210 protein-coding genes, 2 tRNA genes, 1 other RNA gene, 2 riboswitches and 1 other annotated feature (2 of these 216 cut by a window edge) are annotated in these 229341 nt (G+C 64.0%); of the genes, 117 read left to right on the top strand and 96 right to left on the bottom strand.

The features are described 5' to 3' along the window. On the bottom strand, positions 1 to 170 hold the 5' portion of the coding sequence (locus tag CXR43_RS05715) for a Crp/Fnr family transcriptional regulator (protein WP_103333102.1). 505 nt of this gene lie to the left of the window's left edge; only the first 170 of its 675 coding nucleotides appear in the window; it begins with the start codon at positions 168 to 170; its stop codon lies beyond the left edge, outside the window. Positions 171 to 310: 140 nt separating this feature from the next. On the opposite strand from CXR43_RS05715, the gene CXR43_RS05710 reads away from it, so the two are divergent. Next, positions 311 to 712: a hypothetical protein gene (locus CXR43_RS05710; RefSeq protein ID WP_146036471.1), complete on the top strand. Its 402-nt coding sequence runs from the start codon at positions 311 to 313 to the stop codon at positions 710 to 712. A gap of 43 nt (positions 713 to 755) precedes the next feature. Next, positions 756 to 1760, top strand: a complete 1005-nt coding sequence (locus tag CXR43_RS05705; protein ID WP_103333100.1) for a sensor histidine kinase — start codon at positions 756 to 758, stop codon at positions 1758 to 1760. Between the two features lie 21 nt (positions 1761 to 1781). On the opposite strand, the gene CXR43_RS05700 is transcribed toward CXR43_RS05705, so the two are convergent. Then, entirely contained in the window at positions 1782 to 2441 is a 660-nt protein-coding gene (locus tag CXR43_RS05700; protein ID WP_168219760.1) for an exopolysaccharide biosynthesis protein, read from the bottom strand. Positions 2442 to 2680: 239 nt separating this feature from the next. Here CXR43_RS05700 and CXR43_RS05695 point away from each other — a divergent pair, with 239 nt between their 5' ends. Continuing rightward, a complete protein-coding gene (locus tag CXR43_RS05695; protein ID WP_146036470.1) occupies positions 2681 to 3094 on the top strand; it encodes a hypothetical protein in 414 nt (137 codons plus the stop codon). Positions 3095 to 3270: 176 nt separating this feature from the next. Here CXR43_RS05695 and CXR43_RS05690 read toward each other — a convergent pair whose 3' ends face one another. After that, positions 3271 to 3444, bottom strand: coding sequence for a DUF1328 domain-containing protein (locus CXR43_RS05690; RefSeq protein WP_103333097.1), 174 nt, complete (start codon positions 3442 to 3444; stop codon positions 3271 to 3273). A gap of 402 nt (positions 3445 to 3846) precedes the next feature. On the opposite strand from CXR43_RS05690, the gene CXR43_RS05685 reads away from it, so the two are divergent. The 3 genes from CXR43_RS05685 to CXR43_RS05675 are packed head-to-tail and all read left to right on the top strand — an operon-like array spanning position 3847 to position 5565. After that, positions 3847 to 4038 carry a PLD nuclease N-terminal domain-containing protein gene (locus CXR43_RS05685; protein ID WP_103334044.1) on the top strand — a complete coding sequence of 64 codons (192 nt, stop codon included), beginning with the start codon at positions 3847 to 3849 and terminating at the stop codon, positions 4036 to 4038. Between the two features lie 37 nt (positions 4039 to 4075). Then, complete coding sequence (locus CXR43_RS05680) at positions 4076 to 4456, top strand: phage holin family protein (RefSeq protein ID WP_103333096.1); 381 nt, start codon at positions 4076 to 4078, stop codon at positions 4454 to 4456. 23 nt (positions 4457 to 4479) lie between these two features. Further along, complete coding sequence (locus CXR43_RS05675; protein ID WP_103333095.1) at positions 4480 to 5565, top strand: hypothetical protein; 1086 nt, start codon at positions 4480 to 4482, stop codon at positions 5563 to 5565. 76 nt (positions 5566 to 5641) lie between these two features. Here CXR43_RS05675 and CXR43_RS05670 read toward each other — a convergent pair whose 3' ends face one another. Genes CXR43_RS05670 through CXR43_RS05655 form a run of 4 tightly spaced genes read right to left on the bottom strand, consistent with a single transcriptional unit; the run spans position 5642 to position 9785 of the window. Then, positions 5642 to 7204 (bottom strand): phospholipase D family protein, encoded by a 1563-nt coding sequence (locus CXR43_RS05670; protein ID WP_246831289.1) that lies wholly within the window; start codon positions 7202 to 7204, stop codon positions 5642 to 5644. 39 nt (positions 7205 to 7243) lie between these two features. Next, a complete protein-coding gene (locus CXR43_RS05665) occupies positions 7244 to 9070 on the bottom strand; it encodes a sensor histidine kinase (RefSeq protein ID WP_103333093.1) in 1827 nt (608 codons plus the stop codon). Then, entirely contained in the window at positions 9067 to 9642 is a 576-nt protein-coding gene (locus CXR43_RS05660; protein WP_103333092.1) for an RNA polymerase sigma factor, read from the bottom strand. The genes CXR43_RS05665 and CXR43_RS05660 overlap by 4 nt, the downstream gene beginning before the upstream one ends. Continuing rightward, a complete protein-coding gene (locus CXR43_RS05655) occupies positions 9639 to 9785 on the bottom strand; it encodes a NepR family anti-sigma factor (protein WP_103334043.1) in 147 nt (48 codons plus the stop codon). Before CXR43_RS05655 ends, CXR43_RS05660 begins: the two co-directional genes overlap by 4 nt. 105 nt (positions 9786 to 9890) lie before the next feature. Between CXR43_RS05655 and CXR43_RS05650 the strand changes: the two genes are divergently transcribed. Together CXR43_RS05650 and CXR43_RS05645 are read left to right on the top strand one after the other, a co-directional pair. Then, a complete protein-coding gene (locus CXR43_RS05650) occupies positions 9891 to 10700 on the top strand; it encodes a response regulator (protein WP_103333091.1) in 810 nt (269 codons plus the stop codon). 170 nt (positions 10701 to 10870) lie between these two features. Continuing rightward, the gene (locus CXR43_RS05645) at positions 10871 to 11356 is read left to right on the top strand and encodes a hypothetical protein (protein ID WP_103333090.1); all 486 of its coding nucleotides are present in this window, start codon (positions 10871 to 10873) and stop codon (positions 11354 to 11356) included. A gap of 80 nt (positions 11357 to 11436) precedes the next feature. Here the strand turns inward: CXR43_RS05645 and CXR43_RS05640 are convergent, their stop codons facing one another. The 4 genes from CXR43_RS05640 to CXR43_RS18165 all read right to left on the bottom strand — a co-directional run bounded on the left by CXR43_RS05640 (position 11437) and on the right by CXR43_RS18165 (position 15425). Further along, positions 11437 to 11931 carry a Dps family protein gene (locus tag CXR43_RS05640; RefSeq protein ID WP_103333089.1) on the bottom strand — a complete coding sequence of 165 codons (495 nt, stop codon included), beginning with the start codon at positions 11929 to 11931 and terminating at the stop codon, positions 11437 to 11439. Between the two features lie 80 nt (positions 11932 to 12011). Then, a complete protein-coding gene (locus CXR43_RS05635) occupies positions 12012 to 12965 on the bottom strand; it encodes a GGDEF domain-containing protein (RefSeq protein WP_246831288.1) in 954 nt (317 codons plus the stop codon). A 69-nt stretch (positions 12966 to 13034) separates the two neighbouring features. After that, a complete protein-coding gene (locus CXR43_RS05630) occupies positions 13035 to 13622 on the bottom strand; it encodes a heme NO-binding domain-containing protein (RefSeq protein ID WP_103333087.1) in 588 nt (195 codons plus the stop codon). Between the two features lie 81 nt (positions 13623 to 13703). Next, positions 13704 to 15425 carry a DUF4153 domain-containing protein gene (locus CXR43_RS18165; protein ID WP_168219759.1) on the bottom strand — a complete coding sequence of 574 codons (1722 nt, stop codon included), beginning with the start codon at positions 15423 to 15425 and terminating at the stop codon, positions 13704 to 13706. 226 nt (positions 15426 to 15651) lie between these two features. Here CXR43_RS18165 and pstB point away from each other — a divergent pair, with 226 nt between their 5' ends. The 5 genes from pstB to CXR43_RS05600 all read left to right on the top strand — a co-directional run bounded on the left by pstB (position 15652) and on the right by CXR43_RS05600 (position 19110). Next, the gene (gene pstB, locus CXR43_RS05620; protein WP_103333085.1) at positions 15652 to 16449 is read left to right on the top strand and encodes a phosphate ABC transporter ATP-binding protein PstB; all 798 of its coding nucleotides are present in this window, start codon (positions 15652 to 15654) and stop codon (positions 16447 to 16449) included. Positions 16450 to 16455: 6 nt separating this feature from the next. Further along, the gene (gene phoU / locus CXR43_RS05615; RefSeq protein WP_103334042.1) at positions 16456 to 17178 is read left to right on the top strand and encodes a phosphate signaling complex protein PhoU; all 723 of its coding nucleotides are present in this window, start codon (positions 16456 to 16458) and stop codon (positions 17176 to 17178) included. Between the two features lie 8 nt (positions 17179 to 17186). Further along, on the top strand, positions 17187 to 17879 hold the full coding sequence (gene phoB, locus CXR43_RS05610; protein WP_103333084.1) for a phosphate regulon transcriptional regulator PhoB: 693 nt from the start codon (positions 17187 to 17189) through the stop codon (positions 17877 to 17879). Between the two features lie 66 nt (positions 17880 to 17945). Further along, a riboswitch (FMN riboswitch) is annotated at positions 17946 to 18084 on the top strand. A gap of 72 nt (positions 18085 to 18156) precedes the next feature. After that, complete coding sequence (locus CXR43_RS05605; RefSeq protein WP_103333083.1) at positions 18157 to 18648, top strand: 6,7-dimethyl-8-ribityllumazine synthase; 492 nt, start codon at positions 18157 to 18159, stop codon at positions 18646 to 18648. A gap of 105 nt (positions 18649 to 18753) precedes the next feature. Then, positions 18754 to 19110 (top strand): thiol-disulfide oxidoreductase DCC family protein, encoded by a 357-nt coding sequence (locus tag CXR43_RS05600; RefSeq protein ID WP_103333082.1) that lies wholly within the window; start codon positions 18754 to 18756, stop codon positions 19108 to 19110. Here the strand turns inward: CXR43_RS05600 and CXR43_RS05595 are convergent. The 3 genes from CXR43_RS05595 to CXR43_RS05585 form a co-directional block, all read right to left on the bottom strand. Then, the gene (locus CXR43_RS05595) at positions 19107 to 19469 is read right to left on the bottom strand and encodes a YigZ family protein (protein ID WP_103333081.1); all 363 of its coding nucleotides are present in this window, start codon (positions 19467 to 19469) and stop codon (positions 19107 to 19109) included. The genes CXR43_RS05600 and CXR43_RS05595 overlap by 4 nt on opposite strands. After that, a complete protein-coding gene (locus CXR43_RS05590) occupies positions 19466 to 20758 on the bottom strand; it encodes a DUF2254 domain-containing protein (RefSeq protein WP_168219758.1) in 1293 nt (430 codons plus the stop codon). The genes CXR43_RS05595 and CXR43_RS05590 overlap by 4 nt, the downstream gene beginning before the upstream one ends. Positions 20759 to 20833: 75 nt before the next feature. Beyond that, positions 20834 to 21574, bottom strand: coding sequence for a M48 family metallopeptidase (locus tag CXR43_RS05585; RefSeq protein ID WP_168219757.1), 741 nt, complete (start codon positions 21572 to 21574; stop codon positions 20834 to 20836). Between the two features lie 211 nt (positions 21575 to 21785). On the opposite strand from CXR43_RS05585, the gene CXR43_RS05580 reads away from it, so the two are divergent. Further along, positions 21786 to 22040 (top strand): DUF8831 family protein, encoded by a 255-nt coding sequence (locus CXR43_RS05580; protein WP_103333079.1) that lies wholly within the window; start codon positions 21786 to 21788, stop codon positions 22038 to 22040. Here CXR43_RS05580 and CXR43_RS05575 read toward each other — a convergent pair. Continuing rightward, positions 22037 to 22474 (bottom strand): DMT family transporter, encoded by a 438-nt coding sequence (locus CXR43_RS05575; RefSeq protein ID WP_103333078.1) that lies wholly within the window; start codon positions 22472 to 22474, stop codon positions 22037 to 22039. The genes CXR43_RS05580 and CXR43_RS05575 overlap by 4 nt on opposite strands. Positions 22475 to 22496: 22 nt before the next feature. Continuing rightward, the gene (locus CXR43_RS05570; protein WP_103333077.1) at positions 22497 to 22751 is read right to left on the bottom strand and encodes a DUF167 domain-containing protein; all 255 of its coding nucleotides are present in this window, start codon (positions 22749 to 22751) and stop codon (positions 22497 to 22499) included. A 121-nt stretch (positions 22752 to 22872) separates the two neighbouring features. Here CXR43_RS05570 and CXR43_RS05565 point away from each other — a divergent pair, with 121 nt between their 5' ends. Next, positions 22873 to 23466 carry a nitroreductase family protein gene (locus CXR43_RS05565; RefSeq protein WP_103333076.1) on the top strand — a complete coding sequence of 198 codons (594 nt, stop codon included), beginning with the start codon at positions 22873 to 22875 and terminating at the stop codon, positions 23464 to 23466. After that, on the top strand, positions 23466 to 24155 hold the full coding sequence (locus tag CXR43_RS05560) for an EI24 domain-containing protein (RefSeq protein ID WP_210402081.1): 690 nt from the start codon (positions 23466 to 23468) through the stop codon (positions 24153 to 24155). The genes CXR43_RS05565 and CXR43_RS05560 overlap by 1 nt, the downstream gene beginning before the upstream one ends. Before the next feature lie 142 nt (positions 24156 to 24297). Here the strand turns inward: CXR43_RS05560 and CXR43_RS05555 are convergent, their stop codons facing one another. The 3 genes from CXR43_RS05555 to CXR43_RS05545 form a co-directional block, all read right to left on the bottom strand. Next, positions 24298 to 24609: a DUF1622 domain-containing protein gene (locus CXR43_RS05555; protein WP_168219756.1), complete on the bottom strand. Its 312-nt coding sequence runs from the start codon at positions 24607 to 24609 to the stop codon at positions 24298 to 24300. Positions 24610 to 24802: 193 nt separating this feature from the next. Then, positions 24803 to 26692, bottom strand: coding sequence for an acyl-CoA synthetase (locus CXR43_RS05550; RefSeq protein ID WP_103333073.1), 1890 nt, complete (start codon positions 26690 to 26692; stop codon positions 24803 to 24805). Positions 26693 to 26844: 152 nt separating this feature from the next. Beyond that, complete coding sequence (locus CXR43_RS05545; RefSeq protein WP_103333072.1) at positions 26845 to 28626, bottom strand: ABC transporter transmembrane domain-containing protein; 1782 nt, start codon at positions 28624 to 28626, stop codon at positions 26845 to 26847. A 251-nt stretch (positions 28627 to 28877) separates the two neighbouring features. Here CXR43_RS05545 and CXR43_RS05540 point away from each other — a divergent pair, with 251 nt between their 5' ends. The 24 genes from CXR43_RS05540 to CXR43_RS05425 all read left to right on the top strand — a co-directional run bounded on the left by CXR43_RS05540 (position 28878) and on the right by CXR43_RS05425 (position 55327). Further along, complete coding sequence (locus CXR43_RS05540; RefSeq protein WP_103333071.1) at positions 28878 to 29702, top strand: alpha/beta fold hydrolase; 825 nt, start codon at positions 28878 to 28880, stop codon at positions 29700 to 29702. Then, a complete protein-coding gene (locus CXR43_RS05535; RefSeq protein ID WP_103333070.1) occupies positions 29699 to 30655 on the top strand; it encodes a threonine ammonia-lyase in 957 nt (318 codons plus the stop codon). Before CXR43_RS05540 ends, CXR43_RS05535 begins: the two co-directional genes overlap by 4 nt. A 3-nt stretch (positions 30656 to 30658) precedes the next feature. Further along, complete coding sequence (locus CXR43_RS05530; protein WP_103333069.1) at positions 30659 to 31444, top strand: alpha/beta fold hydrolase; 786 nt, start codon at positions 30659 to 30661, stop codon at positions 31442 to 31444. After that, on the top strand, positions 31437 to 32162 hold the full coding sequence (locus CXR43_RS05525; RefSeq protein WP_103333068.1) for an alpha/beta fold hydrolase: 726 nt from the start codon (positions 31437 to 31439) through the stop codon (positions 32160 to 32162). Before CXR43_RS05530 ends, CXR43_RS05525 begins: the two co-directional genes overlap by 8 nt. Then, on the top strand, positions 32159 to 33382 hold the full coding sequence (locus CXR43_RS05520; protein WP_103333067.1) for a TCR/Tet family MFS transporter: 1224 nt from the start codon (positions 32159 to 32161) through the stop codon (positions 33380 to 33382). Before CXR43_RS05525 ends, CXR43_RS05520 begins: the two co-directional genes overlap by 4 nt. Before the next feature lie 144 nt (positions 33383 to 33526). Next, entirely contained in the window at positions 33527 to 34774 is a 1248-nt protein-coding gene (locus CXR43_RS05515) for a mandelate racemase/muconate lactonizing enzyme family protein (RefSeq protein WP_103333066.1), read from the top strand. A 134-nt stretch (positions 34775 to 34908) separates the two neighbouring features. Next, a complete protein-coding gene (metH, locus tag CXR43_RS05510; protein WP_103333065.1) occupies positions 34909 to 38673 on the top strand; it encodes a methionine synthase in 3765 nt (1254 codons plus the stop codon). A 49-nt stretch (positions 38674 to 38722) separates the two neighbouring features. Then, positions 38723 to 38919: riboswitch (cobalamin riboswitch) on the top strand. Positions 38920 to 39020: 101 nt separating this feature from the next. Continuing rightward, positions 39021 to 39242: a glutaredoxin-like protein NrdH gene (gene nrdH / locus CXR43_RS05505; protein WP_103333064.1), complete on the top strand. Its 222-nt coding sequence runs from the start codon at positions 39021 to 39023 to the stop codon at positions 39240 to 39242. 15 nt (positions 39243 to 39257) lie between these two features. After that, the gene (nrdI, locus tag CXR43_RS05500; RefSeq protein ID WP_103333063.1) at positions 39258 to 39674 is read left to right on the top strand and encodes a class Ib ribonucleoside-diphosphate reductase assembly flavoprotein NrdI; all 417 of its coding nucleotides are present in this window, start codon (positions 39258 to 39260) and stop codon (positions 39672 to 39674) included. After that, positions 39656 to 41797, top strand: coding sequence for a class 1b ribonucleoside-diphosphate reductase subunit alpha (gene nrdE / locus CXR43_RS05495; RefSeq protein ID WP_103333062.1), 2142 nt, complete (start codon positions 39656 to 39658; stop codon positions 41795 to 41797). The genes nrdI and nrdE overlap by 19 nt, the downstream gene beginning before the upstream one ends. A gap of 13 nt (positions 41798 to 41810) precedes the next feature. Next, positions 41811 to 42785 (top strand): class 1b ribonucleoside-diphosphate reductase subunit beta, encoded by a 975-nt coding sequence (gene nrdF / locus CXR43_RS05490; RefSeq protein ID WP_168219755.1) that lies wholly within the window; start codon positions 41811 to 41813, stop codon positions 42783 to 42785. A gap of 79 nt (positions 42786 to 42864) precedes the next feature. Further along, positions 42865 to 43908, top strand: coding sequence for a dihydroorotase (pyrC, locus tag CXR43_RS05485; protein ID WP_103333061.1), 1044 nt, complete (start codon positions 42865 to 42867; stop codon positions 43906 to 43908). Positions 43909 to 44004: 96 nt separating this feature from the next. Next, on the top strand, positions 44005 to 44682 hold the full coding sequence (locus tag CXR43_RS05480; RefSeq protein ID WP_103333060.1) for an orotate phosphoribosyltransferase: 678 nt from the start codon (positions 44005 to 44007) through the stop codon (positions 44680 to 44682). Positions 44683 to 44964: 282 nt separating this feature from the next. Then, on the top strand, positions 44965 to 46470 hold the full coding sequence (locus tag CXR43_RS05475; RefSeq protein WP_103333059.1) for a replicative DNA helicase: 1506 nt from the start codon (positions 44965 to 44967) through the stop codon (positions 46468 to 46470). Positions 46471 to 46677: 207 nt separating this feature from the next. Next, entirely contained in the window at positions 46678 to 47727 is a 1050-nt protein-coding gene (gene alr / locus CXR43_RS05470) for an alanine racemase (RefSeq protein ID WP_103333058.1), read from the top strand. Between the two features lie 44 nt (positions 47728 to 47771). Beyond that, positions 47772 to 48536, top strand: coding sequence for an MlaE family ABC transporter permease (locus CXR43_RS05465; protein ID WP_103334039.1), 765 nt, complete (start codon positions 47772 to 47774; stop codon positions 48534 to 48536). Next, positions 48533 to 49279, top strand: coding sequence for an ABC transporter ATP-binding protein (locus CXR43_RS05460; RefSeq protein WP_103333057.1), 747 nt, complete (start codon positions 48533 to 48535; stop codon positions 49277 to 49279). The genes CXR43_RS05465 and CXR43_RS05460 overlap by 4 nt, the downstream gene beginning before the upstream one ends. An 18-nt stretch (positions 49280 to 49297) precedes the next feature. Next, the gene (locus tag CXR43_RS05455; RefSeq protein ID WP_103333056.1) at positions 49298 to 49699 is read left to right on the top strand and encodes a hypothetical protein; all 402 of its coding nucleotides are present in this window, start codon (positions 49298 to 49300) and stop codon (positions 49697 to 49699) included. Between the two features lie 65 nt (positions 49700 to 49764). Beyond that, the gene (locus CXR43_RS05450) at positions 49765 to 50196 is read left to right on the top strand and encodes a paraquat-inducible protein A (protein WP_435530783.1); all 432 of its coding nucleotides are present in this window, start codon (positions 49765 to 49767) and stop codon (positions 50194 to 50196) included. A 31-nt stretch (positions 50197 to 50227) separates the two neighbouring features. Beyond that, the gene (radA, locus tag CXR43_RS05445) at positions 50228 to 51586 is read left to right on the top strand and encodes a DNA repair protein RadA (RefSeq protein ID WP_103333054.1); all 1359 of its coding nucleotides are present in this window, start codon (positions 50228 to 50230) and stop codon (positions 51584 to 51586) included. 21 nt (positions 51587 to 51607) lie between these two features. Continuing rightward, positions 51608 to 52183, top strand: coding sequence for a CvpA family protein (locus CXR43_RS05440; RefSeq protein WP_103334038.1), 576 nt, complete (start codon positions 51608 to 51610; stop codon positions 52181 to 52183). Between the two features lie 143 nt (positions 52184 to 52326). After that, positions 52327 to 52965 carry a hypothetical protein gene (locus tag CXR43_RS05435; protein WP_103333053.1) on the top strand — a complete coding sequence of 213 codons (639 nt, stop codon included), beginning with the start codon at positions 52327 to 52329 and terminating at the stop codon, positions 52963 to 52965. A gap of 144 nt (positions 52966 to 53109) precedes the next feature. After that, a complete protein-coding gene (gene purF / locus CXR43_RS05430; protein ID WP_103333052.1) occupies positions 53110 to 54576 on the top strand; it encodes an amidophosphoribosyltransferase in 1467 nt (488 codons plus the stop codon). Between the two features lie 94 nt (positions 54577 to 54670). After that, a complete protein-coding gene (locus tag CXR43_RS05425) occupies positions 54671 to 55327 on the top strand; it encodes an SDR family NAD(P)-dependent oxidoreductase (RefSeq protein WP_103333051.1) in 657 nt (218 codons plus the stop codon). A gap of 54 nt (positions 55328 to 55381) precedes the next feature. Here the strand turns inward: CXR43_RS05425 and CXR43_RS05420 are convergent, their stop codons facing one another. The 3 genes from CXR43_RS05420 to CXR43_RS05410 all read right to left on the bottom strand — a co-directional run bounded on the left by CXR43_RS05420 (position 55382) and on the right by CXR43_RS05410 (position 57789). Next, positions 55382 to 56473, bottom strand: coding sequence for a cystathionine gamma-lyase (locus tag CXR43_RS05420; protein WP_103334037.1), 1092 nt, complete (start codon positions 56471 to 56473; stop codon positions 55382 to 55384). Positions 56474 to 56678: 205 nt separating this feature from the next. Continuing rightward, positions 56679 to 57290, bottom strand: a complete 612-nt coding sequence (locus CXR43_RS05415) for a peptidylprolyl isomerase (RefSeq protein WP_103333050.1) — start codon at positions 57288 to 57290, stop codon at positions 56679 to 56681. Continuing rightward, positions 57280 to 57789: a peptidylprolyl isomerase gene (locus CXR43_RS05410; RefSeq protein WP_103333049.1), complete on the bottom strand. Its 510-nt coding sequence runs from the start codon at positions 57787 to 57789 to the stop codon at positions 57280 to 57282. The genes CXR43_RS05415 and CXR43_RS05410 overlap by 11 nt, the downstream gene beginning before the upstream one ends. A gap of 140 nt (positions 57790 to 57929) precedes the next feature. Between CXR43_RS05410 and CXR43_RS05405 the strand changes: the two genes are divergently transcribed. The 6 genes from CXR43_RS05405 (at position 57930) to CXR43_RS05380 (ending at position 64426) form a co-directional block, all read left to right on the top strand. Then, complete coding sequence (locus tag CXR43_RS05405; RefSeq protein WP_103334036.1) at positions 57930 to 59120, top strand: phosphoglycerate kinase; 1191 nt, start codon at positions 57930 to 57932, stop codon at positions 59118 to 59120. A gap of 153 nt (positions 59121 to 59273) precedes the next feature. Further along, a complete protein-coding gene (locus CXR43_RS05400; protein WP_103333048.1) occupies positions 59274 to 60167 on the top strand; it encodes a fructose bisphosphate aldolase in 894 nt (297 codons plus the stop codon). A 114-nt stretch (positions 60168 to 60281) separates the two neighbouring features. Next, positions 60282 to 60584: an FtsB family cell division protein gene (locus CXR43_RS05395; protein ID WP_103333047.1), complete on the top strand. Its 303-nt coding sequence runs from the start codon at positions 60282 to 60284 to the stop codon at positions 60582 to 60584. Positions 60585 to 60714: 130 nt separating this feature from the next. Next, positions 60715 to 61704: a pyruvate dehydrogenase (acetyl-transferring) E1 component subunit alpha gene (gene pdhA / locus CXR43_RS05390; RefSeq protein WP_103333046.1), complete on the top strand. Its 990-nt coding sequence runs from the start codon at positions 60715 to 60717 to the stop codon at positions 61702 to 61704. A gap of 13 nt (positions 61705 to 61717) precedes the next feature. After that, complete coding sequence (locus CXR43_RS05385) at positions 61718 to 63097, top strand: pyruvate dehydrogenase complex E1 component subunit beta (protein ID WP_103333045.1); 1380 nt, start codon at positions 61718 to 61720, stop codon at positions 63095 to 63097. 12 nt (positions 63098 to 63109) lie between these two features. Next, on the top strand, positions 63110 to 64426 hold the full coding sequence (locus CXR43_RS05380; protein WP_103333044.1) for a pyruvate dehydrogenase complex dihydrolipoamide acetyltransferase: 1317 nt from the start codon (positions 63110 to 63112) through the stop codon (positions 64424 to 64426). A gap of 65 nt (positions 64427 to 64491) precedes the next feature. On the opposite strand, the gene cysE is transcribed toward CXR43_RS05380, so the two are convergent. After that, positions 64492 to 65310 (bottom strand): serine O-acetyltransferase, encoded by an 819-nt coding sequence (gene cysE, locus CXR43_RS05375; protein WP_103333043.1) that lies wholly within the window; start codon positions 65308 to 65310, stop codon positions 64492 to 64494. Between the two features lie 192 nt (positions 65311 to 65502). Here cysE and CXR43_RS18160 point away from each other — a divergent pair, with 192 nt between their 5' ends. Both CXR43_RS18160 and hemP read left to right on the top strand, forming a co-directional pair. Beyond that, a complete protein-coding gene (locus CXR43_RS18160) occupies positions 65503 to 65634 on the top strand; it encodes a hypothetical protein (RefSeq protein WP_267134630.1) in 132 nt (43 codons plus the stop codon). Then, entirely contained in the window at positions 65631 to 65789 is a 159-nt protein-coding gene (hemP, locus tag CXR43_RS05370) for a hemin uptake protein HemP (RefSeq protein WP_103333042.1), read from the top strand. Before CXR43_RS18160 ends, hemP begins: the two co-directional genes overlap by 4 nt. 24 nt (positions 65790 to 65813) lie before the next feature. Here hemP and CXR43_RS05365 read toward each other — a convergent pair whose 3' ends face one another. The 3 genes from CXR43_RS05365 to CXR43_RS05355 form a co-directional block, all read right to left on the bottom strand. Further along, positions 65814 to 66446, bottom strand: coding sequence for an alpha/beta hydrolase (locus CXR43_RS05365; RefSeq protein ID WP_103333041.1), 633 nt, complete (start codon positions 66444 to 66446; stop codon positions 65814 to 65816). Next, positions 66443 to 67354: a ring-cleaving dioxygenase gene (locus CXR43_RS05360; protein ID WP_103333040.1), complete on the bottom strand. Its 912-nt coding sequence runs from the start codon at positions 67352 to 67354 to the stop codon at positions 66443 to 66445. The genes CXR43_RS05365 and CXR43_RS05360 overlap by 4 nt, the downstream gene beginning before the upstream one ends. Positions 67355 to 67460: 106 nt before the next feature. Beyond that, a complete protein-coding gene (locus CXR43_RS05355; RefSeq protein ID WP_103333039.1) occupies positions 67461 to 68345 on the bottom strand; it encodes a LysR family transcriptional regulator in 885 nt (294 codons plus the stop codon). A 233-nt stretch (positions 68346 to 68578) separates the two neighbouring features. On the opposite strand from CXR43_RS05355, the gene CXR43_RS05350 reads away from it, so the two are divergent. The 5 genes from CXR43_RS05350 (at position 68579) to CXR43_RS05330 (ending at position 76256) form a co-directional block, all read left to right on the top strand. Then, positions 68579 to 69802 carry an acyl-CoA dehydrogenase gene (locus CXR43_RS05350; RefSeq protein ID WP_103333038.1) on the top strand — a complete coding sequence of 408 codons (1224 nt, stop codon included), beginning with the start codon at positions 68579 to 68581 and terminating at the stop codon, positions 69800 to 69802. A 57-nt stretch (positions 69803 to 69859) separates the two neighbouring features. Then, complete coding sequence (locus CXR43_RS05345; protein WP_103333037.1) at positions 69860 to 72046, top strand: thiamine pyrophosphate-dependent enzyme; 2187 nt, start codon at positions 69860 to 69862, stop codon at positions 72044 to 72046. A 103-nt stretch (positions 72047 to 72149) separates the two neighbouring features. Continuing rightward, positions 72150 to 75098, top strand: a complete 2949-nt coding sequence (locus CXR43_RS05340) for a methyl-accepting chemotaxis protein (RefSeq protein ID WP_103333036.1) — start codon at positions 72150 to 72152, stop codon at positions 75096 to 75098. Next, positions 75088 to 75741: a CheB methylesterase domain-containing protein gene (locus CXR43_RS05335; protein WP_103333035.1), complete on the top strand. Its 654-nt coding sequence runs from the start codon at positions 75088 to 75090 to the stop codon at positions 75739 to 75741. Before CXR43_RS05340 ends, CXR43_RS05335 begins: the two co-directional genes overlap by 11 nt. Next, positions 75741 to 76256: a chemotaxis protein CheD gene (locus CXR43_RS05330; RefSeq protein WP_103333034.1), complete on the top strand. Its 516-nt coding sequence runs from the start codon at positions 75741 to 75743 to the stop codon at positions 76254 to 76256. Before CXR43_RS05335 ends, CXR43_RS05330 begins: the two co-directional genes overlap by 1 nt. Positions 76257 to 76301: 45 nt before the next feature. On the opposite strand, the gene CXR43_RS05325 is transcribed toward CXR43_RS05330, so the two are convergent. The 21 genes from CXR43_RS05325 to tpa all read right to left on the bottom strand — a co-directional run bounded on the left by CXR43_RS05325 (position 76302) and on the right by tpa (position 102093). After that, positions 76302 to 76706: a hypothetical protein gene (locus CXR43_RS05325; RefSeq protein WP_103333033.1), complete on the bottom strand. Its 405-nt coding sequence runs from the start codon at positions 76704 to 76706 to the stop codon at positions 76302 to 76304. After that, on the bottom strand, positions 76706 to 77089 hold the full coding sequence (locus tag CXR43_RS05320; RefSeq protein WP_103333032.1) for a response regulator: 384 nt from the start codon (positions 77087 to 77089) through the stop codon (positions 76706 to 76708). The genes CXR43_RS05325 and CXR43_RS05320 overlap by 1 nt, the downstream gene beginning before the upstream one ends. A gap of 36 nt (positions 77090 to 77125) precedes the next feature. Continuing rightward, positions 77126 to 77971: a CheR family methyltransferase gene (locus CXR43_RS05315; protein ID WP_168219754.1), complete on the bottom strand. Its 846-nt coding sequence runs from the start codon at positions 77969 to 77971 to the stop codon at positions 77126 to 77128. Positions 77972 to 77975: 4 nt separating this feature from the next. Next, positions 77976 to 78443 carry a chemotaxis protein CheW gene (locus CXR43_RS05310; protein WP_103333031.1) on the bottom strand — a complete coding sequence of 156 codons (468 nt, stop codon included), beginning with the start codon at positions 78441 to 78443 and terminating at the stop codon, positions 77976 to 77978. A 4-nt stretch (positions 78444 to 78447) separates the two neighbouring features. Further along, positions 78448 to 80580, bottom strand: coding sequence for a chemotaxis protein CheA (locus CXR43_RS05305; protein ID WP_103333030.1), 2133 nt, complete (start codon positions 80578 to 80580; stop codon positions 78448 to 78450). A 7-nt stretch (positions 80581 to 80587) separates the two neighbouring features. Continuing rightward, positions 80588 to 80956: a response regulator gene (locus tag CXR43_RS05300; protein WP_103333029.1), complete on the bottom strand. Its 369-nt coding sequence runs from the start codon at positions 80954 to 80956 to the stop codon at positions 80588 to 80590. Continuing rightward, a complete protein-coding gene (locus tag CXR43_RS05295; RefSeq protein WP_168219753.1) occupies positions 80953 to 81237 on the bottom strand; it encodes an STAS domain-containing protein in 285 nt (94 codons plus the stop codon). Before CXR43_RS05295 ends, CXR43_RS05300 begins: the two co-directional genes overlap by 4 nt. A gap of 140 nt (positions 81238 to 81377) precedes the next feature. After that, entirely contained in the window at positions 81378 to 82658 is a 1281-nt protein-coding gene (locus CXR43_RS05290) for an amidohydrolase family protein (protein WP_103333027.1), read from the bottom strand. Further along, positions 82658 to 83608 carry an ABC transporter permease gene (locus CXR43_RS05285; RefSeq protein ID WP_103333026.1) on the bottom strand — a complete coding sequence of 317 codons (951 nt, stop codon included), beginning with the start codon at positions 83606 to 83608 and terminating at the stop codon, positions 82658 to 82660. The genes CXR43_RS05290 and CXR43_RS05285 overlap by 1 nt, the downstream gene beginning before the upstream one ends. Before the next feature lie 93 nt (positions 83609 to 83701). Then, the gene (locus CXR43_RS05280; protein ID WP_103333025.1) at positions 83702 to 84745 is read right to left on the bottom strand and encodes an ABC transporter permease; all 1044 of its coding nucleotides are present in this window, start codon (positions 84743 to 84745) and stop codon (positions 83702 to 83704) included. After that, the gene (locus tag CXR43_RS05275) at positions 84735 to 86249 is read right to left on the bottom strand and encodes an ABC transporter ATP-binding protein (protein ID WP_103334034.1); all 1515 of its coding nucleotides are present in this window, start codon (positions 86247 to 86249) and stop codon (positions 84735 to 84737) included. Before CXR43_RS05275 ends, CXR43_RS05280 begins: the two co-directional genes overlap by 11 nt. 11 nt (positions 86250 to 86260) lie before the next feature. Then, on the bottom strand, positions 86261 to 87286 hold the full coding sequence (locus tag CXR43_RS05270; protein ID WP_168219752.1) for a BMP family protein: 1026 nt from the start codon (positions 87284 to 87286) through the stop codon (positions 86261 to 86263). A 116-nt stretch (positions 87287 to 87402) separates the two neighbouring features. Further along, on the bottom strand, positions 87403 to 90897 hold the full coding sequence (locus CXR43_RS05265) for a PAS domain S-box protein (protein WP_103333024.1): 3495 nt from the start codon (positions 90895 to 90897) through the stop codon (positions 87403 to 87405). Between the two features lie 77 nt (positions 90898 to 90974). Further along, complete coding sequence (locus CXR43_RS05260; RefSeq protein ID WP_103333023.1) at positions 90975 to 91844, bottom strand: dimethyl sulfoxide reductase anchor subunit family protein; 870 nt, start codon at positions 91842 to 91844, stop codon at positions 90975 to 90977. Continuing rightward, positions 91845 to 92582 (bottom strand): 4Fe-4S dicluster domain-containing protein, encoded by a 738-nt coding sequence (locus CXR43_RS05255; protein ID WP_103333022.1) that lies wholly within the window; start codon positions 92580 to 92582, stop codon positions 91845 to 91847. Next, on the bottom strand, positions 92579 to 95362 hold the full coding sequence (locus tag CXR43_RS05250) for a molybdopterin oxidoreductase family protein (protein ID WP_103333021.1): 2784 nt from the start codon (positions 95360 to 95362) through the stop codon (positions 92579 to 92581). Before CXR43_RS05250 ends, CXR43_RS05255 begins: the two co-directional genes overlap by 4 nt. Further along, on the bottom strand, positions 95359 to 96456 hold the full coding sequence (locus tag CXR43_RS05245; RefSeq protein WP_103333020.1) for an acetate/propionate family kinase: 1098 nt from the start codon (positions 96454 to 96456) through the stop codon (positions 95359 to 95361). Before CXR43_RS05245 ends, CXR43_RS05250 begins: the two co-directional genes overlap by 4 nt. Next, on the bottom strand, positions 96456 to 97196 hold the full coding sequence (locus CXR43_RS05240; RefSeq protein ID WP_103333019.1) for a sulfite exporter TauE/SafE family protein: 741 nt from the start codon (positions 97194 to 97196) through the stop codon (positions 96456 to 96458). The genes CXR43_RS05245 and CXR43_RS05240 overlap by 1 nt, the downstream gene beginning before the upstream one ends. Further along, the gene (gene xsc / locus CXR43_RS05235; protein WP_103333018.1) at positions 97193 to 98965 is read right to left on the bottom strand and encodes a sulfoacetaldehyde acetyltransferase; all 1773 of its coding nucleotides are present in this window, start codon (positions 98963 to 98965) and stop codon (positions 97193 to 97195) included. Before xsc ends, CXR43_RS05240 begins: the two co-directional genes overlap by 4 nt. A gap of 57 nt (positions 98966 to 99022) precedes the next feature. After that, positions 99023 to 100528 carry a MocR-like pyridoxine biosynthesis transcription factor PdxR gene (pdxR, locus tag CXR43_RS05230; RefSeq protein ID WP_103333017.1) on the bottom strand — a complete coding sequence of 502 codons (1506 nt, stop codon included), beginning with the start codon at positions 100526 to 100528 and terminating at the stop codon, positions 99023 to 99025. A 188-nt stretch (positions 100529 to 100716) separates the two neighbouring features. After that, on the bottom strand, positions 100717 to 102093 hold the full coding sequence (gene tpa, locus CXR43_RS05225) for a hypotaurine--pyruvate aminotransferase Tpa (protein WP_103333016.1): 1377 nt from the start codon (positions 102091 to 102093) through the stop codon (positions 100717 to 100719). A gap of 295 nt (positions 102094 to 102388) precedes the next feature. On the opposite strand from tpa, the gene CXR43_RS05220 reads away from it, so the two are divergent. From CXR43_RS05220 to CXR43_RS05195, 6 genes are all read left to right on the top strand, one after another. After that, positions 102389 to 103390 (top strand): taurine ABC transporter substrate-binding protein, encoded by a 1002-nt coding sequence (locus CXR43_RS05220; RefSeq protein ID WP_103333015.1) that lies wholly within the window; start codon positions 102389 to 102391, stop codon positions 103388 to 103390. A 63-nt stretch (positions 103391 to 103453) separates the two neighbouring features. Continuing rightward, on the top strand, positions 103454 to 104260 hold the full coding sequence (locus CXR43_RS05215; protein WP_103333014.1) for a taurine ABC transporter ATP-binding protein: 807 nt from the start codon (positions 103454 to 103456) through the stop codon (positions 104258 to 104260). Continuing rightward, on the top strand, positions 104257 to 105507 hold the full coding sequence (locus CXR43_RS05210) for an ABC transporter permease (protein ID WP_103333013.1): 1251 nt from the start codon (positions 104257 to 104259) through the stop codon (positions 105505 to 105507). The genes CXR43_RS05215 and CXR43_RS05210 overlap by 4 nt, the downstream gene beginning before the upstream one ends. Positions 105508 to 105949: 442 nt before the next feature. After that, on the top strand, positions 105950 to 107314 hold the full coding sequence (locus tag CXR43_RS05205; RefSeq protein ID WP_246831287.1) for an oligosaccharide flippase family protein: 1365 nt from the start codon (positions 105950 to 105952) through the stop codon (positions 107312 to 107314). After that, positions 107311 to 111237, top strand: coding sequence for a non-ribosomal peptide synthetase (locus CXR43_RS05200; RefSeq protein WP_103333011.1), 3927 nt, complete (start codon positions 107311 to 107313; stop codon positions 111235 to 111237). The genes CXR43_RS05205 and CXR43_RS05200 overlap by 4 nt, the downstream gene beginning before the upstream one ends. A gap of 24 nt (positions 111238 to 111261) precedes the next feature. Then, positions 111262 to 112296: an aldose epimerase family protein gene (locus CXR43_RS05195; protein ID WP_103333010.1), complete on the top strand. Its 1035-nt coding sequence runs from the start codon at positions 111262 to 111264 to the stop codon at positions 112294 to 112296. A 160-nt stretch (positions 112297 to 112456) separates the two neighbouring features. Here CXR43_RS05195 and CXR43_RS05190 read toward each other — a convergent pair whose 3' ends face one another. Then, positions 112457 to 113836 carry a bifunctional enoyl-CoA hydratase/phosphate acetyltransferase gene (locus CXR43_RS05190; protein WP_103333009.1) on the bottom strand — a complete coding sequence of 460 codons (1380 nt, stop codon included), beginning with the start codon at positions 113834 to 113836 and terminating at the stop codon, positions 112457 to 112459. A 124-nt stretch (positions 113837 to 113960) separates the two neighbouring features. Then, positions 113961 to 116132, bottom strand: coding sequence for a catalase/peroxidase HPI (katG, locus tag CXR43_RS05185; protein WP_103333008.1), 2172 nt, complete (start codon positions 116130 to 116132; stop codon positions 113961 to 113963). Between the two features lie 156 nt (positions 116133 to 116288). On the opposite strand from katG, the gene CXR43_RS05180 reads away from it, so the two are divergent. The 3 genes from CXR43_RS05180 to CXR43_RS05170 all read left to right on the top strand — a co-directional run bounded on the left by CXR43_RS05180 (position 116289) and on the right by CXR43_RS05170 (position 118944). After that, entirely contained in the window at positions 116289 to 117197 is a 909-nt protein-coding gene (locus CXR43_RS05180; RefSeq protein WP_103333007.1) for a hydrogen peroxide-inducible genes activator, read from the top strand. 40 nt (positions 117198 to 117237) lie between these two features. Further along, entirely contained in the window at positions 117238 to 117924 is a 687-nt protein-coding gene (locus CXR43_RS05175) for a hypothetical protein (protein ID WP_103333006.1), read from the top strand. 96 nt (positions 117925 to 118020) lie between these two features. Then, a complete protein-coding gene (locus tag CXR43_RS05170; protein WP_103334032.1) occupies positions 118021 to 118944 on the top strand; it encodes a DMT family transporter in 924 nt (307 codons plus the stop codon). Here the strand turns inward: CXR43_RS05170 and CXR43_RS05165 are convergent. Continuing rightward, positions 118890 to 119573, bottom strand: a complete 684-nt coding sequence (locus tag CXR43_RS05165; RefSeq protein WP_103334031.1) for a thiamine diphosphokinase — start codon at positions 119571 to 119573, stop codon at positions 118890 to 118892. The genes CXR43_RS05170 and CXR43_RS05165 overlap by 55 nt on opposite strands. A gap of 144 nt (positions 119574 to 119717) precedes the next feature. On the opposite strand from CXR43_RS05165, the gene CXR43_RS05160 reads away from it, so the two are divergent. Further along, positions 119718 to 122159 (top strand): hypothetical protein, encoded by a 2442-nt coding sequence (locus CXR43_RS05160; protein WP_168219751.1) that lies wholly within the window; start codon positions 119718 to 119720, stop codon positions 122157 to 122159. 74 nt (positions 122160 to 122233) lie between these two features. On the opposite strand, the gene CXR43_RS05155 is transcribed toward CXR43_RS05160, so the two are convergent. After that, a complete protein-coding gene (locus CXR43_RS05155; protein ID WP_103333004.1) occupies positions 122234 to 122476 on the bottom strand; it encodes a DUF2842 domain-containing protein in 243 nt (80 codons plus the stop codon). A 29-nt stretch (positions 122477 to 122505) separates the two neighbouring features. Beyond that, positions 122506 to 123798, bottom strand: coding sequence for an adenylosuccinate synthase (locus CXR43_RS05150; protein WP_103333003.1), 1293 nt, complete (start codon positions 123796 to 123798; stop codon positions 122506 to 122508). A gap of 212 nt (positions 123799 to 124010) precedes the next feature. Between CXR43_RS05150 and secG the strand changes: the two genes are divergently transcribed. From secG to CXR43_RS05105, 9 genes are all read left to right on the top strand, one after another. Continuing rightward, a complete protein-coding gene (secG, locus tag CXR43_RS05145) occupies positions 124011 to 124370 on the top strand; it encodes a preprotein translocase subunit SecG (protein WP_103333002.1) in 360 nt (119 codons plus the stop codon). Positions 124371 to 124529: 159 nt separating this feature from the next. Continuing rightward, a complete protein-coding gene (gene pyrG, locus CXR43_RS05140; RefSeq protein ID WP_103333001.1) occupies positions 124530 to 126173 on the top strand; it encodes a CTP synthase in 1644 nt (547 codons plus the stop codon). Positions 126174 to 126530: 357 nt separating this feature from the next. Next, positions 126531 to 127598 (top strand): LacI family DNA-binding transcriptional regulator, encoded by a 1068-nt coding sequence (locus CXR43_RS05135; RefSeq protein WP_103333000.1) that lies wholly within the window; start codon positions 126531 to 126533, stop codon positions 127596 to 127598. After that, positions 127595 to 128860, top strand: a complete 1266-nt coding sequence (locus CXR43_RS05130; RefSeq protein ID WP_246831286.1) for an ABC transporter substrate-binding protein — start codon at positions 127595 to 127597, stop codon at positions 128858 to 128860. The genes CXR43_RS05135 and CXR43_RS05130 overlap by 4 nt, the downstream gene beginning before the upstream one ends. A 64-nt stretch (positions 128861 to 128924) precedes the next feature. Then, positions 128925 to 129767, top strand: a complete 843-nt coding sequence (locus CXR43_RS05125) for a carbohydrate ABC transporter permease (protein ID WP_103332999.1) — start codon at positions 128925 to 128927, stop codon at positions 129765 to 129767. After that, entirely contained in the window at positions 129764 to 130582 is an 819-nt protein-coding gene (locus CXR43_RS05120) for a carbohydrate ABC transporter permease (RefSeq protein ID WP_103332998.1), read from the top strand. Before CXR43_RS05125 ends, CXR43_RS05120 begins: the two co-directional genes overlap by 4 nt. 10 nt (positions 130583 to 130592) lie before the next feature. Next, positions 130593 to 131627, top strand: a complete 1035-nt coding sequence (locus CXR43_RS05115) for an ABC transporter ATP-binding protein (protein WP_103332997.1) — start codon at positions 130593 to 130595, stop codon at positions 131625 to 131627. A gap of 11 nt (positions 131628 to 131638) precedes the next feature. Further along, positions 131639 to 132898, top strand: a complete 1260-nt coding sequence (locus tag CXR43_RS05110; RefSeq protein ID WP_103332996.1) for an MGH1-like glycoside hydrolase domain-containing protein — start codon at positions 131639 to 131641, stop codon at positions 132896 to 132898. A 1-nt stretch (position 132899) separates the two neighbouring features. Next, positions 132900 to 133586 carry a PIG-L deacetylase family protein gene (locus tag CXR43_RS05105; RefSeq protein ID WP_103332995.1) on the top strand — a complete coding sequence of 229 codons (687 nt, stop codon included), beginning with the start codon at positions 132900 to 132902 and terminating at the stop codon, positions 133584 to 133586. On the opposite strand, the gene arsJ is transcribed toward CXR43_RS05105, so the two are convergent. From arsJ to CXR43_RS05065, 8 genes are all read right to left on the bottom strand, one after another. Next, positions 133573 to 134820, bottom strand: a complete 1248-nt coding sequence (gene arsJ, locus CXR43_RS05100; RefSeq protein ID WP_103332994.1) for an organoarsenical effux MFS transporter ArsJ — start codon at positions 134818 to 134820, stop codon at positions 133573 to 133575. The two genes, CXR43_RS05105 and arsJ, sit on opposite strands and share 14 nt — an antisense overlap. Positions 134821 to 134907: 87 nt before the next feature. Further along, positions 134908 to 135915, bottom strand: a complete 1008-nt coding sequence (locus CXR43_RS05095; RefSeq protein WP_103332993.1) for an ArsJ-associated glyceraldehyde-3-phosphate dehydrogenase — start codon at positions 135913 to 135915, stop codon at positions 134908 to 134910. 4 nt (positions 135916 to 135919) lie between these two features. Next, the gene (locus tag CXR43_RS05090) at positions 135920 to 136780 is read right to left on the bottom strand and encodes an arsenate reductase/protein-tyrosine-phosphatase family protein (RefSeq protein ID WP_103332992.1); all 861 of its coding nucleotides are present in this window, start codon (positions 136778 to 136780) and stop codon (positions 135920 to 135922) included. A 139-nt stretch (positions 136781 to 136919) separates the two neighbouring features. Continuing rightward, positions 136920 to 137774, bottom strand: coding sequence for a universal stress protein (locus CXR43_RS05085; RefSeq protein WP_103332991.1), 855 nt, complete (start codon positions 137772 to 137774; stop codon positions 136920 to 136922). 11 nt (positions 137775 to 137785) lie between these two features. After that, positions 137786 to 139276: a SulP family inorganic anion transporter gene (locus CXR43_RS05080; protein WP_103332990.1), complete on the bottom strand. Its 1491-nt coding sequence runs from the start codon at positions 139274 to 139276 to the stop codon at positions 137786 to 137788. Positions 139277 to 139345: 69 nt separating this feature from the next. Continuing rightward, positions 139346 to 139403, bottom strand: a sequence feature (sul1 is cis-regulatory element that is thought to sense ions involved in sulfur or methionine metabolism; They are found in Alphaproteobacteria). 130 nt (positions 139404 to 139533) lie between these two features. Beyond that, complete coding sequence (locus CXR43_RS05075; protein WP_103332989.1) at positions 139534 to 140007, bottom strand: DUF2948 family protein; 474 nt, start codon at positions 140005 to 140007, stop codon at positions 139534 to 139536. Beyond that, on the bottom strand, positions 140004 to 141278 hold the full coding sequence (murA, locus tag CXR43_RS05070; protein ID WP_103332988.1) for a UDP-N-acetylglucosamine 1-carboxyvinyltransferase: 1275 nt from the start codon (positions 141276 to 141278) through the stop codon (positions 140004 to 140006). Before murA ends, CXR43_RS05075 begins: the two co-directional genes overlap by 4 nt. 77 nt (positions 141279 to 141355) lie before the next feature. Next, positions 141356 to 141697: a hypothetical protein gene (locus CXR43_RS05065; protein ID WP_103332987.1), complete on the bottom strand. Its 342-nt coding sequence runs from the start codon at positions 141695 to 141697 to the stop codon at positions 141356 to 141358. Between the two features lie 124 nt (positions 141698 to 141821). Here CXR43_RS05065 and CXR43_RS05060 point away from each other — a divergent pair. Together CXR43_RS05060 and CXR43_RS05055 are read left to right on the top strand one after the other, a co-directional pair. Next, a tRNA-Thr gene (locus CXR43_RS05060) sits at positions 141822 to 141896 on the top strand. Positions 141897 to 141972: 76 nt separating this feature from the next. Next, complete coding sequence (locus CXR43_RS05055) at positions 141973 to 142326, top strand: DUF6538 domain-containing protein (RefSeq protein WP_103332986.1); 354 nt, start codon at positions 141973 to 141975, stop codon at positions 142324 to 142326. 24 nt (positions 142327 to 142350) lie between these two features. Here CXR43_RS05055 and CXR43_RS05050 read toward each other — a convergent pair whose 3' ends face one another. The 4 genes from CXR43_RS05050 to phaC form a co-directional block, all read right to left on the bottom strand. Then, positions 142351 to 143292, bottom strand: a complete 942-nt coding sequence (locus tag CXR43_RS05050; protein WP_103332985.1) for a LysR family transcriptional regulator — start codon at positions 143290 to 143292, stop codon at positions 142351 to 142353. Between the two features lie 3 nt (positions 143293 to 143295). Beyond that, complete coding sequence (phaR, locus tag CXR43_RS05045) at positions 143296 to 143856, bottom strand: polyhydroxyalkanoate synthesis repressor PhaR (protein ID WP_103332984.1); 561 nt, start codon at positions 143854 to 143856, stop codon at positions 143296 to 143298. Between the two features lie 431 nt (positions 143857 to 144287). Beyond that, a complete protein-coding gene (locus CXR43_RS05040; protein WP_103332983.1) occupies positions 144288 to 144737 on the bottom strand; it encodes a Phasin in 450 nt (149 codons plus the stop codon). Between the two features lie 120 nt (positions 144738 to 144857). After that, the gene (phaC, locus tag CXR43_RS05035; protein WP_103332982.1) at positions 144858 to 146678 is read right to left on the bottom strand and encodes a class I poly(R)-hydroxyalkanoic acid synthase; all 1821 of its coding nucleotides are present in this window, start codon (positions 146676 to 146678) and stop codon (positions 144858 to 144860) included. A 103-nt stretch (positions 146679 to 146781) separates the two neighbouring features. Here phaC and phaZ point away from each other — a divergent pair, with 103 nt between their 5' ends. Then, complete coding sequence (gene phaZ / locus CXR43_RS05030; protein ID WP_103332981.1) at positions 146782 to 148092, top strand: polyhydroxyalkanoate depolymerase; 1311 nt, start codon at positions 146782 to 146784, stop codon at positions 148090 to 148092. Between the two features lie 18 nt (positions 148093 to 148110). On the opposite strand, the gene CXR43_RS05025 is transcribed toward phaZ, so the two are convergent. Next, positions 148111 to 148869 (bottom strand): alpha/beta hydrolase, encoded by a 759-nt coding sequence (locus tag CXR43_RS05025; protein WP_103332980.1) that lies wholly within the window; start codon positions 148867 to 148869, stop codon positions 148111 to 148113. A 128-nt stretch (positions 148870 to 148997) separates the two neighbouring features. Here CXR43_RS05025 and thrS point away from each other — a divergent pair, with 128 nt between their 5' ends. The 6 genes from thrS (at position 148998) to CXR43_RS04995 (ending at position 154055) form a co-directional block, all read left to right on the top strand. Next, on the top strand, positions 148998 to 150944 hold the full coding sequence (gene thrS, locus CXR43_RS05020) for a threonine--tRNA ligase (protein WP_103332979.1): 1947 nt from the start codon (positions 148998 to 149000) through the stop codon (positions 150942 to 150944). Between the two features lie 196 nt (positions 150945 to 151140). Then, the gene (locus tag CXR43_RS05015) at positions 151141 to 151431 is read left to right on the top strand and encodes a BufA1 family periplasmic bufferin-type metallophore (RefSeq protein WP_103332978.1); all 291 of its coding nucleotides are present in this window, start codon (positions 151141 to 151143) and stop codon (positions 151429 to 151431) included. An 86-nt stretch (positions 151432 to 151517) separates the two neighbouring features. Beyond that, positions 151518 to 152381 carry an MNIO family bufferin maturase gene (gene bufB / locus CXR43_RS05010; protein ID WP_103332977.1) on the top strand — a complete coding sequence of 288 codons (864 nt, stop codon included), beginning with the start codon at positions 151518 to 151520 and terminating at the stop codon, positions 152379 to 152381. Continuing rightward, positions 152378 to 153106 (top strand): HvfC/BufC N-terminal domain-containing protein, encoded by a 729-nt coding sequence (locus CXR43_RS05005; protein WP_103332976.1) that lies wholly within the window; start codon positions 152378 to 152380, stop codon positions 153104 to 153106. Before bufB ends, CXR43_RS05005 begins: the two co-directional genes overlap by 4 nt. Continuing rightward, positions 153106 to 153729 (top strand): DoxX family membrane protein, encoded by a 624-nt coding sequence (locus CXR43_RS05000; protein ID WP_103334029.1) that lies wholly within the window; start codon positions 153106 to 153108, stop codon positions 153727 to 153729. The genes CXR43_RS05005 and CXR43_RS05000 overlap by 1 nt, the downstream gene beginning before the upstream one ends. Positions 153730 to 153848: 119 nt before the next feature. Further along, positions 153849 to 154055, top strand: a complete 207-nt coding sequence (locus CXR43_RS04995; RefSeq protein WP_103332975.1) for a cold-shock protein — start codon at positions 153849 to 153851, stop codon at positions 154053 to 154055. An 81-nt stretch (positions 154056 to 154136) separates the two neighbouring features. On the opposite strand, the gene CXR43_RS04990 is transcribed toward CXR43_RS04995, so the two are convergent. After that, positions 154137 to 154466, bottom strand: a complete 330-nt coding sequence (locus tag CXR43_RS04990; RefSeq protein WP_103334028.1) for an arsenate reductase family protein — start codon at positions 154464 to 154466, stop codon at positions 154137 to 154139. Positions 154467 to 154540: 74 nt separating this feature from the next. After that, positions 154541 to 154936, bottom strand: a complete 396-nt coding sequence (locus CXR43_RS04985; protein WP_103332974.1) for a DUF2177 family protein — start codon at positions 154934 to 154936, stop codon at positions 154541 to 154543. A gap of 235 nt (positions 154937 to 155171) precedes the next feature. On the opposite strand from CXR43_RS04985, the gene CXR43_RS04980 reads away from it, so the two are divergent. The 11 genes from CXR43_RS04980 to rsgA all read left to right on the top strand — a co-directional run bounded on the left by CXR43_RS04980 (position 155172) and on the right by rsgA (position 166502). Next, entirely contained in the window at positions 155172 to 156209 is a 1038-nt protein-coding gene (locus tag CXR43_RS04980; protein WP_103332973.1) for an ABC transporter substrate-binding protein, read from the top strand. Continuing rightward, complete coding sequence (locus tag CXR43_RS04975; protein ID WP_103332972.1) at positions 156206 to 157246, top strand: FecCD family ABC transporter permease; 1041 nt, start codon at positions 156206 to 156208, stop codon at positions 157244 to 157246. The genes CXR43_RS04980 and CXR43_RS04975 overlap by 4 nt, the downstream gene beginning before the upstream one ends. Continuing rightward, positions 157243 to 158007, top strand: coding sequence for an ABC transporter ATP-binding protein (locus CXR43_RS04970; protein WP_103332971.1), 765 nt, complete (start codon positions 157243 to 157245; stop codon positions 158005 to 158007). Before CXR43_RS04975 ends, CXR43_RS04970 begins: the two co-directional genes overlap by 4 nt. A gap of 152 nt (positions 158008 to 158159) precedes the next feature. Further along, the gene (locus tag CXR43_RS04965) at positions 158160 to 159278 is read left to right on the top strand and encodes an ABC transporter permease (RefSeq protein WP_103332970.1); all 1119 of its coding nucleotides are present in this window, start codon (positions 158160 to 158162) and stop codon (positions 159276 to 159278) included. Further along, positions 159275 to 160072, top strand: a complete 798-nt coding sequence (locus CXR43_RS04960) for an ABC transporter ATP-binding protein (protein WP_103332969.1) — start codon at positions 159275 to 159277, stop codon at positions 160070 to 160072. The genes CXR43_RS04965 and CXR43_RS04960 overlap by 4 nt, the downstream gene beginning before the upstream one ends. A 4-nt stretch (positions 160073 to 160076) precedes the next feature. Further along, positions 160077 to 161798, top strand: a complete 1722-nt coding sequence (locus tag CXR43_RS04955; protein WP_103332968.1) for an MlaD family protein — start codon at positions 160077 to 160079, stop codon at positions 161796 to 161798. 38 nt (positions 161799 to 161836) lie between these two features. Then, entirely contained in the window at positions 161837 to 162463 is a 627-nt protein-coding gene (locus CXR43_RS04950) for an ABC-type transport auxiliary lipoprotein family protein (RefSeq protein ID WP_103332967.1), read from the top strand. 145 nt (positions 162464 to 162608) lie between these two features. Continuing rightward, positions 162609 to 163526: a calcium/sodium antiporter gene (locus CXR43_RS04945; RefSeq protein ID WP_103334027.1), complete on the top strand. Its 918-nt coding sequence runs from the start codon at positions 162609 to 162611 to the stop codon at positions 163524 to 163526. Positions 163527 to 163601: 75 nt separating this feature from the next. Continuing rightward, entirely contained in the window at positions 163602 to 164372 is a 771-nt protein-coding gene (locus CXR43_RS04940) for an inositol monophosphatase family protein (RefSeq protein ID WP_103332966.1), read from the top strand. A 167-nt stretch (positions 164373 to 164539) separates the two neighbouring features. Next, positions 164540 to 165394, top strand: a complete 855-nt coding sequence (locus CXR43_RS04935; protein WP_103332965.1) for an amidohydrolase family protein — start codon at positions 164540 to 164542, stop codon at positions 165392 to 165394. 73 nt (positions 165395 to 165467) lie between these two features. Beyond that, positions 165468 to 166502: a ribosome small subunit-dependent GTPase A gene (gene rsgA / locus CXR43_RS04930; RefSeq protein ID WP_103332964.1), complete on the top strand. Its 1035-nt coding sequence runs from the start codon at positions 165468 to 165470 to the stop codon at positions 166500 to 166502. 357 nt (positions 166503 to 166859) lie between these two features. Here rsgA and CXR43_RS04925 read toward each other — a convergent pair whose 3' ends face one another. Next, positions 166860 to 167504, bottom strand: coding sequence for a TetR/AcrR family transcriptional regulator (locus tag CXR43_RS04925; RefSeq protein ID WP_103332963.1), 645 nt, complete (start codon positions 167502 to 167504; stop codon positions 166860 to 166862). Between the two features lie 292 nt (positions 167505 to 167796). Between CXR43_RS04925 and CXR43_RS04920 the strand changes: the two genes are divergently transcribed. From CXR43_RS04920 to CXR43_RS04905, 4 genes are all read left to right on the top strand, one after another. Continuing rightward, complete coding sequence (locus CXR43_RS04920) at positions 167797 to 168048, top strand: DUF3291 domain-containing protein (protein WP_246831285.1); 252 nt, start codon at positions 167797 to 167799, stop codon at positions 168046 to 168048. A gap of 189 nt (positions 168049 to 168237) precedes the next feature. Next, positions 168238 to 169329: an efflux RND transporter periplasmic adaptor subunit gene (locus tag CXR43_RS04915; RefSeq protein WP_246831284.1), complete on the top strand. Its 1092-nt coding sequence runs from the start codon at positions 168238 to 168240 to the stop codon at positions 169327 to 169329. A gap of 5 nt (positions 169330 to 169334) precedes the next feature. Continuing rightward, the gene (locus CXR43_RS04910; protein WP_103332960.1) at positions 169335 to 172457 is read left to right on the top strand and encodes an efflux RND transporter permease subunit; all 3123 of its coding nucleotides are present in this window, start codon (positions 169335 to 169337) and stop codon (positions 172455 to 172457) included. 27 nt (positions 172458 to 172484) lie between these two features. After that, entirely contained in the window at positions 172485 to 173072 is a 588-nt protein-coding gene (locus CXR43_RS04905) for an SDR family NAD(P)-dependent oxidoreductase (protein WP_246831283.1), read from the top strand. A gap of 150 nt (positions 173073 to 173222) precedes the next feature. Here the strand turns inward: CXR43_RS04905 and CXR43_RS04900 are convergent. The 12 genes from CXR43_RS04900 to CXR43_RS04845 all read right to left on the bottom strand — a co-directional run bounded on the left by CXR43_RS04900 (position 173223) and on the right by CXR43_RS04845 (position 186586). Beyond that, positions 173223 to 173312, bottom strand: a tRNA-Ser gene (locus CXR43_RS04900). A 240-nt stretch (positions 173313 to 173552) separates the two neighbouring features. Next, a complete protein-coding gene (locus tag CXR43_RS04895) occupies positions 173553 to 174272 on the bottom strand; it encodes an alanyl-tRNA editing protein (RefSeq protein ID WP_103332959.1) in 720 nt (239 codons plus the stop codon). Between the two features lie 2 nt (positions 174273 to 174274). Next, on the bottom strand, positions 174275 to 176842 hold the full coding sequence (locus CXR43_RS04890; RefSeq protein WP_246831282.1) for a DUF3772 domain-containing protein: 2568 nt from the start codon (positions 176840 to 176842) through the stop codon (positions 174275 to 174277). Continuing rightward, positions 176839 to 177873, bottom strand: coding sequence for a cysteine synthase A (locus tag CXR43_RS04885; RefSeq protein ID WP_103332958.1), 1035 nt, complete (start codon positions 177871 to 177873; stop codon positions 176839 to 176841). Before CXR43_RS04885 ends, CXR43_RS04890 begins: the two co-directional genes overlap by 4 nt. 186 nt (positions 177874 to 178059) lie before the next feature. Beyond that, positions 178060 to 179451: an aspartate aminotransferase family protein gene (locus tag CXR43_RS04880; protein ID WP_103332957.1), complete on the bottom strand. Its 1392-nt coding sequence runs from the start codon at positions 179449 to 179451 to the stop codon at positions 178060 to 178062. A 139-nt stretch (positions 179452 to 179590) separates the two neighbouring features. Next, complete coding sequence (locus tag CXR43_RS04875) at positions 179591 to 180250, bottom strand: GntR family transcriptional regulator (protein ID WP_103332956.1); 660 nt, start codon at positions 180248 to 180250, stop codon at positions 179591 to 179593. A gap of 162 nt (positions 180251 to 180412) precedes the next feature. Continuing rightward, on the bottom strand, positions 180413 to 181546 hold the full coding sequence (locus CXR43_RS04870) for a Gfo/Idh/MocA family protein (RefSeq protein WP_103332955.1): 1134 nt from the start codon (positions 181544 to 181546) through the stop codon (positions 180413 to 180415). Positions 181547 to 181549: 3 nt separating this feature from the next. Next, a complete protein-coding gene (locus tag CXR43_RS04865; protein WP_103332954.1) occupies positions 181550 to 182299 on the bottom strand; it encodes a sugar phosphate isomerase/epimerase family protein in 750 nt (249 codons plus the stop codon). Positions 182300 to 182387: 88 nt separating this feature from the next. Continuing rightward, the gene (locus CXR43_RS04860) at positions 182388 to 183467 is read right to left on the bottom strand and encodes an ABC transporter ATP-binding protein (RefSeq protein ID WP_103332953.1); all 1080 of its coding nucleotides are present in this window, start codon (positions 183465 to 183467) and stop codon (positions 182388 to 182390) included. Between the two features lie 7 nt (positions 183468 to 183474). Further along, positions 183475 to 184392, bottom strand: coding sequence for a carbohydrate ABC transporter permease (locus CXR43_RS04855; RefSeq protein WP_103332952.1), 918 nt, complete (start codon positions 184390 to 184392; stop codon positions 183475 to 183477). After that, positions 184385 to 185278: a carbohydrate ABC transporter permease gene (locus CXR43_RS04850; RefSeq protein WP_103332951.1), complete on the bottom strand. Its 894-nt coding sequence runs from the start codon at positions 185276 to 185278 to the stop codon at positions 184385 to 184387. Before CXR43_RS04850 ends, CXR43_RS04855 begins: the two co-directional genes overlap by 8 nt. 78 nt (positions 185279 to 185356) lie before the next feature. Further along, on the bottom strand, positions 185357 to 186586 hold the full coding sequence (locus CXR43_RS04845; RefSeq protein WP_103332950.1) for an ABC transporter substrate-binding protein: 1230 nt from the start codon (positions 186584 to 186586) through the stop codon (positions 185357 to 185359). A 309-nt stretch (positions 186587 to 186895) separates the two neighbouring features. Here CXR43_RS04845 and CXR43_RS04840 point away from each other — a divergent pair, with 309 nt between their 5' ends. The 3 genes from CXR43_RS04840 to CXR43_RS04830 all read left to right on the top strand — a co-directional run bounded on the left by CXR43_RS04840 (position 186896) and on the right by CXR43_RS04830 (position 190261). Further along, positions 186896 to 187963, top strand: a complete 1068-nt coding sequence (locus CXR43_RS04840) for a LacI family transcriptional regulator (protein WP_103332949.1) — start codon at positions 186896 to 186898, stop codon at positions 187961 to 187963. 2 nt (positions 187964 to 187965) lie between these two features. Further along, a complete protein-coding gene (locus CXR43_RS04835) occupies positions 187966 to 189021 on the top strand; it encodes a sugar phosphate isomerase/epimerase family protein (protein ID WP_103332948.1) in 1056 nt (351 codons plus the stop codon). Positions 189022 to 189091: 70 nt separating this feature from the next. Beyond that, complete coding sequence (locus CXR43_RS04830; RefSeq protein WP_103332947.1) at positions 189092 to 190261, top strand: Gfo/Idh/MocA family protein; 1170 nt, start codon at positions 189092 to 189094, stop codon at positions 190259 to 190261. 13 nt (positions 190262 to 190274) lie between these two features. On the opposite strand, the gene CXR43_RS04825 is transcribed toward CXR43_RS04830, so the two are convergent. The 5 genes from CXR43_RS04825 to CXR43_RS04805 all read right to left on the bottom strand — a co-directional run bounded on the left by CXR43_RS04825 (position 190275) and on the right by CXR43_RS04805 (position 196041). Continuing rightward, entirely contained in the window at positions 190275 to 191432 is a 1158-nt protein-coding gene (locus tag CXR43_RS04825; protein ID WP_103332946.1) for an NUDIX domain-containing protein, read from the bottom strand. 23 nt (positions 191433 to 191455) lie between these two features. Further along, positions 191456 to 191902, bottom strand: a complete 447-nt coding sequence (locus tag CXR43_RS04820) for a TrgA family protein (RefSeq protein WP_103332945.1) — start codon at positions 191900 to 191902, stop codon at positions 191456 to 191458. A 47-nt stretch (positions 191903 to 191949) separates the two neighbouring features. Beyond that, positions 191950 to 193164: an SAM-dependent methyltransferase gene (locus CXR43_RS04815; protein WP_103332944.1), complete on the bottom strand. Its 1215-nt coding sequence runs from the start codon at positions 193162 to 193164 to the stop codon at positions 191950 to 191952. A 58-nt stretch (positions 193165 to 193222) separates the two neighbouring features. Then, positions 193223 to 194635 (bottom strand): cryptochrome/photolyase family protein, encoded by a 1413-nt coding sequence (locus tag CXR43_RS04810; protein ID WP_103332943.1) that lies wholly within the window; start codon positions 194633 to 194635, stop codon positions 193223 to 193225. A 179-nt stretch (positions 194636 to 194814) separates the two neighbouring features. Next, the gene (locus tag CXR43_RS04805) at positions 194815 to 196041 is read right to left on the bottom strand and encodes an aminotransferase class V-fold PLP-dependent enzyme (protein ID WP_103334025.1); all 1227 of its coding nucleotides are present in this window, start codon (positions 196039 to 196041) and stop codon (positions 194815 to 194817) included. A 382-nt stretch (positions 196042 to 196423) separates the two neighbouring features. Here CXR43_RS04805 and CXR43_RS04800 point away from each other — a divergent pair, with 382 nt between their 5' ends. The 11 genes from CXR43_RS04800 to CXR43_RS04750 all read left to right on the top strand — a co-directional run bounded on the left by CXR43_RS04800 (position 196424) and on the right by CXR43_RS04750 (position 207431). After that, complete coding sequence (locus tag CXR43_RS04800; RefSeq protein ID WP_103332942.1) at positions 196424 to 197476, top strand: ABC transporter substrate-binding protein; 1053 nt, start codon at positions 196424 to 196426, stop codon at positions 197474 to 197476. A gap of 217 nt (positions 197477 to 197693) precedes the next feature. Next, positions 197694 to 198048: a transfer-messenger RNA gene (gene ssrA / locus CXR43_RS04795) on the top strand. Positions 198049 to 198118: 70 nt separating this feature from the next. Further along, positions 198119 to 198772 (top strand): DUF1194 domain-containing protein, encoded by a 654-nt coding sequence (locus CXR43_RS04790; protein WP_103332941.1) that lies wholly within the window; start codon positions 198119 to 198121, stop codon positions 198770 to 198772. Positions 198773 to 198888: 116 nt separating this feature from the next. Beyond that, entirely contained in the window at positions 198889 to 200274 is a 1386-nt protein-coding gene (rimO, locus tag CXR43_RS04785; protein WP_103332940.1) for a 30S ribosomal protein S12 methylthiotransferase RimO, read from the top strand. A gap of 282 nt (positions 200275 to 200556) precedes the next feature. Next, entirely contained in the window at positions 200557 to 201123 is a 567-nt protein-coding gene (gene rfbC, locus CXR43_RS04780; RefSeq protein ID WP_103332939.1) for a dTDP-4-dehydrorhamnose 3,5-epimerase, read from the top strand. After that, entirely contained in the window at positions 201120 to 202160 is a 1041-nt protein-coding gene (rfbB, locus tag CXR43_RS04775; RefSeq protein ID WP_103332938.1) for a dTDP-glucose 4,6-dehydratase, read from the top strand. Before rfbC ends, rfbB begins: the two co-directional genes overlap by 4 nt. Beyond that, positions 202157 to 203011: a dTDP-4-dehydrorhamnose reductase gene (rfbD, locus tag CXR43_RS04770; RefSeq protein WP_103332937.1), complete on the top strand. Its 855-nt coding sequence runs from the start codon at positions 202157 to 202159 to the stop codon at positions 203009 to 203011. The genes rfbB and rfbD overlap by 4 nt, the downstream gene beginning before the upstream one ends. After that, a complete protein-coding gene (gene rfbA / locus CXR43_RS04765; protein WP_103332936.1) occupies positions 203008 to 203886 on the top strand; it encodes a glucose-1-phosphate thymidylyltransferase RfbA in 879 nt (292 codons plus the stop codon). Before rfbD ends, rfbA begins: the two co-directional genes overlap by 4 nt. A 198-nt stretch (positions 203887 to 204084) precedes the next feature. Further along, positions 204085 to 205218, top strand: coding sequence for a polysaccharide biosynthesis/export family protein (locus CXR43_RS04760; protein WP_103332935.1), 1134 nt, complete (start codon positions 204085 to 204087; stop codon positions 205216 to 205218). An 81-nt stretch (positions 205219 to 205299) separates the two neighbouring features. Next, a complete protein-coding gene (locus tag CXR43_RS04755; protein ID WP_103332934.1) occupies positions 205300 to 206514 on the top strand; it encodes a hypothetical protein in 1215 nt (404 codons plus the stop codon). Next, on the top strand, positions 206511 to 207431 hold the full coding sequence (locus CXR43_RS04750) for a sulfotransferase (protein WP_103332933.1): 921 nt from the start codon (positions 206511 to 206513) through the stop codon (positions 207429 to 207431). The genes CXR43_RS04755 and CXR43_RS04750 overlap by 4 nt, the downstream gene beginning before the upstream one ends. Positions 207432 to 207455: 24 nt before the next feature. Here the strand turns inward: CXR43_RS04750 and gmd are convergent, their stop codons facing one another. The 5 genes from gmd to CXR43_RS04725 all read right to left on the bottom strand — a co-directional run bounded on the left by gmd (position 207456) and on the right by CXR43_RS04725 (position 213599). Continuing rightward, positions 207456 to 208580, bottom strand: coding sequence for a GDP-mannose 4,6-dehydratase (gene gmd, locus CXR43_RS04745; protein WP_103332932.1), 1125 nt, complete (start codon positions 208578 to 208580; stop codon positions 207456 to 207458). Between the two features lie 26 nt (positions 208581 to 208606). After that, the gene (locus tag CXR43_RS04740) at positions 208607 to 209320 is read right to left on the bottom strand and encodes a class I SAM-dependent methyltransferase (RefSeq protein ID WP_146036469.1); all 714 of its coding nucleotides are present in this window, start codon (positions 209318 to 209320) and stop codon (positions 208607 to 208609) included. A 115-nt stretch (positions 209321 to 209435) separates the two neighbouring features. Then, positions 209436 to 210146: a sulfotransferase family protein gene (locus CXR43_RS04735; protein WP_103332930.1), complete on the bottom strand. Its 711-nt coding sequence runs from the start codon at positions 210144 to 210146 to the stop codon at positions 209436 to 209438. Between the two features lie 52 nt (positions 210147 to 210198). Next, positions 210199 to 213093, bottom strand: coding sequence for a glycosyltransferase (locus tag CXR43_RS04730; RefSeq protein WP_103332929.1), 2895 nt, complete (start codon positions 213091 to 213093; stop codon positions 210199 to 210201). Between the two features lie 41 nt (positions 213094 to 213134). Further along, a complete protein-coding gene (locus CXR43_RS04725; RefSeq protein ID WP_146036468.1) occupies positions 213135 to 213599 on the bottom strand; it encodes a hypothetical protein in 465 nt (154 codons plus the stop codon). 232 nt (positions 213600 to 213831) lie between these two features. Between CXR43_RS04725 and fcl the strand changes: the two genes are divergently transcribed. Beyond that, entirely contained in the window at positions 213832 to 214806 is a 975-nt protein-coding gene (gene fcl / locus CXR43_RS04720; protein ID WP_103332927.1) for a GDP-L-fucose synthase, read from the top strand. Positions 214807 to 214842: 36 nt separating this feature from the next. Further along, positions 214843 to 215697 (top strand): O-fucosyltransferase family protein, encoded by an 855-nt coding sequence (locus tag CXR43_RS04715; protein WP_103332926.1) that lies wholly within the window; start codon positions 214843 to 214845, stop codon positions 215695 to 215697. Between the two features lie 4 nt (positions 215698 to 215701). Here the strand turns inward: CXR43_RS04715 and CXR43_RS04710 are convergent, their stop codons facing one another. After that, positions 215702 to 216280 carry a hypothetical protein gene (locus CXR43_RS04710; RefSeq protein ID WP_146036467.1) on the bottom strand — a complete coding sequence of 193 codons (579 nt, stop codon included), beginning with the start codon at positions 216278 to 216280 and terminating at the stop codon, positions 215702 to 215704. Positions 216281 to 216624: 344 nt separating this feature from the next. Here CXR43_RS04710 and CXR43_RS04705 point away from each other — a divergent pair, with 344 nt between their 5' ends. Further along, positions 216625 to 218061: a mannose-1-phosphate guanylyltransferase/mannose-6-phosphate isomerase gene (locus CXR43_RS04705; protein ID WP_103334024.1), complete on the top strand. Its 1437-nt coding sequence runs from the start codon at positions 216625 to 216627 to the stop codon at positions 218059 to 218061. Between the two features lie 51 nt (positions 218062 to 218112). On the opposite strand, the gene CXR43_RS04700 is transcribed toward CXR43_RS04705, so the two are convergent. The 3 genes from CXR43_RS04700 to CXR43_RS04690 all read right to left on the bottom strand — a co-directional run bounded on the left by CXR43_RS04700 (position 218113) and on the right by CXR43_RS04690 (position 221841). After that, positions 218113 to 219114, bottom strand: a complete 1002-nt coding sequence (locus tag CXR43_RS04700; protein ID WP_103332924.1) for a hypothetical protein — start codon at positions 219112 to 219114, stop codon at positions 218113 to 218115. A 107-nt stretch (positions 219115 to 219221) separates the two neighbouring features. Then, positions 219222 to 220742, bottom strand: a complete 1521-nt coding sequence (locus CXR43_RS04695) for a DUF2793 domain-containing protein (protein WP_103332923.1) — start codon at positions 220740 to 220742, stop codon at positions 219222 to 219224. Positions 220743 to 220839: 97 nt separating this feature from the next. Then, positions 220840 to 221841, bottom strand: coding sequence for a glycosyltransferase (locus CXR43_RS04690; RefSeq protein ID WP_246831280.1), 1002 nt, complete (start codon positions 221839 to 221841; stop codon positions 220840 to 220842). A gap of 196 nt (positions 221842 to 222037) precedes the next feature. On the opposite strand from CXR43_RS04690, the gene galE reads away from it, so the two are divergent. After that, complete coding sequence (gene galE, locus CXR43_RS04685; protein ID WP_210402054.1) at positions 222038 to 223024, top strand: UDP-glucose 4-epimerase GalE; 987 nt, start codon at positions 222038 to 222040, stop codon at positions 223022 to 223024. Between the two features lie 25 nt (positions 223025 to 223049). Here galE and CXR43_RS04680 read toward each other — a convergent pair whose 3' ends face one another. Beyond that, positions 223050 to 223886: an ABC transporter permease gene (locus CXR43_RS04680; protein WP_246831279.1), complete on the bottom strand. Its 837-nt coding sequence runs from the start codon at positions 223884 to 223886 to the stop codon at positions 223050 to 223052. A 230-nt stretch (positions 223887 to 224116) separates the two neighbouring features. On the opposite strand from CXR43_RS04680, the gene CXR43_RS04675 reads away from it, so the two are divergent. Together CXR43_RS04675 and CXR43_RS04670 are read left to right on the top strand one after the other, a co-directional pair. After that, complete coding sequence (locus CXR43_RS04675; RefSeq protein ID WP_246831278.1) at positions 224117 to 225250, top strand: KpsE/RkpR family capsule polysaccharide export protein; 1134 nt, start codon at positions 224117 to 224119, stop codon at positions 225248 to 225250. A 34-nt stretch (positions 225251 to 225284) separates the two neighbouring features. Continuing rightward, positions 225285 to 225938, top strand: a complete 654-nt coding sequence (locus CXR43_RS04670) for an ABC transporter ATP-binding protein (RefSeq protein ID WP_103332918.1) — start codon at positions 225285 to 225287, stop codon at positions 225936 to 225938. A 29-nt stretch (positions 225939 to 225967) separates the two neighbouring features. On the opposite strand, the gene CXR43_RS04665 is transcribed toward CXR43_RS04670, so the two are convergent. Further along, positions 225968 to 228100, bottom strand: coding sequence for a M10 family metallopeptidase (locus CXR43_RS04665; RefSeq protein ID WP_103332917.1), 2133 nt, complete (start codon positions 228098 to 228100; stop codon positions 225968 to 225970). A 274-nt stretch (positions 228101 to 228374) separates the two neighbouring features. Between CXR43_RS04665 and CXR43_RS04660 the strand changes: the two genes are divergently transcribed. Then, a protein-coding gene (locus tag CXR43_RS04660) for a calcium-binding protein (RefSeq protein WP_168219750.1) crosses the window boundary here: on the top strand, positions 228375 to 229341 show its beginning. The gene runs 1556 nt beyond the window's last position; only the first 967 of its 2523 coding nucleotides appear in the window; it begins with the start codon at positions 228375 to 228377; its stop codon lies beyond the right edge, outside the window.

Raw genomic sequence — 229341 nt, 5'->3', positions numbered from 1 at the left:
AGCACCTGCCGGCGCCCATCTTCCAATGTCTTGTGACGCAGCCCCAACCCGTTCAGAACGGTAAAAAGCTGCCCACTGGACTCGCCCTCTGACAGGATCGTAGCGCCGCGTTCTACAAAGAGCTCGCCCTTCTTAAAGCGTTCCATGAAACGAATTTCGTCTTCGGTCATCGGCAAAAAAGCTTCGCATTGACGCAAGGGGCAAGACCGGCAAGGGGTTTTCAAGTTTTCCTCCGCAACTATGTCACAGTTAAGTGCGCGAAGACGCTTTTGGTTCCATGACTCCCCTTTGGTTGCCCAAGGAGGATGACATGCCGAAAACGATCCTGGTCCAGGACCCTGACGTGCTGATCAGTCTCGATCTTGCGCAAACCGTGATGGAGGCCTGGCCCGACGCCAGCGTGATCTTGTGCCGTGACGTGCCGCAGGTGGTTGAGACCCTGACCAACGGCCAAAGGCCAAATCTGCTCATCCTGAACCAGTCCCTGCGCAGTGTGCGGGGCTTTGGCTTGACCCGTCTGGTGCAGCACCCTCAGACCAAGCTGCTCTTGACCGGGGCCGATGATGGTGACGCGGCGGAAATCGCCGCTCTTGGATGGCATGCGCTTGACATGCCCTTTTCAGCAGCGCAAGTGCGCGAAACGCTGCATGACGTCTGCCCGGATATGGACAGACGCGTGCAAAGCCATTGCAATGCGATAGGCATAAGATAACGTCTATCCAAGACCGGTGCAGAACCGGACATAGGGTTATGGAATGAAACAATTGCGCCTTTGGGCCGTCGCAGAGCGGAGCCCGGCCTATCAGATTGCGTTTGCCAGCCTTGCAATTGTTACTTCTGTCGCCTTGCGCCATTACTTGGACCCGGCCCTGCCCCCGGGCTTTCCTTTTGTAACCTTTTTTCCGGCTGTTATCCTGACCGGATATTTTGCCGGAACCAAAGCCGGGATTGCGGTTGCATCGATTTGCGGTCTTGTCTCGTGGTTCTGGTTTCTCGCGCCCGCCGGCAGCTTTGCGACCTCGCCCCAGATCATTCTGACGCTTGTCTTTTATCTGTTCATCATCTCGACGGAATTGCTGCTGCTTCACACGATGCGCCAGGCCCTTATCACGCTGGAGCATGAAAAGAACCGGTCCGACACGCTGGCGCAGGCCAACAAGACCATGTTCCATGAATTGCAGCACCGGGTGTCGAACAATCTGCAGGTCGTGGCCTCGCTGCTCAAGATGCAGCGTCGCAATGTGGTGGATGAGAGCGCGCGGGCGGCGCTGGACGCGGCCACGGCCAGGCTGCAGGTTGTTGCAAGCATCCAACGCCAGCTGCATAACCCCAAAAGACAGACCACCGATATGGGCCAGCTGATGCGTGAGCTGCTGCCCGAAGTGGTCAACAGCTCGTCACAGTCGGACCGGATCATGCTCGATTTCGATGTCGAGCCAGTGGTCGTCACCGGTGATCAGGCCACGCCGCTTGCACTGATCATTGTTGAACTGGTGTCGAATGCGGTTGAACATGCCGCGCGCGATACCGGCAAAACCCACCTTCTGCTGACCATGCGCAGCCGAGGCGACGAAGCAATTATCATCGTTCAGGATGATGGCGACGGGCTACCGCATGATTTCGTGCCGGAGAAGTCCCGCAGTCTGGGGCTTCGGGTGGCCTTGCAGTTCACCGAACAGCTTGAAGGCCAACTGGTGTTTGAAACCATCAACGGCACCCGCGCCACGCTGACCTTTCCCTTGGGCAGCGAAAAACGCTGAGCGGGCGCAAGCCTTCCTGCGTTACAACAGCCACAGCACCCCCGCGACCGCAAGACCGCCCAGCACCGCCGCGACCATGGCAATCCGCACGCGCCCTGTCAGCATGGTCATCGCGAATGCGGCGATGACAGATGCCGCAATGCTCGACGAAAACGGAATCAGCTCCATCAGCGGCATCACCAGCCCCATGCTCAGGCAGATCAGCGCTAGGGCCGGGGTCCACCAGGCATGTGCGCCGCCCCCCGGCTTGGCCGGTGCCAGTCCGTCAAAGCGCTTCGCCGGCTTGCGCAGCCACACCAGGGCGCGACGCAAGGCAGGTCCGGGAACCCTGCGCGAACGAATGATATCGGGCAGCCACACTTTGGGGCGGTGCAGCAGGATCTGCGCCGAGATCAGGGCAATCACCAGTCCGCCTACAATCGACGCGCCCGGCACGCCACTCAGCGGCGACACCAGCAGCATGGCCGGCACCAGCAGCACAGCGGCCATCGACGATTGTCCCATGGCATCCACCAGATCGCCAAGCGCCACCCGCTCTGCTCCGCGCGCAGTCTTGTGCAGCCGCGCCACGATCCCTGAAAGGTCGGACACAGTCGTTTCACGTTGAGAGGTGCCCGACCGGCCAGACCGGTTCTGCGGCCCGTCAGACGGCGGGTCCTGCTTGTCATCGGTGATGGTCATGATCAGATCCGCTCCTTTGCGCGGCAACGGGGCGCGCGACTCCGCTCGACATGTCTCAATGCGGCACCGCCCTTCTGGTTCCCCACCGGTCGGATCCCGACGCCGGGCCGCCTGGTCGGGCATCAGATGGGCAATTCTTCGCCGAACTGCAAGTGAGCGGGAACCAAACCCCGCACCTGCGACGTTAAGGCTGCATCGCCCCCTGCGGGCGCAAGACCGAGTGACGACAGGAGCGCCGCATGACCGCCACCGACCCGGGCCAGCCACATCCCCCTTCTGCCTCGCCTTCGGTTCCACCGCGACTGGATTTGCCGTGGATGCAGGCGCTGATTGCCGCCGGTGCAGTCCTTTCAGACAGCGACGACACCAACGCGGTCGCGTCAGCTCAGGCCAACAACGCTGTTCATTACATCCGCTGCGGCAACGGGCCGGGTGACAAGGAAGCCGGGACCGACTTTCTGTCTGCGGTGTCCCGCGCCCGCAGGTTGGTGGCAACCGGTGCCCGGCGGATCGTCTTTCTGACACTCGAAGACAAAGCCGATTGCGGGCTGAGACAGTCGCTGATCAGCTTTTCCCGCAATGCCGGCCGTGCCTTGCCCGCGCGACCCACGGAATTCGTCGTGGTGCCTGTGACGGCCAAGCAGACTGACTGACGCGGTAAAGACAGGCTCAAAAAATCACCCTCGGATCTGCGCGCCCTTTTCGGCAAGCGGACTGGAAGGGTCCGGCTTTTTATTTGAGCTTTCCATTTTAAAAACTGCCCCGCCATCAAAAAAAGGCCGCCCCGAAGGACGGCCTTTCCGTGTGATCAAGCTTGCAGGTGATACGCTTAAACTGGGGGCTTACCGCGCACCGCACGTGCAATCATGGCCACAACGAACAAGACGATAAAAACGAAGAAGAGGATTTGTGCAATCGACGCCGAAGCGCCCGCAATTCCGCCAAAACCCAAGGCCGCCGCAATCAGCGCCACGACCAGAAACGTCAATGCCCAACCAAGCATGGTGATCTCCTTTCATGTTCTGGCTCAAGTCCAGGTTCAAGTTCAGGTCAATGCGCCGCAGCGCTTTCATGGCAAATCAACGTGGCGGCGGAAGTCGGGTTCCCCTTCATCTTAAAATCCACCCTACACCATTACGCATAGAAGGGCGGAACCGTGGCGGTCGTTGCAGGGGGATTACGCCCCACTTTTTATAAGCCGATCAACCGGACTGCTGGCCGACAGCATGAAAACAGCATGAAAATCGCCGTGCTTCGCATATTCCGCGCTGGGGCGATATTTCAACGGAACCAGGTGGCCGTTTCGGCGTTGCATGATCACACCGTTGCAGACCGGCACGCCCGTGGCGGGTCGCAACAGACTTCGGACGATCCGCAAAGGATAAGCAGAATGAATGAACTGAGCATGTTTGAATTATCAGGTTTTGGCGGACTTCTGATTCTGGCCCTTGATCTCTGGGCCATCATTTCTGTGATCGGCTCTTCTGCCAGTACCGGAAAAAAGGTGCTCTGGACCTTGCTGATCTTGTTCCTGCCGATCATCGGGTTCATCCTGTGGCTGATCATGGGGCCGCGATCCGCGACAAGACGGGTCTGACGCGCGCCGATTGACCCACCACTGACAGGAAGATCCAATGCTGCGTTCCGGACTCGAAGGCCTGATTGTCCCGCTTATGGATTTGTTGATGCTGGGACGACGGGCCATAGCCTTGCGATTTGCCTTGGCAAAGGCAGAGTTGAGGGCGCGGATCTCATCTGTCGCGACGGCGGTGATCCTGTTGGTACTGGCACTGATCCTGGTGGTGATGGTGATGGTCCTTCTGGTGCAGGCGGGGTTGCTGGGGCTGGCGCTGCTTGGCCTTACACCCGTCCAGGCGGTTCTGACCGCTGCCGTCATCTGCGCCGCCCTGGCGCTGATTTTCATAAGTGTTGCGCGCTCTTGCCTGCGCAAAGCGACGCTTCCCCTGACCTCCCTCGCGGGCAGTGGCGACAGTTTGCCGACCACCCGCCCCTGACATAATTTGAATAGGAGACTGACATGGCACGCTCCCGTAAATCCGAGGCGCTGTATGATGAAGCACGCGCGACAGAAGACGCATTGCGCGCGGCCATTGGCCGCTTGTCGGGCCGGCTGACCGGACGCCGCGACCTGCGCGACACCGCCGCCGATGATCTGATCGGCCTTGCGACCGGCCCCTTGGGTCAGACCGTGCTGGCTGGTGCCGCTGCACGCGCCCTGCGGAGCTATCCTTTGGCAACGGTCCTGGTCGGGGCCGGGCTGGCCTGGCTGACCTTTGGCGGCCGTCGTGATGAAAGCCTGACCGATCGGGTGGCGGATACCTTGGAAGACTGGCAGGCCCGTGCCGATGAGGCCCGCGAGGCGGCGCGCGACCGTTTGACCGCCCTGTATGAAGACCTGTCAGACCGGGGCACTGATGCGGCAGAATTTGCCCGTGAAAAGGCCACCGTCACCGCAGATCTGGCGGCAGATCTGGCCTCGGCCTTTGCCCATGGCCTTTCGGACATGAGCGCGGATGCCGCTGACCGGATCATCGCCGCCCGCGAACGGGCCTATGCCGCGTTTGCCTCCGGTGCGGAAGCTGTGGAGGATCAGGTCGAACATCTGGTCGACTCCGCGGATGACCGCAATATCCTGCGCCGGCACCCGGTGGCCTCTGCGGCGGTTGCCGTGGCCCTTGGCGCGGCGCTGGCCACCGCCCTGCAGGCCAATCGGCGCGATGGGGAGTCGCTGGCAGACTCTGCCGAGTCCCTGCTGATCAAGGCCCGCAAAACCTTCGATGCCGAGCGCAGCGCCGCCGGTCGGGCATTGGGTGAGGCCGCAAGCGCGATGCGCGCCCGCGGGACCGAGGCCGCGCTGGCCATGGTGTCCGATCTGACCGACATCCTGGAAGGGGCGCGGGACAAGGCCCGCGACACCGGTCGCCACGCTGCCGAAGCTGTCGAAGACGTGGCCGAGGATGTCGAAGAGTCGGTGCGCAAAACGTCACGCCGCGCAGCGAACAAGCTTAACGGTGCGGCAAAGCGCGTCAGCGCGCAGACCCGCAGTCGCCGCAGCGCAACCCAAAAGCTGGCCGACAAGCTGACCCGCGGCCGCGCAGGCTGATAAGCTTTCTCTCTCCCCCTGCCTCCTCAAGGCACCCCAACCTGACCCATGGCCCCGGCCATGGGTCTTTTTTGGTTCAGACCATCTCGGGCGGCAGGAAAGGCACAGCAGTGCCGAATTTTTCCGCCGCCCTGATATCATAGGGCAGCACAAAGCCCTGACGATCCTCGGGCGCACGCGCTGCATTTGACAGCGCCAGCCCCCGCCAGGCGGCGACGGCCGTCTCTGGATTCTGAAACGCCGCGCCGGTGTTTGGCGGCAACCAGTGGGCCATGCAACGCCTGCGGATCTCTTCCACCATCTCGGGTCGGGTGAAGGCCACCCCGGCCTCGGTATCCCACCGCATCGAGCGACCGTTCAGGTTGGCCGAGGAGATGATTGCCAGATGGTCAAACACCGATACCTTGGCATGAATATAGATCAGCGGAGCCTTGGCCAGCAGATCACGGCCATCTTTCTGCCGCGGGCGTTCCCGCCTTTGCTGGGCCGCACTGCCGATGAACAGACGCTTGCCGAACGCCCGCTGCAGGTGCCGCAAGCACCGGGCCTGATGCCATTCGCCAAATTGGGAATCAATGCCATCGTGCCCATCAAAGGCCAGTTCTTCGGGCGCGCCGGGCAGCATCAGGATCAGGCTCAGATCCGGTTGCCGCTCCGCCGCGCGGCACAGCGCCCGGGTCAGGGCACCGTCGCGGAAATACTGGCTCTCCAGATAGATCAGACCGCGCGCCCGCGCGATGGCAGCGCAATGCGCCTTGTAAATCCCCTGGACCACGGGTTTGGGTCCAAACCGCACCAGCGGCACATGCCGTTGCCGTGACAGTGTCACCAGCAGATCGCCGGTATCGATCGGAGCCACCTGCCCCGCCGTCACCGCCTGAAAGACCTTCAGGTGCCGGGCCGCGTCGGCAGCCACGGGGCCATGCACCAGGGCCTGCACATCATGCCAGGTCTGCTCTGCCGCCTGTTCATGATCGTGATCATCATAGCGCCGTTCGTTCAGATCCAGCCCGCCGACATACAGCGTCTTGCGGTCGAACACCGCAATCTTCTGATGATGCGTCCCCGGAAACAGACGTGGCAGGGGCCAGAGCCGGGGCCGCACGGTTCCATCATCCCGCACCACCATCAAGGCCCGCGCCCCCGGCATGTCACGCAAAGCTGTCGCGCGGATGGGCGCTGACTGCCGGTTCAACCAGCGTGTGCTTTTCCAGACCCGCGCCATGATCATGGGGGAAATAAGGAACCTTGGCACCGACCCCGTTTCCGCCGGATGCCGCGCGGCCCTCGCGCTCAGCGGCGCGGCCCCGGGGCCAGCCACTTCCGCCGCCGCCTGCAACAGCCGCAGGCTGCGCCATGTGCCGCGATGCATCACCGCGCGGGCGATCGGGTCAAAATCCGACAGGGTCAGCGTGATGCGCACCCCCCGCTGCAGGCAGTGCACGATCAGGTCAAACCACCGCTCTCCCACCGCCAGCCCCTCGGGCGAGCGCAGGCGGGTCTCTGGGTCAAACACCAGAAAACTGCCGATGATCTCGGATTCTGCGTTCAGAAAGGCGCGCTCAAGAGCCGGATAGGCCTCTGCCGCCGTGATAAAAATCTGCGGGGCCTCGCCCCCGGATGTGCCGTCGTCGCGCATTGGGTCGCCCATTGTTCCGGTATCACCACCCGCCCCGGATCAGGACAGGTCATCCTCATCATCCGCTTGCGGATGGGCAGCCACTTTCGGAGCGACCCGCTCTTCCGCTTCTGACAGGGGACGCATGGGAAAATCGACGCTCAGCACATAGCGATCTTCGCTCTGGGTGCGGGTTATCTTGCCGCTCAATTGCTGAGAGAAAGCCGTCAACAACTGGGTTCCAAAGCCGTCTGTGCCATCCCCTTGCGGGAAACCGGTGTCTGCCTCTCCGGACGGCTTCAGGCTATTGCTCAGGGTAAACCGGGCAATGCGGCTTTCCAACCGCTCTAGCGTCAGCCTTACCTCCGCCTTGCCGGTAGGCCCTACGGGAGAGTGCTTGATCACATTTGCCATGCCCTCGGTCAGGAACAGCGCCAAAGGCACCGCTTGATCCGGCGTCAAGCGGATATCATCCACCTGCGCTTCCAGTGTAAAGCGACGTCCCGGGGCCGAGCCGATCCGCAGCAGATCGGTGGCGATACGCGGCAACAACTCGTCGGCGCGCACATCGGTCAGCCCGCTGGTCTGATACAACTCGCGGTGCACGGTCGCCAGACTGATCACCCGGTCCTGAACCGTACGCATCGCCTCTTTCGCCTCGTTGGTACGGGCACCCCGCAACTGCATATTCAGAATGGAGGCAATAAGTTGCAGGTTGTTCTTCACGCGGTGGTGAACTTCGCGCAGCAGCACTTCCTTTTGGTGAATGGTGTTTTCCAGATCCGCTTCATTGCGCACCACCGCCTCGGTCATCCGCTCATAGGCCCGCCCGACCGACCGCAACTCCAGCGCAGCCCCGGCCATGTTCAGGCGCGGCAACTGCCGCTCACCGGCGGCGAAGGCGGTGATCCGGTCGCGCAACTGCCGCACATGCCGCAGCACCTGGCTCTCCGACGCCAGCAAGGCCACCAGCAAACTTGCCGCCCACATCATCATCGGGAACAGAAAGGCCGGAAACGCCCCTTCGAAAATTGTCCGGTTCAGCCGGTCCGCAGGCCAAGAGCCCAGCAGATAGAGCGTCCCCGCCTGCAACGGTACCAGCGCAAAGGCCCGCCGCTCGCCCGAAACCGTGTTGGCTACAAAGCTCCGGCCGTTGCCCTGGGCCAGATTTTCCAGCGTCCGGTTGGCCGGCAGGTCGTTGCGCGCCTCCTCCATTCCGACCGAAGACGTCAGCAATTCGCCCTTGGCATCAAAGGTAATCAGCGACAGCGGCTGTTTCTCATCCGCTGCCTGAATCTGAATGCGCCGATCCAGCGCGACATGGGGCAAAGACACAAAGGCGAAACCTGTCAGCTCGCCAAAACGGTCACGAACCGGATGCGACACGATCAGCACCGATTCACGCGACACCGGACCATAGGGGTTCACGGCAATCTTGGGGCCAGGGTCGGTCATCAGCTGCGCCATGGCCTCCGTACCCGCCAGATCGCGCTGTTCGTTCCGGGCACCACAACGCATCTGACCATCTCGATCGACATATCCGGCAAAAGTGATGAGACCGATATCCGCTTCGACAATCCTGTCCATGATGTTGCGACAGGCAGCCAGATTGGACTCTTCATCCCCTTGCAGCACCGAAGGCAGCACCACCGACAATGTGGCGGTCTTGGTCTGCGCCTTGACAATTTCGGCGATCAGCGGATTGGCCGCCATCAGGGTTTCCCCCCGGATCACATTGGTCACCCGTGCCTCGGCAAGCTGCGCGGTTTTCAGACCCTGAACATAGCTCAGGATGGCAAGCGGCAGAAGGGCCACACCCATCACCGCCATCAGGCGGAAGCCTAGCCCTGAAAACCGCCGCCGCACGGCGACACGTCTGGCTGTCATGCGGCCTGAAATCCTGACCGGCCCATCACGGCAAGGGTCGCGCCGGATTGTTCCGCCAGGATATCCTCACCTTCGGCCAGACCGAGAAGATCACACAGCTTTGCCCGCGCCCGGTTGGCACGGCTTTTCGCTGTGCCGATCGCGACCCCCATCATCTGCGCCGCCTCTTCATAGGAATAGCCATTGGCCCCCACAAGGATCAGAACCTCCCGGTGTTCCGGCGACAGCTTGTCAAAAGCGTGACTGAAATCGGTAAAGGCAAGCCGCCCGTCGTGATGCGGTTTTTCGAACATGGTCGCCGCGTGGACACCGTCGGTGTCCTGCACTTCGCGGCGAGTCTTGCGCTTGGACGAAAAGAAGGTGTTGCGCAGGATGGTAAACAGCCAGGCCCGCAGATCGGTGCCAACGGTGAACTTTTCGATGTTCGACCATGCCTTCAGGATCGTTTCCTGCACAAGATCATCCGCCTCGCTTACATTGCGGGTCAGCGAGATTGCAAAAGCGCGCAATGACGGGATGTGGTTCGCCATTTCGTCACGCGGGTCAGCCTGAGCGACGGGAACGGAAGTCATTTTTTTGACTCCTTGGCCTTCAACTGCTCAAGCAACTGCTTGAACCGATCCGGCACTTCCTCTTTCAACGCATCTTCATAGACACGTTTCAGGTTTTCGTCGATGTCCTTGCGCAAACTGGACTTCTGGTTGTCACCTGCCATATGTTCCATCATCATGCTGTGCTACTGAATCCCGCATTTATTCATGGAACCGAACGCGAAGCCAGTGCGTTTGGTTCCGTAGAAAACGAAACTGGGGAGAAAATAATGAATGCCTCTGCGACCTTCGATCTGACTTCGGCAATTGCGGCCGACCTTCCCTTTCTGCGCCGCTATGCCCGTGCCCTCACCGGCAGCCAGGACAGTGGTGATCGCTACGCGGCTGCCACGCTGGAAAGCATCCTGATCGAAGATACTCCGGTGCGCGAAGCAACATCGCCAAGGATTGGCCTGTTTCACTGCTTTCACCGGGTCTGGGCCAGTGCAGGTGCCCCGCTGGATACCGATGACGATATTCTGGCGAAACGGGCGCAGGTCCATATGGCGGGGCTGACGCCAAACTCGCGCGAAGCCTTGTTGCTGCATGCGATCGAAGGGTTTGACCGGCCTGCAATCGCCGAAATCATGGCGCAAGACGAAAGCGATGTGCAGGTCCTGCTGGATGCGGCGATTCGCGAGATGGAAGCATCGGTGACCGGCAAGGTCATGGTGATCGAGGATGAGGCAATCATTGCCATGGATATCGTCGATATCGTTGGCCAGATCGGTCACAAGGTCACCGGCGTTGCGCGCACCCGCCGCGAGGCCGTGGAGCTGGCAGCCCGCGAACGGCCCGATCTGATCCTGTCGGACATTCAACTGGCCGATGATTCCTCGGGCATTGATGCCGTGAACGATATCCTTGCGCAGTTTGACGATATTCCGGTCATCTTCATCACCGCCTTCCCCGAGCGGTTGCTGACCGGAGACAAACCAGAGCCGGCATTCCTGATCACCAAACCGTTCTCGGAAGAACAGGTCCGCTCCGCCGTGAGCCAGGCGATGTTCTTCTCATCGACCGAGACCCTGCACGCCTGAGCGTGAGGCGAGAGCGGCGCAAGACCTGCACCAACAACCAAACGCCTGCCCGCTGTGGCAGGCGTTTTTTTTGCACCATGCAAACCTTGGGGAACCTTTTGATCAAACGCGCGTTTGTCAATCAAGCGCAGGTAATTGGCTGCGCATTCATTGCCTGAAAGGATCTGCTCATGTTCCGCAAAATTCTTATGACGACCACCGCCGTCTTCCTCGCAAATGCCGCTTTTGCTCAGGATGTCACCCTGATCGAAGAAGTGTCCGTCGAGGCCGACATCACCGCAATCACCAATGCCGAGGCAGCAGCCTATTGGACCAACGCCGCTGGCGATCTGGAAAATGCCATTCTGGCGCGCCTGGTTGACCGCACCGGTGAAGAAGGATCGAAGATCCTCATCGACATTGATGAGCTGTCGCTTGCCAATTCGTTCCAAAGCCAGCTTGGTGTCGAAGACGCCGTGATGGTCGGCATGGTCAATGTGGTCAATGAAACCGATGGTCCGAAATCCGACAATTACGAGTTGACGGTCTCGGCGCTCAATGCACAGGCCTTTGCCGCTGATGGCACGGTCCTGGAAGGCGCGTTCAGCGATACGCCGGAATATTACAATGCTCTGATCGCAGCCTTTGCCGATGGCGTCGTTGCACGTCTGAAGTAAGATCTACCGCGATCAAACTGAAGAAAGGCCCCGGAGAAATCCGGGGCCTTTTACTTGGAAAGGGCAGGTTGGCGTCAGGCTTACTTTGCCGTCGCGCGCAGCATCCATGCCGCTTTTTCGTGAAAGGCGCAGCGGGCGGTCAGCAGATCGGCGGTTGCCACATCCTGCCCCTTTTCGGCCTGCTCGATCACATCGCGCATCCGGCGCACCACCGCTTCGTGGTCGCTTGCCAGATCTTCAACCATCTCTTGCGCCGATCCCAGTTTGGCCGGGTCTTTCACGCAAGACATGCGGGTGATTTCAGACATCTGGAACGGAGCAATCCGTCCAAGGGCACGAATGCGCTCTGCCAGATCGTCAGCCGCCTTGAACAGGTTGTTGTACTGGGCTTCGGTCAGCACGTGAATCGAATGGAACATCGGGCCCTCGACATTCCAGTGCACGGCATGGGTTTTGAACAAAAGCCGATAAGTGTCGGCAAGGGAATCGCTCAGCCCCTTGGCGATGGCCGTCACGCCGGTGATTCCGGTGTCGATCTTGTCAGATCCGGGAACAGCTTTCAGTGCTTCAGACATAGGTGGTCCTTTCGACATGCGGGCAGCCGGACTTGGCCCCCCTTATGGCGAAAGAACGTCCGGCTGACCGGCGCAGTTCCCTAGTCAAGCGCCAGATCGGGCGAGAAGGTCATGACACGCCCGCGCCCGGCCCGTTTGGCCGCGTAAAGCGCCCGGTCCGCATCGTTCAGCATCACCTGAGCGTTGCACATGCCGTAAAGTGTCGACACCGTCACCCCCGCACTGGCCCCGATCTGGCAGATCTGGCCATCAAACAGGATCGGTTGCGCCACGCCCGCGATGATCCGGTCTGCCACCCATGTCACGCGGGTCAGATTTGTCAGGCGTGGCAGCAGGATGACAAATTCATCCCCCCCCACCCTGGCAACCAGATCGTCCGCACGCGTTTCATTTGCCAGCACCTTGGCAACCACCCGCAAGACATGATCACCGGCGGCATGGCCCAGCCTGTCGTTCACCGCCTTGAAATGATCCAGATCCAGACGGAGCAACGCAAAGGGGTTGTCAGAGGCAACCGTCCGCGCGAGGGCAAGATCCAGCGCGCGGCGGTTGCGCAATCCGGTCAGCGTGTCGGTCATCGCCAGCTCTTCTGCCTGCGACTTGGCCCCTTGCAGCCGGAGATTCAGCCGCTGCAACTCGCCCATCACCGCGCGCTTCACCTCCACCAGATACAGCAGCTCGACCGTCAGGTCGGTGGCCGCGAAATCGGCATCGGTCAGGCTGTGGGTCCGGACCGCATCGACCACGCCAATCCCGAAAGACAGGTTGAGCACGATCCCATCGGCTGCATCCGTCATTGCCAGGCCGCGAAACTCCGCCCCCGCGTGGCGCAGGCACAGATGCAGTCGTTGCCCCTGTCGCGCCAAAAGGTCGGCCATGCAGCTGACACCGCCCGGCCGACGCACCTCGAACAGGTCAAAGAAATCCCGGCCAATCAGTTCCAGCCCGGCTGCAATCTTGGCCAGCGTCGGGCCACGGGCCGTGATGCTGCCAATGGCCGACAGATGCAGATGCATCGGCATCAGCCGGTCCATCGCCGCAGTCCCCAAGGCAACCGGGGCGACGCAAGGGCTTGCAGCCGGTTTGCACCGATCAGCCATATGTCATACCGTGCCCGCCGCCAGATCAAACGGCCGGCCTTCGGCAAAGGCTTCGTCCAGCACATGGATCTGGATCACATCAACCCCCGCCACCGAAGGGGCCAGGTCCAGCACGACCAGCGCGCCATAGTCATCTGCCATTGCCCGCAGCAAACCCATCAGAATATAGCCCGCGCCCGTGACATAAGGCAGCGCCCGCAGGGTAAACCGCCCCGCCCCGTGATCTTGCAGGGCAAGCGCCGGCAATTCGAGATAGGGCAGCGCCAACCGCGCACGATCCGGCAATTCCTCCAGCGAATGCAGGAAATCACGAAAGCTGACCCCGCCGAACCGCAACAGCCGCCGCAACCCGTCCCGGTCGCGGTGCGACACCAGTTCGGTGCCGAGGTCTTCCAGCACGGTTTCGCGGGTCTGGCCAAGCAGGTCAGCCGCGGCAGTGACCAAGGCATCGGTCAGGGCGGCATCGTAGGTCAACAACGGCTCGAACCCATCGAAGGGTGATTGCGCCCGCTGAACCACCCGCTGCCACAGCGCCGCGCCATGGCGCTCCTTGAGGAAGTTTTCCAGAGCACGATTGATCAGCCCGTACACTGGTGCGCCCCTGTTTATCCTGAAACCGTCGCAAGGCTAAGTCACAGAGGTTAACAAATCTTTGCCCTCAGCCCGCACCGATTAAGGGGCCAGAATAAGCCCGCCTCCGCCCGGAACGGCCACCTGGTTCAAGGCCAGCGGTAGGGTTGCGGGCGGGGCAGCCTGCCAGGCGCGGATCAAGGCCACGCCCTCTTCGTACTGGGGCAGGACCCCTTCTGCCGGTATCACGTCGCGGATCGTCGGCCCCAAGACCGGGTCGTTGCGAAAGCCGGTGAACTGCACAAAGCCACCCGGACCATAATCCAGCAGCAGCGCCTCTTCGCCGGGCAGACCGGGGACAAGATCGGCCACCACCATCACACAGCCCGCGCCACCACCGGGCATCTGGCGGGTGCAGCTTTCGTGCAACGCCGTCAGCCGGTAGTCGTCCAACGCGCCCAGATACATGTCACGCGTGGCTGCGGCCCCCTCGGGCTGCAGCGGCAACAACCCGACCAAAGCACCCAGCACCGCATCGCGGTCAGCGGCGCCGCCCTTCGGGGCCACCAGAGCCAGCCGCCGGGCCAGATCCTCCTGCCCCGGTTCTGCCGCCCGTGCCTCCAGCACGTCGCGTGCCCGCGCCCCCGGAACGCCCCAGCGGTCCAGCACTGTGGGGTCAAGCTCTGTGACCGACAAGCGCCCGTCGTCCAGCCGCGCCATGAGGCTGCGCGCGGACAATCGCTCGGCGCTCAGCACCGGGGTCAGCGCCAACAGGGCCAGACCCATCAGCGCCAAAGCCATGCCCACATTGGCCCGCCTAACCCGCGCCATCCACCCTGCCCCGCGCAGCACCGCCAAGGCGTAAAGCCCGCCATAGCCAAGCGCAAGCGCAGCGGTCTGTGCGGCAAACACCCGCTCGGGCGTCCAGCCATATTGCGCCACCCGCACCCAGACCGCCCAGGCCCCCAGCCCCGCCATCACCGGCAGCATCAGTGCCATGGCCCGAGCCATCCCGGTCAGGACCCGGCCGCGCGCGGCCTGTGCATCGTCCTGATCCACCACCACCGTCACCAGAACGGTCGCCGCTCCAGCCATGGCAAGCAGCGTCATGGCAAAAGACCACCCCCCGAAGAGGCCAGAGACGCCCCTGACCGGCAGGGCCACCAGAAACACGCCCGACACCACGAACACCACCGGGAGCAGCAATCGCAAAAACCGCAGGATCAGGCTGGGGCTGACGACATCCGACAGGTCCAGCACCACCGCCAGCCCAAGCCCCAAGGCCCCCCCGGTGATCAGCCAGCTGGTCGGGCCCAGATCCACCATCTGGTCGATCAGGGTGATCCCCACCCCTTTGAGCAGCGCATCCGACAACAGGATGATCGCCCAGACCAGCCCGACAAAGGCCCAAGCCGCAAGAACACGGACCACAATGGCCCAGCTTTCCCCAAACAAGACCGCATAATTCTGCCAGTCCCCCCGCTGCAGCGCGATCCAGAACGGCAGGGGAAGCAAGGTCAGGATCATGCAGCCCAGCACCACATGCGGGCTGTCCAGCACATCCTCGGCCCGGACAAAGCCCAGAGCGGCACTGCCCGACAGGACGGTTACCCCCACGGCAATCAGCAGCGCGCCAAGGGCGGCCCGCGCGGCGCCAAGCGGGCCGGTCATCAGCATGAGGGCGGTAAAAAAGCAAAGCACAAAGCTCGCCGCCGCCAACAGGGGCAATCCGGCAAGGCTGCCGGCCTCTGCCAGCTGTGACAGACCATACAGCCCCAAACCTGCCGCAATGCCCATACCGGCCAACAGTGCCCGCGCTGTCATTTGCCTGTCCATATCCTGCCTTTCGCGGGCTCGTCTTCGGCAAAGGCTATCGCTCTGGCGCATAAAGGGCCAGAGCCCGCGCGACCGAAAGGGGCAAACCCATCGCGCGCCATGTCATGATCATGTTACAAAACCGATGCACGACCGTCATGCGGCTGCGGTATTGCACCTGCAACGAGTCGCCTCACGCTTGCGTGGTGCGCAGACGAAGGAAAGGCGGGACGCCATGAAAGACATTCAGCTTGAGGAGAGGGTCGTGTCCGACCACAAGAACAAGATCACGGCGCGCGGGGTTCAGGTGCATTACGGTACCACGCATGCTTTGAAGGATGTCGATGTCGATATTCTGGACCACACCGTGACCGCCTTCATCGGGCCGTCGGGTTGCGGCAAATCCACCTTCCTGCGCTGTCTGAACCGGATGAACGACACCGTGGCCTCGGCCCGGATCGCCGGGGAAATCCTGCTCGACGGCGAGAATATCTATGACCGCAGCGTGGACCCGGTCCAGCTGCGCGCAAAGGTCGGCATGGTGTTCCAAAAACCGAACCCTTTCCCGAAGTCGATCTATGACAATGTGGCCTACGGCCCCAAGATCCACGGGCTGAGCAGCAGCAAGGATGAACTGGACGGAATCGTCGAATCCTGCCTGCGCAAGGCCGCACTGTGGAACGAGGTCAAGGATCGTCTGGCCGCTCCGGGCACCGGGCTTTCGGGGGGGCAGCAGCAGCGCCTGTGCATCGCGCGCGCCATCGCCACCTCGCCCGAAGTGCTGTTGATGGACGAACCCTGTTCTGCGCTGGACCCGATCGCCACCGCGCAGGTCGAAGAACTGATCGACGAATTGCGCAGCCAGTTTTCCGTGGTGATCGTCACCCATTCGATGCAGCAGGCCGCACGTGTGAGCCAGCGCACCGCGTTTTTCCACCTTGGAAATTTGGTCGAATACGGGGAAACCGGGCAGATCTTCACCTCGCCCAAAGATCCCCGCACCGAAAGCTATATCAGTGGCCGGATCGGCTGAGGAATGATGAGTATGGAACCGCACATCCACACGGCGTTTGACCGCGACCTTGAAAGCGTTCAGGCGCTTGTCATGAAAATGGGGGGGCTTGTCGAACACGCCCTGCTGCAGGCCGCACAGGCGCTGGAAACCCGCGACGAAGCCCTGGCGGCCCAGGTCCGCGCTGGTGACCGGGTCATCGACGAGTTGGAAGACCTGATCCACACCGAATGCGCGCGCATCATCGCCCTGCGCTCACCCACCGCCACCGATCTGCGCACCGTCCTGACGGTGATGCGGATCGTGGGCTCGCTCGAACGCTCGGGCGATTATGCCAAGAACCTGGCCAAGCGCTCGCTGGTGCTGAACCAGATGCGTCCGGTCAACGGATCATCCGGGTCGATTTCGCGCATGGCGCGCTCGGTGGTCGGATTGCTGAAAGATGCGCTGGACGCCTATGTCACGCGGGATGCGACATTGGCCGAGGATGTGCGCAAGCGCGATGCCGAAGTAGACCAGATGTACAATTCGGTGTTCCGCGAATTCCTGACCCATATGATGGAAGACCCGCGCAACATCACCGCCTGCATGCATCTGCATTTCATCGCCAAGAACATCGAACGGGTCGGTGATCATGCGACGGGCATTGCCGAACAGGTGCTGTATCTGGTCAACGGCAAGCTTCCCGATGACGACAGGCCCAAAAGCGATTTCACCTCACTGGCTGATTCCGCCACGACCACGATCTGAGGCAGCTGATGGCTCATACCTCTCAACCCGTTGTGTTGCTGGTCGAAGACGAGCCCGCACAGCGCGAAGTCCTGGCCTATAATCTGGAGGCCGAAGGCTTTCGTGTCGTGCAGGCCGCCAATGGCGAAGACGCGCTGATGATGGTCGACGAAGACACGCCCGATATCATCATCCTGGATTGGATGATGCCGGAACTGTCGGGGATCGAGGTCTGCCGCCGGCTGAAGATCCGGCCCGAGACCCGATCCATCCCGATCATCATGCTTTCGGCGCGTGCCGAAGAGGTGGACAGGATACGGGGTCTGGAAACCGGGGCCGATGACTATGTGATCAAACCCTATTCGGTGCTGGAACTGATGGCCCGCGCCCGGGTTCAATTGCGCCGCGTGCGCCCGTCCACCATCGGCGTGGTGCTGGAATGGGATGACATCAGGCTGGACCCGGAAACCCACCGGGTCTACCGGGGCAATTCGGTGCTGAAACTGGGCCCGACCGAGTTCCGCCTGCTCTCCACCTTCATGGAAAAGCCGGGCCGGGTCTGGTCACGCGAGCAATTGCTGGACAGGGTCTGGGGCCGCGACATCTATGTCGACAGCCGGACGGTGGATGTGCACATCGGCCGGTTGCGCAAGTCCTTGATGCAAAATGGCGGTGAAGACCCGCTGCGCACGGTGCGCGGCGCGGGCTATGCGCTGGGGTAACCCGTTTCTGCACAGGTGCTGCGCAAAAACCTGTCTTGCCCTGTCCTGCCGAAAGCCGTAGCAAACGGGTGTTCTCAGGGCGGGGCGCAATTCCCCACCGGCGGTAAAGCCCGCGAGCGCCTTGCGCCCCCTGTGGGGCACTTGGGTCAGCAGATCCGGTGAAACTCCGGGGCCGACGGTATAGTCCGGATGAAAGAGAATGGTCTGTGTCCGCCTCCCCGGCGGCCAGTGCCGTTTGATGCTCTGGGGCCTGACGCAGCAACGCAAAGGTTCCATAATGACCAACCCCACTCCCTACACCGCCCCGGCCCGTGTCGCCGTGATCCGTGCCCGCTGGCATGCCGATATCGTCGACCGCGCCCATGACAGTTTCGTCGCCACCGCCGCCACCCTTTTGCCCCAGACAGATGTGGACACGTTCGACGTGCCCGGCGCGTTCGAAATGCCGCTGCTGGCGAAAAAGCTGGCGGAAACCGGGCGCTATGATGCCGTTGTTGCCATCGCCTTTGTGGTCGATGGCGGGATCTACCGGCATGATTTCGTGGCCGGTGCCGTGATTGACGGGCTGATGCAGGCGCAGATGACCACCGGCGTTCCGGTGTTCTCGGTGTCGCTGACCCCGCACAACTACCAGCCCGCCGATGTGCTGACCGCCTTCTTTGCCGAGCATTTCGTGAAAAAAGGGACCGAAGCGGCCGAGGCCGTGCGACAGGTTCTGACCTTGACCGCAGAGCTTGCACCGGCGCAACCGGCGCGCAAAAGCGCCTGACGCCAAAGCCCGGGCGCGTCCCCCAGCGCGCCCGGCCCCTGTGCGCGGCCCCTGCGCGCGGCTGTCACACTGTCCGTGGCCGCACCAAGTGCTATCTTGCATTTCATGGATGACCAGACCCGCGTGCTTTACAACCAGACCTGCCCGATCTGCCGGGCCGAGATCACCGCCTATCAGCGCCGCGCGCTGCGCGACGGCCTGCCGATCCGCTTTGACACCCTGGAGCAGGCGTCAGACTGGGGGCTGACCCCGGATCAGGCGGCCCGCCGCTTGCATGTCTGGCACCAAGGGCAGGTGCTCTCCGGTCTGGCGGCCTTCCGCGCGCTGTGGCAGCAGATGCCGCACCTGCGCTGGCTGGCGTGGGTGACGGGCCTGCCCGGTGTGCAGTGGGGGGCCGAGCGGCTCTATGATCATATCCTTGCCCCGCTGCTCTACCGCGCGCATCGTCGCAGGCAGCGCTAGCCTGCCTTGCGCCACGCCTCCAGAAAGGCGCGCACACAGGTGACCACATGGGCAAAGCGGTCGCCGCCCAGATGCACGCCGCCATACCAGCGCGTCACCACCACAATGCAATCGGTCAGGCCTTCGCGCTCCAGCATCTTCAGGATCACCGCGCCCGCGCCGGATTCGCCGTCATCCTGCCGCAGAGGCCCCTCGTCGCTCAGGATCGCGGCCCAACTGTTGTGCGTGGCCCTGGCATATTTCTTTTGCCGCTTCAGATCACGCAGAAAGCGCTCCACCCCGTCGCGCCCGTCCACCGCCCCGCCCGACACCGCATAGCGCGAGCCCCGGTCACTGACCACAGCCTCAAGCTGGATCATCGCCTGCCCCGCGCGGGCCGCGACGCATAGAGATCGGCGTTCAGCTGTTCGATGCGGCGCAGATCCTCGGGGTAGAGCGACCCGCCGCGCGCCTCGGCCAGCGCCCGGTCAGACAGATGCAGGGCCGCCTCGGCAAAAGCCTCCGGCGCGCTGTCCACCAAAGCAGCAAGCATCTTCTGCAGGCGCAGCTGCACCGAAATCACCCCTGCCCCGTCGCGCGCAATGCCGGCAAAGGCGTCTTCCAGCAGATCCTGCATCGCCAGCCCTGGCACCGCAATCAGCGCAAACTCCGGCTCCGGGTCCACGTCGCGCGCGCTCCACTGCTCCAGCACGCGGAACTGCCGGCCCAGCACATCCAACGCCGTGCCGGGGTCATTCACCGCCGGCGATAGCGCCCGTTCGGCAATCTCGGACAGGACCGACAGGCCAAAGCGTGGGTCTTGGTCAAAGGTCCGGGCCTTGGCGATGGTGAACGCATGTTGCGCGGTCTCCAGACAGGCCTCCCTGTCCGGCCCCGCCAGCACCCGCGGCGACAGCCACGCCAGCACCCGTTTGCGATAGACAAAGCTGCCCGGCAGAACATCAAGCCTTATCAGGGGCTGATCTCCGCCCACTGTCTCGGCCAGCGTTTGCAGGGCCGGCATATCGACATGGCACAAATAGCCCGAGCCTTCGGGATAGACCGCGATCCAGTCTTGCTCTGCCGGGCCTGCCGGCACGCCGCCCAGAAACGGCTGCGCGATCCGTGACTTCATGGATTGCATCGCGGCGACCTCGACACGGTCCACCGTGTCGATCAACCGGCCAAAATCGGTCAGATGCGTGATCCAGCGCACCAGCGCCAGCACCACTGCCAGCACCACCCACATGGTGGCAAAGAACAGCACCACCCGACCGGCGGCGTCGAAGACACCGCTGCGGATGCCGATCAGAGCGAACAGCGAAAACAGGAACGACCCCAGAAACGTGGCCAATACCATCTGCGACGTGGTGTCTTCCTTCAGCAGCGTCACCGCGCGCGGAGTGCCCGACCCCGACGCCGCCCCATAGGCCGTCAGCATGATCGACACCGAAAAGGTGGTCACCGCCAGCATGCTGGAGGCAAGGATGCTCAGGATGCTTTCGATCGCATCGGCGGCCTCGATATCGGCCAGCCAGTCAGGCAGGAAGGGCGACACCAACGGTGTTATGGCAACAACGGCAATCCCTGCCACGCCGAAGAACGACGTCCGCACCCACAGCTTGCGCAACCCCTTGCGCAGCTCGAACATGAAACGTGTCGCAATCATCAGCCCCTGCCCTCCTGCCGCCCGCACCCGCATGAGTGCACACAAAGCCGGCATGGGTGCAAGCTCAGGCGTCCGTTAACGCAACCCCGCAGCGACCCGGCGCACGATCTCCTGCCGTTGCGCGTTGGGCGGGTGAGAGCCAAGGAACTGGTCGCCCGGGTCCGGCAGACGGGCAAAGAAGGCCGAGCCCCGGACCGGATCGAACCCGGCACGAAACGCGATTTCGGCCCCCAGCGCATCGGCCTCCAGTTCAAAATCGCGCGCATAGGTCCGCGCGCCCATCGTGGCCCCCATCTGCTGCGCGGCCCGCACGGCCTCGGGTGTGGCGCCCGAGGCCTGCGCCAGCACCCCGGCCAGCACGGCCCCGGTGGTGGCAGTCCGCTGCACCTGCGGAATATGCCCCGCCACATGATGCGCCGCCTCATGCCCCACGACAAAGGCAATCTCATCGGCATTGCGCGCATCGGCGATCAGCGCCAGCGTAAAGCCGATGATCGGCCGGCCCGAGCGGTCCAGCGTCTGAAACGCATTGGGGGGCTGATCGGGGCGGTCATCCACCACAATCTGGAAATCGCAATTGCTGCGCGGGTTGCGCTCACGGCACATCGCTTCGGCCACCGGTTCCACGCGCGCCACCACGGCCACGAAATTGCGCGCGGCCTGCTCTTCGGTCAACCGGTCGCCCGGAAAGGGGGCCGACCCCGCCGGCAAGGGCAAGGGCGGCATCGCCGGACCATTGGCCGGATAGGCCACAGGCTGGCAGGCGGCCAACATACCCGCGAAAGCCACCATCATTGCGATGCGTTGAAAGACCATCTGCCGCCTCACGGATTATTGTCGGAGTTTTTCTTTTGATTGTCTGGCAAGATAGCAGGTGCCCCGGCAGACAAAAGGCCCCGCATCACCCTTCACGCCAAGTTGCACGGGTCGGGGCCTCTGCAGCCAGATCTTGGCCTCGCCGGGGGTGTCACCTGCCCCGCAGAATATGATATTGCGCTTGCCAAGGCAGCGGCGCTACTCTGATGCCATGTTTACCATTGAACACGATTTCGACGCGACGGTGATCACCCTGATCGACGAAGGGTCCGAGGGTCTGGAAGAGGATGTCACCATCCTTGCCTTCGAGGAATGCGTGGTGCTGGAACAGCAAGACCCCCTGACGGGCGATGTCGTTCGGGTGACCCTGTCGATGGGGCAACTGGCCGATCTGGCGGCGGCGCTTGACCTGCCCGAAGGCAGCTACCGGCTGGAACGGCCCGCCAAACCATCAACCACCGCCTAAAGCCGCGACAAAACGACCCCCGCCGCCACGAGGCAAACCGCCAGCACCCGGGTCAGACTGATCGGCTGTACCGGCACCCCAAAGGCCCCGATGGCATCAAGCACCAGCGCCCCCGCCATCTGCCCCAGAATAAGCGCCGCCATCGCGGTCACCACCCCCAGCGTCGGCACGCCCGAAATCACCGACCAGACGTAATACGCCCCCAGCAACCCCCCCGCCCATTGCCACAGCGGCACGCTGCCCAGCCTGGCAAAGGGATGGCTGACCGTTGCATAGCTCAGCGCCAGCAGGGCGATGAAACCGACGGCAAAAGACACCGCCGCGGCTGGCAGCGTCGCCCCAAGGGTTTTGCCCAGGGCCCCGTTCAGCGGGGCCTGCACCGCAATGGCGATACCGCCCAGAAGAATGGCCAGAAGCGCGGGAAGCTGAGACATGGGCGGGCCTTTCGGGATCGGGTCAATCAAGCCGGAATGTCTTGTCGCGCGCCGTGGCCCCGCGCACAAGGGTAAGCCGTATTTTCGCCACGCCCAAAGCATGGGCCAGCGCCTCCACGACCGCAGCATTGGCACGCCCCTCATCCGCCGGTGCGGTCACGCTGATGCGGAAGCCTTCATCCGTATGGGTCACGCCCGGCTGCCGGGCGCGCGGCGTCACCCGGACCCGGATCTCGGCCCCTGCCAGGGCCAGATGGCTCCATGCGCCTTTGATCATGTCCCCCCCCCGTCTGCCACGACCCTGACCCAGCCGCGCGCCCGATGCAACCTGCCCGCGGGCACTGGAATTCCGCCGCGCCACCGCATAGCTTGCACCCGACCAAAGACCGGAGCGCCCAATGCCTGACCCGAACCCTGCCGTGCTCGCGTATCTGGCCACCCGCCGCTCACCAGGGGCCAAGACCTTTACCGCCCCGGTGCCTGACCGCGACGCGGTCCTGCAGATCCTGACCCTTGCCGCCCGCGTGCCCGATCATGGCAAGCTGGAACCCTGGCGGATGATCGTACTGGACCGTGCCGCCATGGCGCGGCTGGCCGATCTGGCCGAGGCGCGGGCGCTTGCGCTTGGCGGCGACGCGCAGATGGTCGAAAAAGGCCGGGGCCAGTTCGATCGCGGGCAGCTGGCGGTGGTGGTGATCTCATCGCCCAAACCCGCCGAAAAGGTGCCGCTGGCCGAACAGCTGCTGTCGGCGGGGGCCTTGTGCATGAACATCGTCCATGCCGCCACGGCCGCCGGCTGGGGCGCGTGCTGGCTGTCGGGCTGGCCGTCGCATGACGCCGCCTTCCGGGCAGAGGCCTTTGGCTGCACAGCACAGGAAACGGTGGCAGGCATCATCCACATCGCCACCCCCGGACCGATGGGGCCGGACCGCCCGCGCCCCGATCTGTCGCGTCTGGTCAGCTGGGCCGATGAGGATGACACCTTCAGATGATCATCGGGGATTTTCTCAAGGCGCTGCGGCAGCTGTCCGACCCGCGCTTTCGCAGGGTGATGGTGCTGGGGGTGCTGTTGTCGCTGGCGCTGCTGGTGGCGGTCTATGCCGGATTTCTGGCGCTGATCCAGATGGTGGTGCCTGACAGCGTGGCCATTCCCTTTGTCGGCCCGGTAGAGGGGCTGGATACGCTGTTGTCCTGGGGCTCGGCGCTGCTGATGATCGGGTTGTCGGTGTTTCTGATGATGCCGGTGGCTTCGGCCTTTACCGGGCTGTTTCTGGAAGACGTGGCGCAGGCGGTGGAGGACCGGCATTATCCCGCGCTGCCACCCGCGCCGCGCATCCCCTTGGGCGACGCGCTGGTGGATGCGGCGAATTTCTTTGCCCTGCTGATCGCGGTCAATGCGCTGGCGCTGATCCTTTATGCCTTTGCCGGGCCGTTCATTCCGGTGGTGTTCTGGGCGGTCAACGGGCTGCTGCTGGGGCGGGAATATTTCACGCTGGTGGCCATGCGGCGGCTGGGGCGGGAGGGGGCGAAGGCCCTGCGCAAGCGGCACCGGGGCAAGGTCTGGCTGGCGGGGGTGCTGATGGCGGCCCCCTTGTCGGTGCCGCTGATCAACCTGTTGATCCCGGTGCTGGGGGCGGCCACCTTTACCCATCTGTTCCACCGGCTGAACCGGGGGGCGTGAGGGGGCCTGTGGCGGCTTCCCCCTGTGTTACAGGGGTGGGATATGTTTGAAATCAAGGGCTTGGCCTTTGATATTCATGAAACATTAATGTTTATGCGGCGCAACCGGCGCGGGCCGGAGGGCCAGCCGCAGCCCATCGCAATCATTCCTTTTCCAGCGCCCGCATTTCATGTTCAAGCACGAAGGAGATCAGCGACCGGATCAGCACCAGCCCGCCCAGCAGCAGGATCGTGTCCACATTCAGGTGCAGCACGGTGCGGATCAGGTCGGCCACGATCAACACGTCCAGCCCGGCCAGAATGTGCCGCCCCAGCGCCAGCCGCCCCCGGTTGAGCTGATGGCTGCGTTCATGCGCATCGCGACGCAGGGCTTCGCCGGAAAAGAACCAGCCTGAAAACCGCAGGACACCCAGAACGAAAATCGCGATTGAAAACAGTTCAATCGCGAGGGCCACCCAGTCCAGAACAGCAGCGGTGGCAGGCAGATGATCACCAAGGGCCAGAATGACAATGCTCCTGTGTTCAAAGGATCAACACGCATCCCGCCCGACTGTTCCCCCGACGCCGCACCGGCCAGCGGTCAGCACCGCACCGGCGGTGCCAAGGCGCGCCCCCTGTCCAGAGCCGCGCCGCCCGGGCCGGGAGGGCTCAGGCCGCCCAGTCCCATGGGCTGGTGAAGCCGCCCAGCGCTTCGGTCACCTTGGCGTCCTCGACCTCGCCCGATTTGCTCAGCTTGGCGACCAGACCGCGTTTCTTGTCTTCGGTGACCAGTGCCACGCGGGCGGGGATGCCTGCCTGTTCCAGTGCGGCATCATAGACGCGGGTGATGGCCATGCGGCGCAGGTCGGGCTTGAACACCTTGCCGACGGCGGTTTTGGGCACTTCGGGCAGGATCTCGATGTATTTCGGCAGGGCCGCGCGTTCATGGATGTGTTTGCTGGCATACTCCATCAGGTCGGCCACGGTGGCGGTGGAGCCTTTGACGAGTTCGACGTAAGCCGCGGGCAACTCGCCCGAATGCGCGTCTGGCTGACCGATGGCGCCGACCACGGCCACCGCCTCATGCCCCATCAGCGCCTCTTCGATGATGGCGGGGTCGATGTTGTGGCCGCCGCGGATGATCAGATCCTTGGCCCGCCCGGTGATGAACAGATAGCCATCGGCATCGATGCGGCCCAGATCGCCGGTGCGCAGGAAGCGGCCTTCGGCGAACAGATCCTTGTTCTTGTCGACCTCGGTATAGGTCGAGCCTTCATAGACGCCGGGGTTGGCGACGCAGATTTCCCCCACCTCATCCACGCCGCATTCGCGGAAGCCTTCGGGCGTCTGGATCAGGATGCGGACATGGGTATAGGGGAAGGGCAGACCCACCGAGCCGATCTTCTTTACCCCATCGGGCGGGTTGATCGACACCAGGCAGGTGCATTCGGTCAGGCCATAGCCCTCGACGATCTCGACCCCGGTTTCCTTTTTGAAGCGGTTGTAGAGTTCGACCGGCAGCGGCGAGGAGCCGGAGAAGGCGTTGCGCAAGGTAGAAATATCCGCATTCACCGGGCGCTGCATCAGCGCCGACAGCGCGGTGGGCACGGTGATCATATAGGTGGCCTTGTAGCGTTCGATCAGTTTCCAGAAATTGTCGAACACCCCGTCGCCACGATAGCCCGCCGGGGTCGGGAACACCGCATGGGCGCCTGATGCAATCATGCTCATGAGGATCGGATAGGTGGCAAAGACATGGAACAGCGGCAGCGGGCACATCACCACATCATCGGGCTTGAACAACAGCTGATGTCCCAGCCAGCCGTTGTAGATCATGCCTGACACCTTGTGCTGCGCCACCTTGGGCATGCCGGTGGTGCCGCCGGTGTGGAAATAGGCGGCCACACGGTCGCGCGGCTCGTCGGCAAAGGTGAGCCGGTCGGCAGGCTGCCGGGCCAGTTCGGTGGCGAAGTTGCGCACATTGGCGGTGTGGCTGGTGGGGTTCTTGGGCCGGATCAGCGGCACGATGTATTTCTTGGCCCCCGACAGATAGCGCACCAGATCCACCTCGAGCACGGTTTTCACCGAAGGCGCATGGCGCACCGCCTCGGCCACCTTTTGCGGCACATCGGTTTTGGGAAAGGCGCGCAGGGTGACCACCACCTTGGCCTTGGTCTCGCGCAGGATGGCGCTGATCTGTTCGGGTTCCAGCAGCGGGTTGATCGGATTGACGATCCCCGCCACCGCGCCGCCGATCAGGGTCACGGCGGTTTCCAGCGTATTGGGCAGCACAAAGGCCACCACATCCGTTTCGCCCACGCCCAGGCTGCGGAACAGGTTGGCGGCCTGCGTGGCCTGGGCGTGGAATTGCGCCCAGGTGAGGGTGTCGCGGCGGGTGTCGGGGCCCGAGAGCAGCTGATAGCTCAGCGCAGGGCGCTGGCCGTGGCTGGCCTTGGCCGCGCTGATCGCCTCATGAATCGTGCGCGCCACCGGGCGCTTGGCCCATGGCATCTCGGCCTCGGTCGCGGCGATATCCTCACGCGTGACGAATTTTCCCATTGGTCCCCTCCCCTGTGGTCCTGCGCAGCCCCGTTGACGCGGGGCCTGTCTTCCCTGCGCCCAACATGTGGGCAAACGGATGGTTTGCCAAGCGCGGGTGACGGGTGGCAACGCAACGTCAGGGCGCGGCGGTGGCCATGGGGCTGCGCCGGTCAGGCCGCGCCATCGGTGAATTGCAGGCGGGCGAGGCGGGCGTAGAGGCCGCCCTGTGCCACCAGATCATCATGCTTGCCCTGGGCCACGATGCGGCCCTGATCGAAGACCACGATCCGGTCGGCCCGTTTCACGGTGGCCAGGCGGTGCGCCACCACCAGGGTGGTGCGGCCGATCGCCAGGGTTTCGACCGCCGATTGCACCAGCCGTTCGGATTCGGCATCCAGCGCCGAGGTGGCCTCGTCCAGCAGCAGCACCGGCGCGTCGCGCAGGATGGCGCGGGCGATGGCGATGCGCTGTTTCTGCCCGCCCGACAGCATGACGCCGCGTTCGCCAAGATAGGTGTCATAGCCCTGCGGCAGCAGGCTGATGAAGTCATGTGCCGCAGCGGCGCGGGCGGCGGCTTCGACTTCGGCATCGCTGGCAGAGGGCCGGCCAAAGCGGATGTTGTCGCGGGCCGAGCTGGCAAAGATCACCGGGTCTTGCGGCACCAGCGACAGCGACTGGCGGAAATCGGTGCGGTCCAGATCGCGCAGATCCACCCCGTCGAGCCGCACCGCGCCCTGCTGCGGATCATAGAAGCGCAAGAGCAGTTGCAGGATCGTGGTCTTGCCCGCGCCGGAGGGGCCGACCAGCGCCACCGTCTCGCCGGGGCGGACATGCAGCGATACCGCATCCAGCGCCGAAGCGTCGGGCCGGGCCGGATAGCGGAAGGTCACCGCATCAAAGCGGATGTCGCCGCGCACCGGGCGCGGCAGCGCCTTGGGCTGGGCAGGGTCTTTCACCGGATCGGTGGCGTGCAGCAGTTCCACCAGCCGTTCGGTGGCCCCGGCGGCGCGCTGCAATTCCCCCCAGATTTCAGACAGCGCGCCCACCGATCCGGCCACCATGATGGCATAGATCACGAACTGGATCAGCTCTCCGGCGGTCATCGCCCCGGCGCGGACATCGCGTGCGCCCATCCACAGCACGCCGACAATGCCGGTGAACACCAGAAAGATCACAAAGATCGTCAGCACGGCGCGGGTGCCGATGCGGGTCTTGGCCGAAGCAAAGCTTTTTTCCGTCACCTCGGCAAAGGCGGCGCGGGTCTGGCCTTCATGGGTGAAGGCCTGCACGGTCTGCACCGAAGACAGCGCCTCGGAGGCCGAGCCGGAAGACGAGGCGATCCAGTCCTGATTTTCGCGCCCCAGGGTGCGCAACCGGCGCCCCAGGATGATGATCGGCACCACGACCACCGGCACGATCAGCAAGACCAGCCCCGCCAGTTTGGCCGAGGTCAGCAGCATCAGTACCAACCCCCCCAGCAGGATCAGGCTGTTGCGCAGCGCGATGGAAACCGAAGACCCGATCAGCGACAGGATCAGCGTGGTGTCGGTGGTGATGCGGCTGAGCACCTCGCCGGTCATGATGCGTTCAAAGAAGGCGGGCGACAGCATCAGCACCCGGTCAAACAGCGCGCGGCGGATATCGGCCACCACCCGTTCGCCCAGGCGGGTCACAAGATAATAGCGCATGCCCGAGCCAAAGGCGAACAGCCCGGCGATGATGATGGCCGCGCCGAAATACTGGTCGAGGATCACCACATCGGCATTGAAATTGTCGACCACCCGGCGCACCGCCAAGGGCAGCACAAGGCTGACAGCGGCGGTCAGCACCAAGGCCAGCAGCGCCAGCACCAGCAAAGGCCGGTAGGGAGAGAGAAAGGGCAAAAGCCCGGCAAGCGCACCGACCTGTTTCGATTTTGCGCGGTCCTCGGTCACTGTGGGTGTGCGTGCCATATCGTCCTGCCTTGTTGTGCTGCGGGTTTAGGCAACCCGCGCCACCGGGGCAAGCGCCCCATTTGCCGCGCCCCGTGCCGCCCGGCGCGCCAGTGATCTCTGCGGGCGGCTCTGGGGAGCGTCTCTGGAACGGGGGCGCGGCAGGGCGCGACAGTCCTGTCCTGTGCATGGGAACTTGCGGGCAAGGCGCGCTTGGGCTTTATCTGCTGCCGGGGATATGCCCCGCCGCGATGGACCACAGGAGCCTGCCGATGACCGCATTTTTCACTGCACCGGATGGCGCGCGTCTGGCCTATGACGAGCAGGGCGAGGGTCTGCCGGTGCTGTGCCTGTCCGGGCTGACCCGGACCATGGGCGATTTTGACTATATGCAGCCGCACCTGCCGCCGTGCCGGCTGATCCGGATGGACTACCGGGGGCGCGGGCAAAGTGCCTGGACCGGGGCCGAGACCTATACGGTGCCGGTCGAGGCGGGCGATGCGGTGACGCTGCTCGACCATCTGGGGGTAGAGCGTGCGGCGGTCATCGGCACCTCGCGCGGCGGGCTGATCGGGATGATGCTGGCGGCGGTGGCCCGGCCGCGCCTTTTGGGGCTTTTGTTGAATGATGTGGGGCCAGAGATCCACCGCCCGGGGCTGGAGCGGATTTTCGACTATGTGGGGCGCAATCCGTCAGCAAAGACCCATGCGGCGCTGGCGGCAGCCCTGCCGGGCGTGATGCCGGGCTTTTCGGATGTGCCGGCCAGCCGCTGGCTGGAAGAGGCGCGCCTGCATTACCGCGAAACGCCCGAAGGCTTGCGCATCACCTATGATCCGGCGCTGCGGGATGCGTTTCTGGCGGCGTTCCAAGGGCCGCCGGTCGATCTGTGGCCACTGTTCGACACCTGTGCCGGGCTGCCGCTGGCGTTGATCCGGGGGGCAAATTCCGATCTGTTGTCGCGGGCCACGGCGGATAAGATGCGTCAGCGCCGCCCCGACATGATCTTTGCCGAGGTCCCCGACCGCGCGCATATTCCGTTTCTGGATGAGCCGGAGGCCGTCGCGGTGATCCATGATTTCCTGAGGGCCTGCGCATGAACATCACGATGATCGAAGCCGCAGCGGCGCGTCTTGCGGGCCAGGCGCGGATCACACCGCTGCTGAACGCGCCCCTGCTGGATGCCGCCTATGGCAAGCAGGTGTTTGTGAAGGCGGAATGCCTGCAGGTGACCGGTTCGTTCAAGTTCCGGGGCGCGTGGTCGGCGGTATCGGCCCTGCCTGCGGGGACAAGGGGCGTGCTGGCCTATTCCTCGGGCAATCACGGCCAAGGCGTGGCGCTGGCCGCCGCACGGCACGGGTTGGACTGCGTGGTGGTGATGCCATCGGACGCGCCGCAGGTGAAGATCGCCAATACACAAGCCTATGGGGCAAAGGTGGTGCTTTATGACCGCGCCACCGAGGACCGCGATGCGCTGGGGGCTGCGCTGTGCGCGCAGCACGGGCTGGTGCTGATCAAGCCGTTTGATGACCGCCAGGTGATTGCCGGGCAAGGCAGCGTGGGGCTGGAGATTGCGGCGCAAGCCCGCGCGGCGGGCATTGATGCCGCCGATGTCCTGGTCTGCTGTGGCGGGGGCGGGCTTTCGGCGGGGATCGCGCTGGCGCTGGAGGCGCAGGCCCCGGGCCTGCGCTTGCGCACGGTGGAACCGGTCGGATTTGACGACATGGCGCGGTCCCTGGCGGCGGGGCAGAGGCTGCGCAATCTTGCGACCACAGGCTCGGTCTGCGACGCGATTCTGACGCCCAGCCCGGGAGAGCTGACCTTTCCGGTCTTGCAGCGTCTGGCCGGGCCGGGGATCACCGTCACCGATGATCAGGCGCTGCAGGCGATGGTGCTGGCCTTTGCCCACCTGCGGCTCGTGCTGGAACCCGGGGGGGCCGTGGCGCTGGCGGCGGCGCTGTTTGCGGAAACGAAAGATCCGGTGATCTGTGTGGCAAGCGGCGGCAATGCCGACCCGGCCCTGTTCCGCGACGCCTTGGCCCGGTTTGGCTGAGCCATGGCGCTGGCGTTCTTTCCCGACCTGCGGCTGAACATGGACCTGTCCGGACCGGACAACGCGCCCCCGGTCGTGTTGCTGCACGGGCTTGGCACCAGCCTGCGGCTTTGGGATGCGGTGGCAGCACGGCTGCCCCGCCATCGCCTCCTGCGGCTGGACTTGCGCGGGCACGGTCTGTCGGATGTGCCGCAAGGCCCCTATGCGATGGGTGCGCTGATCCATGATGTCGAACGGGTGATGGCGCAGGCAGGCCTGCGCGACGCGGTGGTGGTCGGCCATTCGCTCGGCGGGATGATCGCGCAGGGTCTGGCGGTCAAGCGGCTGGATCTGGTGCGCGCCATGGTGCTGAGCAACAGCGCAGCCCGGATTGGCCTTGCCGCACAATGGCAGGCGCAAAGCGATGCGGTGCGCACAGGTGGCATCGCCGCCATCGCCGACACCACGCTGGAGCGGTGGTTTGGCCGCCAGTGGCGCGATGCCCCGGCGCTGGCGCAGGCCCGCGCCCTGCTGCTGGCCACCGATCCCGAAGGCTGGAGGGGGGCTGCGGCGGCGCTTGCCGGCACTGATTTCTACACGCCCACCGCCGGGCTCACCCTGCCCACCCTTGCGCTTGCCGGCATCCGCGATGGGGCCACCCCGCCCGATCTGGTCCGGGAAACCGCCGATCTGATCCTTGGCAGCCGGTTCCAGCTGATCCGCGGGGCGGGCCATCTGCCGATGCTGGATCAGCCGGAGACCGATGCCACCGTCTTGCACGACTTTCTGGAGAGTATCGGCCATGTCTGACTTCCTGCTGATCCACGGCTCTTGCCACGGGGCCTGGTGCTGGCACCGGGTGATCCCGGCGCTTGCCGCCCTGGGCCACACCGCCCGCGCCATCGACCTGCCCGGCCATGGCCGCGACCGCACGCCGGCGCAGGCGGTGACGCTTGACAGCTATGCGCAGGCGATCTGTGCCGCAGTGACCGGCCCGACGATTGTGGTCGGCCATTCCATGGCGGGCTATGCGATCACCGCCGCGGCCGAACATGACCCCATCCATATGGCCGCCCTGGTCTACCTCTGCGCCTATGCGCCGGTGTCGGGGATGACATTGGGCGACATGCGCCGCGCCGGCCCCCGCCAGCCGCTGGCCCCGGCGATCCGGGTGGACAAGGCGGGCGGCGCCTTCAGCTTCGACCCCGCTCAGACCGCTGCGCTGTTCTACCACGACTGCGACCCGCAGGCGCAGGCCCTGGCCAGCCTGTGCCTGACCCCGCAGCCGATCACGCCGCAGGAAACCGCCCTCACGCTGACCCAGCGCAGCCAGTCCCTGCCCCGGCATTACATCCGCTGTCTGGAGGACCGCGCCATCCCGCCCGAGTATCAGGCGGTGATGGAACAGGCCGTGCCAGAGGCAAATCGCAGCACCCTGGCCGCCTCCCATTCGCCGTTCTTCGCCTGCCCCGAGGCCCTGGCCCAGCGCCTGCACGACATCGCCCAAGCCGCACGGGCCCCGAAGTGACCGCCACGCCAAGGCTCGCGCTGAGCTTCATCCTCGCCACGGTGACGCTGGATGCCATCGGGATCGGGCTGATCTTTCCGGTGATGCCCGATCTGATCCGCGCCGTCACCGGGCAGGATCTGGCGCATGCCGCCCTCTGGGGCGGGGTGCTGGCCACATCCTATGCGGTGATGCAGTTCCTGTTCGGCCCGATCCTTGGCGCGCTGTCAGACCGGTTTGGCCGCCGACCGGTGCTTCTGGTATCGCTGCTGGTGATGGGGCTCGACTATCTGGTGATGGCGGTTGCCCCCACGATCTGGCTGTTGCTGATCGCGCGGCTGGTGGCGGGGATCACGGCAGCCACCTATTCCACCGCCATTGCCTATATCGCCGATATCACCCCGCCCGATCAGCGCGGAGCGCGGTTCGGGCTGATCGGCGCAGGCTTCGGTGTGGGCTTCGTGCTGGGGCCGCTGATCGGCGGGCTGCTGGCGGGGGTGGATACCCGCGCGCCCTTCTATGCCGCCGCGGCGCTGGCCTTTGCCAACCTGCTCTTCGGCCTGCTGGTCCTGCCCGAAACCGTGACCGACGCCACCCGTCGCCGCTTCAGCCTGCGCCGCGCCAATCCGCTGGGCGCGTTGCGCGCCGTCAGCCGCCTGCCCGGTCTGCGCCTGACGCTGGCCTGCTTCCTGATCCTTGGCATCGCGATGAATGTCTACCCGGCGATCTGGGCCTATTACGGCCAGGCCCGCTTTGGCTGGTCCAGCCAGATGGTCGGCGTCTCGCTGGCGGTATATGGCATCAGCTTTGCCCTGGGCCAGGCCCTGCTGGTCGGCCCGATGATCCGCCGCTTTGGCGAACACCGCGCGGCGCATTACGGCATGTGGGTCGATGTGATCACCCTGACCGGGCTCGGCCTCGTCACCTCGCCCGTTCTCGCCCTGATGCTCACGCCCGTCACCGCCCTTGGCGGCGCTGTCACCCCGGCGCTGCAAGCCATCGCCAGCCGCGCCGCACCCGCCGATGCGCAAGGCGAGGTGCAGGGCGTGCTGTCCAGCCTGAATGCCATCGCCATGATCACCTCGCCCCTGATCATGACCGCCACCTTCAGCGCCTTCACCGCGCCCGGTGCCCCGGTCTACGCCCCCGGCGCGCCCTTCCTGCTGGCCGCCGCCCTGATGCTGGCCTGCGTGGCCCTGCATGTCCTCGGTCCGCGCCTGCGCCGCCCCCACCCCGCCTGATCGCCCGTTTGCGGCAGAAAGTGTCGCAAATACCTTTGCCAGACCCTGAAACGCCCCTTATCCTCATTATCTGTTCTTAAATATCCTGCAGGGGGTCCGGGGGACGCAAAGTCCCCCGGCGCTTGCCGCAAAAGGACCACTGGCATGAAACTCGCCGCGCTTGAAATCTTCGTCGTGGCCCCGCCCTTCCCCGGCTGGGGCGGGCGTTACTGGATCTTCCCAAAGCTGACCACCGCCTGCGGACTCGTCGGCTACGGCGAATGCTACGCCTCCACCGTCGGCCCCAAGGCGATGATCGCGGTGATCGAGGATGTGTTTGCCCGCCACATGGAAGGCTCCTCGCCCGAAGACATCGAGCTGATGTACCGTCGCGCCTATTCTTCCGGCTTCACCCAACGCCCCGACCCCACCGTGATGGGGGCGTTTTCAGGGTTGGAGATTGCCTGCTGGGACATTCTGGGCAAGGCCCGCAACCGGCCGGTCTGGGCGCTTCTGGGCGGCAAGATCAACAGCCGCATCCGCAGCTATACCTACCTCTACCCCGAGCCCGGCAATGAAGACCCCGAGTTCTGGGTCGATCCCGACGCCGCCGCGGGGGCTGCGGTCCGCTTCATGGAGATGGGGTTCACGGCCGTGAAGTTTGACCCCGCCGGCCCCTATACCCTGCGCGGCGGGCATCAGCCTGCAATGTCCGACATCTCGCGCTCGGTCGCCTTCTGCCGCGCCATCCGCGCGGCGGTGGGTGACCGGGTAGACCTGCTCTTTGGCACCCATGGCCAGTTCACCACCGCTGGCGCCATCCGGCTGGGGCGTGAGCTGGAGCCCTACAATCCGCTGTGGTACGAAGAGCCCATCCCGCCCGACAACCTGCTGGAATTTGCCGAGGTCGCGCGCGCCGTGCGCATCCCGCTGGCCACCGGCGAGCGGCTGACCACCAAGGCCGAATTCGGCGCGCTCTTGCGTCATGGCGGGGTCAAGATCCTGCAACCGGCCTTGGGGCGGGTGGGCGGTCTGTGGGAGGCCAAGAAGATTTCCGCCATGGCCGAGGTGTTCAATGCCGAAATGGCCCCGCATCTCTATGCCGGACCTGTCGAATGGGCGGCGAATGTGCATCTGGCGGCGTCGATCCCCAATCTGCTGATGGCCGAGACGATCGAGACGGGCGGGGCCTTCCACCAAAAGCTGATCCGCAATTCCATCATCTGGGAAAACGGTTACATCCTGCCGCCCGAGGCCCCCGGTCTGGGCATCGACTTTGACGAGGATGTCGCGCGTGCCCATCCCTATACCGGCACGGGCCTGCATCTGCAGATGCAAGAAGCGCCTTGCGATTACACCAATGGCAACCGCTTTGAAGGCGGCGCGCCCTCGACCCTGCCGCACAAGACCTGAGCCAGCAGCGCGGCGCGCAATATGAACGCCGCGCATAATCTTCCTGCGCAATATGAATTGGCGTCACGTGGGCAGGCGGCCTAAAGTGGCATATGGCATCCTTGAGGTGCCCTTTGCCATTTGATCGGAACGCCATGACCACCGCCACGCCCGTCAGATCCCCGGTTTTTGACCAGATCACCGCCCTGTCGCGGAAAAAGATCCTGATCCTTGATGGGGCCATGGGCACGCAGATCCAGGGCCTTGGCTTTGGCGAGGCAGAGTTCACCGCCCATGGCGCGGGCTGCGCCTGCCACCCGCCGATGTTCGGCGAAAAGCCCCATCCGCAACAGGGCAACAATGACCTGCTGATCCTGACGCAAGCGCAGGCGATCGAGGATATCCACTATGCCTATGCACGCGCGGGTGCCGATATCGTGGAGACCAATACCTTTTCCTCCACCTCCATCGCGCAGGCCGATTACGGGCTGGAGCATCTGGTCTATGACCTGAACTTCCACGGCGCGCGGCTGGTCCGGCAGGCGCTTGACCGCGCCACGGCGGAAGATGGCCGCCCGCGCTTTGTGGCCGGTGCCCTTGGCCCCACCAACCGCACCGCCTCGATGTCCCCGGATGTGAACAATCCCGGCTACCGCGCGGTGACCTTTGACCAATTGCGCGCAGCTTATGCCGAGCAGTTGCGCGGGCTGATCGACGGCGGGGCCGATCTGATCCTGATCGAGACGATCTTTGACACGCTGAACGCCAAGGCCGCGATCTTCGCCTGTGAAGAGGCCTTTGCCGCGCGCGGGGTCCGCCTGCCGGTGATGATCTCGGGCACCATCACCGACCGCTCGGGCCGCACGCTTTCCGGCCAGACGCCGACCGCCTTCTGGCATTCGGTGCGCCATGCGCAGCCGCTGACCATCGGGCTGAACTGCGCGCTGGGCGCGGCCGAGATGCGCGCCCATCTGGCCGAGCTTTCCGCCGCCGCCGACACGCTGATCTGCGCCTATCCCAATGCCGGGCTGCCGAATGAATTCGGCGCATATGACGAATCGCCCGAAGTGATGGCTGCGCAGATCGAGGAGTTTGCCCGCGACGGTCTGGTGAACATCGTCGGCGGCTGCTGCGGCTCGACCCCCGACCACATCCGCGCCATCGCGCAAGCCGTGGCCAAATACCCGCCCCGCGCCATCCCCGAGCAGCCGCCCCTGATGCGCCTGTCGGGGTTGGAACCCTTCACACTCACCCGCGACATCGCCTTCGTGAACGTGGGCGAGCGGACGAATGTGACCGGATCGGCCAAGTTCCGCAAGCTGATCACCAACCGCGATTACACTGCAGCCCTCGACGTGGCGCGGGATCAGGTGGAAAACGGCGCGCAGATCATCGACGTGAACATGGATGAGGGGCTGATCGACTCGCGTCAGGCGATGATCGATTTCCTGAACCTGATCGCGGCGGAACCCGATATTGCCCGCGTGCCGGTGATGATCGATTCGTCCAAATGGGAGGTGATCGAGGCCGGGCTGCAATGCGTGCAAGGCAAGCCGATCGTGAATTCGATCAGCATGAAGGAAGGCGAGGCCGCCTTTCTGCATCAGGCCCGCCTGTGCCGCGCCTATGGGGCGGCGGTCGTGGTGATGGCCTTTGATGAACAGGGTCAGGCCGATACCGAAGACCGCAAGGTGGAGATCTGCACCCGCGCCTATGCCCTGCTGACGGGCATCGGCTTTCCGCCCGAAGACATCATCTTTGACCCCAACGTGTTCGCCGTGGCGACGGGGATTGAGGAGCACAACAATTACGGCGTCGATTTCATCAACGCCACCCGCCGCATCACCACCGATCTGCCGCATGTGCATGTCTCGGGCGGTGTCTCCAACCTGTCGTTCAGCTTTCGCGGCAACGAACCGGTGCGCGAGGCGATGCATGCCGTGTTCCTTTATCACGCCATTCAGGCGGGGATGGATATGGGCATCGTCAACGCAGGCCAGTTGGCGGTTTATGACAGCATCGACCCGGACTTGCGCGCCGCCTGCGAGGATGTGGTGCTGAACCGCACACCGCAAGCGACCGAGCAGATGCTGGAAATTGCCGAGCGCTTCAAATCCACCGGCGCGCGTGAGGCGAAGGAACGCGACCTGAAATGGCGGGACTGGCCGGTGGAAAAGCGGCTGGAACATGCGCTGGTCAATGGCATCACCGAATTCATCGATGCCGATACCGAGGAAGCGCGGTTGCAGGCCGACCGTCCGCTGCATGTGATCGAGGGCCCGCTGATGGCGGGGATGAACGTGGTGGGCGACCTGTTCGGGGCGGGCAAGATGTTCCTGCCGCAGGTGGTCAAATCCGCCCGCGTGATGAAACAGGCCGTGGCCGTGCTGCTGCCCTATATGGAAGAGGAAAAGCGCCTTTCGGGCGGCACCGGGCGCGAGAGCGCGGGCAAGGTGCTGATGGCCACGGTGAAGGGCGATGTGCATGACATCGGCAAGAACATCGTGGGCGTCGTGCTGGCCTGCAACAATTACGACATCATCGACCTTGGCGTGATGGTGCCTGCGGCCAGAATTTTGCAGGTCGCGCGCGAGGAAAAGGTCGATATCATCGGGTTGTCCGGCCTGATCACGCCTTCATTAGATGAAATGGTGCATGTGGCCGCCGAGATGGAGCGCGAGGGGTTCGACATTCCCCTGCTGATCGGCGGGGCCACCACGTCCCGCGTGCATACGGCGGTGAAGATCCACCCGAAATACGCGCGCGGGCAGACGGTCTATGTCACCGATGCCAGCCGGGCTGTGGGGGTTGTCTCCGCCCTGCTTTCCCCCGATCAGACTGTATCTTATGTGGAAACCCTGCGCGCCGAATATGAAAAGGTGGCCGAAAACCACGCCCGCGCCGAATTGGCCAAGAAGCGCCTGCCCTTGGCCGCGGCCCGCGCCAATGCAATGAAGATCGACTGGAACGGCTATCATGTTCCCGCCCCCTCCTTCCTTGGCACCAAGGTCTTTGAGGACTGGGATCTGGCGGAACTGGCTCGCTATATCGACTGGACGCCGTTTTTCCAGACATGGGAACTGAAAGGCGTCTATCCGAAAATCCTCGACGATCCGGCGCAGGGTGCCGCCGCCCGCGCACTTTTTGCCGATGCGCAAGCGATGCTGGCGCAGATCATCGCGGAAAAATGGTTCCGCCCCCGTGCCGTGGTCGGGTTCTGGCCCGCCAATGCCGTGGGCGATGACATCAGCCTGTTCACCGATGAGACGCGCGCAGCCCCCCTTGCCACCCTGCACACGCTGCGCCAGCAGGTCACCAAACGTGACGACCGCCCCAATGTGGCGCTGTCCGATTTTGTGGCCCCAATCGGCACGACCGACTATGTCGGCGGCTTTGTGGTGACGGCGGGAATAGAGGAAGTGGCGATTGCCGAACGCTTTGAGCGTGCCAATGATGATTTCAACGCGATTCTGGTCAAGGCACTGGCCGACCGTTTCGCCGAGGCCTTTGCCGAGCGGATGCATGAAAAGGTCCGGCGCGAGCTGTGGGGCTATGCGCCGGACGAATCCCTTGCCCCCGACGAGCTGATCGGCGAGCCGTACCGGGGCATCCGCCCCGCGCCCGGCTATCCGGCACAGCCGGACCACACCGAAAAAACCACGCTGTTCAAGCTGCTGGATGCCGAAGCCGCCACCGGCGTGCGGCTCACGGAAAGCATGGCGATGTGGCCGGGGTCATCGGTGTCGGGGCTCTATATCGGCCATCCGCAGGCCTATTATTTCGGCGTGGCAAAGGTGGAACAGGACCAGGTTCTGGACTATGCTGCCCGCAAGCAGATGCCGGTGGATCAGGTGGAACGCTGGCTGGGGCCGATCCTCAACTATGTTCCCCAAGCCACACCGGCCCTGGCGGCGGAATAGAATAGCTGTCAACCATAAACAAGATATTGACAGCCCGGCACCCCTAGCCCCTATATGCAGATGTTCAGGTGTCCCCGACTCGGGAACGGGAAAGGGATGAAAAGGGAAGTCCGGTCGATGCCGGCGCTGCCCCCGCAACTGTAGGCGGCAAGCCTGCCCCAAACGTCACTGGCCGTTCGGCCGGGAAGGCGGGGCATCAGGGCCATGGCCGCAAGCCAGGAGACCTGCCTGAACAGAACAGACACGCGGGCGGTGGGCCCGGTGGCGTGCATCCGGCAGGGCCTCTGGGCCATGCTTTGGTGTCGCCCCTTCCCCCGTTCGGCACAGGCCAAAAAAGGGACAGGGCAATGACCATCACCGTCTATTCAAAACCATCCTGCGTGCAATGCGTGGCGACTTACCGCGCGCTCGACAATCTGGGGGTCGATTACACCGTGATCGACCTGTCGCAGGATGCCGATGCGCTGGAGCGGGTCTCGGCGCTTGGCTACCGTCAGGTGCCGGTGGTGATGGCGGGCGGCGATCATTGGGCGGGCTTTCGCCCCGACAAGATCAGCGCGTTGTGCTGATCCGAGGGTAAGGCTGTGACCGGGCTGGTCTATTATTCCTCTGGCTCGGGCAATACCGCGCGGATGATCGACCGGCTTGGCCTGCCTGCCTTGCGCATCCCCATCAGCCCTGCGGACCCGATGCCTGTACCGCCTGCGCCCTATGTGCTGATCTGCCCGACCTATTCGGATGGTGAGGGGCGCGGCGCGGTGCCAAAGCAGGTGATCCGCTTTCTGAACGACGCGTCCGCGCGCAGCCTGATGCGCGGGGTGATCGGCGCGGGCAACCGCAACTTCGGCACCTACTTCGGCCATGCCGGACCCGTCATCGCCGCCAAATGCGGCGTCCCTTGCCTCTACCGGTTCGAACTTGCCGGGACCGAGACCGATATCGCCCAGATCAGATCCGGGCTTGCCACATTCTGGAGAGACCCATGCTTGACCGCGTCCTGACCGCCGCCCCCGCCACGCTCGACTATCACGCGCTCAACGCGACGCTGAACCTGTATGACGCGCAGGGCCGGATTCAGTTTGATGCCGACAAGATGGCAGCAAGGCAGTATTTCCTGCAGCATGTGAACCAGAACACCGTGTTCTTTCACAGTCTTGAGGAAAAGCTGGGCTATCTTGTCTCGGAGGGCTATTACGAGGCCCCGGTGCTCGATGCCTATCCGGCGGCCTTCCTGCGCCAGATTTTCGATGCCGCCTATGCCAAGAAGTTCCGCTTCCCCAGTTTCCTCGGCGCGCTGAAATATTACACCTCCTACACGCTGAAAACCCGCGACGGGCAGCGCTACCTGGAGCGGTTCGAGGACCGGGTGGTGATGGTCGCCCTGACCCTTGCCAAGGGCGATCAGGCGCTGGCCATGCGCTTCATGGAAGAAATGATCGCGGGCCGCTTCCAGCCCGCCACGCCCACCTTCCTCAACGCCGGCAAGGCCCAGCGTGGCGAGCTGATTTCCTGCTTCCTGCTGCGGCTGGAAGACAACATGGAATCGATCGGGCGCAGCATCAACTCGGCGCTGCAACTGTCCAAGCGCGGCGGCGGTGTGGCCTTGATGCTGACCAACCTGCGCGAGGCGGGCGCGCCGATTAAGGGCATCGAGAACCAGTCGTCGGGCGTCATTCCGGTGATGAAACTGCTGGAGGATTCGTTCTCCTACGCCAACCAGCTTGGCGCACGCCAAGGCGCGGGCGCGGTGTACCTCAACGCCCACCACCCCGACATTCTGAAATTCCTCGACACCAAGCGCGAGAATGCGGATGAGAAGATCCGCATCAAGACGCTGTCCCTTGGCGTGGTGATCCCCGACATCACCTTTGAACTGGCCAAGGCGAATGAGGATATGTACCTGTTCTCGCCGCATGACGTGGAACGCGTCTATGGCTGCGCCTTCTCGGAAATCTCGGTCACCGAGAAATACCGCGAGATGGTGGACAACCCGCGCATCAAGAAGCGCAAGATCAAGGCGCGTGATTTCTTCCAGATCCTGGCGGAAATCCAGTTTGAATCCGGCTATCCTTATATCGTCTTTGAAGACACCGTGAACCGCGCCAACCCGATTGCGGGCCGGATCAGCATGTCAAACCTGTGCTCGGAAATCTTGCAGGTGAACGAGGCCAGCACTTTCCATGAAGACCTGTCCTATGACCATCTGGGCACCGATATTTCCTGCAACCTTGGCTCGCTGAACATCGCCACCACGATGGACGGCCCCGATTTCGGTGCCACGGTCGAGGCCGCGATCCGAGCGCTGACCGCGGTGTCCGACATGTCGGCCATTGACGCGGTGCCATCGGTGCGGCGCGGCAATGACGAAGGCCATGCCATCGGTCTGGGCCAGATGAACCTGCACGGCTATCTGGCGCGGGAACGCATCCACTACGGATCGGAAGAGGGCATCGACTTCACCAATATCTACTTCTGCACCGTGCTGTTCCACGCATTGCGCGCCTCGAACCTGATCGCGCGGGAGCGCGGCAGCAGCTTCAAGGGGTTTGAGAAATCCACCTATGCCTCGGGCAGTTTCTTTGACAAATACACCAATGCCGACTGGCTGCCTGCAACGGATCGCGTCCGCGCGCTGTTCGACGGCACCGGCATAGCCGTGCCCACCCGCGCCGATTGGGCTGCCCTCAAGGCCGATGTGATGGAACACGGGCTTTACAACCGCAACCTGCAGGCGGTGCCACCGACCGGATCGATCAGCTATATCAACAATTCCACCTCCTCGATCCACCCGATCGCGTCCAAGATCGAGATCCGCAAAGAGGGCAAGCTGGGCCGCGTCTATTACCCGGCACCCTTCATGACCAACGACAACCTGGAATTCTATCAGGACGCCTATGAAATCGGCCCCGACAAGATCATCGACACCTATGCGGCGGCGACCCAGCACGTTGATCAGGGCCTGTCGCTGACCCTGTTCTTCCGTGACACCGCCACCACGCGCGACATCAACCGTGCGCAGATCGCCGCATGGAAAAAGGGCATCAAGACCATCTATTACATCCGCCTGCGCCAGATGGCCCTTGAAGGGACAGAAGTGCAGGGCTGTGTGTCGTGCAGCTTGTGAAAGGAAAAACCCGATGAACATGCAATCGCCCCTGCGCGCAGCACCCCGTGCCGTGAACTGGAACCGCCTGCAGGATGACAAGGATCTGGAGATCTGGAACCGCCTGACCTCGAACTTCTGGCTGCCGGAAAAGGTGCCGCTGTCCAATGACATCCAAAGCTGGGCGACACTCCGCCCGATGGAGCAGCAGCTGACCATCCGGGTGTTCACCGGGCTGACGCTTCTGGACACCATCCAGAACACCGTAGGCGCCCCCGCCCTGATGCAGGACGCCGTCACCCCGCATGAAGAGGCGGTGCTGACCAATATCGCCTTCATGGAGGCGGTGCACGCCCGGTCTTATTCCTCGATCTTCTCGACCCTGTGCTCGACGGCGGAAGTGGACGAGGCGTTCCGCTGGTCGGAAGACAACCCGCATCTGGCGGCCAAATCCCGGCTGATTCTGGATGAATACGCCGCCGGGGCAAACCCCTTGAAGCGCAAGGTGGCCTCGGTCTTCCTTGAAAGCTTCCTGTTCTATTCCGGCTTCTACCTGCCGATGTACTGGTCCAGCCGCGCCAAGCTGACCAACACCGCCGATCTGATCCGCCTGATCATCCGCGACGAGGCGGTGCATGGCTATTACATCGGCTACAAGTTCCAGCGCGCGCTGGAGCGGGTTTCCCAGGCCGAACGCGATGAGGCCAAGGATTTCGCCTTTTCGCTGATATTTGACCTTTACGCCATCGAAGAGCGCTATACGGCGGAGCTTTATGACGAGGTGGGCCTGACCGAGGATGTCAAATCCTTCCTGCATTACAACGCCAACAAGGCGCTGATGAATCTGGGGTTCGAGCCGCTGTTCCCGGAACAGACCGCACAGGTGAACCCCGCCATCCTCGCCGCCCTGTCGCCCGACAGTGAAAACCACGATTTCTTCTCGGGCTCTGGCTCCAGCTATGTGATCGGCAAGGCCGTGGCGACCACGGATGATGACTGGGATTTCTGATCCTGCGCTTGCAGGGGGCGGCTGCCGGACCGGCAACTGCCCTCTGGAAACCATGCTGCCTTTGCGGTAACCGGACGGCATGACCCAGACCCTGACGCTCATACGCCCCGACGACTGGCACCTGCACCTGCGCGACGGCGCGATGCTGCAAGGGGTGCTGCCGGAATCCGCGCGCCACTTTGCCCGCGCCATCATCATGCCCAATCTTGTGCCGCCGGTGGTCACGGGCGCACAGGCGGCGCAGTACCGCGACCGCATCCTTGCGGCCTTGCCCGAAGGCGCGGCCTTCCAGCCGCTGATGACGCTCTACCTCACCGAGGCCACCGATGCCGCCGATGTGGCCGCCGCCCATGCCTCGGGTCTGGTCAAGGCGGTGAAGCTCTACCCCGCCGGGGCCACGACCAATTCGCACGGTGGCGTGCACAGCATCGACAAGGTCATGCCGGTGCTGGAAAAAATGGCCGAGATCGGCCTGCCGCTCTGCGTGCATGGCGAGGTGACAACGCCAGAGGTCGATATCTTTGACCGGGAGGCCGTGTTCATCGACACCGTGCTTGCGCCCTTGCGCGAGCGCCTGCCAGACTTGCGCGTGGTGATGGAGCATATCACGACCGAAGAAGGCGTGGCCTTTGCCCGCGACGGCGGCCCAAACCTTGGGGCCACGATCACCACCCATCACCTGATTATCAACCGCAACCACCTGCTGGTCGGCGGCATCCGTCCGCATTACTACTGCCTGCCGGTGGCCAAGCGTGAGCGTCACCGCCTTGCCCTGCGCGCCGCCGCCACCTCTGGGCTGGGCCGCTTCTTCCTCGGCACCGATTCCGCCCCGCATGTCGATGCCGCCAAGGAAACCGGCTGCGGCTGCGCGGGCTGCTTCACCGCCACCAACACCCTGCCCCTCTTGGCGCATGTCTTCGAGGAGGAGGGCGCCCTTGACCGGCTGGAGGCCTTCACCAGCCGGAATGGCCCCGCCTTCTATGGCCTGCCCGTGAATGACACGAACCTGCGCCTTGTGCGCCTTGATGCCCCACAAACCTGGCCCGAGAAAATCTACACCGAGGCCGGCCCCGTCACCGTATTCAACCCCGGCTTCCCCGTCCACTGGGCCGTGGAAGCTTGACGTGCTGCGTGCCCGAATCCCCCTGCCAAAGGCCCCGGCAGGTGCCTTTGGCGGCAGTGTTCGGACCGCAGCACAGCCATAGCAAGGACCGCCGCCATGATCCCCACCGCCTTCCCCCCGCGCGCCGAAATCGCCCGCCTGACCGCCCGCGCCCTGCTAGAGATCAAGGCGGTGCATTTCAACACCGAAACGCCCTTCACGCTGGCCTCTGGCCTGCCCTCGCCCACCTATATCGATTGCCGCAAGCTGATTTCCTATCCGCGCATCCGGTCGATGCTGATGGATTTCATGGCCCTGACCGTGATGCGCGACGCCGGGTTCGAAGCGTTTGACAACATCGCGGGCGGTGAAACGGCGGGCATCCCCTTTGCTGCGCTGGTGGCCGAACGCCTTGCCCTGCCCATGACCTATGTGCGCAAGAAACCCAAAGGCTATGGCCGCAATGCCCGGATCGAAGGGGTGATGTCAGAAGGCCAGCGCGTGCTGCTGGTTGAAGATCTGACCACGGATGGCGGATCGAAACTGTCCTTTGTCGATGCGATCCGCGAGACGGGTGCGACCTGCGCGCATACGGCAGTGATCTTCTACTACGGAATTTTCGAAGGCACCGAAGAGCGTCTGGCCGAGCATGGCGTGGCGCTGCACCACCTGTGCACCTGGTGGGATGTGCTGGCAGAGGCCCGCGCCCAGGGCAGCTTTGACCTCCAGACCCTGGCGGAGGTCGAGGCCTTCCTCAAGGCCCCCCGCGCCTGGCAGGAGGCCCGCAAGCCATGAGGCGCGGCCCTGGCGGCGGGTTTTCGCGCAAGGATCGGCCCCTCTGGGGATAACTGCGTGCACAAACCGGGGATGATTTGCGCAAAAGCCATGGTCCGAATCGTACCCCGGTGACAAAGGCCCCATAGTCATGCTACATGCAGCGGAGGCAGCGCCCGCCTCTACCACCTGTTGCGGGCTTGCGCGGGGTTTATCGGGGTTGTCCACAGTCTTATCCCGGCTTGCCCCCAGACCACAGGGCAGGCTACACCGCAGACTTCATCCGCGGGGCAAAGGCAGCATATGAACGAAGTCGCCAAGATCAGAACCGATCTCTCCCCCGCCTCTCCGGATATCACCAACGACACGCTGCCCCATAATATCGAGGCGGAACAACAGCTTCTGGGCGCAATCCTGACCAATAACGATGTCTACGACCGCATCGCCAGCACGGTGAAATCCGAGCATTTCTATGATCCCGTGCACCAGCGCATCTTTGAGAAATCGGCCGCCCGCATCCAGAAGAATGCGCTGGCCAGCCCGGTCACGCTCAAGCCGTTCTTTGAAGATGATGACGGTCTGAAGGAACTCGGCGGCCCGGCCTATCTGGTGCGTCTGGCCGGGGCCGCAATCTCGGCCTATGCCGCGCGTGATTATGCGCAGATGATCTATGATCTGGCCGTGCGCCGCGAACTCATCGCTTTGGGCAAGGATATCTCTGCCAAGGCCGCCAAGGTCGACATGGCATCCGAGCCGCGCGAACAGATTGTCGAGGCCGAACAGCGGCTTTACAAGCTGGGCGAACAGGGCGTGGCCGAGCGCGGCTTCCAGTCCTTCCTCAAGGCCGTCACCGATGCGGTGAACGTCGCCAACGCCGCCTATCAGCGCGGCGGTGGCCTCGCGGGCATCTCCACCGGCCTGACCGATCTGGACAAGAAACTCGGCGGGTTGCACGAATCCGATCTGCTCATCCTTGCCGGTCGCCCGTCGATGGGCAAAACCTCGCTCGCCACCAACATCGCCTTCAACATCGCCAAGGCCTACAAGCGCGGCCGCAAGCCCGATGGGCATGAGGGCGCGGTCGAGGGCGGCGTGGTCGGCTTTTTCAGCCTGGAGATGAGCGCCGAACAGCTTGCCGCCCGGATCCTCTCCGAGGCCTCCGAAGTGCCCTCCGAACAGATCCGCCGCGGCGACATGCGCGAAGACGAATTCCGCCGCTTTGTCGAGGCTGCCAAGCAACTTGAATCCTGCCCGCTCTATATCGACGACACCCCCGCCCTGCCGATCAGCCAGGTCGCTGCCCGGGCGCGGCGGCTCAAGCGGACCCATGGGCTGGATGTGCTGATGATCGACTACCTGCAACTGCTGAAAGGCTCGGCCAAAAGCTCCGAAGCCAACCGGGTGCAGGAAGTCTCGGAAATCACCCAAGGGCTCAAGGCCATCGCCAAGGAACTCAACATCCCGGTCATCGCCCTGTCGCAGCTGTCGCGCCAGGTCGAAAGCCGCGAGGACAAGCGGCCGCAACTGTCCGACCTGCGCGAATCCGGCTCGATCGAACAGGACGCCGATGTGGTGATGTTCGTCTACCGCGATGAATACTATAAGGAACGCGAAAAGCCCGGCGATCACGAGCTGGAGAAAATGGCCGCCTGGCAGCAGGTGATGGAGCAGGTGCATGGCAAGGCCGAGGTGATCATCGGCAAACAGCGCCATGGCCCCATCGGCTCGGTCGAGCTCAGCTTCGAGGGTCGCTTTACCCGCTTTGGCAACCTCGCCAAGCCCTGGCAGGGTGACGGCCCCGGCTACTGATCCCTCAGATCACAGCCCCGTCCCGGCCGTGCGCCGCCTCCGGATCCTCCGGCCGGCGGTATCTCACCGCCGCCGCAAGCGCCCCGCTTCAGGCCTTTCCCGCGGCAGCAGCGGGCGCGGGGGGCTCGATGCCCCCCAAGCCCGCTCCTTTGCGCCGAATTCCCGTTTTCCGCTTGACCGTAACCCCCGATCTGACAACAAACCCCCATGACAACAGCAACCCTCTCCATCGACCTGGACGCCATCGCCGCCAACTGGCGTGCCCTGGACCGTGCCTCCGCCTCTGGCGTGCAGACCGCCGCCGTGGTCAAGGCTGACGCCTATGGCCTTGGCATCACCCGCGTTGCCCGGGCGCTGGCTCAGGCCGGAGCGCGGCGGTTCTTCGTCGCCGTGTCCGAGGAAGGCGCTGCCCTGCGCCAATCCCTCGGTCCCGGGCCGCAGATCTGCGTGATGTCGGGCCATATGCCCGGCGACACCGAAATGGTGCATGATCTTGACCTCACGCCGATGCTCAACAGCATTGATCAGGTCACCCGGCATCTGGAATCGCTGCCCGGCCTGCCATTTGGCGTGCAGCTCGATACCGGCATGAACCGGCTGGGCATGGAAGAGGCGGAGTGGGAGGCAGTGGCCCCCTATCTGCTCGAAGCCGGGCCAGAGCTGATCATGTCGCATCTGGCCTGCGCCGATGAACCGGACCATGCGCTCAATGATCTGCAGCTGGCGACCTTCCACGCCATGACCGATGGCACCGGCGTCCCGCGCTCGCTTGCGGCCACGGGCGGCATTCTGTTGGGTCCGAAATACCATTTCGACCTGACCCGCCCCGGCATCGGCCTTTATGGCGGGCGGCCCTATGAGGGCGCCAGCCGCGTCGTCACCCTGTCCTTGCCGGTAATCCAGACCCGGATCGTGCAGCCGGGCGAGTCGGTGGGCTATGCCTGCGGCTGGACCGCCGATACGCCTGCGATGATCGCCACGGTCTCGGGCGGCTATGCCGACGGGTTGCTGCGGGCGCTGTCGAACACCGCGGTGCTCTGGGATGGCGACACGCCCTGCCCGCTGGTGGGCCGGGTCTCGATGGACCTGATCACGGTGGACATCAGCCATCTGTCCTATGTGCCCCGCGCGCTGGACATTCTGGGCCCGCATCAGACGGTGGATGATCTGGCCGACACGGCCGGCACCATCGGCTATGAGATCCTGACCTCCCTTGGCCCGCGCTACACCCGGCGGTATCAGGAGGGCGGGGCGTGAGCGCAGCCCCCGGCCCGCGTGGGGCGGGCCCGGTTGGCCTTGGCCTGCGCGGGATCGGGCGGCCTGCCCTGGCGGCCCTGGCCGCCATCGGCCGCGTGGCGCTGTTCGCCGCCAGCCTCCTTGGCCATCTGCTGCGACCCCCGATCTATTGGCGCGAACTCGGCACCCAGATCCTGCAGATCGGCTGGTTCAGCCTGCCCGTCGTCGGCCTGACCGCGCTCTTCACCGGGGGGGCGCTTGCGCTCCAGATCTATTCCGGCGGGGCACGCTTCAATGCCGAGGCCGTGGTGCCTTCCATCGTCGCCATCGGCATGGTGCGCGAGCTTGGTCCGGTGCTGGGCGGGCTGATGGTTGCCGCCCGCGTCGCCTCCTCGATCGCGGCCGAGCTTGGCACCATGAAGGTGACCGAACAGATTGACGCGCTCACCACCCTGTCCACCAACCCGATGAAATACCTTGTGGTGCCGCGTGTGCTGGCCGCCACCCTGACCGTGCCGGTGCTGGTGGGCGTGGGGGATGCCATCGGCATCATGGGCGGCTGGCTGGTCGGCGTGACGCGGCTTGATTTCACCTCTGTCACCTATCTGAAAAACACCGTCGATTTTCTGGAACCTTGGGACATCGGCTCCGGCCTGGTCAAAGGGGCGGCGTTTGGCTTTCTCATCGCGCTGATGGGCTGCTATCACGGCATGACCTCGGGCCGCGGCGCGCAAGGCGTGGGCCGCGCCACCAAATCGGCAGTGGTCACGGCAAGCGTGCTGATCCTTGCCGCCAACTACCTGCTGACAGAGGTGTTCTTCACCTCATGATCACCCTGTCCCGCGTCACAAAATCCTTTGGAAACAACCATGTCCTGCGCGGAGTTGATCTGACGATCGCCTCGGGCAAAAGCATGGTCATCATCGGCGGGTCGGGCACCGGCAAATCGGTGCTGCTCAAATGCATCCTCGGCCTTGTCACCCCCGATGGCGGCACCATCAGCCTCGACGGGCAGGACGTGCGCCAAGCCGAGCGTGATGCCTTCCTCGCCCGCTTTGGCATGCTGTTTCAGGGCGGCGCGCTGTTCGACAGCCTGCGGGTCTGGGAAAACGTCGCCTTCCGGCTGATGCGCGGTGCCACGCGCCGCCCCAAGGACGAGGCCCGCGCCATCGCGCTGGAGAAACTCCGCCGCGTCGGTCTTGGGCCACAGGTCGCCGACTTCTACCCTGGCGAATTGTCGGGCGGGATGCAGAAACGCGTGGGCCTCGCCCGCGCCATCGCCGCCGAGCCGGAAATCATCTTCTTTGACGAGCCCACCACCGGGCTTGACCCGATCATGGCCGGGGTGATCAATGATCTGATCCGTGAAATCGTGGTGGAAATGGGGGCAACGGCGATGACCATCACGCATGACATGTCTTCCGTCCGCGCCATTGCCGACCATGTCGCCATGCTGCATGAAGGCACCATAAAATGGACCGGCCCGGTGTCGGAAATGGACGCTTGCGCAGACCCTTATGTGCAACAATTCATCCATGGCCGCGCCACCGGCCCGATCAATGCGATCCGTTGAGACAAGGGGAGAGGCGCGGTGTTTCAGGCCGATCTGTCTTTTCTCTTCGAGCAGTCTTCGATCTGGCGCAGCCTTGTCCAGAGCCTGATCACCGTGACCCCGCTGGCGATTGCCCTGTCGGCCTATACCACCTGGCGCATCGGCGACCGGCGGGGGCTGGTGCTGATGGCCGGTGTCGCGCTCTATCTGATCTGGATGCTCTGGCCCGCACCGCTTGCGCCCGCACTGGTGCCGCCGGGGCGGGTGGTCTCGGTCATCGGCTGGTTCTGGCTGGTGTCGTCCTGGGGCCGGCAGGCGCGATGGCATGAGCCGATGCTGCTGATCATCAACAGCCTCGTCCTTACCCTGCTGATCACCCTGACGCTGACCACCGGCATCGCCCTGCTGCGCGATCTGCTGGGCTATGACCTGCCGCTGTGACCCAAAACCTCGACACCCCGCACCTGCGGGCTTGACCGCGATGCCCAAGGGCGCGACCAAGCATCATGAAATGGCTCAACCTTGCCCTGCTTGTCCTGTTCCCGCTGTCGTGGGTCGCACCGCTGCTGCGCGCGGGGCTGCTGCCCCTGTTCGGGCTGGATGAGATTTCGGTGATCACCGGGCTGCAATCGCTCTGGGCCAGCGATGTGGCCCTTGCGCTCTTGGTCACGGTCATGGCGGTGTTTGCGCCATGGGCCAAGACGGTGGGGCTGGCGCTGGTGGATTTCGGGCTGCTGTCGCCGCGCGCCCTGCCCGCGCTGCGGATTCTGGGCAAGCTTGCCATGGCTGATGTGTTCCTGATCGCGCTCTATATCGTGGTGGTCAAGGGCGTCGGGCTGGCCACGGTCGAGGTTGCCTGGGGCCTGTATCTGTTCACCGCCTGCATCCTGATCAGCCTCTTCCTGTCGCACCGCACCCCTGACAGCCGCAAGGCTTGAAGCGCCCCCCGCTTCCGGGCTAGGCAGGGCCATGAGCAAATCCTCCTCCAGTTTCACCTGCACCGCCTGCGGTGCCACCCACAAGAAATGGCAGGGCCGCTGCGACGCCTGCGGCGCATGGAACACCATTGTCGAAGAGGCCCCGCTGTCGGCTGGCCCCAAATCACTGGGGCACAAGGGCCGCGCGATCCAGCTCACCGACCTTGCCACCGAAGAAGACCCGCCGCCGCGCGCCTCTTCCGGCATAGACGAGCTGGACCGGGTGCTGGGCGGTGGTCTGGTGCCGGCCTCCGCCATTCTGGTCGGCGGCGATCCGGGCATCGGCAAATCCACCCTGCTGTTGCAGGCCGCCGCAAGTTTTGCCCGCACCGGATTGAAAATCCTGTATATTTCCGGCGAAGAGGCGGCGGCGCAGGTCCGCATGCGCGCCCAACGTCTGGGGTTGCAGGATGCGCCGGTGGGCCTTGGGGCCGAAACCAACCTGCGCGACATCCTGACCACGCTGGACGCTGAACGCCCCGCCCTTGCCATCATCGACTCGATCCAGACCATGTGGCTCGACACGGTCGAGGCGGCCCCCGGCTCCGTCTCGCAGGTGCGCGCGGCGGCGCATGAGCTGGTGACCTTTGCCAAAAAGCGCGGCGTGGCGGTGGTGTTGGTCGGCCATGTCACCAAGGAAGGCCAGATCGCGGGCCCGCGCGTGGTCGAACACATGGTCGATACCGTGCTCTATTTCGAGGGCGAGCGTGGCCACCAGTTCCGGATCTTGCGGGCGGTGAAAAACCGCTTTGGTCCGGCGGATGAAATCGGCGTGTTCGAGATGACCGGCAATGGTCTGGCGCAAGTCACCAATCCTTCGGCCCTGTTCCTGTCCGACCGCGACCGCCCTGCCCCCGGATCAGCGGTCTTTGCGGGGATCGAGGGCACAAGGCCGGTGCTGACCGAAATTCAGGCCCTTGTCGCCCCCTCCACCCTGGGCACGCCCCGGCGCACTGTGGTGGGGCTCGACTCGGGGCGGCTGTCGACGATTCTCGCGGTGCTCGAAGCGCGTTGCGGCATCCCTTTCACCGGGCTTGACGTGTTTCTGAACGTCGCCGGCGGCCTGCGCGTCAACGAACCCGCTGCCGATCTGGCGGTGGCGGCGGCGCTGCTGTCGGCGCGCGAGGATGTGGCAATTCCGCCAGACATGGTGCTTTTCGGGGAAATCTCGCTGTCGGGCGCCTTGCGTCCTGTAGGGCAGACCGAAAACCGGTTGAAAGAAGCGTCGAAACTTGGTTTTCAGCAGGCAACCCTGCCCACGGGGTCGAAAACCGCGGGCGGAACAGATATGCGTCTGCGTGAGATGCCCGATCTGACCGCCTTTGTCGGCGAGATGTTCGGCGCAGGCTGACGCGACACAAAGGAGCGGATGATGGACGGCTTTACTCTGGTAGACGGCATCGTGGCGGGCGTGATCGTCCTGTCCGCGATCCTGGCCTATTCCCGCGGCCTTGTGCGCGAGGCGATGGCGATTGCGGGCTGGATCGGCGCCGCCGTGCTGGCCTTCGTCTTTGCCCCTGCCGCACAACCGCTGATCCGGGAATTGCCCGTCGTCGGCGAGTTTCTGGGCGACAGCTGCGAATTGTCGATCATCGGGGCCTTTGCCGCCGTCTTTGCCATCGGATTGGTGATCGCCGCCCTGTTCACGCCCCTGTTTTCCAGCTTCGTCCAACGCTCCGCCATCGGTGGCATCGATCAGGCGCTTGGCTTTCTGTTCGGGGTGGCGCGCGGGGTCATTCTCGTGGCCGTGGCCTTCATTGTCTATGATCGCGCCGTTGCCGCCAATACCATTCCCATGGTCGATGGCTCGCGCTCGGCCAAGGTTTTCGCCAGCTTTCAGGCCAATATCGACAATTCCATTCCCGAAGACGCCCCGGGCTGGATCGTGCAGCGCTACACCGACCTGACCGCCGCCTGCGCCGTCCCGGTTGCAGATCCGGTCAACTGATCCGGCCCTTCTGACCTTTTGCCGCACTGCCCCCGGGCGACCGGCTCGACCTGAAAACCAAAGGTCGAGCCGTCAGAATCATTTGCGCTGTCGCTGACGCTGAACTACCTTGGGTTGATTAAATCAACTTAAGGGAGAATACGTTGAAAAAATTTCTTGCAGCCCTTTTCCTTGTCGCTTCGACAGCTGTCGGATCTGCCGCCACCGTAAACGTGGACCTCAGCGGTGCTGTTTCGGGCACCCTGATCACTGCCCCGGGGGCAAGCTTTGCAGGCACCTTCGACGGCCAGACCATTGTCGGCACGACAGGTATCTCTGGCACGCCCACCGGCCCCCTGTCCCTGGTGGCCTCTAATTTCCTGACCGTTGCAGCCTTCAATCCAGGCGTCAGCCCGGCCAGCCGGTCGATCCTGCCGCAACCCAACAACCAGGGCCCCCTGTCGATCCTGCTCGACAGCATCGCCTCATCCATCACCTTCACTGCGGGATCAGCCGACGGTGGCAGCATCAGCATCGCGTTTTTCGCGGCCAATGGCGCTTTGCTGGACTCGTTCACCCAGGCCCTCGGCAGCGGTTATGCGATCTATACCCTGGCAGCGGCTTCGCCCTTCGCGGGTCTGACCATCTTCAACAACACCGATCCGGCGGGCCTGCGCTTCCAGAACTTCTCCTATGAAACTGGTCCCGCCGCCGTGGTGCCCCTGCCGGCCGGCGGGCTGCTTCTGGTCACCGGGGTCGGCATGCTGCTGGCAGCGCGCCGGCGTCGCGGCACGGCCGCCTGACCCCCGATCCATCCGCTTGAGGGGGCCCGGTGGCAACGCCGGGCCCGCCCCTTTGGCACAAGCCTCCCGACGTCGGGGGGTGACACCGTTGACCGGAGCGAATAAAGCGGGGGCAGTATAGTCGTGTAGGATTCGGAGCCTGTGATGCACCCCTACCTGTCCCACCCCTTCGATGATGACAAGTTGAAGGAGGAATGCGGGATCTTCGGCGTCATCGGCGTCTCGGATGCGGCAAATTTCACCGCCCTTGGCCTGCATGCCCTGCAGCATCGCGGGCAAGAGGCCGGCGGTATTGTCGCCTACCATCCCGACCACGGTTTCAACTCGGCCCGTCGTTTTGGCTATGTGCGTGACAATTTCACCAAAGCCGATGTGATGGACACCCTGCCCGGCCAGCTTGCCATCGGCCATGTGCGCTATTCCACCGCCGGGTCCAAGGGCGCCACCGCGATCCGCGACGTGCAGCCCTTCTTTGGTGAGTTCTCGATGGGCGGCTGTGCCATTGCCCACAACGGCAACCTCACCAATGCCAGCGCCCTGCGCAAGGAGTTGATCGAGCGTGGCTCGATCTTCCAATCCTCATCCGATTCCGAATGCATCATCCATCTGATGGCGCGCTCGATCCAGAAAAACCTGTCCGAGCGGATAAAAGACGCCCTGCGCGCCTGCGAAGGCGCCTTCTCCGTCGTCGCCATGACCCGCACCAAGCTGATCGGCGTGCGCGACCCGCTGGGCGTGCGCCCGCTGGTGCTGGGCCGCATCGGCGATTCCGGCTGGGCGCTCAGCTCAGAGACCTGCGCGCTCGACATCATCGGTGCCGATTTCGTGCGCGAGATCGATCCGGGCGAGATGGTGGTGATCGAGGGCAACAAGATCGACTCCTCGCGCCCCTTCCACCCCGCCCCCTCACGCTTTTGCATCTTCGAGAAGGTGTATTTCTCCCGCCCCGACAGCATCATCGGCGGTCAGTCGGTCTATGAAACCCGGCATCGCATCGGCATGGAACTGGCGATCGAGGCCCCGGTGGAGGCCGATCTGGTCTGCCCGGTCCCCGATTCCGGCACGCCCGCCGCCATCGGCTACAGCCAGCAATCGGGCATTCCCTATGCCATGGGCATCATCCGCAACCAATACATGGGCCGCACCTTCATCGAGCCCACCGATGCCATCCGCAACATGGGCGTGCGCCTCAAGCTCAACGTCAACCGCGCGCTGATCAAGGGCAAGCGGGTGATCCTGGTGGATGATTCCGTCGTGCGCGGCACCACCAGCCGCAAGATCAAGGACATGATCCTTGATGCCGGGGCCGCCGAAGTCCATTTCCGCATCGCTTCGCCACCCACCGCCTGGCCCTGCTTTTACGGCGTCGACACGCCGGAACGCTCCAAACTCCTCGCCGCCACCATGACCGAGGATGAAATGCGCGACTGGATCGGCGTCAACAGCCTGAAGTTCATCTCGCTCGACGGTCTGTACCGCGCCGCCGGCGAAGCGGCGGGCCGCGACCCCCGCGCCCCCAAATTCTGCGATGCCTGCTTCTCCGGCGACTACCCGGTCAGCCCATCGGACAAGATCGCTGAAGGATTTGAGATGAAAGACGCGGCAGAATAGCCTCTGTCTTCTGCCCATTTCCTGTTCCCAAATATCCCACGGGGGTGCGGGGGTGTGAAACCCCCGCTCCGACATCAGCCACCGGAGCCGATCCATGACCCAGAAACTCGCCCTCATCACCGGCGCTTCCCGCGGCCTTGGTGCCGCGATGGCCGAACAGCTTGCCCTGCGCGGCTGGCATGTGGTGGCGGTGGCGCGCACCGTGGGGGGCCTCGAAGAGCTGGATGACCGCGTCAAGCAGGCCCGCATGCCCGGCGCGGGTGGCCTGACCCTCGCCCCGATGGATGTGACCAATGAAGATGCGATGCGCCACCTGTGCCGGTCCTTGCATGACCGCTGGGGCGGGCTGCAATTCTGGGCGCATACGGCGGTGCATGCCACCGCTCTGGCACCCGCCCCGTCTGTTGACATGAAGGATCTGGACAAATCCATCGCCACCAATCTGCGCGCCACCGCCTTTTTGATCACCATGATCGAACCGCTTCTGCGTGCCGGAACCGGCTCTGCGATGTTTTTCGATGATCCGGTTGCGGCGCAGAAATTTGGCGCGGCCTACGGGGCCAGCAAGGCCGGACAGATCACGCTCGCCCGCAACTGGCAGGCGGAATCCGCGCGCATCGGCCCGCGCGTGCTGGTCGAAACCCCGCGCCCGATGGCCACGGCGGTGCGCGCCCGGTTTTACCCCGGCGAAGATCGCAGCCCGCTGATCGCGCCAAAGGAAGAGGCGGCCCGCCTGATTGCCCTGATCTAAAGCCGCCCCGGCCGCGGTCGGGCGGGGTTCACCCCGCCCCTGCGCCTGTCCCGCTCAGGCCAGCGCCTCTGCCATGGCGGTCCAAAGCGCCTCCACCGGTTCCACCCCGATCGACAGCCGGACAAATCCTTCGGGCACCGCATCGCCCCAGCGCGCCCGGCGCTCTCCCGCCGAATGGGTGCCGCCAAAACTGGTGGAGCGGACCAGATAGGGGCAACGCTCCAGAAACCGCTCGGCCAGGGTGGCATTCTCCAGCGTCATGCCGATCAGAAAGCCAAAGCCCTGCATCTGCCGCCTGGACAGCGCGTAGGACGGGTCCTCCGCCAATCCCGGATAGCGCAGGCTGCGCACCGCATCATGCCCGGCCAGCCGCTCTGCAATCACGGCGGCACTCGCACACATGCGCTCCAGCCGCACCTCCAGCGTTTCCAGCCCGCGGTGCACCAGCCAGGCCTCCATGCTGCCGGGGACCGACCCCGACAGCCGCCGCCAGTCGCGCACCCGCGCCATGCGGTCGGGCGAGCGCCCCGACACATGGCCGAACAGCGCATCGGAATGCCCCGCCGGGGCCTTGGTATCGGCGGCCACCACCAGATCGGCCCCAAGGTCCAGCGGGCGTTGCAGCAGCGGGGTCATCGTGGTGTTGTCAACGATCACGATCGCCCCCGCCGCATGGGCACGGGCGCAGACATCGGCAATGTCCACCACATCCAGACCGGGGTTTGATGGCGTCTCCAGATAGACCACCGCCGCCCCGGTGAAGTCCGCATCTGCACAAGACAGCGTCGGGATCTGCACCACATCGACGCCCAAAGGCGTCAGAAACCCTTCGGACAGCACGCGGGTCACATAATAGCCGTCTGCGGGCAGGATCACGCGGTCCCCCGCCTTCAACGTGGCAAACAGCGCCGCCGAAATCGCCCCCATCCCGCTCGGGAAGGTCACCGTCTCGGCATCTTCCAGCAGCGCCAGCTGCGCTTCCACCGCCTCCCAGGTCGGCGTGCCGTTGCGGGCATAGATAAAGGGCGCGCCTTGCACCTCCGGCAGATGATAGCTGGTCGATGTGGTCAGCGGCAGCGATACCGGATCGCCTTTTTGCAAGCCCGCAGAGCGGTGATGAAGCATCTGCGCCAGGCGGCGTTGCATGTCGGTATCCACTGGAAAGCCCCTTTGATTGATCGGGGCGGATCATCGGGCAGCCTTTGCGGAAAGACAAGCGGCCCAGGCGGCCCGGTCGGGGCCAAATGTTAAAAATCTATGAAAACAACTTTCCAAGCCCTTGATAAACAACCAAGGCCCCTTGTGTAACACAGGGGGACACCCTGTGTTACACGCAAGGATAAGCGGGCCATTATGGGGCGACCGTCACGCGCTCCATCCGGTCAGGGTCAGACACTTCGCCATTGCCGCCCTCCCCTTTCTTGATGGCATCGACCACCTCCATGCCTTCGATCACCCGACCGACCACGGTATACTGGCCGTTGAGGAACTCTCCGGGTGCGAACATGATGAAGAACTGGCTGTTGGCAGAATCCGGGCTCTGGCTGCGGGCCATGCCGACGACGCCACGCTCAAAGCTCAGGTCGGAAAACTCTGCCGGCAGATCAGGGCGCGAAGACCCGCCCATCCCCGCCATCGACAGATCGCCGCCCGCCTTGCCATTGGCCACATCCCCGGTCTGGGCCATGAAGCCATCGATCACGCGGTGGAACACCACACCATCATAGGCCCCTTCTGCGGCCAGGGCCGTGATCTGCTCCACATGGCGGGGGGCCACGTCCGGCAGCATGTCGATCACGATCTGCCCGCTGGTGCTGCCCGCAACCTCGATCACCAGATTCGGCCCCGGCCCGTCTTCGACCTGCGCCATTACCGGGGTGGCAAACTGGCTGATGCCGTAACCCCCGACAACCGCCAGACCAAGCGCGAAGATCCCGCCCGCGATGAACCCGTCACGCGACATCGGCAGCCACCCGTACGGTGATCATCCGGTCAGGGCTCGCCGGTGGTTCACCGCGTGCGATCTTGTCGACATGCTCCATCCCCGAAATCACCCGGCCATAGACCGTGTACTGGTTGTTCAGGAAATGATTGTCGGCGAAGTTGATGAAGAACTGGCTGTTGGCCGAATTCGGGTTCTGGCTGCGCGCGGCGCCCAGGGTGCCACGGTCATGCGGCAGTTTGGAAAATTCCGCCGGCAGATCCGGCAGGTCCGACCCGCCCGTGCCCGCCCGGCGCAGGTTGAAGTTGTTCTCCATGTTGCCGTTTTCCACATCGCCGGTCTGCGCCATGAAGCCGTTGATCACGCGGTGGAAGCACACGTTGTCATAGGCTTTCGCACGGGCGAGTTCCTTCATCCGCGCGGCATGTTTCGGGGCCACATCGGCCAGCAGCTCGATCACCACTTCGCCATCTTTCAGCGTCAGGATGATGGTGTTTTCGGGGTCTTTGATCTCGGCCATAGGATTTGGCTCCTTACTGTTGTCTGGCTGTGAACCTAATGTCCGGGGCCGGATATGGAAAGGGGGCCTTGCGCAGATCGGTTGACCTGCGCGGCATTCCGGCGGAAACAAGGGGCAACAATTCGACAGGGAGGTCCGACATGGGCTGGAAAACACTCGACGACATCGGCTTGGCCGGCAAGACGGTGCTGGTGCGCGTTGACATCAACGTGCCGATGGAGGCCGGTCGTGTGACCGACACCACCCGGATCGACAAGATCCGCCCCACCGTCGAAGATATCATCGCACGCGGCGGGCGGATGGTTCTGCTGGCGCATTTTGACCGCCCCAAGGGCAAGGTCGTGCCAGAGATGAGCCTGGCGCAGATCGTGGATGCGCTGCAAGACAGCCTTGGTCGCAAGGTGATATTCAGCGCGCAAAGCACCGGCCCGATGGCGGCACAGGCGATTGCCGCGGCCGAACCGGGCGACGTGGTGCTGCTGGAAAACACCCGCTTTCATCCCGGCGAAGAAAAGAATGATCCCGCCTTTGCCGCCGAGCTGGCTGCCTTGGGCGATATCTTTGTGAATGACGCTTTTTCCGCCGCCCACCGCGCCCATGCCTCGACCGAGGCGCTGGCGCGCCTGCTGCCAGCCGCCGCGGGCCGGTTGATGGAGGCAGAGCTGAAGGCGCTGGAAGCCGCCCTTGGCACGCCGAAACGCCCGGTGGTGGCGGTGGTGGGCGGGGCCAAAGTGTCCACCAAGCTGGATCTGCTGGGCAATTTGGTGACAAAGGTCGATCATCTGGTGATCGGCGGCGGCATGGCCAACACCTTTCTGGTGGCGCAGGGACTCGAGGTTGGCAAGTCGCTGGCCGAACGCGACATGGCCGACACCGCGCGCGAGATCCTTGGCAAGGCCAAGGCTGCGGGCTGCACCATTCACCTGCCCGTCGATGTGGTGGTGGCCCGCGCATTCAAGGCCAATGCCGAGCATGACGTGGTGGCGGCGGATGCCTGCCCTGCCGATGCGATGATCCTGGATGCCGGACCGATGAGTGTGGCGGCCATTGTGAGGGTGTTCGAAGGGTCGGAAACCCTGATCTGGAACGGTCCGCTGGGCGCATTCGAGCTGACACCCTTTGATGCAGCCACCAATGCGGCGGCAAAATCGGCGGCGGCGTTGACGCGAGAGGGCAAGCTGATCTCGGTCGCAGGCGGGGGCGATACGGTCGCGGCGCTCAATCAGGCCGGGGCGGCGGAGGATTTCACCTTCATCTCCACCGCAGGCGGGGCGTTTCTGGAATGGATGGAGGGCAAGGACCTGCCCGGGGTTGCGGCCCTGACCGCCTGAGCCGGGCAGCATCCCGCCGCCGCTGGGGCAGATCGCCCCCGTTGGCGACCAAGGCCCCGAAATTGCACGGCGTGTTAGCGTCACCATGATTGCAGGGTGGCGCACATATGGCTATCCAAGGTCAACATCTCAGGCGTTTTCAAGGGGTTTCAAATGATGTTCGCGCAGGCTGCTGACCAGATCAGCAAGGGGAACGGGTTTATCGCGGCGCTGGACCAGTCCGGTGGGTCAACGCCCAAGGCCCTGAAGCTCTATGGGGTGGCGGAAGACGCCTATTCGGGCGAGTCTGAAATGTATGACATGATCCATGCCATGCGGTCGCGGATCATCAAATCGCCTGCCTTCACCGGTGACAAGGTGGTGGGCACCATCCTGTTCGAGCAGACCATGGACCGCGACATCGACGGTATCCCGACGGCCGAATTCCTGTGGAGCAAGCGCGGCGTGGTCCCGTTTCTCAAGATCGACAAGGGGCTGGAGGCCGAGGCCGATGGCGTGCAGCTGATGAAGCCGATGCCGGGGCTGGAGGCGCTGCTGGCGCGCGCCAAGGGGCTTGGCGTGTTCGGCACCAAGGAACGCTCGGTTGTGCACGCGGCCAATGCCAAGGGGATCGCTGCCATCGTGGCCCAGCAGTTTGCTGTAGGCGATCAGGTTGCGGCAGCGGGTCTCATGCCTATTCTGGAGCCGGAGGTGACGATTTCCATCGCCGACAAGCCTGAGGCCGAGGCGATGCTGCAGGATGAAATCCTCAAGCACCTCAACGCCCTGCCGGCAGATCGCAAGGTGATGCTGAAACTGTCGCTGCCGTCGGTGGACAATTTCTATGCCCCCTTGGTCGATCATCCCCGCGTCTTGAAGGTTGTCGCCCTGTCGGGTGGCCATAGCCGCGAGGGTGCCAATGCCATTCTGGCACGCAACCGTGGCATCATCGCCAGCTTCAGCCGGGCGCTGACCGAAGGCCTGTCGGCCCAGCAGTCTGATGCCGAATTCGACGCAGCTCTTGGCGATGCCATCTCCAGCATTCATGCGGCTTCGGTCGCGGGCTGAGCCTGCGCCTGGGTGAAACGTGAACGGAATTTCCCTCTTGGGGGATTCCTTTTGCGAATCAGATGTGTCATGTCTGCAGAAAGGCCGGAAAACACGGTCTGAAGGGGCAAGGATATGACGGCACAGGGCACCCGCCTGCCGATTGGCGGCATTCTTTATCTGTTGATGGCCTTCATGTTGGGGGCCTATTTCACCTTTGCCGCCGTGCAGGGCGATTACGGGGTGTTCCGTCAGGTTCAGATCCGCGCCGAGGCCGAGACGCTGCGGGTGGAACGCGACCGTCTCTATCAGGATCTGGCCGAGATCAGCAACCTGACCATGCGTTTGTCAGACCGTTATCTGGATGTCGATCTGCTGGATGAACAGGTGCGCGACGTGCTGGGCTATGTCCGTGCCGATGAGATCGTGATCCGCTGACGGACAGGCATCAAGGCCCTGCCCCGCGCGCCGTTTCGGCGCGCGTTTTTTGTTTTGCCCAACAAAACCCGATAGGCTATGAATGGTTTAACACTAAACTATCTTAGCCACTGACGGGAGGGTGCCGCATATGGCCGCCAAGAAACCAGCCGAGAGGCCGAATGCCTCGAAGGAAGAGTTGCTGAAATACTACCGCGAGATGCTGCTGATCCGCCGGTTTGAGGAAAAGGCCGGCCAATTGTACGGCATGGGCCTGATCGGTGGGTTCTGCCACCTGTATATCGGGCAAGAGGCGGTTGTGGTGGGTCTGGAGGCTGCGGCCAAAGAGGGGGACAAACGCGTTACCAGCTACCGCGACCACGGCCATATGCTGGCCTGCGGCATGGACCCGAAGGGCGTGATGGCCGAACTGACCGGGCGCATCGGCGGCTATTCCAAGGGCAAGGGCGGCTCGATGCACATGTTCTCGAAAGAGAAGCATTTCTACGGCGGCCATGGCATCGTCGGCGCGCAAGTGCCGCTGGGGGCCGGTCTGGCCTTCGCCGACAAATACCTTGGCAATGACAATGTGACCTTCACCTATTTCGGTGACGGTGCGGCCAATCAGGGCCAGGTCTACGAGACCTACAACATGGCCGAGTTGTGGAACCTGCCGGTGATTTTCGTGATCGAAAACAACGGTTATGCCATGGGCACCTCTGTCAAACGCTCCACCAAGTCGCCGTCCCTGTGGGAACGCGGGGCCGCTTATGGCATCAAGGGCGAGGCCGTTGACGGGATGGATGTGCTGGCCGTGAAGGCTGCCGGCGAAAAGGCGGTTGCCGCCTGCCGTGCGGGTCAGGGGCCCTATATCCTTGAAATGATGACCTATCGCTACCGCGGCCATTCGATGTCGGACCCGGCCAAATACCGCACCCGCGAAGAGGTGGAGAAGATGCGCTCTGAGAAAGATGCCATCGAACATGTGCGCGACCTGCTGCTGCAGGGCGGCCTTGCCAGCGACGAAGACCTGAAAGCCATCGACAAAGAGATCAAGGCGCAGGTCAACGAATCTGCCGAATTCGCCAAAGACAGCCCAGAGCCTCCGGTTGAGGAACTCTGGACCGACATCTACGCCTGAGGGGGAACACGACATGGCAACCGAAGTATTGATGCCCGCGCTTTCCCCGACGATGGAAGAAGGCACGCTGGCCAAATGGCTGGTGAAAGAAGGCGACGCGGTAAAATCCGGCCAGATTCTGGCCGAGATCGAAACCGACAAGGCCACGATGGAATTCGAGGCCACCGACGAAGGGATCATCGGCAAGCTGCTGGTCACCGAAGGCACGGCCGGTGTGAAAGTGAACACGCCGATTGCCATCATGGTCGAAGAGGGTGAAAGCGTGAGCGAGACGCCCGCGCCAAAAGTGGCAGACTCTGTCGCCCCGGCGGCGGAGGCCCCGGCTTCGGTGCCCGCGCAGGCCGCAGCGCCTGCCCCTGCACCAGTCGCGGCGGCAAAGGGCTGGCCGCATACCGATCTGCCCGAAGGTCCGACCAAGACCATGACCGTCCGCGAAGCCCTACGCGAAGCAATGGCCGAGGAAATGCGCCGTGATCCCAATGTCTTCCTGATGGGGGAAGAAGTTGGCGAATATCAGGGCGCCTACAAGATTTCTCAAGGATTGCTGGATGAATTCGGTGCCAAGCGGGTGGTTGACACCCCGATCACCGAACATGGCTTTGCCGGCATCGCGGTTGGTGCCAGCTGGGGCGGCCTCAGGCCCATTGTCGAGTTCATGACCTTCAACTTCGCCATGCAGGCGATTGACCATATCATCAACTCTGCCGCCAAGACGCTGTACATGTCCGGCGGCCAGATGGGCAGCCCGATGGTGTTCCGCGGCCCGAACGGAGCTGCTGCCCGCGTGGGCGCGCAGCATTCGCAGGACTATGCGGCCTGGTATGCCGCCATTCCCGGCCTGCGCGTCTGCATGCCCTATTCCGCAGCCGATGCCAAAGGCCTGCTGAAATCGGCGATCCGTGATCCGAACCCGGTGATCTTCCTTGAGAATGAAATCCTGTACGGCCGCAGCTTCGAGGTGCCGACAGATGAAGACTTCACCGTCCCGTTCGGCAAGGCGTCGATCATCCGTGAGGGCAAGGATGTGACCATTGTCAGCTTTGGCATCGGCGTGGCGCATTCCCTGCTGGCCGCCGAAGCTCTCGCCAAGGACGGGATCGAGGCCGAGATCATCAACCTGCGTACCCTGCGCCCGATTGATTATGATACGGTGCTGGCCTCGGTCCAAAAGACCAACCGCTGCATCACGGTTGAGGAAGGCTTCCCTGTGGGGTCGATCGGCGACCATCTTGCATCGACGATCATGCAGCGCGCCTTCGATTATCTGGATGCGCCCGTCGTCACCTGCGCCGGCAAGGATGTGCCGATGCCCTATGCCGCGAACCTTGAAAAATTCGCGCTGATCACCCCGGCAGAAATCGCTGCCGCGGCGAAATCTGTCTGCTACCGGTAAGGAGGGCGCACCATGGCAACCGAAATTCTGATGCCCGCGCTGTCCCCCACGATGGAGGAAGGCACGCTGGCCAAATGGCTGGTGAAAGAGGGCGATGTGGTAAAATCCGGCCAGATCCTGGCCGAGATCGAAACCGACAAGGCCACGATGGAGTTCGAGGCGACCGATGAGGGCACCATCGGCAAGCTTTTGGTGGCCGAAGGCACGGCGGGGGTAAAGGTCAACGCCGCCATCGCCGTGCTGCTGGAAGAGGGGGAGGATGCCTCTGCCACCGTGGCGGCACCGGCGGCGGCAAAACCGGCCGAGGCTGCCCCGGCAGCGGCCCCTGCCGCTGCGGCACCGGCGGCGGCCCCTGCCACCTCCGCGGCCTCTGGCGCCCGAGTCTTCGCCTCGCCGCTCGCGCGGCGGATCGCCAAGGAAAAGGGTCTGGACCTGAGCGCGGTTCAGGGCTCTGGCCCGCATGGCCGCATCGTGCGCGCCGATGTCGAAGGCGCGCAGGCCGCGCCAAAGGCTGCGGCCCCTGCCCCAGCGGCGGCGGCGGCGGCGGCGGCGGCGGCCCCTGCTGCGCAGGCCCCGGCAAAGGCGGCAATGCCCACCGGCCCGTCCACGGACACCGTGCTGAAAATGTACGCCGACCGGGAGTTTACCGAGGTGGCACTGGACGGCATGCGCCGCACCATCGCGGCCCGGCTGACCGAGGCCAAGCAGACCATCCCGCATTTCTATCTGCGCCGGGAAGTGCAGCTGGACGCATTGATGGAATTCCGCGCGACCCTGAACAAATCACTGGAATCGCGCGGCGTGAAGTTGTCCGTCAATGACTTCATCATCAAGGCCTGCGCGCAGGCGCTGCAAGCCGTGCCGGATTGCAACGCCGTCTGGGCGGGTGATCGCATCTTGAAGCTGAAACCCTCGGATGTGGCGGTGGCTGTGGCCATTGAGGGCGGGCTCTTCACCCCCGTTCTGCGCGATGCCGACAAGAAGTCACTGTCGGCCCTGTCGGCCGAGATGAAGGATCTGGCCGGGCGGGCGAAAACCAAGAAGCTGGCCCCGCATGAATATCAGGGCGGCAGCTTTGCGATTTCCAACCTCGGGATGATGGGGATCGACAATTTCGACGCCGTGATCAACCCGCCGCACGGGTCGATTTTGGCGGTCGGCGCAGGCGTGAAAAAGCCGGTGGTCAAGGCGGATGGCACCATCGGTGTGGCAACAGTCATGTCGATGACCCTGTCCGTCGATCACCGGGTGATCGATGGCGCGCTGGGGGCCGCTTTCCTGAAGGCGGTCATCGAGGCGCTGGAAAACCCGATGACCATGCTGGCCTGATGGTCGAGACATTAAAAAGCCCCCGGATGCCGCTGCATCCGGGGGCTTTTTCATGCGCGCAAAAGTCAGCCGCAGTCGAGGCAGCCTGTCAGATTATGATCCATCGACACGGCAGGTTGCGAGCAGCCGGCTTCGCCGACGATTTTGGCCGGAACACCCGCAACCGTCTTGTTGCGCGGAATATCGTGCAGCACCACCGAGCCCGCAGCGATGCGTGAGCAATCTCCAACCGAGATGTTGCCCAGAACCTTCGCACCTGCGCCAATCAGCACGCCATTGCCAATCTTGGGATGACGGTCGCCGTCTTCCTTGCCGGTTCCGCCCAAGGTCACCGAATGCAGCATCGACACATTGTCGCCGACAACAGCGGTTTCACCGATCACGATCGAATGGGCGTGGTCGATCATGATGCCGCGACCGATCTTTGCAGCCGGGTGAATGTCGACGCCGAACACTTCGCTGACCCGCATCTGGACGAAATAGGCCAGATCGCGGCGGCCACGGGTCCAGAGCCAATGGCCCACGCGGTAGGCCTGCACCGCCTGATAGCCTTTGAAAAACAGGATCGGTTGCAGATAGCGATGGCAGGCCGGGTCACGGTCGAAGACCGCCATCAGATCGGCCCGCGCGACGGCCCCCAGATCAGGATCATCGCGGTAAGCCTGATCGGCAATCTCGCGCAGGATCTGCTCGCCCATTTCAGGCGAGGCAAGTTTGAACGAAAACCGGTAGGCAAGGGCCTGTTCCATCGTCGGGTGATGCAGCAAGGACGAATGGATCAGGCCGCCGAGCAACGGATCCTCCTTGATCGCCGCCTCTGCCTCGTCACAGACGCGGGTCCAGACCGGATCAAGTGGCGACAGTTTCAGTTTGCGCTCGGCCATGGCACGATCCTTTTTCGCAATGTCGGGTTGAAATGTAGCAGGTTGCGCGTTGGTTCAACAGCCGTCGTGAAAAATCTTCGGGACGAGGCTTTACATTACAAAGTATTTTTGTAAGGTATTCACACAGCCAGTCCGGACGGGCCAGCCAAGACCATGAACACACAGCTGTTCCCTGTCCGAAGGAAGCCCTACATGAGACCACAGCCTGATCGAACCGCTCCGGTTGCGCCGGATCTGGCGGAACTTCTGCGCCAATCCTTGGCCGGTTTCGTCCCCAATGACCTGCTTGGCACGATGCTTGACCGGCTGGAGGGACGCGCATGAACGCGATGACAGATCTGACCCGGCTGGCCGAGGCTATTCCGCTGCATGACGCCACCGCGCTCACCGAAGGCGGGCGCGAGGCGCGTATCTTGCTGAACGGCATGGTGTATTCGCTGCGCATCACCCGTCAGGGCAAGCTGATCCTGACAAAGTGAAGGGGGCCGTAGGGGCCCCCTCTCCTAGCCGTTCAGATGCCGGCGCAGGGCCGTGATGTCTTCGCGCATCACGGCGTGGCCCGCGCCGGGATAGACCTGAAGATCCACCGTGGCACCCCTCTGGCGCAGGGCAACGGCACTGTCCTCGGCGCGTTTCAGCGGGATATGCGGGTCACGCTGATGCACTGAAATCCAGACCTGCCCGCTCCGCTGCCCGGTGTAATCCAGCCGTTTGTCTGCGTGGCCATAAAGCGCCGGGCCGGGATTGCCCTGATCGGCAAGCCCGACCAAGCCGCCGGAAAAGGCAAAAGCCCCTGCCAGCCCCTCGCCTTCGCGGGCAAAGGCTTCCAGCGCAAGGCACGCGCCCTGGCTGAACCCGCACAACCAGATCGCGCTGCGGGCCAGGCCGGCCTGTTCCAGGCTGGCCACGCCTGCCGCCACCTCGGCAAGTCCGCGCTGCACAAAGGGGTCCATCTGTGCGGCCGGGGCCAGAAAACTGCTGGGCCACCAGCTGTTTCCCGCAGCCTCTGGCGCAACCGCGGCCACGCCCGGCAAGCCCGCGTGATCCAGCAGCGACAGGATATCAACCGCCGTTCCTCCGCGCCCGTGCAGCATCACCACGCCATGGGCAGCACCGGGTGGAAGATGCGCAATCATGCGCGCACCCGCAGCGGCGGCAGCACGCGTTCGATCCGGGCGCGCATCGGTTCGTATTGCGCAGGCAGTTTCAACGCCTGACCCAGGCTGTCTGCCGGTTCATCAATGGCAAAGCCCGGCGGATCGGTGGCGATTTCAAACAGCACGCCGCCCGGTTCGCGGAAGTAGATCGCATTGAAATACTGTCGGTCGGTCACCGGGGTGGTGCGGTGCCCGGCGCTTGCCAGCCGGTCCATCCAAGCCAACTGTTCCGCATCGTCGCGGGCGCGGAAGGCGACATGGTGGATGGTGCCAGCCCCCTGCCGCCCGGGTTGCGCCGCGGCGACGCGGATCACATCGACGATCCGGCCGCGCTCGGCCCCCGGCACGATCAGACGGTGGCGCTCGGTGGGGCCTTCCTGCTCGGTGCCGCTGTGCTGATAGCCGAACACATCGGTCAGCAGGCGCAGCGTCCGCTCCGGGTCACGCTCCCACAGCGTGACCGAGTGAAAGCCATGGGTATCGGCCGCATCCGCGCTTTCAATCAGCTCGACCGGCGCACCATCCGGGTCACGCAGGGTCACAACCCGCTCGCCAAAGCGCAGGCCGGCCCCGGCCGTGGTATGGCCTGCCACTGCCAGATCGTCGGTGATCCGGTCGAATTGCGCCGGCGGGATGGCATAGGCATAGGCCGAGGCCATCCCCGGCCCCGCCCGTCCCGGACCGGAATCGGCAAAGGGAAAGAAGGTCATGATCGTGCCGGGGCTGCCGCCAGCATCCCCATAATACAGATGGTAGGTGCCGGGATCATCGAAGTTTACCGTTTTCTTCACCAGCTTCTGTCCAAGGGTGCCGGTAAAGAAATCGACATTGGGTTGCGGTGCGCCGGAAATGGCGGTGACGTGGTGAAGTCCGGGAATAGTGGTCATCGTGCCCTCCTGTTGCCCCGACGCGGGGCTTGGAGGTGATATTAGCCCGGGGGGATCTGCAGATAAGGCCGATTTCGTCACGGTCTTTGTGCAAAGCTGCACAGGGTCAGCCAATCTGGCCGGCAATCCAGTCCCGGAAGGCAATCAAGGGTGGACGCGGGGGCACATCCCTTGGCCAGACCAGATAGTAGCTGCCCAGACCATGGCCACGTGCGGTCCAGGCAGGGACCAGCGCACCCGTCTGCAACGCGTCACCGATCAGGAACAGTGGCAACAGGGCGACACCCATGCCGTGGATGGCCGCCTGTGTCATGGTGGCGAACTGGTCGAACACCATCCCCACGGGGCGTTGCCCCGGCACCCCCTGCTGCGCCAGATAGCGGCCCCAGGCCCCCGGGCGGCTTTCCAGCTGCAGCAGCGGCAGCGCAAGCAGCGCCTCGACCGCCGCGACAGGCTCAGCCACCACCGAAGACGCACAGACCGGCATCACCTCTTCGTCGAACAGCAGCAGATGCTCGGCCCCCGGCCAGTCAGCCCGCCCGAAGTGGATTGCGGCGTCAAACCCTTCGGTGGCAAAATCGAACGGGCGCAGCCGGGTCGACAGGTTGACCGTCACCCCGGCATGCCGCCGTGCAAAATCCGGCAGGCGCGGGGCCAGCCATTGCACCCCGAACGCCGGCAGGATCGCCAGCGACAAGCCCCCCCCGCCCGGATTGGCGCGCAACCGCAAGGATGCCTGTGACAGCGCGGTCAGATGCACCCGCACATGCCGCACATAATCCTGTGCCGCCGGGGTCAGCCGCAGCCGCTGGCGTTCCCGAATGAACAGCGCCACCCCCAGCTGCCCCTCCAGCCCCTGCAATGCCCGGCTGACCGCGCCTTGGGTCAGCGACAGCTCTGCCGCCGCCGCCGAGGCGGTGCCAAGCCGGTCCACTGCCTCCAACGCAAGCAAAGAGGGCATGGAGGGCAACAGGCGACGCGGGCCTATCATGCGTTTTCCTCATGAACCAGTGACAAAGCTTCGATAGCATCGGGCGCTGGTCTGCGCAATAAGACAGGCAAGCGCGGGCCATACTCACCTGCATTTGTACCCTTCAGACCTACGCCGGGAGTTCGGACGCAGCGCCTTTTGGAACGTTGCAGCAAGCCCCCGGATCATGCACAAATCCAATACCTTTCGCCAATGCGCAACCCGTGCCACACTGATCCGAACCGGAGGATGACATGAGCCTTGATACCCCAAAGCTGAAAGCCAAAGATGCCCCTGACCTGGGCCGGTTCGACTGGGAAGATCCCTTCCGCCTGAATGATCAGCTGACCGAGGAAGAGCGCATGCTGCGCGATGCCGCCCGCGCCTATGCGCAGGAAAAGCTGCAGCCGCGCGTGATCAAGGCCTATCGTGAAGAGACGACCGACCCCGAGATCTTCCGTGAAATGGGGGAGATGGGCCTGCTGGGCGTCACCGTCCCCGAGGAATATGGCGGGCTGGGGGCCTCTTATGTTGCCTACGGCCTTGTCGCCCGGGAAGTGGAGCGGGTGGACAGCGGCTATCGCAGCATGATGAGCGTGCAGTCCAGCCTGGTGATGTATCCGATCTACGCCTATGGCACAGAGGCGCAGCGGCAGAAATACCTGCCGAAACTGGCCAGCGGTGCCTGGATCGGCTGCTTTGGCCTGACCGAACCCGATGCCGGGTCTGACCCGGCAGGCATGAAGACCGTGGCGAAGAAAACCGCCAATGGCTACGTGCTCAACGGGGCCAAGATGTGGATCTCGAACGCGCCGATTGCCGATGTCTTTGTGGTTTGGGCCAAGTCCGAGGCGCATGGCGGCAAGATCAGGGGCTTTGTGCTGGACAAGGGCACCAAGGGCCTGACCGCGCCCAAGGTCGGCGGCAAGCTGTCGCTGCGGGCCAGCATCACCGGCGAAATCGTCATGAAGGACGTGGAAGTCGGCGAAGATGCGCTGTTGCCGGGGGTTGAGGGGCTGAAAGGCCCGTTCGGCTGTCTCAACCGGGCGCGCTATGGCATCGCCTGGGGGGTGATGGGCTCGGCCGAGTTCTGCCTGCACGCCGCGCGCAGCTATGGTCTGGACCGCAAGCAATTTGGCAAGCCGCTGGCGCAGACCCAGCTGTTTCAGCTGAAGCTGGCCAATATGATGACCGAAATCAGCCTGGGCCTGCAGGGCTGCCTGCAGGTGGGCCGGCTGATGGATCAGGCCAATGCCGCGCCCGAGATGATTTCCATTATCAAGCGCAACAATTGTGGCAAGGCGTTGGAGGCGGCGCGGATGGCGCGCGACATGCATGGCGGCAATGGGATTCAGGAAGACTACCAGATCATGCGCCACATGGTGAACCTTGAGACGGTGAACACCTATGAGGGCACGCATGATGTGCATGCCCTGATCCTGGGTCGCGCCATCACCGGGTTGCAGGCGTTTTTCTGACCCTGCCCGCTTACACACAGCGCCTTTGGGCGTGACACGCCGATAGCCAGGACAAGCATGGACCGCGCCGACATCGTACACGACAATTTCCTGCGGCGGGTTGCGGCGGGCGACCTGCCCACGGGCCCGGCGCCGCAGGGGCCGCTGTCTCCGGATCAGGCCCGGCTTGCGTTTCGGGCCGCCTGCCTCAGCCGGGCGCTGGACCGGCAGGCGCGGGTGATGCAGCGGGCCGGCCAGGGGTTCTACACCATCGGCTCATCGGGGCATGAAGGCATGGCCGCCGTCGCCCTTGGACTGCGTCCGGGCGATATGGCCTTGCTGCACTACCGCGACGCCGCCTTTCAGATTGCCCGCGCGCTGACCGTAGCGGGGCAAGACCCGGTCTGGGACATGCTGCTGTCCTTTGCCGCGTCCAGCGATGACCCGATTTCCGGTGGGCGGCACAAGGTGCTGGGGTCGCGGGCGCTGATGATCCCGCCGCAAACCTCGACCATCGCCAGCCATCTGCCCAAAGCGGTGGGTGCGGCCTATTCGCTGGGGCTGATGCGCCAGCACCGACCGGACCACGCGATCATGCCGCAGGACTCGGTGGTGATGTGCAGCTTTGGCGATGCCTCCCTGAACCACTCCACAGCGCAAGGCGCTTTGAACGCGGCCGGTTGGGCGGCGTGGCAGGGCGCGCCAATGCCACTGCTGTTTGTCTGTGAAGACAATGGCATCGGCATTTCCACCAAGTCGCCGTCCGGTTGGGTGGAGGCTGTGCTGCGCGCCCGTCCCGGCCTCGCCTACCATGCGGCAGACGGGCTGGACCTCTACGAGACCTATGCCGTTACCAAAGCGGTCGCAGAGACCATTCGCCGCACGAAAAAGCCCGCCATCCTGCATCTGCGCACGGTCCGGCTTTACGGCCATGCCGGGGCCGATGTGCCGACCACCTATCTGCCCCGCACCGAGGTCGAGGCGGATGAGGCCAATGATCCGCTGCTGCACGCGGTGCGCCTGCTGGATCAGGCGGGCGTCATGGCCCCGGATGAGGCATTGGCCGTGTATCGGGCAGCCGCCGATGAGGTCGCGGCGCGGGCGGCGCAGGCGGTGCAGCGCCCCCGGTTGCAAACGGCGGCGCAGGTGATGGCCAGTATCACGCCCCCCGCGCGTCCGCGCGTGCCGCGCAACGGCCCCTCGCCCGAAGCCCGCGCCGAAGCCTTTGGAAATGACGCCAAAGCCATGGCCGATCCGCAACCGATGAGCCGCCTGATCAACTGGGCGCTGACCGACCTGATGCTGGACCGGCCGGAAACCGTGCTGATGGGCGAAGACGTGGGCCGCAAGGGCGGCGTCTACGGGGTGACGCAAAAGCTGCAGGCGCGCTTTGGCAGCCAGCGGGTGATTGACACGCTGCTGGATGAGCAATCCATCCTGGGCCTTGCCATTGGTCTGGGGCAGAATGGATTTCTGCCGATCCCTGAAATCCAGTTCCTGGCTTATCTGCACAATGCAGAAGACCAGATCAGGGGCGAGGCCGCCACCCTGCCGTTCTTTTCCAACGGCCAGTTCACCAACCCGATGGTGCTGCGGATTGCAGGTCTGGGGTATCAAAAGGGCTTTGGCGGGCATTTCCACAATGACAACTCGCTGGCGGTTCTGCGCGACATTCCCGGGGTGATCGTCGCCTGCCCGTCGCGCGGCGATGAAGCGGTGCTGATGCTGCGCGAATGCGCCCGGCTTGCCGCCGAAGAGCAGCGCGTGGTGGTGTTTGTCGAACCGATCGCCCTTTACCCCGCCCGCGACCTGCATGCCCCCGGTGACGGGCTGTGGATGCAGACCTATCCGGCACCCGACCTGCGCCTGTCTTTTGGCGAGGTCGGGGTGGACGGCGACAGCACAGAGCTTGCCATCGTGACCTATGGCAATGGCGTGATGCTGTCGCATCAGGCCCGCAAGATCCTGATGGAGCAAGGCGTGTCGTGCAAGATCATCGACCTGAGATGGCTTGCTCCGCTGCCCGAAGCCGCCCTGCGGAGCGCGGTGCAAGGGGCAAGGCACATCCTTGTGGTCGACGAATGCCGCAGGTCAGGCAACCTGTCCGAGGCGGTCATGACCCTGCTGGCCGGACACCCTGCCCTGGCACGGGTGACGGCGGAGGACAGTTTCATCGCCACCGGCCCGGCCTATGCCGCCACCCTGCCATCGGCCACCCAGATCGCCACCGCAGGTCTGACCCTGTTGGCGGGGGATAGTCGTTAAAGTTCTTTCGGCGTTAGGGGATGCTTAGGACGCCCTGCGCCACTCTGATCTGACAGTCGGCCTGCACCAGTGGCGCGGCCTCTTGTCTGGCCGGAGTCACAGAATGAAACGTACAAGCCTCACAATCCTTCTTCCCGCGGCCTTTGTGCTGTCGATCATTGTGCTTTTGGGCGTCTATTCCACCTTTGTCCTGTCAGACATGCGAAAGGCCCTGACCTCGCAGGCGGTCATCAGGGTGGAATCGGCTGCAGGCCGCGCCGTGCAACGGGTTGATGCCTGGTTTCGTGAAACCGGCCAGACCCTTACATCCCTGGCCAACGCCAGCCAGACCCATGACCATATCCTGCAACTGAGCGTCATGCTGCGTGGGTCTGCTCCGGATGCCGCGGATTTTCTGAAACGTCGCTATGTTGATCCGAACCCGGCAACCGGCACACTGCGCGAGGATTTCGATTACTCCACAGACAAAAGTGCCTATGGCACAACCCACGCCCGGCTGCATGACACCTATCGCAGGCTGCGCCGCGAACACGGATTCTATGACGTGTTCCTTTTCGATGCAGAGGGGACTTTGCTCTACACCGTGGTGAAAGAGGGTGATCTTGGCCAGAATGCCATCAATGGTGAGTTGGCCCAGACACCCCTTGGCGCCGCTTTCCGGGGCGCCATGGCTGCGACGCCACCTGCGACCGTGTTCGAAGACTTCGCGCCCTATGTCTTTTCCAACGGAGATCCTGCGAGCTTTCTGGCCCATGCCGTGTTGGACAGCGGCGGGCGCAAGGTTGGCGTCGTGGCCATCCAGATTCCGTCAGATCTGCTTGCCAACTTGGTCAGCGATGATGGTCAGAACGCCCCGACCTTCGATTTCACCCTATTGTCATCAACCGGGTACTACTGGACCAAACTGGGAGATACCCTTCTGCATGGCAATACTCCCAGCCAGACACCTCAGGTCATGGCAGCCTTGCGTGGAGAGGCCGGGGTCATGCCCGACACCATCAACAGTGTCGCGGAGGATGTCCTTGCCGGTTTCAGACCTGTCACCGCATTCGATGCCGGCTGGGCGGTCGTCACCGAACTGGACGCAGCCGAAATCGCGGTGCCGATGCGGCTGGCAATGTGGCGCACCCTGGCCGCCTTTGGCGTGCTGTCGCTGGCCGCGCTTGGCGTCGGTCTGGCGATTGGCCGCTGGATCGCAAAACCATTGTCGCAATTGACGCAGGCCACCCTTGCGATGATCGCCCGCGACCCCACGGCGATCGGCCATCTTGACCGCCGGGATGAGGTTGGCGAACTTGCCCGCGGGATGGAAGTGTTCCGCCAGCAGCAGGTCGCCGCCGACGCCAACCGCGTGGAAATGCTGTTCAAGGGCAAAGCCTTTGCCACAACCACGACGGCAATGATGATTTCGGATGCGCAAGGCACCTTGCTCTACATGAATGAGGCCCTGCGCTCGCTGTTCTGCGACAATCTTGCCGATTTCCAGGCCCGCTTTCCCGGCATTGACCCGAACCGGCTGATCGGGCGCAATATCTCGGTGTTCCATGGCAATCATGCCGCCAACATGGCCAGGCTGACACAATCGGCGAATGCAAAGATGGACTCAGACATCCAGATTGGCGACCAGGTCTTTGCCCTGTCGGTCGCCGCGGTCGAGAATGAGGACGGCACGCGGGCGGGATATGTGGTCACCTGGGAAAACGTGCGCGAACGGCGCCGCGCGGATGCGATCATTGCCGCTGTCAACGCTGTCCAGGTGGTGATTGAAATCGGCGTTGATGGCCGCATTCTGAACGTCAATGACATGGCGCTTGCCACCTATCAATATGACCGAAGCGGAATTGTGGGACAGCATCTGGGCCTGCTGTTCAAAGGCGGAAAGCCCGAGGCCGAGGATGTGTTGGCCCGGGTCCTGGCGCAGGGCCACCTTTCAGAATTCCACCACCGGCTCGCCCGCGATGGCAGTGACCGCTTTGTGATCTGCAATCTGAACGTCATCCACAACCGGCGCGGCGAGGCTCAGCGGATCGTGGCCATCTGCACGGATCAGACCTCAGAAGTCCAGTTCCGCACCGCCACTGAACGGGCGACACAGGCCCAAGTCGCCGAACAGCAAGATGTGGTCGAAGCGCTGCGCAATACCTTGGGGGCCTTGGCGCAGGGTGATCTGACAGCCCGGATCGACAGGGATTTTCCGCCGGAGTACGAAAGCTTGCGGATAAACTGCAATCAGGCCATGCAAAGCCTGTCGGATACCTTGTCGCGCGTGGCCGAGGTTGCCGCCTCCATACTCGGCGGGGCCGACACCATTGCCAGTGCCGCAGCCGACCTGTCGCGCCGCACGGAAAGCCAGGCGGCAACGCTGGAGCAGACCGCCGCGGCGCTGGACACGCTGACCACGAATGTGCGCTCTGCCACCGAAGGCACCCTGAAAGCCGGCAACAAGGTAAGATCGGCCCATGACGAGGCGCATAACAACGGCGGAGTGGTGCGGCAGGCGATCGGGGCCATGGCCGCCATCGAAGAATCGTCGCATCAGATCTCGAAGATCATTTCCGTCATCGACGACATCGCCTTTCAAACCAATCTCTTGGCCTTGAATGCCGGGGTAGAGGCCGCGCGTGCGGGAGAGGCCGGACGCGGCTTTGCCGTGGTCGCGGCGGAGGTGCGGGCCTTGGCGCAACGCGCATCCGAGGCCGCCAAAGAGATCAAGACCCTGATCTCGACCTCGCAATCCCAGGTGGGGACGGGGGCCGAACTGGTTAGCCACAGCGGCCGCGCGGTCGAGGCGATTGTCTCTGACGTCGCAGACATCAGCGTGATCGTTCAAGACGTCTCGCAGGCTGCGCAGGATCAGTCCAACAGCCTGGCCGAAATCAATGCGGCAATTGCGGTTCTTGACAAGGTAACCCAGCAAAATGCGGTCATGGTGGAAGAGTCCACCGCAGCGAGCCTTCTTTTGAAGCAACAGGCCGATGAGCTTTCCGACCTTTTGTCCAGTTTCAACCTGAAGGGCACCCAATCGCGCCAGGAGGCAAAGCGTGCCGCCTGATCCGCGCAACCCAAGTGGTCCGGCGGGCAATGGCCGTTACAGCGGCGGTCGTGTCATCGTCATTGGGGCGTCGACCGGGGGGGTCGAAGCGCTTTACACCTTGCTGTCGGAATTCCCCGAGGATTGCCCGCCCACCTTTGTGGTGCAGCATATGCGCCCGGGATTTGTCGAAGGTTTTGTTGCTGGGCTGAACCGTGTCTGTGCTGCCGAAGTTGTACAGGCGCAGGACCGCCAGGTGATGAGATCGGGGCAGATCTATATCGCACCTGCCGGCAACATGCATCTTTGCCTTGCCGCAACCCCTGTCGTGTCGATCCGCCTGACCGAGGCCCCACCGGTGCATGGGCACCGGCCGGCGGTGGACCCATTGTTTCTGTCTGCCGCCCAGCTGCGCCCTGCCCCCGTCGCAGCCCTGTTGACCGGAATGGGACGTGATGGGGCGGAAGGCCTGTTGCAGATCCGCCGCGCCGGGGGGCATACCATTGCCCAGGATCGGGCAAGCTCGGTGGTCTATGGCATGCCCGGAGCCGCGCGCGATCTTGGGGCCGCCCATCAGATCCTGCCGCTGTCCGCCATCGCTGCTGCCCTTCTGCGGCTGGCAGCTCAGGCCGGACCCCATATTTCAGAAAGGCGGATCAGCTGATGCACAGCGGCGAACGGCTCAGAATTGTCATACAGGGCGAATACATCATCTCGTCGGATCCCCAGGATGTGTTGTCCACCATTCTGGGATCTTGTGTCGCCGCATTCCTGCGCGATCCGGTCGCAGGTGTGGGGGGGTTGAACCATTTTCTTTTGCCCGGAAATGACCCGAATGACCGCAACGCCATGAAATACGGGCTCAACGCCATGGAATTGCTGATCAACAGCCTGATCAGGAGCGGCGCGCGACGTGACCGGCTTGAAGGAAAGCTGTTCGGCGGCGGACGGATGGTGCCAGGCCTGACCGATATCGGTGCCGCGAACGGACGCTTTGCCGAAGATTTCTTGCGGCGGGAGAACATTCGCTATCTTGGCGGCAGCCTTGGCGGGGACCATGGGCGCAAGATCCGGGTCTGGCCGGTCTCTGGCCAGGTCCAGCAGATGAAAATGCCAACCACGGCGATCAAAGAGGTTGCGGTGGTGCCTGTTTCGCGCACAGAGATCGTGCTGTTTTGAGAACCGGCACCGCCCTGACCGATGCCGGCGCGCAGTCTGACAGGATCAGAATAGAACAACCTGTGGCGTGGTCGCCAGCTGTTGGCCATGACGCAAAGCATGGGTCAATGTCTGCAAGCGTGGCAGATCGACCAGAACATCAATGTGTTGGTCAGGTTCATCGGGCAGGCGCGATGCGATCCCGATCAAAATATCCGACAAGCCTGTCAGTTCTTGAATCATCAGATCCAGCGACTGCATCCGGGACCTGTTGGTGCCTTTCAGTTCCGCCACTGCAGCGCCATCAATGCCATCGGCACAGAGCATTACAGCCTCGACCGCCCGCAGGGTTTCGGTAATGCGCAGCAGGTGCTTTCCACTGCGCAGCACCGCGAGCCGTCCGCTCAGGGCAGGACTCTCGCTTGCAAAGACCGGATTGATCTCTGGCTCAATGCCGGTTGGATCAGACATCAAATAGGACCTACCACCTTTTCAATACAGTCACGCATACCCTCTCGGGTAAATGGTTTTGTGATCATGTTGTTCATGCCCAGTGCACGCCCCTTGGCAACGACGGTCGCATCGGCACGACCTGTCACAAGGATGAAGCCAAGCCGCTCAATCCCCCGGGTGCGCCGGATGCCTTCCAAGAGCCCAAGACCGTCAAGGCCGGGCATGTGGTAATCGGAAATGACCAGATGAACCGGCTTTTGCACCAATGACCGCAAGGCTTCATCCCCGTCGGCGCAGGTGCGATACCCCTCGATCTGCATCCAGTCCAGCGCCTGTGTAATCAGTCCGCGACTGACTGCCGTGTCATCGACCACCATCACCTTCAGATCTTCCCGCTTCATTTATGCCCCCTTCTCAGGTCAATGCTCTGCCGCTGTTCAGCGGCGACGATAGGTTGTCATGCCGTCAGTTTCGAATTCTGACAGGGCAGGACCGGTGATGCGCTCGGAATGGCCGATCATCAGATACCCGCCCGGAGCCAGTAAGTCGGCAAATCGCTGCCATAGCCGTTCTTGTGTGGCCTGATTGAAATAGATCACGACATTGCGGCAAAAGATCACCTGGAATGGGCCTTTGATCGGCCATTTATCTTGCAAATTTAACGGATTGCAGAACACCAGCTGGCGCAGCTTTTCCGCGATGCGCAGGTCATCCCCGGTTGCGGGGTGATCAAAGAGACGGCGGGACTGCTCTGCCGACAGGCCATGCACCGAGTCGCGAGCATAAATGGCGCGCCTGGTCTTTTCAATCATCGTGCGGTCAATATCGGTTGCCAGAATACGCACATCATGGCGATGCACATCCGGGCAGGCGGCAAGGATCGTGGCGGCGATGCTGTAAGGTTCTTCGCCGCTGGAACACCCAGCGGACCACAGGCGTATGCGCCCGCCGGCCTGTGCCTGTGCGATCAGCTTCGGCAAGATGGTGGTGGCCAAAGCTTCAAAGTGATGCTGTTCGCGAAAGAAAGAGGTTACATTGGTCGTGACCGCCGAAATCAACGCCTGCCGCTCTGCTTCATTTCCGTCGGCAGAGATGAAATCTGCATAGGTTGAAAAATCCGACAGGTTCAGGGCGCGCAGACGTTTGATCAGCCGTGAGTGAACCAACGGGCGCTTGGCATCGGCCAAAACAATGCCGGCAAGCGAATGCACAATCTGGGCAATACGGGAAAAATCCCGATCATCCAGTGGAATGTCTGCATCCGCTTGCAGGGGCGTCCCCATCGGGTCAGGCCGCCGCGTCATCGGCCGGGGGCAACAATTGTGCAACATCCAGCAACCGGATCAACCGGCTGTCTTGCACGACAACACCGCGCAGCATGCTGCGCGTGGCCTCAGAGGCAAGATCGGGCGTCGGCTGAATGCCAGAGGCGGGAACCCCCAGAATATCTGTCACCGCTTCCACCAGAAGACCGACCGTCCGGTTCTGAATTGCGGCCACAATAATGACATTGCGATCCTTGTCCTCGATAGGCTCCAATCCCAGCCGCCCCGCAAGATCCAGGATCGGCACCACGGCCCCGCGCAGGTTGATCACGCCCTGCACATAGCTGGGCGCATGAGGCAGCAGCGCCGGGCGGCTCCAGCCCCGGATTTCACGAACCGAAAGAATGTCGATGCAGAAATCCTGCCCCGCAGTCCTAAAGGCGACCAATTCTCTGATATCGGGATCGGTGGCGAAACCGGAGGAGCGCATGAGCTTATTCCGCTGCTAGGAAAACATTAGGGCGAGGTGGATTCGGGCCGATGGCTTCAAGATCCGAGGGATCAACAATCAGGGCGACAGAGCCATCGCCCAGCACAGTGGCGGCCGCGATTCCGGGGATCTGGCCATAGTTTGCCTCCAGCCCTTTGATGACCACTTGCCGCTGATCGCGAATGCCGTCGACCATCAGGGCAATGGCCCCATCATCACCCCGCTCGACCACGACGACGATTTCGCCTTCGCCCGGTTTGAGCGTCCGTCGGAACCCGAGCGCGGCCCCGACGTCGATCAACGGCAGGCATCGGCCACGCACATCAAGCACAGAGTCGGTTCTGCCCAGAGTGTGCCGCATCATGATGTCGGGGCGCAGTGTTTCGATGATGGTCGAGACGGGCAACACCAAGGTCTGCCCCGCCGCTTCAAACACCATGCCATCCAGCACGGCAAGCGTCAGCGGCAGGCTGATCGTCAGCGTCGTTCCTTGACCGCGCACCGAGGCAATGCCCACCCGCCCCCCAAGACCGGCGATTTCAGAGCGGACGACGTCCATGCCCACGCCGCGACCGGACAGGGCAGAGACTTCTGTCGCCGTCGAAAACCCGGGCAGGAACAGCAGCGCATCAATTTCCTGCGGCGAAAGCTCTGCATTGGGCGGCACAAGGCCCTTTTCGATGGCGATCTGGCGCACCTTGTCACGGTCGATGCCGCCCCCATCGTCCTGAACCGTTATGACAATCCGTCCGGAGCGGTGTGCGGCCGACAGCTTTACAACACCTTCGGTCGGCTTGCCGATTTCATCGCGGCGCGCGGGTTTTTCGAGCCCGTGATCCACGGAATTTCGGATCATATGGGTCAGCGGATCGGCCAGACGCTCGATGATCGTCTTGTCCACCTCGGTGTTTTCGCCTTCGGTCACCAGACGGGCAGACTTCCCGGCAGCCATCGACGCTTCGCGCACAATGCGGTGCATCCTGTCAAACAGGGGCTTTACCGGCTGCGCCCGGATCGCCATGACCGATTCTTGGATCTGGCGCGACAGTTGGCGCAATTGATCAAGACTGCGGTCCACCTCGACAGAGCCAAAGCCCGGAGATTGCTCAATGGCTTCTGTCAGCATGGCTTGATGGATCACCAGCTCGCCCAAGATATCGACCAGTCGGTCAACCCGGTCAATGTCGACACGGATGGTGGGCCGCGGACCGGTCGATGCCGCTGACGCAGACGCCGCGGGCTGCGGTGAGGTTGCGGCGGGGGCGTCCGGTGCTTTGGGCGCGGCCACCGGTTTGGGCGGAGGCGTCACCGGCGCAGAGGCGGTTACAACAGGTGACGGCGCGCGGTTTGGCTCTGGCAGGGTGCCGTCAGGGTCTGGCGGCGTTTCCATCTCTGCTTCAAGATGGAGGTCGCAATTGCCCTCGATGAAATCGAAGACGGCAAGAAGCTCTCTGTCCGACCGTTCGGTCTGCAGGGTGATGGTCCAGCCCAGATAAGATTGTCCCGGGTCAAACCCGCCCGGTGCCGGCAGGGCAGTTTGGTCAAGCTCGATTTCAACCTCATCGGTCCCGCACAGGTCGCGCAACAAGAAGGCCGGATCATGCCCAGAGGCAAAGGCACCGGAGTGCGGGCGGAACGTCAGCACAACCTTGCGCTGCAGGCTGGCCAGCGGCAGGGCTGACAGGTCCATGCCGAACGGACCATCGAGGGCGAGAGGTTCGAAGACGAAGGCTTCTTCTTCTTTGTGGCCGCCCATGCCTGCCTGCGCTTCCAGCGCAAGAATCACGCGCTCATCCAGCTCGGGGTCGGTTTCTGACCCGTTGCGCGATGCGCCGATCATATCGGCCAGATGATCGCTGGCATGCAGCAAGGCCCCCAGAAGCGCAGGTTCCGGTTGCAGCTGGCCGCCCCGCAGCGCATCGAGCACCGTTTCGAACCGATGCGCAAAGTTGACCAGCGGCTTCAGATCAAAGGCACCGGCGCCGCCCTTGATGGAATGCACCGCCCGGAACACGGCATTTACAGTGTCCGCCTCTTGCGCCCCGGTCTGGATGGCGCGCAACCCTTCTTCCAGGGCGGACAGCAATTCTTCCGCCTCGACAAAGAAGATATCCTTCAGATCAATCGCACCCGCCATGCCGCCCTCACACAGCCGCGACGCGGCGGATGGTTGACACCAGAGAATGTTCATCAAACGGTTTGGTGATCCAGCCCGTTGCCCCGGCTTGCCGCGCACGCTCTTTCAGCGTTGCCGCACTTTCGGTTGTCAGCACCAAGATCGGCACGCGCGGCGCAACGTCACCCGCACGGACGGCTTCGATCAGGCCAAACCCGTCCATATTGGGCATGTTCAGATCGGTCAGGATCAGATCCGGCGCGACATCCGGCAATTGCGTCAGCCCGTCAATGCCGTCTTCCGCCAGCACCACGTCAAAACCGGCCTCTGTCAGGGTTTGCCGGAGCATCTCGCGCATGGTGAGGGAGTCATCAATCGCAAGAATGCGCAGGCTCATGCCTTATCCTCCTTGATCAGGGAAAGAGCGCCCATGACACGCAGACAATCGCGGCATTCAGGCGAAACAGATGTGAGTGTCAGGGTGCCGCCATCACGCTGAACGCGCTGTTTGGCGACGAGAAGCACCTGCAAGGCTGCAGAGCTGAGATGCCGGACGGCCGAGGCATCAAGAATGATGTCAGGCTTGGGCCCGGCCGGGTCATACCTGCTTTCCAGGTCGTACCACAGGGCCTGGGCCGAATCCGGCGTGACCCTTGCGACAAGTTCAATCGTGCGCATCTTTCCCTGACCCTCTGACCCGCGAAAGAGGGGCGGCTGCATCCCTCTGCAAATCCAGAGGTAGCGCCGAAAGGCTGAAGGATCCGTTTACCGGTCCCGCAATTCACACGGCATTTTACGCGCTCTCATCTGTCCCCCAGTCAGAGGCCCGCAGCATCATGGCGCCGCCGCACCTGTTCCGGCCGGCCGGGCAACGCCAGCTGCGTGTCATTGCGCCGCTTTTGCGCGACGACATGGCCCTTGGACACCACAGCAAGCCGGTCAGGCCGCAGGCGCAGCGCCTCGACCGGGGTGCCGGCATCCAGCACCACCAGCGAAGCCAGACAGCCCGGTGCCAGCCCGTAATCCTGCAATCCCATGATCTGTGCATTGTCCTGTGTGACCATACGGAAACAGCGGGCCATCTCTTCGGGATGGGTCATCTGCGCCACATGCAGCCCCATGAAGGCCACATCCAGCATGTCTGCCGTGCCAAGGCTGTACCACGGGTCCAGCACACAATCCTGCCCCCAGCCAACCGTGACCCCCGCCGCCTGCAACTCGCGCACCCGGGTCAGCCCGCGCCGCTTGGGATAGCTGTCGTGCCGCCCTTGCAGCGTGATGTTGATCAAAGGGTTGGGGATCGCCGTCATGCCGCTTTCGGCAATCAGCGGAATCAGTTTGGACACGTAGTAATTGTCCATCGAATGCATCGATGTCAGATGCGACCCCGCCGCCCGTGCGCCAAGGCCATGGCGCGTCACTTCGCGGGCCATCGTCTCGACATGGCGGCTATGCGGATCATCGGTTTCATCGCAATGCACATCCCACATCAGCCCGCGCTCGGCGGCGATACGGGCCAGATCGCGCAGGGACTCGGCCCCTTCCTCCATCGTGCGCTCGAAATGCGGGATGCCGCCCACCACGCCCACACCCATATCCAGCGCGCGCAAGACGTTATGCCGGCCCGTCGCGCTGCGATAGAGCCCATCCTGCGGGAAGGCCACAAGCTGCAGGTCCAGATAGGGCGCGACCCTGCGCTGCACCTCCAGCATCGCCGTGACCCCGCGCAGATGGTCGGGCGTGGTGTCCACATGGGTGCGGATCGCCAGCAAACCCATGCTGACCGCCCAATCGCAATAGCGCAAGGCGCGCGCCACCATATCGTCCACCGATGCCTGCGCGCGCAATTCGCCCCACAGGCTGATACCTTCCAGCAACGTGCCCGAGGCATTCACCCGCGGCAGACCATAGGACAGAACCGCATCCATATGGAAATGCGGGTCAACAAAGGGCGGGCTGACCAGATCACCAGCGGCGTCGATGACCTTCGCCGCCTCGGCCTCGATCCGCCCGACCTCGATGATGCGGTCGCCCCGGATACCGATATCGGCCACCCGCCCATCCGGCAAAGTGCCGCCCTTCACGATCAGATCGAACATCACCGCTCCCCTTTGGTATATGGCACCATCAGCGCCGCCGGCACCTGCGCGCGGCGTGACATCGCGATCAGCGCCAGAATGGACAAGACATAGGGCAGCATCAGGAACAGCTGATACGGCACCACCGCGCCCAGGGGCGTCTGCTGCAACCGGATCTGCAAGGCATCGAACCCGGCAAACAGCAGCGCGCCCAGCACCGCCTTGCCCGGTCGCCACGCCCCGAAGACCACCAGCGCAATGCAGATCCAGCCGCGCCCGTTGACCATCTCGAAGAAAAACGACGAAAACGCCGAAAGGGTCAGGAAACTGCCCCCCACCGCCATCAGGCCCGATCCCACCATCACCGCGCCGATCCGAATGCCCGAGACCGAGACACCCTGCGCCTCAAGCGCCGCCGGGTTTTCACCCGCCGCCCGCAGCGCCAGACCAAGCGGCGTGCGGTACAGCACAAAGGCCACTACCCCGGCACAGGCAAAAGCCGCATAGGTCAGCGGCGTCTGGGCAAACAATGCGGGGCCGAGCAGAGGAATGTCGGACAGCACCGGCACCTCCCAGGCCTGAAACGGGGTGATCTTGGGCGGCGTCGTCACCTCTGGCAGCGCAAGCCGATAGGCAAAATAGGCTGTTGCCGTCGCCAGCAGCGTCACCCCCAGACCGACGACATGCTGGCTGAGGCCAAAGGGCACCACCAGCACCCCATGCAACAGACCGAACAGGGCCCCGGCCCCGAAGGCCACCGCCACCCCCCCCCACAGCGGCAGGCCCAGATAAACCGCCATCCACCCGGCAAAGGCCCCGATCACCATGATCCCCTCGATCCCAAGGTTCAGAACCCCGGCCCGTTCACAGATCAATTCCCCCATGGTGGCAAAGATCAGCGGTGACGCAATGCGCAACACCGCCGCCCAGAAACTGGCCGAGATCAGGATCTCAATCACAGCCCCCCCCATCGCATGCCCTTAATGGCGTGCACCTTGGATAAATAGTTCGCTGGGGCGGCGCGAAGCCCCCGCGGGGGCGGGCACGCGTGAACTGTCCTGCCGTCATCCCCGCACCACCCGCACACGTGTCAGCGCAATGGCAAGCACCATGAAGAGCAGCGCCACCGCCAGCAGCATATCGGCGATATAGGTCGGCACCCCGGCGGCCCGGCTCATGGCATCAGCCCCGACAAACACGCCCGCCACGAACAGCGCGGTGACCACCACCCCCAGGGGATGCAACAGTGCCAGCATGGCGACGATGATCCCCGTATAGCCAAAGCCCGGTGACAGGTCCAAGGACAGGTGCCCCTTGGCCCCCGCCACCTCGGACCAGCCCGCAAGCGCCGCCAGACCGCCCGACAGCAGCGCGGTCTTGACCAGAACCGCGTTCACCGGCATGCCCGCAAAGCGCGCGGCGCGGATATTGGCCCCCACCGCCCGCATCTCGAACCCCAGCGTGGTGCGGGTCTGGATCAGCCAGACGATTCCTGCCGCGATCAGGGCCAACGCAAAGCCCCAATGCAGCCGCAACCCGTCCACAATGCGCGGCAGGCGGGCCTCGGGGATCAGCGCGGGAGATTTGGGCCAGCCCATACCCATCGGGTCTTTCAGCGGCCCTTCCAGCAGATAGCTCACAAACAATGCCATGATGAAATTCAGCAGAAGCGTGGTCACCACCTCATCCACCCCCAGCCGCACCTTCAGCAGCACGGGCACCAGCAGCAGCATCGCGCCCGCCAGCAGCGCCACCACCGCACTGACCGGCAGGACAAAGGGCGCCCCCATCGCCCCGGTGCCCAGCAGCACGGCGATGATAGCACCCGCATAGAGCTGCGCCTCGGCCCCGATGTTCCACAGCTTGGCCCGGAACGCCACGGCCACCGCCAGCCCGGTAAAGATCAGCGGGGTCGCGCGGTTCAGCGTCTCCAGCACCGCCAGCCGCGATCCAAGCGCGCCGGTCAGGATCTGCCCCAGAACCGCAAACGGATCAGCCCCGGCCAGCAGCGCCAGAGCCATGGCGACCAGCACCGTGGCGCAAAGGGCAAGCGCCGGCAGGCCCAGCTGTCGCAGCAGGGTCGGGTTAGCGACAGGCTCAAGCCGCATGGGCAGCACCTTCCCCAAAGCCGTGTCCCACCATCCACAGCCCCAACTCTCCTTGCGTGAGCGCCCCGCGCGCAAAGGCAGGCGACAGCCGCCCTTCACTGATCACATGGATCACATCGGACAATCCCATCACCTCATCCAGATCCTCGGAAATCAGCAGCACCGCCGCCCCCGCATCGCGCGCGGCCACCAGCCGGCCATGCACATAGGCAATCGCCCCCACATCGAGGCCCCGCACCGGCTGATTGGCGATCAAGATGCCGGGTGTCTCCTCCATCACCCGGCCAAGGATCAACTTTTGCATGTTGCCACCCGACAAAAGGCGGATGCGGGCCTCCGGCCCCGGGCAGCGCACGTCATAGGCTGCGATCAGGCGCTCGGTATGCGCCCGTACCGCCGCCCAGTCCACCAGCCCGGCCCGGGAAAAGCGGGTGGCATAGGTTTCCAGCACCGCGTTTTCGGCCAGCGTGAAATCGGCCACTGTCCCGGTCTTGTGGCGGTCTTCGGGAATGCGCCCCACCCCTGCGCCAATGGCGGCGCGCGGCGACCACTGCAGCACGGGGGCACCATCCACCTGCATCACACCCGCCTCTGGCAGCAACGCCCCGCCGATCAGATCGGCCAGCGCCGCCTGCCCGTTGCCCGACACCCCCGCCAGCCCGGTGATTGTCCCACCGCGCAGATCAAGGCTCACATCGCGCAAGGCCCCTGCCCGTATGCCGCGCAAGGACAGGCGCACCGGCCCGGCCACGCCGGGGGCCACCGCGGAGTCCGCCATCTCGGCCCCCACCATCATCGCGGCCAAGGCGCGCCGATCGGTGTCGCGGGTCGCCACCTGCCCCACCACGCGGCCATGGCGCAGCACCACGCAGCTGTCGGAATGGCCCATCACCTCGTGCAGCTTGTGGCTGATGAAGATCACCGACAACCCGCGCGCGGTGGCCAACCGCAGGGTCTGGAACAGCGCTTCGGCCTCTTGCGGGGTCAGCACCGCCGTGGGTTCATCGAGAATCAGGATACGCGCGTCGCGGTACAGCGCCTTGAGGATTTCCACCCGCTGCCGCTCTCCCACCGACAGGTCGGACACCCGGGCGCGCGGGTCCACCGCCAGTCCGAAATCGCGGCTCAGGCTCTGCACTTTCTCACGGGCCGCTGCCCTGCCCCGACCAAGGCTCCACAGGCTTTCCGTGCCCAGGGTGATGTTTTCCAACACCGTCAACTGGTCGGCCAGTGTGAAATGCTGATGCACCATGCCGATGCCCGCCGCGAGGGCGGCCTTCGGCTGGCCCGGCGGCAAGGGCTGGCCAAAGGCGGTGACCGAGCCGGTATCGGCCATGTAATGCCCGAACAGGATGTTCATCAGCGTGGTCTTGCCCGCGCCGTTTTCGCCCAGCAGTGCCAGCACCTCACCCCTGTGCAGGGTCAGGCTGATGGCGTCATTCGCCACCAGCCTGCCGAAACGTTTGGTGATCTGGTCGAGGCGGAGAACAACCTCCGCCCCCAATGCCGTCTCGCTCACGATGATGTCGGCTCGCTGTCATCAATGGCGACGGTGAAGCTGCCATCCATGATCGCCGCCTGCCGGGCCGCCACCAGCTCCATCGCCGCCGCGGGCACCTTGCCCTCGAACGTGCCAAGGGGGGCCAGCGAACAGCCGCCCGCCTGCATATAGCTGTAAACGCCGTAGTTTTCGGCAGTGAAGGTGCCCGCGGTCACCGCAGCCACGGCTGCGTCAAACGTCGGCTCGAAATGCCAAAGGGCAGAGGCAACCACCGTTTCGGGATAGTCAGCCTGAGTGTCGATCACATTGCCGATGGCCAGCACACCGCGTTCCATCGCCGCATCGGCCACGCCGAAACGTTCGGCATAGAGCATGTCGGCCCCGGCCTCGATCATCGCAAAGGCGGTTTCCTTGGCTTTCGGCGGATCGAACCAAGAGCCGATGAACGTCACCTGGAAGGTCGCATCGGGCCGGGTTTCACGCACACCGGCCATGAAGGCATGCATCAGACGGTTGACCTCCGGGATCGGGAACCCGCCAACCAGACCGATATTGCCCGAGGTCGTCATCGCCCCGGCAATGATGCCCGACAGATAGCTTGCGTCCTGAATATAGTTGTCAAACACAGCAAGATTGGGGTTGGCCGCCGCATCAGGCATGAAGCTGGAGCCCATCAGGAACGCCACCTCGGGGTATTCGGCCGCCACTTCGCGCGCCTCGGCCTCCACCCCGAAAATCTCACCCACAATCAGCTTGACGCCGCTTTCGGCATATTCGCGCATCACGCGCGGATAATCGGTGTTGGCGACATTCTCGGTATAGCTGTAATCGACCACACCCGCCGCCTTGGCGGCCTCAGCCGCCTGATGGATGCGCCCGGCCCATTGCTGTTCGACCGGCACCGTGTAGATGCCCGCGACCTTCAGGGGTTCCTGCGCCAGCACCGCGCGCGGCAGGAATGCCGCGCCAAGACCAAGCACGCCACCGCCCAAAATCAGTCCGCGCCGCGAGACGCCCCGTTTCATCCCGATCATCGTCATCACCCCCTGTTGGTTGGTTTTGTTGTTTGACCATACGGTAAAACCCAACGCCGATTCGCTACAAGCAAACGTTCGTAACCGGCACAACGCCGAAGGAACAGGCAAAGAGCCAAAGGTCAGTGCAAACCTGCCGCAGAAACAGGCATGTTTGCAACATGCCGCCGCGTGAGGTGAATGGCATGCGCCAGGGCATGCAGCGAGACAGGCTTGGTCACGACGTCAGCAAAGCCAGCCGCGCGGTAATCTGCCACGTTCTGCGCCATCGCATGCGCCGTTACCGCCAGAATGGGCGGCAAGCCGGCCTCCCCCGCCTTGGCACGCAGTTCTGACAGGGCGGTCAACCCGTCCTTGCGCGGCATGGAAATATCCAGCAGCACCAGATCAAACTGATCCGGCGCCCACGCCTCCACCGCCTCATCGCCATCACAGACCAGCGTCACGGTGATGCCCAGCCGGTTCAGCATGGCGCGCATGATCAGGCGGTTGGTTGCATTGTCTTCGGCCAGCAAGGCGCGCAAACCGGCGACCTCCGGCAAGTCCTGCATCGGACCTGTGCCCTGCGGCCAGTTCTCGACAGGCTGCATCGGCAAGGTCAGCGTGACCGTCGTTCCCTTGCCACAGGCGCTGACCAGCGAAACCTCACCCTGCATCAGCGAAACCAGCCGCCGCACGATGGGCAAGCCAAGCCCGGTGCCCCCGAACCGCCGCGTGATGGATTCATCGCCTTGGGTGAACTCATCAAAGACAATCGCCGTCTGGTCCTCACTCATCCCGATTCCGGTATCGGAAATGACGATCCGCAGCATGTTGTCCTGGCCCGAGACTTCCTCGATCGTCACCGTCACGGCACCGGCCTCGGTGAATTTGACTGCATTGCCCACAACATTGTGCAGCACCTGCAACAACCGGGTCGCATCCCCCAGCCGCATCTTGCCGGTCCCGGCCCCCAGGATGACCCTCAGCCCGATCCCCTTGCCGCGCGCCGACACGCCGTGCATCGCTTCGATCCGCTTGCCAAGGTCGCGCAACGACAGCGGGGCCAGGTCAAGAACCAGCTTGCCGCTTTCGATCTTTGCCAGATCCAGGATGTCATTCACCACCGACAGCAGATGCATCCCGGATTCGCGGATCGCATCCAGCATCGCCCCCTGCTTGGGGTCGCTCACCCCTTCGGCCAGAAGTTCCGCCATGCCAAGCACACCATTGAGCGGCGTGCGCAACTCATGGCTCATATTGGCCAGAAACTGCGATTTTGCCCGGCTTGCATCTTCGGCCCGATGGATCGCGGCGCGCAAACTGTCTTCCGCCTGCGCCGCCGCCGAGACATCGGTGATCGTACAGACCACCCTGGCCTCGATCTCGGCCTCGGGCAAGACAGCCGCATTCACCGACAGCACTTTCGTGCGACCCTCGGCAAACTGCACGCGCAACCTCAAATCACGGACCACATCACCCGACTTCAGCGCAAGCTGACATGGCAGTTGTGCAAAGGTCAGCAGATTGCCGACCGTATCATGCAGTCTCAGCCTGACCGGATCACAGATCTGGTTCAGCAGCGCCTCTTCCGGCTGTTCCAGCATGCGCTGGACTTCGCGGTTGCAAAACACGATCCGCGACGCTTCATCCAAGGCGAGGATCCCCGAGCCCGAGGTCTCCATCAGCGTCGAGAGAAAGTCGCGCTCTGCCTCCAGATCGTGTTCAAGCCGTTTGCGGCTGCTGATGTCGAGATGCACGCCGGTCGTGGCCGTCGCGTTTCCCTGCGCATCCCATGCGGTGACCTGACCACGCGAAGCCACCCAGACCCAGTGGCCGTGCTTGTGGCGAAGCCGAAACTCGTCAGTGAAGCGGATTGATTTGGCCGAAAAACGCCGCAGCATGTTCTGATTCAGACGGACCCAATCCTCCGGATGCAGCAGGCCTTTCCAGACCGCATCGGTCACGGGACCCAGCTCTTCCAGCGTGTAGCCCAGCATCTCGGCCCAGAGGTCGTTCACCTGGCACAGCCCCTGGATCATGTCATGGTGCCAGGTGCCGACCTCTGCGCCCTCGATGATCTGTTCAAGACGTTTCTCAGCAGCCTTGAGCGCCGACACATCGAAATGCACCCCCGCCATCCGCTTGGGAACCCCGTATTCATCGCGTGCCGAGACTTGCCCGCACGATTGCACCCAGACCCAGTGCCCCGCCCGATGCCGCAGCCGGAAGACATGGTCGAAACGGTCGGTCTTGCCCTGTCTGACGCGGGTGATACGAGCCAGGGTCGGCTCCACATCATCGGGGTGCAGCAAAGCCTGCCATGACGTGACGTTGGTGGGCGTCAGATCGGCGCAGGTCCAGCCCAGCATTTCCGCCCAGCGTTCGTTGATCACGTTCTCGCCGGTCACGAAGTCTGATTCCCAGGTTCCGGCCTGCGACCCTTCGATCACTTGCGACAGCCGGCGCTGGTTGTCCCGTTCGGTCGTCACGTCGATGCGAAGTCCAACCCGCCCGCCAGAGGGTGTCCGGCGATCCACCACACGCATCATCCGGCCATTGAGCAATTCGACCGTGTCATCAAAGACCGGCAGGCTTCTGGCAGCCAAGACCTCCTTGACGAAGTCATCCTCGCGACCCTTGGCTTCGGGCCAGCGTCCACAGGCAACACCAGCGCGCAGCAGATCTTCGTAGCGCACGCCGCTGGTCAGGATACGCGCCAATTCAGGATAGATCTTTGACATCTGCGAATTGACCATGACAATCCGGTCATCGGCATCGAAGAGCATGAAGCCATGCGGCAGCGCCTCTACAGCAGTGTGCAGCTCTTCGCGGGCGCGTACCGCTTCATCCCGCACCGCCTGCACCTGCGCCAGTTGCGCCCGCAATTCACTGACGTCCTCAACCAGCAACCAGACCCATTTCTTGCCGCTGCCGGCGCTCAACATCAGGCCGCGCAAGATAGACGGGAAACTGGACCCATCGGGCCGGACGAATTTTTGCTCCATCGGCCCGAACTGATTGCCTTCCTCGAGGGCAGCAACGGCCGTGTCGATGACAGTCTCATGCTCTGCAACCGACAGAGACCGGATGGTCTTGCCGATCAGAGACTCCCGGTTCCAGTTCCCAAAACCGGTGAAAGCTGCGTTGGCCTCGATGATCGTACCCGTCGCATAGTCGAGCAACACCACTCCGACCGGTGACAGGTCGAACATGCTGCGCATCAACCTGTCGCGCCGCGCGATCTTTGTCATGGTCCGCTGTGTTTCTGCCATCTGCTCGGCCGCAGCCTGCCCCGCACCATGGAGCGCCGACATCGCGCGCAAGACCGCGCCCAGACCGCGACCCAAGGCCGGATGCAGGGCGTCAGGCACCCCGTCCAGAACCACGTTCCCATAGGACATCTGGACACCTGCAAGACCATCGGTCTGGCCGGAGCCCATAATCCGGTTCTCGATGGTCAGCCGCAGCGGGCAGCACAGCGCCGTCGACAACTGCTGCAAAGCCTGCCTGATCGCGGCTTCGGCAGTCTCCAGGCCCCGGCCCGACGCACCAGCCTCCACCAGATCCGCCACAATGTCAGGCAGCGCCAGAAGCAATGCTTCGGCGCCCTTTTCAGCGAAACCTGTGCCATCCATAGAGTTCAGAGCGCGTCCTCCGTCAGAACTCACTGCGGGCGCAGCATGGTCCAGCCGTCGCCACCGCGCAAGGGCGCTTATCGTTTTCCGTAATACAGGCCGACCACATGCTCTGCCTGGGCAAAAAACAACCAGCGTTGTGCAAAGGCGCCCATCATATGCAGCGGCACGGCAGCATAGGGGCCATATCTGCCCGGCAAAAGCAAAAGGCACAGAAAGGGCAAGGCGACGCCCAGAATCAGCGCCAGGGCGCGCAGTCTTGGCACATGTCGGCGGCCAACAACAAAGATCATTTCGTGCAACAGGTAACTGCCTGCCGTATGCGCCGGTTCAAACACGCTCAGCTGACCCAGGCCCCCAAGCCCGGTCGCCGTGCCCAAAGTGCTGCCCGCGCGGGCAAAGGCGCCGTCCCCCACCCGCCAATGCAACGCCATCATCCCACCAAGCACCAGCAACGCGAGCAACGACGGCAGCCGCAACCCGGCCAGCAAGCAGCCACCCGCAGCGCCAAAGGCCAGAAACAGCGCCGGCACGGTCCAGTGATGCCAGCGCGGCACGGCGCGGATCTGGGCATAGATCATGCCGGTGGCTGCGAGGGTGGCAACCGCCAGAACCGCGCCCGGCCAGCCAAAGACGCGCGGCAGGCCAAGCTGCAGCCAGTCCGACAGTGCGACAGGCGCAAGCGCCAGCAGCGCCAGACCGGCGGCCCAAGCCTCGCGGCTGAGCCAGCTGGACCGCCACTGGGTGAAGGCCCGCCATGCCCGGCTCGGGTTGCCAAGGTGAAAAGCCGACGCCGCAAGCCCGATGCTGGCCAGAGCATAGCCGACAAACCAGTGCCAGAATGCCGCAAGTCCGGTATAGTCATGCACAGTGGCGAGCAGGGCCAGATAGCCAAATCCCATACCCGACAAAACGGTGAAGATGATGACTGAAGGTGCCGGATTCATTCAGATTTTCCCCAAAACCCGGTCTAGCCATCCGGCAAGGCCGGTGGCCTGAATGTCCAGCAAGGGGGCCAGCAGGCTGGCTTGGTCCGGCCGGTCCTTCTTGCGTGGGGGCAGGTATTTGTTGACCGGCCTCGTGCCCTGTTCCGGCATCAGGTCATAGCCGCCGCGCGCCGCCACCAGCTGGCTCACCGCGCTGCCCGGGTCCGCCAGATCACCGAAATGACGCGCCCCGGTCGGGCAGGTGCGCACGCAAGCCGGTTCGCGGTCCTCCTCCGGCAGGTTCTCATTATAGATCCGGTCCACACAGAGCGTGCATTTCTTCATCACCCCCGCCGCCGCATCCATCTCGCGCGCGCCGTAAGGGCAGGCCCAGGCGCAAAGTCCGCAGCCAATGCAGGCCTCCTCGTTCACCAGCACGATCCCGTCTTCCACCCGCTTGTAGCTGGCCCCCGTGGGACAGACGGTGACGCAAGGCGCATCAGTGCAATGCAGGCAGGATCGCGGAAAGTTCACGATCATCGGCGCGGCCGCTTCGGGCTGCACCTGATAGCTGTGCACCCGGTTGAGGAAGGTGCCGGAAGGCGTTGATCCATAAGGGTTCTGATCCGACAAGGGCACACCGTACCCCTGATCGTTCCAGCCCTTGCAGGCGGTCACACAGGCCTGACAGCCGACACAGGTGTCCAGATCGATCACCAGCCCCAGCGCCCGCTCGGTCTTTCCAGGCAGACAGGTCATCGCTTGCCCCCTTCCGGCACCACTGGCCGGATTGCGCCGAAAGCGGGACGGCTGTGCCCGTCTGCGGGCGGGTCAGCCCGTTCAATCCGCACCCGCAAATCGAACCACGCCGCCTGTCCCGTCACCGGGTCAGAGTTGGAATAGCGCATGCCATCGCCCTTGGCGGGCAACAATTCAGAAATCAGATGGTTCAGCAGGAACCCCTGCTTCGCCTCGGTCGCCCCCTCATTCAACGCCCATGCCCCCTTGCGCTTGCCGATGGCATTCCATGTCCAGACCGTGTTTTCATTCAGCGCCGCCATATGCACCACCGGCACCGTGATCTGCCCGGTGGCCGAGGTCACCCGCGCCCAGTCGCCTTCGGAAAAACCATGCTGCTGCCACAGCTTTGTCGGCACAAACAATGGGTTATGCCCGCGTATCTGCCGCAACCAGGCATTCTGGCTGCCCCAGCTGTGATACATGTCCATCGGGCGTTGCGTCAGGGCATGCACGGTAAAGCCAAAGGGCTCTGCCGCATCGCCAAAGGGTTCGTACCAGACCGGCAAAGGGTCCATCGCCAGTTTCAATCGGGCGCGCAGATGATCGGGTGGCTGCACAGCGCCATGGCCTTCGGCGGCAAGCTGAAACCGGCGCATCGGTTCGGACCAGATGTTGAAGAGGTAAGGCTGCGGTGTGTCAAACAGCCCGACCTGCACCGCCCAATCCTGATAGGCTCTGTTCCATGGCTTGAAAAACGCAGCCTCTTCCGGCACATGCGCTTGATAGAACCCGCCGTTTTCAATGTAGCGCGCCATTTGGTCGGGGTTGGGGGCACCCCGCCCCTCGCCATCGCCATTGCCGCGAAAGCCCATCAACGGCCCCACACCGGGTCGGCGCTGGTGGGTCACGATGTAATCGGCGTAATCCTTGAATTTTGCCCTGCCATCCTCGGCCACCATCCCGGGAAGGCCCAGCCGCGCGCCAAGATCCAATAGCACCGACTGGAAGCCGCGCACATCGCGATCCGGTTCCACCACCGGCCAGCGGATCGCATCGCCAGCCGCATCCGGCTCGCTCACGGGGCGGTCGAGCATGGAAATGCAGTCGTGCCGTTCCAGATAGGTCGTATCGGGCAGGATCAGATCGGCATAGGCCACCATTTCCGACGCATAGGCATCGGAATAGATGATGCGCGGAATGGTATAGCTGCCATCGGCCTCTTGCGCGGTCAGCATCTCCATCACCTGCGCGGTGTTCATGGACGAGTTCCACGCCATGTTCGCCATATAAAGGAACAGCGTATCAATGCGGTACGGATCGCCTGCCACCGCATTGGGGATGACCATATGCATCAACCCATGGGCAGAGAAGGGGTTTTCCCATGAAAACGCCTTGTCGATCCGCGCAGGAGAGCCGTCAGGCAACAGCGCCAGTTGCTCTGGCCCGCGGACATAGCCCAGATGCGGGCCGCTCAATGGCTTGCCCGGCACGGCAACGAAATGCGGGGTCGGATGCGCCTCCATCGGTTTTGGATAGGGCGGCTTCATTCGCCAGCTGCCGGGGGTTTCCACTGCACCGAGCAGGATTTGCAGCAGATGCAGCGCGCGCCCGGTCTGAAAGCCGTTGGAATGGGCCGAGATGCCGCGCATGGCGTGAAAACTGACCGGGCGGCCGATCATCGTGGCGTGTTCGTCCCCCCGGAAATCGACCCAAGGCTGTTTGATTTCAATGGCCTGATCGAAGGCGACCGAGGCAAGCTCTGCCGCCAGCTGCCTTATGCGCAGCGCCGTCACGCCACAGCGTGCCGCGACCGCTTCGGGCGCATAATCCGGCGACAGATAGCGTTCCGCCATGTGCTGAAACACTGTGCGATGCCCCTGCCAAACCGCTCCCAGATCAGGCTGCACGCCCTTGGCCTCCCATGGGGCCGGCATGCCGGAGCGGCGGTCGATCACAAAGGGCTGCGCTTCGGCATTGCGCACGAACAGGCCCTTTTCCGGGCCCTCGGCTTCATTGATCAGGTAGGCGGCGTTGGTAAAGCGCGAGAGATACTCCAGATCCACCTTGCCCGCCTCCAGCAGGCAATGGATCAGCGACAGGATCAGCAACCCATCGGTCCCCGGCGTGATGCCGATCCAGTCATCGGCCACCGCGTTATAGCCGGTGCGGATCGGGTTCACCCCGATCACCCGCGCGCCACGCTCCTTCATCTTGCCGATGCCGATCTTGATCGGGTTGCTGTCATGATCTTCGGCCACGCCGAACAGCACGAACAGCTTGCTGCGCTCCCAATCCGGAGCGCCGAATTCCCAGAAGGCCCCGCCAAGGGTATAGATCCCCGCCGCCGCCATGTTGACCGAGCAAAACCCGCCGTGCGCCGCATAATTCGGCGTGCCAAAGGCCTGCGCCCACCAGCCGGTGAAGGATTGCGACTGGTCACGCCCGGTGAAGAAGGCCAGCTTTTCCGGCGCGGTCTCGCGCAGGGGGCGCATCCAGTCTACCGCCGTTTGCAGCGCCTCGTCCCAACTGATCGGCTCGAACGCGCCAGACCCGCGCGGGCCAACCCGGCGCAAAGGGGTACGCAAGCGGCTTGGCGCAGTGACCTGCATGATGCCGGACGCCCCCTTGGCGCAGAGCACGCCCTTGTTGATCGGGTGGTCGCGGTTGCCCTCGATATAGCTGACACGGCCAGAGGTCAGATGCACATTGATCCCACAGCGGCAGGCGCACATGTAACAGGTGGTTTTGCGAACCTCGTCAGAGACATGCGGCGATGTGTTCAGACGCGGTTGGTTCATCCCAGCCCCTCCTCTTGCCGCATGACGGATCCGGCTTCCATGGCAATCTGGCGTTCTTCATCGGCAGGAACTGTCCAGATCGCGACGCGCGATGTCGCCGCATGCAGGGCCGTGGCCCCTTGCGCATTGGCCTCACCGTCCAGCACTGCCCCAAGAAACGCAAGCTGGTTCACGATTTTGGAACGGATGATACCGTCATTCTCTCCAATCCCGCCGGTAAAGGTGATCGCGTCCAGACCGCCCAGCGCCGCGCACAGCGATGCACCATGCCGCGCCGCCCAATAGCAGAAATGGTCGATCGCAAAGGCGGCTTCCGGCGTGCCTGCTGCATGCAGCGCGCGCATGTCATTGCTGCCGCCCAGCGCTGCCAGACCCGAAGCGCGATTGAGCATCTGCGTGGTCTGCTCTGCCCCGTGCCGGGCCACCAGATCCAGCACAACCGCTGGATCAAGGCTGCCGGGACGCGTTCCCATGGTCAGCCCATCCAAGGGCGAAAACCCCATGCTGGAGGCGACCGATCGCCCTTCGGCAATGGCGCAAGCAGAGGCCCCATTGCCCAAATGGAACGAAAGCAGGCGCTTTGGCAGGGCATTACCAGTCATTTCTTGCATTTTTCGAACAATTGCGTCGTAGGACAGGCCATGGAACCCATAGCGCCGCAACCCGCGGTCCCGCTCGGCCAATGGCAGGGCATAGGCCGTTGCCACATCAGGGTTCGTTGCGTGAAACGCCGTGTCGAAGGCCGCGTATTGCGGCATCGCGGGCCACAATCGCGCCACCGCGCGGAGGCCAGATAGGGCCGGCGGGTTGTGCAACGGGGCCAGACTGGCACAGGCTGCAATTTCCGCCTCCACCTCTGGCGTGATGCGACAGGTCTGGGTCAGCGCGGCACCGCCATGCACCACCCGATGGGCCGCCGCCTGCAGCCGTGCCGCGGGCACCGCAAGCCGCTCCAGCCCCAGTGTCAGCGCCGTCCCGTGATCCGCTGGCCCGCCACTGCCGATCCGGTCGACCTGCGTCTGTGCGCAAAGCGTCATCCCGTCAAACACCGCCAGTTTGACCGAAGACGAGCCCGAATTGACCACAAGCAGCATCACATCACCGATTTCAAAAGCCCGGCCACTGACAATCCGGCAAGAAGCAGAATGGCAAAGCGCCGGAAGTCCTGCGGGCTGGTGCTGGCAAAGCGCCGCCCCCCCAACCATAACCCGATCAGCATGAAGGGCAATCCGAAGGCGGTGGCAACAAAACTGTCGCGGGTGATCTGCCCGGCCTGCCACAGCACCGGCAGTGACCACAAATCAAGCGCGGTGAAATAGGCGATGACCGTCGCCCGGAATACCGCCGGGGCCAAACCTTCGGCAGTGAAAAACACCGCCACCGGCAGGCCCCCCACTGCCATGCCGTTGGCAAGCCCCGACACTGCGCCCACACCCACATGGGCAGCATGCCCTTGCCGGCCGATGCGCCAGCCTGCCAGCAGCAGCCCGCACATTGCCAGCACAAACACCGAAAGCCCTGCCCGGCCCAGATCTGCCCCGGCCCAGTCCACTGCCGCCACGCCCAAAGGCACGCCCGCCAGACAGCCCGCAAACAGGCCGGCCACGCGATGCCAGTCAATATGCGCCCAGATCCCCCGCGCCTGACCCACCGTCATGAGAATATCGGCCAGAATAACCACGGGCACAAAAGGAAAAGGGTCGGTCACCAAAGCCGCGAACAGCATGACCAGCGCGGCAAAGCCAAAGCCGGAATAGCCGCGCACATAACCTGCGACAACCATCCCGGCAGCGACCAGAGCCGCCTCGGCCCCGGTCAGGCCAAAGGGGATCATACGACCTGCGGCCGCATGTCTGCCGCTGAAATCCCGGCCACCTCGACCGGCTTTTTCATCGCATCGCGGCGGAACGGCTCGCCCAGCTCCTGATTGATCATCGCCTCGATCAGCGTGGTTTTTCCCGCCTTCTGATCGGCCAGGGCTTGGGTCAATGCCGCGCGCAATTCGTCCATCGTGCGCGCCTGCACGCCCTGCAAGCCACAGGCCCGCGCGATCCCGGCGTAGCTGACGCCCTCATCCAACTCGGTCCCCACGAAGTTGTCGTCATACCACAAGGTTGAATTGCGCTTTTCGGCACCCCATTGGTAGTTGCGAAACACCACCATGGTCACCGCAGGCCATTCCGGGCGCCCAATCGCGGTAAGCTCTGTCACCGCAATGCCAAAGGCCCCATCGCCCGCAAAGCCGACCACAGGCACATCGGGGCAGGCAATCTTGGCCCCGACAATCGACGGCAAGCCATAGCCACAGGGGCCGAACAGACCCGGTGCCAGATACTTGCGACCCTGTTCAAAGGTCGGATAGGCGTTGCCGATGGCGCAATTGTTGCCGATGTCGCTGGAGATGATCGCGTCGCGCGGCAGCGCAGACTGAATCGCGCGCCAGGCCATGCGCGGGCTCATCCAGTCTGGCTTGGCATCGCGGGCGCGCTGATTCCATGACGTGCCCGGATCATCCTCTTCATGATCCATCGACGACAGCGCCTGCGCCCATGCCGATTTTACCTGTGCGATTTTTGCCTTGCGTTCGGTGCGCCCATGGTCACCTGCGGTGATGGCCAATTGCACCAAAACCGCTTCGGCGACCTTACGGGAATCGCCGACAATACCGACCGTTACCTGTTTCGTCAGCCCGATCCGATCCGGGTTGATGTCGACTTGGATGATCCTGGCCGCTTTGGGCCAATAGTCCAGCGCGTATCCCGGGAGCGTTGAAAACGGGTTCAGCCGAGTACCCAGACAGAATACCACATCTGCCTGCGAAATCAACTCCATTGCAGCCTTTGACCCATTATACCCCAGTGGCCCGGCAAACAGCGGGTGCGACCCGGGAAAGGCATCATTGTGCTGATAGCCCACACAGACCGGCGCATCCAATCGTTCGGCCAGCGCCATGCTGGCCGGAATGGCCCCGCCCAGCACCACCCCGGCGCCGTTCAGGATGACCGGAAACTTCGCCTCGGACAGCAACGCGGCGGCCTGCGCCACCGCCGCCTCCCCCCCGGCGGGACGTTCAAACTCCACCACCGCTGGCAGGTCGATATCAATCACCTGAGTCCAGAAATCGCGCGGCATGTTGATCTGCGCCGGGGCCGATTGCCGCTTGGCCTGCAGGATGCAGCGGTTGAGCACCTCGGCCACGCGGCTTGGGTCGCGCACCTCTTCCTGATAGCAGACCATGTCCTTGAACAGGGCCATCTGTTCCACTTCCTGAAACCCGCCCATGCCGATGGTCTTGTTGGCGGCCTGCGGTGTCACCAGCAGCAGGGGCGTATGGTTCCAGTAGGCGGTCTTCACCGCAGTCACAAAATTGGTGATCCCCGGCCCGTTTTGCGCGATCATCATGCTCATCTTGCCGGACGCCCGGGTATAGCCATCGGCCATCATCCCGCCGCTGCCCTCATGCGCGCAATCCCAAAAGGTGATGCCCGCGCGCGGGAACAGATCAGAAATCGGCATGAAGGCCGAGCCGATGATGCCGAAGGCATGTTCGATGCCGTGGCGCTGCAGGGTTTTCACAAAGGCTTCTTCGGTGGTCATGCGCATTGGTCCGGCTCCTGCAAGGGGTCTTTGGCACAGTCTAGCCGGGCCGGGATAGGCAGCTTAGGGCCAGAGGGTCTGCGCCTTTAAGTCCAGACTGCCAGCCTGGCGCAACCGGCCCAAAGCCTGCGCGATCCGGGCTATTCCTTCGGGAATGCGCGATGGCGCGATAGAGGAATAGGCCAGCCGGTAATGCTGACGGCTGGCCCGGTCAGGGTGGAAAAACGCCCGCCCGGGCTCGATCAACACGCCCTCGGCCCGCAATTGTGCTGCAAGCGTTTCAGAGTCCACCCCGTCGCCCGCGCGCATCCAGATGCTGGACCCGCCAAAGCCGCCCTGACCGGCCATGCTCAGCCCCTGATCGGCCAGCGCCTCCTCCATCACCTGACGCCTGCGCCGGAACGCCACCCGCATCCGGTTGATCAGCGCATCATAGTGCCCGTCGGCCAGAAAATACGCCACCGTGCGCTGGATATGCCCTGGCGGATGGCGCAGCACCATGGCGCGCAGGGCACGTGCCTCGGCGATGAAAGAAGGCGAGGCCACCAGATAGCCCAGCCGCAGCCCCGGAAAGATCGATTTGGAAAATGACCCGGCATAGATCACGCGTCCGTCACGATCCAATGACTTCAGCGCCGGAGCCACGGGTTTGAGATAGGACATCTCAAACTCATAATCATCCTCGACAATTACGAACCCCTGCCGTGACGCCGCCTCCAGCAAAGCCACCCGCCGCGCCACCGGCATGGTGGCATTGGTCGGGCACTGATGCGAGGCGGTGGTGAACACCACATCCACCCCCGGTGGCACCCGTTCGGGCGGCAAGCCCCCCTCATCCACATCCACCGCCAGCACTTCCGTCCCCGACGGGTCCAGAATGGCGCGCAGGCCAGGATAGCCGGGGTTTTCCGTCACCGCGCGCTTGCCGGGCCCCAAAAGCACCTGCGCCGCGATCCACAGCGCGTTTTGTGCCCCCATGGTCAGCAAAACTTCATCCGCGCGCGCGGCAATCCCCCGGCGCGGCAGAATGCTGCGCAACACCTGTTCGATCAGCATCGGATCATCACGCTCGTAGTAATCCGAGGTCAAGGCCGTGAAATCGCGCCGCCCCAGCGCGCGCAACGCACAGCTGCGCCAGTTCTGATGGTCGAACAACGCCGGGTCTGCCTGCCCGTAAATGAAGGGGAACGGATAACGCTCCCAATCCTCGGGCTTGGCCAGCCGCGCCAGCTTTGAGTAGCGCGCGCCGGTCAGGGCAGCAAAATCCACCCCTTCATCCCGCGCAGGCGCAGAGGGAAACTCCGGCGCGCGCGGCGCCGTGTCAGAGACATAATACCCTGACCGACCGCGCGCCGACAGATAGTCGGAGGACACCAGATCGGCATAGGCAAGGGTCACGGTGATCCGGCTGACGCCCAGATGCAGCGCCAGCCCGCGTGACGAGGGCATCTTGTCCCCGGGCCGCAGCCGCCCCGCCAGCACGCCTTGCACCACCATCGACCGGATCCGGCTTTGCAGGGTGCCCGCCGTTCCGGGCGGCAGAAAGAAGGCTTCGGCAGGAATGGGCATGATCTGGCCTTATCAGGTGTAAGACCAGAAAACCCGCGCCCGCCCAAAGGTCAAGCCCGCTGCATTTGCAGCTTTCCCAAATACTCCCGCCGGAGGCCCTTGCGGAGGAGGAGCGGCACGTGACGACGCCATGAAAGAGAATCCTCTGCCCCTTTGCGGGGCAGAGGAGTCAGTTTCCTCGAAACGCCTCAGCCGCAGACCCGCGTCAAGGCCTGATCGATGGCATCGGTGATCTGGTCAATATCATCGGGCGTGGCGATCAGTGCGGGCGACAGGCACAGCGTATTGTTCAGCCCCGGGACCGAGCGGTTGGTGGCCCCGATGATCACGCCCTGCGCCATGCAATCGGCCACCACCGCCTGCACGCGTTTTTCATCCAGCGCCTCTTTCGTGCCCCGGTCCGCCACCAGTTCCGCGCCGCAGAACAGGCCCTTGCCGCGGACATCGCCGATGACCGCGTGCTTGTCCATCAACGCGTGCAGGTTGGCCATCAGCCGCGCGCCCATGGCGGTCGTGTTGTCCAACAGCCCCTCATCCTCGATGATCCGCATGTTCTCCAGCGCCGCCGCCGGGCCAGCGGTGCAGCCGCCAAAGGTGCTGATATCGCGGAAATAGCTCATGGTATCGGTGGGGTCGTCCTTGAACAGCTCGAACACCGCTTCCGTCGTCACCGTGCAGGAAATCGCGGCATAGCCCGAGGCGACGCCCTTCGCCATGGTCACGAAATCGGGTTTGATGCCGTAATGCTGATAGCCGAACCATGTGCCGGTCCGGCCCACACCGCAGACCACCTCGTCGATGTGCAGCAGGATATCATATTTGGCGCAGATCTCCTGCACCTTCTCCCAATATCCCGCCGGTGGCACGATCACGCCGCCCCCCGCCGTCACCGGTTCCAGCACCAGACAGCCCACGGTATCGGGGCCTTCGCGCAGGATCACCTCTTCAATGGCTTGCGCCGCGCGTTCGCCGTAATTCGCAACATCCCATTGCGCCCGGTATTCCAGACAATGCGGCACCATCACAAAGCCATCGGGGTATGGCCCGTATTGCGCCGCCCGCTGCGCCTGCCCGCTGGTGGCAAGCGTGCCGATGGTGGTGCCGTGGTAATCGCGCTCCCGGTACAGGATCTTCCATTTCTTGCCGCCATGATGTTTGTGCGCGATCTGGCGCACCATCTTGTACACCTTCTCATTCGCCTCTGAGCCCGAGTTCGAATAATAGACGCGCGACAGTCCCGGCATCTTTTCGATCAGTCTCTGGGCGAAACGCGCGCCGGGCACTGACCCTGCGGCCCCGGCGAAGTAGTTCATCTTGATCAGCTGATCGCGCACAGCGTTGGCAATGCTGGTCCGGCCATAGCCCACGTTCACGGTCCAGACCCCGCCGGAGACCGCATCCAGATGCTCCTTGCCGCGCGCATCCCAGACCCGCATGCCCTTGCCTTCGACGATGACGCGCGGATCGACGTTTTCATAGGGTTTGTGCTGGCTCAGATGGTGCCAGACATGGGCGCGGTCGGCCTCGACCACGTCTGAGATATCATTGCTGCTGTAGCCGTCCATGGGCTCTACCTTTCTCTGACCAGGCCGGGGCCGGCAATGGCCCCTTTGCGCCAGCATCCGCCTTTGCAGCAGGCAATCGTAGGGCCAGACCACCCAGCCCGATAGGGCCAGTTACAAAATCGTTTTGCACGACGGCAAAGCAGGGCAAAGATTAAGACAGCGATGACCTGGCTTTGGCGGAAGCAGACCTTCCGTTTTGCTGAAACCCGGTCAAGCCGCTGGACACAGACAAAACCGCCCCGATCAATGAGGGCAAGACAAAAAGACCGATAACCCCAACATGGAGAACCCAAGGATGACATTCCGCAAGACACTGACAAGCGCCGCCGCGACAGTGGCCCTGTTGGCAGGCACAACCAGCGCCATGGCGCTCGACGAAGTGACGGTGGCCTATTTCATGGAATGGCCGATGCCGTTCCAATACGCCAAAGCCAACGGGACCTTTGACGAGGCTTTGGGCATGAAGGTGAACTGGGTCGCCTTTGACACCGGCACCGCCATGTCTGCCGCGATGGCAGCCGGCGACGTGCATTTTGCCGTGTCGCAGGGTCTGCCGCCCTTTGTCGTGGCCACCAGCGCCGGGCAGGATCTGCAGATCATCGACGTGGCGGTCAGCTATTCCGACAATGACAATTGCGTCGTGCGCAGTGATCTGGACATCACCAAGGACAATGTCGCCGATCTGGCCGGCAAAAAGGTCGCCGTTCCTCTCGGCACCGCCGCCCATTATGGCTTTCTCAAACAGATGGCCCATTTCAACATCGATCTGGCCAGCCTTGAGATCGTCGACATGGCCCCGCCGGATGGTGCGGCGGCCATTGCCCAGGGCTCTATCGACATGGCCTGTGGCTATGGCGGCGGACTGAACCGGATGAAGGAACATGGCAATGTCCTGCTGACCGGCGCTGAAAAAGAGGCGCTTGGCATTCTGGTCTTCGATGTCACCTCCTCGCCCGCATCCTTTGTCGCGGAAAACCCCGATGTGGTTGCCTCTTTCCTGAAAGTGGTCGCCGACAGCAACGCCATGTGGAACGAAGGGTCCAAAAAGGCCGAAATGCTGCCGGTCATCGCCAAGGATGCGGGCATCGACGAAGCCACCGCCGAAAAGGACATGAGCACCTTTGTGTTTCCGTCTGTCGAAGAGCAACTCTCTGCCAAATGGCTGGGCGGTGGCGCACAAGAGTTCATGCAGGGTGTGGCCGAGGTGTTTGTGAGCGCAGGATCGATCCCTGCCGCACTGCCCAGCTATGACGCCACGGTCAACACCGCACCGCTGACGGCCGCACAGGGACTGTGAGCCAGTCTTGAAACGCCTTGCGGCGACCCGTGCAGGGTCGCCCGTCTTTTCACCGGAGGACCTATGTCCGGACTGATCATCGACTCTGTCTCGATGCGCTTTGACTTGCCCAATGGCACGGCGGTACAGGCTTTGCAAAACGTCTCGCTGGATCTGAAACAGGGTGAACTTCTGTCGGTGCTCGGGCCGTCCGGCTGCGGCAAGACCACCTTGCTGAACATCCTTGCCGGTTTTCTGGCCCCGACCGAAGGTCAGATCCTCTTGGGCGGCAAACGGGTGGCAGGCCCCGGGCCGGAGCGCGGCATGGTGTTCCAGCAGGGGGCCCTGTTCGAATGGATGAACGTGCGCCAGAACATCGACTTTGGCCCGCGCATGAAGGGCATGGCCAAGGCGGAGCGTGACCAGATCACCGACCATCTGCTGGAAACGGTGGGCCTGCATGATTTCGGCGAAAAGGCGGTGTATGAACTGTCGGGCGGCATGCAGCAACGGGTGGCGCTCGCCCGCTGTCTGGCCAATGATCCCGATGTGATCCTGATGGATGAACCCTTGGGCGCGCTCGACGCGCTGACCCGTGAAAAGATGCAGGGCCTTGTGCTCAAGCTGTGGAAGGAAACCGGCAAGACCGTGGTTCTGATCACCCATTCGGTCGAAGAGGCGCTGCTGCTGGGCGAACGCCTGCTGGTGATGGCCCCGCGACCGGGCCGGATTTTCCGCGAATACAACCTGCCCTTTGCCGAGCGGGGGGTGAACATGGACCTGCGCGAGGTCAAGAAATCCGCAGGCTTTGCCGAAACGCGTGAGGAAATCCTCTCGATGATCTGGGGGATGGAAGAGGAAATCATGGGCAAGAAAGAAGGTGCCGCATGATGGTGTTGCTGTTCTATGTGGCGATCTTCGTGGTCTCGATGCTGGTCTGGGGCCGCATCAAGGCGCATCGCGGGCGGCACGACTTCACATCGCTGAAAACGGTAACCTTCGGCGACGAGTCCGCCATTCAGCCCGACCGGGTGGCCAGCGTGATCTCTGTCTTGTCGGTGTTCCTGATCTGGGGGGCCTTTACCGGATCGAGCATCGTGCCGCTGCATGTGCCGGGTCCGTTTGTGGGTGAGGCAGGCTTTACCTACACCGCCCGCGCAGAAGGCGGTGCGGAAGCGCAGGCCGAGGTGCGGATCCTGGTGCATGCCGCGGATGAGGTGCCCACAGAACCGACCGCAGCCCAAGCCAGCGGCTTTGCCCAGGGCGATGTGGCAGTGGTGCAGGCCTGGCGGTCGGTGCTGCTGCGCGTGGTCGAGAATGATGGCGAGGGCGCGCAGGTGGTGGCGATCAATGGCCAGCCGGTGGCGGTGGACGATCAGGTGGCGGTCACCGGGGGCTCGGTCACGCTGACCCCGCGCGGCGCGCTGAACTTTCAGGCGGCGCGCGGCATGCAGATGGAGCCGATCTGGCTGCCCGCGCCCGAAGCGGTGGTGGCGCGGTTCATTGAGATTGCAACCAACGGCTTTCAGAACACCTCGCTTTGGGGACATCTGGGGGCCTCGCTGGCGCGGGTGATGGCGGGGTTTGTGCTGGGGTCGCTGGTGGGCATCCCCTTGGGCTATGCGATGGGGCTGTCGGGCTGGTTCCGCGGCTGGTTCGATCCGATCGTGGAATTCATGCGCCCTGTCCCGCCCTTGGCGCTGATCCCGCTGGTGATCATCTGGTTCGGGATCTGGGAGACCGGCAAGGTGGTGCTGCTGTTCCTGGCCGCCCTGTGGATCATGACCATCGCGGCGCGGTCGGGGGTTTCGGGGGTGAAGCTGTCGAAAATTCACGCGGCCTATTCCCTGGGGGCGAGCAAGGCGCAGATCCTGCGGCATGTGATCATCCCCAACAGCCTGCCCGATATCTTTACCGGCGCGCGGGTTGCGATGGGGGTGTGCTGGGGCACGGTGGTCGCGGCCGAACTGGTGGCGGCGCAGAAAGGGGCGGGCATGATGATCATCGCGGCGTCAAAATTCCAGCTGACCGATATTGTGGTCATGGGGATCATCCTGATCGGGATCATCGGCTATGGGATCGACATTGTGATGCGCATGGCCGAGAAAAAACTGGTGCCGTGGAAGGGCCGGGGGTGAGATTTCCCCCTGTGTTACAGGGACAAGGACCGTTTGATTTCAAAGGGTTGCCTTTGGAAATTCACGGATTGTTAAGAAAGTGGCGGGCTCTGCCTCCGCGCTTTGAGTGCCCGTGATCGTTTCAGAAAGTCATGCGGAAAACTGCTGGCGGCTGGCGGCATCACCCGGCCAATCGCGGACAGTTTGCGTCGGTGTCCGGGGAGCCAAGCCTGCCGGGCGGTGCCGCGATCCGGCTTGGCAATGGCGCGGAGCCTGCGTGACCCAAGGCAGATGGGCAAGCGCCCACCCCCCGTAAGGCCGCATCCGGCAAAACACCGTTGCCAAATCAGGGGCTTGAAGCCCCGGGCTGGTTTGGGGCAGGTTAACGAAATTGAGTGTGGTCGCCGGGGGGCGGGCCGCCGCCAGACATTTGCGCAAGGTTTGCACTGTGATGAGCCCGGTCATGACACGGTTCCGCGGCGACGGACTCTCTGCGCGTGCATTGCGCAGCTCTACCTGGACAGCCCTGGGCTATGGCGGCAGTCAGGCGCTGCGGCTGGTGTCGAACCTGATCCTGACGCGGCTGCTGTTTCCCGAAGCCTTTGGTCTGATGGCGCTGGTTTCGGTGTTCATTGTCGGGCTGACGATGTTTTCCGACATGGGCACGCATCCTGCCATTCTGCAGCATCGGCGCGGCGATGATCCGGCCTTTCTGAACACCGCCTATACCATTCAGGTCGTGCGCGGGGCTGTTCTGTGGCTGGCCTCGGCGGCGATTGCCTGGCCTGCGGCGCAGTTCTACGGACAGCCGGAGCTTGCCTTGATCCTGCCGGTGGCCGGGTTCTCGCTGCTGTTGCATGGCTTGGAGCCTGCGCGGGTGGACAGCGCGGCGCGGCATTTGCGGCTGGGGCGGTTGACGGCGCTGGACCTGATGTCGCAAGCGGTCGGGCTGGTGGTCATGGTGGGGCTGGCCTGGGCCACAGAGTCGGTCTGGGCGCTGGTGGCGGGGTGGATCGTGTCATCCGGCGCGCGGCTGGCGCTGGTGCGCTTTGCGCTGCCCGGCCCCCAAAGCCGGTTGTCCTGGGAGCCTGCGGCAGCGCGGGATCTTTTGCATTTCGGGTTCTGGCTGTTTTTGTCCACCGCCTGCGGGTTTCTGGTGGCGCAAGGCGACAAGGCGATCCTGGGCAAATACCTGACGCTGGAGCAGCTGGGGCTGTACAATATCGGGTTCTTTCTGGCGTCTTTTCCGATGCTTCTTGGCCAGACCATCGGCGGGCGCATCCTGATACCGCTGTACCGTGAACGCCCGCCCGGAACATCGGCGGGGAATTTTGCGCGGTTGCGCCAGCTGCGTTTCGGGCTGACTTCGGTGACGCTGGGCCTGCTGACGGCGATGGCCTTTGGCGGCGAGTGGATTGTGGGCCTGCTCTATGATCCGCGCTATGCGACGGCGGGGGCCATCGTGGTGCTGATCGCGGTGGTGCAGATTCCATCGGTGATCGGCATGACCTATGATCAGGCGGCCTTGGCGGCGGGGGACAGCCGGGCCTATTTCCTGCTGACGGCGGCGCGGGCGCTGTTTCTGGTCTGCGGGCTGATCATCGGGGCAGAATGGCTGGGTCTGGTGGGCGCGCTGCTGGGGCAGGCCTTTGCCGCGCTGGCGGTGTATCCGTTGCTGATCTGGCTGGCGCGGCGGCACGGGGCCTGGGACGCGCTTCATGACCTGACCTTCCTGCTGCTGGGCCTGCTGATCGCGGCGGGGGCCATCGGGGTGGACCATGTGGCGATTGCCGACCTGCTGACGCAGTTCCGGGGGGGCACGCCATGACCCGCGCCCCGCTGCCCGACCCCGCACCGATGGACCATGCGCTGACACCGCTGCAACTGGGCATGGTCTATGAAAGCGTGCTGGCGGGGCGGCCATGGGTCAATCTGGAACAGGTCGTGGTGCATCTGGACGACGAGGTGGTGGACCCCGCCGCCCTGCGTGCGGCCTGGACCCAGGTGTCGGCCCGGCACGAGGCGTTGCGGCTGTCAATTTTGTGGCGCAAGCGCGTGGCCCCGGTGCAGGTGCTGCGCGACCGCATCGAGGTGTCGCTGACGGTTGAGGACTGGTCTGCGCTGCCCGAGCGGCGGCGGGCAGGGATGCTGCATCAGTTTCTGGAAGCCGACCGCGCGGCGGGGGTCGATCTGGAGGCGGCGCCCTCCTGGCGGGTGCTGCTGGCGCAGCTAGGGCCGCGACAGGCGGTGATGGTCTGGACCGTGCATCACGCCCTGATCGACGGGCGCAGCATGGCCATCGTACTGGACGAGGTGTTTGCCGCGGTGAAGGGCCGCCCCTTGCCCCCTGCCCCGGCGGTCGGATTTCTGGCCTATGCCAAAGCGCTTGCCGCACAGGACACGCAGGCATCGGAAGCGTTTTTTGGCGCCTATCTGCAGGGGTTTGATCATCCCAATCCGTTGACCGAAGAGGGGGGCGACAGTGGCCTGGCGCGCAAGCGCGTGCTGGAGCGACGCCTGGATACAGCGCTGACAACGGCACTTGTGGCGCGGGCCGGGGCGGCGGGGGCGACGCTGGCCACGGTGGTGCACGCGGCCTGGGGGATGGTCGTGGCGCGCTGGACCGGTCAGGGCACGGCGGTGTTCGGGGCCACGCGCGCCGGCCGCCATATCGTGCCGGGCACGGCCCGCAGTGTGGGCTGCCTGATCAACACCCTGCCGATGAAGGTGCAGATCAGCCCGTCGCACAAGGTGGATGACTTCTTGGCAGCGTTGCGGGCGGAGTCGCTCTTGCTGCGCGGCCATGAGCATGCCGCGCTGACCGATATCCGGCGGTGGTGCGGCTTGCCCGGCACCGAGCAAATGTTCGGGTCGATGGTGATGTTCGAACGCGCCACCCTGAGCGAAACCATGCGGCACCTGGGGCCGGACTGGGCGCGCCGGCGGGTGGAGTTGCGCGAAGAAGGTGCCCTGCCCCTGACACTGTCGGCCTATGGCGATGCGGGCCTGCTGTTGCTGCTGGAATACGACCCGGCGGTGGTCGCGGACAGCAAGGCACAGGCGATGCTGGACCATATGGCCCGGCTGCTGGAGGCCTTTGCGGCGGCAGGGCCGGAAACGCCGCTGGCCGGTTTGCAGATGCTGTCGCCCGCGGAAGAGGCGGCGCTGATGGCTCTGGCGCGGCCCGACCGTAAGTTGGCCCCGGATGACCCCTGCGTTGCCTTGCGCTTTGCCCAAACGGCACGGCAGCGCGGCAGAGCCTCGGCCCTGCGGCTGGCGGGGCAGCACGCTGTTCTGGATTATCTGACGCTGAACGCCCGGGTGGAGGATCTGGCCGGACGGCTGGCGCAGGCCGGCGCCGGACCGGGGCAGGTTGTCGCGATCTGCCTGACGCGCGGGCCGGATTTCATCATTGCCATGCTGGCGGTGCTGCGGGCGGGGGCGGCCTTTCTGCCGCTTGACCCTTCCTATCCCGAGGGTCTGATCACCCATATGCTGCAAGACAGCGGCACGCGCCTGATGATCGCGCAGCCGCAGGCGGGGGCAGCCTATGGCGCTGTACAGGTGCTGACCCCGGAGGCCCCCGAGGGGCAGGCACCGCCGCCCGATTTTCTGCCGCCCGATCCGGACCGACTGGCCTATGTGATCTATACCTCGGGCTCGACCGGGGTGCCCAAAGGGGTGAAGGTGCCGATGCGCGCCCTGTCGGCCCATGCCAGCGCCATGATCGCCGCCTTTGGCCTGACCCAGTCGGACCATGTCTTGCAATTCGCCAGCCTGTCCTTTGATGTGTCGATCGAAGAGATCATTCCCACCCTGCTGGCCGGGGCCAAGCTGATCCTGCGCACCGAGGCGATGGCGGGGTCGGTCCGGGTGTTTCTGGAAGAGGTGGCGCGCTGCGACATCACCGTGCTGAACCTGCCCACCGCCTTCTGGCATGTTCTGGTCGACGAGATGGCGCGCGACGGGCTGCACCTGCCGCCCACGGTGCGGCTGGTGATCGTCGGCGGCGAGCAGATCAGCCCGCGCGCCCTGGCCACCTGGCAGCGGATCACGCGCGGGGCGCGCTGGATGAATGGCTACGGGCCAACCGAGGCAACGATCACCTGCACGCTGCATGAGCCGGGGCCGGTGACGGCAGGTGAGGATATTCCGATCGGCCGCCCGACAGCGCATGCACGCGCCTATGTGCTGGCCCCGGACGGGTCACTCGCCCCGCCCACGGCAGCGGGGGAGTTGTGGATCGGCGGGCCTGCGGTCAGCGATGGCTATATCGGCCACGCGGCGCAGACTGACGAGGCTTTCGGGCCGGACCGCTTTCTGGGCCTGGGGCGGATCTACCGCACCGGCGATATGGCGCGCTGGCGGCCAGACGGGGCGCTGGCCTTTCTGGGGCGGCGCGACCGGCAGGTCAAGCTGCGCGGCTTCCGCATCGACCTGCGCCATGTCGAACGGGCGCTGGAGCGCGAGGCCAGCGTGGGCCGGGCGCTGGCGCAGGTGCTGGGTGCGGGCACGCCCGGCGCGCGGCTGGTGGCCTGGGTGGCGGCCGCGGACGGGCAGCCGCTGCCAGACCCGGTCGCGCTGCGCATGGCAGTGGCCGGACATCTGCCGCCGCATATGGTGCCGGTGATTGTGCCGGTGGCCGATTTTCCGCGCACCCCGGGTGGCAAGATCGACACTGCGGCCCTGCCGGTGCCCGATGCGGCGCAAGCGGCCAGCGTGGTGCCAAGTGACGACCCGGTCACGCGCCAGATTGCCGAGCTGATGGCGCAGACCCTGGGGGTGGAGGCGGTCGGGCCGGAGGATGACTTTCACGATCTGGGGGGCCATTCGCTGCTGGCGGTGCAGCTGATCGGCCGGATCGAGGCGGCGCTTGGGCACCGGCTGGGCGTGGCCGACCTGCACCGCCGGCCGACCCCGCGCGCGCTTGCCCAGGCGCTGACTGCGGCGCAGTCGGGACCGCGCTATATCATCCCGATCCAGCCGAGCGGCAGCCTGCCGCCGCTGTTTGGGGTGCATGTGCTGGGCCGCAACGAAGAACATTTCCGCCCCCTGGCGCAGGCCCTGGGGCCGGATCAACCGGTGTTCGGGCTGACGGTCGGCTTGCTGGCTCCGGATACGCCGATGGGCGTTCAGGAAACCGCACGCGCCTATGCCGAGGAAATCATGAAGACATTTCCCCAAGGCCCCATCAGTCTGGCGGCGGTGTCGCTTGCCAGCTATGTCGCCTATGACCTGGCACAGCAGCTGATCAGCGCCGGGCGCGAGGTGCGGGTGATCGCGATGTTCGACAGCGCCGGCCCGGGCGGCAGGACGCGGCTTTCGGGCCGGGCGCGGCTGGGGGTGCATCTGCGCCAATTGCTGCGGCGCGGGCCATTGCATCTGGCGGGGATTGTCGCAAACCGCTGGGCGGATGCGGTCTACCGGGTCAAGAAACTGCGGCTGAAACGTCAGCCCCCGGACAAGGCCGCGCCGATGTCGGTGGACCGGTTCATGGTGGCAGCCGAGCTTGCGGTGCAGGCCTATGAGGTCACGCCGATCACCCGGCCGCTGACAATCTTCCGGGCCGAAGGCAACATCTTCGACAGCCCCGAAAGCACGCAGGACGGGCTTGGCTGGGCCGCTGTTGCGGCATCTGGCTTTGAAGTGATTGACGTGCCGGGCGATCACCTGTCAATCCTGCAACCGCCGAATGTGGCGGTGCTGGCGCATCATCTGTCACGGCTGATGGCAGATCTGCCCGAGGCATGAGCGGATGGAGTTTGGGGGAACGGGATGACGGTGCACCCTTTTGGGCAGGTGAACGGTGTCGAGGTCGGGGCCGTGATGCTGGGCCGCGCGGGCGGCGTGCAGGCGCAGGTGACGCCTTATGGCGCGCGGCTGGTGGCGCTTTGGGTGCCGGACCGCGCCGGTGTCTGCGCCGATATCGTGCTGGGGCATGGTGATGCGGCGGGCTATGCCGCGACCAAGGCCTTTCTGGGCGCGACCTGCGGACGCTATGCCAACCGCATCGCGGGCGGACGCTTCGTGCTGGACGGGCGCGTGGTGCAGCTGGACCAGAATGAGGGGGACACCCATCTGCATGGGGGGCGCGCGGGGTTTGACCGCAAGATCTGGGAGATCACCGAGGTCACGGAGCGGTCTGTCAGCATGGTGGCGGTTTCAGAGGATGGCGAGATGGGCTATCCGGGGCGGCTGGCGATGCAGGTGCGCTATTGGCTGGACGATGCCGAACGGTTGTGGATCGAGATGACGGCGGATACCGATGCGCCGACGGTGGTGAACATGGTGAACCACAGCTATTTCAACATGGCCGGGTCGGGGTCGATCATGGGCCAGCAGTTGCGGCTGGGGGCCAGGCAATACACGCCGGTGGATGATGCGCTGATCCCGACCGGAGAGATTCTGGCGGTGGCGCAGACAGCCTTTGATTTCAGTGCCTTGCGCGAGATCGGGGCAGATTTGCCTTCGGAGCTTGGGTTTGACCACAACCTGTGCCTGACCGGGCCGCTGGAGCCGAAATGGGGCGAGGCGCTGCGGTTCTGCGCCGAAGCGCTGGATGCAGGATCGGGCCGGCGGATGGAGGTCTGGACCAATGAACCGGGGGTGCAGTTCTATACCGGAGCCTTTCTGGCAGGCGGGTTGCCGGGCAAGGACGGTGCACCGATTGCGCCCTTTACCGGCTTTACGCTGGAGACCCAGCGCTTTCCCGACAGTCCGAACCGGCCCCAGTTCCCCTCGGCGCGGCTGGAGCCGGGGCAGCGCTACCGGCATCTGATGGCGTTTGAGTTTACGCCAGAGGCGGGGTGAACCCCGCCCTACCCCGGAGTGGCCGCACCCGGATGCGGCAGCGTCTGTTTTGCGTCTGGCGCGGGTCTGGTTTGCGTATGGCAAAGGTCATGACGTTGGTGCGCAGGGTACAGGCGGGCGTTCGGCACCACGCGCCGATCAGGGCGGGGAGACCCCCGCCCTACGCCTTGCCCGCAAAATGGTGCAGCGCCGCCACCGCGCAGGAGGCCAGCCGGGCCATCGGACTGTCGGAGCGGGAGTTCAGGATGACGGGCACGCGGGCGCCCAGCACCAGCCCCGCACCTTCGGCATGGCTGATATAGGCCAGCTGTTTGGCCAGCATATTGCCCGCATCGATCCCCGGCACCACGAGGATATTGGCGCGGCCCGCCACCCCGCCGGTCAGCCCCTTGGTGCGGGCGGCGCCCATGTCCACCGCATTGTCCATGGCGAGCGGGCCCTCGACCTGACCACCCTTGATCTGACCACGCTCGGCCATCTTGGACAAGAGCGCCGCGTCGATCGAGGACTGGATTGCCGGGTTGATGGTTTCCACCGCCGACAGCACGCCGACGCGCGGGTCGATGCCCAGCGCGCGCGCGAGATTGATGGCATTCTGGATGATGTCGACCTTTGTCATCAGGTCGGGGGCGATGTTGATGGCGGCGTCGGTGACCATCACCGGCTCTGGCAGGCCGGGCACGTCCATCAGGAAGACATGGGTGAACTTGCGCCCCAAGCGCAGGCCAAGGTCGCGGTCGACCATGGGGCGCAAGAGGTCATCCGTATGCAGATGGCCTTTCATCACCGCCAAGGCGCGGCCTTCGTGCACCAGCCGGCAGGCTATGGCGGCGGCGGCGGTATCGTCGCCGGGCACGTCGATCACCTCGACCCCGGAGAGGTCGGCGCCGAGCGCGCGGGCGGCGGCGTGGATGGCCTCGGCATGGCCGATCAGGATGGGCGTGATGATGCCTTGGGTGGCGGCCAGCAGCGCGCCGCCAAGGGAATTGTCATCATCGGGGCAGACCACGGCGGTGGGCAGCGCGGGCAAGGGCCGGGCGCGGTCGATCAGCGCGTCGAAATGGCGGTGGCGCTGCACGATCAGGCCGGGGATGTGCAGATTGTCGCGGTCGAACCGGACTTTCGGGGCCAGCACCGTGGCCTCTCCGGTCAGGATCAGGGCGGCGTCGGCGGGGCGGGTGACTTCGGTTTTCAGCCGCACGGTGCCATCCGGCTGCTTGTCCAGCACGGTGACCTGACACAGCAGGTCATCCCCCGCATGGGCGGGCGCGTGAAACCGCAGGGTCTGGCTGCGCAACTGGGTGCCCGGACCGGGCAGATGGGTGCCCAGCACGGCGGAGACCAGCGAGGCAATGAACATGCCCGCCGCCATCTGTTCGGGCTGGCCATCGCCATCCAGATCGCCATTGGGCAGGTTCATCGGGTTGTAATTGCCCGAGGACGCCGCAAAGACATAGAGATCATCCGGCGTGATCAGGCGGCGCAGCTGTGCCGTCTCGCCGGGGGAAAGCTCGTCAAAGGTGCGATTGACCAGACGCATGCGGCGGACTCCTTGCCGAGAGTGTAGGGCGCTTGCGTGACAGTCCTTGCAGCCATCGGCAAGAAAAAAGCCCCCCGCAAGCGGATACCTGCGGGGGGCCGGGGGTCAGAAGCCTGTTTTCAGATCAGGCCAGATCGAAACGGTCGGCGTTCATCACCTTGACCCAGGCGTCGACAAAGTCGTGCACGAATTTTTCGGCATTGTCGTCCTGGGCATAGACTTCGGCATAGGCACGCAGCATCGAGTTCGAGCCGAACACCAGATCCGCACGGGTGGCGGTGAACTTGACCTCACCGGTCTTGCGGTCGGTGATGTGATAGAGGTTGTTGCCCGCCGGTTTCCACTTCCACGCCATATCGGTCAGGTGGACGAAGAAATCGGTGGTCAGTGCGCCGACGCGGTCGGTGAAGACGCCATGCGCGGTGCCGCCATGGTTGGTGCCGATCACCCGCATGCCGCCCAGAAGGCAGGTCATTTCCGAAGCGGTCAGGCCCATCAGCTGGGCGCGGTCGAGCAAAAGCTCTTCCGGGCTGACGACATAGTCCTTCTTTTGCCAGTTTCGGAAGCCATCGGCGACCGGTTCCAGCACGTCGAACGAGGCCGCATCGGTCTGCTCGGCCGTTGCATCGCCGCGGCCGGGGGCGAAGGGCACGGTGACGTCATAGCCAGCCGCTTTGGCCGCCTGTTCGACACCATAAGACCCGGCCAGCACGATCACATCGGCAAGGCTGGCACCGGTCTCGGCGGCGATGGGTTCCAGCACCGACAGGACACGCGCCAGACGGGCAGGCTCGTTGCCTTCCCAGTCCTTTTGCGGAGCAAGGCGGATGCGGGCGCCATTGGCCCCGCCGCGCAGGTCCGAGCCGCGGAAGGTGCGGGCGGAATCCCATGCGGTGCTGACCATGTCGGACACCGACAGGCCGGAGGCTGCGATCTTGGCCTTCACCGCCGCCACGTCATAGCCCGTATTGCCTGCGGGGACCGGATCTTGCCAGATCAGGTCTTCCTGCGGGGCGTCGGGGCCGATGTAGCGGGTGCGCGGGCCAAGGTCGCGGTGGGTCAGCTTGAACCAGGCGCGGGCGAACACGTCCGAGAAATAGGCGTGGTCGGCGGCAAAGCGTTCGCAGATCGCGCGGTAGATCGGATCAACCTTCATCGCCATATCGGCATCGGTCATGATCGGCATCACGCGGATGCTTGGATCTTCCACGTCAACCGGCATGTCCTCTTCGCGGATGTTGATCGGCATCCACTGGTTGGCACCGGCGGGGGATTTGCGCAGTTCCCATTCATAGCCGAACAGCAGGTCGAAATAGCCGTTGTCCCATTTGGTCGGATGCGTGGTCCATGCGCCCTCGATGCCGGAGGTGACGGTGTTGCGCCCCACGCCCCGGCTGGTGTTGTTCATCCAGCCCAGACCGCCTTCGACAATATCGGCGCCTTCGGGGGCGGCCTGAAGGGCACCGGCGTCGCCATTGCCATGGGTCTTGCCCACGGTGTGGCCGCCTGCGGTGAGGGCGGCGGTTTCTTCGTCATCCATCGCCATGCGGGCAAAGGTTTCGCGCACATGAAGCGCGGTCAGCGCCGGATCAGGCACGCCGTTGACGCCTTCGGGGTTCACATAGATCAGGCCCATCTGCACGGCGGCGAGCGGGTTTTCCATGGTGGCGGGGTTTTTCACATCTTCATAACGGGTGTCAGACGGCGCCAGCCATTCCTTTTCCGCGCCCCAATAGATGTCTTTTTCGGGGTGCCAGACATCTTCGCGGCCAAAGCTGAAGCCATAGGTCTTCAGACCCATCGACTCGTAGGCGATGGTGCCGGCCAGGATGATCAGATCGGCCCAGGAAATGCGGTTGCCGTATTTCTTCTTGATCGGCCAGAGCAGGCGGCGGGCTTTATCAAGGTTGGCGTTGTCGGGCCACGAATTCAGCGGCGCAAAGCGGATGGTGCCGGTGCCGCCACCGCCCCGGCCATCGGCCAGACGGTAGGTGCCGGCGGAATGCCAGGCCAGACGGATCATCAAGCCGCCGTAATGGCCCCAGTCGGCAGGCCACCAGTCCTGAGAATCGGTCATCAGAGCGTGGACATCGGCCTTGAGCGCGGCCACGTCGAGCTTTTTCACCTCTTCGCGGTAATCGAAGCCCTTGAGCGGATTATACTTTGTGTCATGCTGGTGCAGGATGTCGAGGTTGAGCGATTTTGGCCACCACTCGGTGACGGTCGCCGCCGTGGTGGTCAAAGACCCGTGCATCACCGGGCATTTGCCGCCCGATTTGATATCGTTTCCATCCATGTCGCTTCTCCGCTTTTGTGTCGCTGGCACAGCCGGATCGCCGCGCTGCGGGACGAATCGCCCTGCAACCCAGACCCTTGCTGATTAGAATCTCTCTAACATGCGGGTTCCATAATTAGAATTTGCATTTTCTAATCAACCTTATATGTTTTTCTTATGAAGGCTTTGTCGATGAAACATCTGCGCTATTTCGACGCCCTGTCGCAGCACGGCCATTTCGGCCGCGCCGCCGAGGCTTGCGCGATTTCGCAGCCCGCGCTGTCGATCCAGATGAAAGAGCTGGAGGAGCTGCTGGGCACGGCGCTGATCGAGCGCGGGCCGCGCCAGATCAGCCTGACGCCGCTTGGCACCGAATTTGCGCTGCGGGTGCGTGCGATCCTGCAGGCGGTGGAAGAGCTGGGCGATCTGGCGCGGGCGTCCTTTGGCCCGCTGACTGGGCGGCTGCGGATCGGGGTGATCCCGACGGTGGCCCCCTATCTGCTGCCCCGGATCATGACCGATCTGACGGCGCGCTATCCCGCGCTGGACCTGCGCCCGCGGGAGGCGATCACGCAGCGGCTGGTCGAGGATCTGATCGACGGGCGGCTGGATGCGGCACTGGTGGCGCTGCCGGTGTCGGAACCGGGGCTGGTCGAATACGCCCTGTTTGAGGAAGAGTTCATTCTGGTCCGTCCGCAAGCCGATGCGGACAAGCCGGTGCCCAACCCAGAAACCCTGCGCGAGATGCGGCTGTTGCTGCTGGAGGAAGGCCATTGCTTTCGGGAACAGGCGATTTCGTTCTGCAAGCTGGGCTCGGCGCTGCCGCGTGATCTGATGGAGGGCAGTTCGCTGACCACCTTGGTGCAGATGGTGGGTGCAGGGATTGGCGTCACGCTGATCCCGCAGATGGCGGTGGCGGTGGAAACCCGGCTGGCCCCGGTGTCGGTGGCGCGGCTGCCCAAGCCCCGCCCCACGCGCAGCATCGGGCTGGTCTGGCGCAAGACCAACCCGCTGGGAAGCCAGCTGGCACAGATTGCCGACGTGATCCGGCGCAGCGGCACGGCGGAGGACGCGGCGCTGCCCTGAGACGGCTCGACGCGCGGGGCGGGCGCGCTAGACTTGGCGCATGTTCATCATCACCCCGAAAACCATTCCGAACCGCGCCGCCCTGGAGTTCCGCCAGATTCCGCGCCGCTTTCTGGGGCGCAGCTTTGTCTGGCCCCGGGGCGGCGGCTGGCGGCTGAAGGCGCGGGTGGTGTTCGAGCTCGAATTGCTGCGCTACCTGACAGCCTTGGCCCCCTTTGCCGGGATGGCGCTGATCTGGCGGTCTTCGGCGCTGGCGATTGCGCAGGCCCCGGCCCTGATGGTGCTGGTGATCTATGTGGTGGAGATGCGGTTCCTGCGACTCGGCCCCGCGGCCCGCGCCGGGCTGCTGGATGAGGCCACGCGGGACCGGCTGGCCGACCTTCTGGCGGTGCGGGCGCGGGCGATCCTGACCCGCATCGGGGCGGGGCGGCGTTTGACCACCGGCACATTGTTTCTTGTGGTGGAACAATCCGAACTGGCCCGGGTGGCCCCGCTGACCTTTGTCACGGTGCAAAGCGACGGGGATGGCGGTGGCGGCGGGCCCGAGATTGTGGACCTGACCGAGGCGGAACAGGCGCTGATCCACGGCACCTTGTTCGCACCGCCCCTGACCGAGGCCGCCATGCAGAAGCTGACCTTGATGCGCAAGGATACGGTCAGCGTGACCGGGCTTGAGATGCGCGCCATTCCCGCCCATGACCGGATGGCGGCGCTGACGGGGTTTTAGGTCTGACACCCCGGCCTGCCGCCCCGGCGCGAAATCCCCCGCGATGATGTCGCTTTTGTCATGGACGGGCGGGGGCAGGCACGCTAGCCCATGGGGATGACCCGCCACCCCGACCGTATCCTTCCCGGCGTTGTGCTGATGCTGGCCTTTTGCGTGCTGGCCCCCTTGCTGGATGTCTCCGCCAAGCTGGCGGCGGCCACCATCCCGGTGGGGCAGATCGTGACGGCACGCTTTGTGGTGCAGGGCGCGCTGATGGCCCCCATCATCCTGGCCATGGGCCTGGCCTTGCGTCTGACTCCGCGGGCCTTTGGGCTGATCTGCCTGCGGGCGGTGTTCCTGATCCTGTCGACCTTCAGCTTTGTCGCCGCGATTTCGGTGATGCCGGTGGCCGATGCGCTGGCGATTGCCTTTGTGGAGCCGTTCATCCTGTTGATACTGGGCCGGCTTTTGTTCGGAGACGAGGTCGGGCCGCGCCGGATTGCCGCGTCTTGCGTGGGTTTTGCCGGGGCACTTCTGGTGATCCAGCCGTCGCTGGCGGCCTTTGGCTATGTGGCGCTCTGGCCGCTGGGGACGGCGTTTTTCTTTGCCTTCTACATGCTGTCGACGCGGCAGGTGGCGGGGTTCATGCATCCGGTGGCGATGCAGTTCCACACCTCATGGACCGGTTTGCTGATGTGCCTGCCGGTGATGGTTCTGGCCGATGGCAGCGGCTGGTGGCAGCTGGACCCGGTGATGCCGCAGGGCAATGCCTGGCTGTGGCTGTTCGGCGTCGGCTTCTGGGCGGCGCTGAGCCATATGTGCATGACCTATGCGCTGAAATTCGCGCCATCGGCCACATTGGCCCCGCTGCATTATCTGGAGATTGTGGCAGCGGTGGCGCTTGGCTACTGGATCTTTGGCGATTTCCCCAATGTGCTGACCTGGGCGGGGATCGTGGTGATCACCGGGTCGGGGCTGTATATCATCTACCGCGAACGGCTGTCGGCGCGCGCGCTGTCGGTCAGGGCCGCCAAGGCCTGATCCAGCCGGCCGCGCGGCAGGATGCACAGCATGCCCGGCCCCGACAGATCAAGGCTGACCGGCCCGGTGCTGACCCGGTTCGAGGTGCCGACCCGCGTGTCGGGCGCAAACTCCAGCCCATCAATCGGCCAGTCCAGCCCGGTGCTGGTGCCGGTGACCCTGGCCAGCGGATAGAGGCTGAACCGGTCGCCCCGGCGCAGGGCAAGGCGCAGCCGATCTGGCGCGTGAAACACCACATCCTGCGGGCCAAGCAGGATACAGGGGCGCCGCTGGCGGACCAGCGTGGTCAGCACGGCCAGCCCATGATCCACCCGCGCGCCGATGAAGCCAAGCGCGATCACGAAGGGCGCGTCAAGCGAGCGCAGCGCCTTGTCGAAATCGGTGGTGTCTTGTTCCGCGATCGGGTGCAGCCGGTCCGCCAGCACAAGACGAGCCGAGTCGGACAGGGAGTCCATGTCGCCGATCACCGCCTGTGGCGGCACGCCATGGGCCAGACAGCGATCTGCCCCCCCGTCGGCCGCCACAATCACCGGGGCCCTTTGCTGCGACATTCGAAACAATGCGGCAGAAACAGGTGCACCGCCCACAAGCGTGATCCCGCCTGAAGATTGCACTATAACGGGATTCATGCGGATACTGTCTTTCAAATTGCGGCGAAACACCGGGATGCGTGCCACAATCAATCCTTTAAAACACCCTGATCTGTCCATGGATTCGAACAAGTGCAGGGTGAAAAAGACATGTCGAGATGTGCAAGAGGCGGATGTCTTATGATGGGTGCGAGTAAAATCCTTACGGTTTCTTACGGAACCTTCTCTTGCACATTGGAAGGGTTTGAAGACCCGTTCAATACGATGAAGGCGATTGCAGAGTATTTCCGCGATCTGGCCGCCGGGGATCGGTATTTCGGGGCCGAGCCGCCGCAGCCGGATGCCGCCATGCTGCACAAGATTGCCGAACGGGAAATCCAGCGCCGGGTGGAGGCGAAGGTGCAGGAGAATGGCGTCATCCTGCGCGCCGAGGAGGCTGGCACTGCCGCAGCCCCCGCACCCTTTGCAAATGGCGCGCCTGCCGCGCCTCAGCCCGCGCCGGAGCCTGTGGTTGAAATGCCCGCGCGGGGCATCGCCCCTGTGCCGCGCCCCGCGCCGACGCTGACGGCTGTCGAAGAGGACGCGCCGGCCGGTGCAGATCCGGCGGCCGATACGGTTGCGGAAAAACTGTCCCGTTTGCGCAAGGCCGCCGCCGAAGGGCGTGAGAGCGCGGCTGTGGTCACGCTGGCGGCAGCGCTCCCGCTGTCACAAGAGGCCTATACCGAAGATCAGCACGCCGAGGTGCCGCGGGCCGATCTGGTGGCTTTTGAGGATCTTTTGCCCGAAGCGGCGCAGGAGGAGGCGGCTGACCTGCCAGAATACCTGCTGCCCGAAGCGCAGGGCCTTGAGGCCGATCAGGCACCGGAGGATCTGCCGCTTGCCCCCGCCAGCGCACCCCTTGCCGCGGATCAGGACGGGGCTTGGGCGGAGGACGATGACCTTGCCGATCTGATGGCGCTGGATGCGGTGGAGGGTTTGCCGGAGGATGCGCCGGCGGCGCTGACCCAGGCTGCCAATGATCTGCCCGATGACGCGTCTGAGGTCGCCGATGATGGCGCAGATGACGACGCCCTGCTGGCCAGCCTGCGTGCCGCAGAGACTGCGCTGCCCGAGGCGGCGACCCAAGGCGCAGCGGATGGGGTGGGCCCGTCCACCCTGGCAGAGGCCGAGGCGGATGAGGCCTTGCTTGCCAGCCTTGGCGGCTTGATCGAGACGCAAGCGGCAGAGGCCAGCGCGCCGCCACCCCCAGATTCGGGGGCCGACATCCGCCTGAGCCTTGCGGACAGCGCGCCTGTCGCCACCGACGACATCTCTGACGATGATGCAGAGGCCGATGCCGGGCTGGAAGCGGCAGTGTTTGCAGCCGCGCCGGTGGCAGAGCAGACCTCCGGGCCAGAGCTTGACGAGGAGGCCGACGACGCCCTGTTGCAACCCCTGTCTGAGCTGAGCGATGACATGGCGACGGCAGAGATGGCCGAGGCCGAGGCGCCGAAGGCGACCGGGGCGGAGGCTGCGCCGCAGAGCGCAGAAGATGCAGCGGAGGCCGACGCTGTGAGCCCCGGCGCGGTCCGCCCGATCCGTCCGGTGCGCCCGCTGCGGCCCGCGGCCGTGACGCGCCCGGCGCTGCCCGAGCTTGCAGCAGAGCAGGACGATGAGGCCGGGTCATTCAGCCCGCAGTCCCAGGAAAAACTGCAGCGTGCCCGGGCCCGCGTGATCAAGATCCGCCGCAAGGATGCATCTGTGGCGGGCCCTGCCGCGCCTGCCCCTGCCCCTGCCCGCGCCACCCTGTCACAGGAGGCCGAAGCCGCCCTGACGGCCGAGCTTGCCGCGCTGGAGCAGGAGCCGGATGGTGAGCCCCCTGTCACCGGCCCGACCGCTGCGGCGGCAAACGGCCATCACCTAGACCGCCCCGCCGAAGAAGTGGCGGTCAGCCGTCTGATGGCCGAGGCCAGCAACCAGATGGAAGTGCCCGATACCAAGCGGCGCCGGTCGGCCATTGCCCATCTGAAAGCTGCCGTCGCCGCCACCATTGCCGAACGGCGTGCCACCGGCAGCACCTTGGCCGAGAATGGCCGCGCCCGCATGGGGGCCTACCGCGAGGATCTGGCCAAGGTCATGCGCCCCGCTGCCAGCGCGCCTGCGCCGCAGGGCGAGCGTCCGGCCCCGCTGGTGCTGGTGTCGGCACAGCGGATCGACCGGCCAGCGGAGGTGTCGCGCGCGCCCGGGGGGGCCACGGTTGTTCCGGTGCGGCCACGCCGGCCGATGTCTTCGGCAGCGCTTGCCATCGAGGCCGAGGCAGAGGAGGACTATGAAGACGCCGGCAATCTGTTTGAGGCCGAGAGCGGCTTTCCCGAATTTGCCGACCGGCTTGGCGCGACCGACCTGCCAGAGCTGCTGGAAGCGGCGGCTGCCTATATTGCCTGTGTCGAAGGGCTGGACAGTTTCACCCGCCCGCAGCTGATGCGCCACATCGGCACGGCCACGGACAGTGTGTCGCGGGAAGACGGGCTGCGCAGCTTTGGCATCCTGCTGCGCGAAGGCGTGATCGAACGCAGCCGCCGCGGCCAGTTTGCCATCAGCGATGCGTCGCCGCTTCTGGCGCAGGCCCGCAAGATCGCCGGCTGACGGCGCAGGCCACCGGCAAGACCACACAAGCGGGCTGCATCCGGTGCAGCCCGCTTGTCTGTTTCACAACCGATTCAGTCGCGCCGGTCGTCTTGCGGTGGGGCGGCATCGGGGTCTGGCTGCCCCACGCCCATGAACACCGGGCGCAGCGGCAAGATCCACAGCATCCCAAGCCCGACATAGATGCCAAGCTCGACCAGAATGGAGGGGCGGTCCATCCAGTTGACCAGACTGACCGCCACCACGACATAGGCGGGCAGGCCCACCAGCAGAACCAGCAAAGACAACCGCCGCCGTGCCTTGTAACTCAGTGCCATGCCATCCTCATCCGGTTCAGAGCCGCCCGTCAGTCTGCGAAGGGATCGGTCACCAGAATGGTGTCATCCCGCTCGGGCGAGGTAGAGAGTAGCGCGACCGGGCACTGGATCAATTCCTCGATCCGCCGCACGTATTTGATTGCGGCACCGGGGAGCTGCGCCCAAGACCGTGCCCCGGCGGTCGACTCGGACCAGCCTTCCATTTCTTCATAGATCGGGGTGCAGCGCGCCTGCTGATCGGCGGCGGTCGGCAGATAATCGAGCCGTGTGCCGTCAAGATCATAGCCGACACAGATCTTCAGCGTCTTGAACCCGTCAAGCACATCGAGCTTGGTCAGCGCGATGCCAGAGACGCCGGAGGTGGCGCAGGTCTGGCGGACCAGGACCGCATCGAACCAGCCACAGCGGCGCTTGCGCCCGGTGACGGTGCCGAATTCATGGCCGCGCTCGCCCAGACGTTCGCCGTCGGCATCAAACAGTTCCGCCGGGAACGGGCCTTCGCCGACGCGGGTGGTATAGGCCTTGACGATGCCCAGCACGAAATCGATGGCGGTGGGGCCAAGGCCCACGCCGGTGGCCGCCTGCCCCGCAATCACGTTGGACGAGGTGACAAAGGGATAGGTGCCGAAGTCGATGTCCAGAAGGGCGCCCTGTGCGCCCTCAAACAGGATGCGCTTTCCGGCGCGGCGCGACTCGTTCATCACCTTCCAGACCGGGGCGGCATAGGGCAGCACCTGCGGCGCAATCTCGTGCAGAAGGGCAATCAGGGCGGCGCGGTCCACCGGCTCCATCCCCAGACCACGGCGCAGGGCGTCGTGATGGGCCAGCAAGCGGTCCACCCGCAGCTCCAGCGTGGCCGCATCGGCCAGATCGGCCACGCGGATGGCGCGACGACCCACTTTATCCTCATAGGCGGGGCCAATGCCGCGCCCGGTGGTGCCGATCTTGGCCACCCCGACCGAGCCTTCGCGGGCGCGGTCCAGCTCGCCATGCAGCGGCAGGATCAGCGGCGCATTCTCGGCCACCAGCAGGTTTTCGGGCGAGATATCGACGCCCTGATCGCGCAGCTTGGCGATTTCCGTCACCAGATGCCAGGGGTCGAGCACCACGCCATTGCCGATGACGCTCAGCTTGCCGCCGCGCACGATGCCCGAGGGCAGCAAGGACAGCTTGTAGACCTTGCCATCAATGACCAGCGTATGGCCCGCATTGTGCCCGCCCTGAAAGCGCGCGACGATGTCGGCGCGTTCGGACAGCCAGTCCACAATCTTGCCCTTGCCCTCGTCGCCCCATTGGGCGCCCACGACAACCACATTGGCCATGCTGATCTCCTCGGTTCCAAAACCGTCTGTGCTATAGACGGAAGGCCCGCGCAGGGAAACAGGGAAATGCCCATGCCTGGGTGGGCGGAGCATTTTCAGCCAGCCTCGCCGCAGGAGGGGGCGGCATCGGGCGTTCCGCCTGCACCGACCGTCAAGGGGTTGCGCGCCGCCCCCCATCAGCCTAGATAGGCGCGTCAGCTTCGGGAACGCCCATGGAAAACGTCATTCTTGCCATCCACCTTGTCCTCGCCCTCCTGTTGGTGGGCGTGGTCCTGCTGCAAAGGTCCGAAGGTGGCGGCCTTGGCATGGGTGGTGGCGGCGGTGGCGCGATGTCGGGCCGGGCTGCGGCAACCGCGCTTGGCAAGGTGACCTGGATTCTGGCCATTCTGTTCATCTGCACCTCGATCACCCTGACGGTGCTGGCCGCGCGACAGGCGGGATCGAATTCGGTGGTGGATCAGATCGGTGCGCCTTCGGCGCGGCCTGATGTGCCGGTGGTCCCAAGCGGCAGTGACCTGCTGCCCCCTGCCCCGACCGATGCGCCGCTGGCCCCGCCCCGCGCCGACAACTGATACCACCATCTCTTGTCGCAGGCCGACCTGACAAAACAGCATCTAGCGGTGCTGTTGCAAAGGACTGTTGGCTAGGATAAGGCTTTGGTCCCGTGGTGCTGCGATTCCCATTCATCGAATCGCAACGAATTACAGCGAAGAACAACACGGGGGCCGCACATGGCACGCTATATTTTCATCACTGGCGGCGTTGTGTCATCGCTTGGCAAGGGTCTGGCATCTGCCGCGCTTGGGGCGCTGTTGCAGGCGCGGGGCTACACGGTGCGCCTGCGCAAGCTGGACCCCTATCTGAACGTCGATCCCGGAACGATGTCACCGTTTGAACATGGTGAGGTGTTTGTCACCGATGACGGGGCCGAAACCGATCTGGACCTTGGCCATTACGAACGGTTTACCGGCGTGCATGCCCGGGCGACCGACTCGATTTCCTCGGGCCGGATCTATTCCAACGTGCTGGAGAAGGAACGGCGCGGCGATTATCTGGGCAAGACCATTCAGGTCATTCCCCATGTCACCAATGAGATCAAGGATTTCCTGCGCATCGGCGCGGATGAGGTGGATTTCATGCTGTGCGAGATCGGCGGCACGGTCGGCGATATCGAAGGGCTGCCGTTCTTTGAAGCCATCCGCCAGTTCATTCATGAACGGCCCAGAGGCCAGTCGATCCTGATGCACCTGACGCTGCTGCCCTATCTGGCGGCCAGCGGCGAGTTGAAGACCAAGCCGACGCAGCATTCGGTCAAGGAATTGCAGAGCATCGGTCTGGCCCCCGATGTGCTGGTCTGCCGGTCGGAACACCCGATTCCCGACAAGGAGCGCGAAAAGATTGCGCTGTTCTGCAACGTGCGCAAAGAGCATGTGATCCCGGCCTATGACCTGAAAACGATCTACGAGGCCCCGCTGGCCTATCACCGGGCCGGGCTTGATCAGGCGGTGCTGGATGCGTTCGGCATTTCGCCCGCGCCCAAGCCGAACCTGACCCGCTGGGAAGATGTGATGGACCGGCTGACCAATGCCGAAGGCATGGTGCGGGTGGCGATTGTCGGCAAGTATACCCAGCTGGAAGACGCCTATAAGTCGATTGCCGAGGCGCTGACCCATGGCGGCATGGCGAACCGCACGCGGGTCAAGGCGGAATGGATCGACGCCGAGATCTTCGAGCATGAGGACCCCGCCCCCTATTTGCAGGATTTCCACGCCATTCTGGTGCCGGGCGGCTTTGGCGAGCGGGGGACCGAAGGCAAGATCAAGGCGGCGCAATTCGCGCGCGAGCGCAAGATTCCCTATCTGGGCATCTGTCTTGGCATGCAGATGGCGGTGATTGAATCGGCGCGCAATCTGGCGGGCCTGCCCAATGCCGGATCAGAAGAATTCGACCATGAGGCCAAGGCGAAGCGCTTTACCCCGGTGGTGTATCATCTGAAGGAATGGGTGCAGGGCAACCATACGGTGCGGCGCAAGGCGGATGATGCCAAGGGCGGCACCATGCGGCTGGGGGCCTATACCGCCAATCTGAAGGTCGGCAGCCGCGTGGCCGAGGTCTATGGTGGCACGGTGATCGAGGAACGGCACCGCCACCGCTATGAGGTTGACGTCAAGTATCGGGAGCAGCTGGAAGCCTGTGGCCTGACCTTTTCGGGCATGTCACCCGATGGCAAGCTGCCCGAGATCGTCGAGGTCAAAGACCATCCGTGGTTTATCGGGGTCCAGTTCCACCCGGAGCTGAAGTCAAAGCCCTTCTCCCCCCATCCGCTGTTCGCCGATTTTGTGCGCGCCGCCAAAGAGGTGGAGCGGCTGGTTTAAAGCCGCCGTTCTGGCACGAGGGCTTTTGCTCGGGTGCAGCGGATGATCTTGTCTTGCATCAAAGGGTCTGGCCGGGCGGCATGAGCCCGGCGGTTGCCTGACAGGTTCCCGCGGCGACATAGCCCGCTGCTGCCCGCCTTGCCCTATGACGTGCCGGCGCGGCCGCCATCCCCCGCCCCGGGACAGGGGCGGGCCTGTCGGCACAAGCGCCCTTCAATATCCCCCCCCGCGCACCGGCCCTTTTCGGAGGGCCTTCCCTTGCCGTTTCATTGGCCAAAAAAATCTTGCGCAAACGTTTGCGCAGACGCGATTCTGCTGCTAGACTTTCTGCGATAAGCAACTGGGAGGGGGCTTGGCATGGCGACGATCAAGGATATCGCGCGGGCGTTGGGGCTGTCGGCCTCGACCGTGTCGCGTGCCTTGGCCGGACATGCGCGTATCCCCGAAGCCACCCGGGCGCGGGTTCAGGCGTCCGCCGAAGAGTTGGGGTATGCGCCCAACCGCGCGGCGCAGTCGCTGGTGGGCGGGCGCAGTTCGGGCTTTGCCGGGCTGGTGCTGACCGACCCCGGCTATGGCCGCGAAGACAGTTATCTGGGCGATTACATTCAGGGTCTGGGGCAAGGTCTGGCCGAAGGCGGTGTAGACATGTTTCTGGCGGCAATCCCGCAAGGCCAGTCAGAGCTGTCGGTGATCCGCAATATCGTGACCTCACGCCGGGCCGACGGGTTGGTTCTGGGCCGCACGTCGGAGGTGGACCCGCGCGTCGATTATCTGATGTCGACGGGCTTTCCTTTTGTCACACACGGGCGGGTGCTGTCCGACGCCTTCTCCTATAACTGGGTCGACACCGATGGCACGGCGGCTTTTGGCGCAGCGTTTGATCTGCTCTATGCGCTGGGACACCGGCGCTTTGCCTTGCTGACGATTGATGAGCCGATGACCTTTCGCCATCACCGGACCCAAGGTGTCGTGCAGGCGATAGAGCGTCGGGCCGATCCGGAGGTGACGCTGACCTATGCCACCGCGCCGCGCTACGACCCGGCCCGGCGGCAGCAGGTGGTTCAGGATCTGCTGCTGCGGAGGCCACGGCCCACGGCGGTGATCGCCTTGTTCGACTCGCTGGCGCTGACGGTGTTGCAGGTGGCGGAAAGCCTGTCGCTGTCGGTGCCCGATGATCTGAGCGTCACCGGTTATGACAACATCAGCTCGGCGGCCATGGCACGGCCCGGGCTGACCACCTTTGACAGTGACACCTATTCTTCTGCGCGCGAGACCGGCCGGATGCTGATCGCGCGGATCAAGGAGCCGGACGCGGAGTGCCGCTCCTTGCTGATCCCGCCAAAGCTGGTGCTGCGCGCCAGCCACGGGCCGGCTCCGGCGCACAGGACGACCACAAGAACGATGCAACAGGGAGGACGACCATGAAAACGCTTACGAAATGGCGCATGACGGCGATGGCTGCAACGGTATCGGCACTGGCGGGCCCGGTGGTGGCCGAACCGCTGTTCTGGTCCACACAGGCCAAGCCGATCGAGGAAAGCCAGAAGATGCGCGATGACGTGTTGGCAAGCTTTCCCGGTGGGGTGGATTACCAGCCCTCGGACGAAGGCCCGTGGCTGACACGGATGCAGGCCGAGCTGCAGGCCGGGTCCGGCACGATTGCGGTGCTGGGGGGGCTGCACGGGGATCTGTCGTCGCTGGGCGCGGATCTGGTGGATCTGTCGGGCATTGATGCGGCGGCGGTGGGTCCGGCCATGATGGAGCTGGGCGCATTGGGCACGGATGAGCAGAAGTATATCCCGTGGATGCAGGCGACCTATCTGATGGTGGCCAACCGAAAGGCGCTGGAGTTCCTGCCCGAAGGTGCCGATATCAACGCGTTGAGCTATGATCAGCTGATCGACTGGGCCCGGGCCACGGCCGAGGCGACGGGCGGGCCGAAGTTCGGCTTTCCCGCCGGGCCGCAGGGGTTGAAGCACCGGTTCTTTCAGGGCTTCCTGCTGCCTGCCTATACCGGATCGACGGTGACGGAGTTCCGGTCGGACGCGGCGGTGACGGCCTGGGAAACCTTCCGCGACTTGTGGCAGTACACCAATCCGGCGGCGACCAATTACGGCTTCATGCAGGAACAGCTGGTGACAGAAGAGGTCTGGATCGCCTTTGACCATGTGGCGCGGATCGCCGATGCGTTCAACCAGCGGCCTGATGATTTCGTGGCCTTCCCGGCGCCGGCAGGCCCCAAGGGGCGCGCCTTCATGCCGGTTGTTGCAGGCATTGCGGTGCCGCGCACCGCGCCGGATATGGAGCAGTCGATGGCGCTGGTCGCGCATATGATGAAGCCCGAAACCCAGATCGCCACGCTGCGCGCCACCAATTTCTTTCCGGTGATCGCGACGGAATTGCCCGATGACATGCCGGCTTCGGTCAAGGCGTCGGGTCCGGCCATCGCGGCGATGACGGGTGCGCCCGATGCGCTGCCCGCGCTGCTGCCGATGGGGTTGGGCGACAAGGGCGGCCAGTTCAACCAGGTCTACAACGACACCTTTGAGCGCATCATCCTTGCAGGGCAGGATATTCCGACCGTGCTGGACGAACAGGCCGAGGTGCTGCGCGCGCTGATGGTCGAGGCGAATGCCCCGTGCTGGGCCCCGGATGCGGCCTCGGACGGCCCCTGCCCGGTAAACTGAGCCTGTCGGGGCGCGGCTGTGGCTGCGCCCCACCTAGTCCACCTGACCGAAAGGGGCGAAGGCCATGCCGCGTCTGCTTCCCTATCTGCTGCTGCTGCCCGCAACGGCGTTTTTGTGCCTGTTCTTCCTGTTTCCCTTTGTGCAGGTCGCCCATGATTCCGTGATGCGGAACGGGGTCTATACGCTGGAGAATTTCAGCCGCATGGCAGGGCACTGGAAATTCAGCACCGCGTTCTGGAACACCATGCTGCTGACGGCGGTGGTGGTGCCTATTCAGCTGGCGATGGCGCTGACCATGGCCAGCATCGTGACCAAGCTGCAACGCGGGCGGTCCACCATCCTGTATATCTTCGCGATCCCCTTAGGCATTTCCGATCTGGCGGCGGGGTTGATCTGGCTGTCGGTGTTTGAACAATCGGGGTTCCTGAACAGCCTTCTGGTGGGGCTTGGTGTGGTGGATCAGCCGATCTTGCTCTTGGGCTATCAGAACACCTGGATCATCTTTATCGCCATCGTGCTGGCCGAGGTCTGGCGCGCGACGGCGATCATGATGGTGATCCTTGTCGCCGGCATGGGCCTGATCCCCAAGGAATATGGCGAGGCGGCGGATGTGTTCGGGGCCTCGCGCTGGCAGAAATTCCGGCGGGTGACGCTGCCGATGCTGCGGCCCAGCCTGCAGACGGCGCTGATTTTGCGGGTGATCCTTGCGTTTGAAGTCTTTGCCGTGGTCGTGGCGCTGGGGGGCACGCAGCTGCCGGTGCTGATGTCGGAAACCTATCACTGGCAGTTCCAGATGCAGGAACGCGGGGTGGCGGCGGCCTTTGCCATGGTCATCCTGGCGGTGTCGGTGGCCTTCACCATCCTGATCCTGCGGCTGCTGCATGTCCCGAAAGGAGCACGGGTATGAGCGCCCCTTCCGTTCGTCGCGCGGGCAACCGTGTGTTTGTGGCAGGGGTTGCCCTGCTGATCCTGTGGGTGCTGCTGCCGATCTGGCTGTTGTTCGTCAACGCCCTGTCGGCGCCCGCCGAGGTGACGGGGTTCCCCAAGCGGTTCATCCCATCTTTTGATCTTGCGTCGCTGTCGTTCTTTTTCGGGTTTTCGGGCGTGATCGACGCGCTGTGGAATTCGGTGCGGGTGGCGGCGGTGACGATGGTGCTGTCCATCGGGGTGGGCGCGCCGGCGGGCTATGCGCTGTCGCGGTTTGATTTTCCGGGCAAGGAGCTGTTCCGCTTTCTGGTGGTGATGACGCGGGCCTTTCCGCTGCCGCTTCTGGCGCTGCCTTTGGCGGTGATGTTCATCCGCACCGGGCTGGACGATACCATTCTGGGGCTGGCGCTGGTGCATACCACGTTGGCGCTGCCCTTTGCGGTGCTGATCACCTATTCGCTGTTTTCCGGCATTCCGCTGGAACTGGAAGAGGCGGCCTGGACGCTGGGCTGCAACCGGGTGCAGGCCTTCATCAAGGTGATCCTGCCGCTGGCGGCGCCGGGGATTGCGGCGTCCGCCGTGTTTGCCTTTGTCATCAGCTGGAACGAGGTCTTTGCGGCGGCCGTGCTGACGGTGGAAAACCGCACGCTGACGGCGTTTTTGCTGCAATCGCTCGACGTGTCACCCCTGCCGCTGAAATTCGCGGGCGGGGCGGCGCTGGTGCTGCCGGCGCTGTTCTTCATCTTTGCCGTGCGCAAATACCTGTTCGCGATGTGGGGCATCGCCAATCGTTAAAGGGGGTCTTATGGCCGTTATTGAAATCAAGCAGGTCGCCAAGACATTTGGCAGTTTCACCGCGCTGCATTCGGTGGATCTGACGATTGCCGATCAGGAATTCATGGTGCTTCTGGGCGCGTCGGGCTGCGGCAAGACCACATTGCTGCGCATCATCGCCGGGCTGGAGACGCCGACCACCGGAGAGGTCTGGATCGGCGGGCGACGGGTGGACCATCTGCCCCCGCGCGAGCGGGGCATTGCGATGGTGTTCCAGAACTATGCGGTGTTCCCGCATCTGACGGTGTTTGAAAACATCGCCTTCGGGTTGCGGATGAAGAAGATGGATCAGGCCGAGGTGACGCGGCGCGTCACGCGCACCGCCGAGTTGATGCATATCGAACAGCTGCTGAAGCGCTATTCCGGCGAATTGTCGGGCGGGCAGCGCCAGCGGGTGGCGGTGGCGCGCGCACTGGCGATGGAGCCGGATGTGATCTTGATGGACGAGCCTTTGTCAAACCTCGATGCGCTGCTGCGCCTTGAGATGCGGGCAGAGCTGAAGGGCGTGCTGGCCGAAAGCAAGACCACCACGATCTATGTGACCCATGATCAGGTGGAGGCGATGTCTTTGGCCGACCGTATCAGCGTGATGAACGGCGGGCGGATCGTGCAGGCGGCCAACCCGGTGGAAGTCTACCGCAACCCCGCCGCGCGCTTTGTTGGCAGCTTCATTGGCAATCCGCCGATGAACTTTCTGGCCGCCACGCCCGCAGGCCCCGGCAAATGGCAGGTCGCGGGGCAGATGTTTGACGGGCCGGTGGCGGCGGCGGCGGAATTTGCCATCCGTCCCGAGGATCTGCACCCCGGCGATACCGGCCTGCCCGCCGAGGTGCGGGTGGTGGAACCGCTTGGGCCCCATACCTTGATCACCGCCTCGGTGGCGGGCCAGCCGTTCCGCGCCATTCTGGACAGCACCCTGCTGCCCGCCCCCGGTGACCTGCTGCATTTCGCCCCTGCCCCCGATCGCATCCGCTGGTTTGATCCGGCGACACAGACCGCTTTGTGAAAGAACCCCCCATGACCACGCTGACCGACAACGCCATCGAAATCCTGCGCGAGAATGATCGTGGCACCTATACCGTCCCGACCAAGGGGCTCTACCCGTTCCAGTGGAACTGGGATTCCTGCCTGACCGCTTTGGGGCAACGCCATTTCGACGAGGCCCGCGCCTGGACCGAGATCGACACGCTGTTCGCGCATCAATGGCCCTGTGGGATGGTGCCGCATATCGTGTTTCACAAGCATGATGACGGCTATTTCCCCGGCCCCGATGTCTGGGCGACCGGCCGCCCGGTGCCCACTTCCGGCATTACGCAGCCAGCGGTGGCAGGCTTTGCGCTGCGCCGGTTGTTCGACCGGGCCGGCGACCGGGCGGCGGCGATGGACCGGGCGCGGGCGCTGTTGCCACGGGTCGGGGCCTGGCATCGGTGGTTTTATGCCACGCGAGACCCGAAGGGTGAGGGGCTGGTGGCGATCATCCACCCGTGGGAATCGGGGCGTGACAATTCCATCGACTGGGACGCCGCATTCGAGCGGGTGCCGACCGAAGGGATCACCCCCTATACCCGCCGCGACACCCAGCACGCCAATCCGGCGCATCGCCCGACACAGGCACAATACGACCGCTATCTGTGGCTGGTGGAGCATTTCCGCGGCTTGGGCTGGGACACGGCAAGGCTGCATGACGCCTCGCCGTTTCAGGTTGTGGACCCGGGGTTCAATGCCATTCTGATCCGGTCCTGCACCGATCTGGCCGATCTGGCCGAGGTCTTGGGCGACGGGGATCTGGCCGCCGAGAACCGCGCCTATGCCGCGCGCGGGCTGGCGGCGATGGAAAGCCTCTGGTCCGAGGCGCATGGGCAATATCTGTGCCGTGACCGGGTGACAGGCGCGCTGATCGACAGCGCCTCGGTGGGCGGGTTGCTGGCGGCCTTCTGCGCGGTGCCGGCTGCCCGGGCCGCGGCGATTGCCGCCACGATCGAGGGCCATGGCACCCCGTTCCGCGTGGCCAGCCACCCGCCCTCGGACCCGCGTTTCGATGCCAAGCGCTATTGGCGCGGGCCGGTCTGGCTGGTGGTGAATTACATGATCGCCGATGGTCTGGCGCGGGCGGGACAGGCGGATGCCGCCGCAAGGATCACGGCATCCAGCCTTGATCTGATCCGCAGCAGTGGCTTTGCCGAATATTACGATCCGCTGGACGGGGAACCGCTGGGCGGCGGACGCTTTACCTGGACGGCGGCGATGGTGCTGGAATTTCTGGCGATGGAGGGCTGAGGTGCGCATTCTGGCCATCGGCGCGCATCCCGACGATCTGGAGATCTTTGCCTTTGGCACCCTGAGCGCCTGGGCGGCGATGGGGGCGGAGCTGGTGCTGGCCGTGGCGAGCGATGGCGCGAAGGGCGGGGCCTTGCCTGCCGGGAATTTGCGCAAGATCCGGGCGGCAGAAACGACGGCGGCGCTCGCAGCCCTGGGCGAGCCACGGCTTTTGGGATTTGCCGATGGGGCGCTGCGGGCGGATGCCGGGCTGGAGGGCGCGGTGCGCGATCTGGTGGCAGAGCTGCAGCCTGATCTGCTGCTGACCCATGCGCCGAATGATTACCACGCCGACCACCGGGCCTTGTCTGCCGCTGCGTCGCAGGCAGCAGGGTTTTCGGTGCCGGTGCTGTGGATGGACACGTTGAACGGCACCGGATTTCAGCCGACGCATTGGGTGGAGGTAACGCCGTATTGGCCGGCGAAGGAGGCGGCGATCCGGGCGCATGCCAGTCAGTCCCCGGAGCGGTTTGTGCAGATGGCCAACCGGCAGGCCGCGTTCCGGGCGGGGGAGTGCAATGCGCCCCCCGATCACTGGGCCGAGGCGTTTCGCTATGAGCCGCGTTTTCCCTTTGCCGATATCCGGGCGTTGCTGCCCCCTGCCCCGCCGCTGCGCCCTGTGGGGCGGCGCGACATCACGGCTGGCTGAGCCTGCGCGCGGCCAGCCAGCTGGCAAGCGCCATCATCCCGGCGGTGGCCAGGCACAAGGGCAGCCCGCCAAGCTGATAGCTGACCCCCGACAGCAAGGTGCCGGTCAGCCGCCCCGCCGCATTGGCCATGTAGTAAAACCCCACATCCCGTGTGATCCGCTCTGCCGCCCCGAAAGCGAGGATCAGGTAGGAATGGACCGAGGAGTTGATGGCAAAGACAAAGCCGAACAGCAAAAGCCCCGCGATCAGCGTGGCGGTGAGCCATGGGGCAGGCTCACCCGCCGCATAGGCCAGCGCGGCGAGGGCAAAGGGGATGGGCACCAGCAGGCCAGACCAAAGGATCGCCTTTTGCGTGGTCTGCGCCTCGGACTGCGCCTTGCCGCCCAGAAGGCGCGGCGCAAAGGCCTGCACCGCGCCGTAAGCGATGATCCACAGCGCCATGAAACCGCCGACCAGAAAAAACGCCTCGCGCCGCCCCTCTGCCGTGCCATCTGACAGCACCGCCTGAAAATAGACCGGGATGCCCACGACAAACCAGACATCCCGCGCGCCGAACAAAAACAGCCGGGCAAGAGACAGCCGGTTGACGCGCGGGTCTTTCGACCGCCAGCCGCCCCAGCCTTCGGCCGCCTTCATCCGGCCCGGCAGACCGGCGGGCAGGAACAGCACCACCGCGATCAGGATGACAGCCAGCACCAAAGCCATGCCCCAGACCGCCGCCTGAAACCCGGCGAGGCCCAGAAGGGCGGCGCCGATAAAGAAGCCCAGACCCTTGACCGCGTTCTTGGACCCGGTCAGCGCTGCCACCCAGCGGAACAGCCCACCATCGGCGGCAGGGGCCAGCAGCTTGACCGCAGATTTGGACGACATCTTGGCCAGATCCTTGGCCACCCCCGACACGCCCTGTACCGCCATGACAAAGGCCACCGAGGCGGGAATTGTCCATGACGGATCAAGCTGCGCCAAGGCAACAAGCGCCCCGATCTGCAAGGCCAGCCCGGCATAGAGCGTGGCCGCCAGACCAAAGCGCGCGGCGAGCCAGCCTGCACACAGGTTGGTCACGATGCCTGCGACTTCATACAGCAGGAACAGCCAGGCGAGCTGCACCGGGGAGAAGCCAAGGGCGTTGAAGTGCAAGAGCACCAGCATGCGCAGCGCCCCGTCTGACAGCATGAAGGCCCAATAGGCCGCCGTGACAGAGGCATAGGCGCGCAAGGGGTTTATCGCGAACATGGGGTGCTTTCGGTAGGTGTCGGACCGGGGGCCAGCCCCCGGACCCCCGGGATATTTATGAACAGATAATGGGGGCAGGACGGGCTCTCAGAGGGAGGTGGCGACCATGCGGGTGATATCGGCAAGGCGGCAGGCGTAGCCCCATTCATTGTCATACCAGGCGTAGATCTTCACCTGGGTGCCGCCGGTGACCATGGTCGATTGTGCGTCGATGATCGACGAACGCCGGTCATTGGTGAAGTCCGACGAGACCAGCGCGCGGGATTCGTAGCCGAGGATGCCTTTGAGCGGGCCATCGGCGGCGGCCTTCAGGAGGGCGTTGACCTCTTCGGCACTGGTCGGACGCTCCACCTCGAACACGCAATCGGTGAGCGAGCCGTTGAGCAGGGGCACGCGGACGGCGTGGCCGTTCAGGCGGCCCTTGAGCTCGGGGTAGATCAGCGTGATGGCGGTGGCCGACCCGGTGGTGGTGGGGATCAGGTTCAAAAGCGCCGAGCGGGCGCGGCGCATGTCCTTGGCCGGGCGGTCGACGATGGTCTGGGTGTTGGTCACATCATGGATTGTGGTGATCGAGCCGTGCTTGATGCCAAGCGTCTCGTGGATCACCTTGACCACGGGGGCCAGGCAGTTGGTGGTGCAGGAGGCGGCGGTGATCAGGGTCTGGGTGCCATCATAGAGATGGTGATTGATGCCGTAGACAAGGTTCAGCGCGCCGCCATCCTTGACCGGGGCCGAGACCACAACCTTTTTCACCCCTGCCGCATAATAGAGGGCAATCTTGGCGGCGGTCTTGAAGACACCGGTGCAATCGATCACCAGATCGATGCCCATGTCTGCCAGCGGCAGGGCATCCAGCGATTTTTCATGGGTCAGCCGGATGCGCTGGCCGTTGAGCACCAGCGCATCCGGTTCAAAGGCGACGGGCGTGCGCCAACGGCCATGGACCGAGTCGAATTCCATCAGCAGGGCGTGCTGTTCTGCATCCCCCACAGGGTCGTTGATCAGGACGATGTCGCCACCGGCCCCGGTGTCGATCAGATCGCGCAGGGCAAGCTTGCCGATGCGGCCAAGGCCGTTGAGAGCGATGCGGGGCATGGGTTCAGGCCTTCTGTGCGGTTTGGTCTGCGGCCTGATGGGCGGCGTCGATGGCATCGACCCGGTTTTGCAGCGACAGGCGGTTCAGCTGGTCGAAGGGCAGATCCACAAAGGCGGCGATCCGGCGGCGCAGGGCGGCATAGGTCTGGGCGAAGACCAGCGCCTTTTCCGCATCGGTGCCGGTGGCGCGCGCGGGATCAGGCAGGCCCCAGTGGCCCGTGATCGGCTGGCCGGGCCAGGGCGGGCATTCCTCGGCTGCGGCCGTGTCACAGACGGTAAAGACAAAATCCATCACGATGGAGCCGGGCTGCTGAAACTCTGAGATGTGCTTGGCGCGCAGGTCGGAGACATCATGGCCATTGCGCCTGAGCACCTCGAGCGCGAAGGGGTTGGGTTCGGAACTGGGGCGGGTGCCGGCCGAAAAGGACTGAAACTTGCCGCGGCCCAGATCGCGCAACAGCACTTCGGCAAAGATCGAACGGGCAGAATTGCCCGAGCAGATGAACAGAACGTCAAAATCGGTGTCGGTGACGGGCATGATATCCTCGGGCTTGGACAGGAGAGCGGCAAGAAGGTCTGGGCGGCCGCGGCCGACATCGAGGGCGAGGTAGCCGATCAGGCCCTCGGCCGTCTCAAGATCCACGGCATAGAACAGCGACCGGCCCCGGCGTTCGACCGAAGCCAGACCGGAGGCGGTGAGATCGGCAAGGTGATGCGACAGCGTGTTGGGGCGCAGATCAAGCGCGCGCGCAATCTCGGTCGGGCGCACGCCGCGGGGCGCAAAGCGCATCAGCAACCGGAACACCGCGAGGCGACCGGGATGACCGAGGGTGGCAAAGGCATGGGCGGCGCGATCCATTTCCATAATTCGGGAATATTGGAAATGGTCAGAACGGTCCAGTGAAGGTTTGATGACAGCGGCGGAGCCCGCCCAAAAAAGAAAAAGACCATTGGCGGGGCCAATGGTCTTTGTTGTATCGGCCCCGGACGGGGATAGCGCAGGATTATCGCACCAAGACGACAGGCACCTTGCAGGAGCGCAGCATTTCGGTGGTGGTGGAGCCGATCACCAGGCTGCGGATCCGCGAATGGCCGTAAGCCCCCATCACCAGCATGTCGAACCCCTCGTCCTCGACCAGCCTGCCCAAGGCGCTTTCGGGCTGGCCCTCGACGATACGGGTCTCGGCGGCAAGGCCGGCGGTGCGGAGGGTGGCTTTTGCACTCTCCAGCCCCTGTTTCACCGCATCGGACGGGGTGCCCACTGTGGCCACCGTGATCGACAGACCGGCGAACAGCGGCGCGCCGGCGATGTGATCGACCGCTTTTTGCGCCGAAAGACCGCCATCATAGGCCACCAGCGCCTTTTGCACCGGTTTGAAGGCGCGCGAGGCCACAACCACCGGCTTGTGGCTGGCGCGCACGATGCGTTCGAGGTTCGATCCAAGATGGCCCTTGGCGAAATCGGCCGCCTCGCCGCGTTTGCCGATCAGGATCAGGCTGGCGTCGTGCTCGACCTCTGCCACGGTGTCGACAATGTCGCCGTGGCGCAGGCGGGTGGTGATTTCGGCCACCCCGGCGCGGGTGAGGATGGCCTGGGCATCCTCCAGGATCGCCCTGCCCCGCTGTGCCACCAGTTTGGACCGCTGTGCATCCAGCTCGGCCAGTTCCGCCATCAGGGCGGTGCGGGCCCCCAGCGCGATGGCACCGGACAGATCTGGCTTGCCGCCGCCTTCCCTGCGTCCCAGAACGTGCAGCAGTTCCACGGGAGCACCGGTGCGGCCCGCGATCCATGCGGCATGGTCGCAGACCGAAGCCGAATAGGTCGAACCGTCGACCAAAGCGATGAGTTTGAGTGTCATGTCCGCCTCCCTCAATGTGACATCAGCTTGTCCATCGCGCCTGGCTTGTCATGGATGGCAAGCTTGTCGACGATGGTTTCCGATGCTTCGTTCATGCCGATGATCTCGACTTCGGCCCCATCACGGCGGAATTTCAGCACCGCCATGTCCAGCGCCTGCACCGAAGAGATGTCCCAGATATGGGCGTCGGTCACGTCGATGATCACGCGGTCCAGTGCTTCCTTGAAATCGAAGGCGTTCATGAAATCCTCGACCGAGGCATAGAACATCTGACCTTCCACCTTGTAGGTGCGCACCCGGCCATCCGGCGTGATGCTGGTGGTGATGCGGAACAGCTGCGAGATCTTGCCGGCAAAGAAGATGCCCGACAGCAGAACGCCGATCAGCACGCCAATGGCAAGGTTATGGGTGTAGACCACCGCCACCACGGTCGCCAGCATGACGATGGAGGACGATTTCGGGTGGGTGCGCAGCGCCTTGATCGAGGACCATGAAAAGGTCCCGATGCTGACCATGATCATGATCGCCACAAGGGCTGCCATCGGGATCTGGCTGACCAGATCGCCCAGCACCACCACCATGAACAAGAGGAACACCCCGGCGGCAAAGCAGGACAGCCGCCCGCGCCCGCCGGATTTCACGTTGATGATGGATTGGCCGATCATGGCGCAACCCGCCATGCCGCCGATAAAGCCGGTGGCGGTGTTGGCGATGCCCTGGCCGATGCACTCCTGATTGCGGTCCGATTTCGTATCGGTCAGGTCATCGACGATGTTCTGCGTCATCAGGCTTTCCAGCAGGCCGACCACGGCGACGGCCAGAGCGTAAGGAAAGATGATCTGCAGAGTTTCAAGATTCAACGGAATCTGCGGGATCAGAAAGACCGGCAGCGTATCGGGCAACGCGCCCATATCGCCCACGGTGCGCACGTCCCAGCCAAAGACAATGACCAGCACGGTCAGCACCACGATGGTGACCAGCGGCGATGGCACGGCCTTGGTGATGTAGGGAAACAGGTAGATGATGGCGAGGCCAGCAGCGACCAGCGCATAGGTCAGCCAGGTGACGCGGGTCGGGTCCAGTTCGGGCAGTTGCGCTATGAAGATCAGGATCGCCAGCGCGTTGACAAAACCGGTCATCACCGATTTCGACACATAGCGCATGACAAAGCCCAGTTTAAAAAGGCCCATGCCGATCTGCAGCACTCCGGCCAGCACGGTGGCGGCCAGCAGGTATTCCAGCCCGTGATCGCGCACCAGCGTGACCATCAGCACCGCCGTGGCGGCGGTTGCGGCAGAGATCATGCCAGGGCGGCCACCGACAAAGGCGATCAGCACGGCGATGGAAAAGCTGGCGTAAAGCCCGACCTTGGGGTCGACGCCGGCGATAATGGAAAAGGCAATCGCCTCGGGGATCAGGGCAAGGGCCACCACAAGGCCCGACAACAGGTCGGCCTTGACGTTGCCGAACCACTGATCGCGGTATGCATTCAGAGACATCATAGGTTTTTTGGTTCCGTTCCAGATCTGTGCGGCCCTGGTCACAAGGGGCAGTCGTCACAGTCTGTAAGACGTGGTCCGGCGGATCGGCGGCCGGAAGAGCCAGCCGGGAATTGCACCCAGCTCCATGTTCGCTGCCCCTGCCTTAGCGGCAATCCGCCGCTTTGCCAAGCCGAAGGGTGCCAAGGGCGGGGCATGCGCGCAGATCTGACGGGTGTTGTGGCCCAGCCTGCCCGCAAACCGGGCAGAAAGCGGCCCTCTCAGCCGTGATCGGGCATTTTTCCCGACGGGGCGACATAGGGGCGGGTCACATCCTCCAGCCGCAGGTTCACCGCCTCGACCTCAATCGCAATCGCACCATCACCGGCCAGGGTCAGGGTCAGCGTCCCCATGCCGTCTGCCCCCGGAGCAAAGGTCAGGGTCAGGAGGGACAGGACGGTGTGCTTGTCGGTCCGGTCAATGCCAGAGCTGCGCAGGCGCAGCACATCTTCCACCACCAGAAGGCTGCGGACCCGTTCATAGGGGCGCTTGGCGGCCTCTGCCGACGTGCGGTCTTCCCAGCGGAAGCGGTTGACCAGCAACGCAAAGCGGCGCGCCTTCGGATCAAAGCGCATCTCGGTGATCGGAAACACCGCATCCTGCAGCAGGGCGGCCATCACCGGCAGATCTTCGGCCTCTGCCGCGATCAGGCGCAGGGGGGAGTCATCGCCGTCTTCATAGCGGGCGTCTGTCATGGCCGGTCACTGATCCGTTCGATATGGGCCCCGCAGGCCATCAGCTTTTCCTCGACCCGTTCATAGCCGCGGTCCAGATGATAGACCCGGCTGACCACGGTTTCGCCTTCGGCTGCCAGACCGGCGAGGATCAGGCTGACCGACGCCCGCAGGTCGGTGGCCATCACCGGCGCGCCGCGCAGCTTTTCAACGCCGGTCACGGTGGCAGTGCCACCGTGGACATCAATCTTTGCGCCCATGCGCATCAGTTCCGGCGCATGCATGAAGCGGTTCTCGAAAATCTTTTCTTCCAGCACAGAGGTGCCATCGGCGGTGCACAACAGCGCCATCATCTGTGCCTGCAGATCGGTGGGGAAGCCGGGGAACGGCTCGGTGGTGACATTGACCGCCTTCACCCGCCCGTTCTTGCGGCTGACCTTCAGCCCGCGCGCGGTTTCCGTCACCGATACCCCGGCCTGATCCAGCTTTTCCGCAAAAGCCCCCACCAGGTCCAGCGTGCCGCCCAGACATTCCACCTCGCCCCCGCAGATGGCGGGCACCAGCATATAGGTGCCAAGCTCGATCCGGTCGGTGACCACCGGGTGGGTCGCCCCGTGCAGGCGGTCAACACCTTGCACCGTAAGGGTGCTGGTGCCTTCGCCCTCAATCTGCGCGCCCATCTTGCGCAGGCAGCGGGCCAGATCGACGATCTCCGGCTCGCGCGCGGCGTTGTTCAGCACCGTGGTCCCCTTGGCCAGCGTGGCCGCCAGCAAGGCATTTTCGGTGGCACCGACCGACACAAAGGGAAAATCGAACACCGCACCGCGCAACCGCCCGCCGATCGCCTTGGCGTGAACATAGCCATCCCGCAGGTCCAGCTCTGCCCCCATCGCCTCCAGCACCTGCAAATGCAGGTCCACCGGGCGAGCCCCGATGGCGCAGCCACCGGGAAGCGAGACGATGGCATGGCCGTCGCGCGCCAGCATCGGGCCAAGCACCAGAATCGAGGCCCGCATCTTGCGCACAATGTCATAATCAGCGGTGTGGTTCGAAATCGCGTGGCTCGACATCGCCAGCACCTGCCCGCTTTGCAGACTGGCCACCTCTGCCCCCAATGATTCCAGCAATTGCGTCATGGTCCGGATGTCGGACAGGCGCGGCGCATTGGTGAGCGTCAGCGGTTCCTCGGACAACAGCGTTGCCGGCATCAGCGTCAGGCAGGCGTTCTTGGCCCCCGCAATCGGGATCACCCCATTAAGCGCGCCATTGCCCTTGACCAGAATCGAATCCATGCCTGCCTACTTTCTGTCGGTTCCGGAGCTTGCACCCCGGTGTGTGTATACGCCAGAGCGGATGTCCGGCGGTGTTTCTATGTGTCAGACGCAGTGTCTGGGCGGGGCGACGTGCCGGACCAAAGGCCCGGACGCAACGCATCACCCGACGCTGCATCTGGCTGGGGTTCGGCCGTCGGACCCGGCTGCATGCGGTTTTGCGTCCCGACGTCGTCACTCAGGCCTGCAGCGGTACCGCCGTCTGTGCCATCTTGCGCCGCATCCCCCTGCACCGCAGACGCGGCGGCCCCGCGCTGCCGGGCCTGCGCCTTGCGCCGCGCCATATTGGCTTTCAACGCCGCCTTGAGCCGCGCATCACGCAGCTCTGCCCCGCTCAACGGCGTGGTCCCGCTTTTGGTTATGGCGTTTTTCTGTGTCATCGCAGCCGCTATAGCGCAGCCGACAGACTTGGTCCAGAGAAGCCCGGAAAAGGGGCTTGCACCCTGTCGCGTTTGCGACTAATCACCCGCCACGCACCAACAAAACCCGTTGGACCGCGCCGGCGCTGTGGTAGCTCAGTGGTAGAGCACTCCCTTGGTAAGGGAGAGGTCGAGAGTTCAATCCTCTCTCACAGCACCATCTTTTTCCCTGTCAGGACAAGAGGATAGCCGCCATCAAGGGCTTAGACTTCGGTTCTACACCGGAGTTCGACACCATGGTCCTGCCGATGCCCCGCCCTCCCAAGACCGGCGTCTACTATTTCCGCCAGAAAACACCGGTCGATCTGCTGGCTGTTTTTGAGCGCAAAGACGTCCGCTGGTCGATAGGCACAAACGACCCGGAAGAAACGCAGGTCCGCAACATCGAGGCCGTCTGCAAGCCAGGCTTTCCGTGGGCTGCGTTGCGAAAACGCCCGGTATCCTGCGCCATCAGCAGATTGTTGGCTGTCTGGCACCCGGCGCGGTTCAGGGGTGGTTTCACACAGCACCGGATACGCGGAAGAACACCTGTCCACGCCGAGGTCGGCCAATTCTCAAGTCTCAAGCCGGGTGTCAGCGCAATCACCTGATTTCCGGGCCCTCGCGGCGGGCCATCAACTCAGGCGCAGGTCCGGTGCCAGCCATGGCCATGCCGTCACCGCAGGCGTCACGATCCGGCTGCCGATCAGGCGGCGCAGATCCTGCGCCACGCGTCCCGGCACATCGCCCATCACCCCGGCCCGGACCGACAGGGAAATGCTGCGGGTCAGCGGCGGCCCGGACAAGGGCTGCACCTCGACCGCCTCCAGAAAGCGCGACGCGTGGTGCAACGCCAGGGGGGTCAGGATCGTCCACCCAACCCCCTGCGCGACCAGCGCCAGGATGGCGTGATAGCTGTCCAGTTCGAACCGCACCTGCGGGCGCTGGTTGGCGCGTGCCAGATGACCGGCAATCTGGCGCCCCATCAGATGGCGCGCGGAATAGAGGATCAGCGGCACCTCTGCGGCGGTTTTCGGGCGCACCGCCACAAAGGGTTCGGTCAGGATCGGATGCACCTCGCGCCAGCCGCCATCCCCTCCCTCGGACCCAAGCTCTGCCGCGACAGCCAGATCCAGCGCCCGCGCCTCGAGCTTGTCCAGCAAGCGGTGGCTGGCCCCGGTTTCCAGCAGGAAACGGCAATCGGTCATGTCCTGCGCAAGGCCCGACAACAGCGCCGGCGTCACCTCGGCATCCAGATCTTCGATCATGCCAAGGCGCAGCGTCGTCAGCCGGGCCAGATCCGCCCGCGCCAGATCGGCGCGGGCCTCGGCCTCGGTGTTCAGGATCACCTGGGCATGGCGACGGAAAAGCTGGCCTGCCTGGGTCAGCACAAAGGGGCGGGCGGCGCGGTCAAACAGGCTGGCCCCGAGGGTCGCCTCAACCGCAGCCAGCTGCTGGCTGACCGCCGGGGGCGAGACGCCAAGCCGCCGCGCGGCGGCAGAGATCGTGCCCTCTTCGGCAACGGCCAGAAAGACCTCGATCCCCCATAGCGTGACGCGGGTCTGGGGGTCTGGCATGGCTTACAGCTTGGACAGCTTCTTTTGCAGCTCGGCCAGCTGTTTCTTGATCTGGGCCAGATCTTCCGCGCTGGTCGCCTCATCGCTTTCCGGCTCGGGGCCAGAGCCAGAGCCGGACCAGCCGGGCACCCCGCCCATCATGGTTTTCATGAAGGCTTCCTGCTGCTTGCGCATCAGATCGAACCCGGGCATCGCGGCCATCGGATTGGGCAGGACGCCCAGATTGCCCATCATCTTGGACTGGCCTTCGCGCAGCATCTCGAAGCTGGCGGCAAGAAACTGCGGCACCACGGAATGGACATTGGTGGTGTAGCTGCGCACGAGGTCGGTCAGCACGGCGATGGGCAGGACGTTTTCGCCCTTGGATTCATGCTCGGCCACGATCTGCAGCAGGTATTGGCGGGTCAGGTCGTCACCGGATTTGAGGTCAACGATCTGCACCTCGCGCCCGGCGCGGATGAAACCGGCGATGTCCTCCAGCGTCACGTAGTCGGAGGTTTCGGTGTTGTACAGGCGGCGGCTGGCATAGCGTTTGATCAGCAGCGGCTTTTCGGTGTCGGCCATGGCCACCCTCCCCTTCGTTTTGCACGTGCAGAGAAGCTTAACAGGCCCGCGACAAAAGGGAAGCCTGACCGGACGGCGCGGGGGCGGCCGTCTGGCTTCCCCCTGTGTTACACGCTGGGGTATTATTTAAAATCAATGACTTGACCTAGTGGGCTTAATGAATTTTTTACCAATCCGGCGCGACTGAAACCGGGCCGGGGGGCCAGCCCCCCGTCGCTTCGCGCCTCTGCCCGGGATATTTCGGGACCGCGAATGCTGCAGGGTGCAGATGTGCCGGCACCGGCCATGCAAAAAGGCGGGCCCGGAGGGACCCGCCTTTCGCCGCCCGGCGCTCAGGGAGGAGGAGGGCGCAAAGCGGCGGCGATCAAAACCGATCAGAACTGGTAACACGGCCACCACCCGGCCCAGGGGGCCGGATCAGGATCAACCGATCACTTTGCAGCGGATGCTGCTTTCTTGGCGGCAACGGTCACGTCCGAGGTGGCCTTCTTCACGGCAGCGGTCGCGTCTTCCGACATGTCCTTGCCAGCAGCCAGCATCAGCTCGACGGTTTCCATCTGCACCTTCTTTGCGACTTCTGCGAAAGCGGCCAGATTTTCAGCCGCCATTTCAGCAGCGGCCGAAGCGAAATCGGTCACCGATTTGGAATAATCGGTCGGCTCGGTCTTGGCCTTGGACACGTCGGCCATCTTGGCGATGGTGTCCTTGGTCCACTTGGCGGTGATTTCGGTCGACTTTTCAGCCGCTTCCAAAGCCACTTTCGACATTTTCTCGGCCAGAGCAGCCTGGGTCTTGAACGCGTTCTGCATCGCGGACGAGTCAACCGGGAAGGAAGCCATCATGTCCTGCATCACTTTTGCGAAATCTGGGGTCTTGGTCATCGGGTCATCTCCTGCTTGGCCGGAGGGTCCGACCTGTTTTCCATGACACCAATATAGATGCTGCACTGCAGCATTTCAACCATTTTTCTGCAATGCAGCATTTTTTGCGGTTGCGCCGGGCTAAGCCATTGTCCGCTCGTCACTTCCCGCACTCACCTTTGCCGTTACGTAAGTTCCCGGTGCGTCACACAGGACCGGGTTTGTCGAATCGCCGGGGATGCGCGGCGCGACCAGCCTGCCCGAACGCTCCTTGAGCCAAGCCCCCCAGCGTGGCCACCAGCTGCCCTTGGTATAGGTGGCCCCCGCCTTCCAGTCTTCCGGCGCGCCGGCAAGCGGGGCGTCCGATGTGTAATGGCCGTATTTGTCTTTTGAGGGCGGGTTGATGATGCCGGCAATATGCCCCGATTCCGACAGGATGAAGGTTTTGTCCCTGGACCCCATCTGCGCGATGCTGTTGAAGCTGCCGCGCCAATGCGCGATGTGATCGGTTTCGCAGGCAATGGCACAAAGCGGCACCTTGACGCCGGACAGGCTGACCGGTTCACCGAACACCGGGAAGGTGCCCTTGGCAAACCCGTCGCCCTGACAGAGGCCGCGCAGGTATTGCACCGCCATGGTGGCCGGCAGGTTGGTGCCATCGCCGTTCCAGAACAACAGATCAAAGGCGGGCGGGGCCTCGCCCATCATGTAGCTTTTGATCGCCGGCTGGTAGATCAGGTCATTCGAGCGCAGGAAGCTGAAGGTGCGGCCCATGAAGAATTTCGACAAGATGCCATCCTTGGCCGATTGCCGTTCGATCCCGTCAACAAAGTCATCCTCCAGAAACACGCCGACCTCGCCCGGATCGGAAAAATCGGCCAAAGTGGTAAAGAAACTGGCCGATTTCACCGAAGTGTCGCCCACCCGGTCCAGATGGGCCAGCGCGAGGCCCAGCGTGGTGCCCGCGATGCAATAGCCCACGGCGTTGATCTGCTTTTGCCCGGTGATGCGCCGCACCTCGGCCATCGCGCGCAGATAGCCATCCCGGATGTAGTCATCCATCGCGGTATCGGCGTAGGACGCATCAGGGTTGACCCATGAGACGACAAAGAGCGTGAAACCCTGATCGACGATCCATTTGATCAGCGAATTGGCGGGCTTCATGTCCATGATGTAGAATTTGTTGATCCAGGGCGGAAAGATCAGCAAGGGCGTGGCATGCACCTTTTCCGTGGTCGGGGCATATTGGATCAGTTCCATCATCCGGTTGCGGTAGACGACCGCGCCGGGGGTGGTGGCGATGTTTCGCCCGATCTCGAATGCCTGCGGATCGGCCAGCGTCACCAGCACGTCGCCATTATTGGCCTCGATGTCACGGACCAGATTTTCCAGCCCCTGCACCAGACTCTCGCCATCGGTTTCCACCGCACGCTCCAGCGCATCGGGATTGGTGCCCAGAAAGTTGGTGGGCGAGAACATGTCGATGATCTGCTTGGTGAAGTATTCGACCCGGCGGCGGTCGGTAGGCTCCAGCGTGCCCAGATCGCCGATGGCATTGGTCATCGCCTCGGCATTCATCATGTACTGCTGCTTGATGTAGTTGAAGGCGGGATGGGTCTCCCACAGCGGGTTAGAGAATCGGCGGTCTTTGGGCGTGGGATCGGCGGGTGCCTTCAATTCGCCCGAGAGCAGGGCCTGCTGCGCATCGACATAATGTTTAAGACTTTTGCCCCAGTAGCTGATCTGCTGTTCCAGGATTTTCGACGGGTTTTGCATCATTTCGGCCACATAAGCGGCCGCAGCCTTCATATAGACCTCGTTCGAGGGGCCAGAGAGGGCAGAGTCAGCCTCTTTGCGATGGGCCAGTGCGGTGATCAGGCGTTGGGAAAGCTCTTCCACCCGTGCCAGATTGGCCTGCATTCTCTGCAACTTTAGTGCTGCATCCTTGTCGTCAGTTGTCATGGTAACAATTCCCCCCTAACCTGCCCATGTGCAGCATAACGTCGCCTGACTGGGGGGGAAAGCGACGAATTGCCGGGGCACCTGGCCCGGATTGGAGACGCAGATGAAATACATGACCACCTACGACATGATGGAAACCGCGCGCAACACCAATGCCTGGATGGGGGCAACGGCGCGGGCGATGGCATCCTATCCGGTGTTTGCGCTGTCGATGAACCCGATGCTGCCGCTGATGGCGGCCTGGGGTGAGGTGACGGAACGCACCTTCGACCGCATGATCGCCAAGCCCGACTGGGGCATCCGGTCGATCGTCGGGGCCGATGGCACCGATCATCTGGTCGATGTGACCCCGGTGGTGGAACGGCCCTTTGGCAATCTGGTGAAGTTCGACGTGCGCCGGCGCGCGCCAATGAAGCGCCGGGTGCTGCTGGTGGCGCCGATGTCGGGCCATTATGCCACGCTGCTGCGCTCGACCGTGGTGTCGCTGCTGCCCGATTGCGATGTCTATATCACCGACTGGCACAATGCGCGCGACATTCCGGTCAGTGCCGGCAAGTTCGACATCGAGGATTACACGCTGTATCTGGCCGAATTCATGCGCGAACTGGGGTCTGACCTGCATGTGATCGCGGTCTGTCAGCCGGTGCCGCTGACACTGGCGGCCACCGCCTATCTGGCGGCGGAAGACCCAAGCGCGCAGCCCCGCAGCCTGACGCTGATCGGCGGGCCGGTGGACCCGGACGCCGCCGCGACGGAAGTGACCGATTTCGGCCGCCGGGTGACGATGGGGCAGCTGGAGCATCTGGCCATTCAGCGCGTCGGCTTCAAATCCAAGGGCGCGGGGCGGCTGGTCTATCCGGGGCTGTTGCAGCTGCAAAGCTTCATCACCATGAATGGTGAACGGCATGCGAAAGCGTTCAGCGAACAGATCCTGCGCGTGGCGCGGGGCGAGGCGTCGGATCATGACGCGCACAACCGGTTCTACGATGAATATCTCGCCGTGATGGATATGACGGCGGAATTTTATCTGTCCACAGTGGAGCGGATCTTCAAGAACCGCGAGATTGCCAAGAACGAATTCGTGGTCGCCGGGCGCAAGGTCGATTTCGGCGCGATCACCGATGTCGCGGTCAAGATCGTGGAAGGCGCGAATGATGATATTTCCGCGCCCGGTCAGTGCCTTGCGGCGCTGGATCTGCTGACCAACCTGCCCGATGCCAAAAAGGCCGCGCATCTGGAGCCCGGCGCGGGGCATTACGGGATCTTTGCCGGCAAATCCTGGCGGCTGAACATCCGGCCGCTGGTGCTGGCCTTTATCGACGCCAATTCCGATGCGCCCCGCGCGGCCAAGGGCGGCAAAGCTGCGGCCAAGACGGAACAGGCGGAAAACGTGATCAACCTCGCCTCGGCCTGAGGCGGCGGGCCCGGCGGCTCACGCGGGCCGCCGGGCCAGAATATCGGTGATCGCCTGCGGGATCAGGTTCAGACACTCGGGCGTGGAAAACCGGTGGTCTGCGCCTTTCACCAGCGTCAGGCGCAGATCGGGGCTGGTGGCGTGGTCCATCAGCCGCAGGGCGACCGAGGGCGGCACATCCGTATCCGCTGTGCCTTGCAACAGCCTGACGGGGAACGGCAGATCCAATGCCGCGCGCAGGACCAGATGACGGCGGCCATCCTCGATCAAGCGGCGGGTGATGATATAGGGCTGGTCGGCATAGTCTGACGGCAGTTCCACCCTTCCCTCATCCTCCAGAGTCTGGCGCTGCGCGGGTGTAAAGCCCGCCCACATGCTGTCTTCGGTGAAATCGGGCGCGGCGGCGATGCCGACAAAGCCCGCCACCCGTTGCGCCAGCGCCTTTGCCACCAGAAGCGCGATCCAGCCGCCCATGGATGATCCGACAAGGATCTGCGGCCCCGTGGTCAGGCTGGTGATGGCGGCCAGCGCATCCTCTGACCAATCGCCAATCGCGCCTTCCAGAAATGCGCCCGACGACTGGCCATGGCCGGAATAGTCAAAGCGCAGGAAGGCGCGGCCTTGTGCGGCGGCCCAGTCGTGCAAAAACAGCGCCTTGGTCCCGCCCATGTCAGATTTGAACCCGCCAAGGAAGACCACCCCCGGCCCCTGCCCCGGCACCAGATGATAGGCGATGCGCCGGCCCTGTGGCGTGGTCAGAGTCTGTGGCTGTATCATGCAATCTCCCGTTTGTCTGGTTCTATGCGCGAGACGTTGACTTTGCCAAGCACCCGGCGCAAAAAAGCGCCCGACATATAACCCGCAACCGGGCGTTTCGTGGGCGCCAAAACGACGAGGAGGCCGATATGGCCCAGATTTCCCTGACCTTTCCTGATGGCAATGTGCGGAGCTATGACGCGGGTGTGACCCCTGCCGAAGTGGCGGCCTCGATTGCCCCGTCGTTGGCCAAGGCGGCCATTTCGGCGCAGGTCGATGGCAAGCACTGGGATCTGGCCTGGCCGATCAGCACGGATGCGACGCTGTCGATCAACACGCTCAAGGATGACGCGGCGGCGCTGGAGCTGATCCGCCATGACTGCGCCCATATCATGGCGCGCGCGGTGCAGGAGATCTGGCCCGATGTGAAGGTTACCATCGGCCCGGTGCGGGATTACGGCTGGTTCTATGATTTCGACCGCGCCGAACCCTTCACGCCCGACGACCTTGGTCAGATCGAAGCGCGGATGAAGCAGATCATCAATGCGCGCGACCCTGTCAAAACCGAACTTTGGGACAGGGAGCGGGCGCGTGACTACTATGAAAATCGCGGCGAACCTTTCAAAATCGAACTTCTGGACCGGATTCCGGCGGGGGAAGACATCCGCATGTACTGGCATGGGGACTGGCAGGATCTGTGCCGTGGTCCGCATCTGCAACATACGGGCCAGGTGCCGGCCGACGGGTTCAAGCTGACCCATGTGGCCGGGGCCTATTGGCTGGGCGACAGCAGCCGCCCGATGCTGCAACGCATCTATGGCGTGGCCTTCCGCAACCGCGACGACCTGAAGGCGCATATGACCATGCTGGAGGAGGCCGCCAAGCGCGATCACCGCAAGCTGGGCCGCGAGATGGGCCTGTTCCACATGCAAGAAGAGGCGCCGGGGCAGATCTTCTGGCACCCGAACGGCTGGAACATCTATGTGAATTTGCAAGATTACATGCGCCGCCAGCAGCGCCGCGATGGCTATGTCGAGGTGAACACGCCGCAGGTGGTGAACCGCAAGCTGTGGGAAGCCAGCGGGCATTGGGAAAGCTATCAGGAGAACATGTTCATCGTCGAGGTGGACGAAGACCATGCCCGGGAAAAGACCGTCAATGCGCTCAAACCCATGAACTGCCCCTGCCATGTGCAGATCTTCAACGTGGGCCTGAAAAGCTATCGTGATCTGCCGCTGCGGATGGCGGAATTCGGGTCATGCAACCGCTATGAACCGTCAGGCGCGCTGCACGGCATCATGCGGGTGCGCGGGTTCACGCAAGATGACGCGCATATTTTCTGCCGCGAAGACCAGATCGAGGCCGAAACCAAGAAGTTCATCGACTTTTTGTCCCGCATTTACGCCGAGCTTGGCTTTGACACATGGCGGATCAAGCTGTCGACCCGCCCCGAAAAGCGCATCGGCACCGATGAAAGCTGGGACATCGCGGAAGCGGCCTTGGGCAATGCCTGCAAGGCGGCGGGCCATAGCTATGAGCTGAACCCCGGCGAGGGCGCATTCTATGGGCCAAAGCTGGAATTCGTGCTGACCGATGCGATTGGCCGCGACTGGCAATGCGGCACCTTGCAGGTGGACCCCAACCTGCCGGAGCGGCTGGATGCCAGCTATATCGGCGAGGATGGGGCCAAACACCGCCCCATCATGCTGCACCGCGCCTGCCTTGGATCTTTCGAGCGGTTCATCGGCATCCTGATCGAGAACTTTGCCGGCAAGCTGCCGTTCTGGCTGGCGCCGCGTCAGGTGGTGGTGGCGTCGATCGTGTCGGACGCCGACCCCTTTGTCGAAGAGGTGGTCACCGCGCTGACGCTGGCGGGCATCCGGGCCGAGGCCGACATGCGCAACGAAAAGATCAACTACAAGGTGCGCGAGCATTCGGTGGGCAAGGTGCCGGTCATCCTTGCCATCGGCATGAAGGAAGTCGAGGAGCGCACGGTGTCTGTCCGCCGCCTGGGGGAAACACAGACCCGGGTGGCGGCGCTGGACGCCATTGTGGCAGAGCTGAAGGCCGAGGCGCTGCCGCCTGACCTGCGCTAAGGCAAGCCTTTGGTATTGCAGCAAAGACGCCGGGGAAACCTGGCGTCTTTTGCTTTGGTGGCGGCACCTGCCGATCCGTTACAGCTTCACAAGAATGTCTTTGGCTGCAACAGCGCGTAACGAAAGCCCCCCCGCCCGGCGTAAGGCCCGATGTACCGCAAGACGCGGTGCACGGATCCAACAACGGGAGTTTCACATGTCTTACCAAGCCAAATCCCTTGCCATCGCCGGTGCCCTTGCCGCCACCCTGTCCGCCTCTGTCGCTGGCCCCGCGCAGGCGCAGGAGATGGAGAAATGCTTTGGTGTGTCGCTGGCGGGCGAAAACGATTGCGCCGCCGGTCCCGGCACCACCTGCGCCGGCACCTCGAAGGTCGATTATCAGGGCAATGCCTGGACGCTGGTGCCGGCCGGCACCTGCACCACGATGGAGCTGCCAGAGGGCCGGATGGGCGCGCTGGAAGCGCTGGAGCGTGATCTGCCGGCGTAAGGCGTCCGGCGATCGTCAGACTGGGGGGCTTCGCGCCCCCCAGACCCCCGCGGGATATTTAAGAACAGATAATGAAGGGGTTCAGGATGCTTGATACGGGCAGTCGGGCTTTGCCAGCCGCGCCGGGGGTGGGGTACAAGCCGCAGCATTTCGCGGGCATCATGGCGGATCCGGGGCCGGTGCGCTGGCTGGAGGTGCATGCCGAGAATTACATGGGCGCGGGCGGGCGCCCCTTGGCGCAGCTGCGCGCGCTGGCCGAGCGGTTTGCGATCTCTGTCCACGGGGTCGGGCTGTCGATTGGCGGGGAAGGCGCGTTGGACACGGCGCATCTGGCGCGGCTGAAGGCCTTGTGCGGCTGGCTGCGGCCTGCCAGTTTTTCCGAGCATCTGGCCTGGTCGACGCATGACGGCGTGTTTCTGAACGACCTGCTGCCCCTGCCCTATACGCAGGCCACGCTGGCGCGGGTCTGTGACCATATCGATCAGGTGCAAGAGGTGTTGGGGCGGCAGATGCTGCTGGAAAACCCCTCCACCTATCTGAGCTTTGCCCAAGCCACGATGGAGGAAGTCGTGTTCCTGCGCGAGGTGGCGCAGCGGACCGGCTGTGGGCTGCTTCTTGATGTGAACAATGTCTTTGTCAGCGCGGTCAATCAGGGCTTTGATCCGGCGGCGTATCTGCGGCGGTTTCCGCTGGAGCTGGTGGGCGAGATCCATCTGGGGGGACATGCCGAAGACGCGGCCGACCATGGAATGCCCTTGCTGATCGACGCGCATGGCACGCCGGTGGCCGATCCGGTCTGGGCGCTTTACGCGCAGGCGGTGGCGCAGGGCGGGACGCGTGCCACGCTGATCGAATGGGACAATGATGTGCCCGACTGGCCGGTGCTGCGGGCCGAGGCCGGGCGGGCGGCACAGGTGCTGGCCCGCGCCGGGGCGCGGGTGACGGCATGAGCCAGAGCGCCTTTGCCCAAGCCGTGCTGATGCCGGACGCGCCCCTGCCGCCGGGGCTGGTCGACCCGCAAGGCCGCCCTGCCCCGCGCCGGTTTGACGTGTACCGAAACACTGTGGCGGCGTCGCTGGTGGCGGCGCTGGAGGAGGGGTTTCCGGTGGTGCGGCAGTTGGTTGGAGCGCCGTTCTTTGCCGCCATGGCGCTGGTCGTCTTGCGGGCGCATCCGCCGGAAGGGCCGGTGCTGAGCGGTTATGGCGCGGCATTTCCGACGTTTCTGGAGCAGTTTCCCCCTGTGGCGCATCTGGGCTATCTGCCTGATATGGCGCGACTGGAGCTGCTGGTGCGCGACAGCTATCACGCGGCTGATGCAGTGCCGCTTGCCGCAGAGGCGCTGGCGGCGCTGCCGGTGCCGGCGCTGCTGGCCAGCCGCATCGGGCTGGCCCCGTCGTTGCGGCTGATGCCATCGCGCTGGCCGGTGCAGGCGATCTGGTGCGCGCATCAGGCAGGCGGCGCAGAGCCGCCGATGCAGCCCGGGGATGTGGTGGTGCTGCGCCCTGAGTTTGACCCGCGCCCGCATCTGCTGCCTGCGGGCGGGTTGGCGGTGATCCGCGGGTTGCACGCGGGGCTGACGCTGGAGGCGGCGCTGGACGCAGCCCCGGGGGCAGATCTGACCGCAGTGCTGACCCTGCTGCTGCGCGGGCGAGCCATTGTGGAGCTGCGCCGATGATGACAACCGCAGACGCCGCAGCCCAGGCCCTCGGGCGATGGCTGGACCGCATGGCCCCGGCGCTGCTGCCGGTGCTGGCACGGCTGGTATTTGCCGCGGTGCTGGCCGGTTACTTCTGGGCCTCGGCCCTGACCAAGCTGGGCCCCGGTCTGCTGATGCCATCGACGGGGGCCTATGCGCAGATCTTTCCGCGCGCTTTCGAGGCCGTCGGCTATGATGCCAGCCAATTGGGGCTGTGGCCGCGTCTGGTGGTGCTGGCGGGCACGGGGGCCGAATTTCTCCTGCCGCTGCTGATCATCGCAGGCCTGCTGGCGCGGCTGGCGGCCCTTGGGATGATCGGATTTATCCTTGTGCAAAGCCTGACCGATGTGATCGGCCATGGTGTCGCGGGGGCCGATCTGGGGGCGTGGTTTGACCGCTTTGCCGATGCGCTGATCCTGGACCAGCGTGTGCTGTGGACGCTGCCGCTGGTGGTGATCGTGATGATGGGCGCGGGTCCGGTTTCGGTCGACCGCTGGTTGCGCAACTTGCGCAGAAATCAGCCGACGGACCAGAAAACCCGGCCTGCGGACAGCAATGGCGGCGATGGGGCCGTGAAACCTCTTGATTTTAACCGAAAGTGAGTCATCCTTGAGCCAAGTGATGACAGACTTTCTGACCGCCTCGCAGACCGAAGGCCGTGGAATCTGGCGGCACGGCTTGTGGCAATTCCGCTGCGAGGTGAGTTGAGAGGAGAGACGGCATGCCAACCGGCACAGTGAAATGGTTCAATGCAACCAAGGGCTTCGGCTTTATCGCGCCCGATGATGGCGGCAAGGATATCTTCGTGCATATCTCTGCGGTTGAACGGGCCGGGCTGCAGGGCCTGAACGACAACCAGAAGATCGCCTATGAATTGCAGTCGGGCCGCGATGGCCGGGAATCGGCCAGCGACCTGCGTCTGCTCTGAACCCCGGGCCTGTGGCACCACAGGTCACCACAGCACAGACACGAACGGTCCGCATGGCGGGCCGTTCGGCATTTCAGGGGATCAGGCGCCGGTCAGCGCCTCGACCGTGGCCTGATCCCAGCCCAGATACCAGCGGCCATCCGCCTCGATCACCGGGCGCTTCATCACCGTGGGTTGGCTGCGGATTTGCGCATCAGCGTCTGACGCCTTGAAAAAATCACTGGCCCCCCGATAGGTGGTCGAGGTCTTGTTGATGATCCGGTCGCCGAATTCGCCCACGATCGTCTCGATCTCGGCATCGGACAGCGGGTCTTTGCGCACGTCGCGGAAGCTGACGGTCTGGCCCGCAGCCTCCAGCGCCTTGATCGCCTTTTTGCAGGTGTCGCAGGTGGAAATGCCATACAGGATCATGTTCGGCCTCATGTGATCAGGGGGTGGTGCCTGTCTAGCCCGCAGCGCCGCCCGGTGCCAGCCCCGGGTTTGGGTCAGCCGACCAGCGCGCGGGTGATTGCCACACCGGCCCAGGCCGAGAATGCGGTCAGCACCGCGCCCCACAGAGTATCGGTCATCACCATCGACCAGTGCCAGTCGCGCATGATGGCATAGCTGGTGAATTCATAGGTGCCGTAAGCCATGGCCCCGATGATCGCCGCAGGCAGGATCAGCGGCGCCCCATCGCGCAGGGCGGGCAGGCTGACCAGATAGATCAGACCGGCGACATAGGCCGCATAGAACAGCCCCGCAGGCGCATAGCGGATCGGTTCGGCCATCAACGCGCCGATATGGCGGGTGAACAGCGGTTTCATCACCAGCGTCAGCATGATCGCATCGACGATCAGAAACACCAGAGCCGTCGAAAGATACAGTGTCACAAGTTGCATCGGAAGCTCCCTTTTCCACGATGGTAAAGCGTGGATTTCCTCGATGGTAGAGCGAGGATCGCAAAGGTCACGTTTTGCGTCGCAAATGCGTGCCGCTTGCTTGCCCCGCCGAACGGGGATCGCCCGACGCGCGCCGGGCAGCGCGCCTGTAAAATTGGTGACAGTTTTACTCTTGAATATCCAGGGCCGACCGTCTACGCGGTTCTCGACTGTTTTTGTCGGAATTGGAATTGCCATGAGACCCATCACCTGTCTTGCCGCGCTGAGCGGTCTTGCGACTGTGCTGCTGACCCCTGCCGCATGGGCAGAGGCCACCACCTATCCGCTGACGATTGACAACTGTGGCCAGCAGGTGACCTTCGCCAAGGCGCCCGAGCGCGCTGTGGCCCTTGGTCACAACAGTGCAGAAATCCTGTATCTGCTTGGTCTTGAGGATCGGATGGCAGCAACCGCGTTCTGGCCGAACCGGGTGCTTGCGGAGCTTGAAGCCGCCCATGCAAAGGTCGAGGTCCTGACCGTGGAATTTCCGACGCTGGAAGCCATTCTGGCCCAGCAGCCCGATTTTGTTCCGGCGATGCTGGTGACGCTGCTTGGTCCCGACAGCAAGGTGGCCAAGCGCGAGGATTTCGAGAAACTGGGGATCCCGACCTATCTTTCCCCCAGTGCCTGCACGGTGGTGGCCGACACCCAGAACAGAACCGGGAGCGCCGTCAACAGCGTCTATGGTCTGCGAGAGAGCCTGTGGAGCATGGACCTGCTCTATCAGGAAATTGACGAGCTGGCGCGGATTTATGACGTGCAGGACCGGGGTCAGGCGCTGATCGCCGATCTGAAGGGCCGCGAGGCCGCGTTGCGCGCCGAATTCGCCCGCCGTGACGATCTGACCTTCCTGTTCTGGTTCTCGTCGCCCTCGCCGTCCGACGATGCCTATCTGGCCGGTGGCAACGGTCCTTCGGGGTATATCGCGGATGTGCTGGGCGGGTCGAACGCGCTGACGACCGAGGCCGAATGGCCCGCACTGGGGTGGGAAGGCATCATGGCCGCGCAGCCCACGGTGATTGTGGCGGCGCAGGTGGACCGCAAGCGCTGGGGCCTCGACGAGGCGCAGACCAAGATCGAATTCCTGACAACGGATCCTGCGGTGAGCCAGATGGACGCGGTCAAGGCGGGCCGGATCGCGGTGATGAGCGGGGCGTCGATGAACCCCTCTGTCCACACGCTTTACGGTGCGGAAGAGCTGGCCGCGCAGCTGCGGAGCTTTGATCTGCCGTGACAGACACAGACACACAGGAGGGCGGGGCAGGCACGCTTGCCCTGTTCCTTGGGCTTGTCTTGCTTTTGCTTGTGATCGCGGTCGCCTTTGCGGCCGCGATTGGCGATTACCGGATCAGTGTGGGCACGGTGTTCCTTGCCGTGACCAATGGTCTGGGCCTGACGGCCGCCGACATTCCCCCCATTGAACAGAGCGTGGTCTGGGATCTGCGGCTGAGCCGGGCACTGGTGGCCGCGCTGGCGGGCGCGGGGCTGGCGATCTGTGGCGCAATCCTGCAGGCGCTGTTGCGCAATGCGCTGGCCGAGCCGTTTGTGCTGGGGGTGTCCGCCGGGGCCTCGACCGGCGCGGTGGCGGTGATCGTGCTGGGGATCGGGGCGGGCAGCCTGAGCCTGTCGATGGGGGCCTTTGCCGGGGCCTTCGCGGCCTTTGGTCTTGTTGCGCTGCTGTCGAATGGCGCGACAAGCGGGCCGAACCACACGATCCTTGCAGGCGTTGCCGCTTCGCAACTGTTCAACGCCCTGACATCCTATATCGTCACCACCTCGGGCAATGCGCAGCAGGCGCGCGATGTGATGTTCTGGCTTCTGGGCAGTTTCGGGGGCGTGCGCTGGCCGGATTTCCAGCTTTTGCTTGGTGTGGTGATCATCGGCCTTGCCATCTGCATGGTCATGGCCCGGTCGCTTGATGCCTTTACCTTCGGAGATGAGGATGCGGCGTCGCTTGGTGTGCCGGTGGCGCGCATCCGGCTGATCCTGTTTGCGGTGACCGCCCTGATCACGGCGACCATCGTCAGCATGGTCGGGACCATCGGTTTTGTCGGCCTCGTTGTCCCGCATGCCGCGCGCTATATTGTGGGGCCCTTGCATCTGCGCCTGTTGCCCGTCTGCGCCGCCGTGGGGGCGGTCTTTCTTGTGCTGGCCGACATCGCCTCCCGCGTGGTGGCCCAGCAGCAGACCATTCCGATCGGCGTCGTGACGGCGCTGGTTGGCGTGCCGTTCTTTGCCATCATCCTGTACCGCGCGAGGCCGCAGACATGACCGTGATCGCGCAGAATCTGGTCTGGGGCGTTCGGCGCAAAGGCATCGTCAACGACGTGTCGCTGAGCGTGGCCAGGGGCGAGACCTTGGGCCTGATCGGCCCCAACGGTTCGGGCAAGTCTTCGCTGCTGCGGCTGCTGTCGGGGCTGAAATCGCCCCAGTCCGGGCGGGTGGAGATTCTGGGGCAGGATATTGCCCGGGTGTCGCGCAAGGCGCTGGCGCGTCAGGTGGCCTTCGTTCAGCAAAACGCCGGCACCGACACCAATGTTGCTGTCCGCGATGTGGTCCGGCTGGGCCGGACACCGCATCGCGCGGCGCTGGCGGGGTGGACTGCCGAGGATGAACGCGCGGTTTCGACGGCGCTGGAGCAGGTGGATATGACAGACCGCCGGGCGCAGCCCTGGCAGACCCTGTCGGGGGGCGAGCGTCAGCGCGTCCATATCGCGCGCGCCCTTGCGCAATGTCCGCGTGTGATGTTTCTTGACGAGCCCACGAACCACCTCGACATCCACCACCAGATCGAGATCCTGCGCATGGTGCGCGGGCTGGACATGACCAGCGTCATTGCCCTGCATGACCTGAACCTGGCCGCCATGTTCTGCGACCGGATCGTGGTGCTGCAAGCCGGGACCGTCGTGGCCTGCGGACCCCCTGCCGAGGTGCTGACACAGGCGCTGTTGCGCGAGGTCTTCAGGGTGCGGGCCGAGGTGAGCCTTGACGCCCCTTTGACGCAGCCGCATATCCGGTTTCTGGCGGCCTGAGGCGTGCAGCAGGCCGAGCGGCGGTTAAAGGTGCCGGAGCGCAGGCTTGCCCCCGTGCAAAGGGGGAATGGCCGCGCTTTCCTTGGTTCCGGGATGATGATAGCCCTGACCGCGCACCTGTGGGGAAAATCAGGGTTTTGGATCGCCGGACTATGCCAGCAACTGTCACCACTGATCAGACCGATGACGGCAGCGTGCTGCGGCTTGGCGGCGCATTTGCGCTGGCCGATCTGACAGGCTTGCACAAGGCGCTGATGCGGGCGGCGGCAGCCGGGCCGGTGACGGTGGATCTGACCGAGGTGACGCGGCTGGACACGGCGGCGGCCTGGGCCATTGCAGAGGCGGAAAAGGCCGCGCAATCGGCCGGACATGCGCTGCACCTGGAAGGCGCAGACGAAGGTGCCGCGGCCCTGATCGACACGGTGCGCGCGGCATTGCCCGACCCCGACACCCAGACAAAACCCGCCTTTTCGCTGCTGCACTGGCTGGATGGCTTTGGCCGGTCGGTTGCGGCGGGCGGGGTGTTTCTGTCGCAGCTTCTGGGCATTCTGGGGGTGTTCATCGCGCGGCTGGGCCGGTCTGTGCTGCACCCGTCGGAATTTCGTCTGACATCGCTGGTGCATCATTGTCAGGAGGTGGGGCTCAAGGCAGTGCCGATTGTGGCGCTGATGGCCTTTCTGATCGGGGTGGTGCTGGCGTTTCAGGGCGCGGCGCAGTTGCGGCAGTTCGGGGCCGAAGTGTTCGTGGTTGATCTGATCGCGGTGTCGATCCTGCGCGAACTTGGCATCCTCTTGACCGCCATCATCGTGGCGGGGCGCACGGCCTCGGCCTTTACCGCCGCCATCGGCTCGATGAAGATGCGCGAAGAAATCGATGCCATGCGCACGCTGGGCATCGATCCTGCCACGGCCCTGATCGTGCCGCGTGTCCTTGCGCTTTTGCTGATGCTGCCGATTCTGGGAATGATCGCCAATGCGACCGGTCTGTTCGGCGGCGCGCTGATGAGCTGGATCGAGCTTGGCATCTCGCCGGGTCTGTTTGTCACCCGGCTGGTGGAAAACACCGATGTGTCGCATCTGATGGTGGGCACCATCAAGGCCCCGTTCTTTGCCATCGTCATCGGGATCGTGGGCTGCCATGCCGGTCTGCAGGTGGGCAACAATGCCGAATCATTGGGACGCCAGACCTCTGCCGCGGTGGTGACGGCGATTTTTTCGGTGATCGTGATCGACGCTTTGTTCTCGGTTTTCTTTGCGCAGGTGGGCATATGAGGGACGAGGCAGATCAAGACCCCGTGATCCGTCTGCGCAGCATCCGCACCCAGTTTGGCAGCCATGTCGTGCATGACGGGCTGGATCTGGACGTGTACCGGGGCGAGATCCTGGGTGTGGTCGGCGGATCGGGCACGGGCAAATCGGTACTCTTGCGCTCCATCGCCGGCTTGCAGCGCCCCACAGAGGGCGAGATCGAGGTGCTGGGCACGGATGTGCGCAAGGCCAGTGAGGCAGAGCGTGCCGCCCTGGAACGGCGCTGGGGCGTGATGTTTCAGGATGGCGCGCTGTTTTCGTCGCTCAATGTGCGCGAGAATGTCGAGGTGCCGATGCGCGCGGTTGAAGGGCTGGACCCTGACCTGCGGCGCGCGATGGCGGATCTGAAGATCTCGATGTCAGGCTTGCCTTATCTGGCGGGCGACAAATACCCTTCGGAACTTTCGGGCGGCATGCGCAAGCGGGCGGGCCTGGCGCGGGCCTTGGCGCTGGACCCTGAAATCGTGTTCCTGGACGAGCCGACCGCCGGGCTGGACCCCATCGGCGCCGCCGATTTCGACACGCTGATCCGGCGCCTGAGCGATACGATGGGGCTGACGGTGTTTCTGGTGACACATGATCTGGACACGCTGCACGCAATCTGCGACCGGATTGCGGTGCTTGCCGAAAAGAAGGTGCTGGTCACGGGCACCATGGACGAGATGCTGAAAGTCGATCACCCTTGGGTTCACGACTATTTCCACGGGCCACGCGCCCGCGCGGCGCTGGCCGCAAAAGACGCCCAGAAAGAAGGTTGATCCGTTGGAGACCAAGGCAAACTATATTCTGATCGGCGGCTTCACTCTGGCCGGGCTGCTGGGAATCCTGGCGTTTTTCCTGTGGTTCGCCCAGGTGCAGCTGGACCGGCAATTCGCCTATTACGATGTGCGCTTTACCTCGGTGTCAGGCCTTTCCAGCGCGTCGGATGTGCGCTTTGCCGGTCTGCCGGTGGGCCAGGTGGTGGATGTGCGGCTGTCACCCGATGGCGACGGCACCGTGCGGGTCAGGCTGGAAATCGGGGCCGAGGTGCCGGTGCGGACCACGTCGATCGCCACGATTGAATCTCAGGGTGTCACCGGCGTGTCCTTTGTCGGCATCAGCCCGGGTGAGCCCGAGGATGCCCTGCTGCGCGGCCGCGACATCACCGATGTGCCGGAACTGGAAGCGGGCCGGTCGGTGCTGCAAAGCCTGTCGGAGGATGCGCCGCGGCTGGTCGAGCAGGCGGTGGCGGTGATGGAAGATCTGACACAGCTTGCCAGCCCGGAAAACATCGACCGGATTGACAACATCATCGCCAATGTCGAGACGGCCTCGGCGGGTCTGTCGACCGCGCTTGAGGATTTTTCGGTGGTGGCTTCGGCGGTGTCGGAGTTTGCCGACAATATCTCGTCCTTCAGCACCACGGTGGAGACGCTGAGCGGCCAGGCCGAGAGCCTGCTGGCCACGGCCGAGGGCACCTTGACCAACCTCGACACACTGATCACGGACACGCGCACCACCGTGGCAACCGGCACGGCCACCTTCGATCAGGCGACCGCCACCCTGTCATCGGCAGACACCTATATTCAGGACGAGTTGCGCCGCACCACGGATGATCTGCGCGCCGGCATTGCCGAGATCCGCACCCAGGTTGAACAGATCGGGGCCGAGGCCCGCGACACGGTTGCCGAATTCCGCCGCACCGGCGAGGCCGCCACGGCGCGCCTGACCGAGGCCGAGGCGACGATCCAGGCCACCGATGCGATGATTGCCGAGCTGACCGACACGCTCAACGCGGTCGAGACGGCATCTGTCAATTTCGACACGCTGATCACGGTCGATGGCGCGGCTTTGGTGGCCGAGGCGCGTGCCGCGATCCGCCCGATTTCCGAGGCGGCCAATGCCGACCTGCCGGCTGTGGTGGCCGAGATCCGCGCGGCGGTGGAAACCGCCAACCGCACGATTGCCGAGGTGGGGCAAAGCCTGACCGATGCGAGCGGCAATCTGGACGGGCTGGTCGATACCGCCAGCAGCACCTTGACCACGGTCACCGACACTTTCGCCAATGCCAATGTCACATTGGGCGCGATCAATTCGGCGCTGGAAGTCGGGGAGCGCACCTTGTCTGCCGCCGAGCGCACCTTTGACGGTGCGGACCGCGTGATCAACGAGGATGTGGCGGCGATCACCACCGATCTGCGCCGGACGATCGACAGTCTTGATCAGGCCATTGCCCAGGTCTCTGCCGATATTCCCGGCGTGACGGCCGATCTGAAAGCGGCAAGTGCGGCGGCGCGGCAGGCCTTTGACGAGGTGGCCCGCACGGTTGCGGCGTCGGGTGGGCCGGTGCGCGACTTTTCGGCCAATGCCTTGCCGCAATTCACCCGGCTGGGAGCCGAGATGCGCGGGCTGATCACCAATCTTGACCAGCTGACGCGCCAGATTCAGCGTGACCCGGCACGGTTCTTTTTCAACGGTACCAACACGCCGGCCTATCGCCGGTGACACAAGCCATCTCACCGCCCCAAAGAAAGAGCACTGCCATGCTTCGCCCGATCCTGACCCTTCTTGCCACAACGGTGTTCCTGTCCGGCTGCGCGGCGATTTCGGCGCTGAGCGGGGCGGCGACGCCGCTGGAAAGCTATGACCTGCAGGCCCCCGCCGACGGCCCGGTGGCGCGCAGCAGTCTGGCGCGGCAACTGGTGGTCGAGGTGCCCTCGGCCCCCGGCGGGCTGATGACGGAACGGATCATGATCCGCCCGCGCCCGTTGCAGGCGCAATACCTGACCGATGGGCAATGGTCGGCCGAAACGCCCCTGATGCTGCAGACGCTGATGGTGCGCACGCTCGAAGACAGCAACGGCTTTCGCTATGTCGGGCGCCGCCCGCTGGGCAGCTTTGGCGATTACGTGCTGATCTCTGAGCTGACCGATCTGCAGGCCGAGGCCGTGCCAGAAGGGGAAGGCGCCAACATCCGTGTCCGCCTGACCGCCCGTCTGGTGCGCGAAAGCGATGCGTCGGTGCTGTCGACCCGCACCTTCAACGTGTCTTTTCCGGTGGCCAGCACGGAAACGATTGATCTGGTCGAGGGATTCAATACGGCGACCCAGATCATGCTGAAAGATCTGTCGTCCTGGGTTCTGGCCGCGCTTGGCCTGCGCGTCGGCTAAACGCCGGGTCCAAGCACATGGTGCAGGCCCGGCGCTGCCCTATCCGCACAGAAAAAGTTTAATTTCGGCGGCACCTTGCGCGTGATCCCCAAGACCCACAGCTTTGCGTGCAGGGCGGATCACCTGCCTGCGGGAGCGGTTGGACGTGGATTATGTTTATCTTGTCATCGGGCTGATCGGCCTGTTTTTCGGGGGGGAAGCGCTGGTGCGCGGCAGTGTCGGGATCGCCCGGCGCATGGCGATCCCGCCCCTGCTCATTGGCCTGACTGTGGTCGGCTTTGGCACATCGACGCCCGAGCTTTTGGTGTCGGTTGATGCGGCCCTGCGCGGCGTGCCGGATATTGCGCTTGGCAATGTCATCGGGTCCAACATCGCCAATATCCTGCTGATTGGCGGTCTGACCGCGCTGGTCTGGCCGATCCGGGTCACCGGGTCGACGCTGAAGCGCGATACGGCGGTGATGGTCGGGGCCGCACTCGTGCTGGTGCCGGTCTTTGCCTTGGGGATGATGGGGCGGCTGTCGGGACTTGTGCTGGTGGCGGGCCTTGTGGCCTATCTGGTCTGGGCCTACCGCCAGCCCGGTGAGGCGGTGGCAGAAGAGGTGGACGGGCCGCTGCCCGCATCCACGCTGGTGTCTTTGCTGTGGGTTCTGGGCGGGCTGGTGGCGCTGATGGTCGGCGCACGGTTTCTGGTGGATGGCGCAGTGTCCATCGCGCGGGGCTATGGCATATCCGAGGCCTTCATCGGCCTGACCATCGTGGCGGTCGGCACGTCCCTGCCCGAGCTTGCGACATCGCTGATCGCTGCGGTCCGGCGCCAGTCTGAAATCGCCATCGGCAATATCGTGGGGTCCAACATCTTCAACGTGTTGGGTATTCTGGGGGTAACGGCGCTGATCGCGCCGATCCCGGTGGCGTCGCGCTTTCTGACCTTTGATCTGCCGGTGATGATCGGCGTGTCGCTGGTTCTGACCGCCCTGCTCTTGACCCGTCCGGTGATCGGGCGTGGCTTTGGCGTGGCGATGCTGGCGGGCTATGTCGCCTATGTGGTGGCTGCGCAGTAGCGGTTGGCTGTTGTTGCCCGGCCCCGATCCGGCCTAGGGTCGGGGCTGCGCGCCTTCACAGCTCCGGATTTTGCCATGTTCGATGTACTGACCCCACTTGCCCATGCGGCGGGCGATCTTGCCCTGAGCCATTTCGGCACCCTGTCGCAGGCGGCGATCAGCGCCAAGGGGCCGCTGGATCTGGTCACCGAGGCCGATCGTGCGGTCGAGGCGCTGATCATCAAGGGGTTGCGCGCCGCCTTTCCGCAGGATGGCATTCTGGGCGAAGAAGGTGGGAGGACTGCGGGCACATCAGACCGGGTCTGGGTGATCGACCCGATTGACGGCACCATCAATTTCGTCCGGGGTGGCACGCAATGGGCGGTGTCGATCGGGCTGTGGCAGGCAGGGGTGCCGGTGGCGGGCATCATTCACGCCCCGGCTCTGGGTCTCACACTGGCCGGCGGCGCCGGCCACCCGCCCCGTCTGAATGGCCGGATTCTGCCGCCTTTGACGCCTTACCTGCCCGACCGCGCCGTGGTGGGAGTGGCCCTGGGCCGTGCCATGCCGGTTGCCGACCGGATCGGCATTTTGCGCTATCTGACCGAGGACGCAGGCGTGTTGTTTCGCTGTTGCAATGCCTCGACCATCGCCTTGCTGGACCTCGCGACCGGCGAGGTGGATGCCCATGTCGGCTGCGGCGAAAGCGCCTGGGATGTCATGGCCGCCTGGCCGATCCTTGTGGCGCTTGGCGCGACATCGACGCTGGACTGGCAGCAGACCCCGCTGGACGCAAAGCTGCGCTATGTCATCGGCAAGCCCGCCCTGGTGGAGGCGATTGCATCGCTGGGGCGCGCTGCGGCATGACCCGGCTGCCGCAATCCCCGCCACAGGGTGGGATCAGGGCTGCAGCAGGCCCGGTGCCATGCAGGGCGCGGCCACCGTCGCCTTGCCAGCTGCGCAGGTGACATCTGCCACCAAGTCGCCTAAATCAGGGAAAAGGACGGCGGCCACGATGGAAAAGGGATAGGTTCATGATCTTTGACACGCATCTGCATCTCGTGGACCGCAGCCGAATGTCCTATCCATGGCTGAACACCGCCCCGGCGCTGAACCGTGACTGGAGCTATGACGCCTATGAGACCACCGCCCGCCGCATCGGCATCACCGATGTGCTGCACATGGAGGTTGATGTGGCCGAGGCTGATATCGAGGCGGAGACCGCCTTTGTCGCCGAATTGATGCAGCGGCCGGGCAGTCTGATCCGCGGGGCGATTGCCTCGGCGCGGCCCGAGTCGAGCGGTTTTGCCGGCTGGCTGGACCGGGTTGACCGCCGCGTGGTCAAGGGCGTGCGCCGGATTTTGCATGAGGTCCCGGATACGGTGTCGCAAACCGCACAGTTTCGCGACAACATCGGGCGTCTGGGCAAGGCCGGGCTGCCATTTGATATTGTGATGCTGGCGCGGCAGCTGCCGCTTGCCGCCGAATTGGTGGATGCCTGCCCTGACACGGTCTTTGTGCTCGACCATTGCGGCGTGCCCGACATTGCGGGGGGGGCGTTTGACGCCTGGGCCGCTGACATCACCGCACTGGCGCGGCGCCCGAATGTGATTTTGAAACTGTCTGGGATCACCGCCTATACGGGCGGCACCTGGACATTGGCCGGTTTGCGCCCCTGGGTCAGCCATGTTCTGGACCAGTTCGGCCCGGATCGTATGGTCTGGGGCTCTGACAGCCCGGTCTGCACCCTGCACTCTGACCTTGCCGAATGGGTCGCCACCAGCCAGGCGCTGCTGGCAGAATTGTCGGGCAGCGAGCGGGATGCGATCCTGCACGCGAATGCCTGCAAGATCTGGGATATCCCATTGCCTGACCGCCTTCTCGCATGAGGGCAGCACCGGCCTGCCCGCTGCGGGTGACGACCACTTGCATTGCACCAAAGTCAGGATCATGCAGTCAGCCATGACCCATACCCCAGAGCCCCCTCCCCTCTCTCCGCCCGGCCTTGGCTGGTCGGCCTTCTTTGACGATCAGCTGAGCGATGCCGAGCAGAGCCTTGACCGCATGCGCATCGCCACGGTGCATCGCGCCCGGGTCACCGCGGTGTCTGATGGCGAGCCGGTCCGGCTGTCGATGTCGGCGCAGGCCAGCACCGCCGATTATGCGGTGGGCGACTGGGTGTTGGTCGATCCGCACAGCAGGCTGCTGCTGCGCCGCTTGACCCGCAAATCAGTGCTGCAACGCCATACCGAAGGCGCGCGCGCGCCGCAGCTGATTGCCGCCAATGTCGATACGCTGTTCATCGTCACCTCGTGCAACGAAGACCTGAATCCGGCCCGGCTGGAACGCTATCTGGCCTTTGCCAATGAGGCGGGCACCAATCCGGTGATGGTTCTGACCAAGGCCGATCAGGTGCCCGACGCCGCACCCTACATCGCACAGGTCGCGGGCCTGCAACGCGGGCTTGCGGTTGTGGCGCTGAACGCCCAGTCGGCGCAGGCCGCCGATCTGCTGGCCCCGTGGTGCGCTCCGGGCCAGACCGTGGCCCTTGTCGGCTCATCGGGGGTGGGCAAGTCATCGCTGCTGAACACATTGGCCGGAAAATCCGGCAAGGACGCGCAGGAAACCGGCAGCATCCGCCTGTCCGATGCCAAGGGGCGGCACACCACCACGGCGCGCTCGCTTCACCCGATCAGGGCGGGCGGCTGGGTGATCGACACGCCGGGCATGCGGACGCTGCATATCGCCGACACCGCCTTCGGGCTGGACCAGCTGTTTGCCGAGATCACCGAGCTGGCCCCCGCCTGTCGCTTTCGCGACTGTACCCATGCGCATGAACCCGGCTGTGCGGTGCAGGCCGCCATCGCCGCCGGCACGCTGGACGCAGCGCGGTTGGAGCGGTGGCGCAAACTGCAGGATGAAAACCGCGCCAATACACCGGTCCAGTCCGGCCCGCGCGGCAACCGGACCACCAAGCTGCCCTCAAGGCGCCGGTGATCTGCGCGGCCGCAGGGCGCGAAGACAGGCCAGCAGTCCGTGGCGGAGCGTAAGGGGGCGGGACACCCTGACCCGATCAGATTTTGAAAGGCGATCAGCGCAATCGTCAGCCCAGCAAAGGATGACAAGCCCGGTATGCCGCTGAGCGGCGACACAAGGACCAGAGCAGGCTATAGCAGCAATACGGACGGAACAGACATGTCCAGCGAGCGGGCAACGGCCTCGACGGCAACCACCGGGTCGGTGATCACAGCGCGCGTTCTTGCCAAGGTCTGCGGCAAGGCCGACTGTGCGGGCTCGGAGCATCATGACCGCCTTGCTGTGGCACGGCCCGAGACAACCGGCACGGACCCGGCGTCATGCCTGCGCCGCCGAGGCAAGGATCGCGCGGCTGATCGATACCAAATAATCCCAATCGTCAATCTCGGCGCTTGCGACCTTGTGCTTCATATCGATGGTCAGGAACGAATGGCCATGGACAAAGGACCACAGCATATAGGCGCGGCGCTGGACTTGTCCGTCCCCTGCCGGCAGCTCTAGTCGCGCAGCAACAGCCCTTACGACCACGCCAAAACAGCCTTCGCCCTTGGCCAGCAGGTCAGGGGCGTTCTCATGCCCCTCTGTCAGGCCGAATACCAGCCGGAATACCCCCGGTTCGGCCCGGGCAAAGGCGACATAGGCCAACCCCACCGCTGCGACGGCTTCGAGTGAACCATGAGGGTGGGCTGCGGCACCCGCTTCCATTGCGGCGCGCAACCGGTCCATCGCTTCACTCACGACCCCCCGGAGGATTTCGTGACGATCCTTGAAATGCTTGTAGGGCGCTGCGGAGCTGACACCGGCGCGGCGTGCAGCCTCGGCCACGGAGAAACCGTCCGGGCCATGCGTTTCGACCAGTTCCCGGACGGCTGCGATGAGTTGCGCGCGAAGGTCACCGTGGTGATAGGCGGCCTTGGGCGTCACGGTCGGCGCGGCATCTGGGGCGGACGGGTCGGTCGACATGGTGACTTGGCCTTTCAGTAAAGTGAGTAACATTCACTTTCTTGTTGACGAAAGTTAGCACCGCTCACATATCTTTACAAGGGCAGGAGCGCCCCTCCCTATCCTGCACCTCGCGACTGTCCGTCACGAAGGGATTTCTCGCAACAGATCGGCTCCCCTGCGTTCCGCAGGGGGAGGCGCTTGACACTGAAGGGACAGTCCGAGGCAGCAGCACTTCTATGTTTCCATCACCGGCTTGCAGGTGCGGCGGATCTGGCACATCCCGTCCTTCTGGTTGCATGCTATGAAGTCCATGGTGCAAGTGCGGAAGGCACCCGGCAACATTTCCGCCGATGCCCGTACCATCAACGGCGTTCATCACACGCTTTCGGTCTGGACCGACAAGGATGCCATGCGGGCCTATCTGACTGCGGATGCTCATCTTGAGGCCATGCGTCTGTTTCCCCGCATCGCGACGGGGAAAGTGGTTGGCTACCCTGCGCAGCACGCCCCCGACTGGTCCGAGGTCCACGCGATCTGGCTGGAGCGTGGGCGTGCGGTATGAGGGCGCGCCCCCCTTGTCTCCCCTTACACATCAGCCCGCTCCGGCTGCGCCGCGCGCCGCAGTTCACTCCCTATTGCCAAAGTGAGCGATTCTAACATATGTAAGTACATCTAACTTTATTGGAGCAGTCCTTCCATGACCCAGCGTATGGCATCAGGTTTTCGAACGGCGCTTGGTCGGGTGCGGACCATGACGACGACGCTCATGATCTGCGGGGCAGCTGCGGCTGCAGTCATCGGAGGGTTTTCTCTGATCACAGCCGAGGGCGATGTCGCCCCTGCTGCTGCTGCACCGCGGACATCGGTCGGCGTGATGTCGGTAGAGCTGACACCGGGTTACACCGTCACCCGACGGTTCACAGGCCAGATCGAGGCGGCGGCGCGAACCGATCTGGGGTTCGAACTGGGCGGGCGGATCACGCAAGTGCTGGTCGAGGAAGGTGATGTCGTCGCCGCGGGCGCGGTGCTGGCGCGGCTGGACACCAGCGCCCTGACCCCGGAACGTGCGGCGCTCGAGGCGGACTTGGCGGCCTTGGCGGCTGACGCTGAACGTGCCCGGCTGACGCTGGCACGCAACGACGCGCTGACGGAGCGGGGCTTTACCTCGGTCGCGGCGCAAGACGATGCCCGACTGACGCTGGCGCGCACCGAAGCCGGGATGGCGGCTGTCCGCGCGCGCATGGCGGGCGTTGACGTGCGGCTGGAAAAATCCGTGCTGACGGCCCCCTATCCCGCCCGCATCGGCGCGCGCATGGCCGATCCGGGGCAGACGGCGGCGGCGGGGCAGACCGTTCTGGTGCTGTTTGACACAGAGCCTGCCCGCGCCCGGGTCGGCCTGCCGCCTGAAATGGCCGCTGGGCTTGCCGTCGGGGACCGCGTGACCATCGCGTTGGGCGGTGAGGAATTGGAAGCCACCCTGCGCCAGATCCGACCGGACCTTGACCCCAACACCCGCAGCCGCTCGGTCGTCGTCACCCTGCCCCACGGGGCCGCACCCGTCCTGGGCAACACCGTGGCGCTTCTTTTGACGCAGAGGGTGGACGATCCCGGATTCTGGGCCCCGCTCAGTGCCTTGCGCGAAGGCGCGCGCGGGTCGTGGTCGGTGATGGCGGTTGAGGCCACGGCGATGGGCGACCGAACCCTGCCTGCGGCGGTCGAGGTCATCCACAGCGATGGCAATCGCGTGTTCCTGCGCGGCGATCTGCCCCCCGGCGCGCGGATCGTGGCCGAGGCGCCCGACCGCGTCGCGCCGGGCCAGCTTATTCTGGCACAGGTGGAGTGACGCGCATGGACACGCTGTTTTTCCGGCAACCGCGCCTCGTGATGCTGGCGCTTCTGGTGATCCTGTCGGCGGGCCTGTCGGCGCTGGTATCCATCGGGCGGCAGGAAGACCCGACGATCACCAATATCTTCGCCACGATCACTACTGTCTTTCCCGGAGCCGATCCGGCCCGTGTCGAGGCGTTGGTGACCACCAAGATCGAGACTGAGCTGCGCACCATCCCCGAGATCGCCGAGGTGTCGTCGACATCCGCCACCGGCATCTCGGTCATCTCGGTCGAACTGATCGAAACCGTCCCGCCCGAGATCATCGAGCAGCTTTGGGCGCAGGTCCGCGATGCGGTGGCCGACGCGCAGCGGGCGTTTCCAGCGGGCGTGCTGGAGCCCGATTTCGACAGCGATGGCGCGGGTGGTTATGCGGCGATCTTTGCCCTGACCCTGCCCGAAGGGTTCAGCCTGACCCGGGCCGCCCGCGAAGCCGAGGCGCTGGCCGACAGGTTGCGCCGCGTGCCGGGCACCAGCCTCGTCGATCTGCACGGAGCGCCCGAGGAGGAAGTGCTGGTCACGCTTCACCCGGACCGGACGGCTGCCCTTGGTCTGACCGCCGACGAAGTCTCCGCCGCGATCCGCGCCGCCGACGCCAAGGTGCAGGCGGGCCGGTTGCGCGGTGACGAAACCGATCTGGTCCTGGGGATTACGGGAGAGATCACCTCGCTTGACCGCCTGCGTGCGGTTGTGCTGCGCGAGGATGCGGATGGCCGCGTGACGCTGTTGGGCGATGTGGCCGAGATCACCCGCGGCCCCCGTCTGCCTTTGGCCGAGGCTGCTTTGTTTCAGGGCCGACCTGCAATCCTCGTCTCCGCCAAATTGAGCGTGGGATTGCAGGTGGATCGCTGGATGGGCGGCATCCGCGCCGCTGTGGCAGCCCAAGCCATAGCCCTGCCCTGGGGCCTGTCGATCGAGACCGTGTTCGACCAGAGCCGCTACACCCTCGATCGGCTGGCGGAAGTCGGCATGAACATGCTCGTCGGCGTTGTTCTGGTCGTGGTGGTCCTGTTCGTGACCCTCGGGTGGCGGGCGGCGCTGATCGTGGCAATGGTGCTTCCGGTGGTATCTTTGGCCTCCGTCGCCACGCTGAACGCGCTGGCCGTGCCGATCCACCAGATGAGTGTCACCGGCCTGATCGTGGCACTTGGCCTCTTGGTCGACGCCGCCATTGTGATGACGGACGAGGTGGGCAAGCGGCTGCGTGAGGGCCTGACGCGGATCGACGCCGTCGCGGGGTCCGTGCGGCGGCTGACCATGCCGCTTGCGGCATCCACCATCACCACGATCCTGTCCTTCCTGCCGCTGTTGCTGTTGCCCGGCCCAGCCGGGGATTTCGTCGGCTCCATCGCCATTTCCGTGATCGTGATGCTGGCCTGGTCCTTTGTCGTGGCCGTCACGATCACCCCGGCCATTGCCGGGCGCTGGCTGCGCATGGGCGATGGTGCGCCCGCGCGCGACGGCCCTCTGATGCGCGATTTCCGCGGCCTGCTGGCCCTGTCGATGGCCAACCCCTTGCGCACTGTGGCGCTGTCGCTGATCCTGCCGGTGATCGGCTTCCTGTCGCTGCCGACACTGACACCACAGTTCTTTCCGGGCGTGGACCGCGACCAGTTCCATATCGAGGTCGACCTGCCCCCCGGCACCGGCATTGCCGAGACGATGCGCGTGGTGCGCGAGATCGACGCGAGGCTGACGGCCAAGGAGGATATCCTTGACGTTGCCTGGGTCATGGGCCGGTCGGCACCCGCCTTCTACTACAACATGGTGGGCGACCGCGATCAGGCCCCGGCCTTCGCTCAGGCGCTGATCCGCACCGCATCGCCTGCCGCAACCGAGCGGCTGCTGGACAACCTACAGACCCATCTGCCGCCCGCGTTCCTGCAAGCGCGCTTTGTCATCCGCAGTCTGACACAAGGCCCGCCGGTCAATGCGCCGGTGGAACTGCGTCTGGTGGGCCAGGATATCGACGCGCTGCGCCTTGCGGGCGACGACCTGCGCGCCCGGCTGGCCGAGGTCTCCACGGTGGCCATGGTCCGCACCGGGATTGCGGGGGGTGCGCCCAAGCTCACGCTGGACATCGACGAAGCCCGCGCGCGTCTCTTGGGTCTCGATCTGGGTCAGGTTGCCCGGCAGATGGAGGCGGGGCTGGAAGGCGTCACCGGCGGTTCGCTTCTCGAAGGGACCGAAGAGCTCCCGGTGCGCGTGCGCCTTGGCGCAGGGTTGCGCGGTGATCCGGTCGCCATCGGGGATATGCCGATCCAGCCGCCGGGGGCCGGAGCGGTCGCAGCTTCGGGCCAGTTCCCCGCGGTGCCGCTGTCGACGCTTGGAACCCTGCGGCTGGAACCGTCCGAAAGCATGATCACGCGGCGCAATGGCGAGCGGGTGAATACCGTTCAGGCATATCTCATGCCCGGCATCCTGCCCGCCGTGGCGCTTGCCGAGGCGATGGCGGTGCTCGAGGCGGGCGGCTATGCCCCGCCACAGGGGATCCGGCTGGAAACCGGCGGCGACTCTGATGCGCGCAATTCCACCGTGCAGGCGCTCATCGCACCCTTGGGTCTGATCATCACCCTGACGATTGCGGTTGTGGTGATGACCTTCAACTCCTTCCGCCTGACGCTGATCGCCTTCACGGTCGCGGGCCTGTCGGCGGGTCTGTCGATGCTTGCGCTGGCGATCTTCGACTATCCCTTCGGGATCAATGCGATCATCGGCGTGATCGGCTCCATCGGGGTGTCGATCAATGCAGCCCTGATCGTGCTTTCGGGGCTGCAGGAAGATGCGAAGGCCAGCGCCGGGGACCGCGCCGCCATGGTCGATGTCGTGGCAGGCTCGGCACGCCACATCACCTCGACCACCATCACGACCGTGGGTGGCTTCCTGCCCCTGATCCTGGGCGGAGGCGGCTTCTGGCCGCCCTTCGCGATGTCGGTGGCCGGCGGCGTCGCCCTGTCGGTGACGCTGGCCTTCGCCTTCACGCCGCAGATGTTCGCCCTGACGCTTTCACGGCGCAGGCCAGACGTGGGCCACACTGCCGATGTTCAACCCAAAATGAAGCCGCTCCGCCTCGCGGGCGAATGACAGCGAAGCCATAGGAAAGGGCAAGAAATGACCAAAACACCAAGCAAGGACAGTGCCCTCAAGCGCCGTTTCGGCTCCACCGCCCTGATCACGGGGGCCAGCGACGGCATCGGTCGCGCCTTTGCCGTCCAACTGGCCGAGCAGGGCTTTGATCTGATCCTTGTCGCGCGGCGGGGTGACGTCCTGCACGACATGGCCTTGGATCTGGGCACCCGTTTCGGCGCGGATGTGCGTGTCTTGGCGATGGACTTGTCCGATCCCTCCGCTGTGCCAGACCTTCTGTCGCTCACGGAAAGCACGCCGGTGGGCCTTGTCGTGGCCGCTGCGGGCTTTGGCTCCATCGGGCCGTTCCTAGACCAAGACATGGCCTCCGAGATCAATATGGTGGACCTGAACTGCCGGTCGGTCGTGGAACTGTCCCATGGCTTCGGGCAGCGCATGTCGGCGCAACGACGCGGCGGGATCGTGCTGTTCGGCTCGCTCGTGGGGTTCAACGGCGCACCCCTGTCTCTGTTCGCACCGGGAGCGGACGAATCCGCTGCAACTGCGGCGCAATTCAATTTCGCCAACTTACTGAAAGTGCGTCACTTTTTGAATCCGTCTCGATTTGGGTGAAGGGCGGATGGAAAGAGACGCGGGGCGTTTAGAGACCGATTTCGGGCCATCGCCCAGTCTCCGAAAGTCGGATGGCCTCGCTAAACCCCTTTGAAACAAAAAGAAAACATGCCCCGTCAGGGACCTCATCTCGGGTTTGCGATGTGCAAGTGGCGGACAGTGAGGGATTCGAACCCTCGAGACGGTTCCCCGCCTACACACTTTCCAGGCGTGCGCCTTCGACCACTCGGCCAACTGTCCGTGGCGGTGTCTTAATCGCGACTGGAACAAAGATGCAAGAGCGGATTTCCGCAAAGGGGGGTGTTTGTGCATTGGCCCCTGATGTGACCGGGAGCGACGGGGCAGCCTGACGGTGCACCACCGGCAGATCGCGGCACTTTGTGTTGCAGGGCCGCTAAGCGGCCGCGTCCCCGGGCCGCACCGCATGCGCCGAGGGGCAGGGGCGGTGGGACCGCTGGCGCGGGCCGCGCGCGCCCGTCTTCAAAGGCCAAGCGTCAGCGTTACGCGGCGGTTCTGCCGCCCCTTCTTTTCGATCTTGCTGATCTCGACGCGCCCGACCTCGCCCGTCCGGGCGACATGGGTGCCCCCACAGGGCTGCAGGTCCACCGGCGCTTCGCCCTGCCCGATCCGCACCAGACGCACCCGGCCCTGCCCCAGCGGCGGCATGACCGACATGGTCTTGACCAGCCCCGGATTGGCCAGCAAGGCCTGATCCGTGATCCATTCATCGGTCACCGGCAGGTCGCGGTCCACCAGGGCCAGGAGCGCCGCCGTCAACCGGGCACTGTCTTCCGGCGGATCGGGCATGTCGAAATCCAGCCGCCCCCGCTCCGCCCCGATCTGGCCGCCGGTCACCGGCAGCGGGATCACCACCGACAACAGATGCAGCGCCGTGTGCATCCGCATGTGCCGGTGCCTGCGGGTCCAGTCCAGCCGCTGGGTCAGCACCGCGCCCACCGGTGGCAGGGCCAGCGGCTCGGAGGGCACCAGGGCAACCTGCCCGCCTTCCACCTTGACCGCTGTTGCAATGGACAAACGCCCCCCGGCCCATTCCACCCAGCCGGAATCACCCGGCTGCCCGCCCCCGGTGGGGTAGAATACCGTACGGTCAATCAGGATGCCGCCCTCGGGGGTATGTCCCGTCACCCGCGATTCTGTCTGCTGGCAATAGGCGTCATCGCGGAACAACAACTCCGTCATGGTCAATCTCCCCCCTTGGCAGGGTCTGCCAGCCCCTCTCCGGGTTCCTGGTCACGTGGCAGTGGTCCGGCTGGCCGGGGTTCCGGCGCGGCCGGGGCGGCAGCAGGGGCAGAAGCTGCGGCGGGTGGCGCCATTCCGGCCGCTCCGCCTTGCAGGCCGCGCAGCAAATCGGCGATCTCGGACGCGTTGCGCAAAGTGACATCCGATTGAGCGAAGGGAATTTCGATCCCTTCCTCGGCAAAGCGCTGCGCGATCTGGTGGTTGATCTCGCTGCGGACCGACAAGGAAAAATTCACGTCGCGCAAGATCACCCGGATCTCGAAATTCATCGAATCCGCCCCGAAGGCCATGAACACCACCAGCGGCGGCGGGTTGAGGATGGCCAGAGGCTGGGCCTCGGCAATCTCTTGCAGGATGCGCGTCACCTTGCGGGTGTCTGACCCATAGGCCACACCCACCGGCACGATCAGCCGCCCGGTCAGGTTGAAATGCGTCCAGTTGGTGACCTGCCCCGCGATCAGATCGGTGTTGGGCACGATCACATCGGTGCGGTCAAAGGTCTCGATCCGGGTCGAGCGGACGGAAATCGCCTTGACCTTGCCCTGCACGCCACCAACCTCGATCCAGTCGCCCTCGCTTACGGGGCGCTCGATCAGCAGGATGATGCCCGACACGAAGTTCGACACGATGTTCTGCAAGCCAAAGCCGATGCCCACCGACAGGGCCCCGGCCACAATGGCCAGCCCCGACAGGTCGATCCCGGCGGAATTGATCGCAATCAACCCGGCCAGAAAGATGCCCACATAGCCCACGCCAGAGATCAGCGCATTGCGCGCGCCCTGATCCAGGCTGGTGCGCGGCAGGATTGATCCGCGCAAAGCCCCCTGAAACAACCGGGTGACCGTGATGCCGACCCCGAACAGCACCGCAAAGAACAGGAAGTTGGTGGGCGAAATCCGGGTCTCGCCCAATGTGAAGCCTTCGCGCATCCGGGTCCACAGCTCGGTCAGATCGGCCAGCCGCGCGCCCCAGATCAGCGCGAACACCGGCAGGGCCGCCAGAACCAGCCCGAAGCCCACCAGCACCGGCACCAGCGCGTTGCGCGCGCCTTCCTCATTGCGGGTGATCACCGCATAGATATCGGTCACAAGGGTCTGCAGGATATACAGCAGCCCCAGCAGCCCCAGCGAGGTTGCCGCCGGGAACACCAAAGCCTCGGCCGCAGGAATATAGCCGATGGCCGCCAGAACCGGGGCCGCAACCCCGATCAGGATGGCACCGCGTCCCAGCAGCGATATGATGCGGTTGCGGAACCCGTCTTCGTCATCGCCGATGCTGTCGGGCGACACAGACTGGCGGATCAGCTGCGCAATGCGCACCAGCAAGATCCCCGCGACGACCACCGCAGGAAAGGCCAGCACACCGCGCGCAGCCTCTGACAGATCCGGAGGATCGATCACCGCCAGACGCAGGGCATTGAAGGCCAGCAGAATGCCATAGAGCGCGGTGATCAGGCGGCCCTGTGCCCTTTGTTCGTCGCTCAGCCGGATCGGCAGGAAATCATGGGTGCGCGGAAACAGCTGGGTGCCCAGCCAGACCGCGGTGAACAGCACGATCCCGGCGGCCGGCAGCGTCTCCAGCAGTACCGTGCCGCGGATGCCGAACATGCCCGACAGGCGCAGCGCATGCGACAGGGCAAAGACCCCTCCGGCAGGCACCACGATCTGCCCCAGCGACAGGACCAGCGTCGCCACCCTCACACCCCGCGCCGACCAGCGCTTGTGAATGCGCGCCACCAGCTTTTCCACCAGCGGCCTGCCACGCCAGATCAGTGCCACGCTGAACAGCAACAGCAGCACAATGGCCGGCAGGTTGTTGACCAGCGTTTCCGTGGCCACCGGAGACGCAAGACGCTGGCCGGTCTCGGCCCCGATCCCGGCAACGGCCCCGCTCACCACCCGCGCCGCACCGGCCCAATTGGCCGGGTTCAGCGGGCTGGGGTAGAGCTGCAGCAATTCATCCGCCTGCCGCTCGCGCAGCGTGCGGTCGATTTCCGCAATGAGCCCATCGGCCCGCAAATAGGCCTCTTCCGCCGCAAGACCCGGGGCCTGCAGCCGGACCAGTTGCCCGTTCAGCTCGGCCCGGCGCGCGGCAATTTCTTCGGCCTCGGTCTCGCCCTCGGCCGGCGGGGCGCCAAGGGCGGTGATCTGCTGGCGCAGAATGGCAATCCGCGCCGAATTGGTGCCCTGTGCGGCCAGAAAGGTCGTCCGCCACGCCACCAGCTGCCCGCGCAGCCCATCCAGAACGGCGGCCGCGGATGTACTGTCTTCCAGCGCGGTCTCGGCCTGTTCTGCCACCGCTTCCCAGGCCGTATAATCCAGTTCTGGCTCTGCCGGAACCGCGGCTGCCCCTGTCTGCGGCCCCACCTCGGCGGTTTGCCCCCGGGCCGGCACCCCGCTTTGCGGGGCAGACTGCGCCAGACCGCCCACGGGAACCAGCGCCAGAGCAAATACCAGCATCAGCGCCTGCAACAGCGCGCGCGGCAGACCGGAACGGCGCAGCAGGGTCATGCGTCTTCAAACACGCTGGGCAAGGCTTTGGGGGTCTGATCCAGCCAGACCGGCACCGGCAGGCCCTTTTCCTTCAGGAACGCCGGGTTGTAGAGCTTGGACTGATAGCGGTTGCCGTAATCGCACAGGATGGTCACGATTGTGTGGCCCGGCCCCATCTCTTGCGCCATGCGCATGGCCCCCGCGATGTTGATGCCCGATGACCCGCCAAGGCAGATCCCCTCTTCCTCCAGCATGTCAAACACCAAGGGCAAAGCCTCGGCATCCGGAATGCGATAGCTGAAGTCGGGGGTGAACCCTTCCAGATTGGCGGTGATCCGCCCCTGCCCGATGCCTTCGGTGATGGATGTGCCGGGGCTTTCCAGCTTGCCCGTGGTGTAGAAGGCATGCAGCGCCGCCCCCTCGGGATCGGCCAGCCCGATCTTGACGCCCTTTGGCTGCAGCGCCATGCCCACGCCCGCCAGCGTGCCGCCCGACCCCACGGCGCAGATGAACCCGTCCACGCGGCCGCCCGTCTGTTCCCAGATCTCCGGCCCGGTGGTTTCGATATGCGCCTGACGGTTGGCCACATTGTCAAACTGGTTGGCCCAGATCGCGCCATTGGGTTCGGTCCGCGCCAAAGCCTCGGCCAGACGCCCGGAATAGCGCACATAGTTGTTGGGGTTGCGGTAGGGGGCTGCCGGCACCTGCACCAGCTCTGCCCCCGCCAGCCGCAGCATGTCCTTCTTTTCCTGAGATTGCGTCTCAGGAATGACGATCACCGTCTTGAACCCCATCGAGGCACCGACCAGCGCCAGCCCGATGCCGGTATTGCCGGCCGTGCCTTCGACAATCGTGCCGCCCGGCTTCAGATCGCCGCGCGCCACCGCATCGCGGATGATATACAGCGCCGCCCGGTCCTTGACCGACTGGCCGGGGTTCAGAAACTCGCATTTGCCAAGAATGGTACAGCCCGTCATCTCGGACGCGCGTTTCAGCTTCAGCAGCGGGGTGTTGCCAATGGTGTCGGCAAGATCAGAATGAATGCGCATGGGCGGCCCTCTTGTCCATTGCCTTATGTGTAGGCAATGCGCGCCCCAACCTCAAGCAGGGCCGCACACCGCCTCGCGCGAAAGAGACCAGCGCACAGCCACAAGGGCTGCGCGCTGGTCAGACCGGGAAAGCCTGCGGCGGGCGCATGTCAGACAGTTGCACCGCAAAGCGCGTGCCGCGTTGCCTCAGGCCGTCATCATCCCATCCGCCTTCAGGCCGGCATAGCATTCATCCAGACTGGTGGTGGCCCGGTCGATCAGGATGTCGATCTCCTCCGGGGTGATCACCAACGGCGGCGAGATGATCATCCGGTCGCCCACATGGCGCATGATCAGGTTGTTGGCAAAGCAGCGCTCGCGGCAGCGAAAGCCCACCGTGCCCTGCTCGCCGGGGAACTTGGCGCGTTTGGCCTTGTCAGGCGTCAGCGCGATGGAGCCCATCAGCCCCACCAGCTTGGCCTCGCCCACCAGCGGGTGGTCGGCCAGCGCATCCCAGCGCTGTTTCAGGTAGGGATGCGCCACGTCGCGCACATGCTCCACGATATGCTCATCCTGCAAAATGCGCAGGTTTTCCAGCGCCACCGCCGCCGCAACCGGATGGCCGCTGTAGGTATAGCCGTGGAAGAACTCGCCACCTTCCGCGATGGTCGCCGCCACCTTGTCACAGACGATCGACCCGCCGATCGGCTGATAGCCAGAGGACAGCCCCTTGGCGATGGTCATGATATGCGGCTTGATGCCAAAGGTCTGGCTGCCGAACCAGTTGCCGGTGCGGCCAAAGCCGGTGATGACCTCATCCACGATCAACAGGATGCCATACTTGTCGCAGATCCGCTGGATTTCCGGCCAGTAGGTGGCAGGCGGGATGATCACGCCGCCGGCCCCCTGCACCGCCTCGCCGATGAAAGCCGCAACCTTGTCGGCCCCAAGCTCCAGGATCTTGGCCTCAAGCTGCTGCGCGCGCTCCAGCCCGAAGGCCTCCTCGGTCATGTCGCCGCCCTCGCCCCACCAATAGGGCTGGTCGATGTGCACGATCCCGTCGATCATGCCGCCATGCGCATGGATCGGGGCCATGCCGCCAAGGCTGCCGCCGCCCATGGTCGAGCCGTGATAGCCGTTCTTGCGGCCGATGATGATGCGCCGCTCCGGCTGGCCCTTCACATCCCAATAGCGCCGCACAAGGCGGATATTGGTGTCATTGGCCTCGGAGCCAGAGCCGGCAAAGAACACATGGTTCAGATCCCCCGGTGCCAGTTCGGCAATCTTGGCGGCCAAAGCGATGGCCGGCACATGGGTGGTCTGGAAAAAGGTGTTGTAATAGGCCAGCTCTTCCATCTGCCGCGCGGCCACCTCGGCCAGTTCCTTGCGGCCATAGCCGATGTTCACGCACCACAGCCCCGCCATGCCGTCAATGATCCGGTTGCCTTCGGAATCGGTCAGCCAGACGCCCTTGCCCCGCGTGATGACCCGCGCGCCCTTGGTTGCCAGACCGTTCGCATCGGTAAACGGATGCATGTGATGTGCTGCGTCCAGAGCCTGAAGCTCGGCTGTCGGCAGGTGATTTGTGATCATGTTCATGGCCAAGCCCCTTTCTGAATCAGCAGGGCAATGGCCCCGGCTTGCCCCAAGGATAGGGACAAACGCGGCGCGGTTCAAGAAATTTGATCAAATTATTGCCGCAAGCCTAGCCCCGCCCCCTGACGGCACGGGGCCGCGGTCACAGCCCGCCTTGCGACAACCCCAGCCGGACCTGATCGACGCCTTGGGCAATATCGCGCTCGATCGCCTCGCGCAGGCCGCTGGCGTCGCCCGACCGCATGGCGGCCAGTGCTTCGGAATGCCGGTCAGGCAAGGCGTCGCTGCCGAACCGGGCGCAGACCACGCGCAAGGATGGGCCAAAGCGCAGCCACATCGACCGGGCCATATCGACCAGCACCGGCGCATCCGACGCCTCATAGAGGCAGAAATGAAAGGCATGGTTGGCTTGCAGATAGCCGGGAATGTCCCCGGCCCGGATGGCGTGGTCCACCGTGTTGTCAATGGCCTGCAACTGGCCGATCAAGGCAGGCGTCAGATGCGCCGCCGCCATCTCGGCCAGCTTGGGTTCAATGGTCAGCCGGGCAAAGGCCACCTGATCCAGCACCGCCCCGGTCATGCCGGGCACCGCCACGCGGCGGTTGCCCTGCGGTTCCAGCGCGCCCTCGGCCGTCAGCCGACGGATCGCCTCGCGCACCGGGGTCATGCCGGCCCCCAGATCCGAGATCAGACCCTGAATCGTCACCGCCGCACCGGGTTCCAGATGGCCGAACAGGATCATGTCGCGCAGCCGCGCATAAGTGACCTCGTGGGTCGGTATCTTCCGGCTGTCCGCGTCCATCAGGCTCCCCGCATTTTGTCCTGTTATGACGGGTTCGGCGCAGCAATCAAGTTGTGATCAAATCAGGGCGGGAAAATCAGATCCCGCAGATCAGAAACCGGAAATCAGGCGGGAAGCCTCACCGGACCGGGGGCACCCAGCGGATGCCCCCGGCCCCGAACGTCAGGCCAGCAGCGCGCGGGCGTCTTCAATGCCCAGCGCCTCTGGCCGGGTGCAGGTGGTGGTCAGGGTGACAAAGCCGCCGGTCTCGCCCGATTGCAGGCAGGCGGTCATCACCTCCACCCCGTGCAGGGTCCGGTCCAGCGAGCAGCGCGCGTCGCGGCCCGCAATCAGGGCCTGCACCATATCGGCCAGCCCGGCGGTGCGGTAATTGGCCAGCGCGCCCTGTTTGGGATGCTCCTGATTGGCCACGCCAAACGGGTGATCCCAGGCCGCCACCTGTTCCAGCGTGCCATCCTTGTGCCCGATCTCCACCGTGCCACCAAAGAAATTGGGGTCGGGAATGTAGAGCGTGCCTTCCGTCCCATAAAGTTCGAAATGGTTGCGTTTGTGGTGCCAGACATCCCAGCTGGTGGACAGATTGAGCGTCGCACCGTTGTGAAACTGCAAAAGCGCATGAATGTTGGTCGGCGTCTTGACCGGCACGGTTTCGCCGTTGCGCGGCCCGTTGGCGATGGTCCGCACCTGTTGCGCCGAACTGGTCAGCGCCCCCACCCGCTGCACCGGCCCCAGCAGGTTGATCAGGTTGGCGATGTAATAGGGCCCAAGGTCCAGCATCGGCCCCGCCCCCGGCAGGAAAAAGAAATCGGGGTTGGGGTGCCAATGTTCCATGCCATGGTTCAACACCGCCGCACATCCGGCGGTAATCTCACCAACTTTGCCTGCGTCCAGGATCGCGCGCGCCTGTTGATGCGCGCCGCCAAGGAAAGTGTCGGGCGCGCAGCCGACGGCCAGACCCTTTTCGGCGGCCAGGGTCCGCAGGATTTCTCCCTCGGCCAGGGTCAGCACCAGCGGCTTTTCGGAATAGGCGTGCTTGCCCGCCTCCAATATCCGTTTGGTCACGCTGAAATGCGCATCCGGAATGGTCAGGTTGATGACCACATCCACCGCCGGATTGGCCAGCAGGTCATCCACCGATTGCGCCGCCACGTTGAACTCTGCCCCGCGCGCCCGGGCCACATCCATGTTCACATCGGCCACCGCCCGCACCTCCAGCCCCTTGAACAACGGGGCCAGCCGCAGATAGCTGGTCGAGATATTGCCGCATCCGATGATGCCCAGTCCCAGTGTCGTCATGCTTCAATACCCCTTGGCAGCGGTGATGGCGCGGGTGGCAAAGCGCCGGTGGTCGGAGGGATTGTCATGTTCAATGACGAAATGCTGCACCCCGATGGCGCGCAGCGCGGCCATGATGCCGGGCCAGTCCACCGTGCCATGGCCCACATCGGCCCAGCCATCCTCATCCGCATTCTCGCCCTGCGAGGCGATGTCCTTCACATGGGCGGCGGTGATCCGGTCCTTGTAGCGCTCGATCCAGGCCAGCGGATCTGCGCCGCCCCGGATCACCCAGGCCACGTCAATCTCCCATTCCAGATGCGGGCCGCCGTCGAACATCTCTTCCTGCGGCACCGCGCCATCCTCGGTGGGGCGGAATTCGAAATCATGGTTGTGCCAGCCAAAGCCATAACCTTCGGCCCGGTAGATCTGCCCCACACGCTCCAGCCGCGCGCCAAACTCATGCCAGCCCTTGCCGGTGGTCGGGCGGTCATCCGGGCCGATATGGGGGCAATAAAGCTTCTGCATCTTCAGCGACCTGGCGATCGACAGCACCTTTGGCGCCTCATTCTCCAGCATCGCCAGGCTGAAATGCCCGGTCGGCATGGTCAATCCGGTGGCCGCCAGGCCGGCCTTGGTCGCCTCGACCGCCGCATCATCGGCATAAAGCGCGCCATAGCCTTCCACGGCGGTATAACCGGCACCTGCCAGCATTTCAAAGGTGGCCGACATCGGCGGGAAGTTGCGCGATGAGTAGAGTTGATAGGAGAACATCTTTGGTCCTTTCGGGGGTATTTTCTAAGGCGCAGGGACACAGGCGGCAGGGCCTGCGGTCACGGTGGGCGTGGCGCAACCATGGAGGTCAGATCCGCGCTTCGCTCTTGGCGTCAAACAGGCTGGCCTTGGCCATATCGACCTTCAGATGCACCTGCGTGCCCGGGGCCATCCGCCGCTCCACCGGCACGCGCACCGACATCTGCGTGCCCGCAGCCTTGAGCCACACCAGCGAATCCGCGCCCATCGGCTCATCCAGTTCGACCATGGCCGGAATGGTCACCCCCGGCTCGGCCTGATCCTGCACCACCAGATGTTCGGGGCGCAGGCCAAGGATCACCGTGTCACGACTGCCCACCGTGCCGCCCTCATAGCCCTCCAGCGACAACGACAGATCGCCCAGACGGAAGGCGCGGCCACCATCCACCGTGGCCCCATGCAGGAAGTTCATCGACGGGCTGCCGATAAAGCCCGCCACGAACAGATTGGCGGGGCGGTTGTAAATCTCTTGCGGCGCAGCCAGTTGCTGGATGATGCCGCCGCGCATGACCGCAATACGGTCGGCCAGCGTCAGCGCCTCGATCTGGTCATGCGTCACGTAAACCATGGTGTTTTTCAGCTGCGCATGCAGCCGCTTGATCTCCACCCGCAGCTCCGAGCGCAGCTTGGCGTCAAGGTTGGACAGCGGCTCGTCAAACAGGAACACATCGACATCGCGCACCAGCGCCCGGCCAATCGCCACCCGCTGCCGCTGCCCGCCCGACAGGGCGGCCGGCTTGCGGTCCAAGAGCGGGCCGATCTGCAAAATCTCGGCGGCGCGCGCCACCTTGGCCTCGATCTGATCGCGCGGCACCCGCGCATTCTTCAACCCGAAGGTCAGATTGCCGCGCACCGTCATCTGCGGGTAAAGCGCATAGGACTGGAACACCATGCCGATGCCGCGCGCCGATGGCTCGGCCCAGGTCACATTCTGGCCCTTGATGAAGATCTGGCCATCGGTGATCTCCAGCAGCCCGGCCAGGCAGTTGAGCAACGTCGATTTGCCACAGCCCGACGGCCCCAGCAGCACCACGAATTCGCCTTCCGCCACATTCAGGTTCATGTTCTTCAAGACCGACACCGCGCCGAAATTCAGCGTCAGATCCTTGACTTCGATAGAGTTGGTCATGTGCAGATCAGCCTTTCACGGCGCCGGCGGCGATGCCGCGAACGAAAAGTTTGCCGGAGATGAAGTAGATGAACAGCGGCACCAGCCCGGTCAGCAGCGTGGCGGCCATGTTGACATTGTATTCCTTGACCCCCTGCACCGAGTTGACGATGTTGTTCAGCTGCACGGTCATCGGGTACATCTCGGGCCGGGTGTAGACCACGCCGAACAGGAAATCGTTCCAGATCCCCGTCACTTGCAGGATGATCGCCACAACAAAGATCGGCAGGCTCATCGGCATCAGGATCTTGGCATAGATCGCCCAGAACCCGGCGCCATCCACGCGGGCGGCCTTGAACAATTCCTCGGGAATGGTCGAGAAATAGTTGCGGAACAGCAGCGTCAGGATCGGCATGCCAAAGATGGTATGCACCAGCACCAGCCCCCAGAGCGAGCCGTAAAGCCCCATTTCCCGCAGCAGGATGACAATCGGGTACAGCATCACCTGATAGGGGATGAAGGCCCCGAAGATCAGGATGGTAAAGAAGATGTCCGACCCTTTGAACTTCCAGAAGGTCAGCGCATAGCCGTTCACGCTTGCCACCACGATCGACAGGATCACCGAAGGGATCAGGATCTGGACCGAGTTCCAGAAGCCGCGCGACAGCCCGTCACAGTTCAGCCCGGTACAGGCCTGCGACCAGGCCTTCACCCAGGGTTCGAAGGTAATCTCCACCGGGGGCGAAAAGATATTGCCCATGCGGATTTCCGGCATGCCTTTCAGGCTGGTCATCACCATCACCCACAAAGGCAGCAGGTAATACAGGCTGAACATGATCAGCGTGCCATAGATCATGATGTTGCGGCCCGACAGCGCGCGCTTGGGCTTGGTGCCGCGCGCCTCTGTCATGCTGCGGGCGGGTGCGTTCAGGGCGGCGTCAGCCATGCTTCCTGCCTCCGAATTCAAGATAAGCCCAAGGGATCAGCACGATCAGCACGGTCAGCAGCATCATGGTCGAGGCGGCAAAGCCCTGGCCCAGGTTCTGCGCCTGAAACATGTAGTCATAGACATACATGGCCGGCACCTGACTGGCATTGCCCGGCCCGCCCGAGGTTTGGGCCACAACCAGATCATAGAGTTTGATGATGCCGGCGGCGACGATGACCAGCGTGGTGATGAACACCGGGCGCATCATCGGCAGGATGATCTGCACATAGGTTTTCCAGGTCGGGATTCCGTCAACCCGCGCGGCCTTCCAGATGTCTTCGTCAATGCCGCGCAGGCCGGCCAGCATCAGGCACATCACAAATCCGGTGCCCTGCCACAGCCCGGCGATCAGCAGGCCATAGAGCACCAGATCAGGGTTGTTCAACGGGTTGAAGGTGAAGGACTCCCAGCCCAGCCCGCGCACAATGTGCTGAATGCCAAATTCAGGGTTCAGGATCCACTGCCAGACCAGCCCGGTCACAATGAAGGACAGCGCGAAAGGATACAGCATGATGGTGCGGAACGTGTCCTCGAACCGGATTTTCTGATCCATCGCCACCGCCAGCAGAAAGCCGATGGTGATGGTGAACACCAAGGACAGGACGCCATAGATCATCAGGTTTTCGATCGAGGTCAGCCAGCGCGAATTGGACCACAGCCGCTCGTACTGATCAAAGCCCACCCAGCGTTCGCGCGGCAGCAGTTTGGAATCGGTGAAGGAATACACAACGGTCCAGGCCGTGCCGCCCACGAAAACCACCAATGTGGTCAGTATCATCGGAACTGCTGCGATTTTCGCATTCATGTTCCGCCACATGCGGTTCACCCGCCGTGCTTCGGCCATCGGCCTGCCCTCCCCCGTATTGGTGTCAGATGGCAAGGGCCGCCCCGGTCCGGGCGGCCCCGCAGTCAGCCTGCCGGATCAGAGACCGGATTCGAGGTTCGACACCCATTGCGCATGGGCCGCATCGGGGGCCATGTCGGTGCGGAAGAACTCGACCATCAGATCTTCGTTCTGCTTGACCACGTCAGGCGACCAGGACATGTCGCCCGATGGCACCAGATTGCCGCTGGCCAGCACTTCCAGACCCTTCTTCATGCAGTCATTGGCGGCGGCAAGATCAATGTCGCCGCGGATCGGCAAAGACCCTTTCTTGAGGTTGAAGGCGACCTGCACCTCCGGGCTGACCAGCAGCGCGGCCAGGCGTTTCTGCGCGGCCTCGACCTCGGCATCATCATTCTTGGGGAAGTAGAAGGCATCGCCGCCGGTGGACAGATAGGCATTCAGGCCAAGGCCCGGCAGGCAGGTGTAATCGGTGCCTGCCACCTTCTCCGCAACCGAGAATTCGCCCTGGGCCCAGTCGCCCATGATCTGGCCGCCGGCCTCGCCCGACAGCACCAGATTGGTGGCCTGGTTCCAGTCCTGCACGGTGGATTTGGCGGCCAGCTTGCGCGCGTCACCCACGGCTGCGAACACCGCCGCCATCTCGGGCCCGGCCGCCACCTCCATGTTCTTCTCGACGTTCACCTGTTTCCAGACATCCAGCCCGGCCACCGCGACGGTGATCGCGTTGAAGGCCAGGTTGGACTGCCAGGCCTGATTGCCCAGCGCCAGCGGGATCTTGCCTGCCGCTTCCAGCGCGGGGCCGCTTTCGACGAATTCGGTCCAGTTGGTCGGCACCGGCAGGCCCGCATCGGCGTAAGCCTTGTTCGACAGCCACAGCCATTCGGGCGAGTGTATGTTCACTGGCGCACAATAGATCCGGCCATCGACGGTGCAGGCCTCCAGCAGCGACGGCGGGAAAACCTTGTCCTTCCAGCCCTCGGCCTCGGCCACATCGGTCAGGTCCAGCATCAGCCCGGCCTCGACCAGTTCCAGCGCCTGCTGGCCGTGGTTGAACTGCGTGGCCCCCATCGGATCGCCCCCGGTGATCCGGCTGATCATGATCGGGCGCGCGGTGCTGCCACCCCCGGCAATGGCCCCATCCACCCAGTTGTCGCCCGCCGCGTTGAACGCCTTGGCCAGCTCGGCAACGGCAGCGGCCTCCCCGCCGCTGGTCCACCAATGCGTGACCTCAAGATCTGTCGCCAATCCTGCCGATGGCAGAGCCACGGACGCAGCAAGCGCCGCCGCCAATTTAAAGGGTTTCATGCAGTCCTCCCGGTTTCTAAATCGTTATAGTAATTTCTATATCGTTATAGTTTTGCGGATCAAGCATTCTTTTCGCTTGTGAAGCGGTTCTCACATGGCATTGAATAAGGGCAATTCCGGCCTTGCCCGGATCCGCCTGACCTGAAATGAATGCCTTATGCCGCAGTGCCGCACCCCGTATTTTTCCGCAAACCGCAAGGCGCTTAGCTCCGGCGGCACACGGGGGCATTGTGCAGGCGCAGCATGGACGCGCCGCCCCGAATCAGCCAGCCCCCCCCGGTCGCCCTGCGCCCTCTCGGGGGGCAGGCCATGACCGGCGGTCTTGGCACCCCCTTGCCACCTGCCCCGCCTGATTCGGAGCATGAGCGTCCGACGCTGAAAACCATTGCTGCCGAAACCGGGCTGGCGGTGGCCACGGTCAGCCGCGCGCTGAAGGATGCGCCCGACATCGGCGAGGCCACCAAGCGCCGGGTGCGCGAGGCGGCGGCGCGGCTGGGCTACCGCCCCAACCGTGCAGGTGTGCGCCTGCGCACAGGGAAAACCAATGTGATCGCGCTGGTGCTGTCCACCGAATCCGATGGCATGACCCACACCTCGCAGCTGATCTATTCCATCGCCAATGCGCTGCGCGGCACCGCCTATCACCTGATCGTCACCCCCTATTTTCCCGATCAGGACCCGATGGACCCGATCCGCTATCTGGTGGAAACCGAAAGTGCCGATGCCATCATCCTGAACCAGACCAAGCCCGACGATCCGCGCGTGCGCTACATGGCCGAGCGTCACTTTCCCTTTGCCACCCATGGCCGCACCACGATGGAGATCGAGCACAGCTATTACGATTTCGACAATGAAACCTTTGCCGCCATCGCGGTTGCGGCGCTGGCAGAGGCCGGGCGCAAGCATCTGCTGCTGGTGCCCCCCCCGCGCACCCAGAATTATGCCCGCCACATGACCACCGGCTTTGTGCAGGCGGCGGGCCAGCACGGGCTGTCCTTCGAGGTGATGACCACGGCCAATTCCGATTCCGGCAGCGCGGTGATCGAAGAGGCGGTGCGTGCCCATCTGGCCAGCAGCACGCCGCGCCCCGACGGGATGCTGTGCGGATCGACCACCGCCGCGATGTCGGCGGTAAACGCGGCCGAATCGCTGGGTCTGGTGCTGGGGCAGGACTATGATCTGGTGGCCAAAGAGGCGCTGCGCTTTTTGCGCCGCTTCCGCCGCGACATCATGGTGGTGCACGAAGACGTGCGCGAAGCGGGCGGTTTTCTGGCCCGCGCCGTGGTCACCGCCATCGAACGCCGGGATGCCCCGGCCAAACAGGGGTTGGAGCGGCCCGGACGGGTGGAACGCTTCAGCGATGACAAGGGAGGATGACAATGAAAGCGATCAAGGGACCGGCGCTGTTTCTGGCGCAGTTTGCGGGGGATGCCGCCCCGTTCAACTCATGGGACAGCATCACCAAATGGGCGGCAGACTGTGGCTATGCCGGGGTGCAGGTGCCAAGCTGGGACGGGCGCCTGTTCGATCTGGAACAGGCCGCAGCCTCAAAGGGCTATTGCGACGAGATCAAGGGTGTGGCGGCAGCCAATGGCATCCAGATCACCGAGCTTTCAACCCATCTGCAGGGCCAGCTGGTCGCCGTTCATCCGGCCTATGACACCGCCTTCGACGGTTTTGCGGCAGAGGCGGTGCGCGGCAACCCGAAGGCACGACAGGACTGGGCGGTGGATCAGGTGAAAAAGGCGCTGACCGCGTCGCGCAACCTTGGCCTGACCGCACATGCCAGCTTTTCCGGCGCGCTGGCCTGGCCCTATATCTACCCCTGGCCGCAGCGCCCGGCCGGTCTGGTCGAAGAGGCGTTTGACGAACTCGCCCGCCGCTGGACGCCCATCCTCGACCATGCGGAAGACTGCGGTGTGGATCTTTGCTATGAAATCCACCCCGGCGAAGACCTGCATGATGGGGTGAGCTTTGAGATGTTTCTGGAGCGCGTGAACAACCACCCCCGCGCCAACATGCTCTATGATCCCAGCCATTACGTCCTGCAACACCTTGATTATCTGGATCATATCGACATCTACCATGAGCGCATCCGCATGTTCCACGTCAAGGACGCCGAGCTGAACCCGACCGGTCGGCAGGGCGTCTATGGCGGGTTCCAGTCCTGGGTGAACCGCGCGGGCCGCTTCCGCTCTCTGGGCGACGGGCAGGTGGATTTCGGCGGCATCTTCTCGAAACTCACGCAATACGGCTTTGACGGCTGGGCGGTGGTGGAATGGGAATGCTGCCTGAAACACCCCGAAGACGGGGCGCGCGAAGGCGCCGATTTCGTGCGTGCGCATATGATCCGGGTGACCGAGAAAGCCTTCGACGATTTCGCCGGGGCCGGCACCGACCGGGCTGCGAACCGGCAGATGCTGGGCTTGGACTGACCGTTGCGCCGCGGGGGCCAGCCCCCGCACCCCCGGGATATTTGAGAACAGATAATGAGGAGGGAAGACCATGGCCATTACAGGGGCGCATGTGGCGCGGGCACCGCGCATCCGGCTCGGCATGGTGGGCGGCGGGCGCGATGCGTTCATCGGCGCCGTGCACCGGATCGCGGCACGGATTGATGATCAGTATGAGCTGGTGGCGGGGTGTTTTTCGTCAGATGCCGAAAAGTCGCTGGCCTCGGCCGCTGATCTGGGGGTGGCGCGGGCCTATGCCAGCTTTGAAGAGATGGCGGCGCGCGAGGCGCGGCGCAAGGACGGGATCGAGGCGGTCGCCATCGTGACGCCCAACCACATGCATGCGCCGGTGGCGCTGCAATTTCTGAAACGCGGCATCCATGTGATCTGCGACAAGCCGTTGACCCATAGTTTGCCCGAGGCCAAGAGACTGGCCAAGGCGGCGCAAGCCTCGGGTGTGGTCTTCGCGCTGACCCATAACTACACCGGCTATCCGATGATCCGTCAGGCCGCCGCCATGGTGAAGGCGGGGGAATTGGGCGAGATCCGGCTGGTGCAGGTGGAATATGCGCAGGACTGGCTGGCCGAACCGATCGAGGAGTCGGGGCAGAAACAGGCCGGCTGGCGCACCGATCCGGCCCGGTCCGGCGCCGGGGGCAGCACCGGCGACATCGGCACCCATGCGTTCAACTTGGCCAGTTTCGTCTCGGGCCTGAGCGTGGAGGAGCTGGCCGCCGACCTGCAGGCCTTTGTGCCGGGGCGGCGGGTGGATGACAACGCCCATGTGATGCTGCGCTATGCCGGCGGGGCGCGGGGCATGCTGTGGTGTTCCCAGGTCGCGGCGGGGCAGGAAAACGGGCTGCGGCTGCGGATCTATGGCACCAAGGCCGGCATCGAGTGGGAGCAGGAGAACCCCAATTATCTCTGGGTTGGTCCGCTGGGTCAGCCGAAATACCGCCTCACGCGCGGCGGGCCGGGGGCAGGCCCCGAGGCGGGGCGCATGACCCGTATCCCCTCGGGCCACCCCGAGGGCTATCTGGAGGGCTTTGCCAATATCTATGCCGAGGCCGCCCGCGCCATCCTTGCCCGGCGCGATGGCACGGATCTTGACCCAGCCGTGACCTTCCCCGGATTGAAAGAGGGGCTGGAGGGCGTGGCCTTTGTCGATGCCTGTGTCCGCTCTTCGGCCCGCAACGCGGCCTGGGTCAAGCTCAACCTCTGACATACTGCGGCTGTCAAACCACGCGCGCCGGAGGCCCCCCGGGGAGGCCCCCGGCGATCCTGCTTGAGGCCCGCAACCGCCCGCGTTCGCGTTGCAACCACAGCAGCGTCAGCAGCAAGGGGGCGTTCTGCACCTCTCCGCTGGCGACCAGCGCCATGGCCTGATCAAAGGCGATCAGATGACCCCGGATGTCTTCGGCCTCTTCCTCTACCCCGAACACCCCTGCCGCCCCGTCGGGCAATGGCGTGAGCGCGACATAGGAATAGAGAAACTCGGTCTTGGCCCCCGGTGACGGGTAATAGGCGGCCACCGGCAGCAAGGGGCCCAGCGTCAGCCCCGCCTCTTCCACCGCCTCGCGCCGGGCGGCCTCAAGCGGGGTTTCACCGGGGTCGATGCGGCCGGCGATGGCTTCCAGCTGCCAGGGGTTGCGATCGCCCCGCGCCAAAGGCCCGGCACGCAGCTGTTCCACCAGCAAGACCCGGTCCCGCTGCGGATCATAGGGCAGCACGGTGACCGCATCGCCCGAAACGAAGACCGCCCGGTTGATCGGCGGGCTGGTCGTGCCGTCAAACCGGCGAAAGCTCAGGTCATATTCCTCGACCGCGAAGAACCGGGCATAGGGCTGGCGCTTGGCCTGCAGCGCAATCTCGCCGGGCGCAGAGCGCAGCACCTGCGGGGCCGGTTCCGCCTGTGCCCGCACCCGGCTGGCCGCGCGCACCCTGATCGGCCCCAGCCGGGCACGCAGGCGGGCGGGCGGGGTCTGGCCGAACTGCGCCATCACCTCCACCGCGGTTTCCACCGCCAGCGCCGCGTGATCGGCCAGCCAGAGCGCCCCATCCCAGGGCACAAGCTCTGCCGGACCGGCGGTCAGCGCATAGGCAAGCCCCTGTGCCGTGCCGCTGGCCCAGGTCACGCGCACCTGCCGCGCCGCAAGCCCGATGGCCCTGGCATAGAACGCCAGCCGGGCCGCGGCCTGCGGCGTCAGGCCCTCCGGGACCGCGCCCTCCACCTGCCCCCCCTGCCGCCGGACAAGCGCAAAATGGCCGGGGGCCGCCATCGCCCTGCCCTCGCGCCCGGCCACAACGGCCGGCGACAGCGCAACCCCTGCGCCCAGAACCACATCCAGCAGCGGGCGGTGGCACAGCGGGCCACACAGGAAAACCGTCGTCATGACCTCAGACCTTCACAGCGCATTCAGGTCCACCGCCGGCCCGCCCAATGCGCAAGGGCGCCGCCGATCAGCCCCCCCAACAGCAGAACCCCAAGAATATCGGGCTGCGCCAGCGGCGGGGCCAGCACCATCGCCTGTTCGAACACCCCCAGAACCGCATCCAGCGGCGTCTTGTAGCGCCCTTTGATCGCCCGCTCCAGCATGTCGGCGATGGCGAAGATCAGCACCACCAGCACCACAATGGTCAGCGAGGTGCGGATGCCGGTGCCCATGGCCTCCACCCGGCTGGGGCGGCGGTGCGCGGCCCGGCCCATGATGATCCAGCCGCAGACCGCCCCCACCAGCGCGCTCACCTCACGCAGCACGCCCGCGCTGCGGCCCTCTGGCAGATCCAGCGCATAGAAATGGGCGGCGACGGCAGCGACAAGGGCAAAGGCCAGGGCGGCAAACAGTTTGGCGGCGGTCGGCATTCTGCTCCCTTTCCGCCGCGCGCTGTCACGGTGCTGTCACTGTGCTGTCAGCCGGGGCGTGTCACGGTAATCTGTGTCACGTCGCAGTTTCCGCCGCGGAAGGCTCCGGCGCAAGAGGCAAGGTAGAAGTTCCACATCCGCCGGAACCGCTCGTCAAAGCCCTGGCGCGCGATCTCGTCCCAGCGCGCATTGAACACCTCATGCCAGCGCCGCAGGGTCTGGCTGTAGCTTTCGCCGAACTCGATCGAGGTTTTCAGCCGCAGGCCGGCCTTTTCCACCTCTTCCTTCAGGCGGAAGGGCGCGGGCAGCATGCCACCGGGGAAGATGTATTTCTGAATGAAATCAACCCCGCGCTTGTAGACCGGCCAGCGCTCATCCGGCACGGTGATGATCTGCAGCGTCGCATGGCGCCCGGGCTTGAGCCGGTCGCGCACGGTGTTGAAATAGGTCGGCCAATAGCGCTCGCCCACCGCCTCGAACATCTCGATGCTGGCGATCCCGTCGTAATGCCCGCGCTCGTCGCGGTAATCCAGCAGCTTGATCTCCACCCGGTCCGACAGGCCCGCGCGCGCCATCCGCTCCACCGCATAATCATATTGCGCCTTCGATATGGTCAGCGCCGTCACCCGCAAGCCGCGCTTGGCGGCGGCGTATTCGGCAAAGCCACCCCAGCCGCAGCCGATTTCCAGCACATGCTCGCCCGGCTGCGCCCCCATCTGATCGACCATGCTGGCGTATTTCTGCTCCTGCGCCTTTTCCAGACTTTCCTGCCCCGACCGGAACAGCCCGCTGGAATAGGTCATGCTGTCATCCAGCCACAGCCGGTAAAAGTCATTGCCCAGATCATAATGGGCATGGATGTTCTTTTTCGCCTGCTTGCGCGAATTCGAATGCAGCCAGAACCGCAGCTTTTCAAAGGCGCGCAGCAACCCCATGCCGGGATAGCCATCCTGGACCGGATTGTTGCTGGGCATCTGGATCAGGTCCAGAAAGCCCTGCAGATCCGGGCTCGACCACCAGCCATCAAGATAGGCGTCGCAAAAGCCCAGATCGCCCTCGCGGATCATCCGGGCGAACAGCTCATCATTGTGGATGGCGATTTCCGCCACCGGCCCGGGTTTCTGTCCCTCCAGCCGGAAGCGCCGCCCGTCGGGCAGCACAAAATCCAGCCGGCCCTCGCCCAGACGGCTGGCCACCGCGAAGGCCTGGGTGAAATAGCGCGGCAGGCCGGTCTGGCCTTTGGTCGTCGTCAGAAATTCCATCTTCCCTCCCCGGGGAATTGTCGTCTTTTGTCTACAGTTTCAGATACGGGCAAGGCGCTCAAGAGTTTCGCGCCCCATAGGCCGCAAGGGCGCGGTTGCGTCCTTCGGCCAGATCGATCAGCGGTTCGGGATAGGGACGCTTGGGGTCAAGCTTCCATGATTTCGGCACCGCATCGAAATAAGACAGCGCCATCGGGCTTGGGTTGCGGTCGAGTTCAGCGATGAACCGGTGGCGGTAATCGGCCTTGGGGTCGAATTTCTCCACCTGCGTCGCCGGGTTGAAAATGCGGAAGAAAGGCGAGGCATCGGGCCCCGATCCCGCCGCCCATTGCCATCCCATGGCATTCGCCGCCGGGTCCCAGTCGATCAGACATTCGGCAAACCAGTCCAGCCCCACCTTCCAATGCGTCATCAGATGCTTGGTCAGATAGCTTGCCACAATCATCCGGGCGCGGTTGTGCATCCGCCCCGTGACATACATCTCGCGCATCGCGGCATCGACGAAAGGCTCGCCGGTCAGGCCGCGCCGCCAGTATTCGGCATCCTTGTTGTCCTCGCGCCACGGAAAGGCATCCCAGTCGGGCTTCCAATTGGCCCGGGTGATATGCGGCGTGTGATGGATCAGGTGATAGGCAAATTCGCGCCAGACCAGTTCCTTCAGGAACGTCTCCGCCCCCCTTGCCCCGCCCTGCATCGCCCGCCACCCGGCCGCCCAGATCTGGCGCGGGCTGATCTCGCCATAGGTCAGGTTCTCCGACAGGCCAGAGGTGCCATCGGTCGCCGGCAGATCGCGGTCGGTGGCATAGCTGTCCAGCCGGTTGGCGATAAAGAACGCCAGCCGCTCGCGTGCCATCTCCTCGCCGACCTGCAGGTGATAGCCCACCACATCCGCCCCGCGCCGCATCGCGGCCCCCATCTGCCAGGCGTCCAGATCATCGCTGGCCGGCCAATCCGCAGGCGCCGGCAAGCTCTTTGGCACGGGCAAGGGATCTGGCACCGGCCGGTCCCGCACCGCTTTCCAGAACGGGGTATAGACCTTGTAAAAACCGCCCGTCCCGGTTTCCACCTCCCAGGGTTCGAACATCAGATGCCCGGCAAAGCTGCGCGCGTTGACGCCCTCAGCCTTCAGCGCAGCCTTCACCTTGGTATCGCGTGCCACCGAGGCCGGGTCATACAGCCGGTGCCACCAGACCCCACCCGCCCCGGTCTCTTCGATTAGCTGCTGCAAAACCTTCAGCGCCGGCCCCCGGCGACAGGTCAGCCGCGACCCAATCCCCTCCAGCGTCTTGGCAAATTCGGCAAACCCCAGCCCCAGCCGCCATTTCGGCGCAGCGCCCAGCGCCTCGGTCTCGGGGTCCAGAATGACCAGCGGGATCAGCGGACGCCCGCTCCGCACCGCTTCGGTCAGCATGGGAGAATCGCTCAGACGCAGGTCCCGGCGCAGCCAGAGGATCAGGGGGGCATCTGTCATAACTCGGGCGCGCTTTCTGGTTCCGTCTGCTCAGTACGGCAGGGCCATCGTTCCGGATCACCCAAACCTCAATTCTTTCCTAACACGTAGCGGAGATGTCGGCCCCGGCAATCCCCAATCTGCCGCCCGCCTCCGGCACCCCCGCCGCCCCGGGTCCCGTCCGCAACACGCCGGGGCCGCTACAGCACCCGGTCCAGCGCCGCGATCAGCCGGGCCACCTCTTCGGGGCTGGTGTAATGCGCCGCACTCATCCGCAGCACACCCCTTTCGCCATCCACCCCCATCGCCGCCAGCGGCCGCACCGCATAGAAATCACCGCCGCCGCAGGCAATGCCGTCACGCCCCAGCGCCGCCGCCACCGGCAGCGCGGGCCCGTCCAGCGCCACCGCCACCGTGGGCGCCCGTGCCCCGGCCTGGCGCGGCCCGATCAGGCGCAGGTCATTGCGCCCGGCCAGATAGTCCAGCAAGGGCGCGATCACCGCCACCTCGGCCTGCCGCATCAGATCATGCACCCCCCGGCTCCGCGCCGCCGCATCGCCGGAAATCCCATGCTCTGCCGCCAGCGCATCAACATAATCCGCCATTCCCGCACAGGCCGCGATCTGGGCATGGTCCGGCCCCGCCGGGGTGTGGCGCTTGTACAGCACCGACTGGTTGAAGAAATGCGCCTGCCCCGGCAGCTCCATCCCGAAATCCTGCCGCAGCACCATGATCCCCTGATGCGGGCCAAAGGTCTTGTAGGCAGAGAAAAGATAGGCATCACAGCCCAGGGCCGCCACATCGGGAAAGCCATGCGGCGCATAGCTGACCCCATCCACCACCGTGCGCGCCCCATGCTCCCGCGCCATGGCGGCAATCAGCGCCACATCATTGATCTCGGCCACCACATTGGAACAATGCGGAAAGGCCACCAGCCGCACCTTGCCATCCCCCAGCAGCCGCGCCAGATCTGCCGGATCAAGGCTGCCGGTCTGCGGATCGATCTGCCATTCCCGCACCTCGATCCCGTCCTCGGCCAACCGCCGCCAGACGCCGGAATTGGCCTCATGGTCCTGATTGGTCACCACGATCGCGGCGTTCCGGCCCTTCAGCCAGCCCCGTACTCCTTGCGCCAGCACATAGGTATTGGCGCTGGTCGATGGGCCGAACGACACCTCCGGCCCCGCCACATTCATCATCGCCGCCAGACGCTGGCGCGCCTCGTCCATCTCGGCCCCCGCCAGCTCTGACGACGGATAGGGCGCATAGGGCTGCACCTTGCGATGGGTGTAGAACCGGGTCAGCCGGTCGATCACCTGACGGCAGGGGTAACTCCCCCCGGCATTTTCAAAAAACGCATGGGTCGACAGCACCGGGCTGTCAAAGGCCGGAAATTGCGACCGCACGAATTCCAGATCAAGTGCCATGATACCCCCCGGCTGAACCTGCGGCATTGGTGCCGTGCCGGACCCGGAAAGGCAAGACACCGGCTGCGCCCGCCCGGCCCGCGTCAGAATCTGTTCAAAACGATGCCGGGGGCGGCACACAGCACCGGATATCTGGCCGTCTTGCGTTCGCATCCTGCCCAAATCCGCGCCATCGTCCTGCCGCTCTGCCTTCAGCCGGCCGGTCCGGCAGGGCCGCGCCCGTGCCGGATTGGCCCGCCCCTGCCCTGTTCAAAATCTGTCCTGCCCACAATCCGTTGAAAATGCGATCTTTGCTTGTGAGCCGCGCATTCCTTCATTAACTTTTCCCGCAGGGACCGTGGCGTGGGGATGCCCCGGCCAGATCGAACACAGAGGACTCCTGATGACCCACAAGAAACTCCTGCTTGCCTGCGCCGCCTCCATCCTTGCCCTGTCCACCGCCGCCCGCGCCGCTGACCCTGATCTGCTGGTCTTTGACTGGGCCGGCTGGGAAATCGACGGTGTGCTGACCGATTATGCTGCCAAACACGGGCAAAAGCCGACCTACAGCTTTTTCGGCGATGATGATGAGGCGTTCCAGAAGGTCTCCTCCGGCTTTGCCGCCGATGTGGCGCATCCTTGCGTCGCCTCCTTGCCCCGCTACCGCGAAGCTGGCCTGATCGAGCCCTGGGATATCTCCAGGATCCCGGAATTTGCCAACCTCGCCCCGCAGCTTCTTGACTCCGAGCTGATTCAGGATGGCGAAGGCGTCTGGTTCATCCCCACCGATTACGCCTATACCGCCACCGCCTATAACACGACCGAGGTTCCGGCGACCGATGTGGCCACGCTCAACGTGTTCACCGATCCCAAATACGCGGGCCGCACCTCGCTGCCCGACAGTTCCGATGATGTCTGGTCGCTGGCCTTCCTTGCCACCGGTGTGACGGACTGGGACAATGTGACGGATGAGCAGTTCACCGCCGCCGCCGACTGGCTGCGCGAGGCGCATAAAAACGTGCGCGCCTATTGGTCCGACCCGTCCGAAATGTCGCAACTGATGGCAACCGGCGAGGTGCTGGTGGCCTGGTCCTGGAACGATGGCGTGGCGCTGCTCTCCGCCGAAGGCTTTCCCATCGGCTTCGAACGCAGCCCGGCCGAGGGTGCCGCAACCTGGTTCTGCGGCTTTGTGAACATGGCCAATCAGCCCGGGTCGGAAGACAAGGCCTATGACTTCATCAATTCGCTTCTGGCGCATGGCTCGGCCCAGGCCCTGCTGGACGAGCTGGGCTATGCCCATTCCAACACCGAAGCGATGAAGACCATTTCCGAAGACGCGCTGAAAGCTGCCTTCGTCGATCCGGTTACCACCACCCTGCTGGCCCAGACGCCCGTATCGGCCGAATTCCGCGAGCGGATGATCAACGAATTCGAACTGATCAAATCGGGCTTCTGATCCGGCTCTCCTGACCGGACACCTCTGACCAGACGCCCGGCCGGACCCTCCGGCCGGGCGTTCCCTTGCGCGGCGCGCAACCGGCTTTTCTGTTCCTTCCGGGCCGGTCCTGCCCCCTCGCCACGCGGCAGGCCCCGCGCACGGACGGCCCTACCTTTGCCATACGTCAGCCATACGCAGATCAGACGCCCGCCATACCTCAAATCCCTGCCGATCCGGGCTTGTGACCCGCCCTCGCCCCTCCTATATTGAACCTGTTCGGGGCAACTCGGACTATGGTGATAAACGCACCTGTAATAGACGGCTCGGACCCGGGGGCGGTACCCGGCGACTCCACCATTCCACCTGTTCGTTTCAGGGGTTCGGGGTCGAAATAGGATCGACGAACGTTCAAAGAGGCCAGCTTTCACTCGGTGAGGTACCACCGTAATCGGTCCAAATGTACAGTTGCAAACGACAACCGTGCTCCGATGGCTCTGGCTGCGTAAGCAGTTCGAACATCGAAACTTAAGCCCTTGCGCTTAGCCGCGTAAGGCGGGGTTCGCAGGTACCTGGCAACAGAAACCTGCACCTTTTCCAACAGTTACGGCCCATCGCCGCTTCGTGACTTGCGCAAATGGGCGGCCCGCGCGACGCTGCCGCATGCGCGCCTTTGCCCTGTGCCTTGCCCTGCTTTGCCCCAGCCCGGCGCAGCCTTGCGACGTGGCGCTGGTGCTGGCCATTGATGTGTCCGGCTCCATCGACGCCGGTGAATACGCCATCCAATCCGCCGGCACCGCCGCCGCCCTGCAAGACCCCGCGGTGGCCGCGGCGCTTCTGGCCGGACAGGCGGCACTTGCCGTCCTGCACTGGTCCGGACAGGGCCAGCAAGCAGTGGTGCTGCCCTGGACCCGCATGCGCTCCCCCCAGCACATCACCGACGCCGCCACCCACATCCGCACCACCCCCCGCGCCTTCGCCGGGTCCGACACGGCGGTGGGTCAGGCGATTGACGCAAGCCTGGCACTCTTTGCCCAAGTTCCGGAATGCAAACGGAAAATCATCGATATCTCTGGCGACGGGCCGGAAAACAGCGGCAATACCGCCCGCGCCGCCCGCAGCCGCGCCAATGCCGCCGGGGTCGCGATCAATGCCATTGCGATCGAGGATCTGGGCCAGTCCACCGCCATCACCCAGTTCTACCGCAATTGGATCATCACGCCCGGCGGCTTTGTGATGACCTCCCGGGGCCTCGCCGCCTACCCGCAGGCCATCCGGCAAAAACTGCTGCGCGAGCTGGAAAAACCCGCGTCCTGACGGCTTGCCCCTTTGCCAAAGACCCGCCGAGGGCACCGGGGTGGGCGGGTGGGAGGTGCCCGAGGCGGGTCTTACCCCCCTATCCGCCTGCGCAAAACCGGGGTATAGACCGCGCCATGTCGCACAACCCGCCCAATCTTCGCCCCGATCTGGCCCCAAGGGCCACCTTCACCGAGGCCCCCCGCCCCGGCCAGCCCACCATCGGCATGGTCAGCCTTGGCTGCCCCAAGGCGCTGGTCGATTCCGAACGCATCCTGACCCGGCTGCGCGCCGAAGGCTATGCGATCAGCCCCGACTACAAGGGTGCGGATGCGGTGATCGTCAACACCTGCGGCTTTCTGGACAGCGCCAAGGCCGAAAGCCTGGATGCCATCGGTGAGGCCCTCGCAGAAAATGGCCGGGTGATCGTTACGGGGTGTCTGGGCGCGGAGCCTGAATACATCACCGGCGCGCATCCGAAGGTTCTCGCCGTGACCGGCCCGCATCAGTATGAGGCGGTGCTGGACGCGGTGCATTCTGCGGTCCCCCCCGCGCCCGATCCGTTCATTGACCTGCTGCCTGCCCGCAACGTCAGCCTGACGCCGCGCCACTATAGTTATCTCAAGATTTCAGAAGGTTGCAACCACAAGTGCAAGTTCTGCATCATCCCCGACATGCGCGGCCGTCTGGTCAGCCGCCCGGCCCATGCCGTGCTGCGAGAGGCGGAAAAGCTTGTTGAGGCCGGGGTGCGCGAGCTCTTGGTGATCAGCCAGGACACCTCTGCCTATGGGGTGGACCGCAAGCATGATCTGTCGCCCTGGAAGGGTGGCGAGGTGCGGGCGCATATCACCGACCTTGCGCGCGAGATGGGCAAGCTGGGGGCCTGGGTGCGGCTGCATTACGTCTACCCCTACCCGCATGTGCGCGACCTGATCCCGCTGATGGCCGAAGGGCTGATCTTGCCCTATCTCGACATCCCGTTCCAGCACGCCCATCCGGACGTGCTGCGCCGCATGGCACGGCCCGCAGCGGCCGCCAGGACGCTGGACGAAATCGCCGCCTGGCGCGCGGCCTGCCCGGATATCACCCTGCGCTCCACCTTCATCGTCGGCTATCCCGGCGAAACCGAGGCCGAATTCCAGACCCTGCTCGACTGGCTGGACGAGGCGCAACTGGACCGGGTGGGCTGTTTTCAATACGAAAACGTCGCGGGTGCGCGCAGCAATGATCTGCCGGGCCACGTGCCTGCCGAAGAAAAGCAGGACCGCTGGGACCGGTTCATGGAAAAGGCGCAAGGCATTTCCGAGGCCAAGCTGGCCGCAAAGGTGGGCCGTACCCTGCAGGTGATCGTCGATACGGTCGATGCCGATGGCGCCACCTGCCGCACCATGGCCGATGCCCCGGAAATCGACGGCAACCTGTTCATCGACGAAGGCTTTGAAGGTCTCACCCCCGGTGACATCGTGCCGGTCACGGTGGATGAGGCCGGGGACTATGATCTTTGGGGGCGGCGGCTGGGGTGACGGGCGGCCCGCACCGGGCCGACCTTCCGGCTCTGCCTGCCCTGACGCCCCCGCCTGTATCTTTTTTCATCAGATCTGGTGCCAAAGTGACAATCCACCGCATTTTCAGCATAGTTTCGCCAAATATTCACGATTTCGACGTCTGATCAGGTAGAGTGACCCACACAATGAGTGACCATGTTTATACCGGGCGTGAACGGCCTTGCCCCCGCCAGACCTGCAACCGCGCTGCCGCCCGCATTCCGGGACCTGCGGCGCTGAAAAACCGAGGCATTACCGATCATGCTTGATGTCAAACCCACCTCTTTGCCAGGGGTCATGCTGCTGACACCCCGGCGCTTTGGCGATGCCCGTGGCTGGTTCACGGAAAGCTGGAATGCCGAACGGATGGCGGCGGCCGGATTGGACCTTGCCTTTGTGCAGGACAACCATTCCTTTTCCGCCGAACCGGGCACCTTGCGCGGCCTGCATTTCCAGAAACCGCCCCGGGCGCAGGACAAACTGGTCCGCTGCACGCGCGGTGCGATCTTTGATGTGGCGGTCGATGTGCGGCAGGGTTCAGCGACCTATGGCCAGTGGACCGGCGCGGAACTGACCGCCGACAACGGCCATCAGCTTCTGGTGCCAAAGGGCTTTTTGCACGGCTTTGTCACTTTGCTGGCCGATACCGAGGTGCAGTACAAATGCACCGATGTCTACGCGCCAGACTGTGATGGGGCAGTGCGATGGGACAGTTGTGGCATCGACTGGCCTTTGCCGGTGGCCCAGCCGATCCTGTCCGACAAGGATCGTGCCGCGCCACCCTTTGCCGGTTTTGAAACGCCTTTTGTGACGGGAACATACGCATGAAAATTCTGATCACCGGCGGCGCGGGGTTCATCGGATCGGCCGTGGTGCGGCAGGCGGTAGCGCTGGGGCATCATGTGGTCAATCTGGATGCGCTGACCTATGCCGCCAATCTGGCCAATGTGGCTTCGGTCGGCAATTCGCCCCTGTATCAGTTCGAGCAGGCCGATATCCGCGACCGTGCCGCCCTGAACCGGATTTTCAGCACTCATAAACCCGATGCCGTGATGCATCTGGCGGCGGAAAGCCATGTCGACCGCTCGATCGACGGGCCGGGCGATTTCATAGATACCAATATCACCGGCACCTTCAACATGCTGGAGGCGGCGCGCGCGCATTGGCAGGCGGCTGGCCGGCCGGATACATTCCGCTTTCACCATATTTCCACCGATGAAGTCTTCGGCAGCCTTGGTCCCACCGGCCAGTTTGACGAGACCACGCCTTACGACCCGCGCAGCCCCTATTCGGCCTCGAAGGCGGCAAGTGACCATCTGGTGCGCGCCTGGCATGAAACCTATGGACTGCCGGTGGTGCTGACCAATTGTTCCAACAATTACGGCCCCTTCCACTTCCCCGAAAAGCTGATCCCGGTGGTCATCCTGAACGCGCTGCATGGCCGCCCGATCCCGGTGTATGGCAAGGGCGAAAATGTGCGCGACTGGCTTTATGTCGAAGACCATGCGACCGCCCTGCTGATCGCGCTGGAAAAAGGCGTACCGGGGCGCAGCTATGCCATCGGCGGCGAGAATGAGCGGCGCAACATCGATCTGGTGCGCACGATCTGCGAATTGCTCGATGAGATGCGCCCGGCGGGTGCCCCGCATGACCGTCTGATCAGCTTTGTGATCGACCGTCCCGGCCATGACGCCCGCTATGCCATCGATCCCAGCCGGATGCGCGAAGAACTGGGCTGGCGGCCATCGGTCACGGTCGAGGAAGGGCTGCGCCGCACGGTGCGCTGGTATCTGGACAATGAAAGCTGGTGGCGCCCGTTGCTGGACCGGCAGGGCGTGGGGCAGCGGCTGGGGACAGCACCATGAAGCTGCTGGTCTTCGGGCAAAGCGGACAGGTGGCGCACGCCTTGGCACGGCTGGTGCCGGAGGCCACCTTTCTGGGCCGCGACCGCGCCGACCTGACCGATCCTGCCGCCTGCGCCGCAGCGATTGCGCAGGTTAGTCCGGAAGCCGTGATCAACGCCGCCGCCTATACGGCGGTGGACAAGGCCGAAACCGAAGAAGCCGTGGCGCATGCGGTCAATGCCCTGGCCCCCGAGGCCTTGGGACGGGCCTGTGCAGAGCTGGCAATTCCGCTGGTGCATATCTCGACCGATTACGTGTTCGACGGAGCAGGCACCGCTCCGTTCCATCCGACCGACCCGCTGGCCCCGCTGGGGGCCTATGGGCGCTCCAAGGCGGAAGGAGAGGCGCTGTTGCGCGCAACCGGGGCCGTGCATGGCATCTTGCGCACGTCCTGGGTCTTTTCCGCCGATGGTGCGAATTTCGTAAAGACCATGCTGCGCCTGTCAGAAACCCGCGACCGGCTGACGGTGGTGGGCGATCAGGTTGGCGGCCCGACCCCGGCAGCGGCCATTGCACAGGCCTGCCTGATCATGGCGCAACGGCTGCGCGAAGACCCTGCCCTGTCAGGCAGTTATCATTTTTCCGGCGCGCCCGACACGACATGGGCTGAATTTGCCCGGACGATCTTTGCCCTGTCCGGGCGCAAGGTGGACGTGGTGGACATTGCCACCGCAGATTATCCGACCCCGGCGCGGCGACCGCTCAATTCGCGGATGGACTGCACCACCACCCTTACCGCGTTTGGAATCGCCCGGCCGGACTGGCAGGCAGGGCTGCGCGATGTTCTTACAGATTTGAAGGTTATGGCATGACACAACGCAAGGGAATCATTCTGGCAGGCGGCTCGGGCACGCGGCTTTGGCCCATCACCATGGGCGTCTCCAAGCAGCTGTTGCCGGTCTATGACAAGCCGATGATCTATTACCCGCTGTCGACGCTGATGCTGGCAGGCATCCGCGAGATTGCGATTGTGACCACGCCGGAAGATCAGGAGCAGTTCAAACGCCTCATGGGTGACGGGTCGCAATGGGGCCTGCGGTTTGAATGGATCGTCCAGCCCACGCCTGACGGTCTGGCGCAGGCCTATCTGCTGACAGAGGCGTTTCTGGATGGCGCACCCTCGGCCATGGTGCTGGGCGACAACATCTTCTTTGGTCATGGCCTGCCAGAGCTTCTGAAAGCCGCAGACAGCCGCGAGACCGGCGGCACCGTCTTTGGCTACCGTGTCACCGACCCGGAACGCTATGGCGTGGTGGCCTTTGACGGCAACGGCACCGTGAAGGAGATCATTGAAAAGCCGCCTGTGCCGCCGTCAAATTACGCCGTGACGGGGCTCTATTTCCTCGATGGCCGTGCGCCCAAATTCGCCAGCCAGATCAAGCCCTCACCGCGCGGCGAGCTGGAGATCGTGGATCTGTTGGCCGCCTATCTGTCCGAAGGCAGTCTGCAGGTCGAGCAGATGGGCCGCGGCTATGCCTGGCTGGACACCGGAACCCATGAAAGCCTGCTGGACGCCGGAAATTTCGTGCGGACCCTGACCGGGCGGCAAGGCCTGCAAGTCGGCTGTCCCGACGAAATCGCCTATGTTCTGGGATGGATCACAGCGGATGATCTGATGCGGCGGGCCGGTGTCTTCCGCAAAAACGACTATGGCAAGTACCTGCTGACGGTTGCGCAGCAAGGCTGAACCCGTCGCAGTTCGCGCGTACCGGCTGGGTTTGGCAGGGTCATAGAAACGATTTATTAACCATTATGTTGCACGCAGTCTGGTGTGGGTGCGGCGTCAGCTTGGGGTGTCCCATCGCAAAACGCCGGTGAACAGGGGGTGATCTTGCTGTTCGGTCCGTCAGGACAACAGGAAGATGGTTCTTGGGAAGTGACAGGAATGCGTGAGCAACAGACACTGGCCAGCCCCGCTTTGCGGCTGGCTGTGGCTTTGCTGGCCCTGGTCGCCCTGTCCGGATGCTCCACGCCCCGGGGGGCCGCGCTGCAAAGCGAGGTGTTGCGCGGCAAATCCAATGTAAATGCCGATTTTCAAGTGGTTGAGGTGACGCGAGCCTCGGTCGATCAGGTGGCACAGTGGCCCCGTACCGGTTGGGCCGGGTCTTATCAGTGGCTTCCCAATGGGTCAGGCGCGAACAGCCCGCTGATCGCCCCCGGCGACCGGATTTCGCTGGTGATCTGGGACCCGCAAAGCAACTCGCTGATTGCCACCGCGGGAGAGCGGTCGGTAAGCCTGCCCAATCTGATGGTGTCCCCCGAAGGCACCTTGTTCGTGCCCTATGTCGGCGACATCCTGGTGCGCGGCAAAACCCCGTCTCAGGTGCGGCAAGAGATTGAAAGCGCACTTGCCCCCACCGTCCCCTCGGCACAGGTGCAGCTGACGGTCGAGGTCGGCCGTCTGAACTCGGTCGATGTCGTCACCGGGGTGGGCCGTGCCGGGCCCTATCCGCTGATGGACCGCAACACCACGATCCTGTCGCTGATTGCCCAGGCCGGCGGCATCTCCTCTACCCTGCGCAACCCGCTGGTCCGGTTGATCCGGGATGGGCGGACCTATGAGATCCGGTCGGAAACCCTGTTTTCCGACGGGTCAAAAAACGTGCTGATGACAGGCGGTGACAAGGTCTTTGTCGAGGAAGACCGCCGCTATTTCACCGCCATGGGGGCAACCGGGCGGGAAGAGTTGATCTATTTCGACCGCGAGGCTGTCAGCGCGATGGAGGCTTTGTCGCGGGTCGGCGGTCTGGTCGATGCGCGGGCTGACCCGAAGGGCATTCTCGTGCTGCGCAACTATGCGGCAAAGGATGTGCGCGCGGACGGATCGGGGCCGGGCAAGACGCAGGTGGTGTTCACAATCGACCTGACCAGTGCCGCGGGCCTGTTCGCCGCACGCGCCTTCGAGATCAATCCCAAGGACACCATTCTGGTAACAGAATCGCCGATGGTGGCCGCGACGTCGATCATGGGGCTGTTCGGCAGTGCCTTCGGGTTGCGCAATGTGGCGACTTCAGACTGACCGCGGCCCCGGGCACGCGCGAGGCCTAAGGTGGTCCGGTTGCCCTGCGGTCCACTGCGGGGTCGAGAGTGTGAAACGTGCATGATGGTCGGGGGTGCAATGTCGGAAAACCAGAACAGTGCCAAGGATCACCCACTGCCCGAATCTACCCTGCTGATCATATCTCTTGGTGGCGTGCCCCCTGCAACCGGCCCGGTGGCGGGGCCTGTGCTTGCGCGATGCCTGGTGTTTTCGCCAGCCCCCCCTGACGGCACAGCGCAGGTGCCCGTCGATGTAACCCATATCGCGGCAATTCCCGGCCCAGAGACAGGCGACTCTGAGGTGATACACTACAATATGCCCGGATTGGCCAGCCTTTCGGCCCCGACGGCTGCCCTGCGTGACCTGCTGCCGGGTCTGATGGTGACCGGGCGCAGGCCTGTGCAGCGCCTGGGCCCACAGGATCTGGCCCGGGTGCTGCCGACCGGGGGCGATGTCGCCGTGCAGGTCCTCTGCCCGGGGGCGGAAGCCGAAATTCTGGACGCGCTCTGGCACTTTCTGGGACCGGACCGGATCACCCAGATCACCCTGCACTGCGGCGAGGCGGCATTTTTCGACGGTGCCAAGGGGCGGGCTGATCTCGAGCACTTGCTGCGGGAACGGGCTTATGACCTGACCGCCTGTGACAACACCGATCCGGATTGGCCGATGCTCTGCTTTCGGCCCGACCTGAAGGCCAGACAAATCACCGCGCTTGATCTGCAGGTGAAAGCGCTGACGGCAACTCTGGCCACGGTGCGGGCGGCGCAGGCAGAGGCAGAGGCGCGGCTGCTCTGCGCGCAGACCGAGGCAGAGGCTCGCGAGGCACAGCTGCTGGCCCAGACCCGCTCCCTGCAAGAGGCGAAGGATGCGGCGGACCAGTCCCTGGCCGCCCTGCGGGCCGAACAGGACTCCCTACGCCAAACCCTTGCGCTGCAGCAGACCGCCGCAGCCGAGGCGATCAAGAAACGCGATGATTGTCTGGCAGAACTGGCCCTTGCGGCGCGATTGCAGGCCATGCAGACACTGGACCTGCGTGATCTGCGCTCGCAACTTGAGCACAGCACGCGGGACCGTCAGCGTCAGGAAGACCTGTTGCGCAATCTGACCCCCAGACTGGCACAGGCGGCGGCGCATCTGCACGCGCTGAACATCGGTCAGCCAGAGGCCCCGGCAGAGCCAATCGGCAAGGATATGGGGCAGGTCCACCCCGGCTCCTTGCAAGCTCCGCAAAAGGACAAGAAGCGCCGCAAGACCGGGCCGGGATCGGCGCGATGACCCGCCCGCCCAGCACCCGAAAGCTTGCCGCAGATCTGAACGACGCGCTAGATCTGCTGGCCGAGTATCGCGGCACGGCAGATCATGCGGGCGGGACAGAGCCTCTGCCCAGCCTGTTGGCGCAATGCGTGGCGCTCTGTGACGGATTTGCAGAGCCGGCCCCCATCCGCAGTCTGCACCATTTTGCCTGCACCGGCGGCACCTTGCTGTCGCGCTGCGTGGCAGCCCTGCCCAACACTGTGCTGATGAGCGAGATTGATCCGCTGAGCCGGATCAAGCTGGGGCCGAAATACTTGAAATTTGCGCCGAACGATGTGCTGCTGGCCCTGCTCCGCGCCGAAGAGCGGGTGGATCAGAGCGTTATTGTGGCAGCGTTTCAGTCTGCCATCGCGACAACCGTGGCCGCTTTGGATAGGCGGGGCCAGCGGCTGGTGCTGCGCGACCATCCCCATTCGCAATTCTGCATGGCAATCGACCACAGTACGCGCCCGACCGTGTATGAGATGCTGGCCCAATGCTGTACGGTCAAGGCTCTGGTTACCGTGCGCCACCCGCTGGACAGTTTCATCGCGCTTGATGCGCATTGGTGGCACGATTTTTCGCCCTTCACACTGGACGAATACAGTGAGCGCTATACCGCCTTTCTGACCCGGCATGCCGGCCTGCCAATGCTGCGCTATGAAGAATTTGTCGCAGATCCGCAAGCGGGGCTGGAACGGATCTGTCGCTATCTGGATCTGACATTTGACCCTTTGGCACTTGATCTGATCGGTGCCATTCAGATCAGCGGCGACAGTGGGCGGACGGGCAACACCATCGCCCCCCGCCCCCGCCGTCCGGTTCCGCCACAGATCGAGGCACAACGCGGCGACCCGCGTTATATCCAGCTCTGTGCGCAGCTTGGCTACGATCCATAGCTGAAATGGGTGCGCATCCTGCGGTCAACTGTCTTCCCGGCTGACCGGCAGATCATGGCCATGGGCTTTGAGCAGCGCGTGCCGCCGGGCCGCATTCAGGTCATGCGCGACCATTTCGGCACACATCTCCTGCGCGGTGATCTCGGGCGTCCAGCCCAGCTTTTCGCGGGCCTTTGTTGGGTCGCCCAAGAGGGTTTCCACTTCGGCCGGGCGGAAATAGCGGGGGTCGATCCGCAGCACCACCTGGCCGGGGCGGACCGCCGGGGCCTTGTCGCCCTGCACATCGACCACCGTTGCGGTTTCATCCACCCCTTCGCCCTGAAAGCTGAGCCGCAGGCCAAGCTCGGCCGCGGTCCAGGTGATGAAATCGCGGACCGAGTACTGTTTTCCGGTCGCAATCACATAGTCTTCGGCACTGTCTTGCTGCAACATCATCCACTGCATGCGGACGTAATCCCTGGCATGGCCCCAGTCGCGCAGCGAGTCGATATTGCCCATGTACAGGCAGTGCTCCAGCCCTTGCGCGATATTGGCGAGGCCCCGGGTGATCTTGCGGGTCACGAAGGTTTCGCCGCGGCGCGGACTTTCATGGTTGAACAATATGCCGTTGCAGGCAAACATGCCGTAAGCCTCACGATAGTTCACCGTGATCCAATAGGCATAGAGCTTGGCCACAGCATAGGGGCTGCGCGGGTGGAACGGCGTAGTCTCGCGCTGCGGGGTTTCCTGCACCAGCCCGTAAAGCTCCGAGGTTGAGGCCTGATAGAAGCGTGTCTTCTGATCCAGCCCCAGAAAGCGGATCGCCTCCAGCAGGCGCAGGGTGCCGGTCGCATCGACATCGGCGGTGTATTCGGGGGCCTCGAAGCTGACCGCAACATGGCTTTGCGCCCCCAGATTATACACTTCATCCGGCTGCGCCTGCGCCAGAATGCGGGTCAGGTTCGAGGTGTCCGACAGATCGCCATAATGCAGGCGCAGCCGCGCGTTATCAAGATGCCGATCCTGATAGATGTGGTCGATCCGCTGGGTGTTGAACTGCGACGCGCGCCGCTTGATGCCATGCACCTCATAGCCCTTGTCCAGCAGAAATTCGGCCAGATAAGAGCCATCCTGACCCGTGATGCCGGTAATGAGCGCGCGTTTGGTCATGTATCGTTCCCGTCTTCGGTTACAGGTCAGGCCGCCGGGGCCAGCAGGGAATAGCCGCACAGGGCCATGATCTTGCCACCGGGCAGATGTTTGCGCAGCGACGCCAGGTAGCTGGCGTGCACAGACATTGGCACCAGGATCAGCTTGTTGTAGCCGATGAAAACGGGCCAAAGCGTAGGGCGCCGCTGCAGGTAGGTCACCGCGCCTTCGAACACCCCAATCCAATGGGCGTTGAGAATGTCGTCCAGAAACACCGCGCCCTTGTCGTGAAGGATGGCTTCGGCAAACTGCAGGTCGCTGAGGGTGTGCTCGACCGTGTGGCCCCCGTCAATCGAGATAACCTTTGGCGGAATGGCGCGGAACCGGGCCAGATCGCCGTGTCGCAGACGCGTGGAATCCCCTGCGATGATTTGCACATTTGCGCCGCCATGGCGGTCATACAGACGCAGGCTTTCCGCAAATTTGCTGCTGCTGCCATGGCCGCTCCTGTCGATGTTCAGCGCCTGATCCTCAAAAAGGTCAATCGCGAAGGAAGATGCCTCCCCCGGTGCCACCATGGCATTGAGCGGCAAGAAGAACCGCCCGTGGTGCACCCCGATTTCCAGCGCGCCACCTTGGACAGCCATTTCGGCCTGCGTTTGATGCAGCAGTTTCAGGATCGGGAGAAGACGGGCGTCAACCCAGCCTTCAACTTTGGGGAAACCGTCCTGCGCGTAAGTATCAAGCCAAGTGTTATACACGATATTTGCCTTCAGAAATTTAATGATCAGCCATCCAGTCACGTTTCGGACTATGGTGTTAATTGGTGAGACAACCTTTAGAAAAGCGATCTTGAAGCGTGGCAGCGGTCATGGATCAGTTGATCCTGTCAAGTAATCTGTTATATGTTGCCCAATCGGCATGTCGCGCCACGAAAGCGCGGAACTCATCATTTCGAAGCACAGGCTTTTCGTTCAATGCCCTGAACTTTTCTACAAATGAAGTCAGCTGGTCCTCTGAAAGTGGCGAGGCACCAAGCGCTTCATAAAGAGCATTCATGTGCACCGCACTTGAGAAAAAGTTTTCGTATATTATGAAATGGAACTTCCTCAACACTTCTTCGGGTTGCTGCATTACAGTCCGGATGCTGGCGTTCCACTCTTCAAGACCAAGCTTCCATGGCCGGTTCCAGGTGTCGTTCAAATCTGTGAAGCGAGAATTGTAGCTTTCGATGACAGACAGAGGATTTCGCACAATGTAGACATGCTCGGCCTGCGGAAACCTTTGGAGAATTACCTCTAGATTTTTATAAAGAAGAGGGTACTTATCCCCGATCATCATTGCCCGCTCGTATTTTATCAGTCGCTGCTGAGGGTCAACTTTGAATCCTTGCCCATGGGAGTCTCCTGGCTTTACATCTAGATAGCGATCTTTTTCAAAATGTTCATCCTTTAGCCACCCACCTTCAATCGCAAAATAGTATCGCTCCATCCCGATATAAAAATATGGATTTGAATTGAGCACTTCCACGAGCGCGGAAGTTCCCGATCGAGCAACACCAGAAATGAATGCTATTCTTTTTGTCACCGCCGATACCCGTACTCCATGGCGTCACAGCAAAAATCTGTGGACCAAGATTTCATTTCAACTGCAAGAAAAACGCTGACGTTGCCACACTTCGGCAAAACCCCTCATAGCTCAGGTCAATCCGTGCCCGACGCTGCATCAGATAGCGGTGGCCCTCCGCCACAAGGCCGGGGGTCGACAATGCCCGATCCGCCTCGGCTTCATCCGTCACATAAAGCGGATAGTCCGCCCCCAGATATTCCACCACCGCAGGCAGCGGGTTGATGAGGATGGGCGTGGCGCGGGCGATGCATTCGATCACCACATTGTTGGCCGCCGTGCCGTACAGCAGGCACAACACCACCGCAGATGACAGCAACGCGTCGTAGCGGTCATTGGGGATGAATTCCACCATCTCGACACAGGGATCGCGCTGATCGCCAAACACCGAAATCTCGCGGTCCAGAAACGCGCGGGTCCAGTGTTTTGTCAGCATGATCCGCCGGTGGCCAGGGGCGCGCAGCCGGTGGATCGCCTGCAACCGGCGCAGCCAATCACCCACCTGCACCACCGAAGGTGCCACGCGATAGGCGTCGGGATCGAAGGGGGTGGCGTCATAGCTGGTCGGGTGTTTCACCGCCAGCGTGGGCAGGCCAGGCAGGAACTGGTTGAGATCCGCCTCCAGATCCTGCGCCAGCGTCATGATCCCGCGACAGGCCGGCAGCGATTGCCGGAACAGGTCAGAGACCAGGAATGCTTCGGGCCGGGCCGCTGGTTCGAACCAGTCCGGCGTCTCAAACGGAACATGCAGAATGCCGATCCATGGCCGGGTCAGGGGGCGGACGTCAGAAGACCGTGCCTCACCCGTCTCCGTGCCCCAGACAAACTGGCGTTCCAGAAAGGGGATGAACAGCACCCCCTCCTCGGTGTCGGTTTCCAGAGGGGTCAGCGCATTGACCAGCGTGTTGAAATTGTTGCGATGCTGGCCAAAATCACGGCCCTTTTGGCCCAGGCACAATTTGCGCGGCACATCGCGCAGCAGATTGCAGTGTTTTGACGGCACCCTGTCGCGCCCGGCCAAAAACAGCGGCAGAAATGTATCTTCCACCTGTTTGTGCAGCCGGTCCAGATCGGTGCCGCGCCGGTTATGCGAATTGGGGTTGACGAAATAGAACCCCAAAGGGGCCGGGTTGAGCCAGCCAGACCCGCCGCCCTGCAACACCTTGAGCCAGAACGCCCAATCAGCATAGGTGCCATAGCGCCCTTCGTCGAACCAACCGAAGCGGGTATGCAGCGCGCGCCGCCAGACCGGCATGCAGTGGGGCATGTTGACCGGCACGAGGCCAGGCGGGTCCTGATCCGTCAGGCGGGCCAGATCATGAAACCCGAACGCCCCGGGCCTGTCAGCATACCATGCATCCCGGTTGTCAGGCAGGCTTCCGTCATCGGGGAAGGTTGTGAACGGGTTCAGGGCGGTGGCCGCCACCAGCACCTCGGGCCGGGTTTCCAGATCAGCCACCAGTGTGGCCACATGGGCCGGATCGCGCAGGTCATCAACATTTGCGTTTGAGACATAGGGCGTCCGTGCCACCCGGATGCCGATATTCCAACAGGCATAGAGCCCGGGGTCCTTGCGATACCAAAGCACTGTGGAACAGGAATGGCACATCAGGTGCCCGTCGAGAAGCCCTGCCTCGGGCGGTGACAGGGCGGACACGAGGAACAGATGCTCAATCTGGTCGCCATAACCGTCAAGCCGGCTGCAGTTGGCCAAAAAGCCGCGCATGAAATCTTCGGCACGAAACACTGAAGTGATCAGCGTGCAGCCAAAGTCCACCGGTGCAGGCGACGGACTGCCGCACCCCAAAGTCAGCACCACACCTTCGACCTCGGCCAGAAGGGCCGCGTTGATGCGGTCGATGGCAGGGCTGAAGGCAAGGCTTTTCATGCCATGCTGATCCCCCGCCAGCAACGCGCGACGCAGGGGCCCGACCCCGTCACGCGGCCTTTGCACGGAGGCGGCGGGAAAATCCGCAAGCCGCGCCAGATTGTCCGTGATGATCTGGTCGGGATCGGCGTCACACAGAATGACGACCTCAAGCCTATGCACGTCAGACAGGCGATGCAGCTCAGGAAGAACCGTTTCAAGCTGCCGTTCCGTGCCCGAGGGCACGCAAACAAGGATCTTTCCAGTGCTGGTGCTGGCGGGGTTGGGCCGGTATCCCGCCGTCAACCACCGGGTCTTGACCCATGGGCTGCCAAAGTAGTTCCATGGCGACACGGCATTCAGGCTGACATGGCGCTCCAGCAGATCCTGCACCTGCCCTTCCTTGTTCTTTGCCCGATAGAAGGCATCATCCTTGCCGGGTTCATGATGGTGCAGCACGATGTCCAGACAGGGATTGAACACCCTGAAGCCAGACCCGATCAGATCATGGGTCAGCAGCATGTCGCAGTTCATCTGGCCCGGAGAGTAGAACAGCGCCCGGGTCACCTGCAGCGGCTGACAGAAGGCCCAGGCATCAGCTGAAAGGGTGTTGGGAAGACCATTGCTGTCATACAGGGTGATCGTCGGCCTGCCGTTTTCCCTGTCGTGGCGGGTGAGGGCAAATACCACCGGCGAACCATCGGCTGTCATCGCTTCCAGCGTTTCGGTCAGCCGCAACGCCGATCCGTTGTCCGCAAGGCTGATATCTGCATTCAGCACCATTGCCGCCCGCGCGCCTTGTGCAAGGCAGCCGTTGGCCAGGGCGAACAGCTCGGCGAAGGTCGGGCGCGCTGCGGTGTGTTCGATGCGGATACGGCCCCCCTGTGCTCCGGCGGCGAGGCGCAACCAATCCGGACGGCCCTCTGTCAAAACCACGATCTGTCCCACGGCAGCCAGTGCCAGATTGGCCCGCAGCGCAGACAAGACCGGATCGCGGCGGTCAGGGGGCAGATCGCCAATGGTGGTGACAAGGGTGATCAAACGGCACTCATTTTCTGGTCTTGACGGGGGCCATCGGCGGCTCAGGCGGCGCGTCGGTAGGCAAGGGCAACACTTCGGGCAAGGATGGCCTGCGCCTGTGCCCGTTCGGGATAGCGGGACGCCGCCAGCCGTCGCAGCAGCCGATGCGCGCGCGCGGTATTGCCACCGTGCAGATGCGCCAGAGCGGCCGCGAGCCAAAGGTCGGGCCGGCAGGGATCTTTGGCGAGAGCGGTTTCCACATCTGTCACGCCCTGCGATTCAGGCACGGATCGCACGCCCAGATCTGACCGCGGATCTTCGATCGGGACCGGGGCGGTCAAGAGACCCTCTGGCAGCGGCAGGCGCAGGTTGATCAGCCGGGCGAAGATCACGTATTGGCGGCGCAGGCTGCTGTTCTGTGCGACATGGGGGCTGCGCTGCAATGCCCTGAGATCCTCGATGACAGCGCCCTGCTGGCTGGCATCCGGGCGCAGCGACGTAAGGTAAAGCTGGTACATCTGCTGCAAGGGGAAGGCCTGATCTTGGGTGAACTGTGCCGGTCGTCCTTCCGCGATATCGTTAATTTATTAATAGACTGTTAACCGTACTTTAACCCTTTGGATCGTACGGAGAGACGCCCGGGGCAGAGCCGCTGTCTGCCCCGGTCTTGGTCAATTGCGGGGCGGCGCAGAGCATCTTGCCACAACAATGAGCTGTCACTACCGTCCGGGACAAACACATGCTTGGATCGCCTGACCAATGAGAATCTATATCGCCGGACATCGGGGCATGGTCGGGTCTGCCATCCTGCGGCTGTTGCAGGCGCGTGTCGCGGCAGGTGAAGACTTGACATTGCTGACCCGCACCCATGCAGAGCTTGATCTGACACATCAGGCCGAGGTGCGGGCCTTCCTGCAAGAGGCGCAGCCCGATCTGGTGATCCTCGCGGCGGCAAAGGTGGGCGGCATCCACGCCAACAACAGCTATCCGGCTGACTTCATTTATCAAAACCTGATGATCGAATGCAATGTGATCCATCAGTCCCATGCGGCCGGGGTCCGGCGTCTGTTGCAGCTTGGCTCGTCTTGCATCTATCCCCGCGCCGTCGCCCAGCCGATGCGGGAAGAGGCCCTGCTGACCGGTGTGCTGGAGCCGACGAATGAGCCCTATGCCATCGCCAAGATTGCCGGCATCAAGCTGTGCGAAAGCTACAACCGTCAGTATGGCACCGATTACCGCTCGGTCATGCCGACCAATCTCTATGGCCCCGGCGACAATTTTCACCCGCAGAACAGCCATGTCCTGCCCGCGCTGATCCGCCGGTTCCACAACGCGGTCCGCACCGGGGAAAAGGAGGTCACGATCTGGGGATCGGGACAGCCCCGGCGCGAATTCCTGCATGTCGATGACATGGCCGAAGCCAGCCTGTTCGTGCTGGATCTGCCCAAGGATGTCTACGACGCCAACACCCAGCCGATGCTCAGCCATATCAACGTGGGCACCGGCAAGGATATCACCATCCTTGATCTTGCACGCACCGTGGCTGCCGTCACGGGCTTTGATGGGCAGATCGTAACCGACCCGTCAAAGCCGGATGGCACCATGCAAAAGCTGATGGATGTCACCCGGCTGGCGCGCATGGGCTGGCAAGCACGGATCGGCCTGCGCGACGGCATCCAAAGCACCTATGACTGGTTTCTGGCGACCGATCCTGATGCGCTGCGCGCGTCCTGACCCTTTTGCCGCGCGCCCCGCGCCCAGGTTGGCCTGATGGCCGCGCCTGCGCATCTGTTCATCGATGTCCAGCACGGGTTGTGCAACCGCCTGCGGGCAATGGCCTCTGCCGCCGTGATCGCCCGGGCGACAGGCCGCCAGCTGGTTGTGGTCTGGCGCCCGGATCACCATTGTCAGGCGCGGCTGGCCGATCTGCTCGACTACCCCGGACCCGTCATCGAAGATGACAGCGCCGACCGTTTCCGCGCCCGTGCCGCCAAGGTCTACAACTACATGGAGATCGAACCGGGATCAGATCACGGTGCTGCGGTGCTGAATGATGACTGCGGCGGCGATGTCTATATCCGGTCAGCCTATTCCCTGACGAGCGGTCTGACCAGCATGGGGCAAGAGCAGCTGTTTCTGCGCCGTCTGGTGCCATCGGAACCGGTCTGGGATCTGGTGCAGTCCGTGCCACACCCATCGGACGTGGCCGCGCATATCCGCATGGCCACCGGCCCGGATTTCGAGCATCTGTCATTTGAATCCTCGGCCAACTGGCCCGCCGAACGGCATCGGGAGCTGACCGAATGGCGCCAGAAAAGCGATGTGTCCCGCTTTGTCGACCGGCTGGGGCGCGCGTTTGATCAGGGGGCGCAACATGCCTTTGTCGCCGCCGATCTGGCCGCAACCTATGCCGCGCTGTCTGACAGGTTCGGCACCCGGTTGCGTTGGCTTCCGCGTGACCGCTATGACCGCTCGGCCCGGCAGTTGCAGTATGCACTGGCTGACCTGATGCTGCTCACGGCGGCACCGCTGATGCTGGCCAGCCATTGGAGTTCATTTTCCGACGTGGCGCAGCGCCTGTCGCGCCCCTTTCACCGGGTGGAACGCAGTGGCATTGATTTCTGACCTGTCAGCAAGCCACCGATGTCAGGGTTCTTTGCCCCACCCCCTCCGCCGCGCTGGCCCCGACATGGAAAAGTCGCAGATCGCGCAGGTCGAAACGGAAGTCTTGCTTGGGCAATGGCAGGATCAGGGTGTGAAACCCGCCTGTCGAGACCAAAGGATCGCTGGCCGAAAGGCTGTGCAGGACCACACAAGCGCGGCTGGCGGGAGAGAGTGTGATATCCTCCGCCAGGATGGTATCAAATGCCTCACCCTCCTTGCTGGACCTGACAAATGGCTGGCAGGCAAAGGGAACGCTGCTCTGTGCGTCGATCACCAGACCAAAGCTGTCCCCGGCCGCAAAGGCACCGCTGCCCAGCCCGATGTTCAGCGCGAACCAGCGCGGGGTGCCGTTCAGCGCGACCTCGGCCGTCAGCAGCTGGCCGGGGTCAGACTGCATTGCGACTGAAACCTCAGCCTGCGCGCTATCCCAGGAAAAATAGACGTTATCGCACAGGGGGCCACAATCTGTCGCCGTGGTGGCAAGGGTGGCCTGCCGCAACCGGTGCAGCGTAAGGGCGGCGTTTTCGACACAAGGATGGGGCACAAGGAACACTCCTGAACAGGATACATAGTCTTACCGGTCAAAGCAGCATGCCAGTTTCATCGGCGCTGCACCAGCGGCCCTGACGCCGACCCATGTGCCGCAGAAACCGATGCGCGACAGGTCTGCCAATCCTTCCTGTTTGCTTTCATTGACATGCCAAAGCGATCGGGCAAGAAGTTACATCGATACGGCCGGACGAACGGGATCTTGCGGGACGGGTCGCTGCGACAGCGAGCCTTAGCGCCATGACTCGCACGCCCGGCGTCACAGCCGGAACCGTGACATCTTTTTGCCCGGCCGGTCCAGTGGTGTGAGTAAGAGGTAGCGTTCCGATCATGACAGCCATCATTCATCCAGTTCTTCTGTGCGGCGGTTCGGGCACGCGCTTGTGGCCATTGTCACGGCAGTCGTTTCCCAAGCAGTTCTCAAAGCTGACCGGCACTGAAAGCCTGTTTCAGGCTGCGGCACGGCGGATGCGGGGGGATGGGTTTTCTGCCCCGGTCGTGATCACCGGAAATGATTTCCGCTTTATCGTGGTGGAACAGCTGGCCGGGGTCGAAATTGCGCCGCAGACGATTCTGATCGAACCTGCCGGGCGCAACACGGCCCCCGCCGTTCTGGCCGCCGCGTTGCATCTTCAGGCCCATGATCCGGATGCCTTGCTGCTGGTGGCCCCGTCTGACCATGTGGTGCCCGATGATGTGGCCTTCCGCAGCGCGGTGCAGGCCGCAGTCCCGCGCGCCTTGGCGGGCGATATCATCACCTTTGGCATCACCCCCACCCGCCCCGAGACCGGCTATGGCTATCTGGAACTGGCCGCCGGCACCGATCCGCAGGCCGCAACGCCACAATCCCTCGCGCGTTTCGTTGAAAAACCTGACGCGGCAACCGCCACAAAAATGCTGAATGCAGGACATTTTCTGTGGAATGCAGGAATTTTCCTGTTCACTGCGGCCACGCTGGTGCGGGCCTTTCAAACCCATGCCCCGCGGGTGCTTGGCCCCGTGCAGACGGCGGTTGAAAGGGCACAGCCCGATCTGGGATTTACCCGGCTTGACCCGGCCGCCTGGGCCGATGTGCCCGACATCTCGATCGACTATGCCATCATGGAAAAGGCCCCCAATCTGGCGGTGATGCCCTTCTCTGCCGGCTGGTCCGATCTCGGCGGCTGGGATGCGGTCTGGCAAGAAGCGGGGCCGGATGAGGCGGGCAACGTCGCCTCGGCCAATGCAACCGCGATTGATTGCGAAGATACGCTCTTACGCTCGGAATCGCCGCGCATCGAACTCGTTGGTATCGGCCTGTCCGACATCATTGCCATTGCCACCACCGATGCGGTTCTGGTGGCGCATAAATCGCAAAGCCAGCGGGTGAAAGAAGCGGTTGCCATCCTGAAATCGCGCGGGGCCACCCAAGCCACAACCTTTCCCACCGACCACCGCCCCTGGGGCATGTTCGAAAGTCTGGTGATCGGCTCGCGCTTTCAGGTCAAGCGCATCGTGGTCAACCCCGGCGCGGCGCTCAGTCTGCAATCGCATCACCACCGATCCGAACACTGGATCGTGGTGCAGGGCACCGCCCGGGTGACGGTGGACGGCGAGGTCAGATTGCTGACCGAAAATCAGTCAATCTACATTCCACTTGGCGCAGTACACCGCATGGAAAACCCGGGCAAACTGCCGATGGTGCTGATCGAGGTCCAGACCGGCAGCTATCTGGGAGAGGATGACATCATCCGCTATGAGGATGTCTATTCGCGCGGCCCGGGCGCAAAGGGCTGACGCTGCAAGGAAATCTGCGGTGCGAATTACAGGCCGGTGGCAGACCTTGCCCTAGCTTTTTGCGCGCAGCGCCCGCAAAGGACCGGTGACGCGCCAGGATTTCGACGCATAAACGCTGTTCAGTTCATGCTCCAGCCCCTCGGCGCGTGCCTGGGTCGCGGCATTGGCCAGCAAATCCTGCTGATCTTTCAGCAGCACCGTCGCCAGAACCGCCTCGCGCCGGGCTGCCCGCTCTGCGGCCCGCTCAAGCTGATGCTCCAGGGCACGCAGCTTGGCGGTTTGCAGGCTCAGATCGGCGACGGTGTCGCGGTCGCGCTGTGATGCCTCCGCCAAAATCTTGATCGTTTGCTCTGCTGTGCCAAGGTCGTCAATCTGAAGCGCCAGACTCTCACGCAGCAGGCTCACCTCGGTTTCCAGAAGGCTGGTCTTTGCCGCAAGATCGACCCCCTCCGCCTGCAAGCGCGCAGTTGTCTGTTGTGCCGCCTTGGCCTGCCGATAGTCGTCCAGCGCAGCCTCACTTCCTTCAGCACAGACCCCGCGACCTTCCCCGCCGCGCCGCAGGGCCGCGATTTCACCGGCAAGACCCAGAGCGTCAGGGTCGTGCAGCAAGGCCGCCTCGGCGATGACCAGCAACACCGCATCGGGCGGCGATGGTCTGTCTGGCACCAGAACGATGCTGCCCGCGGGTGCAAGCTGTGCCAGCACCTTTGCCTCCCCCTCGGCCAAGGCACGGGCATCGACCAGGCGCAACCTGCGGCGCACCCTCCGGGCGGCGGCCAGCATGGGCTCTGCCCCTGCCGTCCAGACCGCAAGCGCCTGCGCGACAGTGCCGGATGCTGCAAGGTGCCGGGCAATCGCCTCGGCCGGATGCGCTACGGGAAGGATGATCGCAGCCTCGCCTCCGGTGAGGACCGCTGCGTGCAGATCCGCGAACCGGGCCAAACTTTGCCCCGGAAACAGCACTGAAAGCTGGGCCAAGATCTGCGGGGCCAAAGGATCTTCAGGGGCCAGCACCAACAAGGGCGACCGATCCGAATCAAGGGGGCTGGGCATCGGGATTCCTTCACTCGCACGGGCACAACACGGCGGTGACTGTGCCGGGGCCGGCAGCAAAAATCAACTGCCGGCCCTAACGGCGTGGCCCCCTGCCGTACCGCGTCTCAGATCCAGCGGCCAATTGCGGTATAGCCCCAGCGGAAGTCCTCGGTCAGCGCCACAGCCGCATAGACACGCATGACACCATTTGTCAGCGTGGTGGTGGTGGGGCTGCCGTTCATCGTAAGCCAGCCATCCGCCGACGCGGTAAAGCCCCCCCGCAACGCCACGGATGGCGCGGCCACGAAAGGCATGGGAAAGCTGGGAACGGTCAGCGTGGCGTTGGTGAACAGCGCCCCCCGCGCTGTGGTCACCGCCAGTGCCGGTGCGACCAGGTCGCGCCAGCAGATCTGCGTCCCGTCGGCAAAGCGCGCGTAATCCCCATTTGCATTGCTGCCACGTTCGATGATCGCGCCCGTGGGCAGACCCGCGGTCTGCGCCACTGTCCCCAGCACCCGGCCCTGATGCAGCAGTTCGGTCCACAGCACCGGCCCCGTTGCCGCGGTTCGGCTGCCATGCCAGACCCGGAGATCCGTGCCCGCAGCCCGCCGTGCCGCGATGATCACACATCCGCCGCCTGTGGTCTGGCTGACGATGGCGTTGCCGGAAAAAGCGGCACCGCTGCCGGGGGCACCGATGGCCGATGCCTCAAGATAGGTATAGAGACCCGGTGCAATATCCTGGGTGAAATCCTCAAGCAGCAGGCTGGCCCCGACGCCAAAATCACCCACCTTCAGCAAGCGCCCGGGGGTTGCATCGCTTGGGCTCTGGGTCACCGCCGGTCCGGTGACCGGGACCGACAGGTGCAGCGCCGTGTCGGTCACCACCGCCCGCGCGATACCGCCGGTACTTACCCCGATCTGATGTGCGGCGGGGCTGAACAACCCGGTGCCGGCATCGCCTTCAATTCCCAGCGATGGGTCGTCTGCCATGCCCGCAGGCAACAGCGCACCGGCGGGAAAGCGCAATTGCCCGGTTGCAGGCACGGTGCTCAGCGCCTCGGACCAAAGCGCGCCATCGGCGCTGACCTTGATGGCAAAGCCGTCATTGCCCGCCAGCCCCATCTCGGCCCGCCCCGACCAGCCGGTCTGGAACAACAGGCTCGCGGTGTCGACCGGGGCCGCCTTGTTGATCTTGAGCTGATGGCCCGCCCCGTCATGGGTAAACAGCGATGCCTGCGACGCCACCGCAAGCCGGTTGACCGCATCATAGTCCGTCCCGATCCCCAGCCCCGACAGCTGGTCCATCGGCAAGGGGGCCCAGACCCCATCCCGATACACCTGCAAGGTGGCACTGGCGCGGTCCCACACCCGCCAGCCGTCCTGCACCGGCACAAACAGCCAGCCATTCCCGGCATGCACCGCCACATGCCCCGCCCGCCCGGTCCAAACCCCGGTCGGTGCGCTGCCGATGGCCCAGACCTGACCATTCTGCGCTATCGCGGGCGGCGTGTTCTGGTCCACTGCCTCGACACACATTTGGGCGACAGCATCGATGATCTGCAGCGCTTCATTATGGGTGACATGCTTTTGCGCCTGTGCCGGAAGGATGTAGGGCATGGCAAGATTGGGCGTTGTGTCCGGCATCTCTGCGGGCTCCTGGGTAAGGTCGATGCAAGACCGTACCGTAGTCGCAAACTGGCTGACGCCGTTTTACCGCTGCGACGGGACCGCTAGGATTTGGTTAACCATTATCGCGTGTCGATGGCCGGGGGTCATCTTCGCCAGAGGCAAGGCGCAGCACAGCCGCATGCTCCAGCGAGGTGTCGCCCCGTATGGCATCGCGGAAGGCCCGCCAGATCAGCCTGCGAAGGGCCGGGCGGTCGGTGGGTGCATAGTGCCGCGCCAGCCGGGGCCAGCTGTACAGCCACAGTGGCAACAGCAGCCAGAACGCAGGTCCGGCGGCCAGCCGGTACAAGAAGAGCCGGTTGCGGTGGTAATAGTAAACCTTCCACACCGGCATCACCATGCCACCCGGCGACAGGGAAGCGGTGTCATGCTCGAACCGGATCTGTGGCGCAAACACCAGCCTGCCGCCGCGCCGGGTCAGGGTCATCGTATAGATTGCGTCCTCGGCATAGAGAAACAGACGCGCGTCCGGAACACCCGCCCGCGCCAACCCCTCCCGCGACAGGAACAGCCCAACAAAGGACGCCCCGTCAATCGGCAGGGCCTGCGCGGAGTCAAATGCCGCATCATTCAGATGGAACGCCGCCCGGCCGCCACCCAGCAGGGTGCGCAGGAACACCGGCAGATGCCAGAACGGGTTCACCGTGGGTCGGTTCATCCGGCAGATCTGCCCATCGGGATGGCGCACGGCAGCGGCCACGCCTTCTACCCCGGCAAAGGTGCCCTGCTGCAGCAGGCCGTGGAACAGTTGCAAAGCTCCAGGAAGCGGCCGGGCATCATCATCCATCACCACAACCCAGTCCGGATCATCCTGGGCGCGCACGATGTCAATACCATGGGCAAACCCGCCGGCACCACCGCGATTCTGAGCCAGCCGCTCTACCCGCAAACGGCAATCAGTCTGCGCCGCAAGCCAGGCCGATGTGCCGTCCGTGCTGCAATTGTCCACCACCACGACTGCGCCCAGCACGTCTTGCGGGCAGGCCAGCAAAGCGGCGACGGTCCGTTGCAACTGCGCCAGACGATTGTAGGTCACCACCAGAGCAACGATGTTCACATTTGCCTGCATCCCGGGTTGCCCGTCCCCCTTGCCCGGCCAGCAGCCGGCACCTGTTGCGGTATGGGCCAGCCGCCCTTCGGGCTCAAGCCCATTTGGCCTTATGGCACTCGCGGACGGGAAACCTGTTGCGTCATTGGGGCTTGTCGTAACGGGCAACTCATGGCACCACCAAAGCTGCACAGCAGGGGAGCGTTTGTTGGATCATGTTCTCGTAACAGGGGGCGCGGGCTATATCGGCTCGCATGCGTGCAAGGCTCTGGCTTTGGCGGGCTTCCTCCCGGTCACCTTTGACAACTTGACGACCGGCTGGCGTGAGGCGGTCAGATACGGCCCTTTGGTCGAAGGCGATCTGCTGGACCGCGCCGCCCTGGATGCCGCCTTTGTGCAATATGCGCCGGTCGCGGTGCTGCATTTTGCGGCACTGTCACTGGTGGGCGACAGCATGACCAATCCGGCGCATTACTGGCGCGTCAATCTGGGCGGGGCCCTCAATCTGGCCGAGGCGGCGGTGGCGGCGGGCTGCCGGAACCTCATCTTTTCCTCCACCTGCGCCACGTATGGCGATCAGGATGGCGTGGTTCTGGACGAGGCAACCCAGCAGCGCCCAATCAACGCCTACGGCGCATCGAAACGCGCCATCGAGGATGTGCTGGCAAATTTTGAAGCCGCCTTCGGCCTGCAACACGTGATCTTTCGCTATTTCAACGTTGCCGGGGCCGACCCCGAAGGGGAGTTGGGCGAACAACACAGGCCCGAAACCCATCTGATTCCCCTGATGCTCGATGCCATCGCAGGACGGCGGGACAGGCTGGTGCTGCATGGCACGAATTATCCCACGCCTGACGGAACCTGCATCCGCGATTATCTGCACGTGACCGATCTGGCCAATGCCCATGTGCTGGGCCTGCACTGGTTGCTGGCGGGCAAGGGGTCGCGCGCCTTTAACCTTGGCAGTGGCAAGGGGTTTTCGGTGCGCGATGTCATCCGCCATGCCGGTCATGTTACCAACCAAAGCGTGCCGATCACAGAAGGCCCGCGCCGCCCCGGTGACGCCGCCGTTCTGGTCTCGGGCAGTGACCGCGCCCAAAGCGAACTGGGCTGGACACCAAGGCATTCGACAATGGATCAGATGATCCGGGATGCCTGGCACTGGTCGCTCAAGCCGGGCTACGCGTCGTGACCGGCTCCCGAAGGGTCAGGCCATGTCAGGTCCGGTTCAACAGGTCTTTGTGATAGCGCCGCAACAGCAACAGCCCAAAGCAAAGCGGCAACAGCGACCACAGCAGCACGTACAGGACTGACACATATTCCGGCCGGTAGGTCGGGTAAAATCCCGCCCGCGTCAGCCCTGTAATGTGCATCCAGGGCAGGTAATACAACACCTGCTGCGCCGCCGCCGGCACACCTTCGTAGATGAAGAACACACCCGAGACGATGAACAGCGGGCGGCTCAGGATCGACCAGGCGATATCCCAAACCTCGATCCGCGCGCCCAGATAGCAATTCATCGTGCCCAACCCCAGCCCCAGCAGCGCCGACAGCCCCATGGCCAGGGCAATCGTGGGCAGGTCAAGGATGGTGGTGGTTTCAGACACCGCCAGGATCCCCCAGAAGATGATGATGGTGACCAGAACCCCGGTCAGCGTGTTCAGGATAAAGCGGGCCAGAAGGGCATCTATCCAGGTCACCGCCGGATAGGTCAGCAGCGGTCTGGAAAACGACAGCGACCGCGCCGTGGTGTTGGCAACCGATTGATAGAGCGAAAACGGCATGTAGCCGGTCGCATAGAATAGCAGGAAATCCGATCCCAGGGGTGGCCCGCTGAACATCAGCCCGAACCCGACCGCCATCACGATGATCGCCCCCACCGGCTCCAGCAAGGCCCAGGAATAGCCACCCGGCGACCGGCCATAACGCGTGGACATCTCGCGCAGCATCAGGGCCGATACGGTGCGGAACGTGGCCCAGGACCGCCTTGGCCTTGGGCGATCCATGGGCAAAAGCGGCGACTGTGCCTGCTGCGCTGTGCTGAGGTCTGCCAAGGGAAATCGTCCTTGTCTGATGAAACCGTCTTCAGATATGCTGTTTCTGTGTAACGAGTGCAAATTATTCAGGACGGCGAACCTTGACCGAACCGGCAAAACCGCAAGACGCGTCAGCCGAGGCGGCTCGCCCCACAGGGCCGGCACCCCCGCCAAGACCGATCGCTGTCGTCCCCCCCGCCTCCGCCGCGCCCAAACCCGCCCCCGCCGCCCCAGTGCCAAATGTTCCGATGCGGCCTGTGGCTGGCCCCGCCAGGTTGAAGCGGCGGCATTACGGGTTGATGCTGTCCTTTGTGGCAATGGTAGTGGTACCCGTCATCCTCAGCGCGCTGTACCTGTTTGTGCTGGCCAATGACCAATATGCCTCGCGTGCGGGGTTCACCATCCGGCAGGAAGACGGCAACAGCGCGAGCGCCATTCTGGGCGGCTTGTCGTTTCTGACCGGGGGCTCGCAAGGCGTGAATGCCGGGGTCCTGCACGAATTCATGCAAAGCCAGACCATGATGGAAAAGGTCGATGCCCAGATCGACCTGCGGGCGCATTACGGGCAGGGCTGGCCCTGGGACCCGGTCTATTCCATCTGGCCCGATGCGACGACGGAAGAGCTGTTCGGCTTTTGGAAACGCGTTCTGCGCCTGTCCTACGATTCCTCCTCGGGTCTGATTGACCTGACGGTGCAGGCCCTTGATCCGGACACGGCGCAAGCGATTGCGATGGTCATCCTCGAGACCAGCCAGACCATGATCAACCAGCTCAACGACACCGCCCGGCGCGATGCGCTGGCCAATGCGGACCGGGAACTGGCTGATGCGGTTGAAAGCCTGCGTGTGGCGCGCGGCGCGCTGACGGTGTTCCGCGCCGAAACCCGGATCGTCGATCCGATTGCCGACATTCAGGGGCGGCTGGGCGTGGTGTCGAACCTGCAGCAACAGCTTGCGCAGGCGCTGGTCGAGCTTGATCTGCTCGACCCATCCACCCGCGCGGATGATCCCCGGCGCGCACAGCTTGACCGTCGGATCACCGTGATCCGGGACCGGATCGATCAGGAGCGCAACTTCTTCGGCACCACCACCGATGTTGCATCCGATAGCTCATATCCCGAAATGATTGCGCAATTCGAAGGGCTTAGCGTCGACCTTGAATTTGCGCAGCGCAACTACACCGCTGCTCTTGCGGCGCGGCAGGCGGCGCTGTCCAATGCCAATCGCCAGTCGCTGTATCTGGCGGCCTATATCCCGCCCACCAAGGCGCAGGACGCCGAATTTCCGCGCCGTGTCATCCTGCTGTCGATGATCCTTGGTTTTCTGCTGATGGCATGGGCCACCGCTGCGCTGGTCTATTACAGCCTGCGGGACCGGGGCTGATGTCTGGATGGCCGTGCCGGGAGGGTGACCGGCCATGATGGTGTTCGAAAACCTGTCAAAGGGGTTCTGGGTCAGGGGGGAATGGCATCAGGTGCTGGACAACCTGAACCTGGTGCTGCCCACCGGAAAATCACTGGCGCTGCTGGGGCGCAACGGGGCTGGCAAATCGACGCTGCTCAAGATCATCGCGGGCACGATGCCACCCACCACCGGCCGCGTTCTGGTGCAGGGCAGTGTGTCATGGCCGGTTGGATTTGCGGGCAGCTTTCACCGCGATCTGACCGGGGCGCAAAACACCAAGTTCATCGCCCGCGTTTACGGCGTCGATACCGAAACGCTGATCAGCTTTGTCGAAGACTTTGCCGAGCTTGGCAAACACTTCCACATGCCGATGAGCACCTATTCTTCTGGCATGTATTCGCGGCTCGCCTTTGGCGTCTCCATGGGCATCGCCTTTGACACTTATCTGGTCGACGAGGTCACCGCCGTGGGCGACGCCCGCTTTCGCGAGAAAAGCGCGGCAGTCTTTGCCGAGCGCATGAAAACCTCCAGCGCGGTGCTGGTCAGCCACAACACCTCGGATATCCTCAGGTTTTGCGACGCGGCCATTCTGCTCGACACGGGCAAGCTCAGCTATTTCGACGATGTCAAAGCCGCACTCGCCGCGCATGCCGCATTGATGAAGTGACCTGCGGAGCAAGGAATGCGCGGGGCGGATCAGATGATGACGATGGCCTGATGCAACCCGTCAAGATCACCCAGGCCAACCAGCGAAATCCACGTGTTTGCGGCCTCAAATTCCAACAACACGAATCCATCGCCATCCAGCCGGCCAAAACTCAGCTCAACCTGTTCCACCGACAGCGCCCCGAATTGCGCCTGCCACAGCCAGGCTGACAGGTGCAGCAGATCGCCGTCGCTGGCCAGAAAGTCGGTGATCTGCGTTGTGCCATTGTTGGCGTGGAACACGAATACATCGGCACCCGCCCCCCCTGTCACGACATCATCGCCCCCTCCTGGCGCAAGGGTGTCATTGCCATCGCCGCCATAAACCGTGTCATTGCCCTGACCGGCCCAGATCAGATCATCGCCCGCTTCGCCAAAGATCAGATCATCGGCCATGGCTCCAAAGACGGTGTCATGACCATCACCGCCGTAAACCGTGTCATTGCCCGCACCACCCGCCAGTTCATCCCCGCCGCTGCCACCATAGAGCAGATCACGCCCAGCCCCGCCCCAGAGCCTATCATCGCCCGCGTCACCGGACAGGCGGTCATTGCCACCCGCCCCGCCCAGGGTGTCATTCCCGTCGCAACCCTTCAGCGTATCATTGCCGGGACCGCCCCAGACCTCATCCGCGCCTGACCCTGCATCCACACTGTCATTCCCGAGCGAGGCCCAGATGATGTCATCCCCGCCGCCGCCAAAGAGCGTATCATGCCCCGCATTCCCGATGATGAAATCCGCGCCGTCATGGCCCCGGATCAGGTTGTCGGCGTCGTTGCCGTGGATGGTGTCAGCCCCCTGCCCGCCATGGGCCTCCTCGATCACGCTCCCCAGCGCAACGACCACCGTGCCCCGCGCGCCATACACATCCGACACCCCGCCCTGCCGCATGTCGATCAGCTGCGCGGCATGGGTCGCGCCGAACGCCATCCGGTCCCAGCCCCCGTGATCGACGATTGTCAGGCCGAAGGGCTCGGCCGGGTCCATCCATGCTGGCCGGGCCAGACCGTCAAACATCACCGCCATCGACGTGCCCAAGCGCCCCGAGACGTTGGACTGCGCGCCCCAGACGGTGTCGCCGGCAAAGACCGCAGGCAAGCCCGGGTACAGGGAGGCAATCGCCGCAAGATCCGCCGCCATCGGCGTGATCGGCTGAAAATAGGTCGCCTCGACAAAGCTGTTCGCAGCCACATCGAAATACGACATGATCGTCATCTGGGTGCTGTCGTTGCGATAGTGATTGTCGACCCCATAGCGGGCGCTGCCATTGTAAAAGCCGGCATGGCCCAGCCCCAGCGCGTGGCCGAGTTCATGCAGATAGGTGAAATAGCCATAGCTGCCGAAGCTCGCCCCGTAGGCATCAAGCCACCCCGTGCTGACCGTTACCTTGGCACTGCCATAGGTTCCATCCGGGTAGATCGCATTTGGGCCGGCAAAGGCGTAAAGACCGCTGCCATAGCGCGGATCATCATCGTCAAACAGGATGGTGGCCCCTGCCGCAGCAGTCTCAGCAAAGACCACACCGGTGGTGACAGACCAGATCTCCAGCGCCATGCGTGCCACATCCTGCCCCTGCGCGGACAAGGCGCTCAGATCAACGGTGACCGGAAGACCAGTCCGGATCGCCTCGAGCGTCAGGGCCGATCTGGCGACGCCCCATCCGGACTCTGTCAGCTGGCTGGCGATTTGCGCAATGGTGAATATATCCGTCGCCGTGCGCAATGTGTACTGGCCCTGCGCGCCGCCCGTCCCGCCGACATCCAGAAAATATGTGCCACTGGTCAAAGGAGTAAATCGCAGCATCGACGTGGCATTGTCGGCTTCCGCATCATCATTGAACGCAACTGACGTGCCACTGACGTCCCGCAGCACAAGCTGCGGATCGGACAGCCCCACCCCACCGCCCGTGCCAAAGGCTGTGAAGACATAGGCCTGCCCGGCGGTCAGGCCGACCGCGACCCAATCCCTGTCGCCGGCAGTCAGACTGCCGGTGAATGTGTCACCCACCGCAACCCGCGCCGATGTGGCCACTGATGCTGGGACATCGCCGATTTCCACCCCAGCGTGGCGGATGACCATGCAGGCATCCCGCAGACCCGGACCCAGAACGCTGTCTTTCGCCATCAGATATCCAGCCCGTTGTCATGCACCCGCCACTCCCACGTAAAGGGCAAAGGTGGCCATTGTGCTAACAGCGCCAAACCGGCCACCGCGATCCAGCGTCGCACCGCAGCTTGGGGCCCACAGGCCCCGCCCGGCAGGCCAAAACACCAAAGGGCTTTCATCAACCTTTCCGAAATTACGGCGCAATGGCCCGGATTTGGCCGGAATTGCGCCCTGCCCGCAGCCCGCCACCCCTCAAGCCTGCCGGTTGGGTGTTATGGGTCGGGGGTGGCGCATGCTGCGCATGGTGGACCGCTTTTCAAGCGGGAACGACTCGGTTGATCTTGGGATCATCGATCTTGCCTTGGTGGACGGACCGGGTGGAGAGCGCCTGTTTGCCTATTCCGGAGCCAACGGGGGCCTTTCCTCCTATGGCATCGGGTCAGATGGCCGCCTGACCCTGATCGCGGTCCGGACGATGACCACCGGCTATGGGCTTCAGGCGGAAACCGATATGGCGGTTGCCCAGCTTGGCACATCGACTGCGATTGTGCTTGGCCTTGCCTCGGGCAGCGGACTTGTCGGCTGGAGCGCCAATCTGTCGGGGGGCATCGGCACGCCCTTTGCGCTGCTCCTGCCAAATGGATTCACCGGACGCATGGTGATTGCAGACCAGCCAGACAGCGCAGCCCCGCTCTATGTTCTGGCCCCAGACAGCGGCCGTGTCGCGGTCTATGATCCCGGCAGTGGCGCGATGATTGAACTGTCGATCACCGGTGCCATGCCCAGCGGTACCCACAGTCTGGTGCAGATCGCCGGTCAGGACCAGCCGCTGCTGCTGGCCATTGATGCCGCGCGCAACAGCCTTACCGCCCTGCGCCATGACACGGCGACAAACAGCCTGCGCCCCACCGCATCGCTTGCGGCCAGCGACGGGCTTGCCGTTGCCACCCTCTCGGATCTGGATGTTGTGACCATGGGCGGCCAGAGTTTCGTGATCGCGGCTGCTGCCGGCACCTCCAGCCTGACCGTGATCCGTCTCTCGGATCAGGGGCAGATGACCATTACCGATCACCTGCTCGACTCCCGCGATACCCGATTTGCCTCGGTCTGCGCGGTGGATACGGTGACCGTGAACGGACAAGTCTTTGTCGCCGCCGGCGGCGGGGATGATGGCGTCACCCTGTTCCGGTTGCTGCCGGACGGCACCCTGCAAACCCTTGCGACGCTGGAAAACAGCCTTGCCGGCGGGTTGGCAAATG

This window comes from Pseudotabrizicola formosa (assembly GCF_002900965.1).
GTDB classification, from domain to species: domain Bacteria; phylum Pseudomonadota; class Alphaproteobacteria; order Rhodobacterales; family Rhodobacteraceae; genus Pseudotabrizicola; species Pseudotabrizicola formosa.
Note: the sequence above shows the minus strand (reverse complement) of the source record. Positions and strands in the feature narration are given on the sequence as shown.

Bases quoted from the DNA above. Each gene is read 5' to 3' on its own strand.
- CXR43_RS05710 (WP_146036471.1), top strand. From the start codon at position 311: ATGCCGAAAACGATCCTGGTCCAGGACCCTGACGTGCTGATCAGTCTC.
- CXR43_RS05705 (WP_103333100.1), top strand. From the start codon at position 756: ATGAAACAATTGCGCCTTTGGGCCGTCGCAGAGCGGAGCCCGGCCTAT.
- CXR43_RS05700 (WP_168219760.1), bottom strand. From the start codon at position 2,441: ATGACCATCACCGATGACAAGCAGGACCCGCCGTCTGACGGGCCGCAG.
- CXR43_RS05695 (WP_146036470.1), top strand. From the start codon at position 2,681: ATGACCGCCACCGACCCGGGCCAGCCACATCCCCCTTCTGCCTCGCCT.
- CXR43_RS05690 (WP_103333097.1), bottom strand. From the start codon at position 3,444: ATGCTTGGTTGGGCATTGACGTTTCTGGTCGTGGCGCTGATTGCGGCG.
- CXR43_RS05685 (WP_103334044.1), top strand. From the start codon at position 3,847: ATGTTTGAATTATCAGGTTTTGGCGGACTTCTGATTCTGGCCCTTGAT.
- CXR43_RS05680 (WP_103333096.1), top strand. From the start codon at position 4,076: ATGCTGCGTTCCGGACTCGAAGGCCTGATTGTCCCGCTTATGGATTTG.
- CXR43_RS05675 (WP_103333095.1), top strand. From the start codon at position 4,480: ATGGCACGCTCCCGTAAATCCGAGGCGCTGTATGATGAAGCACGCGCG.
- CXR43_RS05670 (WP_246831289.1), bottom strand. From the start codon at position 7,204: ATGCGCGACGACGGCACATCCGGGGGCGAGGCCCCGCAGATTTTTATC.
- CXR43_RS05665 (WP_103333093.1), bottom strand. From the start codon at position 9,070: ATGACAGCCAGACGTGTCGCCGTGCGGCGGCGGTTTTCAGGGCTAGGC.
- CXR43_RS05660 (WP_103333092.1), bottom strand. From the start codon at position 9,642: ATGACTTCCGTTCCCGTCGCTCAGGCTGACCCGCGTGACGAAATGGCG.
- CXR43_RS05655 (WP_103334043.1), bottom strand. From the start codon at position 9,785: ATGGCAGGTGACAACCAGAAGTCCAGTTTGCGCAAGGACATCGACGAA.
- CXR43_RS05650 (WP_103333091.1), top strand. From the start codon at position 9,891: ATGAATGCCTCTGCGACCTTCGATCTGACTTCGGCAATTGCGGCCGAC.
- CXR43_RS05645 (WP_103333090.1), top strand. From the start codon at position 10,871: ATGTTCCGCAAAATTCTTATGACGACCACCGCCGTCTTCCTCGCAAAT.
- CXR43_RS05640 (WP_103333089.1), bottom strand. From the start codon at position 11,931: ATGTCTGAAGCACTGAAAGCTGTTCCCGGATCTGACAAGATCGACACC.
- CXR43_RS05635 (WP_246831288.1), bottom strand. From the start codon at position 12,965: ATGGACCGGCTGATGCCGATGCATCTGCATCTGTCGGCCATTGGCAGC.
- CXR43_RS18165 (WP_168219759.1), bottom strand. From the start codon at position 15,425: ATGACAGCGCGGGCACTGTTGGCCGGTATGGGCATTGCGGCAGGTTTG.
- pstB (WP_103333085.1), top strand. From the start codon at position 15,652: ATGAAAGACATTCAGCTTGAGGAGAGGGTCGTGTCCGACCACAAGAAC.
- phoU (WP_103334042.1), top strand. From the start codon at position 16,456: ATGAGTATGGAACCGCACATCCACACGGCGTTTGACCGCGACCTTGAA.
- phoB (WP_103333084.1), top strand. From the start codon at position 17,187: ATGGCTCATACCTCTCAACCCGTTGTGTTGCTGGTCGAAGACGAGCCC.
- CXR43_RS05605 (WP_103333083.1), top strand. From the start codon at position 18,157: ATGACCAACCCCACTCCCTACACCGCCCCGGCCCGTGTCGCCGTGATC.
- CXR43_RS05600 (WP_103333082.1), top strand. From the start codon at position 18,754: ATGGATGACCAGACCCGCGTGCTTTACAACCAGACCTGCCCGATCTGC.
- CXR43_RS05595 (WP_103333081.1), bottom strand. From the start codon at position 19,469: ATGATCCAGCTTGAGGCTGTGGTCAGTGACCGGGGCTCGCGCTATGCG.
- CXR43_RS05590 (WP_168219758.1), bottom strand. From the start codon at position 20,758: ATGATTGCGACACGTTTCATGTTCGAGCTGCGCAAGGGGTTGCGCAAG.
- CXR43_RS05585 (WP_168219757.1), bottom strand. From the start codon at position 21,574: ATGGTCTTTCAACGCATCGCAATGATGGTGGCTTTCGCGGGTATGTTG.
- CXR43_RS05580 (WP_103333079.1), top strand. From the start codon at position 21,786: ATGTTTACCATTGAACACGATTTCGACGCGACGGTGATCACCCTGATC.
- CXR43_RS05575 (WP_103333078.1), bottom strand. From the start codon at position 22,474: ATGTCTCAGCTTCCCGCGCTTCTGGCCATTCTTCTGGGCGGTATCGCC.
- CXR43_RS05570 (WP_103333077.1), bottom strand. From the start codon at position 22,751: ATGATCAAAGGCGCATGGAGCCATCTGGCCCTGGCAGGGGCCGAGATC.
- CXR43_RS05565 (WP_103333076.1), top strand. From the start codon at position 22,873: ATGCCTGACCCGAACCCTGCCGTGCTCGCGTATCTGGCCACCCGCCGC.
- CXR43_RS05550 (WP_103333073.1), bottom strand. From the start codon at position 26,692: ATGGGAAAATTCGTCACGCGTGAGGATATCGCCGCGACCGAGGCCGAG.
- CXR43_RS05545 (WP_103333072.1), bottom strand. From the start codon at position 28,626: ATGGCACGCACACCCACAGTGACCGAGGACCGCGCAAAATCGAAACAG.
- CXR43_RS05540 (WP_103333071.1), top strand. From the start codon at position 28,878: ATGACCGCATTTTTCACTGCACCGGATGGCGCGCGTCTGGCCTATGAC.
- CXR43_RS05535 (WP_103333070.1), top strand. From the start codon at position 29,699: ATGAACATCACGATGATCGAAGCCGCAGCGGCGCGTCTTGCGGGCCAG.
- CXR43_RS05530 (WP_103333069.1), top strand. From the start codon at position 30,659: ATGGCGCTGGCGTTCTTTCCCGACCTGCGGCTGAACATGGACCTGTCC.
- CXR43_RS05525 (WP_103333068.1), top strand. From the start codon at position 31,437: ATGTCTGACTTCCTGCTGATCCACGGCTCTTGCCACGGGGCCTGGTGC.
- CXR43_RS05515 (WP_103333066.1), top strand. From the start codon at position 33,527: ATGAAACTCGCCGCGCTTGAAATCTTCGTCGTGGCCCCGCCCTTCCCC.
- metH (WP_103333065.1), top strand. From the start codon at position 34,909: ATGACCACCGCCACGCCCGTCAGATCCCCGGTTTTTGACCAGATCACC.
- nrdH (WP_103333064.1), top strand. From the start codon at position 39,021: ATGACCATCACCGTCTATTCAAAACCATCCTGCGTGCAATGCGTGGCG.
- nrdE (WP_103333062.1), top strand. From the start codon at position 39,656: ATGCTTGACCGCGTCCTGACCGCCGCCCCCGCCACGCTCGACTATCAC.
- nrdF (WP_168219755.1), top strand. From the start codon at position 41,811: ATGAACATGCAATCGCCCCTGCGCGCAGCACCCCGTGCCGTGAACTGG.
- pyrC (WP_103333061.1), top strand. From the start codon at position 42,865: ATGACCCAGACCCTGACGCTCATACGCCCCGACGACTGGCACCTGCAC.
- CXR43_RS05480 (WP_103333060.1), top strand. From the start codon at position 44,005: ATGATCCCCACCGCCTTCCCCCCGCGCGCCGAAATCGCCCGCCTGACC.
- CXR43_RS05475 (WP_103333059.1), top strand. From the start codon at position 44,965: ATGAACGAAGTCGCCAAGATCAGAACCGATCTCTCCCCCGCCTCTCCG.
- alr (WP_103333058.1), top strand. From the start codon at position 46,678: ATGACAACAGCAACCCTCTCCATCGACCTGGACGCCATCGCCGCCAAC.
- CXR43_RS05460 (WP_103333057.1), top strand. From the start codon at position 48,533: ATGATCACCCTGTCCCGCGTCACAAAATCCTTTGGAAACAACCATGTC.
- CXR43_RS05450 (WP_435530783.1), top strand. From the start codon at position 49,765: ATGAAATGGCTCAACCTTGCCCTGCTTGTCCTGTTCCCGCTGTCGTGG.
- radA (WP_103333054.1), top strand. From the start codon at position 50,228: ATGAGCAAATCCTCCTCCAGTTTCACCTGCACCGCCTGCGGTGCCACC.
- CXR43_RS05440 (WP_103334038.1), top strand. From the start codon at position 51,608: ATGGACGGCTTTACTCTGGTAGACGGCATCGTGGCGGGCGTGATCGTC.
- purF (WP_103333052.1), top strand. From the start codon at position 53,110: ATGCACCCCTACCTGTCCCACCCCTTCGATGATGACAAGTTGAAGGAG.
- CXR43_RS05425 (WP_103333051.1), top strand. From the start codon at position 54,671: ATGACCCAGAAACTCGCCCTCATCACCGGCGCTTCCCGCGGCCTTGGT.
- CXR43_RS05420 (WP_103334037.1), bottom strand. From the start codon at position 56,473: ATGCAACGCCGCCTGGCGCAGATGCTTCATCACCGCTCTGCGGGCTTG.
- CXR43_RS05415 (WP_103333050.1), bottom strand. From the start codon at position 57,290: ATGTCGCGTGACGGGTTCATCGCGGGCGGGATCTTCGCGCTTGGTCTG.
- CXR43_RS05410 (WP_103333049.1), bottom strand. From the start codon at position 57,789: ATGGCCGAGATCAAAGACCCCGAAAACACCATCATCCTGACGCTGAAA.
- CXR43_RS05405 (WP_103334036.1), top strand. From the start codon at position 57,930: ATGGGCTGGAAAACACTCGACGACATCGGCTTGGCCGGCAAGACGGTG.
- CXR43_RS05400 (WP_103333048.1), top strand. From the start codon at position 59,274: ATGATGTTCGCGCAGGCTGCTGACCAGATCAGCAAGGGGAACGGGTTT.
- CXR43_RS05395 (WP_103333047.1), top strand. From the start codon at position 60,282: ATGACGGCACAGGGCACCCGCCTGCCGATTGGCGGCATTCTTTATCTG.
- pdhA (WP_103333046.1), top strand. From the start codon at position 60,715: ATGGCCGCCAAGAAACCAGCCGAGAGGCCGAATGCCTCGAAGGAAGAG.
- CXR43_RS05385 (WP_103333045.1), top strand. From the start codon at position 61,718: ATGGCAACCGAAGTATTGATGCCCGCGCTTTCCCCGACGATGGAAGAA.
- CXR43_RS05380 (WP_103333044.1), top strand. From the start codon at position 63,110: ATGGCAACCGAAATTCTGATGCCCGCGCTGTCCCCCACGATGGAGGAA.
- cysE (WP_103333043.1), bottom strand. From the start codon at position 65,310: ATGGCCGAGCGCAAACTGAAACTGTCGCCACTTGATCCGGTCTGGACC.
- CXR43_RS18160 (WP_267134630.1), top strand. From the start codon at position 65,503: ATGAGACCACAGCCTGATCGAACCGCTCCGGTTGCGCCGGATCTGGCG.
- hemP (WP_103333042.1), top strand. From the start codon at position 65,631: ATGAACGCGATGACAGATCTGACCCGGCTGGCCGAGGCTATTCCGCTG.
- CXR43_RS05365 (WP_103333041.1), bottom strand. From the start codon at position 66,446: ATGATTGCGCATCTTCCACCCGGTGCTGCCCATGGCGTGGTGATGCTG.
- CXR43_RS05360 (WP_103333040.1), bottom strand. From the start codon at position 67,354: ATGACCACTATTCCCGGACTTCACCACGTCACCGCCATTTCCGGCGCA.
- CXR43_RS05355 (WP_103333039.1), bottom strand. From the start codon at position 68,345: ATGATAGGCCCGCGTCGCCTGTTGCCCTCCATGCCCTCTTTGCTTGCG.
- CXR43_RS05350 (WP_103333038.1), top strand. From the start codon at position 68,579: ATGAGCCTTGATACCCCAAAGCTGAAAGCCAAAGATGCCCCTGACCTG.
- CXR43_RS05345 (WP_103333037.1), top strand. From the start codon at position 69,860: ATGGACCGCGCCGACATCGTACACGACAATTTCCTGCGGCGGGTTGCG.
- CXR43_RS05340 (WP_103333036.1), top strand. From the start codon at position 72,150: ATGAAACGTACAAGCCTCACAATCCTTCTTCCCGCGGCCTTTGTGCTG.
- CXR43_RS05330 (WP_103333034.1), top strand. From the start codon at position 75,741: ATGCACAGCGGCGAACGGCTCAGAATTGTCATACAGGGCGAATACATC.
- CXR43_RS05325 (WP_103333033.1), bottom strand. From the start codon at position 76,706: ATGTCTGATCCAACCGGCATTGAGCCAGAGATCAATCCGGTCTTTGCA.
- CXR43_RS05320 (WP_103333032.1), bottom strand. From the start codon at position 77,089: ATGAAGCGGGAAGATCTGAAGGTGATGGTGGTCGATGACACGGCAGTC.
- CXR43_RS05315 (WP_168219754.1), bottom strand. From the start codon at position 77,971: ATGGGGACGCCCCTGCAAGCGGATGCAGACATTCCACTGGATGATCGG.
- CXR43_RS05310 (WP_103333031.1), bottom strand. From the start codon at position 78,443: ATGCGCTCCTCCGGTTTCGCCACCGATCCCGATATCAGAGAATTGGTC.
- CXR43_RS05305 (WP_103333030.1), bottom strand. From the start codon at position 80,580: ATGGCGGGTGCGATTGATCTGAAGGATATCTTCTTTGTCGAGGCGGAA.
- CXR43_RS05300 (WP_103333029.1), bottom strand. From the start codon at position 80,956: ATGAGCCTGCGCATTCTTGCGATTGATGACTCCCTCACCATGCGCGAG.
- CXR43_RS05295 (WP_168219753.1), bottom strand. From the start codon at position 81,237: ATGCGCACGATTGAACTTGTCGCAAGGGTCACGCCGGATTCGGCCCAG.
- CXR43_RS05290 (WP_103333027.1), bottom strand. From the start codon at position 82,658: ATGTTCGATCTGATCGTGAAGGGCGGCACTTTGCCGGATGGGCGGGTG.
- CXR43_RS05285 (WP_103333026.1), bottom strand. From the start codon at position 83,608: ATGGGGGGGGCTGTGATTGAGATCCTGATCTCGGCCAGTTTCTGGGCG.
- CXR43_RS05280 (WP_103333025.1), bottom strand. From the start codon at position 84,745: ATGCGGCTTGAGCCTGTCGCTAACCCGACCCTGCTGCGACAGCTGGGC.
- CXR43_RS05270 (WP_168219752.1), bottom strand. From the start codon at position 87,286: ATGACGATGATCGGGATGAAACGGGGCGTCTCGCGGCGCGGACTGATT.
- CXR43_RS05265 (WP_103333024.1), bottom strand. From the start codon at position 90,897: ATGGATGGCACAGGTTTCGCTGAAAAGGGCGCCGAAGCATTGCTTCTG.
- CXR43_RS05260 (WP_103333023.1), bottom strand. From the start codon at position 91,844: ATGAATCCGGCACCTTCAGTCATCATCTTCACCGTTTTGTCGGGTATG.
- CXR43_RS05255 (WP_103333022.1), bottom strand. From the start codon at position 92,582: ATGACCTGTCTGCCTGGAAAGACCGAGCGGGCGCTGGGGCTGGTGATC.
- CXR43_RS05250 (WP_103333021.1), bottom strand. From the start codon at position 95,362: ATGAACCAACCGCGTCTGAACACATCGCCGCATGTCTCTGACGAGGTT.
- CXR43_RS05245 (WP_103333020.1), bottom strand. From the start codon at position 96,456: ATGCTGCTTGTGGTCAATTCGGGCTCGTCTTCGGTCAAACTGGCGGTG.
- CXR43_RS05240 (WP_103333019.1), bottom strand. From the start codon at position 97,196: ATGATCCCCTTTGGCCTGACCGGGGCCGAGGCGGCTCTGGTCGCTGCC.
- xsc (WP_103333018.1), bottom strand. From the start codon at position 98,965: ATGCGCATGACCACCGAAGAAGCCTTTGTGAAAACCCTGCAGCGCCAC.
- pdxR (WP_103333017.1), bottom strand. From the start codon at position 100,528: ATGCCCATTCCTGCCGAAGCCTTCTTTCTGCCGCCCGGAACGGCGGGC.
- tpa (WP_103333016.1), bottom strand. From the start codon at position 102,093: ATGGACGGCTACAGCAGCAATGATATCTCAGACGTGGTCGAGGCCGAC.
- CXR43_RS05220 (WP_103333015.1), top strand. From the start codon at position 102,389: ATGACATTCCGCAAGACACTGACAAGCGCCGCCGCGACAGTGGCCCTG.
- CXR43_RS05215 (WP_103333014.1), top strand. From the start codon at position 103,454: ATGTCCGGACTGATCATCGACTCTGTCTCGATGCGCTTTGACTTGCCC.
- CXR43_RS05210 (WP_103333013.1), top strand. From the start codon at position 104,257: ATGATGGTGTTGCTGTTCTATGTGGCGATCTTCGTGGTCTCGATGCTG.
- CXR43_RS05205 (WP_246831287.1), top strand. From the start codon at position 105,950: ATGACACGGTTCCGCGGCGACGGACTCTCTGCGCGTGCATTGCGCAGC.
- CXR43_RS05200 (WP_103333011.1), top strand. From the start codon at position 107,311: ATGACCCGCGCCCCGCTGCCCGACCCCGCACCGATGGACCATGCGCTG.
- CXR43_RS05195 (WP_103333010.1), top strand. From the start codon at position 111,262: ATGACGGTGCACCCTTTTGGGCAGGTGAACGGTGTCGAGGTCGGGGCC.
- CXR43_RS05190 (WP_103333009.1), bottom strand. From the start codon at position 113,836: ATGCGTCTGGTCAATCGCACCTTTGACGAGCTTTCCCCCGGCGAGACG.
- katG (WP_103333008.1), bottom strand. From the start codon at position 116,132: ATGGATGGAAACGATATCAAATCGGGCGGCAAATGCCCGGTGATGCAC.
- CXR43_RS05180 (WP_103333007.1), top strand. From the start codon at position 116,289: ATGAAGGCTTTGTCGATGAAACATCTGCGCTATTTCGACGCCCTGTCG.
- CXR43_RS05175 (WP_103333006.1), top strand. From the start codon at position 117,238: ATGTTCATCATCACCCCGAAAACCATTCCGAACCGCGCCGCCCTGGAG.
- CXR43_RS05170 (WP_103334032.1), top strand. From the start codon at position 118,021: ATGACCCGCCACCCCGACCGTATCCTTCCCGGCGTTGTGCTGATGCTG.
- CXR43_RS05165 (WP_103334031.1), bottom strand. From the start codon at position 119,573: ATGAATCCCGTTATAGTGCAATCTTCAGGCGGGATCACGCTTGTGGGC.
- CXR43_RS05160 (WP_168219751.1), top strand. From the start codon at position 119,718: ATGGGTGCGAGTAAAATCCTTACGGTTTCTTACGGAACCTTCTCTTGC.
- CXR43_RS05155 (WP_103333004.1), bottom strand. From the start codon at position 122,476: ATGGCACTGAGTTACAAGGCACGGCGGCGGTTGTCTTTGCTGGTTCTG.
- CXR43_RS05150 (WP_103333003.1), bottom strand. From the start codon at position 123,798: ATGGCCAATGTGGTTGTCGTGGGCGCCCAATGGGGCGACGAGGGCAAG.
- secG (WP_103333002.1), top strand. From the start codon at position 124,011: ATGGAAAACGTCATTCTTGCCATCCACCTTGTCCTCGCCCTCCTGTTG.
- pyrG (WP_103333001.1), top strand. From the start codon at position 124,530: ATGGCACGCTATATTTTCATCACTGGCGGCGTTGTGTCATCGCTTGGC.
- CXR43_RS05135 (WP_103333000.1), top strand. From the start codon at position 126,531: ATGGCGACGATCAAGGATATCGCGCGGGCGTTGGGGCTGTCGGCCTCG.
- CXR43_RS05130 (WP_246831286.1), top strand. From the start codon at position 127,595: ATGAAAACGCTTACGAAATGGCGCATGACGGCGATGGCTGCAACGGTA.
- CXR43_RS05125 (WP_103332999.1), top strand. From the start codon at position 128,925: ATGCCGCGTCTGCTTCCCTATCTGCTGCTGCTGCCCGCAACGGCGTTT.
- CXR43_RS05120 (WP_103332998.1), top strand. From the start codon at position 129,764: ATGAGCGCCCCTTCCGTTCGTCGCGCGGGCAACCGTGTGTTTGTGGCA.
- CXR43_RS05115 (WP_103332997.1), top strand. From the start codon at position 130,593: ATGGCCGTTATTGAAATCAAGCAGGTCGCCAAGACATTTGGCAGTTTC.
- CXR43_RS05110 (WP_103332996.1), top strand. From the start codon at position 131,639: ATGACCACGCTGACCGACAACGCCATCGAAATCCTGCGCGAGAATGAT.
- arsJ (WP_103332994.1), bottom strand. From the start codon at position 134,820: ATGTTCGCGATAAACCCCTTGCGCGCCTATGCCTCTGTCACGGCGGCC.
- CXR43_RS05095 (WP_103332993.1), bottom strand. From the start codon at position 135,915: ATGCCCCGCATCGCTCTCAACGGCCTTGGCCGCATCGGCAAGCTTGCC.
- CXR43_RS05090 (WP_103332992.1), bottom strand. From the start codon at position 136,780: ATGGAAATGGATCGCGCCGCCCATGCCTTTGCCACCCTCGGTCATCCC.
- CXR43_RS05085 (WP_103332991.1), bottom strand. From the start codon at position 137,774: ATGACACTCAAACTCATCGCTTTGGTCGACGGTTCGACCTATTCGGCT.
- CXR43_RS05080 (WP_103332990.1), bottom strand. From the start codon at position 139,276: ATGATGTCTCTGAATGCATACCGCGATCAGTGGTTCGGCAACGTCAAG.
- CXR43_RS05075 (WP_103332989.1), bottom strand. From the start codon at position 140,007: ATGACAGACGCCCGCTATGAAGACGGCGATGACTCCCCCCTGCGCCTG.
- murA (WP_103332988.1), bottom strand. From the start codon at position 141,278: ATGGATTCGATTCTGGTCAAGGGCAATGGCGCGCTTAATGGGGTGATC.
- CXR43_RS05065 (WP_103332987.1), bottom strand. From the start codon at position 141,697: ATGACACAGAAAAACGCCATAACCAAAAGCGGGACCACGCCGTTGAGC.
- CXR43_RS05055 (WP_103332986.1), top strand. From the start codon at position 141,973: ATGGTCCTGCCGATGCCCCGCCCTCCCAAGACCGGCGTCTACTATTTC.
- CXR43_RS05050 (WP_103332985.1), bottom strand. From the start codon at position 143,292: ATGCCAGACCCCCAGACCCGCGTCACGCTATGGGGGATCGAGGTCTTT.
- phaR (WP_103332984.1), bottom strand. From the start codon at position 143,856: ATGGCCGACACCGAAAAGCCGCTGCTGATCAAACGCTATGCCAGCCGC.
- CXR43_RS05040 (WP_103332983.1), bottom strand. From the start codon at position 144,737: ATGACCAAGACCCCAGATTTCGCAAAAGTGATGCAGGACATGATGGCT.
- phaC (WP_103332982.1), bottom strand. From the start codon at position 146,678: ATGACAACTGACGACAAGGATGCAGCACTAAAGTTGCAGAGAATGCAG.
- phaZ (WP_103332981.1), top strand. From the start codon at position 146,782: ATGAAATACATGACCACCTACGACATGATGGAAACCGCGCGCAACACC.
- CXR43_RS05025 (WP_103332980.1), bottom strand. From the start codon at position 148,869: ATGATACAGCCACAGACTCTGACCACGCCACAGGGCCGGCGCATCGCC.
- thrS (WP_103332979.1), top strand. From the start codon at position 148,998: ATGGCCCAGATTTCCCTGACCTTTCCTGATGGCAATGTGCGGAGCTAT.
- CXR43_RS05015 (WP_103332978.1), top strand. From the start codon at position 151,141: ATGTCTTACCAAGCCAAATCCCTTGCCATCGCCGGTGCCCTTGCCGCC.
- bufB (WP_103332977.1), top strand. From the start codon at position 151,518: ATGCTTGATACGGGCAGTCGGGCTTTGCCAGCCGCGCCGGGGGTGGGG.
- CXR43_RS05005 (WP_103332976.1), top strand. From the start codon at position 152,378: ATGAGCCAGAGCGCCTTTGCCCAAGCCGTGCTGATGCCGGACGCGCCC.
- CXR43_RS05000 (WP_103334029.1), top strand. From the start codon at position 153,106: ATGACAACCGCAGACGCCGCAGCCCAGGCCCTCGGGCGATGGCTGGAC.
- CXR43_RS04995 (WP_103332975.1), top strand. From the start codon at position 153,849: ATGCCAACCGGCACAGTGAAATGGTTCAATGCAACCAAGGGCTTCGGC.
- CXR43_RS04990 (WP_103334028.1), bottom strand. From the start codon at position 154,466: ATGATCCTGTATGGCATTTCCACCTGCGACACCTGCAAAAAGGCGATC.
- CXR43_RS04985 (WP_103332974.1), bottom strand. From the start codon at position 154,936: ATGCAACTTGTGACACTGTATCTTTCGACGGCTCTGGTGTTTCTGATC.
- CXR43_RS04980 (WP_103332973.1), top strand. From the start codon at position 155,172: ATGAGACCCATCACCTGTCTTGCCGCGCTGAGCGGTCTTGCGACTGTG.
- CXR43_RS04970 (WP_103332971.1), top strand. From the start codon at position 157,243: ATGACCGTGATCGCGCAGAATCTGGTCTGGGGCGTTCGGCGCAAAGGC.
- CXR43_RS04965 (WP_103332970.1), top strand. From the start codon at position 158,160: ATGCCAGCAACTGTCACCACTGATCAGACCGATGACGGCAGCGTGCTG.
- CXR43_RS04960 (WP_103332969.1), top strand. From the start codon at position 159,275: ATGAGGGACGAGGCAGATCAAGACCCCGTGATCCGTCTGCGCAGCATC.
- CXR43_RS04950 (WP_103332967.1), top strand. From the start codon at position 161,837: ATGCTTCGCCCGATCCTGACCCTTCTTGCCACAACGGTGTTCCTGTCC.
- CXR43_RS04940 (WP_103332966.1), top strand. From the start codon at position 163,602: ATGTTCGATGTACTGACCCCACTTGCCCATGCGGCGGGCGATCTTGCC.
- CXR43_RS04935 (WP_103332965.1), top strand. From the start codon at position 164,540: ATGATCTTTGACACGCATCTGCATCTCGTGGACCGCAGCCGAATGTCC.
- rsgA (WP_103332964.1), top strand. From the start codon at position 165,468: ATGACCCATACCCCAGAGCCCCCTCCCCTCTCTCCGCCCGGCCTTGGC.
- CXR43_RS04925 (WP_103332963.1), bottom strand. From the start codon at position 167,504: ATGTCGACCGACCCGTCCGCCCCAGATGCCGCGCCGACCGTGACGCCC.
- CXR43_RS04920 (WP_246831285.1), top strand. From the start codon at position 167,797: ATGGTGCAAGTGCGGAAGGCACCCGGCAACATTTCCGCCGATGCCCGT.
- CXR43_RS04915 (WP_246831284.1), top strand. From the start codon at position 168,238: ATGACGACGACGCTCATGATCTGCGGGGCAGCTGCGGCTGCAGTCATC.
- CXR43_RS04910 (WP_103332960.1), top strand. From the start codon at position 169,335: ATGGACACGCTGTTTTTCCGGCAACCGCGCCTCGTGATGCTGGCGCTT.
- CXR43_RS04905 (WP_246831283.1), top strand. From the start codon at position 172,485: ATGACCAAAACACCAAGCAAGGACAGTGCCCTCAAGCGCCGTTTCGGC.
- CXR43_RS04895 (WP_103332959.1), bottom strand. From the start codon at position 174,272: ATGACGGAGTTGTTGTTCCGCGATGACGCCTATTGCCAGCAGACAGAA.
- CXR43_RS04890 (WP_246831282.1), bottom strand. From the start codon at position 176,842: ATGACCCTGCTGCGCCGTTCCGGTCTGCCGCGCGCGCTGTTGCAGGCG.
- CXR43_RS04885 (WP_103332958.1), bottom strand. From the start codon at position 177,873: ATGCGCATTCATTCTGATCTTGCCGACACCATTGGCAACACCCCGCTG.
- CXR43_RS04880 (WP_103332957.1), bottom strand. From the start codon at position 179,451: ATGAACATGATCACAAATCACCTGCCGACAGCCGAGCTTCAGGCTCTG.
- CXR43_RS04875 (WP_103332956.1), bottom strand. From the start codon at position 180,250: ATGGACGCGGACAGCCGGAAGATACCGACCCACGAGGTCACTTATGCG.
- CXR43_RS04870 (WP_103332955.1), bottom strand. From the start codon at position 181,546: ATGACGACACTGGGACTGGGCATCATCGGATGCGGCAATATCTCGACC.
- CXR43_RS04865 (WP_103332954.1), bottom strand. From the start codon at position 182,299: ATGTTCTCCTATCAACTCTACTCATCGCGCAACTTCCCGCCGATGTCG.
- CXR43_RS04860 (WP_103332953.1), bottom strand. From the start codon at position 183,467: ATGACCAACTCTATCGAAGTCAAGGATCTGACGCTGAATTTCGGCGCG.
- CXR43_RS04855 (WP_103332952.1), bottom strand. From the start codon at position 184,392: ATGGCTGACGCCGCCCTGAACGCACCCGCCCGCAGCATGACAGAGGCG.
- CXR43_RS04850 (WP_103332951.1), bottom strand. From the start codon at position 185,278: ATGGCCGAAGCACGGCGGGTGAACCGCATGTGGCGGAACATGAATGCG.
- CXR43_RS04845 (WP_103332950.1), bottom strand. From the start codon at position 186,586: ATGAAACCCTTTAAATTGGCGGCGGCGCTTGCTGCGTCCGTGGCTCTG.
- CXR43_RS04840 (WP_103332949.1), top strand. From the start codon at position 186,896: ATGACCGGCGGTCTTGGCACCCCCTTGCCACCTGCCCCGCCTGATTCG.
- CXR43_RS04835 (WP_103332948.1), top strand. From the start codon at position 187,966: ATGAAAGCGATCAAGGGACCGGCGCTGTTTCTGGCGCAGTTTGCGGGG.
- CXR43_RS04830 (WP_103332947.1), top strand. From the start codon at position 189,092: ATGGCCATTACAGGGGCGCATGTGGCGCGGGCACCGCGCATCCGGCTC.
- CXR43_RS04825 (WP_103332946.1), bottom strand. From the start codon at position 191,432: ATGACGACGGTTTTCCTGTGTGGCCCGCTGTGCCACCGCCCGCTGCTG.
- CXR43_RS04820 (WP_103332945.1), bottom strand. From the start codon at position 191,902: ATGCCGACCGCCGCCAAACTGTTTGCCGCCCTGGCCTTTGCCCTTGTC.
- CXR43_RS04815 (WP_103332944.1), bottom strand. From the start codon at position 193,164: ATGGAATTTCTGACGACGACCAAAGGCCAGACCGGCCTGCCGCGCTAT.
- CXR43_RS04810 (WP_103332943.1), bottom strand. From the start codon at position 194,635: ATGACAGATGCCCCCCTGATCCTCTGGCTGCGCCGGGACCTGCGTCTG.
- CXR43_RS04805 (WP_103334025.1), bottom strand. From the start codon at position 196,041: ATGGCACTTGATCTGGAATTCGTGCGGTCGCAATTTCCGGCCTTTGAC.
- CXR43_RS04800 (WP_103332942.1), top strand. From the start codon at position 196,424: ATGACCCACAAGAAACTCCTGCTTGCCTGCGCCGCCTCCATCCTTGCC.
- CXR43_RS04790 (WP_103332941.1), top strand. From the start codon at position 198,119: ATGCGCGCCTTTGCCCTGTGCCTTGCCCTGCTTTGCCCCAGCCCGGCG.
- rimO (WP_103332940.1), top strand. From the start codon at position 198,889: ATGTCGCACAACCCGCCCAATCTTCGCCCCGATCTGGCCCCAAGGGCC.
- rfbC (WP_103332939.1), top strand. From the start codon at position 200,557: ATGCTTGATGTCAAACCCACCTCTTTGCCAGGGGTCATGCTGCTGACA.
- rfbB (WP_103332938.1), top strand. From the start codon at position 201,120: ATGAAAATTCTGATCACCGGCGGCGCGGGGTTCATCGGATCGGCCGTG.
- rfbD (WP_103332937.1), top strand. From the start codon at position 202,157: ATGAAGCTGCTGGTCTTCGGGCAAAGCGGACAGGTGGCGCACGCCTTG.
- rfbA (WP_103332936.1), top strand. From the start codon at position 203,008: ATGACACAACGCAAGGGAATCATTCTGGCAGGCGGCTCGGGCACGCGG.
- CXR43_RS04760 (WP_103332935.1), top strand. From the start codon at position 204,085: ATGCGTGAGCAACAGACACTGGCCAGCCCCGCTTTGCGGCTGGCTGTG.
- CXR43_RS04755 (WP_103332934.1), top strand. From the start codon at position 205,300: ATGATGGTCGGGGGTGCAATGTCGGAAAACCAGAACAGTGCCAAGGAT.
- CXR43_RS04750 (WP_103332933.1), top strand. From the start codon at position 206,511: ATGACCCGCCCGCCCAGCACCCGAAAGCTTGCCGCAGATCTGAACGAC.
- gmd (WP_103332932.1), bottom strand. From the start codon at position 208,580: ATGACCAAACGCGCGCTCATTACCGGCATCACGGGTCAGGATGGCTCT.
- fcl (WP_103332927.1), top strand. From the start codon at position 213,832: ATGAGAATCTATATCGCCGGACATCGGGGCATGGTCGGGTCTGCCATC.
- CXR43_RS04715 (WP_103332926.1), top strand. From the start codon at position 214,843: ATGGCCGCGCCTGCGCATCTGTTCATCGATGTCCAGCACGGGTTGTGC.
- CXR43_RS04700 (WP_103332924.1), bottom strand. From the start codon at position 219,114: ATGCCCAGCCCCCTTGATTCGGATCGGTCGCCCTTGTTGGTGCTGGCC.
- CXR43_RS04695 (WP_103332923.1), bottom strand. From the start codon at position 220,742: ATGCCGGACACAACGCCCAATCTTGCCATGCCCTACATCCTTCCGGCA.
- CXR43_RS04675 (WP_246831278.1), top strand. From the start codon at position 224,117: ATGCGGCCTGTGGCTGGCCCCGCCAGGTTGAAGCGGCGGCATTACGGG.
- CXR43_RS04670 (WP_103332918.1), top strand. From the start codon at position 225,285: ATGATGGTGTTCGAAAACCTGTCAAAGGGGTTCTGGGTCAGGGGGGAA.
- CXR43_RS04665 (WP_103332917.1), bottom strand. From the start codon at position 228,100: ATGGCGAAAGACAGCGTTCTGGGTCCGGGTCTGCGGGATGCCTGCATG.